The organism is Enterococcus sp. DIV1537a (assembly GCF_051712085.1).
GTDB classification, from domain to species: Bacteria; Bacillota; Bacilli; order Lactobacillales; family Enterococcaceae; genus Enterococcus; species Enterococcus faecalis.
In genome coordinates, this window is sequence record NZ_JBIOOE010000001.1 from 979,384 (window position 1) to 1,210,069 (window position 230,686).

219 protein-coding genes, 3 tRNA genes, 1 other RNA gene, 2 pseudogenes and 1 riboswitch (2 of these 226 running past the window's edge) are annotated in these 230,686 nt (G+C 37.3%); of the genes and pseudogenes, 181 read left to right on the plus strand and 44 right to left on the minus strand.

Features of this window, described 5'->3' with window-relative positions; translation table 11 throughout:
- The 10 genes from ulaG to IGJ41_RS05020 all read left to right on the plus strand — a co-directional run.
- Positions 1 to 750: the 3' portion of an L-ascorbate 6-phosphate lactonase gene (gene ulaG, locus IGJ41_RS04975; RefSeq protein WP_289855388.1), read on the plus strand. The gene continues 318 nt to the left of window position 1, outside the view; the window shows 750 of its 1,068 coding nt (coding positions 319-1,068); its start codon lies beyond the left edge, outside the window; its stop codon occupies positions 748 to 750.
- Between the two features lie 17 nt (positions 751 to 767).
- Positions 768 to 1,226 carry a PTS sugar transporter subunit IIA gene (locus IGJ41_RS04980; protein WP_002365501.1) on the plus strand — a complete coding sequence of 153 codons (459 nt, stop codon included), beginning with the start codon at positions 768 to 770 and terminating at the stop codon, positions 1,224 to 1,226.
- A 12-nt stretch (positions 1,227 to 1,238) separates the two neighbouring features.
- The gene (locus IGJ41_RS04985) at positions 1,239 to 2,726 is read left to right on the plus strand and encodes a PTS ascorbate transporter subunit IIC (protein WP_002381988.1); all 1,488 of its coding nucleotides are present in this window, start codon (positions 1,239 to 1,241) and stop codon (positions 2,724 to 2,726) included.
- 14 nt (positions 2,727 to 2,740) lie between these two features.
- Positions 2,741 to 3,040 (plus strand): PTS sugar transporter subunit IIB, encoded by a 300-nt coding sequence (locus tag IGJ41_RS04990; RefSeq protein WP_002358018.1) that lies wholly within the window; start codon positions 2,741 to 2,743, stop codon positions 3,038 to 3,040.
- A 13-nt stretch (positions 3,041 to 3,053) separates the two neighbouring features.
- A complete protein-coding gene (locus IGJ41_RS04995) occupies positions 3,054 to 3,692 on the plus strand; it encodes a 3-keto-L-gulonate-6-phosphate decarboxylase UlaD (protein ID WP_002388019.1) in 639 nt (212 codons plus the stop codon).
- A gap of 4 nt (positions 3,693 to 3,696) precedes the next feature.
- Positions 3,697 to 4,557, plus strand: a complete 861-nt coding sequence (locus IGJ41_RS05000; RefSeq protein ID WP_096397658.1) for an L-ribulose-5-phosphate 3-epimerase — start codon at positions 3,697 to 3,699, stop codon at positions 4,555 to 4,557.
- Entirely contained in the window at positions 4,547 to 5,257 is a 711-nt protein-coding gene (locus IGJ41_RS05005) for an L-ribulose-5-phosphate 4-epimerase (RefSeq protein ID WP_096397659.1), read from the plus strand. The genes IGJ41_RS05000 and IGJ41_RS05005 overlap by 11 nt, the downstream gene beginning before the upstream one ends.
- A 256-nt stretch (positions 5,258 to 5,513) precedes the next feature.
- A complete protein-coding gene (cbpB, locus tag IGJ41_RS05010; RefSeq protein ID WP_002382126.1) occupies positions 5,514 to 6,002 on the plus strand; it encodes a cyclic-di-AMP-binding protein CbpB in 489 nt (162 codons plus the stop codon).
- An 80-nt stretch (positions 6,003 to 6,082) separates the two neighbouring features.
- The gene (gene dapD, locus IGJ41_RS05015; protein ID WP_002358012.1) at positions 6,083 to 6,784 is read left to right on the plus strand and encodes a 2,3,4,5-tetrahydropyridine-2,6-dicarboxylate N-acetyltransferase; all 702 of its coding nucleotides are present in this window, start codon (positions 6,083 to 6,085) and stop codon (positions 6,782 to 6,784) included.
- A gap of 36 nt (positions 6,785 to 6,820) precedes the next feature.
- Positions 6,821 to 7,990, plus strand: a complete 1,170-nt coding sequence (locus IGJ41_RS05020; RefSeq protein ID WP_153854027.1) for an N-acetyldiaminopimelate deacetylase — start codon at positions 6,821 to 6,823, stop codon at positions 7,988 to 7,990.
- 44 nt (positions 7,991 to 8,034) lie between these two features.
- Here IGJ41_RS05020 and IGJ41_RS05025 read toward each other — a convergent pair whose 3' ends face one another.
- Positions 8,035 to 8,955 carry a mechanosensitive ion channel family protein gene (locus tag IGJ41_RS05025; protein ID WP_002382128.1) on the minus strand — a complete coding sequence of 307 codons (921 nt, stop codon included), beginning with the start codon at positions 8,953 to 8,955 and terminating at the stop codon, positions 8,035 to 8,037.
- Positions 8,956 to 9,124: 169 nt separating this feature from the next.
- Between IGJ41_RS05025 and IGJ41_RS05030 the strand changes: the two genes are divergently transcribed.
- Positions 9,125 to 9,487, plus strand: a complete 363-nt coding sequence (locus IGJ41_RS05030) for a hypothetical protein (protein WP_002358008.1) — start codon at positions 9,125 to 9,127, stop codon at positions 9,485 to 9,487.
- A gap of 28 nt (positions 9,488 to 9,515) precedes the next feature.
- Positions 9,516 to 10,388, plus strand: a complete 873-nt coding sequence (locus tag IGJ41_RS05035; protein WP_271851629.1) for an aldo/keto reductase — start codon at positions 9,516 to 9,518, stop codon at positions 10,386 to 10,388.
- A 50-nt stretch (positions 10,389 to 10,438) separates the two neighbouring features.
- Here IGJ41_RS05035 and IGJ41_RS05040 read toward each other — a convergent pair whose 3' ends face one another.
- Together IGJ41_RS05040 and gloA are read right to left on the minus strand one after the other, a co-directional pair.
- The gene (locus IGJ41_RS05040) at positions 10,439 to 11,161 is read right to left on the minus strand and encodes a gamma-glutamyl-gamma-aminobutyrate hydrolase family protein (RefSeq protein WP_173963583.1); all 723 of its coding nucleotides are present in this window, start codon (positions 11,159 to 11,161) and stop codon (positions 10,439 to 10,441) included.
- Between the two features lie 142 nt (positions 11,162 to 11,303).
- The gene (gloA, locus tag IGJ41_RS05045) at positions 11,304 to 11,678 is read right to left on the minus strand and encodes a lactoylglutathione lyase (protein WP_002358003.1); all 375 of its coding nucleotides are present in this window, start codon (positions 11,676 to 11,678) and stop codon (positions 11,304 to 11,306) included.
- Between the two features lie 148 nt (positions 11,679 to 11,826).
- On the opposite strand from gloA, the gene IGJ41_RS05050 reads away from it, so the two are divergent.
- Positions 11,827 to 12,273 (plus strand): NUDIX hydrolase, encoded by a 447-nt coding sequence (locus IGJ41_RS05050; RefSeq protein WP_002363716.1) that lies wholly within the window; start codon positions 11,827 to 11,829, stop codon positions 12,271 to 12,273.
- A gap of 63 nt (positions 12,274 to 12,336) precedes the next feature.
- Here the strand turns inward: IGJ41_RS05050 and yidA are convergent, their stop codons facing one another.
- From yidA to IGJ41_RS05065, 3 genes are read right to left on the minus strand one after another with little or no spacing between them, the layout of a single operon-like run.
- A complete protein-coding gene (gene yidA / locus IGJ41_RS05055; RefSeq protein ID WP_438714003.1) occupies positions 12,337 to 13,149 on the minus strand; it encodes a sugar-phosphatase in 813 nt (270 codons plus the stop codon).
- An 18-nt stretch (positions 13,150 to 13,167) separates the two neighbouring features.
- Positions 13,168 to 14,538 carry a dNTPase gene (locus IGJ41_RS05060; protein WP_002357999.1) on the minus strand — a complete coding sequence of 457 codons (1,371 nt, stop codon included), beginning with the start codon at positions 14,536 to 14,538 and terminating at the stop codon, positions 13,168 to 13,170.
- Positions 14,535 to 15,350, minus strand: coding sequence for a lipoate--protein ligase family protein (locus IGJ41_RS05065; protein WP_438714621.1), 816 nt, complete (start codon positions 15,348 to 15,350; stop codon positions 14,535 to 14,537). The genes IGJ41_RS05060 and IGJ41_RS05065 overlap by 4 nt, the downstream gene beginning before the upstream one ends.
- A 331-nt stretch (positions 15,351 to 15,681) precedes the next feature.
- Here IGJ41_RS05065 and IGJ41_RS05070 point away from each other — a divergent pair, with 331 nt between their 5' ends.
- The 3 genes from IGJ41_RS05070 to IGJ41_RS05080 all read left to right on the plus strand — a co-directional run bounded on the left by IGJ41_RS05070 (position 15,682) and on the right by IGJ41_RS05080 (position 18,731).
- Positions 15,682 to 16,119: a DUF1934 domain-containing protein gene (locus tag IGJ41_RS05070; RefSeq protein WP_002382132.1), complete on the plus strand. Its 438-nt coding sequence runs from the start codon at positions 15,682 to 15,684 to the stop codon at positions 16,117 to 16,119.
- 76 nt (positions 16,120 to 16,195) lie between these two features.
- A complete protein-coding gene (rpoE, locus tag IGJ41_RS05075) occupies positions 16,196 to 16,813 on the plus strand; it encodes a DNA-directed RNA polymerase subunit delta (protein ID WP_002357996.1) in 618 nt (205 codons plus the stop codon).
- Positions 16,814 to 17,120: 307 nt separating this feature from the next.
- Positions 17,121 to 18,731 carry a CTP synthase gene (locus IGJ41_RS05080; protein ID WP_002357995.1) on the plus strand — a complete coding sequence of 537 codons (1,611 nt, stop codon included), beginning with the start codon at positions 17,121 to 17,123 and terminating at the stop codon, positions 18,729 to 18,731.
- A gap of 83 nt (positions 18,732 to 18,814) precedes the next feature.
- On the opposite strand, the gene IGJ41_RS05085 is transcribed toward IGJ41_RS05080, so the two are convergent.
- Positions 18,815 to 21,151, minus strand: coding sequence for a PBP1A family penicillin-binding protein (locus IGJ41_RS05085; protein WP_002360569.1), 2,337 nt, complete (start codon positions 21,149 to 21,151; stop codon positions 18,815 to 18,817).
- A gap of 41 nt (positions 21,152 to 21,192) precedes the next feature.
- Complete coding sequence (gene recU, locus IGJ41_RS05090) at positions 21,193 to 21,810, minus strand: Holliday junction resolvase RecU (RefSeq protein WP_002388848.1); 618 nt, start codon at positions 21,808 to 21,810, stop codon at positions 21,193 to 21,195.
- A 68-nt stretch (positions 21,811 to 21,878) separates the two neighbouring features.
- Between recU and IGJ41_RS05095 the strand changes: the two genes are divergently transcribed.
- From IGJ41_RS05095 to IGJ41_RS05170, 16 genes and pseudogenes are all read left to right on the plus strand, one after another.
- Positions 21,879 to 22,415, plus strand: coding sequence for a DUF1273 domain-containing protein (locus tag IGJ41_RS05095; protein ID WP_438714005.1), 537 nt, complete (start codon positions 21,879 to 21,881; stop codon positions 22,413 to 22,415).
- A 93-nt stretch (positions 22,416 to 22,508) separates the two neighbouring features.
- Entirely contained in the window at positions 22,509 to 22,919 is a 411-nt protein-coding gene (gene gpsB / locus IGJ41_RS05100; protein WP_173963580.1) for a cell division regulator GpsB, read from the plus strand.
- Between the two features lie 107 nt (positions 22,920 to 23,026).
- Positions 23,027 to 23,395: RNase P RNA component class B (gene rnpB, locus IGJ41_RS05105), an RNA gene on the plus strand.
- 237 nt (positions 23,396 to 23,632) lie between these two features.
- Positions 23,633 to 24,796: a THUMP domain-containing class I SAM-dependent RNA methyltransferase gene (locus tag IGJ41_RS05110; protein WP_438714008.1), complete on the plus strand. Its 1,164-nt coding sequence runs from the start codon at positions 23,633 to 23,635 to the stop codon at positions 24,794 to 24,796.
- A gap of 18 nt (positions 24,797 to 24,814) precedes the next feature.
- A complete protein-coding gene (locus tag IGJ41_RS05115; RefSeq protein WP_438714010.1) occupies positions 24,815 to 26,311 on the plus strand; it encodes a carboxypeptidase M32 in 1,497 nt (498 codons plus the stop codon).
- Between the two features lie 32 nt (positions 26,312 to 26,343).
- The gene (locus IGJ41_RS05120; protein ID WP_002361632.1) at positions 26,344 to 27,060 is read left to right on the plus strand and encodes a DnaD domain protein; all 717 of its coding nucleotides are present in this window, start codon (positions 26,344 to 26,346) and stop codon (positions 27,058 to 27,060) included.
- Positions 27,061 to 27,074: 14 nt separating this feature from the next.
- Positions 27,075 to 27,722, plus strand: coding sequence for an endonuclease III (gene nth / locus IGJ41_RS05125; RefSeq protein ID WP_131750701.1), 648 nt, complete (start codon positions 27,075 to 27,077; stop codon positions 27,720 to 27,722).
- 173 nt (positions 27,723 to 27,895) lie between these two features.
- The gene (locus IGJ41_RS05130; protein ID WP_002357984.1) at positions 27,896 to 28,660 is read left to right on the plus strand and encodes a GntR family transcriptional regulator, LSA1692 subfamily; all 765 of its coding nucleotides are present in this window, start codon (positions 27,896 to 27,898) and stop codon (positions 28,658 to 28,660) included.
- Positions 28,657 to 29,955 (plus strand): Sapep family Mn(2+)-dependent dipeptidase, encoded by a 1,299-nt coding sequence (locus IGJ41_RS05135; RefSeq protein ID WP_016630232.1) that lies wholly within the window; start codon positions 28,657 to 28,659, stop codon positions 29,953 to 29,955. Before IGJ41_RS05130 ends, IGJ41_RS05135 begins: the two co-directional genes overlap by 4 nt.
- A 169-nt stretch (positions 29,956 to 30,124) precedes the next feature.
- Positions 30,125 to 31,078 carry a N(4)-(beta-N-acetylglucosaminyl)-L-asparaginase gene (locus IGJ41_RS05140; RefSeq protein WP_202524532.1) on the plus strand — a complete coding sequence of 318 codons (954 nt, stop codon included), beginning with the start codon at positions 30,125 to 30,127 and terminating at the stop codon, positions 31,076 to 31,078.
- Positions 31,079 to 31,097: 19 nt separating this feature from the next.
- Positions 31,098 to 31,427, plus strand: coding sequence for a PTS sugar transporter subunit IIB (locus IGJ41_RS05145; RefSeq protein ID WP_002357981.1), 330 nt, complete (start codon positions 31,098 to 31,100; stop codon positions 31,425 to 31,427).
- A gap of 18 nt (positions 31,428 to 31,445) precedes the next feature.
- Complete coding sequence (celB, locus tag IGJ41_RS05150) at positions 31,446 to 32,801, plus strand: PTS cellobiose transporter subunit IIC (protein WP_002384702.1); 1,356 nt, start codon at positions 31,446 to 31,448, stop codon at positions 32,799 to 32,801.
- Positions 32,802 to 32,818: 17 nt separating this feature from the next.
- Positions 32,819 to 33,336 (plus strand): annotated as a pseudogene (locus tag IGJ41_RS05155) (GrdB-related putative oxidoreductase).
- 36 nt (positions 33,337 to 33,372) lie between these two features.
- Complete coding sequence (locus tag IGJ41_RS05160) at positions 33,373 to 35,835, plus strand: ATP-dependent DNA helicase (RefSeq protein ID WP_025191250.1); 2,463 nt, start codon at positions 33,373 to 33,375, stop codon at positions 35,833 to 35,835.
- The gene (locus IGJ41_RS05165; RefSeq protein WP_002382144.1) at positions 35,832 to 36,797 is read left to right on the plus strand and encodes an asparaginase; all 966 of its coding nucleotides are present in this window, start codon (positions 35,832 to 35,834) and stop codon (positions 36,795 to 36,797) included. Before IGJ41_RS05160 ends, IGJ41_RS05165 begins: the two co-directional genes overlap by 4 nt.
- 21 nt (positions 36,798 to 36,818) lie before the next feature.
- A complete protein-coding gene (locus tag IGJ41_RS05170; protein WP_002384700.1) occupies positions 36,819 to 37,502 on the plus strand; it encodes an HD domain-containing protein in 684 nt (227 codons plus the stop codon).
- 16 nt (positions 37,503 to 37,518) lie between these two features.
- Here IGJ41_RS05170 and IGJ41_RS05175 read toward each other — a convergent pair whose 3' ends face one another.
- Positions 37,519 to 38,013 (minus strand): YajQ family cyclic di-GMP-binding protein, encoded by a 495-nt coding sequence (locus IGJ41_RS05175; RefSeq protein WP_002357974.1) that lies wholly within the window; start codon positions 38,011 to 38,013, stop codon positions 37,519 to 37,521.
- A gap of 232 nt (positions 38,014 to 38,245) precedes the next feature.
- Here IGJ41_RS05175 and IGJ41_RS05180 point away from each other — a divergent pair, with 232 nt between their 5' ends.
- The 9 genes from IGJ41_RS05180 to IGJ41_RS05220 all read left to right on the plus strand — a co-directional run bounded on the left by IGJ41_RS05180 (position 38,246) and on the right by IGJ41_RS05220 (position 46,349).
- Positions 38,246 to 39,202: a YitT family protein gene (locus IGJ41_RS05180; protein ID WP_002381974.1), complete on the plus strand. Its 957-nt coding sequence runs from the start codon at positions 38,246 to 38,248 to the stop codon at positions 39,200 to 39,202.
- A gap of 202 nt (positions 39,203 to 39,404) precedes the next feature.
- Positions 39,405 to 40,274 carry a class II fructose-bisphosphate aldolase gene (locus IGJ41_RS05185; RefSeq protein ID WP_002357972.1) on the plus strand — a complete coding sequence of 290 codons (870 nt, stop codon included), beginning with the start codon at positions 39,405 to 39,407 and terminating at the stop codon, positions 40,272 to 40,274.
- 173 nt (positions 40,275 to 40,447) lie between these two features.
- Positions 40,448 to 41,740, plus strand: a complete 1,293-nt coding sequence (locus IGJ41_RS05190) for a UDP-N-acetylglucosamine 1-carboxyvinyltransferase (protein ID WP_002388029.1) — start codon at positions 40,448 to 40,450, stop codon at positions 41,738 to 41,740.
- The gene (gene rho, locus IGJ41_RS05195; protein WP_010827306.1) at positions 41,737 to 43,029 is read left to right on the plus strand and encodes a transcription termination factor Rho; all 1,293 of its coding nucleotides are present in this window, start codon (positions 41,737 to 41,739) and stop codon (positions 43,027 to 43,029) included. Before IGJ41_RS05190 ends, rho begins: the two co-directional genes overlap by 4 nt.
- A gap of 99 nt (positions 43,030 to 43,128) precedes the next feature.
- Entirely contained in the window at positions 43,129 to 43,398 is a 270-nt protein-coding gene (locus tag IGJ41_RS05200; protein WP_002357967.1) for a type B 50S ribosomal protein L31, read from the plus strand.
- Positions 43,399 to 43,635: 237 nt separating this feature from the next.
- The gene (locus tag IGJ41_RS05205; protein ID WP_438714015.1) at positions 43,636 to 44,700 is read left to right on the plus strand and encodes a DUF916 and DUF3324 domain-containing protein; all 1,065 of its coding nucleotides are present in this window, start codon (positions 43,636 to 43,638) and stop codon (positions 44,698 to 44,700) included.
- Positions 44,693 to 44,905 carry a hypothetical protein gene (locus IGJ41_RS05210; RefSeq protein WP_153854034.1) on the plus strand — a complete coding sequence of 71 codons (213 nt, stop codon included), beginning with the start codon at positions 44,693 to 44,695 and terminating at the stop codon, positions 44,903 to 44,905. The genes IGJ41_RS05205 and IGJ41_RS05210 overlap by 8 nt, the downstream gene beginning before the upstream one ends.
- Before the next feature lie 226 nt (positions 44,906 to 45,131).
- On the plus strand, positions 45,132 to 46,010 hold the full coding sequence (scrK, locus tag IGJ41_RS05215) for a fructokinase ScrK (RefSeq protein ID WP_002377804.1): 879 nt from the start codon (positions 45,132 to 45,134) through the stop codon (positions 46,008 to 46,010).
- A gap of 90 nt (positions 46,011 to 46,100) precedes the next feature.
- On the plus strand, positions 46,101 to 46,349 hold the full coding sequence (locus tag IGJ41_RS05220) for a YtxH domain-containing protein (RefSeq protein ID WP_002357962.1): 249 nt from the start codon (positions 46,101 to 46,103) through the stop codon (positions 46,347 to 46,349).
- A gap of 57 nt (positions 46,350 to 46,406) precedes the next feature.
- Here the strand turns inward: IGJ41_RS05220 and nfsA are convergent, their stop codons facing one another.
- Together nfsA and IGJ41_RS05230 are read right to left on the minus strand one after the other, a co-directional pair.
- A complete protein-coding gene (gene nfsA / locus IGJ41_RS05225) occupies positions 46,407 to 47,141 on the minus strand; it encodes an oxygen-insensitive NADPH nitroreductase (RefSeq protein ID WP_104855679.1) in 735 nt (244 codons plus the stop codon).
- Between the two features lie 83 nt (positions 47,142 to 47,224).
- Positions 47,225 to 47,683, minus strand: coding sequence for an S-ribosylhomocysteine lyase (locus IGJ41_RS05230; protein ID WP_002357960.1), 459 nt, complete (start codon positions 47,681 to 47,683; stop codon positions 47,225 to 47,227).
- Between the two features lie 206 nt (positions 47,684 to 47,889).
- On the opposite strand from IGJ41_RS05230, the gene IGJ41_RS05235 reads away from it, so the two are divergent.
- From IGJ41_RS05235 to IGJ41_RS05315, 17 genes are all read left to right on the plus strand, one after another.
- On the plus strand, positions 47,890 to 48,957 hold the full coding sequence (locus IGJ41_RS05235; RefSeq protein WP_002381968.1) for an aspartate-semialdehyde dehydrogenase: 1,068 nt from the start codon (positions 47,890 to 47,892) through the stop codon (positions 48,955 to 48,957).
- Between the two features lie 33 nt (positions 48,958 to 48,990).
- Positions 48,991 to 49,863, plus strand: coding sequence for a 4-hydroxy-tetrahydrodipicolinate synthase (gene dapA / locus IGJ41_RS05240; protein ID WP_002361644.1), 873 nt, complete (start codon positions 48,991 to 48,993; stop codon positions 49,861 to 49,863).
- Positions 49,864 to 49,893: 30 nt separating this feature from the next.
- Positions 49,894 to 51,582 (plus strand): ribonuclease J, encoded by a 1,689-nt coding sequence (locus IGJ41_RS05245; protein ID WP_002375145.1) that lies wholly within the window; start codon positions 49,894 to 49,896, stop codon positions 51,580 to 51,582.
- A gap of 124 nt (positions 51,583 to 51,706) precedes the next feature.
- A complete protein-coding gene (locus tag IGJ41_RS05250; protein ID WP_173963576.1) occupies positions 51,707 to 53,089 on the plus strand; it encodes a bifunctional metallophosphatase/5'-nucleotidase in 1,383 nt (460 codons plus the stop codon).
- 34 nt (positions 53,090 to 53,123) lie between these two features.
- Positions 53,124 to 53,750 (plus strand): YutD family protein, encoded by a 627-nt coding sequence (locus IGJ41_RS05255; protein WP_438714019.1) that lies wholly within the window; start codon positions 53,124 to 53,126, stop codon positions 53,748 to 53,750.
- A 5-nt stretch (positions 53,751 to 53,755) separates the two neighbouring features.
- Positions 53,756 to 54,526 (plus strand): TIGR01457 family HAD-type hydrolase, encoded by a 771-nt coding sequence (locus IGJ41_RS05260; RefSeq protein WP_002357953.1) that lies wholly within the window; start codon positions 53,756 to 53,758, stop codon positions 54,524 to 54,526.
- Complete coding sequence (locus IGJ41_RS05265; protein WP_025189836.1) at positions 54,514 to 55,167, plus strand: TIGR01906 family membrane protein; 654 nt, start codon at positions 54,514 to 54,516, stop codon at positions 55,165 to 55,167. Before IGJ41_RS05260 ends, IGJ41_RS05265 begins: the two co-directional genes overlap by 13 nt.
- A gap of 126 nt (positions 55,168 to 55,293) precedes the next feature.
- The gene (locus IGJ41_RS05270) at positions 55,294 to 55,863 is read left to right on the plus strand and encodes a DUF1836 domain-containing protein (protein ID WP_002357951.1); all 570 of its coding nucleotides are present in this window, start codon (positions 55,294 to 55,296) and stop codon (positions 55,861 to 55,863) included.
- Positions 55,856 to 56,716: a DegV family protein gene (locus IGJ41_RS05275; RefSeq protein ID WP_438714021.1), complete on the plus strand. Its 861-nt coding sequence runs from the start codon at positions 55,856 to 55,858 to the stop codon at positions 56,714 to 56,716. Before IGJ41_RS05270 ends, IGJ41_RS05275 begins: the two co-directional genes overlap by 8 nt.
- A gap of 117 nt (positions 56,717 to 56,833) precedes the next feature.
- Entirely contained in the window at positions 56,834 to 57,535 is a 702-nt protein-coding gene (locus IGJ41_RS05280; RefSeq protein ID WP_002408099.1) for an MIP/aquaporin family protein, read from the plus strand.
- A 173-nt stretch (positions 57,536 to 57,708) separates the two neighbouring features.
- Positions 57,709 to 58,413 carry a response regulator YycF gene (gene yycF / locus IGJ41_RS05285; protein ID WP_002357947.1) on the plus strand — a complete coding sequence of 235 codons (705 nt, stop codon included), beginning with the start codon at positions 57,709 to 57,711 and terminating at the stop codon, positions 58,411 to 58,413.
- 6 nt (positions 58,414 to 58,419) lie between these two features.
- Entirely contained in the window at positions 58,420 to 60,249 is a 1,830-nt protein-coding gene (gene walK / locus IGJ41_RS05290) for a cell wall metabolism sensor histidine kinase WalK (RefSeq protein WP_438714023.1), read from the plus strand.
- On the plus strand, positions 60,246 to 61,556 hold the full coding sequence (locus IGJ41_RS05295; protein ID WP_002413394.1) for a YycH family regulatory protein: 1,311 nt from the start codon (positions 60,246 to 60,248) through the stop codon (positions 61,554 to 61,556). The genes walK and IGJ41_RS05295 overlap by 4 nt, the downstream gene beginning before the upstream one ends.
- Entirely contained in the window at positions 61,556 to 62,410 is an 855-nt protein-coding gene (locus IGJ41_RS05300) for a two-component system regulatory protein YycI (RefSeq protein ID WP_002365516.1), read from the plus strand. Before IGJ41_RS05295 ends, IGJ41_RS05300 begins: the two co-directional genes overlap by 1 nt.
- A 56-nt stretch (positions 62,411 to 62,466) precedes the next feature.
- Positions 62,467 to 63,273: an MBL fold metallo-hydrolase gene (locus IGJ41_RS05305; protein WP_002357943.1), complete on the plus strand. Its 807-nt coding sequence runs from the start codon at positions 62,467 to 62,469 to the stop codon at positions 63,271 to 63,273.
- Positions 63,274 to 63,483: 210 nt separating this feature from the next.
- Entirely contained in the window at positions 63,484 to 64,398 is a 915-nt protein-coding gene (locus IGJ41_RS05310; protein WP_002357942.1) for a permease, read from the plus strand.
- Positions 64,399 to 64,416: 18 nt separating this feature from the next.
- Entirely contained in the window at positions 64,417 to 65,283 is an 867-nt protein-coding gene (locus IGJ41_RS05315; RefSeq protein ID WP_002357940.1) for a TIGR03943 family putative permease subunit, read from the plus strand.
- A gap of 51 nt (positions 65,284 to 65,334) precedes the next feature.
- On the opposite strand, the gene IGJ41_RS05320 is transcribed toward IGJ41_RS05315, so the two are convergent.
- Entirely contained in the window at positions 65,335 to 65,835 is a 501-nt protein-coding gene (locus tag IGJ41_RS05320) for a threonine/serine exporter family protein (protein WP_438714026.1), read from the minus strand.
- 5 nt (positions 65,836 to 65,840) lie between these two features.
- Positions 65,841 to 66,593 (minus strand): threonine/serine exporter family protein, encoded by a 753-nt coding sequence (locus IGJ41_RS05325; protein WP_002357938.1) that lies wholly within the window; start codon positions 66,591 to 66,593, stop codon positions 65,841 to 65,843.
- A gap of 435 nt (positions 66,594 to 67,028) precedes the next feature.
- On the opposite strand from IGJ41_RS05325, the gene ireB reads away from it, so the two are divergent.
- The 4 genes from ireB to IGJ41_RS05345 all read left to right on the plus strand — a co-directional run bounded on the left by ireB (position 67,029) and on the right by IGJ41_RS05345 (position 69,409).
- Positions 67,029 to 67,298 (plus strand): regulatory phosphoprotein IreB, encoded by a 270-nt coding sequence (gene ireB / locus IGJ41_RS05330; protein WP_002357937.1) that lies wholly within the window; start codon positions 67,029 to 67,031, stop codon positions 67,296 to 67,298.
- Positions 67,295 to 67,717 (plus strand): Holliday junction resolvase RuvX, encoded by a 423-nt coding sequence (gene ruvX / locus IGJ41_RS05335; protein ID WP_002357936.1) that lies wholly within the window; start codon positions 67,295 to 67,297, stop codon positions 67,715 to 67,717. The genes ireB and ruvX overlap by 4 nt, the downstream gene beginning before the upstream one ends.
- A 37-nt stretch (positions 67,718 to 67,754) precedes the next feature.
- Positions 67,755 to 68,060, plus strand: a complete 306-nt coding sequence (locus tag IGJ41_RS05340) for a DUF1292 domain-containing protein (RefSeq protein WP_438714028.1) — start codon at positions 67,755 to 67,757, stop codon at positions 68,058 to 68,060.
- A 500-nt stretch (positions 68,061 to 68,560) separates the two neighbouring features.
- A complete protein-coding gene (locus IGJ41_RS05345; protein ID WP_002385984.1) occupies positions 68,561 to 69,409 on the plus strand; it encodes a helix-turn-helix domain-containing protein in 849 nt (282 codons plus the stop codon).
- A gap of 72 nt (positions 69,410 to 69,481) precedes the next feature.
- On the opposite strand, the gene IGJ41_RS05350 is transcribed toward IGJ41_RS05345, so the two are convergent.
- Together IGJ41_RS05350 and IGJ41_RS05355 are read right to left on the minus strand one after the other, a co-directional pair.
- Positions 69,482 to 70,651: an NAD(P)-dependent malic enzyme gene (locus IGJ41_RS05350; protein ID WP_104855675.1), complete on the minus strand. Its 1,170-nt coding sequence runs from the start codon at positions 70,649 to 70,651 to the stop codon at positions 69,482 to 69,484.
- 31 nt (positions 70,652 to 70,682) lie between these two features.
- A complete protein-coding gene (locus IGJ41_RS05355) occupies positions 70,683 to 72,008 on the minus strand; it encodes a 2-hydroxycarboxylate transporter family protein (RefSeq protein ID WP_153854129.1) in 1,326 nt (441 codons plus the stop codon).
- Between the two features lie 147 nt (positions 72,009 to 72,155).
- On the opposite strand from IGJ41_RS05355, the gene IGJ41_RS05360 reads away from it, so the two are divergent.
- The 3 genes from IGJ41_RS05360 (at position 72,156) to IGJ41_RS05370 (ending at position 75,907) form a co-directional block, all read left to right on the plus strand.
- Positions 72,156 to 73,706 (plus strand): Spo0B domain-containing protein, encoded by a 1,551-nt coding sequence (locus IGJ41_RS05360; protein ID WP_153854130.1) that lies wholly within the window; start codon positions 72,156 to 72,158, stop codon positions 73,704 to 73,706.
- Positions 73,687 to 74,379 carry a response regulator gene (locus IGJ41_RS05365; RefSeq protein ID WP_002382177.1) on the plus strand — a complete coding sequence of 231 codons (693 nt, stop codon included), beginning with the start codon at positions 73,687 to 73,689 and terminating at the stop codon, positions 74,377 to 74,379. The genes IGJ41_RS05360 and IGJ41_RS05365 overlap by 20 nt, the downstream gene beginning before the upstream one ends.
- A gap of 184 nt (positions 74,380 to 74,563) precedes the next feature.
- Positions 74,564 to 75,907, plus strand: a complete 1,344-nt coding sequence (locus IGJ41_RS05370; protein ID WP_002357926.1) for an NADH peroxidase — start codon at positions 74,564 to 74,566, stop codon at positions 75,905 to 75,907.
- A 52-nt stretch (positions 75,908 to 75,959) separates the two neighbouring features.
- Here IGJ41_RS05370 and IGJ41_RS05375 read toward each other — a convergent pair whose 3' ends face one another.
- Positions 75,960 to 76,871, minus strand: coding sequence for an LCP family glycopolymer transferase (locus IGJ41_RS05375; protein WP_202524539.1), 912 nt, complete (start codon positions 76,869 to 76,871; stop codon positions 75,960 to 75,962).
- Between the two features lie 277 nt (positions 76,872 to 77,148).
- Here IGJ41_RS05375 and alsS point away from each other — a divergent pair, with 277 nt between their 5' ends.
- The 3 genes from alsS (at position 77,149) to IGJ41_RS05390 (ending at position 80,757) form a co-directional block, all read left to right on the plus strand.
- Positions 77,149 to 78,801 carry an acetolactate synthase AlsS gene (gene alsS, locus IGJ41_RS05380; protein WP_174092379.1) on the plus strand — a complete coding sequence of 551 codons (1,653 nt, stop codon included), beginning with the start codon at positions 77,149 to 77,151 and terminating at the stop codon, positions 78,799 to 78,801.
- Between the two features lie 11 nt (positions 78,802 to 78,812).
- Positions 78,813 to 79,517 (plus strand): acetolactate decarboxylase, encoded by a 705-nt coding sequence (budA, locus tag IGJ41_RS05385; RefSeq protein ID WP_002366507.1) that lies wholly within the window; start codon positions 78,813 to 78,815, stop codon positions 79,515 to 79,517.
- Positions 79,518 to 79,674: 157 nt separating this feature from the next.
- Positions 79,675 to 80,757 carry a PA2928 family protein gene (locus IGJ41_RS05390; protein ID WP_016614177.1) on the plus strand — a complete coding sequence of 361 codons (1,083 nt, stop codon included), beginning with the start codon at positions 79,675 to 79,677 and terminating at the stop codon, positions 80,755 to 80,757.
- A 113-nt stretch (positions 80,758 to 80,870) separates the two neighbouring features.
- Here the strand turns inward: IGJ41_RS05390 and IGJ41_RS05395 are convergent, their stop codons facing one another.
- Positions 80,871 to 81,632: a WxL domain-containing protein gene (locus tag IGJ41_RS05395; protein WP_025187497.1), complete on the minus strand. Its 762-nt coding sequence runs from the start codon at positions 81,630 to 81,632 to the stop codon at positions 80,871 to 80,873.
- Positions 81,633 to 81,838: 206 nt separating this feature from the next.
- Here IGJ41_RS05395 and IGJ41_RS05400 point away from each other — a divergent pair, with 206 nt between their 5' ends.
- The 23 genes from IGJ41_RS05400 (at position 81,839) to IGJ41_RS05510 (ending at position 109,565) form a co-directional block, all read left to right on the plus strand.
- On the plus strand, positions 81,839 to 82,243 hold the full coding sequence (locus tag IGJ41_RS05400; protein WP_252671964.1) for a hypothetical protein: 405 nt from the start codon (positions 81,839 to 81,841) through the stop codon (positions 82,241 to 82,243).
- 207 nt (positions 82,244 to 82,450) lie between these two features.
- Entirely contained in the window at positions 82,451 to 83,287 is an 837-nt protein-coding gene (locus tag IGJ41_RS05405) for an ABC transporter permease (RefSeq protein WP_173963573.1), read from the plus strand.
- Positions 83,280 to 84,059 (plus strand): ABC transporter permease, encoded by a 780-nt coding sequence (locus tag IGJ41_RS05410; RefSeq protein ID WP_002357916.1) that lies wholly within the window; start codon positions 83,280 to 83,282, stop codon positions 84,057 to 84,059. The genes IGJ41_RS05405 and IGJ41_RS05410 overlap by 8 nt, the downstream gene beginning before the upstream one ends.
- A 38-nt stretch (positions 84,060 to 84,097) precedes the next feature.
- A complete protein-coding gene (locus tag IGJ41_RS05415) occupies positions 84,098 to 85,138 on the plus strand; it encodes an ABC transporter ATP-binding protein (RefSeq protein ID WP_002384674.1) in 1,041 nt (346 codons plus the stop codon).
- Between the two features lie 26 nt (positions 85,139 to 85,164).
- Positions 85,165 to 86,229, plus strand: a complete 1,065-nt coding sequence (locus IGJ41_RS05420; protein WP_173963572.1) for an ABC transporter substrate-binding protein — start codon at positions 85,165 to 85,167, stop codon at positions 86,227 to 86,229.
- Entirely contained in the window at positions 86,205 to 87,989 is a 1,785-nt protein-coding gene (locus IGJ41_RS05425) for an adenine deaminase (protein WP_016615736.1), read from the plus strand. The genes IGJ41_RS05420 and IGJ41_RS05425 overlap by 25 nt, the downstream gene beginning before the upstream one ends.
- A complete protein-coding gene (locus IGJ41_RS05430) occupies positions 87,973 to 89,301 on the plus strand; it encodes an amidohydrolase (protein ID WP_002407117.1) in 1,329 nt (442 codons plus the stop codon). Before IGJ41_RS05425 ends, IGJ41_RS05430 begins: the two co-directional genes overlap by 17 nt.
- Positions 89,302 to 89,485: 184 nt before the next feature.
- Entirely contained in the window at positions 89,486 to 90,376 is an 891-nt protein-coding gene (locus tag IGJ41_RS05435; RefSeq protein WP_002382193.1) for a helix-turn-helix domain-containing protein, read from the plus strand.
- A gap of 219 nt (positions 90,377 to 90,595) precedes the next feature.
- Complete coding sequence (locus IGJ41_RS05440; protein WP_289855403.1) at positions 90,596 to 91,531, plus strand: FAD:protein FMN transferase; 936 nt, start codon at positions 90,596 to 90,598, stop codon at positions 91,529 to 91,531.
- A 26-nt stretch (positions 91,532 to 91,557) separates the two neighbouring features.
- Positions 91,558 to 92,166, plus strand: a complete 609-nt coding sequence (locus tag IGJ41_RS05445; protein ID WP_173963569.1) for an NADPH-dependent FMN reductase — start codon at positions 91,558 to 91,560, stop codon at positions 92,164 to 92,166.
- Positions 92,167 to 92,184: 18 nt separating this feature from the next.
- Entirely contained in the window at positions 92,185 to 93,441 is a 1,257-nt protein-coding gene (locus IGJ41_RS05450) for an NADPH-dependent oxidoreductase (RefSeq protein WP_173963568.1), read from the plus strand.
- Positions 93,442 to 93,852: 411 nt separating this feature from the next.
- The gene (locus IGJ41_RS05455) at positions 93,853 to 95,343 is read left to right on the plus strand and encodes a helix-turn-helix domain-containing protein (protein WP_010707664.1); all 1,491 of its coding nucleotides are present in this window, start codon (positions 93,853 to 93,855) and stop codon (positions 95,341 to 95,343) included.
- Positions 95,294 to 95,968 carry a hypothetical protein gene (locus IGJ41_RS05460; protein ID WP_173958662.1) on the plus strand — a complete coding sequence of 225 codons (675 nt, stop codon included), beginning with the start codon at positions 95,294 to 95,296 and terminating at the stop codon, positions 95,966 to 95,968. Before IGJ41_RS05455 ends, IGJ41_RS05460 begins: the two co-directional genes overlap by 50 nt.
- Positions 95,969 to 96,225: 257 nt before the next feature.
- Positions 96,226 to 97,116: a metallophosphoesterase gene (locus IGJ41_RS05465; protein WP_002382198.1), complete on the plus strand. Its 891-nt coding sequence runs from the start codon at positions 96,226 to 96,228 to the stop codon at positions 97,114 to 97,116.
- Between the two features lie 291 nt (positions 97,117 to 97,407).
- Positions 97,408 to 98,319, plus strand: coding sequence for an ABC transporter permease (locus tag IGJ41_RS05470; RefSeq protein WP_002382199.1), 912 nt, complete (start codon positions 97,408 to 97,410; stop codon positions 98,317 to 98,319).
- Between the two features lie 14 nt (positions 98,320 to 98,333).
- The gene (locus IGJ41_RS05475) at positions 98,334 to 99,215 is read left to right on the plus strand and encodes a carbohydrate ABC transporter permease (RefSeq protein WP_104855665.1); all 882 of its coding nucleotides are present in this window, start codon (positions 98,334 to 98,336) and stop codon (positions 99,213 to 99,215) included.
- Between the two features lie 17 nt (positions 99,216 to 99,232).
- Positions 99,233 to 100,831, plus strand: coding sequence for an ABC transporter substrate-binding protein (locus tag IGJ41_RS05480; protein ID WP_002357899.1), 1,599 nt, complete (start codon positions 99,233 to 99,235; stop codon positions 100,829 to 100,831).
- Positions 100,832 to 100,887: 56 nt separating this feature from the next.
- Positions 100,888 to 101,481, plus strand: a complete 594-nt coding sequence (locus IGJ41_RS05485) for a DUF624 domain-containing protein (RefSeq protein WP_002357898.1) — start codon at positions 100,888 to 100,890, stop codon at positions 101,479 to 101,481.
- Positions 101,474 to 102,391 (plus strand): acetylxylan esterase, encoded by a 918-nt coding sequence (locus tag IGJ41_RS05490; protein WP_104855664.1) that lies wholly within the window; start codon positions 101,474 to 101,476, stop codon positions 102,389 to 102,391. The genes IGJ41_RS05485 and IGJ41_RS05490 overlap by 8 nt, the downstream gene beginning before the upstream one ends.
- On the plus strand, positions 102,372 to 103,136 hold the full coding sequence (locus tag IGJ41_RS05495; protein ID WP_010822724.1) for an endonuclease/exonuclease/phosphatase family protein: 765 nt from the start codon (positions 102,372 to 102,374) through the stop codon (positions 103,134 to 103,136). Before IGJ41_RS05490 ends, IGJ41_RS05495 begins: the two co-directional genes overlap by 20 nt.
- Before the next feature lie 4 nt (positions 103,137 to 103,140).
- Positions 103,141 to 105,291, plus strand: coding sequence for a glycoside hydrolase family 3 N-terminal domain-containing protein (locus tag IGJ41_RS05500; RefSeq protein WP_104874236.1), 2,151 nt, complete (start codon positions 103,141 to 103,143; stop codon positions 105,289 to 105,291).
- 17 nt (positions 105,292 to 105,308) lie between these two features.
- On the plus strand, positions 105,309 to 108,584 hold the full coding sequence (locus IGJ41_RS05505; RefSeq protein WP_173963567.1) for a GH36-type glycosyl hydrolase domain-containing protein: 3,276 nt from the start codon (positions 105,309 to 105,311) through the stop codon (positions 108,582 to 108,584).
- Positions 108,585 to 108,599: 15 nt separating this feature from the next.
- Complete coding sequence (locus tag IGJ41_RS05510; RefSeq protein WP_438714041.1) at positions 108,600 to 109,565, plus strand: LacI family DNA-binding transcriptional regulator; 966 nt, start codon at positions 108,600 to 108,602, stop codon at positions 109,563 to 109,565.
- A gap of 32 nt (positions 109,566 to 109,597) precedes the next feature.
- Here IGJ41_RS05510 and IGJ41_RS05515 read toward each other — a convergent pair whose 3' ends face one another.
- Together IGJ41_RS05515 and IGJ41_RS05520 are read right to left on the minus strand one after the other, a co-directional pair.
- Positions 109,598 to 110,128: a DUF5067 domain-containing protein gene (locus tag IGJ41_RS05515; protein ID WP_002384665.1), complete on the minus strand. Its 531-nt coding sequence runs from the start codon at positions 110,126 to 110,128 to the stop codon at positions 109,598 to 109,600.
- 270 nt (positions 110,129 to 110,398) lie between these two features.
- On the minus strand, positions 110,399 to 111,112 hold the full coding sequence (locus IGJ41_RS05520) for a GntR family transcriptional regulator (protein ID WP_438714043.1): 714 nt from the start codon (positions 111,110 to 111,112) through the stop codon (positions 110,399 to 110,401).
- 242 nt (positions 111,113 to 111,354) lie between these two features.
- Between IGJ41_RS05520 and IGJ41_RS05525 the strand changes: the two genes are divergently transcribed.
- From IGJ41_RS05525 to IGJ41_RS05535, 3 genes are all read left to right on the plus strand, one after another.
- The gene (locus IGJ41_RS05525) at positions 111,355 to 112,788 is read left to right on the plus strand and encodes a family 1 glycosylhydrolase (protein WP_173961703.1); all 1,434 of its coding nucleotides are present in this window, start codon (positions 111,355 to 111,357) and stop codon (positions 112,786 to 112,788) included.
- 24 nt (positions 112,789 to 112,812) lie between these two features.
- Positions 112,813 to 113,862 (plus strand): oxidoreductase, encoded by a 1,050-nt coding sequence (locus IGJ41_RS05530; protein ID WP_172759115.1) that lies wholly within the window; start codon positions 112,813 to 112,815, stop codon positions 113,860 to 113,862.
- 473 nt (positions 113,863 to 114,335) lie between these two features.
- The gene (locus IGJ41_RS05535; protein ID WP_002357887.1) at positions 114,336 to 114,794 is read left to right on the plus strand and encodes a DUF441 domain-containing protein; all 459 of its coding nucleotides are present in this window, start codon (positions 114,336 to 114,338) and stop codon (positions 114,792 to 114,794) included.
- 38 nt (positions 114,795 to 114,832) lie between these two features.
- On the opposite strand, the gene IGJ41_RS05540 is transcribed toward IGJ41_RS05535, so the two are convergent.
- From IGJ41_RS05540 to efbA, 3 genes are all read right to left on the minus strand, one after another.
- The gene (locus IGJ41_RS05540; protein ID WP_002391631.1) at positions 114,833 to 115,174 is read right to left on the minus strand and encodes an iron-sulfur cluster biosynthesis family protein; all 342 of its coding nucleotides are present in this window, start codon (positions 115,172 to 115,174) and stop codon (positions 114,833 to 114,835) included.
- A gap of 73 nt (positions 115,175 to 115,247) precedes the next feature.
- Positions 115,248 to 115,511, minus strand: coding sequence for a hypothetical protein (locus IGJ41_RS05545; RefSeq protein ID WP_002381957.1), 264 nt, complete (start codon positions 115,509 to 115,511; stop codon positions 115,248 to 115,250).
- 155 nt (positions 115,512 to 115,666) lie between these two features.
- Positions 115,667 to 117,379: a fibronectin-binding protein EfbA gene (gene efbA / locus IGJ41_RS05550; protein WP_173963566.1), complete on the minus strand. Its 1,713-nt coding sequence runs from the start codon at positions 117,377 to 117,379 to the stop codon at positions 115,667 to 115,669.
- Between the two features lie 219 nt (positions 117,380 to 117,598).
- On the opposite strand from efbA, the gene IGJ41_RS05555 reads away from it, so the two are divergent.
- Positions 117,599 to 118,258: a hypothetical protein gene (locus IGJ41_RS05555; protein WP_173963623.1), complete on the plus strand. Its 660-nt coding sequence runs from the start codon at positions 117,599 to 117,601 to the stop codon at positions 118,256 to 118,258.
- A 433-nt stretch (positions 118,259 to 118,691) separates the two neighbouring features.
- Here IGJ41_RS05555 and IGJ41_RS05560 read toward each other — a convergent pair whose 3' ends face one another.
- Entirely contained in the window at positions 118,692 to 119,237 is a 546-nt protein-coding gene (locus IGJ41_RS05560) for a hypothetical protein (protein WP_252671958.1), read from the minus strand.
- A 1-nt stretch (position 119,238) separates the two neighbouring features.
- Between IGJ41_RS05560 and trpX the strand changes: the two genes are divergently transcribed.
- Genes trpX through IGJ41_RS05575 form a run of 3 tightly spaced genes read left to right on the plus strand, consistent with a single transcriptional unit; the run spans position 119,239 to position 121,904 of the window.
- Positions 119,239 to 120,228 carry a tryptophan ABC transporter substrate-binding protein gene (gene trpX, locus IGJ41_RS05565; protein WP_010712341.1) on the plus strand — a complete coding sequence of 330 codons (990 nt, stop codon included), beginning with the start codon at positions 119,239 to 119,241 and terminating at the stop codon, positions 120,226 to 120,228.
- Between the two features lie 24 nt (positions 120,229 to 120,252).
- Complete coding sequence (locus tag IGJ41_RS05570; RefSeq protein WP_002408120.1) at positions 120,253 to 121,140, plus strand: ABC transporter permease; 888 nt, start codon at positions 120,253 to 120,255, stop codon at positions 121,138 to 121,140.
- Positions 121,137 to 121,904 (plus strand): ABC transporter ATP-binding protein, encoded by a 768-nt coding sequence (locus IGJ41_RS05575; protein ID WP_002357878.1) that lies wholly within the window; start codon positions 121,137 to 121,139, stop codon positions 121,902 to 121,904. Before IGJ41_RS05570 ends, IGJ41_RS05575 begins: the two co-directional genes overlap by 4 nt.
- 31 nt (positions 121,905 to 121,935) lie before the next feature.
- Here the strand turns inward: IGJ41_RS05575 and IGJ41_RS05580 are convergent, their stop codons facing one another.
- Both IGJ41_RS05580 and IGJ41_RS05585 read right to left on the minus strand, forming a co-directional pair.
- Positions 121,936 to 122,397: a threonine/serine exporter family protein gene (locus IGJ41_RS05580; RefSeq protein WP_002357877.1), complete on the minus strand. Its 462-nt coding sequence runs from the start codon at positions 122,395 to 122,397 to the stop codon at positions 121,936 to 121,938.
- Between the two features lie 11 nt (positions 122,398 to 122,408).
- Positions 122,409 to 123,185: a threonine/serine exporter family protein gene (locus IGJ41_RS05585; protein ID WP_002382216.1), complete on the minus strand. Its 777-nt coding sequence runs from the start codon at positions 123,183 to 123,185 to the stop codon at positions 122,409 to 122,411.
- 230 nt (positions 123,186 to 123,415) lie between these two features.
- Between IGJ41_RS05585 and IGJ41_RS05590 the strand changes: the two genes are divergently transcribed.
- Positions 123,416 to 123,622, plus strand: coding sequence for a hypothetical protein (locus IGJ41_RS05590; RefSeq protein WP_002357875.1), 207 nt, complete (start codon positions 123,416 to 123,418; stop codon positions 123,620 to 123,622).
- Between the two features lie 17 nt (positions 123,623 to 123,639).
- Here the strand turns inward: IGJ41_RS05590 and IGJ41_RS05595 are convergent, their stop codons facing one another.
- Positions 123,640 to 124,419 carry a Cof-type HAD-IIB family hydrolase gene (locus IGJ41_RS05595; protein ID WP_002363786.1) on the minus strand — a complete coding sequence of 260 codons (780 nt, stop codon included), beginning with the start codon at positions 124,417 to 124,419 and terminating at the stop codon, positions 123,640 to 123,642.
- 214 nt (positions 124,420 to 124,633) lie between these two features.
- On the opposite strand from IGJ41_RS05595, the gene IGJ41_RS05600 reads away from it, so the two are divergent.
- Both IGJ41_RS05600 and IGJ41_RS05605 read left to right on the plus strand, forming a co-directional pair.
- Complete coding sequence (locus IGJ41_RS05600) at positions 124,634 to 125,353, plus strand: response regulator transcription factor (RefSeq protein WP_002381953.1); 720 nt, start codon at positions 124,634 to 124,636, stop codon at positions 125,351 to 125,353.
- Positions 125,353 to 126,822 (plus strand): sensor histidine kinase, encoded by a 1,470-nt coding sequence (locus IGJ41_RS05605; RefSeq protein ID WP_002366540.1) that lies wholly within the window; start codon positions 125,353 to 125,355, stop codon positions 126,820 to 126,822. Before IGJ41_RS05600 ends, IGJ41_RS05605 begins: the two co-directional genes overlap by 1 nt.
- A 38-nt stretch (positions 126,823 to 126,860) precedes the next feature.
- Here IGJ41_RS05605 and IGJ41_RS05610 read toward each other — a convergent pair whose 3' ends face one another.
- The 3 genes from IGJ41_RS05610 to IGJ41_RS05620 form a co-directional block, all read right to left on the minus strand.
- Complete coding sequence (locus IGJ41_RS05610) at positions 126,861 to 127,412, minus strand: hypothetical protein (RefSeq protein WP_010827336.1); 552 nt, start codon at positions 127,410 to 127,412, stop codon at positions 126,861 to 126,863.
- Positions 127,413 to 127,426: 14 nt separating this feature from the next.
- Positions 127,427 to 128,128, minus strand: a complete 702-nt coding sequence (locus tag IGJ41_RS05615) for a hypothetical protein (protein ID WP_010827337.1) — start codon at positions 128,126 to 128,128, stop codon at positions 127,427 to 127,429.
- 105 nt (positions 128,129 to 128,233) lie between these two features.
- Positions 128,234 to 130,342, minus strand: a complete 2,109-nt coding sequence (locus IGJ41_RS05620; RefSeq protein ID WP_002357869.1) for an LTA synthase family protein — start codon at positions 130,340 to 130,342, stop codon at positions 128,234 to 128,236.
- Positions 130,343 to 130,599: 257 nt separating this feature from the next.
- Here IGJ41_RS05620 and IGJ41_RS05625 point away from each other — a divergent pair, with 257 nt between their 5' ends.
- Positions 130,600 to 131,772, plus strand: a complete 1,173-nt coding sequence (locus IGJ41_RS05625) for a class I SAM-dependent rRNA methyltransferase (RefSeq protein WP_153854144.1) — start codon at positions 130,600 to 130,602, stop codon at positions 131,770 to 131,772.
- Between the two features lie 66 nt (positions 131,773 to 131,838).
- Here IGJ41_RS05625 and rnhC read toward each other — a convergent pair whose 3' ends face one another.
- Entirely contained in the window at positions 131,839 to 132,756 is a 918-nt protein-coding gene (rnhC, locus tag IGJ41_RS05630; RefSeq protein ID WP_002390139.1) for a ribonuclease HIII, read from the minus strand.
- A gap of 218 nt (positions 132,757 to 132,974) precedes the next feature.
- On the opposite strand from rnhC, the gene IGJ41_RS05635 reads away from it, so the two are divergent.
- The 8 genes from IGJ41_RS05635 to rbfA all read left to right on the plus strand — a co-directional run bounded on the left by IGJ41_RS05635 (position 132,975) and on the right by rbfA (position 142,859).
- A complete protein-coding gene (locus IGJ41_RS05635) occupies positions 132,975 to 135,395 on the plus strand; it encodes a cation-translocating P-type ATPase (RefSeq protein WP_153854145.1) in 2,421 nt (806 codons plus the stop codon).
- Positions 135,396 to 135,536: 141 nt separating this feature from the next.
- Entirely contained in the window at positions 135,537 to 137,423 is a 1,887-nt protein-coding gene (locus tag IGJ41_RS05640; protein ID WP_104874304.1) for an Ig-like domain-containing protein, read from the plus strand.
- A 205-nt stretch (positions 137,424 to 137,628) separates the two neighbouring features.
- Positions 137,629 to 138,102 (plus strand): ribosome maturation factor RimP, encoded by a 474-nt coding sequence (gene rimP / locus IGJ41_RS05645; RefSeq protein WP_002357863.1) that lies wholly within the window; start codon positions 137,629 to 137,631, stop codon positions 138,100 to 138,102.
- Between the two features lie 143 nt (positions 138,103 to 138,245).
- Positions 138,246 to 139,445, plus strand: a complete 1,200-nt coding sequence (gene nusA / locus IGJ41_RS05650) for a transcription termination factor NusA (protein ID WP_002357862.1) — start codon at positions 138,246 to 138,248, stop codon at positions 139,443 to 139,445.
- 20 nt (positions 139,446 to 139,465) lie between these two features.
- Positions 139,466 to 139,765, plus strand: coding sequence for an RNase P modulator RnpM (gene rnpM, locus IGJ41_RS05655; protein WP_002363794.1), 300 nt, complete (start codon positions 139,466 to 139,468; stop codon positions 139,763 to 139,765).
- Complete coding sequence (locus IGJ41_RS05660) at positions 139,755 to 140,060, plus strand: YlxQ-related RNA-binding protein (protein WP_002357860.1); 306 nt, start codon at positions 139,755 to 139,757, stop codon at positions 140,058 to 140,060. The genes rnpM and IGJ41_RS05660 overlap by 11 nt, the downstream gene beginning before the upstream one ends.
- Positions 140,061 to 140,072: 12 nt before the next feature.
- On the plus strand, positions 140,073 to 142,484 hold the full coding sequence (gene infB, locus IGJ41_RS05665) for a translation initiation factor IF-2 (protein ID WP_153854146.1): 2,412 nt from the start codon (positions 140,073 to 140,075) through the stop codon (positions 142,482 to 142,484).
- 24 nt (positions 142,485 to 142,508) lie between these two features.
- Positions 142,509 to 142,859 carry a 30S ribosome-binding factor RbfA gene (gene rbfA / locus IGJ41_RS05670; RefSeq protein ID WP_002360497.1) on the plus strand — a complete coding sequence of 117 codons (351 nt, stop codon included), beginning with the start codon at positions 142,509 to 142,511 and terminating at the stop codon, positions 142,857 to 142,859.
- A 372-nt stretch (positions 142,860 to 143,231) separates the two neighbouring features.
- Here rbfA and IGJ41_RS05675 read toward each other — a convergent pair whose 3' ends face one another.
- Together IGJ41_RS05675 and IGJ41_RS05680 are read right to left on the minus strand one after the other, a co-directional pair.
- Entirely contained in the window at positions 143,232 to 143,717 is a 486-nt protein-coding gene (locus tag IGJ41_RS05675; RefSeq protein WP_002382232.1) for a toxin, read from the minus strand.
- Between the two features lie 34 nt (positions 143,718 to 143,751).
- Complete coding sequence (locus IGJ41_RS05680; RefSeq protein WP_002361687.1) at positions 143,752 to 144,234, minus strand: helix-turn-helix domain-containing protein; 483 nt, start codon at positions 144,232 to 144,234, stop codon at positions 143,752 to 143,754.
- Positions 144,235 to 144,401: 167 nt separating this feature from the next.
- On the opposite strand from IGJ41_RS05680, the gene IGJ41_RS05685 reads away from it, so the two are divergent.
- The 23 genes from IGJ41_RS05685 (at position 144,402) to IGJ41_RS05795 (ending at position 164,187) form a co-directional block, all read left to right on the plus strand.
- Positions 144,402 to 144,584 (plus strand): hypothetical protein, encoded by a 183-nt coding sequence (locus tag IGJ41_RS05685; RefSeq protein WP_104855707.1) that lies wholly within the window; start codon positions 144,402 to 144,404, stop codon positions 144,582 to 144,584.
- 45 nt (positions 144,585 to 144,629) lie between these two features.
- Positions 144,630 to 145,385, plus strand: coding sequence for a DnaD domain protein (locus tag IGJ41_RS05690; RefSeq protein WP_162783035.1), 756 nt, complete (start codon positions 144,630 to 144,632; stop codon positions 145,383 to 145,385).
- Between the two features lie 18 nt (positions 145,386 to 145,403).
- Positions 145,404 to 146,246, plus strand: coding sequence for an ATP-binding protein (locus IGJ41_RS05695; protein WP_104874305.1), 843 nt, complete (start codon positions 145,404 to 145,406; stop codon positions 146,244 to 146,246).
- Between the two features lie 66 nt (positions 146,247 to 146,312).
- Positions 146,313 to 146,705: a hypothetical protein gene (locus tag IGJ41_RS05700; RefSeq protein ID WP_002360492.1), complete on the plus strand. Its 393-nt coding sequence runs from the start codon at positions 146,313 to 146,315 to the stop codon at positions 146,703 to 146,705.
- Between the two features lie 19 nt (positions 146,706 to 146,724).
- Positions 146,725 to 147,132 carry a RinA family phage transcriptional activator gene (locus IGJ41_RS05705; protein ID WP_002360491.1) on the plus strand — a complete coding sequence of 136 codons (408 nt, stop codon included), beginning with the start codon at positions 146,725 to 146,727 and terminating at the stop codon, positions 147,130 to 147,132.
- Between the two features lie 221 nt (positions 147,133 to 147,353).
- Entirely contained in the window at positions 147,354 to 147,770 is a 417-nt protein-coding gene (locus tag IGJ41_RS05710; protein WP_002382237.1) for a hypothetical protein, read from the plus strand.
- Between the two features lie 12 nt (positions 147,771 to 147,782).
- Positions 147,783 to 148,295: a phage major tail protein, TP901-1 family gene (locus IGJ41_RS05715; RefSeq protein ID WP_002369526.1), complete on the plus strand. Its 513-nt coding sequence runs from the start codon at positions 147,783 to 147,785 to the stop codon at positions 148,293 to 148,295.
- A gap of 32 nt (positions 148,296 to 148,327) precedes the next feature.
- Positions 148,328 to 148,687 carry a tail assembly chaperone gene (locus IGJ41_RS05720; RefSeq protein ID WP_104855710.1) on the plus strand — a complete coding sequence of 120 codons (360 nt, stop codon included), beginning with the start codon at positions 148,328 to 148,330 and terminating at the stop codon, positions 148,685 to 148,687.
- A gap of 17 nt (positions 148,688 to 148,704) precedes the next feature.
- Positions 148,705 to 149,073: a hypothetical protein gene (locus tag IGJ41_RS05725; protein WP_002361692.1), complete on the plus strand. Its 369-nt coding sequence runs from the start codon at positions 148,705 to 148,707 to the stop codon at positions 149,071 to 149,073.
- A complete protein-coding gene (locus IGJ41_RS05730) occupies positions 149,063 to 151,996 on the plus strand; it encodes a phage tail protein (protein WP_252671841.1) in 2,934 nt (977 codons plus the stop codon). Before IGJ41_RS05725 ends, IGJ41_RS05730 begins: the two co-directional genes overlap by 11 nt.
- A 1-nt stretch (position 151,997) precedes the next feature.
- Positions 151,998 to 152,924 (plus strand): distal tail protein Dit, encoded by a 927-nt coding sequence (locus IGJ41_RS05735; protein WP_002365553.1) that lies wholly within the window; start codon positions 151,998 to 152,000, stop codon positions 152,922 to 152,924.
- A 12-nt stretch (positions 152,925 to 152,936) separates the two neighbouring features.
- Positions 152,937 to 154,394: a phage tail protein gene (locus IGJ41_RS05740; RefSeq protein WP_104855712.1), complete on the plus strand. Its 1,458-nt coding sequence runs from the start codon at positions 152,937 to 152,939 to the stop codon at positions 154,392 to 154,394.
- Between the two features lie 32 nt (positions 154,395 to 154,426).
- Positions 154,427 to 156,196, plus strand: a complete 1,770-nt coding sequence (locus IGJ41_RS05745; protein WP_438714054.1) for a hypothetical protein — start codon at positions 154,427 to 154,429, stop codon at positions 156,194 to 156,196.
- A gap of 23 nt (positions 156,197 to 156,219) precedes the next feature.
- Positions 156,220 to 156,615 (plus strand): phage holin family protein, encoded by a 396-nt coding sequence (locus IGJ41_RS05750; protein ID WP_002357842.1) that lies wholly within the window; start codon positions 156,220 to 156,222, stop codon positions 156,613 to 156,615.
- A 118-nt stretch (positions 156,616 to 156,733) separates the two neighbouring features.
- Positions 156,734 to 157,858, plus strand: a complete 1,125-nt coding sequence (locus IGJ41_RS05755; protein ID WP_002398986.1) for an SH3 domain-containing protein — start codon at positions 156,734 to 156,736, stop codon at positions 157,856 to 157,858.
- A gap of 153 nt (positions 157,859 to 158,011) precedes the next feature.
- Positions 158,012 to 158,932 (plus strand): tRNA pseudouridine(55) synthase TruB, encoded by a 921-nt coding sequence (gene truB, locus IGJ41_RS05760; RefSeq protein ID WP_002360476.1) that lies wholly within the window; start codon positions 158,012 to 158,014, stop codon positions 158,930 to 158,932.
- 25 nt (positions 158,933 to 158,957) lie between these two features.
- Positions 158,958 to 159,908 carry a riboflavin biosynthesis protein RibF gene (ribF, locus tag IGJ41_RS05765; protein ID WP_002363808.1) on the plus strand — a complete coding sequence of 317 codons (951 nt, stop codon included), beginning with the start codon at positions 158,958 to 158,960 and terminating at the stop codon, positions 159,906 to 159,908.
- Complete coding sequence (locus IGJ41_RS05770) at positions 159,908 to 160,504, plus strand: GNAT family N-acetyltransferase (protein ID WP_002365557.1); 597 nt, start codon at positions 159,908 to 159,910, stop codon at positions 160,502 to 160,504. The genes ribF and IGJ41_RS05770 overlap by 1 nt, the downstream gene beginning before the upstream one ends.
- Positions 160,505 to 160,784: 280 nt before the next feature.
- Positions 160,785 to 161,108: a PadR family transcriptional regulator gene (locus IGJ41_RS05775; protein WP_002357837.1), complete on the plus strand. Its 324-nt coding sequence runs from the start codon at positions 160,785 to 160,787 to the stop codon at positions 161,106 to 161,108.
- A gap of 3 nt (positions 161,109 to 161,111) precedes the next feature.
- Positions 161,112 to 161,453 carry a DUF1048 domain-containing protein gene (locus tag IGJ41_RS05780; RefSeq protein WP_002357836.1) on the plus strand — a complete coding sequence of 114 codons (342 nt, stop codon included), beginning with the start codon at positions 161,112 to 161,114 and terminating at the stop codon, positions 161,451 to 161,453.
- A 25-nt stretch (positions 161,454 to 161,478) separates the two neighbouring features.
- Entirely contained in the window at positions 161,479 to 161,739 is a 261-nt protein-coding gene (locus IGJ41_RS05785; protein WP_002360471.1) for a DUF2087 domain-containing protein, read from the plus strand.
- Positions 161,740 to 161,897: 158 nt separating this feature from the next.
- Positions 161,898 to 163,073, plus strand: a complete 1,176-nt coding sequence (locus IGJ41_RS05790) for an FtsW/RodA/SpoVE family cell cycle protein (protein ID WP_002365558.1) — start codon at positions 161,898 to 161,900, stop codon at positions 163,071 to 163,073.
- Positions 163,039 to 164,187, plus strand: a complete 1,149-nt coding sequence (locus IGJ41_RS05795; protein WP_002357833.1) for an FtsW/RodA/SpoVE family cell cycle protein — start codon at positions 163,039 to 163,041, stop codon at positions 164,185 to 164,187. Before IGJ41_RS05790 ends, IGJ41_RS05795 begins: the two co-directional genes overlap by 35 nt.
- 61 nt (positions 164,188 to 164,248) lie before the next feature.
- Here IGJ41_RS05795 and IGJ41_RS05800 read toward each other — a convergent pair whose 3' ends face one another.
- A complete protein-coding gene (locus tag IGJ41_RS05800) occupies positions 164,249 to 165,136 on the minus strand; it encodes a LysR family transcriptional regulator (RefSeq protein ID WP_002357832.1) in 888 nt (295 codons plus the stop codon).
- 23 nt (positions 165,137 to 165,159) lie between these two features.
- Positions 165,160 to 166,035, minus strand: a complete 876-nt coding sequence (locus IGJ41_RS05805) for a LysR family transcriptional regulator (protein WP_002382245.1) — start codon at positions 166,033 to 166,035, stop codon at positions 165,160 to 165,162.
- Between the two features lie 252 nt (positions 166,036 to 166,287).
- Positions 166,288 to 166,458: riboswitch (M-box (ykoK) riboswitch) on the plus strand.
- A gap of 113 nt (positions 166,459 to 166,571) precedes the next feature.
- Here IGJ41_RS05805 and mgtA point away from each other — a divergent pair.
- The 12 genes from mgtA (at position 166,572) to IGJ41_RS05865 (ending at position 181,122) form a co-directional block, all read left to right on the plus strand.
- Positions 166,572 to 169,232 carry a magnesium-translocating P-type ATPase gene (gene mgtA, locus IGJ41_RS05810; protein WP_002363817.1) on the plus strand — a complete coding sequence of 887 codons (2,661 nt, stop codon included), beginning with the start codon at positions 166,572 to 166,574 and terminating at the stop codon, positions 169,230 to 169,232.
- A gap of 243 nt (positions 169,233 to 169,475) precedes the next feature.
- Positions 169,476 to 170,624 (plus strand): radical SAM family heme chaperone HemW, encoded by a 1,149-nt coding sequence (gene hemW / locus IGJ41_RS05815; RefSeq protein ID WP_002357829.1) that lies wholly within the window; start codon positions 169,476 to 169,478, stop codon positions 170,622 to 170,624.
- A gap of 225 nt (positions 170,625 to 170,849) precedes the next feature.
- Positions 170,850 to 171,893: a heat-inducible transcriptional repressor HrcA gene (hrcA, locus tag IGJ41_RS05820; RefSeq protein WP_002357828.1), complete on the plus strand. Its 1,044-nt coding sequence runs from the start codon at positions 170,850 to 170,852 to the stop codon at positions 171,891 to 171,893.
- Positions 171,894 to 171,947: 54 nt separating this feature from the next.
- On the plus strand, positions 171,948 to 172,487 hold the full coding sequence (gene grpE / locus IGJ41_RS05825; RefSeq protein WP_002357827.1) for a nucleotide exchange factor GrpE: 540 nt from the start codon (positions 171,948 to 171,950) through the stop codon (positions 172,485 to 172,487).
- Positions 172,488 to 172,549: 62 nt separating this feature from the next.
- Positions 172,550 to 174,379: a molecular chaperone DnaK gene (gene dnaK / locus IGJ41_RS05830; protein ID WP_002357825.1), complete on the plus strand. Its 1,830-nt coding sequence runs from the start codon at positions 172,550 to 172,552 to the stop codon at positions 174,377 to 174,379.
- Positions 174,380 to 174,493: 114 nt separating this feature from the next.
- Positions 174,494 to 174,616 (plus strand): hypothetical protein, encoded by a 123-nt coding sequence (locus IGJ41_RS05835; protein ID WP_002357824.1) that lies wholly within the window; start codon positions 174,494 to 174,496, stop codon positions 174,614 to 174,616.
- Positions 174,617 to 174,670: 54 nt separating this feature from the next.
- Complete coding sequence (dnaJ, locus tag IGJ41_RS05840; RefSeq protein WP_002357822.1) at positions 174,671 to 175,840, plus strand: molecular chaperone DnaJ; 1,170 nt, start codon at positions 174,671 to 174,673, stop codon at positions 175,838 to 175,840.
- 238 nt (positions 175,841 to 176,078) lie between these two features.
- Complete coding sequence (locus tag IGJ41_RS05845) at positions 176,079 to 176,813, plus strand: metallophosphoesterase family protein (protein WP_002377683.1); 735 nt, start codon at positions 176,079 to 176,081, stop codon at positions 176,811 to 176,813.
- 97 nt (positions 176,814 to 176,910) lie between these two features.
- On the plus strand, positions 176,911 to 179,103 hold the full coding sequence (locus tag IGJ41_RS05850) for a Tex family protein (RefSeq protein ID WP_002360465.1): 2,193 nt from the start codon (positions 176,911 to 176,913) through the stop codon (positions 179,101 to 179,103).
- Positions 179,104 to 179,129: 26 nt separating this feature from the next.
- Positions 179,130 to 179,591, plus strand: coding sequence for a SprT family protein (locus IGJ41_RS05855; RefSeq protein WP_153854280.1), 462 nt, complete (start codon positions 179,130 to 179,132; stop codon positions 179,589 to 179,591).
- A gap of 68 nt (positions 179,592 to 179,659) precedes the next feature.
- Positions 179,660 to 179,743 (plus strand) — tRNA-Leu (locus IGJ41_RS05860).
- Between the two features lie 161 nt (positions 179,744 to 179,904).
- The gene (locus tag IGJ41_RS05865) at positions 179,905 to 181,122 is read left to right on the plus strand and encodes a pyridoxal phosphate-dependent aminotransferase (protein ID WP_002357817.1); all 1,218 of its coding nucleotides are present in this window, start codon (positions 179,905 to 179,907) and stop codon (positions 181,120 to 181,122) included.
- Positions 181,123 to 181,187: 65 nt separating this feature from the next.
- Here IGJ41_RS05865 and IGJ41_RS05870 read toward each other — a convergent pair whose 3' ends face one another.
- A complete protein-coding gene (locus IGJ41_RS05870; RefSeq protein WP_002357816.1) occupies positions 181,188 to 181,364 on the minus strand; it encodes a hypothetical protein in 177 nt (58 codons plus the stop codon).
- Between the two features lie 177 nt (positions 181,365 to 181,541).
- On the opposite strand from IGJ41_RS05870, the gene IGJ41_RS05875 reads away from it, so the two are divergent.
- Positions 181,542 to 182,369 carry a helix-turn-helix domain-containing protein gene (locus IGJ41_RS05875; protein ID WP_002381942.1) on the plus strand — a complete coding sequence of 276 codons (828 nt, stop codon included), beginning with the start codon at positions 181,542 to 181,544 and terminating at the stop codon, positions 182,367 to 182,369.
- A 100-nt stretch (positions 182,370 to 182,469) separates the two neighbouring features.
- A complete protein-coding gene (gene nagA, locus IGJ41_RS05880; protein WP_002357814.1) occupies positions 182,470 to 183,618 on the plus strand; it encodes an N-acetylglucosamine-6-phosphate deacetylase in 1,149 nt (382 codons plus the stop codon).
- 42 nt (positions 183,619 to 183,660) lie between these two features.
- Here nagA and IGJ41_RS05885 read toward each other — a convergent pair whose 3' ends face one another.
- Complete coding sequence (locus IGJ41_RS05885) at positions 183,661 to 184,047, minus strand: hypothetical protein (protein WP_002360464.1); 387 nt, start codon at positions 184,045 to 184,047, stop codon at positions 183,661 to 183,663.
- Positions 184,048 to 184,060: 13 nt separating this feature from the next.
- The gene (locus IGJ41_RS05890) at positions 184,061 to 184,720 is read right to left on the minus strand and encodes a DNA/RNA non-specific endonuclease (protein WP_002357812.1); all 660 of its coding nucleotides are present in this window, start codon (positions 184,718 to 184,720) and stop codon (positions 184,061 to 184,063) included.
- Between the two features lie 160 nt (positions 184,721 to 184,880).
- Here IGJ41_RS05890 and IGJ41_RS05895 point away from each other — a divergent pair, with 160 nt between their 5' ends.
- From IGJ41_RS05895 to IGJ41_RS05930, 8 genes are all read left to right on the plus strand, one after another.
- Positions 184,881 to 185,582 (plus strand): ABC transporter ATP-binding protein, encoded by a 702-nt coding sequence (locus IGJ41_RS05895; protein ID WP_002363831.1) that lies wholly within the window; start codon positions 184,881 to 184,883, stop codon positions 185,580 to 185,582.
- Positions 185,583 to 185,591: 9 nt separating this feature from the next.
- Positions 185,592 to 188,228 carry an FtsX-like permease family protein gene (locus IGJ41_RS05900; RefSeq protein ID WP_153854277.1) on the plus strand — a complete coding sequence of 879 codons (2,637 nt, stop codon included), beginning with the start codon at positions 185,592 to 185,594 and terminating at the stop codon, positions 188,226 to 188,228.
- Between the two features lie 183 nt (positions 188,229 to 188,411).
- Positions 188,412 to 188,945 carry a hypothetical protein gene (locus IGJ41_RS05905; protein ID WP_002357809.1) on the plus strand — a complete coding sequence of 178 codons (534 nt, stop codon included), beginning with the start codon at positions 188,412 to 188,414 and terminating at the stop codon, positions 188,943 to 188,945.
- Positions 188,946 to 188,961: 16 nt separating this feature from the next.
- A complete protein-coding gene (locus tag IGJ41_RS05910; protein WP_002357808.1) occupies positions 188,962 to 190,431 on the plus strand; it encodes a flotillin family protein in 1,470 nt (489 codons plus the stop codon).
- Positions 190,432 to 190,577: 146 nt separating this feature from the next.
- Entirely contained in the window at positions 190,578 to 190,811 is a 234-nt protein-coding gene (locus IGJ41_RS05915) for a DUF2969 domain-containing protein (protein ID WP_002357806.1), read from the plus strand.
- Positions 190,812 to 190,907: 96 nt separating this feature from the next.
- A tRNA-Tyr gene (locus IGJ41_RS05920) sits at positions 190,908 to 190,988 on the plus strand.
- A 9-nt stretch (positions 190,989 to 190,997) separates the two neighbouring features.
- Positions 190,998 to 191,069 (plus strand) — tRNA-Gln (locus IGJ41_RS05925).
- A gap of 154 nt (positions 191,070 to 191,223) precedes the next feature.
- Positions 191,224 to 191,403: a hypothetical protein gene (locus tag IGJ41_RS05930; RefSeq protein WP_002357804.1), complete on the plus strand. Its 180-nt coding sequence runs from the start codon at positions 191,224 to 191,226 to the stop codon at positions 191,401 to 191,403.
- 55 nt (positions 191,404 to 191,458) lie between these two features.
- Here the strand turns inward: IGJ41_RS05930 and IGJ41_RS05935 are convergent, their stop codons facing one another.
- On the minus strand, positions 191,459 to 192,070 hold the full coding sequence (locus tag IGJ41_RS05935) for a TetR/AcrR family transcriptional regulator (protein ID WP_002357803.1): 612 nt from the start codon (positions 192,068 to 192,070) through the stop codon (positions 191,459 to 191,461).
- Between the two features lie 175 nt (positions 192,071 to 192,245).
- Between IGJ41_RS05935 and IGJ41_RS05940 the strand changes: the two genes are divergently transcribed.
- From IGJ41_RS05940 to trxB, 22 genes and pseudogenes are all read left to right on the plus strand, one after another.
- Positions 192,246 to 196,493 (plus strand): 2-hydroxyacyl-CoA dehydratase, encoded by a 4,248-nt coding sequence (locus IGJ41_RS05940; RefSeq protein ID WP_010715134.1) that lies wholly within the window; start codon positions 192,246 to 192,248, stop codon positions 196,491 to 196,493.
- Between the two features lie 206 nt (positions 196,494 to 196,699).
- On the plus strand, positions 196,700 to 197,407 hold the full coding sequence (locus IGJ41_RS05945) for a GntR family transcriptional regulator (RefSeq protein ID WP_002357800.1): 708 nt from the start codon (positions 196,700 to 196,702) through the stop codon (positions 197,405 to 197,407).
- 415 nt (positions 197,408 to 197,822) lie between these two features.
- On the plus strand, positions 197,823 to 198,116 hold the full coding sequence (locus tag IGJ41_RS05950; protein ID WP_002357798.1) for a WXG100 family type VII secretion target: 294 nt from the start codon (positions 197,823 to 197,825) through the stop codon (positions 198,114 to 198,116).
- A gap of 27 nt (positions 198,117 to 198,143) precedes the next feature.
- Entirely contained in the window at positions 198,144 to 201,620 is a 3,477-nt protein-coding gene (esaA, locus tag IGJ41_RS05955) for a type VII secretion protein EsaA (RefSeq protein WP_438714060.1), read from the plus strand.
- A gap of 2 nt (positions 201,621 to 201,622) precedes the next feature.
- Positions 201,623 to 202,120: a hypothetical protein gene (locus IGJ41_RS05960; protein WP_104874249.1), complete on the plus strand. Its 498-nt coding sequence runs from the start codon at positions 201,623 to 201,625 to the stop codon at positions 202,118 to 202,120.
- Positions 202,121 to 202,134: 14 nt separating this feature from the next.
- A complete protein-coding gene (locus tag IGJ41_RS05965) occupies positions 202,135 to 202,404 on the plus strand; it encodes an EsaB/YukD family protein (protein ID WP_010712367.1) in 270 nt (89 codons plus the stop codon).
- Positions 202,401 to 203,573 (plus strand): type VII secretion protein EssB, encoded by a 1,173-nt coding sequence (gene essB / locus IGJ41_RS05970; protein ID WP_104855397.1) that lies wholly within the window; start codon positions 202,401 to 202,403, stop codon positions 203,571 to 203,573. Before IGJ41_RS05965 ends, essB begins: the two co-directional genes overlap by 4 nt.
- Positions 203,554 to 208,002: pseudogene (essC, locus tag IGJ41_RS05975) on the plus strand (type VII secretion protein EssC). The gene essB and the pseudogene essC overlap by 20 nt, the downstream one beginning before the upstream one ends.
- Positions 208,003 to 208,016: 14 nt before the next feature.
- Positions 208,017 to 208,889: a DUF6232 family protein gene (locus IGJ41_RS05980; protein WP_010819957.1), complete on the plus strand. Its 873-nt coding sequence runs from the start codon at positions 208,017 to 208,019 to the stop codon at positions 208,887 to 208,889.
- A 12-nt stretch (positions 208,890 to 208,901) separates the two neighbouring features.
- Positions 208,902 to 209,348: a YwqH-like family protein gene (locus tag IGJ41_RS05985; RefSeq protein WP_202524551.1), complete on the plus strand. Its 447-nt coding sequence runs from the start codon at positions 208,902 to 208,904 to the stop codon at positions 209,346 to 209,348.
- A 19-nt stretch (positions 209,349 to 209,367) separates the two neighbouring features.
- A complete protein-coding gene (locus tag IGJ41_RS05990) occupies positions 209,368 to 209,640 on the plus strand; it encodes a hypothetical protein (RefSeq protein ID WP_173963553.1) in 273 nt (90 codons plus the stop codon).
- Between the two features lie 13 nt (positions 209,641 to 209,653).
- The gene (locus IGJ41_RS05995; protein WP_202524552.1) at positions 209,654 to 210,298 is read left to right on the plus strand and encodes a DUF4176 domain-containing protein; all 645 of its coding nucleotides are present in this window, start codon (positions 209,654 to 209,656) and stop codon (positions 210,296 to 210,298) included.
- Between the two features lie 15 nt (positions 210,299 to 210,313).
- A complete protein-coding gene (locus IGJ41_RS06000; protein ID WP_438714064.1) occupies positions 210,314 to 211,843 on the plus strand; it encodes a T7SS effector LXG polymorphic toxin in 1,530 nt (509 codons plus the stop codon).
- Positions 211,831 to 212,562 (plus strand): hypothetical protein, encoded by a 732-nt coding sequence (locus IGJ41_RS06005; RefSeq protein ID WP_131639341.1) that lies wholly within the window; start codon positions 211,831 to 211,833, stop codon positions 212,560 to 212,562. Before IGJ41_RS06000 ends, IGJ41_RS06005 begins: the two co-directional genes overlap by 13 nt.
- 25 nt (positions 212,563 to 212,587) lie before the next feature.
- Positions 212,588 to 213,283: a hypothetical protein gene (locus IGJ41_RS06010; protein WP_202524554.1), complete on the plus strand. Its 696-nt coding sequence runs from the start codon at positions 212,588 to 212,590 to the stop codon at positions 213,281 to 213,283.
- On the plus strand, positions 213,271 to 213,990 hold the full coding sequence (locus IGJ41_RS06015) for a hypothetical protein (RefSeq protein WP_153854270.1): 720 nt from the start codon (positions 213,271 to 213,273) through the stop codon (positions 213,988 to 213,990). Before IGJ41_RS06010 ends, IGJ41_RS06015 begins: the two co-directional genes overlap by 13 nt.
- 176 nt (positions 213,991 to 214,166) lie before the next feature.
- A complete protein-coding gene (locus IGJ41_RS06020; RefSeq protein WP_438714067.1) occupies positions 214,167 to 214,592 on the plus strand; it encodes a hypothetical protein in 426 nt (141 codons plus the stop codon).
- The gene (locus IGJ41_RS06025) at positions 214,580 to 215,296 is read left to right on the plus strand and encodes a hypothetical protein (RefSeq protein ID WP_438714069.1); all 717 of its coding nucleotides are present in this window, start codon (positions 214,580 to 214,582) and stop codon (positions 215,294 to 215,296) included. The genes IGJ41_RS06020 and IGJ41_RS06025 overlap by 13 nt, the downstream gene beginning before the upstream one ends.
- Positions 215,297 to 215,535: 239 nt before the next feature.
- Positions 215,536 to 215,982 (plus strand): hypothetical protein, encoded by a 447-nt coding sequence (locus IGJ41_RS06030; protein ID WP_025189366.1) that lies wholly within the window; start codon positions 215,536 to 215,538, stop codon positions 215,980 to 215,982.
- An 8-nt stretch (positions 215,983 to 215,990) separates the two neighbouring features.
- Positions 215,991 to 216,440, plus strand: a complete 450-nt coding sequence (locus IGJ41_RS06035; protein WP_010712385.1) for a DUF5085 family protein — start codon at positions 215,991 to 215,993, stop codon at positions 216,438 to 216,440.
- Between the two features lie 400 nt (positions 216,441 to 216,840).
- On the plus strand, positions 216,841 to 217,023 hold the full coding sequence (locus IGJ41_RS06040) for a hypothetical protein (protein WP_242690875.1): 183 nt from the start codon (positions 216,841 to 216,843) through the stop codon (positions 217,021 to 217,023).
- A gap of 157 nt (positions 217,024 to 217,180) precedes the next feature.
- Positions 217,181 to 218,095 carry a thioredoxin-disulfide reductase gene (trxB, locus tag IGJ41_RS06045; RefSeq protein WP_002357780.1) on the plus strand — a complete coding sequence of 305 codons (915 nt, stop codon included), beginning with the start codon at positions 217,181 to 217,183 and terminating at the stop codon, positions 218,093 to 218,095.
- A 41-nt stretch (positions 218,096 to 218,136) separates the two neighbouring features.
- On the opposite strand, the gene IGJ41_RS06050 is transcribed toward trxB, so the two are convergent.
- The 3 genes from IGJ41_RS06050 to IGJ41_RS06060 all read right to left on the minus strand — a co-directional run bounded on the left by IGJ41_RS06050 (position 218,137) and on the right by IGJ41_RS06060 (position 221,755).
- On the minus strand, positions 218,137 to 218,598 hold the full coding sequence (locus IGJ41_RS06050; RefSeq protein ID WP_002355960.1) for a hypothetical protein: 462 nt from the start codon (positions 218,596 to 218,598) through the stop codon (positions 218,137 to 218,139).
- Between the two features lie 196 nt (positions 218,599 to 218,794).
- A complete protein-coding gene (camE, locus tag IGJ41_RS06055; RefSeq protein WP_002366593.1) occupies positions 218,795 to 219,295 on the minus strand; it encodes a plasmid sex pheromone cAM373 precursor in 501 nt (166 codons plus the stop codon).
- Positions 219,296 to 219,415: 120 nt separating this feature from the next.
- On the minus strand, positions 219,416 to 221,755 hold the full coding sequence (locus IGJ41_RS06060; protein WP_002360456.1) for an ABC transporter ATP-binding protein/permease: 2,340 nt from the start codon (positions 221,753 to 221,755) through the stop codon (positions 219,416 to 219,418).
- Positions 221,756 to 221,879: 124 nt separating this feature from the next.
- Here IGJ41_RS06060 and IGJ41_RS06065 point away from each other — a divergent pair, with 124 nt between their 5' ends.
- A complete protein-coding gene (locus tag IGJ41_RS06065) occupies positions 221,880 to 222,389 on the plus strand; it encodes a MarR family winged helix-turn-helix transcriptional regulator (RefSeq protein ID WP_002365578.1) in 510 nt (169 codons plus the stop codon).
- A 37-nt stretch (positions 222,390 to 222,426) separates the two neighbouring features.
- Here IGJ41_RS06065 and IGJ41_RS06070 read toward each other — a convergent pair whose 3' ends face one another.
- From IGJ41_RS06070 to IGJ41_RS06080, 3 genes are all read right to left on the minus strand, one after another.
- Complete coding sequence (locus IGJ41_RS06070) at positions 222,427 to 223,290, minus strand: sugar ABC transporter permease (protein ID WP_002360454.1); 864 nt, start codon at positions 223,288 to 223,290, stop codon at positions 222,427 to 222,429.
- Positions 223,291 to 223,293: 3 nt separating this feature from the next.
- Positions 223,294 to 224,637, minus strand: coding sequence for a carbohydrate ABC transporter permease (locus tag IGJ41_RS06075; protein ID WP_002357775.1), 1,344 nt, complete (start codon positions 224,635 to 224,637; stop codon positions 223,294 to 223,296).
- Between the two features lie 85 nt (positions 224,638 to 224,722).
- Positions 224,723 to 225,973, minus strand: a complete 1,251-nt coding sequence (locus tag IGJ41_RS06080) for an extracellular solute-binding protein (RefSeq protein WP_002395113.1) — start codon at positions 225,971 to 225,973, stop codon at positions 224,723 to 224,725.
- Positions 225,974 to 226,232: 259 nt separating this feature from the next.
- Here IGJ41_RS06080 and IGJ41_RS06085 point away from each other — a divergent pair, with 259 nt between their 5' ends.
- The 3 genes in view from IGJ41_RS06085 to IGJ41_RS06095 are tightly spaced (at most 27 nt apart) and all read left to right on the plus strand, a layout consistent with a single transcriptional unit that may run on beyond the window.
- The gene (locus IGJ41_RS06085; RefSeq protein WP_104855513.1) at positions 226,233 to 227,999 is read left to right on the plus strand and encodes a glycoside hydrolase family 13 protein; all 1,767 of its coding nucleotides are present in this window, start codon (positions 226,233 to 226,235) and stop codon (positions 227,997 to 227,999) included.
- Between the two features lie 27 nt (positions 228,000 to 228,026).
- The gene (locus IGJ41_RS06090; protein ID WP_438714073.1) at positions 228,027 to 229,652 is read left to right on the plus strand and encodes a glycoside hydrolase family 13 protein; all 1,626 of its coding nucleotides are present in this window, start codon (positions 228,027 to 228,029) and stop codon (positions 229,650 to 229,652) included.
- Between the two features lies 1 nt (position 229,653).
- Positions 229,654 to 230,686: the 5' portion of a glycoside hydrolase family 13 protein gene (locus IGJ41_RS06095; RefSeq protein WP_438714075.1), read on the plus strand. Its footprint extends 581 nt past the window's final position; only the first 1,033 of its 1,614 coding nucleotides appear in the window; its start codon is at positions 229,654 to 229,656; its stop codon lies off the right edge, out of view.

Here is a 230,686-nt window from a genome sequence, read left to right on the forward strand (position 1 = left end):
GAAATAAAAGAGGTTGATGCTTTAGTTGTCACACATATTCATTCAGACCATTTGGATATTCACACAGCTGCTGCTGTTCATCAAAATTGTCCTAAGGCTCTATTTATTGGTCCAAAAGAAGTAGTGAAAACATGGCAACGTTGGGGTGTTCCGGCAGAAAAAACACGGGTTATAGAGCCTGGTCAAGAAATAAAAGTGAATGATGTGAATGTAGTGGCCTTGGAAGCTTTTGATCGAACCGCGCTAATTACTTCTGATGATCCTGAAAATACATTTAAAGGTAAAATGCCTCAGGACATGAATGAACTAGCTGTCAATTATCTATTTGAAACCTCAGGTGGTACGGTATATCACGCCGGAGACTCTCATTATTCTAACTTGTTTGCGAAACATGGTAATCAATATGCAATTGATGTTTGCTTAGGAGCATATGGCGAAAATCCTCGCGGTATCACAGATAAAATAACTTCTGTTGATATGTTGAGAATGGCCGAATCTTTAAATGCGAAAGTAGTCATTCCCGTTCATTATGATATTTGGTCTAATTTTATGGCGGATCCAAAAGAAATCATGGAAATTTGGAAATTAAAAAAAGATCGTTTACATTATCAATTTAAACCATATATTTGGCAAGTGGGTGGCAAATTTGTTTATCCAGATGACAAAGACAACTTAGAATTTAACTTTGATCGTGGCTTTAATGATGTTTTTGTTAAAGAAAATGATACACCATTTCCTTCATTTTTGTAAGAAAGGCTGGATGTACAATGTTAACTTATTTTTGGGAGCAAGAGCTTATTCATTACTCTGATAAAGAACCGGTTAGTTGGCAAGAGGCGATTCAGGAAAGTTGTTTGATTTTACTCCAAAAACACATTATCGATCAGAGTTACGTCGATGAGATTATCCAGTGTGTCGAAACGTTTGGACCTTATATCATCATTGCTCCTGAAGTAGCCATGCCACATTCATCAGAGGAAAGCGCAGGCGTTTTTGGAACGGCCATTTCTTTTACAAAATTTAAGCAAGCAGTCACTTTTGCTGGCGATCAAGAAGCAAAAACAGCAACATTATTTTTTACATTGGCAGCCCAAAATCCCGCCGAACATCTGGAAAATATCCAGCAATTGATGGATTTATTGATGACGGATGGCGTGATTGCTGACTTGTTAGAAACAAACACGCCAATGGATTTTAAAGAAGTTATGGAGAAATATCAATTATAGGGGGAAAAATCAATGGGGGAGTTCTTGTTAAATAGTTGGACTTATTTTGCTACGAACGTTTTAACACAGCCAGCATATTTGATTGGTTTCATCGTGTTATTAGGTTATCTCTTGTTACGGAGGCCCTTTTATGAATGTTTAGCAGGTTTTCTGAAAGCGACAGTTGGTTATTTTATTTTGAGTGTTGGTTCTGGTGGTTTGGTTAATAATTTTCGCCCTATTCTAGTAGGCTTGAAAGAGCGATTTAATTTACAGGCGATGGTTACCGATCCATATTTCGGGCAAAATGCAGTCGATGCAGGATTGATGAAAACCTTTGGACGAACCTTTGGTGATGTGATGATTTTGTTATTGATTGCATTTATTATGAATATTTTGTTGGTTCGTTTTCAAAAATATACAAAATTGAGAGCCGTTTTTACAACAGGGAATGTTCAGATTCAACAAGCAGCTACCGCTTTCTGGATTTTACTCTTTTGTTTTCCTAACTTAGGTAGAATCGAAGTACTAATTTTTATGGGCTTAATTCTTGGGTGTTATTGGGCAGTTGCTTCAAATTTAACGGTAGGGATTACGCAGGAATTAACAGAAGGTGCTGGTTTTGCGGTAGCCCATCAACAAATGTTTGGCATATTTATTTTTGCAAAATTAGCAGAATGGTTGAAAAAACGTGATCAAAAGAAACATCGTTCAGAGAAGGCCGATAAAAAATTGGAAGATATTGAATTACCAGGATTTCTATCCATTTTTAATGAAAATATGGTTGCTACGTCCATTTTGATGCTCTTTTTCTTTGGCATTATCTTGCTTGTTTTGGGACAAGATTATTTAATTCAAGCTAAATTTATGCAAGAAGGGCAGAGTTTCTTCTTTTATATCATGACCACTTCATTAAATTTTGCTGTCTATTTAGCTATCTTACAATTAGGCGTTAGAACCTTTGTCGACGAGTTGACGCAGTCATTCCAAGGGATTTCAAATACCATTTTACCAGGCGCTGTTCCTGGGATTGATGTAGCAGCGACTTTCGGGTTTGGCTCGCCCAACGCAGTAACAATTGGGTTTCTCTTTGGCGCATTAGGCCAGTTTTTAATGATTGGCTTACTGATTCTATTAAAGTCTCCGACAATCGTTATTGCGGGTTTTATCCCATTGTTTTTTGATAACGCTGTCATAGCTGTTTATGCAAATAATCGTGGCGGAGTAAAAGCTGCTTGTTTATTCCCCTTCCTTTCAGGTTTAATCCAAGTAGGTGGCTCAGCTTTATTTGCTACATGGATTGGATTATCTCAATATGGCGGTTATTTGGGTATGTTCGATTGGGCAACAGCTTGGCCGTTATTTACAATCATTATGAAAGTTCTAGGCTATGTTGGCGTAGCAGTGGTGGTGATTGGGTTACTAATAATTCCGCAACTTCAGTATCGGAGAAATCCAGAAGGTTACTTTATGATTGTCAATGATTATGAACAATATGCTAAAAAATTTCAAGAGAATTAAAGGAGGAATTTAAAATGAGAATACTTGTTTCCTGTGCCAATGGTTCTGGCACGAGTCTAATGATGATGCGGAGTGTTGAAAAAGCAATGAAAGAACTAGGTGTACCGATTACAAAAATTCATCATTGCGCCATTTCAGAAGGAAAAAGCTCTGCTAGCCAATACGACGTTGTTTTTACTCCAGTCAATTTTTTACAAATGTTTCAGCAAGCAGAAAAACGTGGAGTCACAGTGATTGGCATTAAAAATGTAATGTCTGCAAAAGAAATTCAAGAAAAATATATGGCTTCAGATCGTTATCAAAAATCTGAATAAAAGGATGGGAAAGATGAAAAGACCAAACTTACAAATCGCTTTAGATCATAATAGATTAGAAGACGCTTTAGCAGATTGTATGAAAGTCGGAGAAATTGTCGATATTATCGAAGTTGGCACTATTTTGTGTTTACAAGAAGGCCAAAAAGCAATTCGTTGTTTAAAACGCATGTTTCCTAATAAAACGATTGTTGCTGATACAAAATGTGCTGATGCGGGCGGTACAGTTGCTCGTAATGTCGCACAAGCAGGCGCTGATTTCATGACGGTCATTTGTTGCGCCACCTTGCCAACGATGGCTGCAGCTCAAAAAGAAGTCCGAGAATTACAAGTAGAACTATATGGAGATTGGACAATGCAACAAGCTCGACAATGGCGAGAATTAGGGATTAATCAGGTGATTTATCATCAAAGTAGAGATGCTCTTTTAGCTGGCGGCAGCTGGGGAGAGAAAGATTTGAATAAAGTTCAAGAACTAATTGACTTAGGCTTTGAAGTGTCCGTCACAGGTGGTTTAACTGTCGAAACGCTTGAATTGTTTCAAACAATGGCAGTTGCAACATTTATTGCGGGCCGTGGGATTACTGAATCAAAAAATCCTGAACAAGCAGCCAAAGATTTTCAAAAAAAAATCGATCAGATTTGGAAGTGATAAAATGGCACGAATTGGACTATATGAAAAAGCACTCCCGCAAAATTTAACTTGGGCAGAACGATTAACTTGGGCCAAAAAGTTAGGGTTTGATTTTTTAGAAATGTCAATTGATGAATCCGATGAACGTTTAGCACGATTGGCTTGGACACCAAGCCAGTTACAAGAACTTTCTCAATTAATGGTGAAAGAAGATTTTTTTATCCATTCTTTGTGTTTAAGTGGTCATCGGCGGTTCCCTTTAGGCTCTTTAAATAAAGAAACACGTGAAAAAGGACGGGAAATTTTATCTCAAGCGATTCATTTGGCCCATCAATTAAACATACGGGTAATTCAAATAGCTGGCTATGACGTCTTTTACGAAGAAAAAACTGCTGAAACAAGGGAATTTTTTCTTCAAGGTCTGAAAAAGGGCGTTGAGGAAGCTGCACAATACGGTGTCATTCTGGCTGTTGAGATTATGGATGACCCTTTTATGAATAGCATACAAAAATTTCTAGAAATTAAAGAACAAATTCCGTCTCCTTTTTTGCATGTCTATCCTGATTTAGGTAATTTGTCTGCTTGGCCGGAAAATAATCCGGCGGTTGAGCTTGAAAAGGGAATTGCTGAAATCGCTGCTATTCACTTAAAAGATACCTTCGCTGTAACAGACACATTTGAAGGGAAGTTTCGGGAAGTTACTTTTGGAGAAGGCTGTGTTGATTTTACAGGCTTATTGAAAACACTCAAGCGGTTAAACTATAGTGGTCCTTTTTTAATTGAAATGTGGAATGAAACGGATTTGAATTTTCAAGAAAAAATTCAAGCCGCGCAGCAGTATCTCTATCCCAAATTAGCAGAGGTGGGTTATTATGAACAATAAAGCGATTATCCAAGCAATGAAACAACGTGTTTATGAAGCGAATCTGACTTTGCCAAAACTGGGCTTAGTCAAATTAACGTGGGGCAATGTTAGTGAAATCAATCGGGCATTAGGGATTATCGTAATTAAACCAAGCGGCGTCAAATATCAAGAAATGACCAAGGAACAGATGGTAGTGACTGATTTAAAGGGACAACTATTGGAAACCAATGCATTAAAGCCGTCTTCTGATTTACCCACGCATCTTTATCTCTATCAAAAAATGCCAGAAATTGGAGCGATTGCGCACACGCACTCCCTGAATAGTGTTACATGGGCTCAAGCAGGGCGAGCCTTACCTCCTTACGGTACCACCCATGCGGATGCTTTTTATGGCGCTGTACCTTGCACAAGAGCGCTCTCTGAAAGTGAAATTAAAGAAAACTATGAAGAAGAGACTGGCAAAGTCATTGTTGAAACATTTCATGAACAAGAACTAGATCCTTTAGCAGTTCCAGGAGTGTTAGTTTATGGACATGGCCCATTTACTTGGGGAATGACTCCGGAAAAAGCAGTTGAAAACAGTTTGATTTTAGATGAAATCTGTTCAATGGCCCGTTTGACGGAAATAATTAATCCAGATGTTGAACCAATTGATCATTTTTTATTGGATAAACACTATTTTAGAAAACATGGGATTTCCGCTTATTATGGTCAGTGATGGCTGTGATAAAATGTGTGAAAAAGAAGTATAATTGACTGATTAATTGGTCTTTTATAAAAACTTAGTTGTCTGTTATGGGACAACTAAGTTTTTATTTTTTTAAGAAAGCGTTCTCTTATTTTTGGGGAAATAGAACAAAACGTTAATTTTCGTTTGTTAAGTTATGAAGAATTTGCGAATTCCAAGACTTTTTCCGCAGAATTAGGTACAATAAGTTACGTGTTAAAGAATTAGAAATGGAGGCAACCCAATCATGATAGGGACTGCTGTAAAAGAATTATTATTAGAAAAACAAGAAACGTTTTTAGTACCTGCCGAAAATGTCGCCAATGTAATGTGTTTAAATCCTTTAAGTCACGCGGCATTAGTCTTATCGAAAGTTCGCTATTCCAAGATTCCTGTGTTAGATAAGGGAGATCGCTTTGTTGGCTTAATCGGTTTGACAGACGTTGTAGATAAAATGTTTGATTTGACTTCAGTGGATTTTGAAAAATTGAATGAATTTACTGTGGCCGATGTAATGGAAGTCAATGTTCCTGTAATTGGTGAATCGTGGGATTTAGAAGAAGTGTTACATTTATTAGTAGATGCTTCTTTTTTACCAGTGGTTGATGATAATCAACGCTTTAAGGGTATCATTACACGCAAAGAAATTTTAAAAGCGGTCAATCATATGGCGCATGAATTAGAAAAACATCATCTTGTTCTGCCTAAATCAGAAGAAGAAATGAAAGTAATTTAAATAAAACGCAAGAAACTCTTTACTTTTTTCTCATAAATGCGTTATTCTGTATGATAACACGAAGTAAAGGAGTGCTGTGATTGGACGCATATGAGATTATTCAGTATATTGGCGATGCCAAAAAGCAAACGCCTGTTAAAGTAACACTGAAAGGGCAATTAAAAGAAGTCACGTTTCCGGAAACAATTAAGGTCTTTAATAATTGTAAAACTGGGACATTGTTTGGCGATTGGGCTGACGTAAAACCTTTTTTAGAAGCAAACAAAGAAAAAATTGAGGATTATGTTGTAGAAAATGATGCACGTAACTCAGCAATTCCTTTTCTTGATCTGAAAGACATTAATGCTCGGATTGAACCAGGTGCTTTGATTCGCGAAAAAGTTGAAATTGGCGATCAAGCGGTGATTATGATGGGGGCTATTCTAAATATTGGCGCCGTCGTTGGTGCAGGGACTATGATTGATATGGGCGCTGTTTTGGGCGGTCGTGCAACTGTAGGGAAGCATTGTCATATTGGCGCAGGAACGGTTTTAGCTGGTGTCATTGAACCACCAAGTGCCGCACCTGTGGTTATTGAAAACGAGGTTGTCATTGGAGCGAATGCGGTCGTACTAGAAGGGGTTCGTGTTGGTGAAGGTGCCGTTGTGGCTGCTGGGGCAGTAGTTGTGGAAGACGTTCCAGCGCATACCGTTGTCGCAGGCGTGCCAGCAAAAGTAATTAAACAAATTGATGATAAAACCAAGAGTAAAACAGAGATTTTAGAAGAATTACGTAAACTCTAAAAATAAATTAGTCAGTCGCGATGAAGAAACTTCTTCATGGCGGCTTTAGATTACCCCAAAAATGAAGGAGTGGCTTTTGTGGAGCAAGAAGAATTAATTGCGATTAGACGGCAACTACATCAAATACCTGAAATCGGTTTAGAAGAAAAGGAAACACAAGCCTTTTTACTTAATGAAATTGATAAAATGAAGCAACCTTATCTGCAAGTTCGAACATGGCAAACGGGGATTTTAGTCTTCATAGAAGGCAAAAATCCTCAGAAAACCATCGGCTGGCGTGCTGATATTGATGGTTTACCTATTCAAGAGGAAGTGGTTTCTGCTTTTCAATCAAAACGACCAGGGTTTATGCATGCCTGTGGGCACGATTTTCACATGACAATCGGCTTAGGGGTTTTGAAAGAATTAAGTCAACAGCAACCAGACAATAACTTTTTATTTTTATTTCAACCTGCTGAAGAAAATGAAGCAGGGGGGATGCTGATGTATGAAGATCACGCGTTTGGTGAGTGGTTACCTGATGAATTTTATGCGCTTCATGTTAATCCTGATTTGCCAGTCGGAACTATTAGTACCAGAGTAGGGACATTGTTTGCTGCCACTTGTGAAGTGAACATTACCTTAAAAGGAAAAGGTGGACATGCGGCTTTTCCGCATCAAGCAAATGATATGGTCTTGGCGGCCACCAATTTAATTCAGCAAGCACAAACGATCGTTAGTCGAAATGTTGATCCTGTGGTTGGGGCAGTCGTTACCTTTGGAACTTTTCATGCAGGGACTGCCTGCAATGTGATTGCCGAAGAAGCAACTTTATCTGGTACAATTCGCACATTGACAGCAGAAACTAATGAACAAACGCAGCGAAGAATTCGCGAAATTAGTGAAGGTATTGCGCAATCTTTTCAATGTGAAGTAACTGTTCATCTTGATCAGAAAGGGTATTTACCTGTAGTGAATGAGCCCGCATGTACCACGAATTTGATTGAATACATGAGCAAACAAGCAACAGTTCAATTTCAACAAGCACCGGTTGCAATGACAGGTGAAGATTTTGGCTATCTATTGTCTAAAGTCCCAGGCACGATGTTTTGGTTAGGCGTGGCAAGTCCCTATAGCCTTCACTCTGCCAAGTTTGAACCGAACGAAGAGGCGTTATTGTTTGGAGTGGAGGCAGTTAGTGGCTTTTTAAAATCATTGGACAATTAAAAAAACAGCCACCAGATAACTAATAAATATCTGGTGGCTGTTTTTTATTTTGCAATAATAGGCGTATTGGGAATCGTAAAGCCAGCCTCTGTTAATGCTTTGATATATTGAGCTAGAAATTCTTCTTTGACCGCAAATTGTTTGCCGTTTAGTACATACATGGTCGTTCGCACCGCAAAGTTGCCATTGCCTAAATCGACCATACCAAAAATATCTGGCCCAGTTTGAATACTTTCGATATACTTTTCTTTTAACGTTTCATTGACTTCTGTAATCACTTCACAAATTTTTTCATAACCTTCTTCAGGATTGATGCGGACATCAATTAACACTTGCATATTGGCACGAGACAGGTTACTGATTGTGGTGATGTTTCGATTTGGAATAAAATGAACAGTTCCATCAACCGCTTTAATTTGAGTGGTTCGTAATCCGACAGAAGTAACAGTTCCTTCAATATTTAACGCCAATAAGCGAATATAATCGCCTACATCCATTTGTTGTTCTAAAATAATGAAAAATCCGGTAATTAAGTCATTCATGAATCCTTGAGCCCCTAAACCAATGGCAACACCGGCAATTCCCGCTCCGGCTAATAATGAGCCAACAGGCACACCGACAATGGTCAAAAGAGAATAGATGAAGAAAAAGAACAGCGTATATTGAAATGCATTAATGATTAAAGTGTGTAACGTTTTTAAACGGCTTTCACTAAAATGTTGCTTTTTACTATAATTTGCATAGGTGCGATCAATTAAATATTTCCCGATTCGCTGAATAATAAAAAATAGAAAAATTAAAAATAAAATTGATAAACTTTTTTCAATTAAGGTAGCGACAATGGCATCCCAATTAATATTGTTCCAAAAGCGTTGTAGCGCGCTCACTTTTTTTACGGTCGCTTCTGCTAAATCAGGAGCAGAAGAATCGACTGTTTCAGTACTGGCTAACCCAAGTATCAACATAAAAATCCAACTTTCTCTAAAATTTCTTCTTTTAGTATACTAAATCTCTCGGCGAAAGGGGAAGAAAATAGAAAGTTTTTTTAAAGACTTAACATGTTTTTTTAGGAATGTTATAATTTTGTAAATAAATAATATATTTTATAATTTTGTTAAAGGTTGTGAGTGCTGCGTGAAAGTTTCAATTGAATGGGCAAAAAATGATTTACTTTCTAAATTACCTGTAACAATTTTTATTGATGAACGATGTGCTACTCGCTTGACGGCTGACAAGCGACGAACATTCATCTTCCATAATCCAGTCGCTTTACGATTAGGGAGTCGTTTTTTTAGTAGTCAGATAATCGAAATTGCGGAATCATGTACATTGAAAGTTTCCTTTAATTGGTCCTGTGTTTATCTCTTTTGTATCTGGTTACTTGCAGTTAAACTGTGGATTGGAAGCGTTAGCGGTCGAACAATTGTAGTTGTGGCACTAATCGGAGTGCTGACCTATTGGCGTCGTTATTTATTAAAAATAAAGAAAATGACCTGACGAGTCGTGATTGTTTCGTGAAAGAAGAATGCGTAGTATACTAAAAGTAATGAAAATGAAGGGACTGAAGAAACACATGGCTTTGGATAAAACAAAAAAATTAGCAAACGGCAATGAAATGCCACGCCTAGGTTTAGGCGTTTGGCGTGTAGAAGATGGCTCAGAAGCAACAAATTCAGTAAAATGGGCTTTAGAAGCGGGTTATCGCTTGATTGATACGGCAGCCGTTTATAAAAACGAAGCAGGGGTGGGCGAAGGCATTCGTCAATCGGGTATTCCCCGCGAAGAAATTTTTGTGACGACGAAATTATGGAATGAAGATCAAGGCTATGAAAATGCGATTAAAGCGTTTGATAAAAGCTTAGAAAAATTAGGGTTAGACTATGTTGATTTATATTTAATTCACTGGCCTGTTGCTGGTAAATATAAAGAATCATGGAAAGCATTAGAAGAAATTTACGCAAGTGGTCGTGCCAAAGCAATTGGCGTTTCCAATTTTCATCAACATCATTTGGAAGATTTATTAACAGAAGCAAATGTTGTGCCAATGGTGGATCAAATTGAATTACATCCTACGTTAACACAAGAACCGCTACGAAAATATTTAGCCGAAAATAAGATTGCCGTGGAGGCTTGGTCTCCTCTAGGACAAGGTAATTTATTATCTGAACCAGTACTAGTGAAAATTGGTGAAAAATATGGTAAATCAGCGGCCCAAGTGATTATTCGTTGGCACTTACAAAATGATATTATCGTGATTCCTAAATCTGTTCACGAAAAAAGAATTCAGGAAAATTTTGCTGTCTTTGATTTTGAATTAACACCAGAAGAAATAACCGCAATTAATCAGTTAAATAAGGATCATCGTTTTGGTGCAGATCCAGATAATTTTGATTTTTAAGTATGATAGCAAGTAAAAACGGAGGGGCGAAAGACGTCCCTCCGTTTTTACTATAATTTTTGAACAAAGTAGTTAAAGAGTGCTTGGGATTTGGCATCACGTGCGTACATTAGTTCAGGATGCCATTGAACAGCTAATAAAGGCTGCTGTTCATTTGTTGATTCCACTGCTTCTGCAAGGCCATCAGAGGACCAAGCAGTAACGCGTAAATCTTTTCCTAAAGTATGTAGTGCTTGGTGATGGTACGAGTTGACTTGACCAGTTGTACCATATATGTTTGATAATTGACTGTCTGGTTCAACATCAATACGATGCGTCGCAAAGATTGGTTGAGTGGGTTGTTGTCCGTGCTTAACTGACCATTGAGGATACATCGATAAATCTTGATATAATGTGCCACCTAAAGCAACATTGACTAATTGCATTCCACGGCAAACCGCAAAAATAGGTTTTTTTTGTTTTAAGGCTTCTTCAATTAGGGCTAACTCAAACTCGTCACGATCACGATTCGTTTCTTCTAATTTTATATGGGGTTCTTGTCCGTAAAATTCAGGGGCAACATCTTGACCGCCTGCTAAAAGTAGTTTATCAATTTGTTGTATATACGTAGCGGCTAATTCTTTGGGGCCAATTGGCAAAACGAGAGGAACGCCACCTGCGGCTTGAACAGCGCTAACAAAACCTTGTGGGGTGTAAGTCACTTGGTTACCGTGAAACACTTCAGCTGCCTGCAAAAGTTGATTGCCAGCGATTCCAATAATTTTTTTTGTCATAATAACATCACATCCTCAATAAATTCATACGTTCTATTGTAGCACTTTTTTTGAAAAAAGTGTTTGAGAAGAAGTCGAGACAAGTTTTGTCTCGGACAGCTCTCAAACACAAAAAGCTCAGTAAGTGAACAAGTGAAACTTTTTAACGTTCACGAATGACTTCGATTTTATAACCATCTGGGTCGACAACAAAGTAATAAGATGGTGCAGTTCCAGGTAAGCCTTTTAAGTCAGTAACAGTTAAGCCAGCCGCTTGATGTTTTTCGTGTAATCCTTCTAAATCATCTGTACTGATGGCGATATGACCATAACCGTTTCCTAAATCGTATGCTTCATGATCATAATTATAAGTTAGTTCTAGTTCGTAGTCGTCTCCTGGTAAAGTTAGATAAACCAAAGTAAATTTATTTTCTGGAAAATCACGACGGCGACTTTCTTCAAAATTGAAGGCTTTTTGATAGAAATCTAATGATGCCTCTAAATCTTTTACACGCACACATGTATGAGCCATTTTCATAGTTAAAAACTCCCTTTCAAACTTAATTATATTTCCAACGTTAATAGTAGCATAGATAAACGTGAAATGTAGAGAAAAACGCTTGGTTTCTGACTTGTTCTAAAGGAATTTCTCAGGTAAAATAGATGAAAAGAGAAGAGGTGCGCCAATGAAAACGCCAACGTTTGGAAAAAGAGAAGAGACATTGACCTATCAAACAAGATATGCTGCATACATTATTGTTTCAAAGCCAGAAAATAACACAATGGTTCTGGTACAAGCGCCAAATGGAGCTTATTTTTTACCAGGAGGCGAAATTGAAGGCACCGAAACGAAAGAAGAAGCGATCCATCGAGAAGTGCTAGAAGAATTAGGAATTAGTGTAGAAATTGGCCGTTATTTAGGGGAAGCTGATGAATATTTTTATTCGAACCATCGCCAAACTGCCTATTATAATCCTGGATATTTTTATGTAGCGAATACTTGGCGGCAACTTAGCGAACCCTTAGAAAGGACCAATACTTTACACTGGGTTGCACCAGAAGAAGCAGTCCGTTTATTAAAAAGAGGAAGCCACCGCTGGGCCGTTGAAAAATGGCTAGCGGCAGCATCATAAAATAACGAATAACCCTCAATCTATGTTGATTAGATTGAGGGTTATTGTTATTGAAAAGAATGTTTAAATTAAAACCATTTTTTCAATAATTTGAGCGACACCATCTTCGTCATTACTAGTGGTATGCACATCGGCAATTGTTTTAACATTTTCTGTCGCATTGCCCATCGCAACACCAATCCCAGCGTAATCAATCATGGATAAGTCATTTTCATTGTCACCAATGGCCATCACTTCGTCTTTATTTAAGCCTAAATGGTCTGCCAATTTTGCTAGAGCATTGCCTTTGCTAGCATTTTTATTCATGATTTCATAGTAAAAAGGCGTACTTTTAACAGTCGTATATTTTTCGGTAAAATGTAATGGTAATTTTGCAATGGCAGGATCTAAAACTTCCGGCTCATCAATCATCATCATTTTAATAATGTTCATCTCTGGTGTCATTTCATCCACCGTACGATATTTCAAAGGCATGTTCACTAAAGATGCTTCGTGAATCGTATATTTACCAATATTGCGATTGGCAGTGTAAATAGAGGAATCATCAATTGTGTGCAAGTGAGCGCCGACTTTACGAGAATACATTTCAATTTCTAAAAAATTCTCATAACTCAAGGTATAGCGTGAAATAATCGCATTATCTTTGGTTGCTTGGACAAGCGAACCGTTGTAGGTAATCACGAAATCATTTTCACCATATAAGGTTAATTCATCCAATTGTTCTTTCACGCCTGGCAAAGGGCGGCCTGTACATAAAACAATACGAACGCCTTGCTCATTTGCTTTTTGGAGCGCTTCTTTGACCCGTGGGGTAATCTTGTGTTGTGAATTTAGCAATGTTCCGTCGATATCAATAGCAACTAACTTAATTGACATAGAATCCTCCTAGAAAACCTATTTTTTTAAAACTAACGCACCATTATGAATGTAACTTGAAAACTCACGATACGTCTCATCAAATAAATCGTAATGTTTTTTATTTCCTTGGTCAAGCATTTCTTTAGGGAAATAGAAACGTTCATCTCCTTGACTCTGACCAGCAAGTGCTGCAACTAGGGGACTGACCGTTGCCAATTCCACTAATGAGCCATCTTTTTGCATCAATTCAATTTGTGTACGATGACGGTCTTTATTTGGACGATAAAAATCGTAAGGTAAATCATAGCTTGAATTAATGGCAGTATAATATTTAGGGTTGAAACCAACTTTTTCAATCAATTCCCTTAAATAAGCAATCGTTGCTGCGCTCTCTTTTTCGTTCGTAAAGGTGGCTGACTTCAGAGGCTTACGCATAAGGAAACGTTTGGCTAAATCACCCAGAATTGAATCAGGCACATCCATCCATTGTGTAAAGTACGTAGAGAGGACGCCATCATCCAATTTTAAATATTCTTGTAAGGTGAAGTCCCCTTTAAAGAATGGTACAAGCAGAGAGGCTTGTAAATCATAGTCAAATTCAGGGTTTTCAAATAATTCTTTCGCCCGATGCAATAAATGATCAAGAATCACTTCCATCCCACGAGAAACAGGGTGGAAATAGACTTGGACATACATTTGGTAACGACTAACGATATAGTCTTCCACCGCATGCATCCCATTCATAGCAAAGGCAATGCCTCCTTTGTAGGGTCGAATCACACGTAAAATTCTAGTTAAATCGAAAGTTCCGTATTCCGTCCCTGTAAAGTATGCATCACGTAACAGATAGTCCATGCGATCGGCATCAATTTGACTAGAAATCATTTGCACCACTTGAGGATTTGGGTATTGTTTAGTAATAACGCTGGCGACTTTTTCAGGAAAATCTGCCGAAACACGGTTTAAAATTTGATAGACTTCCGTTTCTGGTGAGGTGATGATTTGGACCGTGATTGCTTCATGGTTTGTATCAAAAATATGCTCGAATGTATGTGAATAAGGACCATGACCGACATCATGTAATAAAGCTGCGCAAAGTGTAATCAGGCGCTCGTCGTCATTCCAGCCGTTTTCACCTAATCGTTCCACAGAGTAGTTACGTTGGAAAATCTCACAAATCCGACGTGTAATTTCGTAAACACCCAAAGAATGGGAAAAACGACTATGTTCGGCACCGTGAAACGTAAAAGAAGAAGTACCTAGTTGCTTAATGCGACGTAATCGTTGCACTTCAGCAGAATTAATAAGGTCTAAAATCACTTGATGTTGGACATGAATATAATTATGGACGGGATCACGGAAAACTTTTTCGATTGGTAATCGTTGCTCTTTATACGGAATCGTCATACGATCTCTCCTTTAATTAAGGCGTTTCGTTGCGCCATTTTTTCCAGCTGGACAGTTAAATTTGTTTGGAACCATTCTGAGGTTATAATTGGTTCGGTTAAGTTTGGATCAATAGATTTTTCAAATTGTTGAGGTAATGCTTCGATTAAACGGGTTTTTACGGCGTCTATTGTTAATGGAGTCTCAATCAGGGTTTCTAAATTTGCCATCACTGTTGGATCAACGGGTGGATAGCCATTTTCACCAAATTGTTCTTGTAAGCCAGCAAGGTAAAAGTCTCGAACCACTTCTCCACGAGCAAGTTGATTACCGTTAACGCTGATGTAAATCATGACAGCAATACCGTCTTTGACGCGTCGTTGGGCAATCCCAGCAAACTTTTGACCGCCAATACTTAAATCATAAGTACCGGGACAATAGGATGTAGTAATTTCAAAGGCGTCAATCTCTTTCTCCGGAAAACTCTGACGGAGCCAAGCCCACATTAATTCATAAGCCGCATCGATACTTAATTTGTGTTCAGAATTATTTGGTAAAATAAGTGAAACATTTAAAATACCCGAATCGGCAATCACCCCTAAACCGCCGGCATTGCGAACGACTACAGAATAATCGTTTTCTTGCAGAGAAGTGATGCCTTCTTTTAGATGTGGTACACGGGTATCTTTCATGCCAAGAATCATTGCTTGATCCAATTGCCAGAAATGAATGATTGGTTGGTGCTGCATTCCTGAAAAAGTAGTTAAAGCATCGGTCAAGGCAAAAGGTAAAAAATAGTCACTGTTTGTTAAACAACCTGAATCAAGGAGCATAAATGATTCGGTGTGAAGGGGAAAAGTTGTGCTCATAAAAAACGTCCTGTCTATTTATAATTACGTCATTTAATACGTTTATTTTCTTACTCTCTCTTATATTATATACAAAAAACGCAAAAAAGCATGTTATATAAACGAATTCTGAAGGAATTCTCTAAAATAGTAAACGGTTTTCTTATTAAATAGATGAAACAAATGCTTGCAACCCGTGAAAAGAGCTTATACAATAAGAAAAGGTACATAAACAAGGAAAAATTGACTTTAGTTGACAAATACATTGAAAAAGTCAACAATAAGAAAGTTATATTTTGGAAAAGGAGTGACCATTATGGATTTATCAACAGGCGTTCCTGTATCGATTCAACTAAAAACGATTGTCCAACAAGGCAACGAACAAAAAGATTTTTTCTTTGACTTAGAAGGTCAATTAGTAAAAATGGGTGATACATTATACATTCGTTACAAAGAAGAATTATTAGAGGATACAGAACCAACCCCCGTAACCATTAAAATTGAACCAGACGGGCATGTTCAGCTGATTCGTGCCGGCGAATTACGGATGCGTTTAAGATTTGGCTATCAGGAAAAATTAGATACAAGTTATCGAACCCCTTATGGCTTGCTACAGATTAGTACGTTTACACATAATTTGCGTGTTAGTTTAAAAGATCAACCAATGTCTGGTAAGATTTTAGTTGATTATGATTTATACTCTCAAACAGAGCGAATCGGAGAATATCATTTAGAATTAGAATTTACTGCATAAATATTGCAGAATAGAATTGATTTTTTTTCAATGTTTTTGTATGATAAGGAGTAGACTGTGAAAGGACGTGTACCTCTTGGAAATTAATGTATTTGAAGGGTTAAACAAAAAAGAATTATCCATGATTGAAGTAGCACACGCTATTTTAGAACAACATGCAGATGTAATGGATTTTTCTGATTTAGTTAACCAAATCCAAAATTATCTTGGCAAGTCTGATAGTGAAATTCGTGACCAATTAGCACAATTTTATACAGATTTAAACATCGACGGTAGCTTTATCTCATTGGGAGACAATCGTTGGGGCTTACGTTCATGGTATCCAATCGATTCAATCGATGAAGAAGTTACACATGGCTTGGAAGAAGACGAAGAAGATGCACCACGTCGTAGAAAACGTAAAAAAGTAAATGCCTTCATCACTAATCCAAACGATGAAGATGTAATTGACTATAACGATGACGATCCAGAAGATGCTGAATTAACAAATGATGATGAAGAAGACATCTTGTACGATGATGAAGAAGATGAAGATGAGGAAATCAAAGCATACAACTCTGACTTACAAGAGATTGGTGCAGATTCAGACGATGATGAAGAAGACATTCCGCAAATCGAAGAAGATTTAACAATCATTGATGACGATGATGTTGAAGATGAAGACGATTTTGATGACGAATATTCTGAAGAGTAAGAAACCAAAAAGCTTGATTCCTAAGAAGGAGTCAAGCTTTTTAGTTGAATGCTTAAGAAAAATGAGAAAATAGAAAAAATTATTTTCTTGAATAGAAGTACTTGACCTGATGTCCGTTTGCTTGTATTATACTACTTGGGCACCTTTAAGAAGGTCAGAAGTTTGAACGAACTTACAAGCTCCCTATTCGTAATGGATAGGGAGCTTTTCTATTTTTGTTTCTTTTTTATTTGGAGAAACGTAAGAGTCTCAAAGTTGTTTTACTTCTCTCTACAAAATATTATCAAAGAAAGGGTTTTTAACTATTATGACAAAATACATCTTTGTTACAGGTGGCGTGGTTTCTTCTATCGGAAAAGGGATTGTCGCAGCATCTTTAGGACGATTATTAAAAAATCGTGGATTAAAAGTAACGATTCAAAAATTCGATCCATATATTAATGTGGATCCGGGGACAATGAGTCCTTACCAACATGGAGAGGTTTTTGTCACAGATGATGGTGCCGAAACAGATTTGGACTTAGGTCACTATGAACGTTTTATTGATATTAACTTAAATAAATACTCAAACGTAACCACTGGAAAAATTTATTCAGAAGTCTTACGTAAAGAACGTAAAGGGGAATACTTAGGTGCAACAGTGCAAGTTATTCCACACATTACCAATGAAATCAAAGAAAAAATCATGCGTGCAGCGAAAATGACGGATGCCGATGTGATTATCACAGAAGTAGGTGGTACTGTCGGCGACATCGAATCATTACCTTTCCTAGAAGCATTGCGTCAAATGAAAGCTGATATGGGTAGTGACAACGTAATGTACATCCATACAACCTTGATTCCTTACTTAAAAGCGGCTGGCGAAATGAAAACTAAACCAACACAACATAGTGTCAAAGAATTAAGAAGTTTAGGGATTCAACCAAATATTTTAGTGGTCCGTACGGAATTACCTGTTTCTCAAAACACTAAAAACAAATTAGCACAATTCTGTGATGTTAATCCGGAAGCGGTAATTGAATCTCGTGATGTTGAAACGTTATACTCCATTCCATTAGCACTTCAAGCACAAAATATGGATCAAATTGTTTGTGATCATTTAAAATTGGATGCACCGGCTGCAGACATGACTGAGTGGCGTGCATTAGAAGAAAAAGTTCTTAACTTGAAAAAGAAAACAAAAATTGCGCTGGTTGGTAAATATGTTGAATTACCAGATGCCTATATTTCTGTTGTAGAAGCATTAAAACATGCTGGGTTTGATTTTGATTCAGATATCGAAATTGATTGGGTTGATTCACAAGAATTAACTGCTGAAAATGTCGCTGAAAGAATTGGTTCAGCAGATGGTATTTTGGTTCCTGGTGGTTTTGGTGATCGTGGAATTGAAGGAAAAATTGAAGCGATTCGTTTTGCTCGCGAAAATGACGTACCATTCCTTGGTATTTGTTTAGGTATGCAAATGGCCTGTGTAGAATTTGGTCGTAACGTTGTGGGCTTAGAAGATGCTGGTTCTGCAGAAACTAATCCTGACGTGACAAATAACATTATTGATTTAATGGCAGATCAAGAAAACATCGAGAATTTAGGTGGCACACTACGTTTAGGTTTATATCCATGTAAATTGAAAAAAGGAACGAAAACTGCGGCAGCATACGGAAATGAAGATGTTGTCCAAGAACGTCACCGTCATCGTTATGAATTTAACAACAAATATCGTCAATTATTTGAAGAAAATGGCTTAGTTTTCTCTGGAGTTTCACCAGATAATCGTTTAGTTGAGATTGTTGAAATTCCTGAAAAACAATTCTTTGTGGCTTGTCAATTCCACCCAGAATTAATTTCTCGTCCAAATCGCCCACAACGCTTAATCAAAGGATTTGTTGGTGCAGCTTTGGCAAATAAAGAAAGTAAATAAGCAAAAATGGACGAAATGATTCAGTTCACTTCGTCCATTTTTAATCTAAAAAAGTACGGGGCTCATGATGAGCCCCGTACTTTTTATGCTGCTTTATTTTCATCTGGTTTAGAACTACTTTCAGGTGGTTGCGGCGGTTCTTGTGAACTAGAACTTGATGGTTCAGGTGGTTGTTCCGATGTTGCCGGTTGCTCTGCTGAGGAAGAGCTTGCCGGTTGTTCGGTTGATGGTGGCGCTTCAGAGGAAGAAGGCGCACTTTCTGAACTAGAACTTGATGAACTTTCCGCTTCTTTTGTGGAAGAGGATTCCACCGTACTGCTAGATTCCGGCTGTGGTGCTGAAGAGGTAGTACTTGGTAAAACTTGTACATTTGGTACCTCATAGGCATCTTTCACGTATAATTCATTACCTACCCGCACAACACTGTCTGGCTGCACCCAGTCATCGTTTGAAACATTTTGAGACAAGTAACTCATTATTTCACGATAAACATCCGAGGCAATCCCATAGTATTCTTGATAGATTGGTGTATTTCGATCATTGTATCCAGTCCAAACAGAAACGGCATAGTGTGTTGTATAACCAACAAAGGTACTATCCGGGGCAATTCCTTTTTCTGTTGTGCCCATTCGCGCTAAATCTTCATCAGTATAGTTAGAAGTCCCTGTTTTGGCCGCTTGGATTAAGCCTGGAATGGCGCCGTTAAATCCTGTTCCGCCGTTTAAAACATCTTTTAACATATCCGTCATCATATAGGCGGTAGAGTCTTTCATCGCACGTTTACCATCAGGTTGATAATCAACGCTAGTTCCATCATTGAAAACGACTTTGTTTACGTAATACGGTTTGTTGTAAATCCCGTTATTGGCGAAAGCCGCATAAGCTGCTGCTAATTTCAATGAGGAAATCCCGTATTTATCGCCATCTACATCGCTTGTGTTACTTGAAATGGCATTTGACGCTTCTAAGTTTTTATAGTCAATTCCTAGCCCTTTAATGAAAGGCATGATGTTTTCTTTACCAACTTCATCAAACGTCTGGACCGCGGTTGTGTTACGAGAACCCATAATCGCACGGCGCATAGTAATGACGCCTTGATATGTTAAATCAGAGTTGAAGACATCAATGTCAGTACCAGGATATTTCGTTGGTTTATCCACCATGAGGCGACCCGTCGAATAATTTAAATTCTCAATTGCGGGACCATAATCCATGATTGGTTTCACGGTTGAACCAACATCACGTTGGGTGTTAACAGCTAAATTGTTTCCTAATTGTACATCATCAGGAATGTGACGACCACCAATCTGTGCTCGGACCTGTCCAGAGGCAACATCAATAACGGTTGAAGCCACTTGCATTTTATCATCTGGAAACGCAACGTATTGATCACTGTTGACAATATCGTAAAGTTGTTTTTGGGCATTCATATCTAAGTTTGTGTAGATATCTAGTCCGTCTGTGTAAACATTTTTACCAGTTTTTGCTTTCACTTCATTGATTACTTCTTTGACGTAATTATCTACGACTTTTCGATTGTCATCACTGGCTTTTAATGGCACTAAGCCTTCATCTATTGGGGTAGCTTTGGCTTTTTCGTACTCTGCTTTCGAGATTTTTTTATTGTCGTACATTGTGTAGAGTACAACATCCCGACGTTCTTTAGCAGTATCTGGTTTTGTATAGGGATCGTATGAGTTTGGCGCTTGTGGCATTCCTGCCAGTAGGGCCGTTTGTGGTAAATCAAGTTCAGATAAATGTTTACCATAATAATTTTCAGCCGCTGTTTCCATTCCATAGAAACCATTCGCCATGTAGACTTTGTTAATGTAGTAAGTTAAAATTTCTTCTTTTGATTTTTCACGTTCTAAACGAACAGCCATCCATGCTTCTTGTGCTTTCCGTTTCAAGGTTTGGTCAGATTCTTTTGTAGAGAAGTAGGACAATTTAATTAATTGTTGAGTTAAGGTACTTCCGCCTTGTAATCCACCATTTTTGACATTTGAAAGGGCAGAACCGATAATCCGAATCGGATCCACACCAATGTGTTTATAGAAACGACGGTCTTCGACAGAAACAATGGCATCTTTTAATAATTGAGGCACATCATTTGGTTGAATTAATTCACGCTTTTCTGCGCCTAAATCCTCAAAAATTTCATTATTAATATCGTAAAGCTTCGATGAAACTGTCGCATTCAGTTTGTCATCTTCTAATTTTGGGGCTTGTCGTGCATAGAACCAAAAAAGACCAACGCCTGCTAAAAAAGCGACCATCCCAGCGATAAGTAAGCCAAGAAAGATTTTTAAAACAAGCCGTTTTTTCTTTTTCGGCGGTTGTGTCTTTTTCTTGTAACTCGACTTCGATGAGGTGTTGGATGCATGTCTAGCAGCTCGCGAGCCTGAATTTGCGGTTGGCATAAATAGCAACTCCTTTGTTATACTTTCAAAACTTTATGAATCTAGTGTGTCTGAATATATTGTTCCACTGCGTCGAGATAAGGGATTCGCGGTGCGATTCCAAAAGATAATTCAATTCCTTCTTTCTCGATGAGTGCAAGCGGCATAGATTTTTTTCCAGTAACTGCTTGGTTTTTCCAATGCGTTATTAGATTTTCACCACTAAAAAAGAAGCAGCGTTTTAAGCTTGAAAACCATAATAGCACAAAACAAATCCCTTGTTGTGCTATACATTGTTCCATATGATCAATTTGATGTTGATGAAAATTTTTAAAGGGAAAGGACGTGGTATTTTTCGTTTCTTTCGCTTCAAAATCTATGTAACGGCCTTGATATACACCGTTATAATCAGTCGTTGAAGCTTGTCTAAAGTAGGCCTCCTTAATAACAGCCGCACTTCGTTTGGGATAATCTACTTTAACAATTTGAACAGGAGTGGGTTTCTTATGAACGACTGCTTGCTTATTCAATAGATAATATTGATTGCTTTGATTGATCGCTTCTTCGAAATCCATCCCGCGATTACCAAATTCAACGGGGCGTTTCTTTTTTACTTGTTTTTTTGGTGATTGTGCTTCATGATGATTATAAGGTATTCCGTTAGGATAATGGAACGTCACGTTTATCACACTCCTAGCCTGTATTATACCAAAAAAAAGACCTGAAAGAAAAGGGATGACTTACGGAAATGATAAAAACCCTCTATGTCACCGGTTATCGCAGCTTTGAATTGGGGATATTTCAAGGAAAAGACCCGAAAATCACAGTTATTAAAAATGTCTTAAAAAAAGAGTTAGCCAGTTATATTGAAGCGGGAGTAGAATGGATTTTGATTTCTGGCAATTTAGGTGTTGAACTTTGGACAGCTGAAGTAGTTGGGGAATTAAAAACGGAATATCCAGAAGTTCAGCTAGGTTTGCTTTATCCATTTAAAGACTTTGGCAATAATTGGAATGAACAAAATCGAGAACTGTTAACGAAAGCGGAAAGTTTGGCTGATTATATCAACTCAGTAAGTCACCAGCCCTATCAATCGCCAGCACAATTAAAAATGCATACAAAATTTCTTTTGGAACATTCTGGGGGCAGCTTACTTATTTATGACAAAGAGTACCCTGGCAAAACGGAGTATTTTTTAAAGGACGCACAACATTTTTCGGAACGAGAACCCTATGATATTCGCTTAATTACAATGGATGATTTACAAAACTCGGTGATTGATTAGAGAATCTGTTTGATTTTCTAGCTATTTTTCGTTACAATAGTATTTGTGGAACTATGAAATTTTCTATCGTAAATAAACAAATGAGGTGTAAACATGGCAAATTTAGTATATAGTCCTAAAGACATTTTACAAAAAGAATTTAAAACGAAAATGATGAACGGGTATGACCCAATTGAAGTAGACGAATTTTTAGACAATGTTATTAAAGACTACGAAGCTTATAATAAAGAATTATTAAGCTTGCAAGAAGAAAACAGCCGCTTAATGGCAAAATTAGACCAATTATCAAAAGTCCAACCAACGCCTCGTGTTGCTCAAGAAGTACCAAAAAGTGCAGCAGTGACCAACTTTGATATTTTAAAACGTTTATCAAACTTAGAGCGTGAAGTTTTTGGTAAAAAGTTAGATGAAACACCTTCAACACCTGTAACGCCTTCCGCACCGTCAATGACTGCAGAACCAGCAAACCATGATGTTGATAATGCACAAACACGTCAATTTTAACAAGACAATTTAAGTCAAGTTTTCACGAGGAACAGAAAGCATTTGTTAGAATAGCGGACACTTGTTTTAGTGTATAAATTTTTGCTGTTCGTTTAAACAGATTTGTAATTTTCGGGTGATCGCGGTTTGCTTTTGCAAGCTGAGGAAAGTCCATGCTCGCACAAGCTGAGATGCTTGTAGTGTTCGTGCTTAGCGAAATCATAAGCTAAGGTACTCTTTTAGAGTAACGGCAGGAAAAATGACTAAGGTTTCGACTATGTCAAAGTATCCTTGAAAGTGCCACAGTGACGAAGCGATGTGGGAAACTCCATCGGTGGAACGCGGTAAACCCCTCGAGCGAGCAACCCAAACAATGGTAGGGGCGCTCTTCTAAAGGAAATGAACGAGTAGAAGAGGCAGAGTTTACTCTGCAGATAGATGATGACCGTCACCAATTTTTCCTGAAGAATTGGTGATACAGAACATGGCTTATAGAAAATTACAAGTAATTCAGGAAGACCTTCCAACGTAGTTGTGAAGGCTTTTTTTACGAAAAGAATAAAAAAATGTTAAAATAAAGAAACTGAGATAAAAGTAGTAAGCTGTCTGTTCTAAAGAGGCCGGGACAGGACCGTTTAGTTCAGAGAAAGCGGACAATTATAAAAAACAAGCGGAGCAGTAGTCGGCAGGACTGTTAGCTCCAGACAATAAAAAAGAGTCAAGAAGGAGTTTTTATGACGAAAGAAAAAACATTCAAACTTGTTGCAACGGCTGCTAGTGGCTTAGAAGCATTAGTTGGAAAAGAATTGCGTGATTTAGGGATTCCCTGTGAAGTAGAAAATGGCCGGGCCGTCTTTGAAGGCACTGTTGAAACAATTGCTACTGCTAATTTATGGCTACGGACAGCAGATCGGATTAAAATCGTCGTTGGCGAATTTAACGCCTATAGTTTTAATGAATTATTTGAAAAAGTTAAAGCACTTCCTTGGGAAGATTATTTGCCTTTAGATGCAGAATTTCCAGTTGCAGGTAAATCAATTAAGTCAAAATTGTATAGTGTTCCTGATTGCCAAGCCATCACCAAAAAAGCCATTGTTAACCGTTTAAGAGAAGTTTACCATCGTCCAGCGACGGTGCCTTTAACCGAAACAGGAGCTTTGTTTAAATTAGAAGTGGCTCTGCTAAAAGATAAAGTGACGTTGACGTTGGACACGACTGGACCAAGTTTATTTAAACGAGGCTATCGCATTGAAAAGGGGGGCGCACCTCTTAAGGAAAACATGGCAGCTGCTTTAGTGATGTTGACCAATTGGCGCAAAGATCGTCCTTTTTATGATCCAGTTTGTGGTTCTGGAACAATTTGTATTGAAGCAGCATTAATTGGCCATAACATTGCCCCTGGCTTTAATCGTAGTTTCACTTGTGAAACATGGGATTGGGTTGATCCAGCGATTTTTGAAAAAGTACGTAACGAAGCCGAGGCAAAGGCAGACTACGATGTTGAATTAGATATCTGTGGTTCAGATGTTGATGGGCGAATGATTGAAGTCGCACGAGCGAATGCTGAGGAAGTTGGTTTAGGTGATTCAATTACTTTTAAACAATTGGCATTAAAAGATTTTACAACCGAGAAGGAATATGGTGTAATGGTAGCTAACCCGCCTTATGGTGAGCGTTTAGGAGAAGAGGAAAGTGTTCGTCGTTTGTATAAAGAAATGGGCCATGTTTTCCGTCCGTTAACTACTTGGAGCAAGTATATACTGACGAGTGATCTTGCTTTTGAAGAATATTATGGTGCCAAAGCTACTAAAAAACGGAAGCTTTACAACGGAGCCTTACGAACAGATTTATTCCAATACTGGGGAACACGTCCACCAAGAAAACCACGGGAAGACTAAGAAAGCTGGTGTAAAAAAATGAAGGAAGCTGTATTTTTACAAGAAGTGAAAGAAATTCAATTGCTAAAAAATGCCTTGACATTATTAGACTGGGATTCATCAACTGGGATGCCAGAAAAAAGTAGTCTTTTTCGAGGAGAAGTAGAAGGGTATTTAACCGGATTATATTTTGAACGAAGTATTGGCCCAGTTATTCAAGAAGCATTGGCCTATTTTGAGACACGCCCTGAAGAATTATCTGAATTAGGGAAACTGGTTTTTGAAAAAGTAAAAGAAGAATATGCTTTGAATAAAAATGTTCCAGCTGAACGTATGCAAGAATATGTTAAAGTATTAAACCAAGCACATACAGATTGGCTAAAAGCACGCGCTGCACAAGATTTCGGCTTGTTAGAAGAAACCTTAACGAAGGTCGTTGCGTTCCAAAAAGAGTTCATTCCTTATTGGCAAAAAGAAGAAAAAACTCCGTATGATGTGTTATTAAATCAATTTGAACCAGGGATGACGGTTGAGAAACTAGACCAAGTATTCGACCAAGTAAAACAAGGGATTCAAGAGATTCGGACCGTTTTGGCAGAAAAAGGTACGCCGCCTAGAACTGACTTTTTATCTAGAAAAATGACCAAAGAACAACAACGCCGTTTTGTGATTGGTGTTGTTGAGCAATTAGGCTATGATTTTTCAAAAGGACGATTAGATGATACAGTTCATCCATTTATGACAGCTCTAAATCGAAATGATGCGCGGATTACTACGCGCTGGGAAGAAAATAATTTCTCAATGGCAACATTTGGTGTGATTCATGAAGCGGGTCATGGGATGTATGAACAAAATTTTGATCCTAAATTTGACTTTACGCCACTAAGCGAAGGTGCCTCTATGGGGATTCACGAATCACAATCGCTCTTTAATGAAATTATCATTGGTAGCAACCGGGCTTTTTGGCAAAAACAATACCCGTTTTTCCAAGAATGCGCAGAAGGTACTTTTGATGATATTGCTTTTGAAGATTTCTATGCTTCTTTAAAAGAAACGAAAGCAAGTTTGATTCGGATTGATTCCGATAGTCTTACCTATCCTTTGCATATCATTATTCGTTATGAAATTGAGAAAATGTTGTTTAATGGTTCTTTGGAAGTCGCTGATTTGCCAAAAGTGTGGAACGAAAAATACCAAGAGTACTTAGGCGTATCACCTGAAAATGATTTAGAAGGTGTCCTTCAAGATGTTCATTGGTCTGGAGGTAGCTTTGGTTATTTCCCATCTTATGCCTTGGGTTATATGTACGCCGCACAACTATTTCACGCAATGAAACAAGAATTATCTGTTGATGAAATTTTAGCTTCGGAGGATTATTCTGATATCCGTAAATGGTTAACACAACATATTCATCAGTACGGCGCTTCACGTAAACCAAATCAATTAATTTATGATGCAACGGGAGAAGAATTGAATCCTGGTTATTTAATTGATTATATGAAAGCTATTTATTTTGATGTTTATCAAGTGCAATAAGTGAAACAAGCAAGGGGAAGTGGAGAACAACAATGTTATCAATTCGTGAATATTTAGAAGCTGGTGAAACAACAATCTCAAACTTACTATTTGATCATTACCAAAAAATTGGTTTGAAAGATGATGAATTTCTCTTTTTACTGCAACTTTTTCGTTCGCAAAATGCAGGCGATTTATTTCCAGACTTAATGGCGATTGCAGAGACGATGGGTAAAACGCCAGATACGATTTATAAGTTATTAAATCAATTGGTTTCTCGCGGTTTTATTCGAATTGAAACACAACAAAACCAAAAAGGTCAAATGATGGATACGTATGATTTACTGCCTGTTTTTCAAAAGATTCAATTATTTTTACAAACGAGCAAAGAAAAACAAGTTGTCGCAAACCACGAAGATGAAATTAAACAGCTTTACCAAGGCTTTGAAAAAGAATTCGGACGTCCACTTTCACCAATTGAATTAGAAATGATTGGTCAGTGGTTGAACACGGACCATTATTCCCCTGAATTAATCCGGTTAGCGTTGCGAGAAGCCGTTTTAAATCAGGCTTATAGTTTGAAATATATTGATCGTATTTTACTTGCGTGGGAGCGTAAAAATATTACCACCAAAGAACAAGTGGCTGCTGATCAGAAAAAACGAAAAGATTCTATGATTCAAAATGAGATTGAACAACAAGGTCAGACACAAGAAGCGCTACCAAAGGTTACATTACACAATTGGTTAAATCCAGAAGACAGTGAATAAAAAGGAGGTGGGCCATGCTATCAAAAGAGAAAACGATGGAAGCTATTGAAATTATGTATGAGATGTTTCCAAATGCAGAATGTGAATTAAAACATAAGAATCCTTTTGAATTATTAATTGCTGTGATTTTAAGTGCGCAAGCAACCGATGTATCGGTAAATAAAGCGACTCCTGGTTTATTCGCAGCTTTTCCAACACCAGAAGCTTTAGCAGCTGCGCCGGTGGAGAAGATTATTGCTAAAATAAAAACCATTGGCTTATATCGCAATAAAGCAAAAAATATTAAAGCGTGCGCACAACAACTTTTAGAACGTTTCAATGGAGAAGTTCCGCAAACCAGAGATGAACTGGTCAGTTTACCTGGCGTGGGGAGAAAAACAGCCAATGTAGTAATGGGAGATGCTTTCGGCGAACCGGCTTTTGCAGTAGATACACATGTGGAACGAGTGTCCAAGCGCCTTAGAATTTGTAAGCTAAATGCGAATGTTACTGAAGTTGAGCAGACCTTAATGCGTAAAGTTCCGAAAGAACTCTGGGTGAAAACACACCATACCATGATTTTCTTTGGGCGTTATCACTGCCTAGCAAGAGCGCCTAAATGTGAAGCCTGTCCGCTACTCTATATGTGTCAAGAAGGCAAAGAACGGATGAAAGGGAAATAACACATTTTTTCCTAAAAAAGCGAGCCACAAGTCCAACCGACTTGTGGCTCGCTTTCTTTTTTTGATTTTTAAGAAACGCAACAAATGATTGCGGTTTCTTAAAAATTGATTTAGTATAGACAGTGTGGTATATACTAGAAAATTTATTTTTTTGAAGAAAGATAGGCGATGAAATGACAGAAAATGCACCCAAATTTAAGCAAATTTCTGCAGAAATTGAAAAGAAGATTCGAGACGGTCTGTATGTAAGTGCACAAAAATTACCTTCAGAATATGATTTAGCTAAAGAATATAACTGCAGTCGCTTGACCATCCGTAAAGCGATTGATGATTTGATCCGCAAAAATATTTTGGTAAAACGACATGGTAAAGGTAGTTATGTGATGTCACAAGCGAAAATTCAAAGTGGTCGCGCTGGCTTACAAGGTTTTACTGAGGCAGCCAAAGCTTACGGGAAAAAAAGCCAGACAGAAGTCATTTCCTTTGAAGAAGTAGTACATCCCGCTGAGAAAATTCGGGAGGCGCTCCAAGTGGGCAAAAATGAGGCAATTTATGAACTGATTCGCCGCCGAATGTTAGACGGCGAGCCAATGACAGTTGAAAAAATTTATTTGCCACAGGCATACGTACAAGGCCATACGAAGCAAGACTTCGAGGGCTCTCTTTTCTGCTTAATCGAGAAGAACGTCGAGATTGCTTATTCGCATCAAGAAATTGAAGCAATCTTAGTTGAAGCGGAAATTTCCGAATTATTGAATGTTCCTGTGGGCCAGCCACTTTTACAAGTCCACTCTATCACCTATGCGCTTGATGCAACCCCTATTTTATATGATGTCTCTTTATATCGAGCAGATCGGTACACGTTTAAAAACACACTGACCCGCTATAGCCCGTCTGAAAACAACCAAGTGGAGCTAGGAGGTTCTTGGAACGAATGAAGATCAAAGAAGAAATAGCCGCTCAAAAAGATTTATTTTATGAAGACTTAAACAAAATTATGGCGATTCGAAGTGTGAAAGGGTCGCCTAAAAAAGAGGCACCTTTTGGCGAAGGACCGAAAAGAGCCTTGGAAGAAACGCTGAAACTGGCAGAGCGTTATGGTTTTCAAACTGGGATTGTCAATGACGCAGTTGGCTATGCGCAATGGGGAACAGCGGAAGAATATCTGGGAATTATTGGTCATTTAGACGTAGTACCAGAAGGTTCTGGTTGGTCAGTTCCGCCCTTTCAATTAACGAAAAAAAATCAACGTTTGTATGGTAGAGGAATTCTAGATAATAAAGGTCCTATCTTGGCTTGCCTGTATGGAATGAAATTACTGAAAGAACTTGGTTACCAACCAAAGAAAACCATTCGCTTAATGTTTGGCACGGATGAAGAAAGTGGGAGTGGAGATATCCCCTTATATTTAGAGAAGGAAAACGCACCCGTTTTTGGATTTACTCCAGATTGTAAATATCCAGTAGTTTATGGGGAGCGAGGGATTGTTAATTATGAGATCACAACGACCATCCCAGATGATTCAAGTGAACAAATTGGTCAGATTATAGGTGATCAAGCAAAAGACCACGTACCTGATCAATTAAGTGTGGTGATTGCGGGAAAAACAACAGCAATCACGGGAAAACGCGCCCCTTCCAATGCGCCAGAACTAGGCAAGAACGCGATTACTTTATTGGCACAGAAAATTAGCGAGGAACAGTTAGTCAAAGGAAATTTATTACAGTATTTCGACTGGTTAACCGCTAGTTTTCACGAAAAGCACTATGGCGAAGGAGTAGCTCTGGACTTTAAGGATCAGGATAGTGGGCAATTGATTTTAACGCCCTATGCGTTGGAAAAACGAGGACAGCAATTGGTGTTATCATTGGCCGTGCGTTATCCTGTTTCTATTACAGAAAACGAAGTAACCACGCAGCTAACGAAGGCACTATTTCCAGAAAGTGAAGTGACCGTCATCCGCCGCCTCCCTAGTACGCTGTTTCCAAAAGATGAGCGCAATGTTCAAAAATTAACCAAGGTTTATGAACAAATTACTGGCTTAGATGGGACGCCAGTCACAACTACAGGTGCTACGTATGCTCGCTTTATGCCGAATATCGTTGCTTTTGGTCCATCATTTCCTGGTCAAAAAGGCATTGCGCATAACCAAGATGAATATATGGATGAAAAAGATTTACTGCTTAATCTGGAAATCTATATGCAAGCGATGATTGCATTAACAGAAGCATAAAACCAATAGAAGATACACGTATGAGAAGAAGCCAATGTGTTTCGTAGAGGTCGCATACGTGTATCTTCTATTTTTCTGTATAAAATTTCATTTTCAGTATATACAAAACAGTATATACTAGTTTATAATGGTGGAGAAATGTAAGCGTTAACGAAAGGGCGGATGGAAAATGACTTGGGGTGCAATTGCGACATGGCGGATGGCACATGATGGGTTACTAAAAGCTGCAGAAGAATTACAACAAGGAGGTGCTGCAGGCACGGCCGTGGAACAATTAATTAAAGAAGTAGAAGACTATCCTTTTTATAAGTCAGTGGGCTACGGCGGTTTACCTAATGAGGAAGGGATTTTAGAAATGGATGCTGCCTATATGGATGGAGACACATTTGCAATTGGTGCTGTGGCAGGAATTACAGATGTTAAAAATCCGATTTCAGTGGCTAAAGCATTAAGTAAAGAGAAGTTTAATAGTTTTCGTGTTGGCGCAGGTGCAACGAAATATTCAATGTTGCACGGTTTTGAAAGAAAGAATATGTTGACAGAACGCGCTAATCAATGGTGGCAAAAGCGTTTAAAAGAAATTCAGGAAAATCAGTTGAACCCCTATGATGGGCATGATACTGTCGGCGCTATTACGTTAGACCAAACAGGATCAATGGCAGCTGGCACTTCCAGTTCGGGACTCTTCATGAAAAAAGCAGGACGTGTTGGTGATTCACCACTGTCAGGTTCTGGTTTTTATGTTGATAGCGAAATTGGTGGTGCTGCGGCTACAGGATTAGGTGAAGATTTAATGAAAGGCTGTCTTTCTTATGAAATCGTCCGTTTAATGGGGGAAGAGCGCTCGCCACAACAAGCATGTGATCAAGCGGTCTATGCTTTTCACGAAAAATTGACCCAACGTTATGGGAAAGCAGGAGCTTTTTCACTAGTGGCCATGAACAAACAGGGAGACTGGGGCGTAGCTACGAATGTGGAATTTACTTTTACGGTTGGTACTGATATGCAGCAACCAGAAATCTATATTGCAAATCCAGGTAAGAATCATACCACAGAGATTCAGCCGATTTCACAAGAATGGTTAGCGGCCTATGAAAAAAGAATCAAAGCACCAATTGAATAAATGAGGAGAGTGAAGGAACATGAGTAAAAAACAAATTTATCTTTTTTGTGATGCAGGGATGTCTACAAGTATTATGGTGAATAAAATGATGGAAGTGGTTGAAAAACATCAAATGCCTTTAATGATTACTGCTTTTCCTATTGCAAGAGCACAAGAAGTGGTTGAAGCAGAGAAGCCTGTTGCTATTTTATTAGGACCACAAGTCCGTTTTTTATTAGAAAAAACAAAAGAACAATTTGCTCCTCAAGGGATTCCTGTCGCTGCAATTGCGCCAGAAATTTATGGCATGATGGATGGCGAAAAAGCATTGAAAGAAGCGCTGCGGTTAATTAAGCAAAATAAAAAATAATAGATAGGAGTGACGACCGTGCAAAAATTTTTGGATTGGTTAGAGCGCGTATTGACCCCTTTGGCAAAAGTGATAGGAGAAAATAAGTATTTAGTAGCGATTCGTGATGGCTTCCTTTTATCAACGCCCTTGTTGATTGTTGGTTCGGTCTTCTTATTAATTGCTAATTTTCCTTTGCCACAATGGGATACTTGGATGTCTCATTTGCTTGGTAAAGACTGGGCGACAATGATGTCTGTTCCAGCTAGTGCTAGTTTTGATGTAATGACCATTCTGGCCGTTGTCGGTATTGCCTATAGTTTAGGGAAACAATTCAATGTGGATGCAATGCAAGCAGGAATTATCGCATTGGTTTCATTTTTTATTGTAACGCCTTATCAAACATTATTTACACCGGAAAATAGTTCAAAGGTTTATGAAGTTACTAGTTTACCTTTAAAATGGATGGGTTCCAGTGGCTTGTTTTTAGGAATGATTGTCGCATTAATTGCGACTCGTTTATTTGTGGCCATTGTTCGTAAAGGGTGGACAATAAAAATGCCAGAAGGAGTGCCACCAACAGTGGTTAAGTCTTTTGAGGCCCTGATCCCGAGCTTTTTAGTTGTTACTCTCATGTTTTTAGTCAATTGGCTGGCTGCTTTAACTCCTTATGGTAATTTACAAGATGTTATTTTTGAATTTCTACAAACGCCCTTATTGAGTCTTGGTAATACCTTAGGTGCAATGAGCATTGCTTATTTATTTTTACACTTCTTTTGGTTCTTTGGCATTAACGGAGGTAGCGTGGTTGGCGCAGTCTTTAATCCTGTTTTGCGGGCATTGTCTGTTGAAAATTTACAAGCATTCAAAGACGGCCATGAAATTCCCAACATCATCACTGGACAATTTCAAGATATGTTTGCAACATTTGGTGGCGCCGGTTCCACACTCTCATTAATCATTGTGATGGTCTTATTCTGTAAAAGTCAACGAATTAAAAAGCTTTCGCAACTTTCACTAATTCCTGGTGTTTTTGGGATTAACGAACCAATCATTTTTGGGTTGCCAATTGTTTTAAATCCAATCCTTTTAATTCCATTTGTCTTAGTACCCGCAATTAATATTATTATTGCCTATTTTGCTATGGATTGGGGCTTAGTTCCATTGACGAATGGTATTCAATTGCCGTGGACGACCCCACCAATTATCTCAGGATTTTTAGTCAGCGGTTGGCAAGGATCAATTCTGCAAGCTCTCTTATTGGTACTAGGAATGTTCATTTATTATCCTTTTATTCGAGTTATGGATGACCAATATTTACGTGAAGAATGGAAAGCACAAGAAGAAGAGAGTGAAGAAATAGATTTTGATTCCTTTGACTTCGATGATTTATAAATAAGGAGGAAATAGGCGTGAAAAAAATCCTTTTAGTCTTAAACCACAGTTTAGCAGGATTTGGCAGTGATGAACAAGCTCAGTTGAAACCAAGTGGTAAAAAAGCTCCCTTAGGTCCAGGGGTAACATTGCTACCATTTTTACAGAAGCAAGGAGCGGAAATTGTTGCGACACTTTATTGTGGTGACCAATATTATTTGGAAAACGAGGAAGAGGTAGCAAAGAAATTTATTGGCTTTGCAAAAAAGTTTCATGCCGATGCGGTTCTTTGCGGACCAGCCATGCATTATCCTAATTTTGGAGAAATGGCTGCTCGTCTAGCTTGTAAGTTTAATGCTGCGGGCATTCCTGCAATTGCAGCGATGGCAGAAGAAAATCCAGCAGTCAGTCACTATTATCAGCAAGTGCCAATTGTGAAGATGCCCAAAAAGGGTGGCATTGGTTTAAATAATTCGTTTAAACAATGGCGCAATTGGTCGTGGCAAAAGCAAATGGAAAAGAAACCAAACAGTTAGAAGAAACGAGTTGTTTTTAATTGTTGATAATCTAAAGAGAAATCCAGAATGAATGCATGATTGTGTTCGTTTTGGATTTTTTGCTTTTGTTTAGCGAATGTATGTTCTATAATAGGGAGGCAGATAGGTGGGATTACGTGAAATCAACGAGAAAAATTGCGGTTCGTCAAGTGGTCGAATTTATTTTAAGGCGGGGAAGTATCGATTCTCGCCATGTGAGTGAACATACACCACAAGAAGGTAGTCGCCTTCATCGAATGTTGCAAAAGGAAGCGGGGAGCCTTTATCAAAAGGAAGTATCTTTAAAAATTGAGGTGCCTTTAAATGGCCATAATTATTGTGTAGAAGGTCGTGCAGACGGCATTTTTGTGAAAGAAACTGGGCAAGTGGTCATTGATGAAATTAAAACATCCGAGCCAGCGTTTGAAGAATTGCCGCCAGAAAAGGTCGAATTGTTTTGGTATCAAGTGATGTGTTATGGTCACATGTATTGCCAACAAGAACAACTTTCTGAAATAACGCTGCAACTCACTTATTATCAGACCACCACAAAACAAATCACACGACAAGAACGCCATTTTACAGAAGCTGCATTAGCGGAGTTTTTTACTGATTTGATGAAGCGCTATGAACAGTGGGTAATTTTTAAAGAAGAGTGGCGTATTTTGAGAAATAAATCATTAAAAAATCTTAGTTTTCCTTACGGGGAGTATCGCAAAGGGCAACGAGAATTGGCGGTAGCCGTCTATAAAACAATTCTTAGTAAACAGCGGCTCTTCGTGGAAGCACCAACTGGAACAGGCAAGACAATGTCCACTCTTTTTCCAGCGATGAAAGCAATTGGTGAAGAAGAAGGTGAACGGATTTTTTATTTAACAGCTAAGACCATTACGCGGCAAGTGGCTGAAGATGCCGTCAAAGCGCTGTCCGAAAAACAAGCGCAAACTAAGAGTATTACGTTAACAGCAAAAGATAAAATTTGTTTTTTAACTGAACGAAATTGTACACCAGAACATTGCCCGTTTGCTGACGGCTATTATGATCGTTTAAATGAGGGACTGTGGGATTTATTGCAACATGAAAATCATTTAACGAGAGAGGTTATTGAACGGTATGCACAAAAGCACCAATTGTGTCCATTCGAGTTGTCGTTAGATGCAAGTCTTTGGTGTGATTTAATTATTGGCGATTACAATTATCTATTTGACCCAACGGTTTATTTGCGGCGCTTCTTTGAAGAACCCCAAAGTGCAGAAGAGAATATTTTTTTAGTGGATGAAACCCATAATTTGGTTAATCGTTCACGGGAGATGTATTCGGCCGCTATTTCTAGGAATGCGGTTTTGCAAATTCAAAAAAGATTGCAAAAAGAATCTGTTCAATTAAAAAGAGCTTGTCAAAAAGTCTTAACTACGTTTGATGATATTGAAGCAATCTGCGAAGAAAAAGACACGGATTTTTTTGCCCAACGCGCGCCAATTGATTCATTAGTTAAACAGATACATCGATTAACAGAAGTAATTGCAGAATGGTTGCCAGAAAATCAACACATTGAGGAATTGGCGTCGATTCTCAGTTTTTATTTTGATTGTTTAAGTTATCTTCGAATCAGCGAGTATTACGACAACGGCTTTTATACGTCTATTTCTTTGCGAAACTATGACTGCGTTGTGAAACAATTTTGTGTCGATCCGGCTTATTTATTGTCACAACGATTAGATAAAGGGAAAGCGAGTATCTTATTTTCAGCAAGTTTAACACCTCTGAATTATTATCAAGAAGTGCTTGGTGGAGGTGAAGAAAGCCTACGTTATCGGATTCCGTATCCTTTTCCAGAAGAAAATCAATTGTTGATGATTGGTAGTCATCTTCAAACAACCTATAAAAACCGTGAAAAAAGTTATCCACAGATTAGTGAACTTTTAGGGAAGTTAAGTGAAACAAAAACAGGTAATTATTTAATTTTCTTCCCTTCTTATGCCTATATGGATGATGTCTATCAAGTATTTAGCCAACGCTACCCGCAAGTAAAAACTCAAATTCAGGGAACGGACTTAAACGAAAAAGAGCGAGAAGCATTTTTAGCTGAATTTAAAGAGAATCCTCAAGAAACTTTCATCGGTTTTTGTGTTTTAGGTGGTATATTTTCAGAAGGAATTGACTTGAAAGGTACCCGATTGATTGGTACGATAATTGTTAGTGTCGGGCTACCACAAATGAATCCGGAGCAAGAACTGATTCGCACGTTTTATCAAGAAGAGCGAGGGCAAGGGTTTCAATTTGCGTATCAAATTCCTGGTATGAATAAAGTCTTGCAAGCGGCTGGACGTGTCATTCGAGATGCGCGAGATAAAGGCTTTGTGTTGTTATTAGACGAACGATTTGAATTACCAAGTGTCCAGCGTTTCTTTCCGCCGCATTGGTTGGCGCATCGAAAGGCAAACACCAATGAACAACTTATTCAACAAGTGAAACAATTTTGGTTAAAAAATAAAGAAAACAAAGGAGGAAACAAATGAAGACCATTTTAGTCCTTCATACAGGTGGAACCATTTCCATGTCGAAAGTAGCAGGAGGAAGTGTTGCCCCGAATGAAAAAAATCCGTTGATGGAACAAGAAGCATTATTTTCTGGCAAGGTTCATTTAGTTGTCGAAGATATTTTTAATATTCCCTCACCACACATGACCTTAGAACGGATGTTTCAATTAAAAGAACGGATTCAAAAAGCTTATTCTGAACCAATTGATGGCGTGGTTATTACGCATGGAACAGATACATTAGAAGAAACAGCTTATTTTTTAGATATAACCTTAGAGAAAAAAATCCCCATTGTTTTAACAGGAGCAATGCGGTCAAGTAATGAAATCGGTAGTGATGGCTTGTATAATTTCATCAGTGCTATTTGGACTGCTTGTTCAGACGAATCGTACGATAAAGGTGTTTTAGTCGTGATGAATGATGAAATTCATACGGCGCGTTATGTGACAAAAACACATACAACGAACGTAGCAACATTTCGGACGCCAACTTTCGGACCAATTGGAACCATTGCGAAAGAACGTGCTTTTTTTGCGAAAGAGGTCTTACCGCAAGAAGTCTGCGATGTTTCTTCTGTGAAAGGAAATGTCCACGTAGTGAAGGCCTATGCGGGGATGGGTGAACGGATGTTTGAATTATTAAACACCCCAGAAACGGATGGGTTAGTAATTGAAGCGCTAGGCGCGGGTAATTTACCGCCAGAAACGCTCCCAGCATTACAAAAGATGCTAGACAACGGGATTCCAGTCGTTTTAGTTTCTCGTTGTTCCAATGGCATTGCTGAAGATATCTATGATTATGCTGGTGGTGGCGTTGGCTTGAAAAAAATGGGGGTCGTTTTTGCCCGTGGTTTAAACGGACCGAAAGCGCGGATTCGTTTAATTGTTGGTTTAAACAGCGAAAAAAATCCTACAGAGTTAAAAGAATTTTTGGAACAGTAACTAATTTTAAGGAGAAAATAAATGAAGCTGTTTGAACGCATTCATCAAGATACTGAAATTCGACAAATTTATGATGCAATTGGTCAAATGGAAGATGAAGAAGCTGGGTGGGCATACCATAATTGGCTTCATGTAACCAATGTCGTAGCCATGACTGAAATGATTTTGAAACAACTTGCTGTTTCAGAGGAGTATTTAGAAGCGGCAAAAATTGCGGCACTGCTCCATGATGTGGGTGCGCTACAAGGAAAAGCAGGACATGCACTTCGGGGGAAACAATTTGCAGAAGCATATTTTCGTAAGCAAAAGATTTGTTTGCCTTATCAAGAAGAAATTTTATCTTCTATAGAAAATCATAGTAACGGCTTTGATTCGGAAGAGCTAATGACGCTAGCGCTAATCATTAGTGATAAATTAGACATTACAACCTCTCGTGTTGCAAAGGCTGGTTATTTCGTGCCGGGAATGCGGCAACTTCAATTTTTAAAGAAAATTGAAATTATGCTTTCAGAACAAGAGGTTTGTGTCTCGTTTACGGCAGAAGAAGAACTGGATTTAGAAGAATTAAATGCGTTTTATTTTATGCCAAAGGTCTTCAAAGCAATTGCCGCTTTTTCAGAAAAAATTCAACGCCGACCAATCGTTTTATTGAATAATCAAGAATGGCCGGTACCAAAACCAAAAAATCCTTCAACTGTTCATTAACAGTTGAAGGATTTTTTTAGCGATAATTATTAAACTCAAGAGCCATTGGTAAATCTAATTCTCGTAAAAGAGCCATGACTTTTTGTAAATCATCCCGACTTTTTCCAGTTACCCGAATTTTGTCTTCTTGGATTTGTGACTTAACTTTAATCCCAGAGTTTTTGATAGCTGTGTTGATTTTTTTTGCATTTTCTTTATCAATACCACTGATTAAATCACCATATTGGCGAGCAGTACCGCCTAAGGCTTTTTCACTTTCTGAGAAATGAATATTTTTAATCGGAACATTGCGTTTGACTAATTTTCCAAATAAAATATCCTTCACTTGCTCGACTTTATAATCATCTTCAGCTACGACTACTAGTTTATCGTTTTCCAATTTAATATCAGCAATTGACCCTTTAAAGTCAAAACGATTTTTCAATTCTTTCAAGGCAATTTGAATTGCGTTTTTGACTTCCTCCATATTGACCTCTGAAACTACATCAAAACTTGCTTCTTTTGCAGCCATGTAAAAACCTCCTAAAATATTCTTTGCTTCATCATATCATGAAATAGTAAAAAAGGTTAGGTTAGAATCATTTTGAATAGAGAAATAAGAAGATCAATTTTTAGGGATATCTTCCCGCATTCTTTTATGGAAACGTTGCAAAAAAAATTTTCAATGTTCGCTTTTAGCCCCTTTTCTTTTAGGATAGAACCTGTTATTCTAAGTCAGAAGAATAGCGAAGGAGCGAAGAAAAATGAGTCGATTGGTTAGTACTTACCAAAGAAATGAATCGATAAAAAAAATAGCAGTGATGGCGATAACCGCTTTGACTTCTGCGGTCGGTTTGAATTTCTTTTTGATTCCGGCAAAAGTTTTTTCGGCAGGGATGAACGGAATTGCGCAAATCATTGCTACATTATTATATACAAATTTAGGAATCCATATTAATACAGGGATCTTCATTTTATTTTTAAACATTCCCGTCTTCATTCTAGGGTTTGTAAAATTAGGGAAACAATCAACGATTCTTAGTTTCATCAATGTTATTGGCATTTCCGTTGTCACTATGTTTGTGCCAATCGTAACAGTCACAACGAATCCTTTGATGAACGCAATTATGGGTGGTGTCTTAGTCGGCGTTGGCGCAGGGCTTTCATTGAAAATGGGCTTTAACACTGGCGGCATGGACATTATTTCACTGATTCTTTCAAAAACAACAGGGAAAACAGTTGGTAATTTTATGTTCTTATTAAATGGTATTATTGTGCTGTTGGCTGGTTTTGTATTTAACTGGGAAAGTGCGTTGTATACTATTATTTCTATTTACTGTTTGAGTCAGGTGGTCGACATGATTCATACCAGTCACCAAAAAGTCACAGCAATGATTGTCACCACGAGACCAGAAGCCGTTGCCTTAGAAGTTTCTCAACAAATCGCTCGTGGCATGACCTTGTTGCCTTCAATCGGCGGCTATTCAGGTGCAGAAGGTCGGATGATTATGATGGTCATTACTCGCTACGAACTCTATGATTTAGAACAAGCAGTTTACAGTATCGATGAGAATGCCTTTGTAAATATTTTACCAACACAATCGGTTTTAGGGCGTTTTGCCAATGAAGATGAACAACGGATTTTTCATAGTACAGGAACATTTCCTGAGCTTCAATCTTACAAGGTGAAACGTTATCCACCAAAGAAAAAATTAAAATAGCAAGTCGGCCTTCAGATCCCAAAGTGATAACGGGAAAACTGGAGGTTTTTTTATAAAAATGAAGGTTATGTGAAAGAATAGACAAAAATTTTCTGAAAAAGGGAATTTTACTAGAAAAGTGTCAGGAATTCTGCTAAAATAGAACCGTTGGTTAGGGAACACCTAACAAATAAAGTTTTTAAAAACTTAGGAGGAATTTTTTATGCCAGTAGTATCAGGAGCAGAATTCTTAAAAGCAGCACGTAAAGGCGGCTATGCAGTAGGTGGCTATAACACAAATAACTTAGAATGGACACAAGCGATTTTAGAAGCAGCAGAAGCTAAAAAAGCACCAGTTCTAATCCAAACATCAATGGGCGCTGCTAAATACATGGGCGGCTACAAAGTAGCTAAAGACATGATTACTAATTTAGTAGACTCAATGAATATCACAGTTCCAGTAGCAATTCACTTAGACCACGGTGACTACGAAGCTGCTTTAGAATGTATCGAAGTTGGCTATACTTCAATCATGTTTGATGGTTCTCACTTACCATTCGAAGAAAACTTAAAATTAGCGAAAGATGTAGTTGAAAAAGCTCACGCTAAAGGTATTTCTGTCGAATGTGAAGTTGGTTCAATCGGTGGTGAAGAAGACGGAATCATCGGTACTGGCGAATTAGCTGATATCGAAGAATGTAAACAAATGGTTGCTACAGGTATTGACTACTTAGCATGTGGTATCGGTAACATCCATGGTCAATATCCAGAAAACTGGAAAGGTTTAGCATTTGATCACTTACAAGCAATTGCTGAAGCTGTCGGTTCTGATGTACCTCTAGTATTACACGGAGGTTCTGGTATTCCTCAAGAACAAATTGAAAAAGCAATTTCAATGGGTATCTCAAAAGTTAACGTAAATACAGAATTCCAATTATCATTCGCTAAAGCAACGCGCGAATATATTGAAGCTGGTAAAGATTTAGAAGGTAAAGGATTTGACCCTCGTAAATTATTAGCACCAGGTAAAGCTGCAATCATCAAAGATGCAGAAGAACACATTGATTGGTTCGGTTCAGCTAACAAAGCTTAATCAACTAGTTACGTTAAAGACAGCCACAGCACGTGGCTGTCTTTTTTATTTTTTGTTATTTTTTCATTCTATTAAAATACCTGAGAAGTTTTCTTTTTTCTTAAGCTTGATTATGATAGAATGATTGGGTAGTTTATTTAGAAAACGTATATTACAGATAGGTGAGAATATAAATGAAAAAAATCGTAATCAATGGGAATCGTCCATTAAAGGGCGAAGTAACCATTAGCGGCGCCAAAAATAGTGTGGTCGCTTTAATTCCAGCTGCTATTTTAGCAGATTCGCCCGTGACTTTAGATGGCGTTCCTGACATTCAGGATGTTCACTCATTAATTGAAATTTTAGAAATTATGGGTGCTAAAATTACTTTTGAAAATAATACATTAATTATTGACCCAACAGAAGTTGTTTCTGTGCCAATGCCAAAAGGAAAAATCAATAGCTTACGTGCGTCCTATTATTTTATGGGCTCACTTCTTGGTCGATTTGGGGAAGGCGTTGTCGGCTTACCTGGCGGTTGTTACTTAGGACCTCGTCCAATTGATTTACATATCAAAGGATTTGAAGCATTAGGCGCTCATGTAACCAACGAACATGGGGCGATGTACTTGAGAACAGACGAAGCTGGCTTACAAGGAACACGAATTTTTATGGATATGGTATCTATTGGTGCTACAATCAATGTCATGTTAGCCGCAGTTAAAGCCAAAGGCAAAACGATTATTGAAAATGCTGCGCGTGAGCCAGAAATTATTGATATTGCTACACTATTAAATAACATGGGTGCAAAAGTCCGAGGAGCTGGAACGGACGTTATTCGGATTGAAGGTGTCGAAGAATTACATGGTTGTCGTCACTCGATTATTCCAGATCGAATTGAAGCTGGGACTTATTTAGCTATGGCAGCAGCTATGGGTGAAGGAATCAAAGTTCGAAATGTTATTTATGAGCATTTAGAAAGCTTCATTGCGAAATTGCAAGAAATAGGCGTTAAGATGACAATTGAAGAAGACATGATTGAAGTTCATCCGTCACATGATCTGAAAATGACAACGGTGAAAACCTATCCATATCCTGGTTTTGCCACAGACTTGCAACAACCGTTAACGCCATTACTTTTAAAAGCGCAAGGAACTGGTGAAATTATTGATACGATTTATGCTCAACGAAATAAGCATATCCCTGAGTTAGTGCGGATGGGGGCTGATGCTTCGGTTGAAGGCAATATGATTATTTTAAATGGTCCAAATCAATTGCACGGTGCAGAAGTAGTCGCCTCTGATTTACGGGCAGGCGCTTGCTTAGTCACTGCCGGCTTGATGGCTGAAGGTACGACCACAATTTATAATGTAGAATATATTTTACGTGGGTACGACCACATTATCGAAAAGTTAACTGCTTTGGGTGCTGATATTCAAATGCTAGAAACCGAAGAACAAGAAGGTCCGTTTGAGGTGGATCAATGAGCGACTATTTAACAATGGCTGAATTGGAAAACAGTACGTTAAAAGATATTTATGCGTACGCGAAAGAGTTTAAAATTCCTTATTATAGCCAAATGAACAAAAAAGAATTGTCTTTAGCTGTGATTCGTGCACAAGCTGAGAAGCAAGGGTTTTTCTTCATGGAAGGAATTTTAGATATTGTTTCTCAGGATGGTTATGGCTTTTTGCGGCCAATTAATTATGGACCAAGTGCAGAAGACATTTATATTTCTTCTTCTCAAATTCGTCGTTTCGGATTGAGAAATGGGGACAAAGTAGCTGGCAAGGCGCGTCCGCCAAAGGAATCAGAACGTTACTATGGACTCATGCATGTTGAAAGTGTCAATGGGAAAGATCCTGAAGAAGCGAAAGAGCGGCCACATTTTCCAGCGCTAACACCATTGTATCCTGAAAAACAATTAACGTTAGAAACCACGGCTGGCAGATTATCAACACGAATGATTGATGTATTTGCCCCAATTGGTTTTGGGCAACGTGGTTTAATTGTAGCGCCGCCAAAAGCGGGAAAAACAAGTGTTTTAAAGGAAATTGCTAATGGGATTACAGAAAATCATCCTGATGTGGAATTGATTCTGTTGCTAATTGACGAGCGTCCTGAAGAAGTGACTGATTTAGAGCGAAGCGTTAAAGGCGATGTGGTTTCTTCAACTTTTGATCAACAACCACAAAATCATACGCGAGTTGCTGAATTGGTTCTGGATCGAGCAATGCGCTTAGTTGAAGATAAACGGGACGTAGTTATTTTAATGGACAGCATCACTCGTTTAGCAAGGGCCTATAATTTAGTGGTCCCGCCTAGTGGTCGAACCTTAAGTGGCGGAATAGATCCAGCTGCGTTTTTCAAACCTAAACGATTTTTTGGTGCTGCCAGAAATATCGAAGAAGGGGGCAGTCTGACTATTTTAGCCACGGCATTGGTGGATACAGGTAGCCGAATGGATGATGTCATCTATGAAGAATTCAAAGGCACAGGCAACATGGAGCTCCATTTATCTCGTGAATTAGCAGAGCGCCGTATTTTCCCAGCAATTGATATTAAAAAATCAAGTACGCGAAAAGAAGAATTGCTAATGCCACCAGAACAACTAGAAGAAACGTGGAAATTGAGAAATAATATGTCAGGAGACTCGCTGGAATATACGGATCAATTCATAAAAATGTTAAAACGGACCCAAAATAATCAACAATTATTTGAAGTTTTCCATGATGTTTCGTTTGGTAAACAAATTAAAAGAAATCCAAAAAGATAATTGCATACCAACTGAAAACATGGTAAGATAGCATTGTTGTATACCGACAAAATAACTCTGATACAGCAAATGGATCAGGGCAAAGGAGCGAAAAAACGTATGAAACAAGATATCCATCCAAATTACCAACCAGTAGTATTCATGGATTCAACAACAGGTTTCAAATTCCTTTCAGGTTCAACTAAAGGATCTTCAGAAACTGTTGAATGGGAAGATGGCAACACTTATCCATTATTACGTGTTGAGGTTACTTCAGACTCACACCCATTCTACACTGGTCGTCAAAAATTCACACAAGCCGACGGACGTGTGGACCGTTTCAACAAAAAATACGGTCTCAAAGACGAAAACGCAAATCCAGACGCATAGTCTTTCAAAACATTGTTATGACAAGGTTTATAGAGGTTTTCCACTGTGGTGGGAAACCTCTATTTTTGCGTTAAATATGTAGTTTTAATTCAGAGAAAAGAAATAAAGCAACTTACCAATCTTTTCCTCTTTCTTTTCAAGATTATCCTTCCCAAAGGACAAAGATTGATCAGCATTGTTTCGCTGATTTGTTAGACTAGTAGGTACATTCAGCTTTATAAAGGAGATCTTGAAGAAATGAGTAGAAAAAAAGTCGGTGTTTTCTGTCTATTTCTGTTTTTCACATTTTTGATTATTGTTCCAAAAGTAGAAGCTACAGAAGAAATGAAGACTAAATTTACAGTAACGCCTGTTTTACCAGAAAATCAAGTGTCAGGAACATCAAGTTATTATGATTTAATTCTGGCACCAAAGCAATCTTCCACTATTGTCTTAGACATAAAAAATAAGACAGACGAAAAATTGTTCATCGTATTGACTCTAGCAAATGCATCAACAAATGATAATGGGTTGATTGTGTACAATGATTTTGATAAACCACTTGATTCATCGTTAAAGGTTCCGCTGACAGACTTGGTTACTTTAGAAAATGAGGAAGTGAGTGTGCCGCCTCATCAAACAGTATCAGCAAAGATGAAGGTGAAGGGACTTGATCAGCCTATCAAAGGAGTTGTTTTAGGCGGGGGTTATGCGCATCTCAAAGATGAAAAAACAGAGGAAGAGAACCAAACAACGGGATTAACCAGTCGCTACGGGTTTAATGTTGCGATTGCCATGAGGAGTGCTGAGAACGCTCCTTTAACAGAGGTGAACCAACTGAAATTAGCGAAAGTAACACCTACAATTGCTTTAGGGTCCAAATCGCTAAAGGCGGTCATTCAAAATCCGTATGCTGCTATTTTTCCAGAAGTTCGTTTAGAAGGTCAAGTGATAAAAAAAGGATCCTCTAAAAAAATTGCACAACGGACACTAAAAAATGTTCGCTTTGCCCCAAATAGTTCCATGAATTTTCATCTTGATTTGGGCAAACAACCGCTAGATGCTGGGACTTATATATTTACAGGACGTGCTATTTTACAACAAGATGAACAACAGTCTTGGCCTTTTCAACAAGAATTTACGATTAACACTCGCGAAGCAAAAAAATTAAATCAAGAAGCTACGGTCAAATGGGTCCTACCTACATGGTGGTTACCGACTTTCTACACGTTGTTAGTAATCACAATCGGGGCAATTTGTAGTGTCATTTGGCGCAATAATTACCAAAAAATAAGCGAAAAGGAGAGTGAGAATAATGGCTAGTTGGTTTTTGTTGTCTGGCGGTTTAGCGGTCATTTGTTTTATGTTTTTCCTCTTTTCTTTGCTGACTAGTATGAGTTTTATTCAGCATGCAAAAGAACCCAGAAGTATTCTAAAAGAAACGCTTTTAAGTTGGTTAATGCTTTTACTTAGTGGTGGGTGGATTACAATCGGACTATTGTTATATTTTTCGCTAAAGAATCAATAAACAAAAAACGAGCATTCATTGTTAGATAACCGTGAATGCTCGTTTTTTTGTTTTAGAAAAATGCTCTTTAGCAACTTGCCAGATTTCATTGGGCAACCTGACTGAAATTGTTAAATTGTTCTGTCGAAACGACAAAAAAGTGGTAAACTAAACGTGTATGTTAGTTATTTAATCAAAAGTAATGTATCCGCTTACTTATAAAATGGAAACGAAGGAGCATATTGCAATGACAGAAAAACTTTTAGGAAGTATCGAAGCCGGTGGCACAAAATTTGTATGTGGCGTTGGGACAGATGATTTGACCATTGTGGAACGTGTCAGTTTTCCCACAACAACCCCAGAAGAAACAATGAAAAAGGTAATAGAATTTTTCCAACAATATCCTTTAAAAGCGATTGGGATTGGCTCGTTTGGTCCGATTGATATTCACGTTGATTCTCCTACGTATGGTTATATCACTTCTACACCAAAATTAGCTTGGCGTAACTTTGACTTGTTAGGAACTATGAAACAACATTTTGATGTGCCAATGGCTTGGACAACGGATGTGAATGCTGCGGCATATGGTGAGTATGTTGCTGGAAATGGGCAACATACATCTAGTTGTGTATATTATACAATTGGAACTGGTGTTGGCGCTGGAGCGATTCAAAACGGTGAGTTTATTGAAGGCTTTAGCCACCCAGAAATGGGGCATGCGTTAGTCCGTCGTCATCCTGAAGATACTTATGCAGGAAATTGTCCTTATCATGGAGATTGTTTAGAAGGGATTGCAGCAGGACCAGCAGTTGAAGGTCGTTCTGGTAAAAAAGGACATTTATTGGAAGAGGATCATAAAACTTGGGAACTAGAAGCTTATTATTTAGCGCAAGCAGCGTACAATACGACTTTATTATTAGCGCCAGAAGTGATCATTTTAGGCGGCGGCGTCATGAAACAACGTCATTTGATGCCGAAAGTTCGTGAAAAATTTGCTGAATTAGTCAATGGATACGTGGAAACACCACCTTTAGAAAAATACTTGGTGACGCCTCTTTTAGAAGATAATCCAGGAACAATTGGTTGCTTTGCCTTGGCAAAAAAAGCTTTAATGGCTCAAAATTAACCATTTATTCGCAGTTCATGCATTATATTTGAAGGAAATGGCTAAGAATGATACTCTTATTATGTAATTAATTATTTAGGAGGGATTAGCATGGCAGATTTAAAAGGACGTTTTGACGATGCAAAAGATAAAGTAGAAGGTACTGCAAAAGAAGCGCAAGGCAAAGTTACGGATGATAAAGGCAAAGAACTTGAAGGAAAAGCTCAATCAACCTTTGCTGACGTAAAAGACAAAGCACGTGATGCCGGCGACGACCTTAAAGAAGGCGCTGAAAAATTAACTGATAAAGTTAAAGAAGGCTTTGAAGACTTAAAAGACAAATTTAGTAAAGATAAATAAAAATTAACAAAAGAGGGTGGGCTTACGTTATTTCAACGTAAGCCCACCCTCTTTTGTTTAGACATCAAATCCTTGTTTTTGCAAGAAAATTTTTACTTCTGGGCGACGATTATAAGAAAAATAGGACAAAGACTTCTGTGACCAATCCGCTGTTTGGGCGTTACTTGAGCGGCTGGCATAATAATCTTTTAATAATTCATCATATGTGTGCATATCTGTCAATTTGTCTGATTGGTAGTGATTTTCGCTTAAAATATTTTCAAAAGGCATCCGTGGTTTTACACCATTTAACGTTTCTGGTACACCGATTGTTAATCCGAAAAGTGGTACAGTTAATTCAGGCAAAGATAAGCGTTTGGCTACTGTGTCTAAGTCATTTCGAATACCGCCAATATAACAAATCCCTAAATCCATAGATTCAGCCGCAATGGCCATGTTTTGCGCAGCAATCGTTGTATCAACGGCAGCTACTAATAATGATTCTGGTGTCTTTAAGGGTTCCAATGATTGCCCCTCTTTTGACAAAATCGTTGCATGACGATACAAATCAGCAACAAAAACATAGAACACACCAGTGTTAACGACATAGTCTTCACAATTCGCTAAACGTCCCAATTCTCTGCGTAGCTCAGGATCTTTGATTTCTATAATTGTATAAGCTTGTAAAAAATTGGAGCTTGACCCTGCTTGAGCTGCAGTAATTAACTGTTGTTTCTGCTTGTCCGTTAACGTTTGCTTTTTAAAATGACGAACGGAACGGTGACTTAGTAATTGTTCGATTGTTTGATTCATAAAAAACCTCCGTTTAAATTAAGAAAGAGAACAGAAAAACCCACAGCTTAATAGTGGGTTTCTCTGTCGTTAATTGCTAAAGATTACAGAATACGTTCAAATGGATCTAAACTAATTCCTTGGTCTAAGACGATTTTTGCGTATTCTTTCGCTGCAAATAAAGAATGATCTTTGTAGTTTCCACACTCTTTTGCAGAGACTGCTGGAACAACTTCTGTATTGATTACTTTGTTTAAAACGTTGACTAATGCATCACGGATTTCTTGTGGTGAATGTTGATCCCACATAATCATATAAAAACCAGTGCGGCAACCCATTGGCGAAATGTCAATGATTCCTTTTAATTCATCACGCATGTTAACTGCTAATAAATGTTCCAACGTGTGTAATGCGCCTGTTGGTAGGGCATCTTTGTTTGGTTGTAAGAAACGTAAGTCATATTTTTCGACTAACGCATCACCATTTTGTTCTGTGCCAGCAAGGCGAACATATGGTGCTTTTACTGTGTTGTGATCTAATTCAAAACTTTCTACGCGTGCCATGAAATTTCGCTCCCTTTATAATTAAATTCGTTTTAACTATAACAAATTTAAGTCAAAAGTCAATGGATAGTCCTTTGATGGGTAATAGTTTTAAAATATCATGGGAAAATAAAAAAATCATTTTTTTGACTATGTAGGTTTTTTCAATACTATGGTAAAATAGGACAAGTAGCTTTTACAAGAAGGTAAGAGGGGAGTATGAAAATATGGGAAAAGAATATCATGTTGCCGTGGTAGGAGCAACAGGTGCTGTCGGGACAAGAATGATTGAATTGTTAGCAGAAACAAGTTTGCCAATTGCCAGTGTGAGGTTATTGGCGTCTAAGCGTTCTGCTGGACAAGAGATTCAGTTTAAAGGGCAACCTCTTATCGTGGAAGAATTAGTCCCGGAATCATTTGAAGGAATCGATTTAGCATTATTTAGTGCTGGTGGGAGTATTTCCGAAAAGTTTGCACCAGAAGCAGTTAAGCGCGGAGCTGTTGTTGTTGACAACACTAGCCATTTTAGAATGGCAAAAGATGTTCCTTTAGTTGTTCCAGAAGTGAACCCGGAAGCCTTGAAAAATCATCAGGGAATCATCGCAAATCCCAATTGTTCTACGATTCAAATGATGGTGGCCTTAGAACCAATTCGGCAAGCGTTTGGCTTAGAACGAATCATCGTTTCAACGTATCAAGCTGTGAGTGGCGCAGGTATCCGTGCAATTAATGAGCTAAAAGAACAAGCCGAAGATTTTTTAGAGGGAAAACCTGTCAGTGAATGGTCAGCTGAAATTTTACCAGCTGGCAGTGACGAAAAACATTATCCAATTGCTTTTAATGCGTTGCCTCAAATTGATGTTTTTTCAGAAGCAGGGTATACCTACGAAGAATGGAAAATGATGAATGAAACAAAAAAAATCATGGGAGATAACAAGCTAAAAGTCGTTGCCACCTGTGTCCGTATTCCGGTAATTTCAGGACATTCTGAATCTGTTTATATAGAAGTGAAACAAGCAGATGCATCGGTCTCAGCCATCCAAGAATTAATGGCGCAAGCTCCAGGTGTAATTTTGCAAGATGAGCCAAGTGAACAACTATATCCACAAGCGCTAAATAGCGTCAACCAGAAAGAAACATTTGTCGGCCGTATTCGTCAAGACGTTGACGTGAAGAACGGTTTCCATTTATGGATTGTGTCAGACAACCTATTAAAAGGAGCTGCTTGGAACTCGGTCCAAATTGCTGAAACGCTACACGAAATGAATTTGCTTCGTGTACCTGAAAACGACTAGAAGGTTTGTATTGTATACTCGGGAGGGAATAGGATGGATTTAACGAATGCAACAATTATTACGGCAATGGTTACGCCGTTTCAAGAATCGGGAGAAATAGATTTTGATAAACTACCGCAATTGGTAGACTATTTATTGGCCAATCATACAGAAGGCGTTATTTTAGCAGGAACAACTGGTGAATCACCCACGTTAACTCATGAAGAAGAATTACAATTATTCCAGCGAATTATTGAACTGATCGATGGACGTATTCCGATTATTTGTGGTGTGGGTACGAATGATACACGTGACTCAGTCGCTTTTGTGAAAGAGTTAGCGACAATCGCTGGTATCGATGCTGTTTTGGCGGTTGTTCCTTATTATAATAAACCAAATCAAGAAGGTATGTATCAACATTTTAAAACCATCGCAGAAGCAAGTGAACTGCCAATTATTTTGTACAATGTTCCTGGTAGAACGGCTGCATGCCTAGAAGTGGAAACTACTTTGCGCTTAGCACAATTGGAAAAAATTGTGGCAATTAAAGAATGTGCAGGGTTAGATGCAATTACTGAGTTGATTGAAAGAGCGCCAAAAGACTTTCTAGTGTATACTGGAGAAGACGGGTTGGCTTTTGCCACCAAGGCACTTGGCGGACAAGGGGTTATTTCGGTAGCCAGTCATGTCTTCGGTTCGTCAATGTATGAGATGTATCAAGCGCTGGAGCAGGGGAACTTGCCGGAAGCGGCTAAAATTCAACGACAGTTATTACCAAAAATGAACGCATTGTTTTCAGTGCCTTCACCGGCACCCGTGAAAGCGGCCTTAAATCATTTAGGTATTCCTGTTGGAAATTTACGTTTACCTCTAGTTGCTTGTACACCAGAAGAAGAGCAAAGAATTATTCGCACGTTAGAGATTTAAAGAACGTGTAATCATAGAGAGGTGAAAAGAGTGAGTACAATAAAAATCGTTCCATTAGGCGGCGTTCGTGAAAATGGAAAAAATATGTACGTTGCTGAAGTGGAAGATGAAATTTTTGTACTGGATTGTGGATTACAATATCCAGAGAACGAACTTTTAGGAATTGACGTTGTCATTCCGGATTTTACGTATTTAGAAGAAAATAGTGAACGAATTGCAGGGGTCTTTTTAACACATGGCCATGCAGATGCAATTGGGGCCTTACCGTATTTGCTTTCAAAAATTCAAGTGCCTGTTTTTGGGACAGAATTAACGATTGAACTAGCAAAACTAAGTGTCAACAGTCATGCGGAAACGAAGAAATTTAAAGATTTCCATGTGATTGACCCGCATACAGAAATTGATTTTGGTCAAGCAACGGTGAGCTTCTTTAAAACAACGCACACCATTCCAGATTCGATTGGCGTTAGCATCAAAACAAAAGAAGGTAACATTGTTTATACTGGTGATTTTAAATTTGATCAAAGTGCGATTGAGATGTATCAGACCGATTATGGCCGCTTGGCTGAAATTGGGAAAGAAGGCGTCTTGGCGTTACTTAGTGATTCATCAAATGCTGAAAACCCAGTCCAAGTTGCTTCCGAAGCCCAAATCGCTGATGAAGTGTTCGATACGATTCGCTATTGGGAAGGACGAATCATCGTGGCATGTGTGGCAAGTAATTTGCAACGGGTTCAACAAGTATTGAATGCAGCGGATCGTTCTGGTCGTAAAGTCGTTTTGACAGGCCAAGATTTTGAACGGATTATTCGGACGGCGATGAAATTGGAAAAATTACAATTGCCAAGCGAAGATCTATTAGTGAAACCAAAAGAAATGAAAAAATATGCACCTGAACAGTTATTAATTTTAGAAACAGGCCGGATGGGAGAACCGATTAAGTCACTTCAAAAAATGGCTAATAATACACATGGTGTCGTTCGAATTGAAGAAGGCGATTTAGTTTATATTACGACAACGCCGACAACGGCCATGGAAACAACGGTTGCCAAAACAGAGGATATTGTCTATCGGGCCGGTGCTACGGTGAAGCAAATTTCCGACAATTTACGTGTGTCTGGTCACGCTAATCCGAATGACTTGCAATTGATGCTGAACTTAATGAAACCAAAATATTTCATTCCTGTCCAAGGTGAATACCGCCAGTTAGCTGCGCATGCGGACTTAGCACACGAAATTGGCATGCCTTATAAAGATATCTTTATTACAGGTCGTGGGGACATTCTAGAGTATACAAAAGGTAGAATGTCGGTAGCTGGCAGCACAACGGCCGAAAATATTATGATTGACGGGATTGGTGTCGGCGATATTGGTAATATCGTTTTACGGGATCGTCGTATTCTTTCCGAAGATGGTATTTTTGTGGCTGTTGTGACAATTAATCGTCGAGAAAAACGAATTGTTTCACCAGCTAAAATTACTTCTAGAGGTTTTGTTTACGTTAAAACAAGTAAAGACCTAATGAAAGAAAGTAGCAATATTGTTACAGAAATTGTTGAAAAGCATTTAGAAAGTGACGATTTCGAATGGAGCAAACTGAAACAAGAAATCCGCGAAAACTTAAGCCGTTATTTATTTGAACAAACCAAACGTCGTCCTGTGATCTTACCAGTTATCATGGAAGCGACGCAACGCAAGCGTCCCAAAAATAACGCATAGTTCGTCCTGATAAAAGCAGGTGATTTTAGGAGAAATTCTTCTAAAGTCATCTGTTCTTTTTTGTAACTTTCTTCTATAAATATGGTACTATTAATCAGAGCGCTGAATAAAGGAGGCGATTTTAGTGGAAGAGATTGTGTTGTTCCATACCAATGATCTTCATTCTCACTTTGAAAATTGGCCCAAAATACGGCGTCTGGTTAAAGCCAAACGTTCGCTGTACCAAAAAGAGGGCAAAACAGTCGTAACCATTGATTTAGGTGACTTTTCAGATCGGTGTCATCCTTTGACCGAAGCAACAGATGGTCGAGCAAATGTAGCTATAATGAATACATTAGCGTATGATCTGGTTACAATTGGAAATAATGAAGGAATCGGCAATTCAAAGAAACAATTAGAGCATTTATATGATCAGGCAACATTTGAAGTGGTCTTAGCTAATTTAGAAGAACCAAAAACCCAAACGTTACCAGATTTTTGTCAAGCATATAAAATTATGACAACTAAAGAAGGTACAAAGTTAGGGTTTATTGGCTTAACCGCACCATTTCCTTTAACGTATAATCCCAATGGCTGGACAATCAAACAAGTGGAAGCAGTCCTTCCTCAACTGATTACAGAAGTTGCGCCTCAATGTGATGTTCTCATTTTGCTTAGTCACTTGGGGATAGATACTGATTTTATGATTGCGGCGAATTATCCTGAAATTCAAGTGATCTTAGGTTCCCATACACATCATTTATTTAAAGATGGGGAAAAAATTAATCATGTACAACTAGCAGCTGCTGGCAAATATGGACAGTATATTGGTGAAGTGCATCTGTTTGTGGATGCCGACACGAAGCAAGTCACAAGTTATGCGAAAACCATTGAAACAGCAAGTTTAGAAGAGCAAGCAACTGATGCCAAGGAAATTGCGGGTTACTTAACGGAAGGTCATCGACTATTGCAAGCGCAGCAAATTGCACAAATCCCTGAAGCCTTGTCAACGGACTTACGGCAACCGTATGCCTTTATAACTGTTGCCTTGAAGGCGTTAAAAGAAGCGGGACAGACCGAAGCGGCTGTGTTAAACAACGGGTTATTTTTAGCAGATTTACCAGAAGGAATAATCAATGCAGACCAATTACATGAGGCTTTGCCTCATCCAATGCACTTAATCAAGGTTACCTTGAAAGGGTCAGACATGAGCCGTTTGATTCGTGAAATGGAAAAAAGTCGTCAATTTCTGCGGAAATTTCCGATTCGCGGGATGGGCTTCCGCGGGAAAATTTTTGGCGAATTATGTTATGATGGGATTCGTTTTGAGCGAAATAGCCAGACCGTTTTTTGGCAAGGGAAACCTATTCAGCCAGAGCAGAAATATACGCTGACAACAGTGGATCACTTTCAATTTGTTCCGTTTTTCCCAACGATTGAGTTAGTTGGAGAAGTCGAATTTTTATTTCCAGACGTTTTAAGAACTGTCGTGGCGAACTATCTGCATGCCCACTATCCAATCAAATAAAAACAAGGTATAATAAAAACTAGGTGGTGAAAAAATGACAGACAAAAAGACAACCGAAAAAAAAGAAACAGAAACTGCTGCAACCTTTACAGAAGAACTAACAGCAGTTCTTGAAGAAATAAAAGAAGAACCTGTAAAAGAAAAGAAAAAAGGGGAAATTGTCACCATTGTGAATGAAACAGATATTCAAATTGGTGAAAGAGAGTACCGAATTGTTAAAAATCATCGTGATGCCTTTGATCCTGAACGCTTAGGTGAACGGTTTAGTGAAGTATTAGCGCGTTATGATTATATCGTAGGAGACTGGGGCTATGAACAGTTACGCTTGCGTGGCTTTTTTGATACTTCTAATCGTCGGGCAGCGCCGGATCAACGCATTGATACACTAGAAGACTATTTGTATGAATATTGTAATTTTGGCTGTGCCTATTTTGTAATTGAACGAACAGGGGAACGTAAAGAAAAAACAACGCATCGTCGTCGCCATAAAAAGAATAATCGTTCTAACGCGTTTGTCGAGGAAAAGAGTGCGTCCGCTAATAAAAATAGCAAGCCAGTGATTCGTACGCGAAAAGAAGAAAATAAAAAAACGACTACACCCAAACAGCCTAGTTCCAAAAAATCTGGCAAAGGCTTTACGATTCGTCAACGTGAGGAGTAAACAGAGTGAAAAAAGACTATCAAGGATATTTAATTGATTTAGATGGAACGATTTATTTAGGAAAAGAACCAATTCCAGCCGGAAAACGTTTTGTCGAGCAGTTACAGGAAAAAGATTTGCCTTTTTTATTTGTAACGAATAATACCACTAAATCTCCTGAAACAGTGGCACAACGTTTAGCAAATGAATTTGATATTCATGTCCCAGCATCCCTTGTTTATACAGCGACTTTAGCGACGATTGATTACATGAAAGAAACCAATCGAGGCAAGAAAGTCTTTGTCATCGGCGAGGCTGGTTTAATTGACTTAATTTTAGAAGCAGGTTTTGAATGGGATGAAACAAATCCTGATTATGTTGTCGTGGGACTTGATACAGAATTATCTTACGAAAAAGTGGTTTTAGCTACCTTAGCCATTCAAAAAGGGGCGTTGTTTATTGGGACCAATCCAGATAAGAACATTCCGACAGAAAGAGGCTTATTACCTGGTGCAGGTTCAGTTGTGACGTTTGTGGAGACAGCTACTCAAACAAAACCAGTTTATATTGGCAAACCAAAAGCGATTATCATGGAACGAGCGATTGCGCATTTAGGCGTGGAAAAAGAGCAAGTAATTATGGTTGGAGATAATTATGAAACCGATATTCAATCAGGGATTCAAAATGGTATTGATAGCTTGTTAGTTACATCAGGTTTTACCCCTAAGTCAGCTGTTCCAACTTTGCCAACGCCACCAACCTATGTTGTTGATTCCTTAGATGAATGGACTTTTTGAGTATGATGAGGTCGAAATTGCGTTTAAGGGAAACACTTGGACTCATTTGTTTGTTTTTAACGATTATGGCTTTAAGTATCACGATCACGATTAATTTTCGTCCATTGTATCTTTTTGATATCCAACACTTAAATATTTTAAAAGACGTAGAGGTTGATCGTGTGACCTTGATTAAAAATTACGATCATTTAATGATGTACTTAAACAATCCTTTTGAAAAAACATTAGTATTTCCTGATTTTCCAATGTCTGATAGCGCGGCTTTTCATTTTTATGAAGTGAAAAAATTGTTTTTATTGTGCTATGGTGTATTACTAGTTACGTTGTTGCCTAGTGTCCTTTATTTAAAATATTTGGTAAAAAATCAGCGTTTATGGACATTGATACGGCCATTTCAGTGGGGAATGTTTTTGCCTGTGCTTTTTGGCTTTTTCATGCTAATTGGCTTTGATCAATTTTTTATTGCGTTTCATGGATTATTTTTTAACAACGATGCTTGGTTATTTAATCCGCTGACTGATCCGATTATCAATGCCTTACCTGAAGCCTACTTTATGCATTGTTTTATCTTGTTTTTTGTTTTATTAGAAGGCCTGTTTTTGATAGGTATTTTAATCGGAAAACGTTCTTTAAAAAAATAAAGAGAGAAAAGTGAACAATTCCAAAATTGCTCGCTTTTCTTTTTTATTCAATCTAGTTTTAAAAACTAGATTGAATAATTGTCAAAAGTATGATATTCTTTTTTAGAAATGGTTAGGAGGGTTTTTATGGACGAGATAGAAAAATCACTACAAAATTGGGGCCAACAATTGGAAAACGTTCATTTGCCAAGATGGCATGAGTTACCAGATATTGAATTATATATGGATCAAGTGATTACTCTGATAGAAAAATACTTATCCCCATTGATTACACTGGAAAAACATACTTTGTTAACGTCCTCAATGGTTAATAATTATGTCAAACACGGGTTAATCCCGGCCCCAGTGAAAAAGCGCTACAATCAAAAGCATTTAGCGTTTTTAATTGCGATTACGTTGTTGAAACAAGTGTTAACATTGCCAGAAATTAAGCAAGGCATTTTATTCCAAGGAGCTACGGTTGGTATTCGTGAAGCGTACAATTTATTTTGTCAAGAACAGGAACGAGCGATTTATGTGATTGCTGCTCAAGCGCAAGAAAAAGAAGTTCAGGCCAAATCACAAGAACCTATGGGGATTGAATATTTGGCTGTAAAAGCAGCGACAATGTCTTTTGCTACTAAAATGTTTAGTGAAAAAGTGATTGAATTGGAACAAGAATACTTAAAAGAAATGGATGAGATGACACATGAATAAAGAAAAAATCGCACTACTGGTTGATTCTGGGACAGATGTTCCAGAGGCATTAGTCAAACAATACGGCATGTATGTCTTGCCCTTACAGATTATTTATCCTGAAAAAACCTATACAGATAAGGTAGATATTACACCAGAAGAAGTGTATCAACGTTTAGAGAAAGAAATCCCTAGTACTTCATTACCAGATGGCGCAACAATCCAAGCTATTTTTGACAAAATTAAAGAAGCGGGTTACGAAAAAGTCTTAGCGGTGACCATTTCTAGTGGTTTAAGTGGAACCTATAATGTGGTTCGCTTGCTTGGAGAACAAACCGAAGGACTAGATGTATTTGTTTTAGATACAAAGAACATTGGTATCGGGGCTGGCATTCAGGCGATACGAGCAGCAGAATTGATTGAAACAGGATTAGGATGGCAAGAATTACAACAAAAATTAATAGAAGAAGTAGCCAACGCAAAAGTATTTTTTAATGTAGCCACTTTAGAATATCTACAAAAAGGTGGACGAATTGGTTTAGTCACTTCTATTTTAGGGAATGCGCTAAAATTAAACCCCATTATTTCTTGTAATGAAGAAGGCATTTACTATACGGTGGCTAAGTCTCGCGGCCGTAAAAAAAGTCTAGATAAAACGTTTGAGTTGGTAACGAACTTTATAGGTGAGGCACCCCGTTTCCGTTTGGCAGTCGCTCACGGTGCGGCAGAGGAAGAAGCAAAAGCAATGATGGAACGCTTGAAAGCGGCTTTTCCACAAGCAGAAGAAATTTACTTTGGAACGATTAGTCCGGCATTAGTTGTTCATACAGGACCAGGACTTTTAGGTGTTGGTATACAGTTATTAAATGATTAATTAAATGAAAAATCTCCTCAAATTTTTTTGAGGGGATTTTTCATTTAAGATTTCTCTTTTTCATAGAAATATCATTTTGCTGGAAAAACAACGAAAATTATATTGAAAATTTCACGAATGTGTTACAATTTGTCTACAAAGGGGGAATTTTTTGTGAAAAAAGCAATAGCAGAATGTTTAGGAACATTTATTCTTGTCTTTTTTGGGACAGGAACAGCTGTTCTAGGAAATGGTATGGAAGGGATTGGAACAACGGGGATTGCCTTAGCATTTGGCTTAACAATCGTTGCTGCTGCCTATAGTATTGGCACAATTTCAGGTGCACATCTAAACCCAGCTGTTTCTATAGGAATGTGGCTTAATAAACGAATGACAACAATGGAACTAATCTACTATGTAGTGGGACAAATTGTTGGCGGCTTGATTGCCTCATTTGCATTATTAAGCATTCTAAAAGGTGCTGGTAAAAGTATTGAGAACCTAGGTCAAAATGGCGTAGGGGAATTAAGTGTTGCTGGTGCATTGACAGTCGAAATTATTTTAACATTTATTTTTGTTTTAGTTGTCATGACAGTTACAAGTGCTAAGAAAGGCAATGCTTCATTAGCAGGAATCGTAATTGGGTTAACACTAACAATGATTCACTTAGTCGGTATTCCTTTGACAGGAACTTCTGTCAACCCAGCTCGTAGCATCGCGCCAGCTGTTTTTGCGGGTGGTTCAGCGTTATCTGAGTTGTGGATTTTTATCGTTGCGCCATTAATTGGTGGATTATTAGCCGCTCTTGTAGCAAAATTCGTCTTAGATACGGAAGAATAGATTAGCGAAAGAAGAATCTTTGATAACAAGCGTCAATTGTTGTCAGAGATTCTTTTTTTGTTATACTAGGAGAACCTAAAGGCGCATTTTTAACCAAAGATGAAAACATCATCAAAATAAGGTATAATAGGAAAGTATCAAATAAGATTAGAAGGAAAAAGAGGTGTCTCTTTGTGAAGAAAATTTTAGTAGTTGATGACGAGAAGCCAATTTCAGAGATCGTTAAATATAATTTGGTTAAAGAAGGATATGAAGTATTTACTGCTTATGATGGAGAAGAAGCACTTGAAAAAGTGGAAGAAGTGGAACCAGACTTAATTATTTTAGACTTAATGCTCCCTAAAATGGATGGCTTAGAAGTCGCGCGAGAAGTGCGCAAAACACATGATATGCCAATCATTATGGTGACTGCCAAAGATTCTGAAATTGATAAGGTTTTAGGATTAGAATTAGGAGCCGATGACTATGTAACGAAACCATTTTCAAATCGTGAATTAGTTGCTCGTGTAAAAGCCAATTTACGGCGAGGTGCAACCAATGCGAAAGAAGCCGAGGTGACAACACAATCTGAATTAACGATTGGTGATTTAACCATTCATCCTGATGCATACATGGTCTCAAAACGGGGTGAAAAAATTGAATTAACCCACCGTGAATTTGAGTTACTTTATTACTTAGCAAAACATATCGGACAAGTGATGACTCGTGAACATTTGTTACAAACCGTTTGGGGTTATGATTATTTTGGTGATGTGCGGACAGTGGACGTAACTGTACGTCGTTTAAGAGAAAAAATTGAAGATAGTCCAAGTCATCCAACGTATTTAGTTACTCGTCGTGGGGTTGGTTATTATCTAAGAAATCCTGAACAGGAGTAATCAGGTATGAAGAAAAAAGTTCACTTTTTTCAATCTGTTAATTTTAAGATTGCTTTATCATTTATTCTGCTGTTACTAATCGCGATTCAAATCATTGGTGGCTATTTCATTCGTGAATTGGAAGCCACTACAATTTCCGATTTTAAAAAAAATATGGATTCCCAAGTTGTCCAATTGTCAAATACGTTAAGTACGCAGATGAGCAACAAAGATCTCGAACGTAGTGACGTTGATGCAAATTTAAAAAAAGCGTTATCTGATTTTTCAAATGCAGATATTTCTGAAGCGAGAATTGTCGATGATAAAGGGATTATTCGGGCAACCAATGATTTAAATCAACAAAATATTATTGGGAAAAAGAATGATTATCGTGATTTAAATGACTTTACGAGTAAAAAATATCAAGCTTTAGATAATGATAAACGCGTGTATGTGAATGTCCAGCCGATTCAATCGCCTACTGGAGAAACAGTGATTGGTGTCCTTTATGTGAAAAGTAATTTAGAAAATAAATACCAAGAAATTACCAACACAGCAAGTATCTTTTTCACTGCTTCTATTATTGCCGCAGCAATCTCGATTATTGTGACCTTACTGATTGCACGATCAATCACGAAGCCGATTGGTGAAATGCGCGAGCAAGCCATTCGAATCGCTCGTGGTGATTACGCTGGAAAAGTAGAAGTCCATGGAAAAGATGAATTAGGCCAATTAGCAGAAACATTTAATCAATTATCAGAACGGATTGAAGAAGCACAAGAAACAATGGAAGCAGAAAGAAATCGTTTAGATAGTGTCTTAACGCATATGACAGATGGTGTCATTGCGACGGATCGCCGCGGAAAGGTGATTACAATTAATGAGATGGCCCTTTCATTATTAAATGTAAAAAATGAAAATGTGATTGGGACCTCGTTATTAGAGTTGTTAGATATTGAAGAAGATTACACATTGCGGAAGCTGTTAGAAGAGCCAGATGAACTGCTGATTGATCGCTCAACGTCTGATCGTGAAGAAGACCAAATGATTATCCGGGTAGACTTTACGATGATTCGTCGGGAATCAGGATTTATTACTGGCTTAGTTTGCGTACTTCATGACGTCACAGAACAGGAAAAAAACGAACGGGAAAGACGGGAATTTGTTTCCAATGTTTCTCATGAGTTGCGAACGCCTTTGACAAGTATGCGTAGTTATATAGAGGCTTTGAGTGAAGGAGCTTGGGAAAACCCTGAGATTGCGCCGAATTTCTTAAAAGTCACGTTAGAAGAAACCGACCGGATGATTCGTATGATTAATGATTTGTTAAATTTATCTCGGATGGACTCTGGGAATACACATCTTCAATTAGAGTATGTGAATTTTAACGAATTGATTAATTTTGTCTTGGATCGCTTTGATATGATGATTGAAAATGGGCAAAAAAATTACAAAATTCGCCGTGAATTTACTAAACGCGATTTATGGGTAGAGTTAGATACAGACAAAGTAATTCAGGTTTTAGACAACATTTTGAACAATGCGATTAAGTATTCGCCAGATGGCGGCGTCATTACCTGCCGACTAGTTGAAACACATAATAATGTCGTCTTTAGTATCTCGGACCAAGGTTTGGGCATCCCTAAAAAAGATCTTGGGAAAGTCTTCGAGCGTTTTTATCGTGTGGATAAAGCACGTGCGCGAGCACAAGGTGGGACTGGTTTAGGTTTAGCAATTTCTAAAGAAGTAATTCGGGCCCATAACGGGAGTATTTGGGTGGAAAGTACAGAAGGTGAAGGATCGACTTTCTATATTTCACTACCATATGAACCTTATGAAGAGGATTGGTGGGAATGATGAAATTATCAGAATGGATTACAAGAATTGGCTTGATTTTAATGGTCATTTTAAGTATATATTTTTCAGTCAATATCTGGCTGAATTCTGCCAAAAAAATACCAGAAATGAAGTCGGGAAGCCAAGTCACAACAGCTGTCAATGAAAAAGCCATTGGCGATGTCTATTTACCTTTGCAATTGATTCGAATAACTGATGGAAAAGCGATGCAAAGTAATCGTGAAACATTAATTAGTAATGTTCAAAATGATATTAAAATGGCTACGTTTGGTAAATTGACACAAGTTGTGACAAAAAATGCAGAGCAACTTAAGCGCTACAATCAAATGGACCAAGGTATTGAACTTCTTTATCAAGGTCCCTTTTTAATCTCGGACTATGCTTCGATTTATAATCTATCCATTAATTTTACTAACTTTAATGAGTTGACGGACCAGTATTTTACGAAAATTCAATTGGATTTTAACGAAAATAAGATACGTTTTTTAGATTATGACCAAGCCAACGTCTATGAAGCACCCATGACTGTCAATAAGGCGCGCTTAATGGGAATTATCAATAAAGAGGGTTTGCAATATCAAGACGTTTCCGAAAATACGCTAACCAAACAAGGGCAATGTTATTTAACCAATGATATGAAGTTGAAAAAGTACAGTTATATCTTAGCTTCGCAGCCAGTTACTCGTTTTAGAAATGCTTTTTTCAATGAAACAGAAGATATTCAAACCAATGAAGACAGTCAAGACTTAACCTACACGAGCAAAGAAGAACGATTGTTTGCAGAAGAAAAACTTGGAAAAATCGATTTTAAAGGGACCTTGCCAGAAGAGAATAAACGGGACTCAATCTATAATCAAAGCTTTTCTTATGTAAAACGTTTAGGAACCAATATGGGAAATTTACGTTACTTTGATCGAACGAAAGATAGTGTCAATTATCGGACTTTTGTGGAAGGTTTCCCAGTGTTCAGTAATGATTTAAAAGGCCAAGTGGATATTCGCATCACGAACAACGATAGTGCTGCGCCAAGCGTAACCATTAACACAAGTGTGAATACGATCCAAGTGCCGATTCCTTCAGAAGAAGAAGTGACGCTGGAAAGCACGGAAAAATTGATTAAGCGTTTAGAAACGGCTGGTGCTAAAAAGGAAAAAATACAATCGGCTGTTATCGGTTATACGTGGCAGACAATTGAAGAAGTCAAACAAGTCGTTGATTTAAGTCCAGAATGGTATGTCCTTTATAACAACAATTGGTACACTGCAACGGACTTGGTAAAACAATTACCAAGCTTGGAGGTGGGCTAATGGATTTTAAACGAATTGAGTGGATTTTCTTCTTAGCGTTTTTAGGATTAAATATCTTTTTATTTGGAATTTATCGGGAAGGTCAACAAGAGGAGAGCAACGTCTCTTCTTCCAGCCAAACAGAATCGATTGAAAGTCGGTTGGAAAAAGATAACATTTCGTATAAAGGGACACTTTCTTCAGAACGATTGGAAGGCTATTATTTAAGTGGCGAACAAACCAATTTTTCTGCTGCTTTAAAAATCCAACGTGAAAAGAATAAAAACTTTTTGAGAAATGGGCTGCAAATTGCGGATAATACTTTAACGAGTGTGCCTAGTAAAAACTATTTTATTGATCCTAAGAAAATTGATAAAGATTTAAGTACTTTTTTAAATGAAAAAAATGCTTTATTATTCGGAGACGAATATCAATACTTACCAGAATTTTCTCATTTAAAAGAGCCGACGGCAGAAATTGTGGCTGCACAATCGTATAAAGGAATTCCCTTTAGAGATGACACGGCAAAATTAAGTATTTTAGCAGATACGTCAGGTGAATTATGGAAAATTAGTAAATATTCGCAAACGCACATTGAAAATATTGAAGAATTACGAGACAAAACGGATTTATATTCCAATCGTGATGCGATAGACACGCTCTATATGAATAACCGCATTCCTAGTAATTCCAAAATAACATTCATTAAATTGGCCTATTCAAGAATTTATAAAATTCGTGAGAAAAATGTATACGTTCCAGTCTGGTTTGTAGGAATTTCTACTGGTGAAGATTCAGTTGAAATTGAACAGGTGAATGCCGTAAGTAATACCATCATCACAAATAATACTGTGCCAAAGGTGGAAAAACATTAAGGTCCGTTGTATAATGAAACACGTTAATGTTGTAATGTAGAAGGGAAGAGTTTTAAATGGATTCAGAGTTTGCTTTTAATATCAGTGTTCTTGCCAGTGGCAGTACAGGCAATTCCCTTTTTATTGAAACCAACCAAAAGAAAGTATTAGTAGATGCGGGTTTAAGTGGCAAAAAAATCACTTCACTGTTAGCAGAAGTCAATCGCAAACCAGAAGATTTAGATGCGATTTTAGTTACACATGAACATCGGGATCACATTCATGGCGTTGGCGTGTTAGCGCGAAAATATAAGTTAGATGTCTATGCCAATGAAAAAACGTGGCAAGCGATGGATCCCATGATTGGCAAAGTCGATGTCGCTCAAAAACATATTTTTGAAATGGGCAAAGTTTTGACCTTGGGAGATATGGACATTGAAAGTTTTGGTGTCTCACATGATGCGATTGCGCCTCAATTTTATCGTTTTCACCGTAATAATCGTTCCTTTGTTGTTCTAACGGATACAGGTTATTGTAGCGATCATATTCGTGGTACGATTGAAAATGCAGATGCTTATTTAGTCGAAAGCAATCATGAAATTGAAATTTTGCGAGCAGGACCTTATCCATGGAGTCTTAAACAACGGATTTTAGGAGATAAAGGCCATTTATCCAATGATGATGGTGCTCTTGTGATGGCGGATGTATTAGGTGATAAAACAAAACGCATTTATTTAGGTCATCTTAGCAAAGAAAATAATACGAAACTTCATGCGCGAATGGCAATGGAGTCTACTTTGAAGCAAAAGGATTTAGGCGTCGGTGAAGCATTTAAGGTATATGATACAGACCCCGATTCAGCCTCAGAGTTATTTCAAATTTAGAATAATGGTGGTTTATCAGTTTTTGAGCGTGGAGCAAAAATCCAAAGTGATTTTTGTCCCATGCTCATTTTTTGTTCTTTTATCTAGTTGGTTTGACAGAGACATCGGTGATAATACTTTTAAACTCTTAGTTAATTTTTTGACAAATACTTGTGTTTGTCTGGTGTTAGGAGTATAGTTAACTAGATTTTTACTAGTGGGAGGTCTATAATGTTTCAATTTTTACCAAACTCTGTTTTACAGATGAGCACTATTTTTCTTTCGATTATTATCGAAGCATTGCCTTTTGTCATGTTAGGTTGCTTGATTTCAGGCGCTTTACATGTTTTTTTAACACCAGAACGAGTAAAAAAAGTGTTACCTAAAAATAAATTTTTATCAATTTGTGTAGGGAGCTTCCTAGGGTTTTTCTTCCCTTCTTGTGAATGCGGGATCGTCCCAATTGTGCATCAATTTGTTAAAAAAGATGTACCAACACATACCGCTTTTGCTTTTATGTTAACGGCACCAATCATTAATCCAATTGTGCTATTTTCAACATACGTAGCCTTTAGTGGCGCAACAAAATTTGTGATTTGGCGAGTTTTAGGTAGTATGATTGTCGCGTGGGTTATCGGCATTTGGTTAGCTTATTTTCGAAAAGAATCAATTTTAACAGAAAAAGAGTTGGCGCAGATTAAAGAAGAGCAGGTTGCTCATACGCATGAACACGTTGATGAAGCTCGTTCATTTTGGAAAAACGGCTGGTCAGCGTTAACCCATAGTATTGATGAATTTTTTGATACGGGTCGTTATTTAATTTTTGGTTCTTTGTTAGCAGCAATCATGCAAACCTATATCCCAACTGGTGCGCTTATGCAATTGGGCCATTCAAAGATTTTAGCGATTCTAGTCATGCTAGTCATCGCTGCCACTCTATCACTTTGTTCAGAAGCAGATGCATTTATTGGTTCTTCTCTTTTGAGTTTATTTGGCACAGGACCAATTGTCGCCTTCTTAGTTTTTGGTCCAATGGTAGATATTAAAAATTTATTGATGATGAAACGTTATTTTAAAATGTCATTCATTGTACAATTTGTTTTGATAGTGGCGCTTGTCGTAACTATTTATGCGGCAGTAGTTTAGAAAGGAGGCCTACAATCGATGATACGATTTATTATTTTAATTGGATATATGGGGTTGATGATGTATCTTCAAATTTCAGGTGAACTGAACCAATATATCAATATTCATTATAATTACTTAGCTGTTTTATCAATGGTTTTAGCTTTTATTATGGCGATTGTCCAATTGATTTTGTGGAACCAAGCAGATCCATCAATGCAAAAAAAACATGAAGACATGCACCAACATGGGGGACATGAACATCATGGCCATCAGCATAATTTGGAAAAACCCAGCCAAAGAGGGCTTGCCTATTTACTACTTTCTTTACCGTTGATTGTTGGCTTATTATTTCCGACAGTTAGTTTAGACACAACAATTGTTGAAGCAAAAGGATTTAACTTTCCAGTAAGTAAAGAATCAGTAGGGGATCCCGATATGCAAACGCAATATTTGAAACCTGATACAAGTATGTATTTCAATAAGACGGATTATGACAAACAGATGGCAAAAGCCATGAAACAATATGATGGCCAATCTGTGATTTCAATTACTGATGAAAACTATTTGGAAATTATGGAACTAATCTATAATTATCCAAGTCAATTTGCAGGGAAAAGGATTTCTTATAAAGGCTTTGTCTATAATTCAAAAAGAGAAGAAAGTGTTGACCAGTTTGTCTTCCGTTTTGGGATTATTCATTGTGTCGCTGATTCTGGCGTTTTTGGCTTGTTGGTTCATTTTCCTGAACATACGCAATTTCAAAACAATGATTGGGTAACGATTACCGGAACCGTTGAGTTGTCCTATTATCCACCATTTAAACGACAAATACCAACTGTGCAAGTGGAGAAAGTCAAAGCAGATCAAGCACCAAAAAATCAATATGTCTATCGTTCCTTTTAAAAAAAGTTGGTTGCTTCCTTATCAAATGGAAGCAACCAACTTTTTTGCTATCTATTTTTTTATTTTGTTGCGCTTACGACGAATAAAACCCAAAGATTCTCTTTTTTCTCGAAAGCTGCGGATATTCTGATTGAAAACCTCAGAAGCGACTAAGCCTAACGCAATTGCCCCAGCAATCATTACAGCTTGCACGGTAAAATAGGCACCTTTTTCATAATTGCCAATTACGATATTCCGAACAGCTTGATAAGCTAAGCCACCAGGTACCAATGGAACAATACCAGGAATATTAAAAATCGTGACAGGCATTTTCAATATTTTTGAGAATAGGTAGCTTACTGCCGCAACACCGACAGCACCGATGAGGGAACCTAATGCCGCATTTCCACTAAAAACTTCAACGATTACCCAATAAAGCATCCAGCTTACACTACCAGTGAGACCACAAGCCACCAGTGATCGTCGAGGAACATTAATAATAATCGCAAACGCCGCAGAAGCTAAAAAACTAAAGATAAATTGTACCAAAACGATTCCTAGCAAGCGAGTCACTCCTTTTAATAGAAAAGTTGAAAGACAAAAGCAATGCCAAAACCAATCATTCCTGAAGTCATTAATGCTTCAGTCCCACGAGAAACACCCGATAAGTAGTGTCCAGCTAGCAAATCGCGAAGAGCATTGGTAATTTGCACACCAGGCACTAAAGGCATGACACAACCAATGATGATTAAATCTTGTGACTGTCCGAGTCCCAATTTGACTGAAAGAATAGCGGCTGCACCAATGAACAGCGAAGCTAAAAATTCAGATAAAAATTTAATCTTGAGAAACTTTAAACTAAAATAATAAAGACTATAGCCGCAACCACCAATCAGAAAAGTCAAGAACAAATCGGACCAGACACCACCAAAAAGAATCATAATTGTAGCGCTGACAACAGCCGCACTAACAATGCGTGCGCTAATTGGAAAATGTCGGTGTTCACTATCAATCACTTTTAGTTTATTCAGTAACTCCTCTAAAGAAAAATCACCAGCCACATAAGCACGAGACAGCTGATTCACACGAGAGATTTTTTCTAAATCAATGCCACGTTTCATTACTTGAACCATACGAATCGTGGAGGTTCCATCTATGCCAACAAATAACCCGGTTTGTGTCACATAGCTAACCATTCGATAGTTGCCAGAAGCAAGCGCAATTCGGCTCATTGTATCTTCAACACGGTACATTTCTGCATCGCTTTCTATCATAATTTTACCAGCTAACAAACAGGTTTCTAAAAGTAAATCCAAATGAGCAGGAGTCATTGAGCAAGCCTCACTTTATGTATTTTCTTCTAGTGTACTACAAACGAACCAAAAAGAGGAAATAAATAACAGCTGCAATCGAAAATTTACATCGTAAACAGATTGTTAGTGAATTGTAACATTAAAAGGCTGATATTATTTAATCATAGATATTTAAAAGTTTTTAAAAGAAAAACGTCGATTTTTTCGCAAAATGAATTGGAGGGAAAGGTGATATTCTGGCGATTTAGCAGAGTTTTATTCTTGTTTTATAAAGTTGTGTATTTGTTTTTATAATTTTAAAATTATCGATGGCTGTCATTTTTTTACGAAGCCTTTATTAATAAAAGACTAAGAAATAACAAAAAAGAGAGAAGGAGAAGAAATTTTGTTTGTAGTTTCGCTTCTTTTCTAGTAAAATGAAATTGTATAAAAGTAGAAGTGAGGTGTAGTAAAATGGGTTTTACAGACGAAACAGTACGCTTTGATTTTGATGATAATCGAAAAAAAGCAATCAGTGAAACGTTAGAAACCGTATATCGGGCATTAGAAGAAAAGGGATACAATCCTATTAACCAAATAGTAGGGTATTTACTTTCTGGGGACCCGGCTTACATTCCTCGTTATCAAGATGCTCGAAACTTAATTCGTCGTCATGAACGTGATGAAATCATGGAAGAATTAACCAAATATTACTTAGCGAACCACGGAATCGATATCAAATGAGGATCATGGGGCTAGATGTAGGTTCACGAACAGTCGGCGTGGCTGTTAGTGATTTATTAGGTTGGACAGCACAAGGCATCGAAATTATTCGCATCAACGAAGAGGAAGAAAACTTTGGCTTTGAGCGATTAGGTGAATTGGTGAAAGAATACGAAGTCACGAAATTTGTCGTTGGTTTACCGAAAAACATGAATAATTCCATCGGTCCTAGAGCTGAAGCATCCATGGCTTATGGTGATAAGATTCAAGAATTATTTCAATTACCTGTTGACTATCAAGATGAACGATTAACAACTGTCCAAGCAGAGCGTTTCTTGGTGGAGCAAGCAGATGCTTCAAGAGCCAAAAGAAAAAAAGTCATTGATAAACTAGCGGCAGTAATGATTCTACAAAATTATTTAGATGCACATAGCCGATAACTATCGAGCTTTGAATACATCAAGGGAGAGAAGAAGAATGACAGAACACAACCACGATCATGATCACGAAGGACATGAACACATTACTTTAGTAGACGAACAAGGAAATGAAACATTATACGAGATCTTACTAACTGTTGACGGTCAAGAAGAATTCGGTAAAAATTATGTTTTATTATATCCAGCAGGAATTCCTGAGGATGAAGATGTTGAATTGCAAGCTTACTCATATGTGGAAAACGCAGAAGGTACAGAAGGCGAATTACAGCAAATCGAAACAGACGCTGAATGGGATATGATTGAAGAAGTTTTCAATACATTCATGGCTGAAGAAGAAGAGTAAAACTGTAACGAGAGAAGCGCTACTTCTCCTATTGAGAAGTAGCTTTCTTAATAATAATTGTTATAATGTACATGTTGTTTCTATCATAAGATACTATCACTATCATTGAGTGTGGTGGATAAAGAAGGACAGCATTGTCTAGTTTTACAAGATGTTGTAAAAACGTAACATCCTTGTAATGACGTTAATTTGGTAACTATCTAGCATAATTTATAATTTGTGTTATAATAAGTGTGTGGTTTCAGAAATACTGTTAATTTTATAATATTAAATAAAAAAATGGCTCCACCTACTGGCATAGGTAGAGCCGTCAGAAATTCAGTTAAACAAACACGTAATTATTGGTGTGGTGCATTGCCACGAACTGAAATTCCAGTTAATAAAGCAAGTAAATCAAACATATATTTCACCTCCTTTATTATGATAGCTTCATTATAACATTATCTGTAAAATGATGGTATGTTTAATACAAAAAAAATAGAAAGATTGGAGTTTTGACTGTGAGAGTAGCGGGAGAAAAAATCAAAACAGCGCGTAAAAAGAAAAAATTATCGCAAGCTGAATTGGCAAAAGGAATTTGTACACAAGCAACAATTAGTAACATTGAAAACAAAAATGTGTGTGACAGTTTAGACATTTTCTCATCTGTATGTCTACGTTTAGACTTACAAGTGGAAGAATGTATCGAAGGTTCTAGTGAGAAAAAACTCGAAAGCTTATTAAATAAAGTAGAAGAATTATGCTTTTACTTTAAGCACGATGAAGCCTATGATCTGTTGAAAGACTATCCAGATGATATCGAAAGTTCAAACAGAATTTTAGAAACAAAATTTTTCTATTATAAAGGAATTACGAGTTTATTAGGTAAGAAAAATAATAGCGAAGCATTGTTCTATTTACATCGTGGTTCTGAAATTAGTCGTGATATTAATATTTATAATATTTTGAGTATGAATGCGATCGGTATTTTATATGAATTAGAAGATGATATTGAAAAAGCAAAAGTTTATTACGATAAATCTTTACAATTGCTAAGCGAATTCAAATTAGATTATCCATTAGAGCAATGCCGTATTTATTATAATACCGCAAAATTCTATTCATTAATTAAAGACTATGCAAAGAGTATTGAATTAAGTGATAAAGGAATCGAAATTAATCGGACGCACAGTTCTATTTACTCTTTAGATTGCTTATTATACGAAAAAGCGTTTAATAAACAAATGCTAGGACTAGATGCTGTTGAAGATTATCGTATTGCGTACTACTTTACACGTTTCTTTGAAAATAAAAAATTACTTACTTATATTGAAAAAGATATGCAAGAGTTTAATATCAGTTTTAAATAATAAATTATTGTTTCAGATTTTAAAAAGAACAACCTAACTCAAGAGGAGTTAGGTTGTTCCTTTTTTCTCTTTTTAATTTGTTTCTTTGACAGCGTTACGGACGCTTTCGGAGACGACTTTTGCGACTCCTTCTTGGAATGGATCGGGAATAATATTAGTCGGCGTGAGTTCATTATCGGGAATCAATTTTGCAATACCTTTGGCAGCGGCAATTTGCATTTCAATCGTAATCTTTTTCGCCCGAGCATCTAAGGCACCACGGAAGATACCAGGGAAGGCTAACACATTATTAATTTGATTCGGAAAGTCACTACGACCAGTTCCGACAATATAAGCGCCTGCCGCTAAAGCTTCATCAGGAAAAATTTCAGGAACTGGGTTAGCCATTGCAAAAATAACTGGCTGCTCATTCATCTGTTGAATCCACTCAGGTTTTAAAACACCTGGTGCCGAAACACCAACAAAGACATCAGCGCCTTCAAGAGCAGTAGCTAAATCACCGGTACGGTGTTCCCGATTGGTTAGCTTCGCAATTTCTGCGTGGTGTGGTGGCAGAGCTGTATCTGTTTCGCTCAGAATCCCTGCACGGTCAACAATGATAATATGTTTTACACCAGCAGCTAAAAATTTTCTTGTGATCGAAAGACCAGCGGAGCCACCGCCGTTGATTACCACATGAATGTCCTCTATTTTCTTGTTGATTAATTTTAAGCTGTTGTACAAAGCCGCTAGAACAACAATCGCTGTCCCGTGTTGATCATCATGGAAAACGGGAATATCTAGTTCATCGATTAAACGCTGTTCAATTTCAAAACAACGAGGAGCGCTGATATCTTCCAAGTTAATCCCCCCAAAGGTTGGAGCCAAAAATTTCACTGTTTGGATGATTTCTTCAGTATCTTGTGTATCTAAAACAAGGGGAATCGAATCCACACCAGCAAAGCGTTTAAACAATGCAGCTTTTCCTTCCATGACAGGCATCGCTGCTTCAGGACCAATGTTACCTAAACCTAAAACTGCTGAACCATCACTGATAACGGCGACGGTGTTTTTCTTTGTTGTTAATTCGTAAGCGCGTTCTTTTTTTTCATATATGGCAGAAGAAACAGCCGCAACACCTGGTGTGTAGGCAATTCCTAAATCTGCTTTTGTTTCAATCGGAACTTTAGGACAGACTTCTAATTTTCCCCCAAATTTTTTTGCTTGCTCAATCGCTAATTCTTTTACATCTTTTGTTGACATATCATTTTCCTCCTAAATAATTCACTTATAGTTAAAAAAGCATTCTAAAAATAGCAGTCATTGTTATTACTGTAATGGCACCGCCTAAACGTGTCGCAACTTGTGCAAACGGCATTAAGTTCATTCGATTGGCTGTACTTAAAATAGCCACATCGCCAGTCCCACCCATACCACTCTGGCAAGCGGAGACAATGGCAGCCTCAACAGGATTCATATTCATGAAGCGTGAAACGAAAAATCCTGTAGCAATAACAGTGAAAACGACACTAATTACCACAACAAAATATTGCCAGCTAAGCATTCCTACGACATCTTTTAAAGGAATATATAACATACCTAAGCCGACCATTAACGGGAACGTAAAATTGCCAGAGATAAATTTATAAAGCTGTTTTGATCCGCGTTGGGTTTCTTTCGGTACTACGTTTAAGTATTTTAAAAAGGCTGCGACAACAATCATCAAAACAGGACCAGGAAAGCCTGTTAAGTGTTGCAATAAACCGCCTGTAATAAATAAGGTACACGCAATTAAAACACCAGCGCCCATTAATTTTACATCAATTGGTGCTTTGTCTTCTTCTAAAGCATCACTTAAATCATCTGAATTAGTAATTTTAATCAACTGACCTTGTCCAGAAAGTTCAGGGCGTTTTTCTCCTAAACGACTAAGTAAACCAGAACACATGATAGCAAAAAAATTACCAATAATGGTTGCGGGAATTAATTGCCCCACTAATTGTTCACTTGGCAATCCGGTAATGGCGCTATAACCAAGGGATAAAGGAAGAATACCTTCACCGATTCCACCAGCTAAAACAGGAGTGACGATATAGAAAAGGCTATGTTTCCAACCGAGGCCTAACAGCGTTCCAACAAAGGTTCCAACGCCCATTGCTAAAATCATTCCTAATGCCATCGGGACAATCATGCGCATTAAACCTTGGACTAAAATTTTGCGGTTCATTCCAAGGATACTTCCACAAACTAAACAAGCAATATAGAAATAGAGAAAGTTTGCTTGTTTCATTAAAATATCTGTTGAGTCTAAGACATTCTGGTTGAGTAAATTGAAAAAGACCATAATTGATGGTACTAATAAAGATAAAATTGCAGGACCGCCAAAATGTTTCAAAATAGGAATATTTCCACCAATTGTTCCAAGTAACCAACCCATTGTTAAAATTACGGCAAAACCACCTAACATATTGACTGGTAGTTGTTCTAATAGAGCCGTAACAAGAATAATGCTAGCTGTTACAAGATAAACAGGTAACGTAACCGAACCAATCCTCGTTTTGGTTAATTTGTTGCGCCAATCTGTTTCGTTAGCAGCTGTTGCGTGCAATTTCTTTTCCATGCTATTTCCTCCTATAACTTTAATCTATATTCATCATAATGTAAACGTTTTCTGTAGAGTAGATTATTTAATTAATTTAACTAAAGAAAAGTTTTTTAACCAAATCTTCCTATGCTATACTTTATTTGAAGAGAAAAGAGGGATGGAATGAAGCGTGGCGGGAAATTATGGTGCTTCTTATCAGTGATTTTTATTGCAACATTAATTATTATGATTACTTTCTTTTACGGAGTAACGACGGTCCAAACAATTAAAGAAGTTCGTAAAAACCAAGAGCAAGCACTTTTAGCCGTCGGGGAACAGTTGGCTATTGAACCGAATGTTATTGAAGCCTTAAAGAATGATCACTATTCAGATGAATTGGAAGCGTATACGGTTCGTTTAGGTGAAATCCATCAGTTGGATTTTATCGTGATTATGAATATGCAGGGGATTCGTTTAACACATCCTGATCGCCAAAAAATAGGTAAGCATTTTGAAGGTGGCGATGAAGTGCGAGCATTAAAAGGGGAGGAACATTTGTCTGTTAGTCAAGGGAGTTTAGGAGAATCATTACGAGGTTTTGTCCCAGTCTATGATCAAGGAAAACAAATTGGGGTTGTGGCAATGGGCATTAAAATGACCTCGCTTTCACAATTGATTGAACGAACAAAAAATGATTACACAGTGAGTGTCCTTTTAAGTGTTGGTTTTGGCTTTATATTAGCCATCGTGGTTTCTTATTATTTAAAAAAACAACTTCACGATTTAGAACCAAGAGAAATTGCTCGTCTATTAGAAGAGCGAAACGCCATGCTTGAGGAAACGAAAGACGCAATCCTTGTGATTGATACCGATCAAAATATTTTATTAGCAAATATTGAGGCGACTAAAATGTATCATAATATAACAAATAGTGAAGAAAATTTACTAGGAAAGAAACTTTCAGCATTGGTTTTATCTCCTGAAAAATTAGTCGTACATTCAAAAACAGAGCAATTCTATCGTCAAAATGGCCAGGATTATTTCGTCTCAATCGCCCCGATTAATGTCCGTAAAAAAACAATTGGGCATGTTATCTTTCTGAAAAATGCGACGGAAACGTTTGTTGTCGCAGAACAGCTTGTCAGCACAACAACATATGCTTCGGCATTACAAAGTCAATCACACGAATTTATGAATAAGATGCATGTCATTTATGGCTTAGTCGATTTAGAAGATTATGAGGCGCTAAAACATTATCTAGCCGATTTATTGAAACCAGAAAAGGAATTTGCACAGCGCTTAGCTATTTTGGTCAGAAATCCTATTCTAGCAGGTTTTTTAAGTGGGGAAAGAATCAAGTTTGCAGAAATTAAAACACAATTAGCTATTGAAATTTATCCAGAAATTCCACCAAATAAACGAGATGAAGATACGCAAAATTTGATTGCTATCTACCGTTATATTCATCGTTTCCTGATGGAACAACCGTTACCAGAAGAGATCATTGAAACCATTGATTATCAGCCAGGAAGTTTGACGACGACTTATTCGTTTGCTTATCCAAAAGAACAACTGGAACGCTTTGAACAAGAGTTTTTCACTTCTTATTTGGCAAGATTATTAGAGAATGCGGAAGCGACATTGACTTGGGAAAACCAACAAAACAATTGGCTTGTCCTTCGCATAAATGTTCATTACGAAGGAGCAGAGGAAAATGAACCTATTGATTATTGAAGACGATCCTATGGTTGCATATATACATCAAAAATATCTTGAAAAATTAATTCACCAACCGACTATTTTTACGGTTGCAACAATTGCTGAAGGTCTACAACTAACGAAAGAAAAACAACCAGCACTTGTTTTATTAGATGTTCATTTAAAAGATGGCAATGGCTTGACCTATCTGGCAACAATTAGAGATGAAAAAATTGACACAGAAGTTATCCTGATTACGGCTGCCAACGAGTTGGAAAATGTTAAACGAAGCTTACATTTAGGCGTTTTAGACTATTTAGTTAAACCCTTCTCTTTTGAGCGATTTCAACAAAGTATCGAAAACTATCAGAAAAAAGCTGCTCAATTCACGCTGGAAACGGAGGAGCTTTCGCAAACAAAAGTGGACCAATTGTTTCATTCTTCACAGACAAACGCACGTAAAAATGAACAAGATATTCAAAACCTATCCTTAGAAAAAGGACTAACACAAGCAACATTACAATTATTGTTAAAAAAAATAGACGAATTTACCGACTATTTTACGATTCAAGAATTATCAGAAGCGAGTCAGCTTTCACATGTTTCTGTTCGCAAATATGTGTTGTTTCTAGAAAAAAATAACCTTTTAGAAAGTAAAAATAGCTATTTAAAAGTGGGGCGTCCCTATCAATCGTATCGGAGAATTTAGTATTTTTTATTTTTTAGTAAATAAAAAAGTAATTGAAAAGAGGCGAAATACAGCGGATACTCCTTTTTATTCTCATTTAAAGAACTTAATTGAGAATGGAAAAGAGGATATTACTTGTTATTTTTTGAGAATATATGATATTCTTTATTATGTAAGAAATAATATTATATGGGAGGAACGAGCGATGAAAGTTATTGTTTTAGGATCATCACATGGAGGTTATGAAGCGGTAGAGGAATTACTAAATCTTCATCCTGATGCAGAAATTCAATGGTATGAGAAAGGTGATTTTATCTCATTCTTGTCTTGTGGCATGCAGTTGTACCTAGAAGGAAAAGTGAAAGATGTTAATTCTGTTCGCTATATGACTGGCGAAAAAATGGAGAGTCGTGGTGTGAATGTCTTTTCTAATACTGAAATTACAGCGATTCAACCAAAAGAACACCAAGTGACAGTGAAAGATTTAGTGTCAGGTGAAGAACGTGTTGAAAATTATGATAAATTAATCATCAGTCCCGGAGCTGTCCCATTTGAATTAGATATTCCAGGTAAAGATTTGGATAATATTTACTTGATGCGTGGTCGTCAATGGGCCATTAAATTAAAACAAAAAACAGTAGATCCAGAAGTCAATAATGTGGTTGTGATTGGTAGTGGTTATATTGGGATTGAAGCTGCCGAAGCATTTGCAAAAGCCGGTAAAAAGGTTACTGTTATTGACATTTTAGATCGTCCATTAGGGGTATATCTAGATAAAGAATTTACAGATGTTTTAACAGAAGAGATGGAAGCTAATAATATTACCATTGCAACTGGTGAAACAGTTGAACGTTACGAAGGCGACGGTCGTGTGCAAAAAGTCGTTACAGATAAAAATGCGTACGATGCTGATTTGGTCGTTGTAGCGGTTGGCGTCCGTCCAAACACTGCTTGGTTAAAAGGTACCTTAGAATTACATCCGAATGGCCTAATCAAGACGGATGAATACATGCGGACAAGTGAGCCAGATGTATTTGCAGTAGGGGATGCTACGTTAATTAAATACAATCCTGCAGACACAGAAGTAAATATTGCCTTAGCAACGAATGCTCGTAAACAAGGTCGCTTTGCTGTGAAAAACCTAGAGGAACCAGTTAAACCTTTCCCTGGTGTTCAAGGATCTTCTGGCTTGGCCGTCTTTGATTATAAATTTGCTTCAACAGGGATTAACGAAGTCATGGCTCAAAAATTAGGAAAAGAAACAAAAGCGGTGACAGTAGTAGAAGACTACTTGATGGACTTTAATCCAGACAAACAAAAAGCTTGGTTTAAATTAGTGTATGATCCTGAAACAACACAAATTTTAGGCGCTCAATTAATGTCGAAAGCAGATTTAACTGCAAACATTAATGCTATTTCATTAGCGATTCAAGCCAAAATGACGATTGAAGACTTAGCCTATGCGGACTTCTTCTTCCAACCAGCGTTTGACAAACCTTGGAACATTATTAATACAGCGGCTTTAGAAGCGGTAAAACAAGAACGTTAATAGAAGAGAAAATAAAACCCATGAGTATTTATAGTACTCGTGGGTTTTATTTTTATTTTGTATTCAATTGATTTTTCAACTCTTGTTGGACACGATTTAATTCTTGTTCATCCACACGTTGATAGGAAACACCATCTTGCATAAAACCAGTACCTTGAAGTTGGTCTTGTTTCACTTTACCAAAGGCACTGCGATAATCTAAGGCAATTTTTTTCATGTCATCAAAACTTAAATCTGTCTTCATATTATCAGAAACAGCTGTTAAAATTTGTTGATAGTTGCCCACGCTATTAAGACTTAAGACTTTTTGGACGATGCCTTCAATCACTTTTCTTTGACGTTCTTGGCGGCCGTAGTCACCATTAGGATCTTCGTAACGCATTCTTGAATAGGAGAGTGCTTGTTCACCATCCAATGAAATTTTACCAATCGTAAAATCATATCCGTCTTGAGAAAAAGTCAGATTATTGTTCACTTCGATTCCGCCAACCGCGTTGACTAATTCTTTTAAACCAGCCATATTGATTGAAACATAATGATTAATAGGTATGTTTAAATAGTTTTCAACTGTGTCCATTGCTAAAGATGCCCCACCAAAAGCATAGGCGTGATTCAATTTATCTTGTTTTCCTTGACCTGGAATATCTACATAGGTATCGCGAGCAAGACTGACTAAGGTTGTTTGCTTATCACGAGGATTAACTGTTGCAACAATTGTTGTATCCGAACGACCTTGCTCGACACGCCCATCATCGCCTGTATCGATCCCTAATAATAAAACAGAAAAAGGCTCCTTATTGTTTAAATTGACCTGACTTTTTTTAGATCGTTCTACTGTTTCATAGGTTTTATCCATTGATTTAGAAACATCCCAATAAAGTTTTGCTCCCATTCCAACAACTGCAAGAAATAGAACCAAGATAATTCCAAAGATAATGGCAAAAATTTTCTTCCCTTTTGACATATTTTTCCTCCAATAATTTATCACAGGTTGTGATTTTTTTCTTATAGGTTAATCTTACTAATTTTTAGTGAAGAAGTATATAATAATTGTTGAAAGACTATAAAACTTTAAGGTATTTTGCATTATTTTTGCTTAATCTTTTGAAATATCTCAATTCTATTAAAATATGCGAATTAGTATATTACACGTTTTCAAGGTGTTTCATTGTTGATTAATTAGAATTTTAGTGGTATTTTTGTATTTGTAATTAGTACAGATTTTAATCGGAGGTATAACAGTGAGTAAAAAAGGATCAGATATCATAGTAGAAAGTTTAATCAATCACGAAGTGCCCTATATTTTTGGGATTCCCGGTGCAAAAATTGATGGAGTTTTTGATGCATTAGTTGACAAAGGTCCAGAATTAATTTTAGCTCGACATGAACAAAACGCTGCCTTTATGGCACAAGGGATTGGTCGTTTGACGGGAGAGCCTGGCTTAGTTATTGCAACTAGTGGACCTGGTGCCAGCAATTTAGCAACTGGGTTAGTAACTGCGACTGCAGAAGGGGACCCTGTTTTAGCATTGGCTGGACAGGTGAAACGGTCCGATTTGTCAAAATTAACTCACCAAAGCATGAATAATGCTGCATTATTTAGTCCAATAACAAAATTCAGTACAGAAATTCAAGATCCAGAAACATTATCTGAAAATATTGCCAATGCTTACCGTATCGCCAAAACAGCGAAAAAAGGCGCAACATTCTTATCGATCCCACAAGATGTCACAGATAGTCCGGTGACAGGTGAAGCAATTAAGCCTTTGTCGGCTCCGAAACTGGGCCATGCATCAGCAGAAACAATCGCAGCTTTAGCTGAACGAATCAAGCAAGCGAAATTACCTGTTTTACTTTTAGGAATGCGGGCCTCTGCACGAAAAGTTACCGCAGCCATTCGTGAATTGGTTGCTATAACTGGTTTGCCAGTCGTGGAAACGTTCCAAGGAGCAGGAATTATTTCAAAAGAATTAGAAGAACATTTCTTTGGGCGTGTTGGTTTATTTCGAAACCAACCTGGGGATCGTTTGTTAAAAAGAAGTGATTTAGTGATTGCGATTGGTTATGACCCCATTGAATATGAAGCACGTAATTGGAACGCAGAAAAAGATGCGCGCGTTATTGTTATTGATGAAGTTCAAATGGAAATTGATCAATATATGCAACCGGAAGAAGAGCTAATTGGTGATATGTCTAAAAATATTTTGAAATTATCAGAAGCATTTAGTGAACCAATATTAACAGAAGATGCGCAAGATTATTTAGAAACGCTTCAAGAAAAATTAACGATTAAAGAAGTAAAAACAAGTACAATTGAAAATCGATTACATCCATTAGAAATTGTTCAAACGCTTCAAGAAAAAACCACGAATGAAATGACAGTTACTGTTGACGTAGGGAGTCACTACATTTGGATGGCTCGCCACTTTAGAAGTTATGAACCGCGTCATTTATTATTTAGTAACGGTATGCAAACATTAGGTGTCGCTTTGCCTTGGGCAATCTCGGCTGCGCTGGTTCGTCCGAATACACAAATTATCTCTGTTTCTGGGGACGGCGGTTTCCTATTTTCGGCGCAAGAATTAGAAACAGCGGTTCGTTTAAAGCAAAATATCGTGCATATTATTTGGAATGATGGTAGTTATGATATGGTTAAATTCCAAGAAGAAATGAAATATAATCGATCCTCTGGCGTAGATTTTGGTCCAGTTGATTTTGTGAAGTATGCTGAAGCTTTTGGAGCCAAAGGGGTTCGAGTTCATTCACAAGCAGAATTTGCCGTAGCTTTAGAAGAAGGAATGCAAACAGAAGGCCCAGTGATTATTGATGTTCCTGTGGATTATTCAGATAATCAAGAATTAGGTAAAACATTGTTACCAGATCAACTTTATTAGGAGATGGAAAAATGAGCGAACAATATGTTTATCAACATGGTACGCTAGGCGGTTTAATGGAAAGTTTGATGGCAGGAACGGCAGAAATTGGTACGTTACTCACGCAAGGTGATTTTGGAATTGGGACATTAGAAGGCTCAAATGGCGAAATTATTTTATTGGACGGTATATTGTATCATGCGAATCAAACTGGCGAAATTACTATTTTAGAAGGCGAAGAATTAACGCCATATGCCGCAGTTACTCGTTTTCAAGAAGATGGCGCATTCCCTGTATCAACGGAAACCGATGAAAATATTAAAGCACAAATTTTAGAAAAAATTAGTCCTAATTTTTTTGCGGCAATTAAAATTAGCGGTCTTTTTGCGAAGATGCATGTCCGTGTGGCACCTAAACAAGAAAAACCATATCCACCATTTGTAGAAGCAGCACGCAATCAACCTGAATTTACAGCGGAGAATATTCAGGGAACAGTTGTAGGGTTCTTTACACCTAAATTATTTCATGGTGCTTCTGCTGCAGGATTTCATTTGCACTTTATCAGTGAGGATCACCAATTTGGTGGGCACATTCTTGATTTTGGCATTAAACAAGGGACTGTTTCTTGGATGGAAGCAGCAGAATTGCGGCAGCATTTTCCAGTTCATGATGCTGATTATCGGAATAAAGAAATTGATATTGCAAAAGCTTTGTCTGCAATTGAAGAAGCGGAATAACTGAATAACAAGGCACATTTCTCCACGCCCATTCAAGTTGACCTAGTTAGTCAACTTGAATGGGCTTATTGCTGTTCGTCGCTTTTTGTTGTTATTTTTCAAAAAAAAATAGTATCCTTTTTATAATAAGCAAATAACAATTGGAAAGGATGGCGTAATGGACACACTTTATAGAAGTTGGCAATTATCTGGTTGGCTCTATCATGATATTTTTGTCATCATTGTAGCAATTATTTTTATAGTAATTAGTGGTATTTTGGTTATTTCCTTAATAAGAAGGCGGAGTACAAGGAGACTGGTTCCCTATGCGTTAATTTTGTTGGTTTATCTTGCAGTGGTACATTTTGCTGGTTTAATCTTTTTCGGAATGTTTCGTTCAGTAACGATTGAAGAGAAAAGTGCGACGTTTTATTCTGAAAAAACGAAAGGCTTAACTTCAATCGAGCGAATGATTATCCCAAATGGACGAACGAATGGCATTAGCACCAGTAACTCATTGTTCCAAGTGATTTCTGTTAATAGTCAGACGGGCGAACGAATGTGGAGTAAACGTTTAGGCTGGCGTGATTATTTAATTGGTCAAACGGATCAATATGTGGTTTTGAATAATGCTGATAACGAGGCCATTTACTTACTCGATACAAAAACAGGGAAAAAACAGTTTTCCGAAGCGGATTTAGTGAAGAAATTCCCTGAATTAAAAGACTATTTAAGCTCTGATTTCGTTGATTATCGTTTTATGGATAATCGCTATCTCTATATTTATGGATTAAACAATCGATATTATCAATTAGATTTGAAAAATTGGCAGTTAAAACAAGACCCAACTTTCAAAGAAGTCTTTCAAACACAAGAAGCGCCTAAATGGACGGTAGATTCAAATGAGAGTCAAATTGGTCAAGAGCTGTCATCGGAAGAGCGAACAACAGTGCAAGGAAAACTAGAAGAGCAACTAATAGCACCAGTTTTACTAGGCAAGAAAGATGAAGCAAATTATTATGTTCTGTCATACAAGAAAAGACAAAGTATTCAAGCGATAGTTGGCTTATACAATTGGCAGAAAAAAACATACGAGTGGCAAACACCGTTGCTTTTAACTAAAGAAAATGTACCTATTGAAGCTTTTCAAGTAGAGGATGCGTTGTTCATTAAAGTCCCGCGTTATTTATACAAAATTAATTTGAATAATGGCAACCAAGAGTATCAGTTTGATTACCGCTGGGGCCAAGTGATTCGTTAAACGAAAAGCGGTAAAGTATGTTTAGACGAATAGAAGGAGCAAATAGTCCTTATGATATAAAGAAACGCTTAGAAGAGTAGTGATTTCGCTAGTTTTCTAAGCGTTTCTTTATTTTATGCAGGTCCAGAGATTAAATTCCAGATAATCGAACCTGTATATGCGCCAGGAAATAATTGTGAAACAGGGGTTTGAATTGCAAGAGAAATATCGGTCATGCGGCCACTCCACATGCCTTGTCCTTTTCTGTCACCAGCGTTACTCATTAAAGTCGCACCGTTACCGATAATAATTGGGTTGGTCGGGAAGTCGGGTGCAGCAGGATCTTCTGAAAAATCCAGTCCATACATTGTATTTGTCATAAAGAAACGCCTTAACGTTTTGTCATAGCGGGCATAGCCGCCTGTTAATTGAAACGTAATGATGCCTAGTAAAGAATGAGCTTCGTTTCGCATGTGTGGGATTTCAGCAGTGACATGCCAACCAGTTAAGGCTCCGCGAACATCCCCCATCCCGAAGTGTCTCATTGTATGAGTATTACCTTCAGAAGGTCGTATAGGAACTGCTGTTAAATCACCAGAAATCGCTTGGGTTTCAAAAGTAAATTCTTTCGGAATGAAGAGCAAGTCAAAACTAGTGTTAGGATTTTCTAAATCAGGATCAACGGTATCGTCAACCGATTCATCGCCAGGCAGCCCTCCAAGTTCTAGCTCAACTGAAACAGGCGTTTTTCCAGAACGAGTGGCAAAAGAAACCGATGGGTCAAAAGTAAAGAGACTGAATACTAGAAACAAGACTGTCATTGATTGATAAGTGAGTAGATTTTTTTTATTCAAGAAAGTTCCTCCTTTAGGGGCTGATAATATAAGTATACGCAAAAAGAGCTGTTTTTATTTATCAGTAATTTACAGGGAATTCGAAAATATTGAGACAAATAGTTTTTAATATTAGTTGAGAAAAGTGAGTCGACAATTTTTACTTGTTGATTCTGTCTTTTTTGAGCACCATTCGTTATATCAAGCATGCTAAAATATAAAAGAAATCATCAGGTATCACTAATGAAAAGGGAGAGGAGGAGAAAACTTTGAGTAAGTGTTTGGGGTTGTTGGTGATTTTATTTGTATTAACTGGCTGTTCAGGAAGTAGGAATTCGCAACAGGAAGTCGTTATAGAAAAGTCTGCTAATAATGACAAAGCAAGACAATTTGTTGATCAAAAAAATCCGCATTTAGGAACGCAATTAGAAGCAGAATCTTATACTAAACAGGAAGCGATTGAATTTTTACAAAATGGTTTAGGGATACCAACGAATGACTCGGCGTTTCATTATACGTTTAAGCAGTCAAATAAAGGAAGTTATGTTGTTCAAATTAGATCTGAAAAGAATAGTGTCTCGAAAGAGAATGGATTGTTCGGATATTATCAGGTGTATCAAGATGGTATTATAGTGAAAATGATGGAAAAGGATCAAACGTTCCAAGAAAATTAAGTGATAAATAAAAAAGTTGACAAAAAACACAAACAGTTTTGTTTGTGTTTTTTTGTTTAATGTTCGTGTTTTATTTTTTAATAACCTTTTCCGAAAAAATATACGAACGTTCGGGTTTAAAAACGAACAAAAAGATGAAAATGTGTTGAAATATACGTTTTCCTTGCGTATACTGATGAAGTGAAAAAACGAACGAGGAGTGTACGAATGAACAAGAAAGTTCCTTATTTAATTGTGGCACCGGGGCTAGTACTATTATTATTTTTCTTAATGATTCCATTAATTACTAGCATTTTGCCAACCATTTTTACTGATCATGGCTTGACACTAAATCAGTATGTTACTTTTTTTAAAGATGACTATAATGTTTCAATTTTCTGGCGAACGATAAGAGTTTCGTTAATTGTGACGGGGATTTCAATCGTGTTGGGCATTCCAACGGCATACTTTATTGCTAGAGTTTCCAAAAAATGGCGTGGCTTTTTAATGGCTATGACCTTGTTTCCACTATTAACCAACTCAGTTATTCGAAGTTTTGCTTGGATTAACATTTTAGGAAAAAACGGTGTAGTGAATACGTTGTTATTAAAAACAGGCTTAATTGAGCAACCGCTGAATTTATTGTATACAGAATTTGCAATTATTATCGGTTCAGTGTATTTATTTTTACCGACAATGATTATGACCTTAGTTGGGGTTATGGAAAACATTGAAGGAGAAATGCTTGAAGCGGCTGAGACGCTAGGCGCCAATCCAATGACGGCTTTTCGGAAAATTGTTTTACCTTTATCAATTCCAGGCACCATCGTAGGAAGTATATTAGTGTTTACAGGAACTTTAACGGCTTATACGACGCCACAGCTGTTAGGTGGTAACCAAAAAATGATGATGTCGACCTTCTTATATCAAAAGGCTAATACTTTAGGTGATTGGCAATCGGCGAGTGTTCTTGCATTTATTATGATTTTAACAACATTAATTGTGATGAAAGGCCTAGACATGGTCGCTAAGAAAGTAGATCGGAGAGAAGCAAATCATGCGTAAGCAAAAAGGACTATCTGTTATTGCAATTCTAGTTTTTCTGTTTTTATTTTTACCATTATGTTTGATTGTGGTGACTTCTTTTGGAACAGCCGCAGCGATTCAATTTCCGATTAAAGGATTTACTTTAGATTGGTACGCCAAAGCATTACAATCGGAAACGTTTATGGACAGTTTTAAGTTAAGCTTGTTGATTGGGGTATTAGCGACTGTTTTAGCATTAATAGTAGGGATTCCGGCTTCCTATGCGCTGGCACGTTATTCCGTTCGCGGGCGCAACTTTATTAAAAGCTTTTTCTTATCCCCAACTGTGATTCCAGGAATTGTGGTCGGGTATACGTTATTTCAATATATTGTTATTAAATTAGGTTTGCCTGTCTTTCAAGGATTATTAATGGGGCATTTTTTAATTAGTTTGCCTTATATTATTCGAGTGGTTGGGTCAAGTATGGAACAACTAGATTATTCAATGGAAGAAGTAGCTTGGACATTAGGTTGTACAAGATTGCGAGCTTTCATTCAAATTGTTTTACCCAATGTGTCTTCGGGAATTTTTGCAGCCTTTATGTTAGCATTTGTCAATTCGTTTAACAATGTTCCTGTATCGATGTTTTTATCAGGTCCCGGTGTGACGATGCTGCCTACTTCTTTATTAAGTTATATGGAATACAATTATGATCCAACTGTTTCAGCAATTTCTGTATTGTTGATGCTACTAACAATGGGCTTAATGTTTTTAATTGAAAAAACGTTGGGACTGGCTTCCATTGCCTAAAACATGGAAGAAGCACGAGATAGAAAGAGGAGAAAATTTTGACTTTTGTAGATTTAAAAGATATTCGCGTCAGCTATGACGGAAAACAAGATATTTTAAAAGATTTAAATATTTCAATGGAAAAAGGAGAGTTAGTTTCTTTATTAGGACCGAGTGGTTGTGGTAAAACGACTACGCTAAGAGTGATTGCTGGATTAATTAAGCCAAACGACGGACAGTTTTTCGTTGACCAAGAAGAACTAACAAAGGTTCCTGTCCATAAAAGAAACTTCGGGATGGTTTTTCAAAGCTATGCGTTATTTCCCCATTTAACGATTGCAGAAAATGTCGCTTTTGGGCTGAAATTACGCAAAGAAAGCAAACAAACCATGGACCAAAAAGTCACGGAAATGCTAAAAGTATGTGGTTTAGAAAGCTTGGGCGACCGTTATCCAAAACAATTATCTGGTGGTCAAAGACAGCGGGTTGCGCTAGCACGTGCTCTGATTATTGAACCTAAACTATTACTACTAGATGAACCGTTGAGTAATTTAGATGCAAAATTGCGAGTAGCAATGAGGATTGAAATCAAACGGATTCAACAACAATTAGGCATTACGACAGTTTTTGTCACACATGACCAAGAAGAATGTTTTTCTATTTCAGATAAAGTGGCCATTATGAATAATGGCGTGATTGAACAATATGATTCACCAGAAACGATTTATCGTTTGCCTCGTACTAAGTTTGTCGCTGAATTTATCGGTTTTGAAAACTTTTTCTCTGTCGAAAAAATGGAAGCCGGTCATTATCGGACACAAACAAATCAAATAGTGAAAACGACTAATCCTGAACCAAATGTTACAACGACGGTGGCAACGATTCGTCCAGAGGACATTGAGATTGTTTCAGAAGCTGCTACTAATACTGTCGCAGGTACTGTCGCTGTCCGAACATTTTTAGGGAAAAGCTATCAATATGAAGTGGAAACAGCGTTAGGTACATTGCTGGTTAATGGAACAAGTGAACAGTTATATGAAACAAACGAAACCATTCACTTGGCCTTTCCAGCTGAGAAATTAGTTATTTTAGAAAAATAAAAACCATTTTGGAGGAAGATTTAAAAATGAAAAAACGCGTAATTTTAGGGACATTAGTCGCTGTAACGTTATTAATGACTGCTTGTGGAAACAGCGAAGCAACTACGAAAAGCGAGAGTAAAGGTGGAAGTAATGCTTTAGTCGTTTCAACTTTCGGATTAAGTGAAGATATTGTCAAAAAAGACATTATCGCTCCATTTGAAAAAGAGAATGAAGCGAAAGTTACCTTAGAAGTAGGCAATAGCGCAGACCGCTTTACGAAATTAAAAAATAATCCCAATGCGGGAATTGATGTCATTGAATTAGCACAAGCAAATGCAGCACAAGGTGGAAAAGAAGGGTTATTTGAAAAAATTACAGAAAAAGAAGTACCTAATTTAAGTCAGTTAACGCCGGGAGCAAAAGAGGTTTTTGAAAGTGGTGCTGGCGTACCAATCGCTGTAAACAGTATCGGGATTGTTTACAACAAAGAAAAATTAGGCAAAGAAATTAAAAACTGGGATGACTTATGGTCAGCTGATTTGAAAGGTAAAATTTCTGTTCCAGACGTTGCCACGACGGCAGGTCCTTTAATGTTGTACGTTGCTAGTGAACATGCTGGTCAAGATATTACAAAAGATAACGGGAAGGCCGCTTTTGAAGCGATGAAAGAATTAAAACCAAACGTTGTTAAAACGTATTCAAAATCGTCAGACTTAGCTAATATGTTCCAATCTGGTGAAATTGAAGCAGCTGTGGTTGCTGATTTTGCGGTTGATATTATTCAAGGCGCAGCAGAAAACGTGACGTATGTCGTCCCAGAAAGCGGCACGTATGCCAACTATAATACAGTCAATATTCCTAAAAAAGCACAAAACAAAGAAACCGCCTTTAAATTTGTTAACGCACGGATTAGTGAAGAATCACAAAAGGTCAAAGCGATTTCATTAAATGAAGGACCTACAAATCAACAAGTAACGCTAAGCGAAAAAGAAGCGAAAAATAAAACATATGGTGCCATTGCCGAACGTGCCAAAACAGTCGATTTTAATTTTATTAATAGTCAACTAGCGGATTGGATTGATCAATGGAATCGGACGATGAATCAATAGTTTTAGAAAAGAGGGACAAAATGAACGTCGATGTATTACTAAAAAATGTGTGGCTGTATCAAACAGTCACTCAAACATTCGTTCAACGAAATGTTGCGATTAAAAATGATAAATTTTATTACATTTATGAAGAAGAGAACGTCAATTTGCAGCCCAAAAAAACAATTAATGCCGAGAATCAATGGATGATTCCCGGCTTAATTGATGCACACATGCATATTGAAAGTTCCATGACGACACCTACTATTTTTTCCAAAGCAGTAGTGCGTTACGGTGTGACAACGGTGATTGCCGATGCCCATGAAATGGCTAATGTATTTGGCTTAGAAGGCTTAAAAGCTTTTATGGCCGCTGAAACAGAACTAGATATCTTTCACGCAATTCCTTCCTCGGTTCCTTCGACCACTCCCGAATTAGAAACAACTGGTGGGATTATCGGCTTAGCAGAAGTAGCAGAATTACTCAAAGAACCAAAAGTGATTTGTTTAGGGGAAGCCATGAATTTTAAAGGGATTTCCTATGAGCCAGATTCTTTAATTCGTCAAATTATCGATTTGTGTCAAAAACAACGACCAACCATGCCTTTAGAAGGCCACTGTCCTAAAATCGAAGATCAAGAGTTAGCAGATTTTCTATATAGTGGTATCACTTCAGATCATACCCATCAATTTCCTAAAACGTTAAAAGAAAAGATTGAAGCGGGCGTCTTTATTCAATTTCAAAATAAATCAATCACTCCTGAAAATATTCAGGTGATAGTAGACAATGACTTCTACAATTATGCAAGTATTATCACGGATGACGTGATGGCTGATGATTTGCTAAAAGGTCATCTAAATGAAAATGTCAAAAAAGCCGTTCATGCAGGATTGCCTATCGAAAAAGCCATTTATATGGCAACTTATACGCCGGCCAAACGAATGGGTCTCCATGATCGTGGCGAAATTGCACCTGGTAAAAAAGCTGACTTTTTGTTATTAAATGACTTAGAAAGTTTTGATATTAATACGGTTTATAAATCTGGAAAGGTCGTTTTTGAAAAAGGCGAGCCCTTCCATTATCCAGAAAAAATCGAAGAGTTTCCAGCCGCTTACCAACAAACCATCCAATGTAAAAAGTTAACAGAAGAAGATTTACTTTTAAAGGTGGCTACAACAAAAGAAACAGTTCGTTGTAATGTGATTCAAAAACAAGAAATTGGCACATTTACAGAGCGAATTACAAAAGAAATTCCTGTTGAAAATGGATTGTTGCAATGGCAAAAAGCCAACTGTGCCTTATTAATTGTGATGGAACGTTACGGAAAAAATGGCAATATTTCTTTTTCTTTAATGGATCAACCCCTTTCCGAGAAAGGAGCCATTGCGACAACCTGGGCCCATGATCATCATAATTTAATGGTGATGGGTAATACGATTGAGGATATTCTGTTAGCGCAGAATGAATTATTAGCGATGCAAGGCGGCTATTTGGTTGCTTCGGATCAGCAAGTTATGGCAACTTGTCCTTTACCAATTGGTGGGATTTTATCGCAAGCACCGATTGAACAATTAGGCGCTTCTTTACAAAAAGTCCGACAAGCTATGCAAGCGTTAGGCTATCAAAATATGAATGAAATCATGTCTTTTTCTACACTATCATTGCCTGTCTCGCCAGCCATTAAAGTGACAGATTTTGGGATGATGGATACGAAATCACAACGTTTCTATCCATTAGTTTTTCCAGAGGATGGAGTTCTTTTGCATGAAAACACTCATTAAAAATGTGCATATACTAACAATGGATGAGCAATTTTCAGAAATCAAAGCCGGCTATTTAGTGATTGAAGAAGACACAATTGTGGAATTAGCACCAATGACCACACTTGATGAAAAGCGAATGGCTGCAAATCAAGTAATCGATGGTCAAAATGGAATTTTAATGCCTGGGATGATTAACACCCATACCCATGTAGGCATGATTCCGTTTCGTTCGTTAGGAGACGATGTGCCAGATCGACTCCGGCGTTTTCTTTTTCCATTAGAACAATTCATGACAAAAGAATTAGTAGGATGCAGTAGTGATTATGCAATTGCTGAAATGTTACTGAGTGGTATTACGAGCTTTTGTGATATGTATTATTTTGAAGATGAAATTGCTAAAAGTTGCGAAAAAATGAGTGTTCGCGCTTTGCTCGGAGAGACGATTATTGATATGCCCACTTGTGATAGTCCGGAACCTTCAGGCGGTCTTTTTTATGCGGAAACCTTTATTCGCAAGTGGCAAGGTCATCCGTTGATTACGCCTATGCTTGCGCCGCATGCACCGAATACCAACTCACCAGAAGTGTTAGCAAAAATTATTGAACTTAGTCGGCGATACCAAGTTCCTATGACCATGCACGTTGCTGAAATGACTTATGAAATGGCTGAGTTTGAAAAAGCCTATCAAAAAACACCAATTGCTTTCTTAGAAGAACTGGGTTATTTGAGTGAGCCGTTTATTTTAGCGCATTGTATTTTGGCAACAGATGAAGATCTTGCGAGTTTAGCTGCTACTAATGGAAAAGCGCGTGTCGCTCATTGTATCGGTGCGAATACTAAATCAGCCAAAGGCGTAGCGCCGATTAAGCAAATGCTTGATCAAGGGATTATTGTCGGTTTAGGCACGGATGGACCTAGTAGTGGGAATACATTAGATTTATTCACCCAAATGCGTATGGTTGCGAATTTTCATAAGACAGCACACCAAGATCGCTCCTTGTTTCCTGCTAAAGAAATTGTTTATCTGGCAACGATGGGGGGCGCTAAAACGTTAGGCTTGGCGGAGCAAGTCGGCTCATTGGAAGTGGGCAAAAAAGCGGATATAACATTAATTGAAACGCAATCAGTTAATATGTTTCCGATTTTTGATGCCTATTCAGCGTTGGTCTATTCAGCAAATGCTAGCAATGTTGAAGCCGTTTGGGTGAACGGTCAACAGTTAGTTGCCAATAAAGAATTACAACAAGCTAATCTCAAAGAAATCAAGGAAAAATTATATCAGGCCATGAATACGTTTGTGAAAGAAGCTAAAAAAAGAGCTGCTCTCTAAACAAAGCAAGTATGACGTATCGGATTGATTAAATAACGCTGAATTGACGTTTAGTGATTCAGGTTCTAATAGAGCGCAGACAAACTTTTAATGAAAGAGTTGTCTGTGTTCTTTTTTGTTATAAACATTTTTCTTTTTCTATATATATTTTTAAGGTAAGTTGTATTATAGTAAGTTTGAGAAGATGAGAATGAGAGGAAAAGCAATGAATATACAACGGTTTATAGAAAAACGCAAAGCACGTGGTTTGTCGCAAAGTGAATTGGCTAAAGGGATTTGTACGCAAGTTACGGTTAGTCGCTTTGAAAAGAATGGTCAAGTCCCGACTTTAAAAATATTGATCCAACTATGTAATCGTTTAGAGCTACCTTTGGGTGAACTCTTCCCGCGCGTAGGGATTAAACAACCTGAAATTCTTGAAAAAATGGAAGAAGCAGAATTCTTCTTGATTACCAGCGAACATGACCAATTGCAAACAATTTTAAAAAATATTCCTTTTGATGAAATCAAAGATTCCCAACTGTTATTAGAATATTATTATTTACAAGGCTTTGTCATGATTTTTCAAAATGCTTCGTTGATGGATTGCTTATTTACCTTTGAAAAACTTCTGTTTGAAGAGCAAAAATACACGAGCGATATTTACCGTTTGTTAGCTTTTACTGGAATTGGCATGGCCTATGCCAAAGAAGGCGAAATTGAGAAAGCCGAATTTTATTTCAATAAGGTCTTCAAGGAAATATATCTTTATACTATTCAATCAATGGAAGATACTTGGCGAGTATTAAATGTTGTCTTTCACTGTGGTGTTTTTTATGCAGAAAAAGGCGATTTAGAAACAAGTGATGCTTTGTTAGAGTATGCGATTTCCATCTGTTCTGATAATCACGTCACGTATTACTTGGCAAGAGCAGCTTTCCAACTTGCGAAAAATGCCTTAGCTGAAGAAAAGCCGCAAGAACAAATTTTAGAACTACTACAAGATGCCCGCGCGTATGCAAAAATCAATAAAAACCGCATCTTGTTGGAAGCAATTCAAACATTGAAAGAAACAATTTTATCTAAGAATAATTAGTTTATATAGAAAATTATATATTTATTTTCAAAATATAATAAAAAAAGCGTTTTTTAAAAGAGTTCAAGACATGTTACGACCTTAAATGAAAATTTTAAGGTCGTTATTTTATATAAAAAAATATATAAACGACTTGACTGGCATCAAATAAAGGCGTATGATTCATTTGTGAATAAATGTGAAATAAAACACAATATTTCGTGGAGAGGAAGTCTTGAGGTGCAACAAAGTCAAACTATTTATTTGATGGGCACAGTAATAGATGTATTTGTAGACCATGAAGAACCTGAAAAAATTCTAGAAGAAGTGCATCAACGATTGATCACTTATGAACAACGTTTTAGTGCAAATGATTCAACTTCGGAACTGATGGCTGTCAATCAACAAGCTGGGCAAAAACCAGTCAGCGTTCATCCAGAGTTGTATCAATTAATTGCATTAGGGAAAAAACATAGTTGTGATCCAGCTAGTCATTTGAATGTTACCATTGGCCCGTTAGTTCAAACATGGCGAATCGGTTTTAAAGATGCCCGTGTCCCGTCAGAAGAGGAAATTAAAGCCTGTTTGAAAAAAATTAATCCAGAAAAGATTCACTTAAATCCCTTAAAACAAACGGTTTTTTTGGAAGAAGAAGGAATGAAATTAGATCTGGGGGCTTTAGCAAAAGGCTATATCGCTGATTTACTAATTTCCTATTTGAAAGAAGTCCATGTGACGTCTGCTTTGATTAATCTGGGCGGCAATATTGTGACGTTGGGGCCCTCTACGCATCAAAACAAAAAATGGCGAATTGGTATTCGCAATCCGCAAGAATCCAGAGAAACAATCAGCTTACTTGTCGAAGTGGCTAATCAATCGGTTGTGACGTCGGGCATTTATGAAAGAAGTTTAACCGAAGCTGGGCGAGTCTATCACCATTTGTTGGATCCGACAACCGGATATCCATTGGAAACTGAAATGGCCAGCATCACAATTATCTCGGATGCTTCAGTGGATGGTGAGATTTGGACAACGCGTTTATTTGGTTATCCAATTCCAGAAGCGCTTGAAATCCTCAATCAACTAGATGGGATTGAAGGAGTCATCATTACACAAGACCAGCAAATTTTATATAGCAGTGGGTTAGCAGATACTCTTCACATTATCCATTCATAGAACCGAAAAAGAAAGGACAGCTCATTATGAAAAAAATTATCGGCTTAGTAGGAACGAACTCAGAGCAATCAACCAATCGTCAACTTTTGCAATTTATGCAACACTATTTTGCGCAGGAGGCTGACATTGAACTAGTTGAAATTGTTGACTTTCCTATGTTTAACAAGCCAGAAGACAAAGTTTTGCCAGAAATAGTTAAAACGGTTGCTGAAAAAATTGAAGCAGCAGATGGCGTCATTATCAGTACGCCTGAATATGACCATGCGGTGCCGGCTTCTTTGATGAATGCCCTAAGTTGGCTATCTTACGGGATTTTTCCGTTTGTTGATAAACCAGTTATGATTACTGGTGCATCTTATGGCACGTTAGGTTCCTCTAGAGCACAAGCGCATCTGCGTCAAATTTTAGATGCTCCTGAATTGAAAGCACGAATTATGCCAAGCTCTGAATTTCTATTAGCGCATTCCTTACAAGCTTTTGATGAAAACAATGCGTTAAAAGATTCAGAACAAATAGATAAACTAGCTGGTTTGTTTGCAGATTTTTGTGTATTTATTGAAATTACAGAACAGCTGAAACATGCGCATGCGCAAAACAAACAAGAAGCAGAAAATTTCTCATGGGAAACGATTTAACGAAATGGAGTGAATAAAATGAAATTAATTGGGATCGTCGGATCAAATGCTGATTCTTCTTATAATCGGTTACTACTGCAATATATTGGCAAAGAGTTTTATAAAATGTTCGACTTGGAAATTTTAGAAATTAAAGATATTCCAATGTTTAATCAAAGTAAGGATCAAACGAACAGTGTCTTGATTCAGAATATGAATCGCAAAATTTTACAAGCAGACGGCGTAATTATTGCGACGCCCGAACATAACCATACCATTCCTGCCGGTTTGAAAAGTGTGTTAGAATGGTTATCTTTCAAAATTCATCCGCTGGAAAATAAACCAGTAATGATTGTTGGTTGCTCTTATTATGATCAAGGAACCTCACGTGCGCAATTACATCTCCGTCAAATTCTTGATGCACCTGGTGTCAATGCGATCGTGATGCCTGGAAACGAGTTTTTATTAGGGAAAGCTAAAGAAGCATTTGATGAAAACGGCAACTTAATTGCGGAGGGAACACGTCAATTTTTAGAAAGCACATTACAAAAATTCGTGGAATTCATTGATGTGATTTCAAAATTAGAAGGGGCTAAGCCAAAAGACTTACCTGAAGATTTACATGCAAAAGGAACCATTGAAACAACGATCGAAGGGGTTGATATGGCAGCAGATGATTGGGTAGAACAAGCAGCAGAAGCGGTTCAGGCTGTTGAAGGCGACACATACGTAAAATTAGATCGAGGCATTTTAACCGTTGATCAGCTAAATTATTTCTTAAAATCAATGCCAATGGAATTGACTTACGCAGACAGTAACAATCAATTTTTATATTACAATAAAAAAATGGCTGCTGAAGAAATGTTTGCTAAACGGCAACCAGGACAAGTTGGTAATCCATTAGCGAATTGCCATCCACCAAAAGCATTGAAAAATGTAGAATGGGTGATTCAGCAATTACGGTCAGGAAAAACAGATGTTATTCGCGTTCATGTTCCAATGCACGGACCAGATACCTATGTAGTGCATAACTATCAAGCGATGTATGATGATAATGGAAATTACGCGGGAATTAATGAGTATATTTTAGACTTTAAACCAATTGTTGATTGGTATTTAAAACAAACTGGGCAAGAATTAGTCGGTGGAAAAAACGTCGATGCAGTCAGTGGTGCCTCCAAAAAAGAAGCGCCAGAAACGGCAGATAGTGTCTCAAGTGCATCAGTCCATGAAGAAGAGTCAGCGATCGAAAAGCCAACAGTTGACAGCGTTTCTAGCGCTTCAATTAAAGAGTAAAATAACAGCAAAAAATAGCGGCAACAAGTAGTCATACTGTATTCAGATTAGCAATGCCAAATGAGGACTTTTATTGACAGAAGCTGATACTTAAAAGAGTAAGAACTTTATAGGAAGATAGTATAGAAGACGAACCAAAAGTTTCAATCATTTTTGACGAATAGGCTAGAAAAGAAACAGAAAATTAGTCAAACAAATCAGCTTTTCTTTAAATTTAAAGTAAAAAAATAACAAAAAAAGCCTCCTTGGTGACGCAAGGGGGCTTTTTTTGGTTAAAATAATACTTTTCTATGAAGATTCCTAAATATTGAAAGAATCATTTTTAAATTTGTGGAAAAAATAAGCAAGATTGACACTCACGTCTTGTTAAAAAAATAGATACTTAAGGCGTGATAGTTTGGAGTTGAAAATGTGACTACTTTGTTAGATGAATTATTAGACCAAGAATTCCGAGATAAATTACTTATTTATCAAACTTTTATGAATAGTGAAGGTCCATTATTAAAAGAAGAATTTTATGGATATTTTGATTTATCCACTCAAAAGTTAGAATCGTTGTGCCGTCAAATAAATTATGAATGTACACAGATTTCTTCAAGGAGTCAAATTCTTTTTCCAGCTAAAGGACTGATTAGTGCGCAAAAATTATCGCAAATTGATTATCAAGCCTTAAGAAAATATTATTTTGATCAATCACTAATGGCCAAGTTGCTTCTTGATGTGGGCCTCTATCAAAAGCACACGATTCAAGAATTTTCTCAAATTCATTTTATGAGCAAAAGCAAAATTTATGCCTTCTCGTATAAGCTAAATCTGATTTTAGCTAATTGGCGTATTAAATTAAAGTCAACAGGCTTGGTTGGAGAAGAGAAAAATATCCGAAGTTTTTGTTTTCAATGCTTGTATTATTTTTATGGAAGTAATCAAGAAAGGCTGCCTAACATTTTGCTGGAAAATAGTCCTGGCATTAAACGATTTATAAACGATTTACAACTGATGTATCAAAGAACGTTTAGTCTTAATCAAAGCGCACAACTATTTATTCTTTTAACGATCCAACGTTTTCGTGTATTTTCTGATCATGTAGTGGACTCTTTTACGGAAGTTCATGTGCCTAGCTGTTTACAGCATGCGTTTGAAAAAATCTATACAAGTGAAACACCTCTTTTTAAAGAGGATTTTGGCAAAGAGACTTCATATATTTTTCTTTTTTTAAGTTTAAATGAATACATTGATAGTCCGATTGTTTTTCCAGATAAGTTAACCATGTTAGACGAATTTATTGATCATATGAATAGTGTTATTCCTTTCTTTGAAAAGCGAATTACGGTGGAAACAAAAGAAAAATTAAAGTTGATTTGTTATCGCTGGGACCGCCTATACTTTTCGGTGGCTGCATTTATTCCCGCCAAGCAGAGCAGTTTCTTTGAAGAGCGGTTTCCTCAAATTCATCGCGCCTTAGATGGTTTTATACAAAAGACAGAGTCGCTGTATCAAAAACGATTTTTAATGTATGAACGCGTGCATCTATACTATGATTTTATGTTTTGTTTGTTAAATGATCGGTCTTTTTGCGCAATTGAAAAAACGATTCATGTATTTGTTGATTTTTCTGGTGGGGAGGATTATAACCGCTTTATTGCAAAAATTATTGCTTCTTTCAATTATATGGATGTCATGATTGATCACAAATTAACCTTAGAAACCGATTTGTATTTGTCCGATTTTTATAGTTCGAAAGTACGGTGTCGTCAATTGACATGGCGTCATTTGCCGGAAACAAAAGATTGGCAAGTATTTGCTGAGGTAGTCAGAGAACTAAGAAAGGGAGAGACTCAGAAAAATGAGCACTATGGGAGAGACCCAATCGAGATGTGGCGAGAACAAGAATACGAAGGATAGTCAATTGAGACAAGCAGGTAACTATAAAGATTTAACTGGTCAAAAGTTTGGTGAGTTGACAGTAGTAGCACCAACGACAAAAAGAAAAGAAGGGCTAATTGTTTGGGCCTGTCGCTGTTCTTGTGGGAGCTATGCAGAAGCTTCAAGAAGACAACTAATTCGTGGGTATCGAACCAAATGTGCGCACCATCGCTATCAAACAATGTTAAAAAAAAACTATCATGAATTAGTCGTGGTACGGATCGAAAGTATTCAACAGACAATGAAAGCGTATTGTCTGTGTTCGTGCGGACAAGCTTGCTGGGTTCGCTGTGAAAATTTGTTGAATGGCCATACCAAAAGCTGCGGTCATCGTAAAAAGAAGGATTACCGACAAAGAGTTGCTGGTGTAATTCCAGGGAAGTTGCAAAGTAAACGCCCCAAAAATAATAGCAGCGGACACAAAGGAGTGAGCCAGACCGCTTCTGGGAAATGGCTGGCTTATATCTCTTTGAAAGGCAAGCGTCATAACTTAGGTATCTTTACGAAAAAAAGTGAAGCAATTTTAGCAAGAAAATTAGCAGAACGTCGTCTATTTCAACCAATTTTACAACAAGAAATAGTGACTACAAATAAGGAAGTTTAGCAACAGAGAGGATGCGAAAGATGTTAGCAGGCTTATTTTCAGTAACTGGAATGATTTTATTGGGGATTTTATTTTGCTTAATTGGTTATCAAACGTTTCGAAAACATCATCATTAAGAGAAGAATGTTCTAGCTAGATAATTTCATCGACAGATGAAATTATCTAGCTTTTTTTATAAAAAAGCTAAGAAAAGGATAAGAGATTGTGGAAATTCTTTAGGTTGTTTAACAAAGCCTTAATTTCCTCTGTTTTAGATTGTGGTTAAGAAGATTTTTCTCTATACTAAGTCTTCGGAAATCAAAGAAAAGAAAGGAGCGAGTGATGTGGTTAAAAAAATTGGTTTAAGTATAATGCTCTTATTTTTTTTCTTAATTATCGCACTCCCAATCTATGCGTGGAAGATTGAGCCGAATTTAGTTCACGTTAATCAGGTGACTTTGGGAAAGAAAAATCAACGAGAACCATTGAATGTTGTGCAACTTTCGGATATACAAGTTTCAGAATTTTATGAGACGAAGCGGTTAGATAAAGTCATAAAAAAAGTCAATCGTGAAAAACCAGATATTATCGTTTTTACAGGTGATTTATTTGACAATTATGCCAAAAATCCGCAACAAAAAGAACCGATGATTGAAAAATTAAAACAGTTGCAAGCGACAATTGGAAAATATGCAGTTTGGGGAAATCATGATTATGGTGGCGGTGCTTCTGGGGTGTATGATGAAGTCATGGAGGCCAGTGGCTTTACCGTTATGAAAAACCAAGGAGAAACAGTAACCCTAGCAGATGGACGCCGTCTTTTTATTGGTGGTTTAGATGACTCGTTATTAGGAAATCCTTCCGTTTCAGAAACATTATCCTATCGAGAAACGTATGACTATGCGTTATTAATGACCCATGAACCAGATGTCGCGGATGCATTTATTGGTACGGGTACACAGTTAGTTTTAGCAGGACATAGCCATGGCGGACAAATTTGGATTCCTTTTTATCCAATCACAAATGTTTTAGCAGAAAAGTATACCAGAGGATTGTATCAGTTGGACCAAGAAACGCAACTATATGTTAATACAGGCTTAGGAACGACCGCCATTCATGCCCGTTTTGGAGTGATCCCTGAAATTACACATTTTACTATCTATATTTAAAAAGTCTGGTCGGATTGACCAGACTTTTTTCTGTTATTTAACAGAATTATTTTTAAGAAAAAGATGTTCATATTTTGGTGAAACGTTTCTATAAAATGCTTTAAAATATCTAGAAAAGAGTATTTTTATGGAAAAAGAAGCAGGGAAAATAATTTCTTTATAAATGGTCTATAGCGCTTTTTAATGCTGTTATTTTTAAATAAAACCATAATGTAAGGGTTTACAACTGTTTGAAGTGAATGTATAATCTGTTTGTAGAAACGTTTCACTAAAAAGAAAGGAACCCTGCTTATGAAAAAACTAAAAAAGTTTTATGATCAGCGGCAATTGCATTGGATGGTACTTCCGGGTGTAGCATTCATGATTGTCTTTAACTACATTCCAATTTATGGAATTATCATTGCTTTTAAAAATTATACGATTGTTGATACGGTTTCTTCTGCACCATGGGTTGGACTTGAAAATTTTCGAATCATTATGGAAGATAGTTTTTTTTGGGAAGCAGTTCGTAATACCTTAGCGATTAGTTTAATGAAACTTTTTTTAGGATTCGCTATTCCGATTATCTTAGCAGTAATGATTTTTGAAATGAGAGATGGACATTTAAAAAAAGTGATTCAGACGATTTCTTATATTCCGCACTTTTTTTCTTGGATCGTTTTAGGCGGGATGTTGATTTCGTGGCTTTCAACAAATGGCTTTATCAACCAAGTCATGATGTCGTTAGGCTTAATGAATCAGGGCGTCAATCATTTGTTAGATCCTGATAAGTATTGGTGGATTGCTGTTCTTTCTGATTTGTGGAAAGAAGTAGGTTGGGGCACGATTCTCTATCTTGCTGGCATGTCTCGCATTGATCCAACGTTTTATGAAGCGGCGAGAATTGATGGTGCTTCAAAATTAACACAAATCCGAACGATTACTTTGCCCTTATTAGCGCCGATTATTTCGTTGAACTTAATTCTAAATGTTAGCGGTTTATTGGGATCGAACTTAGATCAAACGTTGGTTTTAATGAATGCTCAAAACCAAAACAAATCAGAAGTAATTAATTCATTTGTTTATCGTATGGGGCTAACGCAAGGGGACTTTTCTTATGCGACGGCAGTTGGTTTAGGTATTTCCGTTATTTCAATTGTTTTATTAGTCATTACAGATCGCATTACTAGAAAAATGAACAATGGTCGGTCGGTTATTTTATAAAGGAGGCAACAGCTGTGATTAAAAGAAAATCAAAAGAAAACAAATGGTTTTACTTTTTCAATACGTTAATTCTTGTGTTGTTTTCTTTATTAATTATCGTACCAATTTGGAATATTTTAGTTTCCTCAGTTTCGTCAAGTTCGGGTTTAGCTGGTAAAGGCTTGGTTTTATGGCCGAAAGGATTTACGCTAGAAAATTATCGGAAAGTTTTTTCGGATAGTAGCATTCCGCGAGCGTTTTTGATTTCTGTTTTAAAAACAGTTATTGGTGCGTCGACGCATACACTGTTCTGTGCAATTGTCGCCTATGGACTTAGTAAAACTAGACTAGTCGGGCGTAACATTTATACAACGATGGGTGTTATTACAATGTACTTTGGTGGGGGCATGATTCCCACGTATCTTTTGATTAAGTCATTAGGACTCTTAGATACCTTCTGGGTATATATCATTCCAGCTTTATTTAGCTATTATGATGTAGTTATCTTAATGAACTTTTTCCGAGAAATTCCACCATCTTTAGAAGAATCCGCCAAAATAGACGGCGCCAGTGAATTTCAAATTTTTTATAAAATCTTTTTACCTTTAACAAAACCGGCATTAGCCACCATTATTTTATTTAATGGGGTTGGTCAATGGAATGACTTTATGACCACGAAATTATACATTACCAAAGAATATCTGTATCCATTGCAGATGAAAATTTATGAAATTATTGTTCAATCAAACTTGAGTACCATGACAGAGAGCGGCAGTACAGATATGGTGGTGCAGGCAACGACACGTGGTGTTCAGCTGGCAACAATTGTCATTACAACGATACCAATTTTAATCATTTATCCATTACTACAAAAACACTTTATCGGCGGTATGATGGCCGGTGCAGTAAAAGAATAAAGAAAGTAGGGAACAATATGAAAAAAGTTTTAGGCGGTTTATTGGTGGCAACGGCGGTCGTTAGTTTAGCGGCATGTAGCGGTGGGGAAAAGAAAGCTAGCTCAGATGTCTCAATTAAGGATCGGTATGAATTAGATGAAAAGACGCCTGCTTGGAAGTTAGATAAGAAGAAAGAACCGACCAAGATTAAATGGTATATTAACTCAGATTGGACGGCATTGCCTTTTGGAAAAGATGTGACCACTGCGCAGATTAAAAAAGATTTAAATGTGGATATTGAATTTATTTCCGGCGATGATTCAAAATTAAATGCCATGATTTCAAGTGGAGATATGCCTGATATCGTGACATTAACTGAAAAAACTGGACAAGCAGCATTGAAAGCAGATTCTTGGGCCTATTCTTTAAACGATTTAGCTAAAAAATATGACCCCTATTTAATGAAAGTTGTTAACCAAGATACGTTTAAATGGTATGCCTTAGAGGATGGAAAAACATATGGTTACCCTAATTACTCTAATACAAAAGCGGATTATGAAAGTGGAAATATCCCAGTAAATGATAATTTTGTTATTCGTGAAGATGTCTATAATGCATTAGGCAAGCCAGACGTTTCAACACCAGAAAATTTTGAAAAAGTCATGCAACAGATTAAAGAAAAATATCCTGAGATGACCCCAATGGGCTTCACCACAGTGGGCGATGGTGCAGGACCATTTTTAGACAAATTACAAGACTTCTTAGGTGTTCCTTTAGAGGATAAAAATGGTAAATACTATGATCGAAATTTAGATAAAGAATATTTAGAATGGTTAAAAACATTTAATGATGTTTACCGAGCAGGCAATATTAGTGATGATAGCTTCACAGATGATGGGGCGACGTTTGATGAAAAAGTGAAACAAGGAAATTATGCAACCATGCTCGTTGCTGGAACCAGTGGTCAAGGTGGGAACTTTACAGAATTTATGAAAAAATCTGGCACACGTTATATAGCCATTGATGGACCAAGTAGCACTTCTGGCCGAAAACCAACATTAAATCAAACCGGCATTTCAGGTTGGTTAAGTAATTACATTACGAAAGATGCGAAAGATCCAGCGAAAGTCACTCAACTATTCACATATTTAATTGATGAACCGGGACAAATTTTAACAAAATATGGCGTTGAAGGAGTAACTTATGCGTACAATGATCAAGGGAAAATTGATTATTTACCAGAAGTGAAAAAATTAGAACAAACAGACAATGATGCCTACAACAAAAAATATGGCATTAGTCGTTTCCTATACTTTAACAATGACCGTGTTAATAAACTAAAAGTGCCAATGGAAAGTGCCTTAACGCAAATGCAAGAATGGGGCAAAGGAAAATTAGTCCCACATTTTGTAATTGAAAATATTAATCCAGATGCAGGAACACCGGAAGCTCGGGCGAATGAAGCGATTGAAACCAAACTAAATACAACCGTTATTTCAATGATTCGTGCGAAAGATGATAAAGCCTTTGACAAATCTTTAGAAGACTACAAAGCATTCTTAAAATCAAATAAATGGGATGCAATTGAAAAAATAAAATCTGAGAAAATGGCAGAAAACAGAGACAAACTTAAGTAAGAGAGGAGGAGAGAAAAGCGGATAAAGCAACGAGAAATCCGCTTTTCTCTTTTAATATGAATAAGCTATTTGCATATGAAGGTTGGTATTATCGGATTTTTTCTTTTATTGCCAACTTGATCATTATTAATTTTCTCTTTTTAATTACCTGTATAACAGGCATCTTTAGCGGTGTCGGCTTAATTGCGTTGTATCGAACGATCTATCGTTTGTATCGTGAAAAAGATATTCCTGTTTTGCGAACGTTTTGGACAGCGTTAAAAAATAATATCATGCGAGGTTTTATTTTAACAGGTGTCTTGTTCGTTGCTTTTTTACTGGGCGGTATTGTCGTAACAAGTTTATTTAAAATAGCCACTAGTTTAGGTTTCTTAGCTATTTTTCTATTAAGTTTTGTTGCATTATTTTTGACGAGTTTTCTTTTTCTCTTTTCCGTTTTTAATTGGTCCGTTAAAAAGACACTAGGTGAGACGGTTTATGTGGTCTTAAGTAATAGTGCCAATGCGATTATTTTGTTTATTTTACCTCTTTTAACGTTTGTTTTTTTCTATAAGCTTAATTTGTTTTTATATATTGCGTTAGGATTCGGGACAACGGCTTTTCTTCAAGTTGCGTTTTTTCAGAAAGTGTTAGGTGTGGAACATGAATGAGTATTTTGAGTTTTGGGAAAAGACTAAGGAAGAACTTCAAAAAATACCGCTAGATATACATCGGCGGGTCATTGACTATCCATTGGAGAATGTTCAAGTGGAACAGGTCGACTTTTTAAGTTTCCTAGGTGAGCGCATCTTTGGCTATTTGTTACTTCCTAAAACGGCGGGAAAACAGCCAATAGTGATTGACTGTTTAGGCTATATGAATCATATTCAAGAACCTTGGCAATTTGCTCATTGGACACAAATTGGTTGTGCTTGTTTTGTCATTGATAATCGAGGTCAAGGGGGATTAACCAGAGATCGCGTGCCATATCAAACAATTTGGCATGAAGCACCAATGGGACGAGGATTTCTAGACAAAGAAGATTGGTACCAACGCCGCTTGTTTGCCGACCATTTACGTAGCGTAGAAGTGGTGCGGACCTTTACTGAAATTAATCAGGACCAAATCATTCTTCGTGGTGGTTCCCAAGGGGGTGGCGTAGTGTTAATGGTGAACAGTTTAGTCGACTTCCCGATTTTAGCTACTTTTGCAGATGTTCCAAGTCATTCTTGTTTAGAAAATCGAGTAGCAGAAGGAACGGGTTCGTATCAAATTATTCATCAGTACTTACAAGAGCATCCTCAAGCGCATGAAAAAATTGCCGCGGTTCTTCCTTATTTTGATAGTCGTCACTTTGTTTCGCAAATTAAAAATCCAGTCTTTGCTTCTGTTGGGAGTCACGATCCGATATGTCCAATGAAAGATTTTTTCCCTTCTTATCATCAGATAAAGGCAAGAAAAGCAGTCAGAGTGTATTGGAAAAAAGGCCATGGTGGCGGTGAAACAACCCAGATCCGTCGTGAGATGCGTCAAATTCAACAACTATTGCAGGAGGTTAAAAATGAAAATAGCTACGTATAATGTCCGGGTAGATACAGAGTATGACCAAGATTGGCAATGGTCTTTTCGTAAAGAGGCTGTTTGTCAGTTAATCAATTTTCATGATTGGAGCCTTTGTTGTATTCAAGAAGTACGACCGAATCAAGTCAGGGATTTAAAGGCGTATACAACATTCACCTGTCTTTCTGCGGAAAGAGAAGGGGATGGTCAAGGAGAAGGACTAGCGATTCTCTATAACGAACAAAAAGTTCAGGCTATTGATACAGGGTATTTTTGGTTATCTGAAACACCTCAGCAGCCAAGTATCCATCCTGAAGCTGGCTGTCCAAGAATTGCTTTGTGGGGACTATTTAAGGAAACGACTCAAAATACGCCTTTTTTAGTCATCAATGTTCATTTGGATCATATTTCAGCTCATGCTCGTTTAGCAGGAATGACCGTTATCTTAGAGGAGTTACATGACAAAATTGCACAGTATCCAACTTTATTAATGGGCGATTTTAATGCAGAGTCGGAGGAAGCAGTTCATCAACTTGTTCAAAAAAAATTTCAAGATAGCAAAAATTTAGCTACTCATTATGGCCCAAGAGGAACATTTCAAAATTTTACTTACACAAAACCTTGGGCGGAATTAGAAGAAATTGATTATATTTATGTAAAAGGTTGGCAAGTACAGCAAACCGCAAGTTTAACAGATAGTATCGATGGACGTTTTCCCTCCGACCATTTTCCTTTAGAAGCAGAAGTATGTATTGAAGAAAGGTGAGAGTATGAAAGAAAATCAACTGATTCAATTAGTCGAAGAAATGACAATTGATGAGAAAATTAATCAATTATTACAATTAGCAGCAGCGTTTTATTCAGATAAAGCAGAAGAAAAGACCGGCCCTATGTCAGAGCTAGGACTAAGTCAAGAAACGATTGATACGGCGGGGACAACACTGGGTGTTTCCGGTGCAAATGAAGCGAAACGTGTTCAAAAAGAATATATGCAAAATCATCGCTTAAATATTCCAACACTTTTAATGGCGGATATTATTCATGGTTTCAGAACCATCTTTCCGATTCCTTTGGCTTTAGGAAGCACTTGGGATGAAGCAGCAGTTGAAAAAATGGCGGAGATTTCAGCAAAAGAAGCTGCTGTTTCAGGATTACATGTAACCTTTTCGCCAATGGTTGATTTAGTGCGCGATCCACGTTGGGGACGTGTCATGGAGTCAACAGGTGAAGATCCATTACTCAACAGCCGCTTAGCTGCTGCAATGGTTAGAGGTTACCAAGGAGAAAATTTAAAAGAAGACAATTGGCGAGTAGCCGCGTGCGTGAAGCACTTTGCGGCATATGGTGGTGCCTTAGCTGGTCGGGATTATAATACGGTAGATATGTCTGAACGGCAGCTAAGAGAAATGTATTTACCTGGCTATAAAGCTGGATTAAATGCGGGTGCAAAACTTGTTATGACGTCCTTCAATACAGTGGATGGGATTCCTGCTACAGGCAACCAATGGCTGTTTAGAGACGTATTACGAAATGAATTTGGCTTTGAAGGAGTTGTGATTTCAGACTGGGGAGCGATTAAAGAATTAATTCCTCATGGCGTTGCCAAAGATGAAAAAGAGGCAGCAGAATTGGCTATCAAAGCTGGTGTAGATATTGAAATGATGACCACGTGTTATCCAGATTATTTAAAAGAATTACTTGAAGAAGGCCGGATTGCTGAAACACTTATTGATGAAGCAGTTATGCGAATTTTAAAACTAAAAAATGAGCTAGGCTTATTTGAAAATCCCTATCGTGGTGCGGATGAACAAGCGGAAGCAGAAGTGATTTTAAGCAAAGAGCATCGAGAAATAGCTAAAAAGATTGCTCAAAAATCAATGGTTCTTTTAAAAAATGAAAATATTTTGCCTTTTACACCGCAAGAAAAAATCGCGCTTGTCGGTCCAGGGGCCCAATCACAAGATATTTTAGGGGCTTGGTCATGGCAAGGAAAGAAAGAAGAAGCCATTTCCCTCGTGGCTGGTGCCCAAAAATTAACCACAAATCTTCTAGTTGCCCAAGAACACTTTGATTACTTTGAACCGACCGCGGCGGCCATTGAAGAGGCTTTAACGTTAGCTAGTCAAGCAGATAAAGTAGTAGTGGCACTAGGCGAAACAGATTGGATGAGTGGGGAAGCTGCCAGTCGCAGTGATATTCGTCTACCCGAAAAACAATTAGCAGTAGTGGCACAAATTATTGAGAAAAATCCCAATGTTGTTGTCACGGTCTACAGTGGCCGGCCCTTAGATTTACAAGGGATAGATGTTGCAAAAGGAATTGTGCAAGCTTGGCAACCTGGAACAGAAGGGGGCAATGCGCTAGCAGAAATTTTGTGGGGACAGTACAATCCAAGTGGTCGTTTAAGTATGTCGTTTCCAGAAACGGTTGGTCAAGTGCCAATTTTTTACAATGTCGACAATACTGGGCGTCCTTATGAGTCAGCACCAGAAGAAAAATATGTTTCTAAATATTTAGATGTCTCTAATTACGCTAAATATCCCTTTGGATTTGGCTTAAGTTATAGTCATTTCTCTTATCAACCAATTCAACTAAGTGCATTAACATTTACCAAAGAACAACCAGTCACGGTCTCTGTTTTAGTAAGAAATGACAGTCCAATCGCTGGAGAGGAAACCGTGCAATTTTATGTACGTGATTTGGTGGGACAAGTGGTTCGCCCAATTAAAGAGTTAAAAGATTTCCAAAAAGTTTGGCTGGAACCAAAGGAAGAAAAAGAAGTTCAGTTTCTTCTTTCAGAGGATATGGTGCGCTATGTTCATTCAGACAATCAGGTAACCAGTGATGCAGGTGAATTTATCGTAATGATTGGTGGAAATAGTCGCGATGTACAAACCGCAACAGTCACGTTAAATGAATAAGATGGGAAGGATAAGTTATGCAGATAAAGAAGCTTAAGCAAGCAGACACAGTCGCTACATTTCTAGAGACAGGTGATTTAAAAGAATTGAATAGCTGTGGCATGATGATTAATCAATTAGAAGGTAATCCTTTAGACGGCAGTATGAACCAACTCTATTTGCGGATAATTACAGGGGACACAATTAATTATCGACCAATGATTGGTTCCAACAGTCAAAGTGATTTTTATCTTTCAGATAATCAATTGACATGGCGGGGTGAATTTGAAGCGGTTCGTTACCAAGTTGACTTTCGTTTGGGGCCAAGCAATCAATGGTTCTGGCGGGTTAATGTCACTGGAACTGGCTTAGTAGATATTGTTTATGGTCAAGATATTGGCTTAGCGACAAAAGGAGCCGTTCAGTCAAATGAAGCGTATGTGTCGCAGTATCTTGATCATCACATTTGGCAAGAGGGCGAAGAGCTTGTTGTTTTATCAAGACAAAATCAACCGCAAAATGAGAAGTTTCCAGCCCTTATTCAAGGGAGTTTTCAAAAATTAGCAGGCTACTCAACGGACGGCTATCAATTTTTTGGACGTTCATTTAAACAAACGAACACACCAGAAGCATTGAGGAAAAGATATTTAGCAAATGAAGTCTATCAATATGAATTTGCTTACACCGCTTTACAAACGGAAGCCGTCCAATTAACGAATGAAAGTAAGGAATTTGTTTTTTATGGTGCGGTAACAGAAACACATCCGCAAGCATTAGCTGAACCTTTTTTATCGAAAGAAGACTTACAAGCTATTTATGAAACTGTGACATTCGATTCATTAGAAGAAACACAGGACTCTCCTCCGAAACTTTTAGGAGAACCTATCACAGGAAATCCATTAACAGAAGAAGAGTTGGCCGCACTTTATCCCCTTCAGACACAAATTGAAAAAGTAGCAGGTCAGACGTATTCCTTTTTCACGGAAAATTACCATCACGTTGTTCTTCAAGAAAAAGAAATTGCCATGGAAAGAGCGCATGGCCACATTTTATTAAGTGGTAAAGGCTTAACGGTTGATGAACCTTTGCTTAGTACGACAGTGTATATGTATGGCATTTTCAATTCACAAGTAGTTTTAGGAAATACGACCATGAACAAATTAATGAGTAATAGCCGAAACGCTTTAAATGTTATGAAACGCTCTGGTCAACGAATCTACATTTTAGAGAATGGCTTATGGCGCTTACTAACAATGCCTTCTGCTTTTGAAATGGGGTTGAACTCTGCTACTTGGTATTATAAGTTGCCAAAGGATACAATTTGTGTACGCACTTTCACTTCGCCTGATTCAAGAGTGATTCAATTGGAAGTGACCAGTCAAAAGGATGCATATATGTGGGCTGTTTCTAACCATTTGTTATTAGGACCGGAAGAAGTCCCAACCTATCAATTAGAACAAGCTGGCAAAACACTTCGAGTGACGGGAAATCATTCTGCTACAGAAAATTATTACCCAGAACTAACCTATGCATTGACAGTTGATAAATCATTTCAAGTAACCGATAGCACATTATTTGGTGGAGCTGAAGCAGACTTATTAGTCTTGGCAATCGAAAAGACCCAAAAATTTTCACTACTTATTACGGGCAGTATAGAGGACCAAGCATTAGTCAATACACCATTAGATTTTGAAAAAGCAGAAAGTCAATATTTAGCATTCATTAATGGCTTGTTACATCATTTTGAGTTAACACACACAGACTCAAGTGTGCAGCAAATGAATCAATTAACTCGTTGGTATACTCATAATATGCTCGTTCATTATTTGTCGCCACATGGCTTAGAACAGTATGGTGGAGCAGCTTGGGGCACACGAGATGTGTCGCAAGGACCGACAGAATTTTTCTTTGCGACGCAACAGCCTAAGATCGTGGCCTCCATTATTCAGCATCTATTTGAAAATCAATTTGAGGACGATGGCAACTGGCCGCAATGGTTTATGTTTGACCGATACGAAGAACAAAAAGCCAGTGAAAGCCATGGCGATATTATCGTCTGGCCATTGAAAGTAGTGACTGATTATTTGGAACAAACCGCAGATTATTCAATTTTAGCTACGGAAATCCCTTATACAAGTCGCAAAGATAATCACAAAACAAAAGAAACAGCATCTTTATTTGAACATTTGAAAAAAGAAATAAATTATATTGAACAACATTTTTTACCAGAAACTTTTCTATCCTGTTATGGTGACGGCGATTGGGATGACACGTTACAACCTTATGATAATCGTCTTAAAGAGCAAATGGCTAGTAGTTGGACCGTTGCCTTAACGTATCAAGTGTTGAAAAAATTTGCGGCTTTAATTACGAAAATCGATGCTACTTATAGTCAGCACTTAGCAATTTTAGTCGCAGGAATAAAGAACGATTTTCAAAAATATATGTTGGCGGATGAAACGATTCCAGGGTTTATTTATATGGAAACGCCAGAAACTTTTGAACAAATGATTCACCCAAATGATCAAAAAACAGGGATTCAATATCGATTATTGCCAATGACTCGTAGTATGTTAGCTGAATTATTAACACCGGAACAAGTAAGTCATCATTTAGAAATTATTGAAAAAGAATTAACGTTTCCTGATGGCGTGCGTTTAATGAACAAACCAGCGAACTATCGAGGCGGTGTGAGCACTAATTTTAAACGAGCAGAACAGGCGGCTAATTTTGGTCGCGAAATTGGTTTACAGTATGTTCATGCGCACATTCGCTATACAGAAGCGATGGCGAAAATTGGTCAGCGAGACAAAACCTGGCAAGCATTAATGCAAATCAATCCAGTTCAATTAAAAGAAGTGGTTCACAATGCAGAGTTACGTCAAGCCAATGCCTATTTTAGTAGTTCCGATGGCGATTTTAAAACAAGGTATGAATCACAAGAAAATTTTGGTAAACTAAAAGATGGAAGTATTGGGGTAAAAGGTGGCTGGCGAATTTATTCAAGCGGGCCGGGAATTTATTTAAATCAATTAATTACAGCTGTTTTAGGGATTCGGCAAAAGGCACAAAGCGTGGTTTTTGATCCCATGTTACCAGAAAAATTGTCTGGTTTAACACTAACTTACCAATTGTTTGATAAACCTGTCACATATAAATTTTACCCGAATCAGTCAGCGAAAATAGTTATCGATGGTCAAGAGGTTCCGTTTAAATTTGAAGAAAACCCTTATCGAGAAGGGGGAATGGAAGTTCAAAAAGACGAGGTGCTTTCATTATTAAATGAAGCAAGTGTTATTGAAATTTACCATTAGAAAGGAGAGTAGTCCATGGTAGGAATTAAAGATATTGCAAAAAAAGCAGGTGTATCAATCTCGACCGTTTCTTACGCATTGAATGGTAGTTCAAAGGTAACTGAAGAAACACGAACGCGCATCCAAGCAATTGCTGAAGAGCTAAACTATGTTCCTAACATGGCCGCTCGCACATTAAAACGTCGTCAAACCAATATTATTGGTGTCTATTTGGCCGATTATGGCGGTAGTTTTTATGGTGAATTGTTGGAGGGAATTAAGAAAGGCTTAGCACTGTTTGATTATGAGATGATTGTCTGCAGCGGTAAAAAGTCACATCTTTTCATTCCTGAAAAAATGGTGGATGGGGCAATTATTTTAGATTGGACATTTCCAACAAAAGAAATTGAAAAGTTTGCTGAACGAGGCCATTCGATCGTTGTCCTTGATCGAACCACTGAGCATAGGAATATTCGGCAAGTTCTCTTGGATAATCGTGGCGGTGCCACGCAGGCAATTGAGCAATTTGTCAATGTGGGTTCAAAAAAAGTTCTTCTGCTTTCTGGACCAGAAAAAGGTTATGATAGCCAAGAAAGATTGGCTGTTAGTACACGAGAATTAACTCGTTTTGGGATACTTTATGAAATTATCCAAGGCGATTTTACCGAACCTTCTGGCTATGCGGCTGCTAAAAAAATTTTGAGTCAACCACAGACAGAACCAGTCGATGTTTTTGCTTTTAATGATGAAATGGCGATCGGTGTCTATAAATATGTTGCAGAAACAAATTACCAAATGGGGAAAGACATTCGGATGATTGGTTTTGATAATTCTGAACTAGGTGCGTTTGTGCAACCGCGATTAGCAACAATTGCCTATTCTAAACATCGATGGGGCATGGTGGCTGCAGAGAAAATTATTCATTTAATGCGGGGAGAACTTGCTGAGAGCGAACACATTTACACACGTTTTATAGAAGGAGAATCTTTTCCGTCTGAATAATAAATAAAAAGTTTGGTCCAATGCTAGCTAAGCTAGCGGACCAAACTTTTTTCTGTAATGGTAATTTCTTCTGATGCAATGGGTTCATCCAGACTGAGAAGGCGATCTCTAAATTTAAAATGGACCGGCTTATTCTCATTAATAAATTCATACGGGTAAGCACCTTGGATTGTTTCACCAGGATTGATTTCATCTGCTAAACGATCTAATTTGTCTTGGAAAGGTGAATCTGTTAAGACTGCATATTGTAAATTTTGGGCTTTTCCGTGGACAGTTTGACTAACTTCCATAAAACTTTGAATCATTAGCTGAATATTTTGTGTTTTTTCGGTTGTATTGGTTAATTCAAACAGGACATAAAACATTGGTTTACCTTGATAATCTTTTCCTTTATGCAAGGCAGTTAAGGCTAAACGACCATCTGGAACCAACAATGTTCGATTTTCATACGTCCCAATACTTGTCGCCAAGACTTCATCAGGTGCGGGCGCACTTTGACTTGCTGGGCTGCCACTTACAGTTGAACAAGCACTTAATAAGGTACTTAGAACGAGTAAGCTCATTAAAATGTAGGGTTTCCTCATATAAAGTCCTCACTTTGGTTGATTGACTATGTAAAAAACAAATTGCTTGTATCTATATTAAAAAGAGTGCTACAAGCAATATTTTAATCGTAGTTCTAGTAAATAGCAATACTTTTATCAAAATTCATGTTTGGAAATATAATTTGAAAAATATTTTTAACTAGCAGAAAAACATTTCTAACAAAAAGTATTGGCTCAAAGTAAAGAGATCGTTTTGTTAGAAATGAGAAATGGCAACATAAAAGTTTTCTATTTTTCTGCAATTAAGACAGTTTCAAAAGTGAATTCACTAGGAATATGATTCGCAATTGAGTATTCAAAAATATGTCCATTGCCTAGGTAAGCAATTTGTTCTGCACGCATCAGGAAATCATTATCGGTTAAGTTTAAATATTTTTTTTCCAACGCAGAAGGACGGATCCCAGAAATGCTGACCCGCGCACTTTGAATTTTTTGATGCAATTGTTCCGAAATATATTGATAAATGGAGACTTTCAATTCTTTCATTGTCAAGTTCGGAATTAAAGCAACGGGCATCCAAGTGTATTCAATAATTGAGGGCACATCTTCGATAATCCGTAAACGAATAATTTTGTAGACTAACTCTTCTTCTGTAATACTTAATTTTTCAGTCACCCAAGGCTCAGGTACTTCTGTTGCAAAGCCTAAAACCACGAATTCAACTTTTCCATCGTAGGTTGAGTAAGTGCCGGTTAACGGAGAAAATTTAGTAATGGTTCGATTTTGAAAGTCTTGAACAAAGCTGCCCGAGCCACGTCGTCTGACAACATAACCTTCTTGCACAAGCAAATGTAAGGCTTTTGTAATGGTTAGTTCGCTGACCTGATATTTTTCTGCAAGAAGACGACCTTGGGGTAACTTTTGATTAATGGGATAAACACCTGCTTCAATATCCTGTTTTATAGCTGCATAAATTTCTTTATAACGTGTATTTGTCCGCATCAGAGTCCTCCTTTATCACCAGTATTTCTCTCATTATACCATGAATTTAACGTGTTAAAACTATATATTTATTTTTAACGTAACCACTTAATAATCAAGTACTTAAATAAAAGTAGTTGACTTATTCTTTTTAAAACTATATAGTTTTAAAAGTAAACAGAAGAACTTATTGATCTGATTGGTACTTTTTGTGAAAACCTTTTACAATAAAAGGGCAGCACAGAAAAGAGGGAGGTATGACAATGGTACATCACCAACTAAAAGCATTTCCGCAAGATTTTTTATGGGGCTCTGCTTCGGCAGCTTATCAAGTAGAAGGTGCTTGGAATGAAGACGGCAAAGGCGCATCTATTTGGGATGAATTTGTTCGGCTACCAGGAAAAACGTTCAAAGAGACAACTGGCGATTTAGCCGTCGATCATTATCATCGTTTCAAAGAAGATGTGGCTTTAATGAAACAACAAGGTTTAAAAGCATATCGTTTCTCGATTGCATGGACACGAATTTTACCTGAAGGGCGTGGTCAAGTAAATCAAGCGGGACTGAAATTTTATTCAGATTTAATTGATGAGTTATTAGCGGCAGGAATTGAACCAATGGTAACTTTGTATCATTGGGATTTGCCAGCTGTTTTGCAAAAAGAATATGGTGGCTGGGAATCAAGAAAAATTATTGCTGATTTTGTGGCCTATGCGAAGATTTTATTTGACGCTTTCCGTGGCAAAGTTCGCTATTGGATTAGTTTAAATGAACAAAATGTGTTTACTTCGTTAGGTTATCAATTAGCCGTGCATCCTCCCGGCGTAACAGATAATAAACGGATGTATGAGGCCAATCATATTGCTAATTTAGCCAATGCAGCAGTGATTAATGCGTTTCATGAATTAGAAATGCCTGGCAAAATTGGCCCTAGCTTTGCTTATACGCCTGTTTATGCCGTTGATGCGCATCCTGCCAATGTTTTGGCGGCAGAAAATGCAGAAGATTTGTTGTCGCATTTTTGGTTAGATGTCTATCTTTGGGGAGAATACCCAATTGCCGCATTAAATTACTTACAGGAGCAAGGTGTGGCCCCAACGATAAAAGAGGGCGATTTAGCGTTACTACGTTCAGCCAAACCTGATTTTCTAGGTATTAATTATTATCGGACGGATACGGTTGCTGCTAATCCATTAGATGGTGTTGGAATAGGGAAGATGAATACAACGGGTGAAAAGGGTTCTGAAACGGAATCTGGGGTACCGGGTTTATTTAAAAAAGTAAATAATCCATATGTTGAACGAACGAACTGGGATTGGGCCATTGACCCGCAAGGTTTGAGAATTGCCTTACGACGATTAGCTAGTCGCTATCAAGTGCCTATTTTAATTACTGAAAATGGGTTAGGCGAATATGATACCTTAACAGAAGATAAACAAATTCATGATACGTATCGCATTGATTATTTACGAAGCCATATCCAAGCGATTCAAGAGGCGATTACGGATGGCGTTTCAGTTATTGGTTATTGTACATGGAGTTACACCGATTTACTGTCGTGGCTTAACGGCTATCAAAAGCGTTATGGTTTTGTCTATGTGGATCAAGATGAAACACAAAAAGGTTCCTTAGAAAGAATCCCGAAAGACAGTTATTATTGGTATCAAAAAGTCATTGAAACAAATGGACTTATCTAATTATAAGAAAAGAGTGTGGAAAATATGACAGTAAAAATGGGGTTTATTGGATTTGGTAAAAGTGCCAATCGTTACCATTTACCTTACGTAATGATTCGAGAAACACTAGAAGTGAAAACAATTTTCGATTTACATGTTAATGAAAAAGCAGCAGCGCCCTTTAAAGAAAAAGGTGTAAATTTTACCACTGACCTTAATGAATTATTGACGGATCCAGAAATTGAATTGATCACAATCTGCACGCCGGCGCATACACATTATGATTTAGCCAAACAAGCCATTTTAGCTGGTAAATCAGTGATTGTGGAAAAACCATTTTGTGATACTTTAGAACACGCAGAGGAATTATTTGCTTTAGGGCAAGAAAAAGGGGTAGTAGTGATGCCTTATCAAAATCGACGTTTCGACGGCGATTACCTAGCGATGAAGCAAGTAGTAGAGCAAGGCTTTTTAGGAGAAATCAATGAAGTGGAAACACATATTGATTATTATCGACCAGGAAGTATCACGGAACAAGGACCTAAAGAAAATGGTTCGTTTTACGGACTAGGCATTCATTTAATGGATCGCATGATTGCTCTTTTCGGGCGTCCAGATCAAGTCACTTATGATATTCGTAATAATGAAGTGAGTGAGGCAGTCGATAATTATTTTGACGTTGATTTACATTATGGTTCAAAATTAAAAGTAAAAGTTAAAACGAATCATTCTGTCGCTAGTCCGTATCCACGTTTTATTGTTCATGGCAGCAATGGCTCGTTCATCAAATATGGCGAAGATCAACAAGAAAATGATTTAAAAGCCGGAATCATGCCAGATGCACCAGGCTTTGGAGAAGATTCACCAATGTATTATGGAGAAGTGACTTACCGTAATGGCAATGGCGACTGGATTAAAAAACAAATTAAAACGCCTGTAGGTGATTACGGTCGTTATTATGATGCCATCTATGAAACGTTGAAAAATGGTGCACCGCAACTAGTAACTAAAGAGCAAGCATTAACTAACATCGAAATTTTAGAAGCAGGTTTCCTTAACCCAAGTCCAAGTGTTTATCGATTGAAAGAAAACTAAAGCGTATTTAAATGACTGGAAAAGCGCCTGCCCCACAGTCCAGACAACTGTGGGGCAGGCGCTTTTATTTATAAAGAATTGTGAATTTTAATATAAGAAACGTATATTGTTAGTAAAAATAAAAAAAGGAAAGACATCTTAGTAGCACTACTTCCCCAAGAATTGCTACTAAAATGTCTTTTGTGATGCTCGCTCAATTGAAGAGCCTTAAATAGGATATCGAATATCCAGTATAAATGCAAGTAAACTACTTTATAGTTAATATTAGTATACTTCATAAAATAATTTTTCAAAGAGAAAAAGGCTTGTTATGAGAAAAAATTAATTTTTAACTCGTTTTTTCTAAGCAAGATTTAGGTGAAAAAGACAATAATTACTGAAGCTGAATGGTAATTAAAGAGGTTCTTTGCTAAAATAGGAAAGACAAGAAAGTTTGGTTAACGAAAGAAACAAATCAGAAAGGAGGACAACCAGTGGAAAGTTGGCTTTTTTTACTACTGATTGCCTTGATTGCGTTTGTTGCAAAAAATCAAAGTTTATTAATTGCGTCAGTTGTTGTGCTTGCTTTAAAAGCTTTACCAAATAGTGCGAAAATCATGTCGTGGTTGTCAGATAAAGGCATTAATTTAGGCGTCACAATTATTTCAATTACCATTTTAGTCCCGATTGCTACAGGACAAATTGGCTTAAAGGATTTAATTCAATCATTCAAAACACCGATGGGGTGGCTGGGGATACTTTGTGGAATTCTGGTGGCTGTTTTATCCTCAAAAGGAGTAGGTTTAATTAATCAATCGCCAGAGATTACGGTGGCCTTAGTTTTTGGAACGATTCTTGGCGTCGTTTTTTTAAAAGGAATTGCAGCTGGTCCGATTATTGCATCGGGGATGATGTACGTAATCATTACTACCTTTCAAGCCTTTCAACACTAAAAAAGCAAACAAAACGCGTAAACGTTTTGTTTGCTTTTTTAGTGTTGATAAATGTCCACATTACTATCTAATATGCCACTTTCATTTTTTAAAGTAATGGTTCCCGCATTCGGATGAATCACTAGCTGTAAATGCCCTGTTAAAAACATTTGGTCATACGTCGAAGTATAGACGTGAAAAGAATCATTAGCAATTGTTTCGGTATAAGGCGCTTCTGCTTGATCAACAGGAACGATAATGAAACGATCGCCAATCATACAACAACCTTCTGCGGAAGAATAAGGATTAGAGCCGTCATTTGCTACCAACAAGAAGGTGTTCGTTTCAGTTAAGAAAGGGGCTAAACGTTGTTTTACTTCTTCAGAAATAGTCAGAGACATTTGCCTCACTCCTTTAAATAGTATGTAAAAGGAAGAGGGTAGCTTGTCGCTATGCCGCTCTTCAAAGGTTTTGTTATTTGCTTGTTTCTTTACTGCTTTTTTTGAAAAGAGCAATAGAAAAGGCGACAACTAAGACAACTGTTGCAGCTAAAACAAATGGATTTTTTGTTGCTGATGTGAACCCTAGGACTGTTGAACCAATCGCACCTACGTAAGATAAAATAATCGCTGCTTTCTTTGGTGTTGAAAGTTCTGTAAAGCTATCGCGGAAGGCGACACCTAAACCTAAAGCGCCAATAAAGGCAAACATCCCAAAAATAATGTGTAAAAAGACCATGAATTTCACCTCCAACAGTCAGTATAGAGAGAAATAGCTAGTTTGTAAACTAATTGAGCTTACTTGTGTTATTTATCACTTGATAAATATCTTTGCCAATGCAAAAAAACAACGTACGATCAATCGGCAGTACGTTGTTTTTTAGTTTAATATAATTAGGAAGCAGAAGCCTTATTTTGCTGGATTTTTTTGATTGATTCTTCTGTTGGCGTCACATATAACGTTCGTTGGTTTTCATAAATCACATAACCTGGTTTTGCTCCATTGGGTTTATGCACATGTTTTACTTGGACATAGTCAACAGGCACTTGTGAAGAAAGTCGATATTTTGAAAAATAAGCTGCTAGAAGTGCGGCTTCAGTAAGGGTTTCTTCGCTAGGATGTGCGTCACGAATAATTACATGAGATCCAGGAATATCTTTGGCATGGAGCCAATAATCAGTTTTTTTAGCGGTTCGTAAAGTCAATTGATCATTTTGCAAATTGTTTTTTCCAACGAGAATAGGTGTGCTATCTGTGGCATAAAAAAGATCGGGTTGGCTTTTTTTCGGCTGTTTTTGTTTTTTATTTTTTTTACGTTTTAAATAGCCTTGCTCAATCAGTTCTTCACGAATCACTTCAATGTCCATTGGTGTCGCAATTTCAAGTTGTGCCACAACTGACTCTAAATAAGAAATTTCTTGTTGTGTTTGCTGAATTTGTGTCTTAACAACTCGGACAGCATTTTTCAATTTTTGGTATTTTTGAAAATATTTTTGTGCATTTTGATTAGGTGAAAGTGCAGGATTTAGCGAGATACGCAATGGTGCATTTTCTTCATAATAATTTGGTAATTCCACCTCGGTGGCTCCTTTTGGGACTTGTGCCATGAAGGTTGTTAATAGTTCTCCGTCGCGACGGTAATTTTCAGCGTTTTCTGTATCGGCTAAGGTTTGTTGTAATTTTTTAAGTTTCTTTTGATTTCTTTTTAGTTCATTTTCAATTTTGCGAATTAGTTCGCCGCCTTGTTGTTTGACACGGTCTTTCTCTGCTTTACCAGAATAAAAGGCATCTAGTAATTCACTGAGTGTCGCATACGTTGTTTGTTCACCAACTAATGATTGATAAGGAATGGGCGTAAAATATTCTTTTTTTTCAGTGACTGTTAATGTCGGTACAACAGCTTCAGTGACTGAGGACCAAAATTCCGTCCAGATGGCCATTTTTTCATTTGGTTGTGCAAGTAAACGGGCACTTAATTCGTCTGCTGTATCTTTGCCTAGACCTTGGAAATGTTGTTGTAAATAGCGTCCGTTTAATTCAGGAGCTGTAGAAAGAAGCGCAAAGACTTCTTCTTTTGAGGCCGTGAGAGGATTAAGTCCCATTGGTTTTGGCGGTTCAATATAAGTTGCTCCAGGAAGCAACGAACGATAACTATTTTGGCTCATTCCAATGTGTTTTATCGCATCTAAGATTTTTCCAGAAGATTGGTTAACTAAAACGATTGTACTGTGACGTCCCATTAATTCAACAATCAAAACAATATTTTGTAAGTCACCTAGTTCATCTCTTTTTGAAAAGGTGAAGTGAATCACGCGATCATTTTCTATTTGTTGAATCGTTTCTAAAATGGCACCGTCCAGAAATTTTCGTAACATCATCACAAAATTAGGAGGTGTTTCCGGATTGCTATAGGTAATTGTAGATAGTTGTATGCGCGCATAACTAGGATGTGCTGATAATAATAATTTATGGTTTTTACCTTTCGCACGAATGACTAAAACGACTTCGTTTTCATAAGGCTGATGGATTTTTGAAATCCGGCCACTTACGAGTGTTTCTGTCAACTCATGAACCATGCTATGAGTAAATACGCCATCAAATGACATAATAAATCCCTCGTTTCTTTCCGACTAATAGCTTTATTATAGCGGATTTTTTGAATTTAAGAAAGAAGCTTGTTAAAAAGGAGTTGGGTTTTCCTTAGAAAGCTGGGGAAGTTTGCTGGTTTTTTTAGTAATTAAAGCGCAAGGGTAGGCAAGAAAGAAAATGATTAGTATAATAGATAAGAACTAAAAGCGAGGAGCGATTAGAAGTTGAATAATTTTATGGAAGAACTAAAAGAGGCACTTTATGAATTAAGACAAAGAAAACTGTTAATGATTACCGCTATTGTAGCATTAGTATTAATAATTGGCTCAATCATTTTTATTCCAACGATGCAAAAAAATATTCGAGCTGCTCAAGTTGAATCGTTAGTCGCAGGACCCATCAAATCAGAGAAAGTCAGTGTCTTAGATTACAAAACAGCAGACAAGAAAATCCAAGAAACAGGAGCCATGTCAGTCATGTTTGCTAAACCATCTGGCAAGCAATACGATCAAATGGTGCAGCTGTTTAATTCAGATAAAATGAATGAATTTCATCGTTCGCTGTATATCTATCCGTTAATTTATAATGCTGGCAAAGCACAAGAGCAATACAATGTTAGCGGCGATGAGATTACGCTTATTTTCTTTGAAAACGGCAAAGAAAAGACACGGACGGTTGTCGAAAAATCTATGGATTTAAAAACGCAATTAATACCAGAATTAAATCGATTACCGATGGCTGGCGTTTTGAAAGACCAACAAAAGGCAGCCCAAGAAGCTGAAAAAGAAGCAGCAAAGATCGCTGAAACACAGACGACGACCAGCACGACTGGCGTTGCTCAATCTACTGAAACGACGACAGAAAGCACTGCTACAGTACCAGAAACTGGTGAATAATAGCTAGCTATGTTAAACTTAGATTGTAGAAAGTTTTAAGGAATTAGAAAGAGGGGATTTTCGATGGCATTAGTAATTTCAATGACGATTTTAGTAAGTTTATGGCTGATTCAATCGCAAAAACAAGCAGTTAAAGTTCCCGTTAGAATTGAAAGAAACCGAAACAATTAAGTGGTAAATATGCTGAAATAAAGAAAAACGAGCCTCTCATAAGAGTGGCTCGTTTTTTAGAAGTAAAAGAAATGCAAGAAAATAAAAACTTTTTCTTGACGAACAAAATCAATATAGTGTAGACTACCTTTAACAACATAACTAGGAGGGAAAATACATGACACAATTATCTAACGTAAAAGAAATGCACCAATCATGGCAAAACTGGCGTAGATAGTTGTATGTATGATTCTTTCATAGATACAACTTTAGAAGACTTATTCTAAAAAGTGTATCTATGCTGGTTATATTCAAGAAGAAAAAACGACCACATAGAGGACCCATCTATGTGGTTTTTGTTTTGCATAAAAACAACGACCACTCCTAAACACTTAGGATAAGTCGTTGTTTTTTTGCTACGAATCACTACGATTGGCACGAAGTGACAGAGTAGATGATGAGTAGCACAAGGTGAACGAAGAGAACGTTGTCCCATTCGTACAATCACTACGATTGGCACAAAGTGACAGAGTAGATGCAGGCTGCGTATACTCGCCGCAGTTTGGCCTTCAAGAGTGATGAGTAGTACAAGGTGAGCGAAGAGAACGTTGTCACAATCGTAGAAAAGTGCTCCTGCGATTCTCACCAAAATTGCGATCCTCGTCGCAGCTAAATCCTGACATTTGTAAAAAAGTGTTCCTAGGATTTTGACTAAGCAGAGGATTATGAATCTCAGTTTCACTTTCAACGGAAGAAACGCCCTATAGATAATGGTTTTATTATTAAAAAGAAAAAGTTGCCAAACAAAAGGGCAGTTAGGAGAATGCAAAATGAAAAATAAACGTTTAACGTTTGTCGTGTCTTTATTAGCTATTTATTTAATTGGTGCTTTTTTTGTGAATCAAAAAGTGACGAATTCAAAGAAAGACATAGTTACTGTAGGGGTTTTGCAGTTTGTCAGTCACCCCGCATTGGATGAAATTTATAAAGGTGTTGAGGAAGGGTTAAAGGAAAATGGCTATGACAAAGGCAAAAACTTAGAAATTATTTTTCAAAATGGTCAAGCCGACCAGAGTAAGTTAGCAATCATGAGTCAACAATTAGTACAAAAAAAGGCAGACGTTTTAATTGGCATCGCCACGCCAGCTGCGCAAGCGTTAGCCAACACTACCCAAGAAATCCCGATCATTTTAGGCGCCATTACGGACCCTGTTAGTGCAGGATTGGTGAAAGACAATCAAAAGCCAGGCGGTAATATTACGGGTGTTAGTGATCAATCTCCTTTGTCAGCCCAGATGGATTTACTAAAAGAATTGATACCAGCTGCCAAAAAAATAGGTATTCTCTATGCTTCCTCAGAAGAAAACTCTCGATACCAAGTAGCTGAAGCGCAGAAAGCAGCTGAAGCCAAAGGATTGACAGTGAAAACATATGCTGTGCCATCAAGTAATGAAATTGCACAAACGGTTCAAGTGATGACTAAGGAAACAGATGTGATTTATATACCAACTGATAATACGATTGCTAACGCCATGCAAACGGTAGTCGGAGAAGCAAACCGAACCAAGACGCCGATTATTCCTTCGGTGGATACGATGGTAGAACAAGGCGGTTTAGCAACTGTAGGGATTAATCAACATGCGTTGGGGGTACAAGCCGGAAAAATGGCAGCAGAGGTTCTGTCTGGAAAAAGTCAACCAGCAACTACACCCATTTATACCTTTAATACAGGCGACACAATTATCAATGAAAAACAAGCGCAAAAGTTAGGAATTACGATTCCCGCAGAGTTAGCAAAAAAATCGAAATTGATTAACTAATTATCAAAGAAAGTAGGAGAAGCGATGATTGTTTCAGCAATTGGACAAGGAATGTTATGGGCCTTGTTAGGACTAGGTATCTTTATGACTTATCGTATTTTAAATTTTCCAGATATGACCACAGAAGGTTCATTTCCGTTAGGAGGGGCGGTTTGTGTAACTGCCATTACAACAGGGGTTTCACCATTTGTAGCGACTCTTTTAGGGGTCGGAGCAGGAATGCTTGCCGGTTTAGTGACTGGTTTACTGTTTACAAAAGGAAAAATTCCAATTATTTTAGCAGGAATTTTAGTGATGTCTGGTTTAAATTCCGTGATTTTATTTGTGATGAAATCGCCAAATAAGTCTTTACTAAACCAACCGAAGATTCAAGATGTTTTTCAAAAAATGGCCTTACCAGATTATTATGATACTATTTTTTTAGGGATTAGTGTTTTGGCTGTGGTAATGATTTTACTGTTATTTTTCTTTAACACTAGTTTAGGACAAGCCTATATTGCGACAGGTGACAATGAAGAAATGGCTCGCTCGATTGGCATTCAAACGGATCGCATGAAAATTTTAGGATTGGTTTTATCGAATGGCTTGATTGGCTTATCTGGCGCTTTGATTGCTCAAAATGATGGATATGCGGATGTAAGTAAAGGAACCGGCGTCATTGTGATTGGCTTGGCTTCACTCATTATTGGTGAAGTACTGTTTGGAGAATTAACGTTTGGTGAACGGTTGATGGCGATTGTTGTAGGCAGTATTATTTATCAACTATTGATTTTATTAGTGATTAAATTAGGCTTTGATACAACGTATTTGAAAATCTTCTCAGCAGTGATTTTAGCAATCTGTTTAATGATCCCACAATTGAAAAAAGCATTACGACTACACGGCTTTTCTGATAAGGAGGGAACGAAATGAAACCAGTTGTTGAATTAAAAAATGCGACAAAAATCATTGATAATGGGATGAATGAAAAAAAAGTGATTTTGGATCATGTGAACTTAGCCATTTATCCTGGGGACTTCATTACTGTTTTAGGTGGAAATGGCGCAGGCAAGAGTACGCTATTCAATAGTTTAGCAGGAACTTTGACACTAACAGAAGGACAATTTTTAATTGAAGGAGTCAATCGCACCAATCTTTCTGAAGTCAAACGGGCCAAATCTCTAGCGCGTGTTTTTCAAGATCCTAAAATGGGGACAGCACCAAGAATGACTGTGGCAGAAAATTTATTGCTTGCCATGAAACGCGGACAAAAACGTCCCTTAACATTACGGAAGATAAATGAGCAACGCGCCTTGTTTACAAAAATCTGTCAAGAAGTTGGCAATGGCTTGGAAAATCATTTGGATACACCGACAGGTAACCTTTCTGGCGGTCAACGCCAAGCCTTAAGTTTATTAATGGCCACTATCACAAAACCAGAATTATTACTTTTAGATGAACATACTGCTGCCTTAGATCCCAAAACATCCAAGCAGTTGATGCACTTAACGGAACAACGGATTGAAGAAGGGAACTTAACTTGTTTGATGATTACCCATCGAATGGAAGATGCTTTACGATATGGCAATCGTTTAATTGTTTTACAAAAAGGTAAAATTGTTCAAGATTTAAACGCTGCTGAAAAAGCACAATTAACGCTACAAGATTTGTTGCTGTTCTTTGAAGAAGTAGAGTAAAAAAACAAGCTCAGAAAATGAGCTTGTTTTTTTATTTTTTGACCAATCGGAAGAGACGCTTGGGGAAAAAACGTTTGACAATTCGTTCCAGTAATGATGTCACCATAAAGCCCGCTGCGATGGCTGCAGCAGTAAAGACAACTTTTAAAATCAACTGCAACCCGTCATCAATGTTTCCTAACAAAATGCTCCGAACCGCTTGATAGGCAGGGCCTCCTGGCACTAAAGGAACCAAACTAGGAATATAAAAAATAATCATCGGCATTTTTTTGTAACGAGAAAAAAAGATACTAGCGATCCCTAACCCGACCGTTCCTAAAAAGTTTGCAAAGGTTTGACTAGCATCAAAAGTTTGCGTTAAGACATAATAAATCATCCAGCCTGTCATGCCAGTAATACCACAAGCCACCAGTGCTTTACGAGGAATGTTCGTAATAATACCAAACGTCACAGTCGCTAAAAAACTAAAGAGAAGATGAAAAATTAGTTCCATTTGAACACTCCTTACATAAATAATTTAAAAATCAAGGCAATTCCCAGGCCAACAGACCCAGCAATAAAAATAGCTTCTGTCCCTCGCGCCGTCCCGCTGATGAGGTGGCCGGCTAAAATGTCGCGAAAAGAGTTCGTAATCGCCACACCTGGAACTAATGGCATCACCGCACCAATAATAATATTATCGATGTTGACCGCTAAGTGAAAATGCACAGCCAAATAGGCCAACAAACCAATGACAAAAGCGGCTGCGAATGAATCGAGGTAAGGAACTTGGAATAACTTTTGGGTAAAAAGATAACTGGTATACCCAATCACGCCAACAAAAAAAGTTGCAATAAAATCTTGCCAAGTGCCACCAAAAATGTACATCAACGTACAACTAACAATCCCGGCTGCTAACAAGCGTAACGAAATTGAAAAAGTGGGGGTATCTGTTTCTAATAGAGTTAAGCGCTGATAAAGCTCTGGCAAAGTAATCTCTTTTTGCGCAAATTCTCTTGATAATTGATTGACAAGGCTAACTTTTTCCAAATTAATCGAGCGCTGGGGAATGTTTTCTAATTGCGTATAATTACTGGAACGAAAGCCCACGAAAATCCCTGTAGCCGTCGTGTAACAAACGCTCTCTGGCTCGCCAGCATTTGCTGCAATCCGAGTAATTGTATCTTCGGTTCTATATACTTCAGATCCGCTTTCCAGCATAATTTTTCCAGCTAAAATGCATGTATCAATAATTAATTGTTTTCTTTTTTCGCTATTAACCAAAGGAATGGCTCCTTTCATTTCGAGTTCACTTTTAGTGTATCATTTTTTTTAAGAACTGTACGCAATTTAAAACAGAGATAGAAAAAAAGTGTGATTTTTTACAAAAATGAAACGAATCTTAAGAATAAATGAAAAAAATAAGGAATTAGTAAAAATTATGGGTTAGTTGTAAGAATCTAGGATCTTTCCTTGCATTTTAGTAGGAAACATCCTATTCTAAACATAGAAAAACAAAGGGGTCAATAAAAATGGACAACCAATGGTTACTCTACGGAATTAGCAGTGTCGTATTAATTATTTTAATCAGAAGAACAATCCTATCAGGAAACATCGTATTAAGTTGTTTGTTGGGAGCGATTTTGCTGATTCAAGTAGTAGGAGTAGCTCTCTGTGCACAGCAGAAAAAGAAAAATGAACATACAAAAGAACTACCTTCTTCTAAAGTACATCAATAGAAGAAGGTAGTTTTCTCTTATAGTAAATCAAATTTTTTCAAGCCATTAACAATGCCGTTCTCAGTATTTTTAGTTGAAATAAAGGTGGCTTTTTCTTTTAGTTCTTCTCGCGCATTACCCATGGCAATTCCATAATCACAGGCCTCAAACAGCGCCAAATCATTGATGCCATCACCAAAGGCATAAGTGGGAATGCCGTTTAATCCCAAGGTGTTAAAAAGATTTTTGACACCAGAGCCTTTAGAGACCCCTTTACGAACAATATCTATTGAAAAAGGACCATTGCGATAAAAGGTCAATTCAGGAAACCGCTCATAGTAATATTCATCATCATCGCCATGTTGACTTAAGACCAACATCATGTTGACGGCATCATTCTCATAACCTGTGGGATCAATTTCTGGAACAGCTGAGTGAATATAATCATAGGCTTGTTTCACTGTGCCAGTATGCCCTGTACAAAAAATACGGCGCTCATTGTAAAAAGCCAATTCATGACCACGCTGTTTGACATGTTCATGCAGTGAAACACATTCCTCTGTTGTAAATTCATCTGAATAAATCGTTTTTCCTTCATAATGAATAAATTGCCCGTTCATTACAATCGCAGAATCAATGCCACTGGCTTTCATAATTGGCTGAATCTCACACAAGGTCCGTCCTGTCGCAATTAAAGGTAAAATTTGATTGTCTTTCAAGGCCGCCACTGCTGCGGTAATCTCAGGAGTAATTTGCGATGTTCCATCTAACAAAGTTCCATCTAAATCAAAAAAAGTAATAGCTTTCATTTTATCCATACCCTAACATCCTCTCTACGCTTGTTATTTTAACAAACTTTTCTGAAAAGACAATGGGTTTCCTTCGTTTTCTTTAAAAGAGCAGGAAAAAAAGTGATTTTTGATGGTTCTGTAAAGGATTTTTGAAGAAATATAGAATCGGTTGGTACAAATTCAATTTTAGAGTATACTACAATAGAGCAGTTTTATGAAAAGTGAATAAGGAGTGAATGAAATGAATATATTAATGATTGAAGACAATGAATCCGTCTCAGAAATGATGCAAATGTTTTTCTTAAATGAAGGGTGGGAAGCTACCTTTAAAGATGATGGCAAAGAAGGATTGGCGACTTTTCTTGCTTCGCCAGAAAAATGGGACATGATTACGTTAGACTTAAACTTACCTAGTATGGATGGGATGGCTGTTTGTCGTGAAATTCGCAAAGTTTCAGCCAATGTTCCCATTATTATGTTGACCGCTCGTGATTCTGAAAGTGACCAAGTAATTGGCCTTGAAATGGGTGCGGATGATTATGTGACAAAACCATTTAGTCCATTAACTTTGATTGCACGGATGAAAGCTCTACATCGTCGTGCCGAGGTGGCAGAGGCTGCGCATGATACGTCTGAGAATACAGATGAAACATTTGACGTGATTACGGATCATTTTAAAATGAATACGAAAACACGAGAAACATATTTAGATAATCAATTAATTGAAGGCTTAACACCTAAAGAATTTGATTTGCTATACACTTTAGCAAAAAAACCACGCCAAGTCTTTTCACGCGAACAACTACTAGAATTGGTTTGGGACTATCAATACTTTGGCGATGAACGGACAGTTGATGCCCATATCAAAAAATTACGACAAAAAATTGAAAAAGTGGGTCCTCAAGTCATCCAAACGGTTTGGGGCGTAGGGTATAAATTCGACGATTCAGGTGTTGCTTAATGAAGTATTTGTATCAACAATTACTTGCTTTTATAGGTGTGATTGCTCTGATAATTCTCATTGTCGGAACGTCTTTCACACAATTGACCAAGCGCACAATGCAAGAAAATAACTATGAACAGCTGTATGGTTATGCAGAATCGGCTTTAGAAACACGTGACTTTTTTATTAATGTTGCAGGTGTTTCAGATCGAGATGTTTTATCCTATTCATTTCAGTTGACTGAGCGCGTACTCCAGAAGCAAGATGTGCAATTTGTGTTTATTAACAAGGACCGCGAAGTGCAGTACCCACCAGTTGATAGCACGAAAAAATTAGACTTTTCCTTAATCGATAAAAATTGGGATCAAATCATGAAAGGCAATCGTGTTTATGCAACAGAAAACATTGATATTTACGGGGCCCGAAATACTTCGTCCTATGTAATGTTACCGGTGTATGCATCAAATCAGTCTTCTGATAAAAAAGTGATTATTGGTTCACTCGTTATTACACAACCTGCCAAAAACGTTGACCGAAGTGTTCAGTCCGTGACACAAAACTTGATTAAAGGCTTTATTTTTTCTGGTGTGATTGCCTTGTTACTAAGTTATCTATTTGCGACTTTCCAAGTGAAACGAATTAATCGAATGCGTAAAGCTACCAAAGAAATTACTAGTGGAAATTTTGATATTCAATTACCGGTTCATGACAAAGATGAATTTGATGACCTAGCAGAAGATTTTAATAAAATGGCCGCGTCTTTAAAAGAATCACAAGAAGAAATCAATCGGCAAGAAGAGCGCCGTCGTCAATTTATGGCGGATGCCTCTCATGAAATGCGGACGCCTTTAACAACTATTAATGGCTTGTTAGAGGGATTGCAGTATAATGCTATTCCTGAAAATCAAAAAGAGAATGCGATTAAACTGATGCAAAATGAGACCGCTCGCTTGATTCGCTTAGTCAATGAAAATCTTGATTATGAAAAAATTCGGACCAACCAGATTCAAATTGTCGTGAAGAAGTTCAACGGAACAGAAGCTTTAGAAAATATTGTGACTCAACTAACGGCCAAAGCTGAAGCCGCCGGTAATCAATTGTATTTAGACACCACCGAACCAATTGATGTGTATGCCGATTATGATCGTTTCGTTCAAGTAGTTGTCAATATTGTTCAAAATGCTATCCAATTTACTGAAAATGGCGAAATTCATATTGCTTTAGAAAAAGGCTATTTAGAAACTATTGTCCGTATTTCTGATACAGGAATCGGCATGACGGAAGAGCAAATTCTGAATATCTGGGATCGTTATTACAAAGTAGATCCATCCCGTAAAAATACGAAATATGGAGAATCAGGATTAGGCTTACCAATCGTTCAACAATTGGTCCGCTTGCATAAAGGAAAAATCAATGTTGAGAGTGAACCTGGTAAAGGCACCACATTTATTATTTCATTTCCTGATGTTGAAATCACTGAAAACTAAAGAAAACGTCTGGTCACAATCAGTGCCAGACGTTTTTTTTAGTTTAATAACGCATGTAGAGACAGGGGGCGCACATAGGGACTATCAATAATTTGTGGCTCTTTTGTCAGAAATAGCAAGCGCTTGTTTCTTTTTTGAACTGCTATTTTTAATTGAGGTAAAATTTCTTGACGTTGTCCAATCGTTAATGAAGAAAAGATGTCATCAATCACTAACGTACTTGTTTTTGAAAGCAAAAGTTGTATTATGCGCATTTTAATTTTTTCAAAAGTCGTAAAAGAAGTAAAGGAACGACCAAGTAAGGCAGGTTCTAATTGGAACACCTGGAAAGCTTCGGCTAGAACTACTTTTCGATCCCGTTCTTTGATTGTACTAGCGATAAATAAATTTTCTTCTAATGGCAAGTAGGGCAGAAAGGTTTCACTAGAAGAAAGCCTAGTAATGGTTAGTTGATTTGTTTGGAAAAAATCGGCCAATGCGAGTTCTTGTTCTGGAGCAGAATAAATGATTCCATAAACTTCTCGCAAAGCTAACGCGTCGAATGAGGATTTTTTTTCGGTTGTTTTTTTGAATGATGGTGTGACATTCATAGAAAATCCCTCCCTTATTTCTTATGTGTGCGTAAATAAATCAACGTGAAAGGAGTCCCGCAAACAAGAGGAATGCCAAGCAAGATTAAGCAGTTAACAAAGCAATTACGGATTGTATAAAGTGACTGCATACTTTTAAAATCAAAAGAAAACGCTTGGATCGTTTGAATCCCTAAATGCTGGATATTTGTAATCGTGACATCCTGGTCGGTACTTTTAGCTAAAAATGCTGGAGTTTCCAAATGAGACCACTGTAAAATAGCATCACGAGCAGCCCAAAGAACAGTATTATACGTTTCTTGAAACATTAAAGTGAAAAGTAAAAAACTGAAAATTCCTAATAGAGCCGGTAAACACAATTCTAGTAAGAGCTGTTTGGTGACATACATATTTGAAAAGTGCATGTGATACCATGTATGTATTTCTTCCTTTTTTATGCGTAATGTCACATACATCAACAGAAGAAAAGTAACACCAAAGAAAATGACACTACCTAGATAGAGGTGCCAATAGTATTGAATCAGTTGGTAATGGTAACTAGTTTGTTTTTCAATATCGACAAAGTCTGGCATCGTTCGTAAAAACTCTTTTTCAAAATCAATTAAGTTAAACAGCCCAGTCAATAAGAAAGAGAACAGGAAGAAGAAGAGTGCAGTGACTAACGTGATTTTTTTATGATAAAAACTACTAGCTGTAGCGTAACGGACACTTCTCATCAACTTTCACCTCTCTAAACTATCTTTAGTATAGTGAAATAATATGAATTAATTATGAAAAAGTAGCAAAAAAGCTTGAGCAAATTGCTCAAGCTTTTTGAAGATTTATTTACCAGTTTTTTGATAGCCTTGATAACTGTCAGTGTGATATTCATCAACGGTTGATTTATTATTGTTTTTACTGTAAACACTCGTTGATTTTTCACCTTTTTCTTTTTCAATTGCTTCCAGTTGTTGCAATTGGTTCTTGTAATCATAGTCTTCTGGGTTAACTGGTTTTAAGCCGCTATTGGTATAGAAACGAAGCAAGTCACCGTTAGTAATTTGGTCAGACGTTTCTAATTGTTTCGTCGCTTTGGCTTTTAAATCAGCGACTTCTTTCTTAACTTCTTCGGTTGGCTCTGTAATTAAAGTGCCTGTTTTAGTATCGTAAATGCTAGAACCTAAAATAGTATATTTAGGTGTTACAACATTGCCGTTGCGGAAAGCAACGATTTGATTGTGTTGTTTAGAGAATAAATCTTGGCCTAACTGAATGTAGTTTTTCGTATCGACACCAAGCAAGTGTAGAAGGGTTGGTAAGGCATCAACTTGGCCGCCATACGTATGGTTCACACCGCCATTTTCTTGACCAGGAACGTGAATCATATAAGGAACACGTTGCATATTGGCGTTGTCAAAATCGTTCCAATCTGCTTTGGTTTTACCTACTAATTCTGCTAAGTTTTGGTTTCTTGAATTAGAAACCCCATAGTGATCGCCATAAAGAACAATGACTGAGTTTTCATAGAGACCTGAAGATTTCAAGTAGTTAAAGAATTCTTCTACCGCTTTATCTAAATAATTCGCTGTTGCAAAGTAACCATTAATTGTTTCGTCAGAGGTTTTTGCAATTGGGAATCCTGCTTCATCGTTTGTAAATTGAGAATAAGGATAATGATTGGATACAGCAATAAATTTAGAATAGAACGGTTGTTGTAAATGTTCTAAATATTGAACGGATTGATTAAAGAATGGTTTATCGTGTAACCCATATTGGAATGAGTTATCTGAATTAACATCATAATAACTAGCATCAAAGAAATAGTCATAGCCTAAACGTTTATAGGTTTCATTTCGATTCCAGAAGTTACCGGCATTTCCGTGGAAAGCAGCGCTAGTGTAACCTTGCGTTTGTTTTAAAATATCGGGTGCTGCTTCAAACGTATTTTTCCCACCAACTTGTGTAAAGAGTGAACCTTGGTCTAAACCAAATAGTGAATTTTCAAGTAACGTTTCGGCATCACTTGTTTTTCCTTGACCAACTTGGTGGAAGAAGTTATCAAAGCTAAAGGTACTTTTACTATTGTAAAGACTATTGATAAATGGTGTGACTTCGTGTTCTACGCCATTTTCATCTTTTAATTTGTAATTAACTAAAAATTGTTGGAAACTTTCTAAATGGATATAAATTACATTTTTGCCTTTTGCAATACCAAACTTACTATCATCGGGTGCCGCATATTGTTGTTTCACGTAATCTTCAACTTGTTTCATATCGTTAGCACTAGCTTCTGCACGGACTTGGTTTGTTTGGTAAGTTGTAATGCCATCGTACACGGTAAAGGCATTTAAGCCTAAGAATTTCACGATATAGTCACGAGAGAATTGACGTCCTAATAATTGGGGACGTTCTGTTTCAGCCATAAATAGATTGAATAAGAAAAAGACAACAGAAAGGAGTGTGACAGAGACTGCTACACGTGCGCGGACTGGACGCGCATCTGTTTTAATTTTTTTCGTTAATAATAATACGCCAATAATAATGAAGTCTAAGAAATAAATGACGTCATAAGGTCTAAAGAGACGTAAGGCACTTTCGCCAAGACCGCTAGCTACTTTGCCAGCACCAAGCATCGTATTAACTGTGATGAAGTCAGTAAATTCTCGATAATACACGACATTTGAGAAGAGCAGTAAACTCATCAAGAAGTAAATAATCATCATTGTAATATAAGAAGCTTTTTTACGGCGAACATACAAAGCGATGGCTAATAAAAAGACCGTTGTAGCAATTGGATTAATTAAGAGTATGAAATACTCGTTAATATTTTCCAAACGTAAATGGAAATCAACGGCGTACGCAAAGAGGTTTTTTAGCCACAGTAAGATGGCGATTAGCGAGAATAACCCCAGTCGCGTGTTCAAAATATTTGTTTTAAATAATTTTTTCAAAATAAACGTCCTTTCTAAACGATGATTCTATAAAAGTAAAATTAGGTAAATTTCGTATTTTACAATATCGCTTTAATTTTACTCTTTCACAAATTTTATGTCAATTCTTACCGAAGTGAGGAATGGTGATGTTAAAGAAAACTTACTATTTCCTTAAACTTTTTAGTTCGTTAAATGACGTGAAGCTTGAATCCTTTAAAGACAGATGGGCCTTTTTTTGCTATACTAGATAGGACTTTGAAAAGTAGGTGTACAGAATGAAACTTCAAGTAACTAAAAAAGCAGAACATAAATTTAAAAAAGGATATCCTTTAATTCAGAAAGAAGATTTGCAACAAGTGCCGGCGCCGTTGCCAACAGATTGGCTTACTTTGATTGATAGTAAAGGCCAGCGTTTAGCCGAAGGATATTTAGGCGAACAAAATAAAGGAATTGGTTGGTTGCTGTCATGGCATGGACCAATTAATCAATCTTTTTTTCAACAACTCTTTGAAATAAGTCGTGAGAAGCGGACGCCTTTTGAAAAGGATTCGCTGACAACCGCTTATCGATTATTTAATGGAGAAGGAGATGGCATTGGGGGTCTAATCATCGATCGCTATGCAGATTACGCCGTTTTTTCATGGTATAATGAAACCCTTTATCAGAAAAAAGCCGAACTTTTGACGGCGTTTCGCACAGTTTATCCTGATATTATTGGTGCCTACGAAAAGATTCGCTTTTCCACAAAAGATTTACCCGAATCACAGTTTTTGTATGGCGAACAAGCACCCGAGCCATTACTTGTCACTGAAAATGGCGTTCAATTTGCTACCTATTTAAACGAAGGATTAATGACAGGCATCTTTTTAGATCAAAAAGAAGTTCGTGGTCGATTAGTAGATGGTTTTGCAGTAGGGAAAACAGTCTTAAATATGTTTAGTTATACAGGTGCTTTTTCAGTAGCTGCCGCTATGGGAGGTGCCGTGGCCACCACTAGTGTGGATTTAGCTAAACGAAGCTTACCGAAAACGACTGAGCAATTTGAAGTCAATCATTTAAATCTTGCCCCGCAAAAGATTATTGTTATGGATGTTTTTGACTACTTTAAATATGCTTCACGTAAAGGCTTGAGTTATGACATGATCATTTTGGATCCGCCAAGTTTTGCTCGCAACAAAAAGAAAGTTTTTTCCGTTGCTAAAAATTATGGGGAGCTAGTGAAAGATTCTATTGATATTTTAACGGATAAGGGAACGCTTATTGCCTCAACCAATGCGGCAAATTTATCCTTAGCCAAATATCAAAAAATGGTGATTACTGCCTTGCAAGAGAAAAATGTCCGTTACAAGATTACGGACACGTATCAATTACCGGCAGACTTTCAAGTGAATCCTAATTTTCCAGAAGGTAATTACTTAAAAGTCCTATTTATCGAAATTGAAAAATAATTTTTTACACCAAGCAAAAGTCCCAGCGCCGCTAATCGGCATTGGGACTTTTGCTTGGTGTTTATTTTATAGTAACTTTTGGGCTTTTTGGGTGTTTGCGAAATGCAGCTTCGCGTAATTGGCTAATAAGTCTAGGCCGCCTTTTTTCAAAATACGTGCGGCTACTTGGTCTGATTTGCTGCCAGCACCAGAGGGCACAGAGAAACCCAATTCTGCAGATTCTTTGTCTAACTCTTCTAAAAAAGCAGCGCGGCTAATAATAGAGGCGGCAGCAACAGCAACATGATACTGCTCTCCTTTAGTGACGAAGAACAATTTTTCAGTGACTTGATTTTTTTCATTACGAACATATTTCCGATAGTTATTTTCAGGGGTGAACTGGTCAATCAAAATCCCTTCTGGCTTTGTGGGAGCCAATTCTTGCAGCAACAGATAAATCGCTTGGTTATGCAAAGCGACTTTCATGTGTACAGCATTGTAGTTTGGTTGGATCTCATTGTATTTTTTGGGTTCAACGATTAATAACTTGTAAGGAATCAGTTCTTTAATGACATGTGACAATTGAATAATTTGTGGGTCGGTTAATTCTTTGGAATCACGAACACCTAATGCTTTTAGTTTGCTAATCATGCTTTTGTCAACATAGGCAGCACAGACAGTTACTGGACCAAAATAGCTACCATTACCGACTTCATCGGAACCTATCACAGACCAGTTGCCAAAATCAGCAGGCAGCGTTGTAGTCTGGGGGGACACTTTTTTCTGTGGTGTGGTACTCGTTCCTTCCCAACGAGCGGCCTCTTTTTCAGCTTGAGGTCCCTGAAACATGACTTTACCTGATTGATAAGCAGTGATGGTAGTGGTGCCAACCTTGGCCACAAAGACAGTATAAGGGACCGTTTTATTTAAACGATTGGGTTGATAAACAGTGGTCATCTCTGCTAATGTTTTTTTACTAACTTTAATTACGTGATTCTGTGCCATCAATTGTTCCTCATTTCTTGATATTTCTTCTTTACTATAGTAAAGGAAAAACAAGTAAATGAAAAGGTTTTGCGTTAGCTTGTTCCTGAAAATGACAATGTTTAGGAAATGTATAATTTTTTTCTATAGTTGGGCGCTAGTTGTTATCTAAATTTTTATTCAGTGCTATACTGTGGGAGAGAAGGAGACGATGAAAGAGTCGACTAGAACAAGGGGTGATGTGTTTGAGAAGAAAAAAAGAAATGCAAGAAAATGAACCAATAGCAGTGACTGCTAACGCGGAACGCTATTATCCAGAAGATAAACAAGGCTTGACGGCCGCACAAGTTGAAGAAAGAAAGCGAAAAGGCTTAGTCAATGCCGCCGTCGATACAGAGTTTATCACAACGAAACAGATTGTTATTAATAACATATTTACGTATTTCAACTTAATTTTTGTGGTACTAGGCGTGTTATTAATGCTGGTACAATCTTATAAAAATATGACCTTTTTGCCAGTAGTAATCATTAATACGGTCATTGGAATTTACCAAGAAATTAAGTCGAAGAAAGTATTAGATAGCTTAAATATTCTAAACGCTACAAAAGTAACCGTTGTGAGAGATGGCCAAGAACAAGAAATTTCGCCAGATGAGCTGGTTTTGGATGATGTGGTGCTCTTTAAATCGGGTGAACAGATTTCTGGGGATGCAATTGTCTTATCTGGTGAAGTCCGTGTGAATGAATCCTTGTTAACTGGGGAATCTGATGAGATTACCAAAGTAGCAGATAGCCAACTTTTGTCAGGTAGCTTTATTGTGTCAGGTTCTTGTTATGCAAGAATTGATAAAATTGGCGCTGAGGCCTATGTTCATCAATTGACGCTTGAAGCGAAATCAATTAAAAAAGGGGAACAATCAGAGATGGTCGGTTCCATTAACCGTTTGGTGAAATGGGTAGGGATTATTATTATTCCAATCGGCTGTGTTCTATTTTTCCAAAGTTATTTCATCAACCATCAAGGGCTTCATGACAGCATTGTCTCCATGGAAGCTGCCTTGATTGGGATGATTCCAGAAGGGTTGTACCTTTTAACAACCGTTGCATTAGCTGCCAGCACAATGCGCTTAGCGAAGCGCGGCGTTTTATTGCACAACATGAAAAGTATCGAATCCTTAGCACGTGTCGATGTGTTATGTGTAGATAAAACAGGAACAATTACTGAAAACACGATGGAAGTCCAAGAGTTGGTTCCTGTGGTGAGTATCGAAAATGATGGTACAGACTTAACCAATGTCGAAAAATTAATTGGCGATTTTTGTCGAACAATGTCAGCTGACAACGATACGATGAAAGCGATGAAAGAATTTTTTGTTACTAATAATCAGAGGGAAGCCGTTAGCTATACCTCGTTTTCGTCTGTCGAAAAATTTAGTAGCGTGACTTTCCCGGAAGCGACGTATATTCTTGGGGCGCCAGAGATGATTTTGAGAGACAATTATGAAATGTATCAATCTGAAGTGGAACATTATACAAGTCAAGGCTATCGCTTATTGGTGTTCGGAAAGTATTTAGGAGAATTTCAGGAAACGTTGACAGCAGAGGTTCAACCTCTTGGCTACATTCTTCTTTGGAATCCGATTCGTAAAGAAGCTAAAGCAACTTTTGAATATTTCGCTGAACAAAATGTGGCTATTAAGGTCATTTCTGGCGATAATCCTTTAACAGTATCCAATGTAGCACAAGCGGCAGGCATTATTGGTGCTGAAAATTATGTGGACGCGCGAACATTAACTACAATGGAAGCCCAGACAGAAGCTTTAGAAAAATACACCGTTTTTGGTCGTGTCACGCCAGAACAAAAGAAACAATTTGTATTATTGTTGAAAAAATTAGATCATACAGTGGCGATGACAGGGGATGGAGTCAATGATATTTTAGCCATGAAAGAAGCAGATTGTAGTATTGCTATGGCTTCAGGAAATCAAGCTACAGCACAAGCCTCGCAAGTTGTGTTGTTGGATTCTGATTTTTCAACGATGCCGGAGGTTGTCTTTGAAGGCCGCCAAGTAGTTAATAACATTGAACGCTCTTCAAGTTTATTCCTTGTAAAAAATATTTTCTCCTTGCTGATGTCTGTCTTTGCTATGATTTTTGCCGTGACATATCCTTTACAACCGACACAAGTCACATTGATTAGTTTATTTACAATTGGGATTCCTTCGACATTTCTAGCTTTGGAACCAAATCATCGTCGCATTGAAGGGAAATTTCTTTTCAATGTGTTATCAAAAGCAATTCCTGGTGGGTTAACGGATATGTTAGTAGTCGGTGCTTTACTAATTTGTGGTGATATTCTTGCACTTCAAAAAACGGACATTTCAACGACTGCAACATTGTTGCTAGTTTCAGTCGGCTTTATGGTTCTTTATAAAATTAGTTCACCAATGAATCGTTACCGCAAGCGCGTAATGATTGGCTGTTTAATCGGAATGGTTATTACAAGTATTTCCATGAAAAACTTGTTCTCGTTAACTTCGGTATCGCCAACAGCCTTGTTACTTTTAGCCATTCTTTTCTTTGCAGCAGACTCAACTTTCCAACATTTATCAACCATTTCTGAAAAAGTTCAATTATGGTTTTATAAGAAAAGACATTAGGAGCAAAACACCGAGCCAAAATTATTTTGGTTTGGTGTTTTTTGTTTTTTATCGTTGGGAAAAATAAAAACACTTGTACCTAGTTAATCCTTGATAGTATAAACCTAACCAATTATTTTAGGTAGGAAGGATTGAATAAAAATGAAAAAAAGAAGTTTTGTCTATTGGGGAATGTTTTTCATTCTTTTGTCGATGCTGATAACGCCTTTTCTGAAACTTGAAACAGGATATGCACAAACGGAACCAACTAGTACCAGTGAAACCAATCAAATTTCTGCTACGCCAAACGTAGTACCGCGTAAACAAGTGGGCAACATTGTGACAGCGATTCAACTAACGGACAAAGAGGGAAACCCACTTGGGACTATTAATCAATATACAGACATCTACCTCCGAATTGAGTTCAACTTACCGGATAATACCGTTAATAGTGGGGATACGAGTGTGATTACTTTGCCCGAAGAGCTACGTCTCGAGAAAAATATGACCTTTAATGTAGTAGATGATACAGGTGCTGTGGTTGCAATCGCACAGACCGATGTAGCAAATAAAACGGTCACGTTAACGTATACAGATTACGTAGAAAACCATGCCAATATTAGTGGGTCTTTATATTTTACAAGTTTGATTGATTTCGAAAATGTCGAAAATGAATCCAAGATTCCTATTTACGTCACGGTTGAAGGGGAAAAAATATTTGCTGGCGATCTTGATTACCAAGGTGAAGGCGATGATGTTAACGAAAAATTTAGCAAGTATTCGTGGTTTATCGAAGACGATCCAACCGAAATTTACAATGTACTACGGATTAATCCAACAGGGCAAACGTATACTGATTTAGAAGTGGAAGATGTGCTAAAAACAGCAAGTTTAAGTTATATCAAAGACACTATGAAAATTGAACGAGGACAATGGACACTGGATGGAAATGCTATTTGGCAGTTCACGCCAGAGGAAGATATAACTGGTCAGTTGGCTGTCCAGTATGGTCCTGGTGACCGCAATTTTTCGGTGCATTTTGGCAATATTGGGACTAACGAATATCGTATCACCTATAAAACCAAAATCGATCATCTTCCCGAAAAAGGTGAAACCTTCACAAATTATGCAAAATTAACAGAAAATCAAACGGTGGTGGAAGAAGTCGAAGTGAGTCGTGTCTCACAAACGGGTGGTGGAGAAGCCAATGGTGAACAATATGTTGTTGAAATTCATAAAGAAGATGAAGCAGGCCAGCGTTTAGCAGGTGCAGAGTTTGAACTCATTCGTAACTCAACCAATCAAACAGTGGCCAAAATCACAACAGATCAAAACGGAACAGCGATTGTTAAAGGCTTGTTAAAAGATAACTATACTTTAGTAGAAACCAAAGCACCTACCGGTTACCAGCTTTCGCAAAACAAGATTTCAATAACACCTGAAGACTTTGATAAAAACTTAGTTGCACTGAAAACTGTTGTGAATCATAAGATTTCATATCAACCAGTCGCTGCTTCATTTTTAGCTGGAAAAGTTCTTTTAGGAAAACCACTGAAGGATGCTGAATTTCAATTTGAATTGTTAGATGAGAAAGGTACAGTACTAGAAACGGTTAGTAACGATACTTTAGGGAAAATTCAATTTTCACCATTAACCTTTGAAACTCCTGGAAACTATCAATACACCATTCGGGAAGTAAACACGCGACAGGCAGGTGTTTCCTACGATACGCATAATCTTCAAGTTCAAGTAACCGTCGAGGCACTTTTAGGAAATCTTGTGGCGACTACTCAGTATGATGGAGGTCAAGTATTTACTAATCACTATACGCCAGAAGAACCTATAGAAAGTACCACACCACCAACGAGTGGGACAACAGATACTACCACGAATTCAACCACAGAAACTACTTCAATAACCATTGAAAAACAGGCGGTTCATAATAAGGAATTGCCAAAAACAGGAGAAACAAAAGAAAACGCGTTTCTTTTCTTAGGTAGCCTTCTTTTGATTCAAGGAGTATTTATCTATTTTAAAACGAAAAAATAATCGCTTAGATAGTTTCAGTAATCGAGACAAAATGTGCAAATTTCGAGAGATTTAGCTTGTTCATTTGAGTTTGGAGTGGTTCTGTGCTATACTATCTTTAGCGTAATGATACTAGTTGGGAGTGAGCGGATTTCTGCTCACTCTTTTTGATGGAAAAGTCATCAGGACACGGTTCGTTACATCAATCTCGAAGGAGGCGAAAATTTTGAGTAGTGCTGTGGAAACTGTAACAAAGTTAGTCACACCAATCTTAGAAGAACAAAATTTTGAACTTGTGGAAGTAGAGTTTGTTAAGGAAGGAAAAAATTGGTTTTTACGAGTATTTATCGATAAAGAAGGTGGCATTGATATTGAGGAATGTGCCTTTGTCAGCGAAAAATTAAGTGAAAAACTAGATGCAATGGATCCAGATCCAATTCCGCAAGCGTACTTTCTGGAAGTTTCTTCTCCGGGAGCAGAACGTCCGTTAAAGAAAGAAAGCGATTATGAACAAGCGGTAGGTAAGTACATTCATATTTCTCTTTATCAAGCAGTTGATGGAGAAAAACAGATTGAGGGTACCTTAGTCCATCTTGATTCAGAACAATTAACATTAAGTGTAAAAATTAAAACCAGAGTGAAGGAAATGACTTTTGAACGTAAAAATATCGCAAAAGCTCGTTTAGCCATTCAATTTTAATCAACAGACTCGAAGGTAAAAAAGGGTCCACTAAAAGTTTTACTTTTAGCTAGGCCTGTGACAAGTTTTAACGAGAAGTTTTTCCCTTGGAAGAAGAACCACTCGTTCAGCTTTAACGAATCCATAGGAGGAAAAGAAAAACAATGAGCAAAGAAATGTTAAATGCATTAGACGTATTAGAAGCTGAAAAAGGGATTCCTAAAGATACGGTGATTGAAGCGTTACAAGCAGCTTTAGTTTCTGCATATAAAAGACATTATGGACAAGCAAGCAACGTCGAAGTTGAATTTGAACCAAAAAAAGGCAATATTCACGTGTATGCTGTCAAAGAAGTAACAGAAGAAGTATTTGATTCACAATTGGAAGTTTCATTAAAAGATGCCGTTGCATTAAATGGTGCATATGAAATCGGCGACAAAATTCGTTTTGAAGTTACACCAAAAGACTTTGGCCGAATTGCTGCCCAAACAGCAAAGCAAGTAATTTTACAACGTGTCCGTGAAGCAGAAAGAACAATTATTTATAATGAATTTAGCGAATACGAAAATGACATCATGCAAGGAATTGTTGAACGTCAAGATCGTCGTTATATTTATGTAAACTTGGGTAAAATCGAAGCAGTCTTATCAAAACAAGATCAAATGCCAAATGAATTTTACCAACCGCATGATCGGATTAAAGTTTACGTATCACGTGTTGAAAACACATCAAAAGGCCCACAAGTTTTTGTAAGCCGTAGTCACCCAGATTTATTAAAACGTCTTTTTGAACAAGAAATTCCAGAAGTTTATGATGGAATTGTTGAAATCGTAAGTGTCGCTCGTGAAGCTGGCGATCGTTCAAAAGTAGCCGTTCGTTCAACAGATCCTAATATTGACCCAGTGGGTACCTGTGTTGGTCCAAAAGGCCAACGTGTCCAAGCGATTGTGAATGAATTAAAAGGCGAAAATATGGATATTGTGGAATGGAACGAAGATCCAGCTATTTATATTAGTAATGCCTTGAATCCAGCTCAAGTATTAGATGTTATTTTTGATCCAGAAAATAGCAAAGCATGTACAGTTGTTGTACCTGATTATCAATTGTCATTAGCAATTGGTAAACGTGGTCAAAATGCGCGCTTAGCTGCTAAATTAACGGGCCATAAAATTGATATCAAATCAGAATCTGATATGGCTGAATTTTATGAACAACAAGCCAATCAAGAAGTTGCCGAAGTGGCAGAAGAAATGGATGAAGCAATTATCCATTCAGATATGACGGCAGATGATTACGAAAACTTGGCTGCTGAAGAAGCAGTTGTTGAAGCAGAAATTACAGAAGAATTACCTGAACAAGAATAACGTTTTTGGAGGGTGAAAAAATGAAAAAGAGAAAAATTCCAATGCGTAAATCGGTTGTTTCAGGCGAAATGAAACCGAAAAAAGAATTAGTCAGAATTACTCGCTCCAAAGAAGGTGAAGTGGCCTTAGATCCAACTGGTAAATTACCTGGACGTGGCGCTTACGTTGATTTGGATCCTGCGGAAGTCCAAAAAGCTTGGGATAAAAAAATTCTTGATCGTGTCTTAGAAACAAAATTAAGTGATGAATTTTATCAAGAACTATTGGATTATGTAACACATCAAAAAGCCCGCAAAGAGTTGTTTGGCGATGGAAAATAAAACCAAAATTTTGAACCTTTTAGGTTTAGCAATGCGCGCCGGTAAATTAGTCACAGGCGAGGAATTAACCCTTAAAGATATTCGTGCAAACAAAGCGAAATTTGTGTTTGTTGCGCAAGATGCCAGTGAGAATACTAGAAAGAAAATCAAGGACAAAAGTTCTTATTATAATGTTCCTGTTAGCGAACTGTTCAGTCAATTCGAGCTCAGCCAAGCGATTGGGCGACCACGAATGGTTATCGGAGTAACTGATGCAGGATTTGCCACCAAAATCAAGGAATTACTAAAAGGTTAGGAAGGTGATTGCATGGGAAAAAAAAGAATTTATGAACTAGCAAAAGAAATGAATAAAGCAAGCAAAGACGTTGTCGATAAAGCGCATCAATTAGGTATGGATGTTAAAAACCATATGGGCGCAATTAGTTCCGAGCAAGAAACAAAGCTTCGTCAAGCATTCGGAGGAGGAAGTACCGTAAATACTCAATCAAAAGCAACAAACAACCAAAAGCAACAAACAACACAAAATAAACCAGTCAATAAGAAACCAGTCAATAAGAAACCAATGAACAATAAACCTGGTGAACAAAGAAATAACCAAAATCGTCCAAACAACCAATCAACGAATGGACAACAAAGAAACAACAACAACCAAAATCGTCACGGCCAAAGCAACACACAAAACCGTAGCAATCAAACAAATACAAACAATCAAAACCGCAATACCCAAAACAATAACGGTTCTACAACGAATCAAAATCGGACCAGCCAAAATAACAATGGCGGGAACAACCAAAACCGTGGCGGCCAAAACCGCAACAACAATTTTGGTGGCGGTCAAAATCGTAATAACCGGAATAACTTTAATAACCAAAACCGCAATCGTTTCAATAAAAAAGGAAAAAAAGGCAAACATCAACAAGAATCAGCGAAGCCAGCAGTACCAGCACGTAAATTCCGTGAATTACCAGATGTTTTAGAATATACAGAAGGTATGAACGTGGCGGATATTGCGAAAAAAATCCACCGCGAACCAGCGGAAATCATCAAAAAATTATTTATGATGGGTGTCATGGTTAACCAAAACCAAGCCCTAGATAAAGATACAATTGAATTATTAGCTGTGGACTATGGCATGGAACCGCAAGAAAAAGTTCAAGTTGATATTGCGGACATTGATAAATTCTTCGAACCAGAAGCAGTTGTTGAAGAAAACTTAACTACACGTCCCCCTGTTGTCACAATCATGGGACACGTAGACCACGGGAAAACAACATTATTAGATACATTGCGCCATTCTCGTGTGACTTCAGGTGAAGCGGGCGGTATCACGCAGCATATTGGTGCCTATCAGTTAGATATTGATGGCAAACCAATTACGTTCTTAGATACACCAGGACATGCGGCCTTTACAAGTATGCGCGCGCGTGGTGCCAGCATCACTGATATTACCATCTTAGTTGTTGCAGCGGACGATGGAGTAATGCCACAAACAATCGAGGCGATTAACCATGCGAAAGCGGCAAAAGTGCCAATTATTGTAGCAGTTAACAAAATTGATAAGCCTGGTGCAAATCCTGATCATGTGAAACAAGAATTAAGTGAACATGAATTAATTCCTGAAGAATGGGGCGGAGATACGATTTTTGTCAATATTTCAGCGAAATTCAATCAAAACATTGATGAGTTGTTGGAAAATATTTTACTGATTGCTGAAGTAGAAGACTTAAAAGCTGATCCAACGCAAAAAGCAATTGGAACAGTGATTGAAGCGCGCTTAGATAAAGGTAAAGGTCCGGTTGCGACATTACTCGTTCAACAAGGAACTTTACATGTTGGTGATCCAATCGTTGTTGGTAATACTTACGGACGTGTTCGTGTGATGACCAATGACATGGGCCGCCGTGATAAAGAAGCAGGACCAGCAACTCCTGTGGAAATTACCGGATTAAATGATGTTCCTCAAGCGGGTGATCGTTTTGTAGTCTTTGAAGATGAAAAAACAGCACGTCAAGCAGGGGAAGAACGAGCTAAACGTGCGTTACTTGAACAACGTTCAGCAAGTAGCCGTGTGACATTGGATAACTTATTTGAAAGTCTAAAAGAAGGCGAATTAAAAGAAGTTAATATCATTGTCAAAGCAGACGTACAAGGATCTGCCGAAGCCGTTTCAGCAAGTTTACAAAAAATTGATGTAGAAGGCGTTCGTGTGAAAATTGTTCACGCGGCAGTTGGGGCCATCAATGAAAGCGACGTAACTTTAGCCGCAGCAAGTAATGCGATTATTATCGGCTTTAACGTTCGCCCAACACCACAAGCAAAACAACAAGCAGAACAAGAAGAAGTTGATATTCGTTTACACCGTATTATCTATAAAGCTCTAGAAGAAATCGAAACAGCGATGAAAGGGTTATTAGATCCAGAATTTGAAGAAAAAATTACGGGTCAAATGACGGTTCGTGAATTGTACAAAGTATCTAAAGTTGGCACAATCGCTGGCTGTTATGTTACAGAAGGCTTTATTCGCCGCGATAGTGGCGTGCGTGTCATTCGTGATGGTATTGTTATTTATGAAGGTAAATTAGCAAGCTTGAAACGCTTTAAAGATGACGTGAAAGAAGTTAAACTTGGTTTTGAATGTGGTGCTATGATTGAAAACTTCAATGATTTACGTGTAGATGATGCGATTGAAGGCTTCATTATGGAAGAAATCAAACAATAATTTTAGTAATTGGAGGAAGACACTATGGCAAATTATCGTGACCGTCGTGTAGGTCAAGAAATCATGCGTGAAGTGAATGATATCTTGAACAAACGCATCAGAGATCCACGCGTCCAAGGCATCACTATTACAGATGTTCGTGTGACCGGTGATTTACAACAAGCAACGATTTATTACAGCTTGTTATCTGATTTAGCTTCCGAACAACAAAAAGCTCAACAAGGCTTAGACAAAGCCAAAGGACTGATTCGTAAAGAATTAGGACAACGGTTAACCTTGTATAAAACACCAGAGTTGATTTTTGAAAGAGACGAATCTGTCCAATACGGAAATCACATTGATGAGTTGATTCGTAAGTTGAATCAAGGTGAATAATTAAAAAGAAAAAGCACACCAGACGAATGGTGTGCTTTTTCTTTTCATGATTTCTTGATAAAATAGTCATGGAGGTGCAAAGATGAAAAGAATTGTTGTTTTCTATAAAAATGGAGATCGTTATTTAAAAGAAATGGGTTCAGGCAAGAGTTCCCTGTACTTTTTTCTTTTCTTCTTTGTACTACATAGTATGCGGGAACATATTATTCAGTTCATCGGATTTTGGCCGTCATTTATATTCGTCCTCATACTTGTCCCAAATCTTATGCTTGGCGTCGGACATATTAACCATTGGTACAAAAACCGCTCTTGAATTTTCCAGAATACTTTTAAGCATGGAACAAAATCCTTATTGATTTTGTTCCATGCTTTTTAAGTTAACCCAGTATTTAATACCATCACAGAATAATCCCTAAATTCAAAAATCCGTCCTTTATAAAGATAAGTGGCGCCATACTTTTGTCGATAGTACGTAATCACATTTTTTAATGTTTCAACATCGATTTCCAAAAATTCAGCACAAGAATAATGGTTGCTTAAGCCAGCTTCAGAGCAACGAATTAAATCGTCTAATGTAACTAATTGCTCTAAGGCCACATTGCGGGCTTTCAACTCTTGCTTCCGATTTTCTGTACAATTTTGATTTAAAATAGTGCCAACGGATGTTTGATAATGCCCGTATTCCTCGGCTAAAATATTCTTCTTTTGACGGGTACTCAATGTTTTTTCAATATAAATTTTGCCATTTCGATACAACCCATAACAACCTGTTTGATTGTATAAATCAATTTCTAAAACCGTCACATCCTTTTGAATGGAACTGACGAGTTTTTCATAATCATTCACTTTACCATTCACCTGCCATTACTTAATAAAAAGAGTAGATGGGAAGTTAATCCTCTTTTTTGTCAGAAGAAATCGATTGTTGATATTTGGCATCAATTTCATCCAAGTAATCGTGAATTTTCTCGATCTCTTCTTTTGAAAATATCTTTTCTGGATCCCCAGCGTGGGCAGCCAGTGTCATTTCGTCACGGCGAGGGAATGAGAGAATTTCTGCTTGCGTTTGTTGTTCGTGTAATTGTTGTTCGGCAAATTGATAAACGATGGCTTGTCGTTGGGGTTCTAATTTTTTATAAATGCGGTCGATAGTTGAGGCATTTTTTTCCATGGGAACTTCTTGTCCCATCAACCAGGCCTCATTAATGTCTAATGCATCTGCAATGCGATAAACTTTGTCTTGTTTTGCTTCGTAACGACCAGCTAGCCAATCGCTGATCGAAGATTTACCGATGCCAGTTTTTTTCGCTAATTCACTAGGTTTGATGTTCTTGGCTGTTAAAGCCTCTTTTAAACGGACAGCAAAAATGTTCATATTTCCGAACCTCCTATTGCCTCAAAGTATACTATATCTGTTTGGAGAAGGCAAGTAACAATCGCAATTAAAATTAGCGGTTCATAAAACCGAACTTATGAGTTGACAGTGAAAATATTTGGTGCTAAGATAGAGCCATTCAAATGTTCGGTTAACTGAACTATTTTTTGAACACTTTGTTCGGAAAACCGTATTTTTCTAGAAAGGGTGAAGAAATGAGTCAGAACTATAAAAAAACGTTGTCGGATATGTTACTTTTAGCAATTATTTTATTAATAAGCAGTGTCTCAATAAAAATTGGGGCCATCGTGATTGGTATGATTGGCCTCATGGAATTACTAACAGAGTAACAATAATTTAGTCAAAAGGAGAGAAGCGGATTGGCAGAACGACGCATGTTTGCAAAAACGATTATTGATAGTGATGCGTTTTTAGATATGCCCTTATCAAGTCAGGCTCTGTATTTTCATTTAGCGATGCGTGCCGATGATGATGGATTTATCAATAATCCCAAAAAATTGCAGCGAATGGTTGGTTGTGGGGAAGACGATCTAAAATTGCTAATGGTTAAAAAATTTATTCTAGTATTTGAAAGTGGTGTGATCGTTATCAAACATTGGAAAATTCATAATTATATTCGCAGTGATCGTTACAAACCAACCTTGTATCAAGAAGAGAAAAATCAGATTGTTGAAAAAAATAGCAAAGCTTATACGTTTAAAGCAGAATCGTCTGTCAGTGGTCAACCAGCTGACTACCAACGGTTACCGCAGGAAAGCATAGTCCAGTCTAAGTTAGGTCAGAGTCAAGGTAGTAGTTCAGAAAACGATTGTTTGAAGATGATTTATCATTTTTATGAGGAAAACGGCTTTGGTACACTGGCCTCAAAAACAAGCCAAGATTTTAAGTATTGGTTGCAAGATTTTATACAAAAAGGGTCTAGCCAAGAGGAAGCATGCCAATTAATCTTGCATGCTTTAGGAATTGCCGTCGATCGAAATAAACGGAATTACGGCTATGTAAATGCTATTTTGAAAAGTTGGGAGCAACAAAATTATTTATCCGTACATGAAGTTCTGGTAAATGATAAAAAACAAGTGTCGGAGCATGCGCCGCAAATGACAGAAGAATATCAAGAGTTAGGTTTTTAAAGAAAGGAGGAAATCAGTATGCATGCGACAGATCAAACTTTTCAAATACTATTGAGTCAATTGTTAGAAAAAGTTGAAGACCGTTGTCCTGAATGTGGCAGTGAACAATATGTTTGGCAACAAAAAAATAAAGATGGCACAGAACGTTGTGCCCCAACTTGTTGGTCGTGTGGGTATAAAATGCTAAAAAAACATGAACAAGAAGCCACTCAACAACGTTCTCAAGAGAGTTTTATAGCGCGTACACAAAAATTTTTTCATCAAGGGTCCTTAATTGCTGATGATGCGCTACGGCAATGTCGCTTAACCAATTACCAAACCACTGAATTAGAAACAAGACAAGCAAAAGAACGGGCCTTAGCAGCAGTTTCAGCGATTGTTGAAGGAAAGCCAATTCACGTTATTTTTTCAGGGAAACCTGGTGTCGGTAAAAGTCATTTGGCTATCAGTATTTTAGTTGAAGTCTTAGAACGCTCTGCATATCAAAAGTATTGTTTATTTGTCAGCTACTCTGAGTTATTAGAAAAACTAAAAATGTCCATGAATGAATCGGCCAAAAGCCAAGCAAAGGCTCAAGCTTATATTACTAGAATGAAAAAAGCAGACGTTTTGGTCTTAGATGATTTAGGTGCTGAATTAGGAATTAAAAATAAAGTTAGTACGGATTTTAATAATGACATCTTAAATCGAATTTTAGAAGCTAGACAGAATAAAGCAACTATTTTTACTACTAATTTTTCTGGGAAACAACTGGTGGAGGCCTATGGAACACGCATTATTTCTCGTCTAATGAAGCACGCCAGTGGCTATGTTTTCCAATATAAAGACACAACAGACAAACGAATGAGGAGTGTGAAATAAATATGTTAACAATTATTATTGGGTTTATCTTTTGGACAATGACACTGATGTTAGGTTATCTAATTGGTGAAAGAGAAGGCCGTAAACATGAGTAATTTAACAAAACGTAAAAAAGATTTATTTGAAATGAAAAGCGTTGTATTTAAAGATATTTCAAAGCAACAAAGCGAAAAAGCACAAAAAAGAAAACGACTCTTACAATTAATGAATCAATATCCCGATTGGGCAAGTCAAAAAAATAAACTTATTATGCAGGAAATTCAAGAATTAGGACAAGCAATCGGTAATTGGTCGATGGATCAATCAAGACCCATCCAATCCATCAAGGCCGCATCGTTTACAAAAAGCGAGTATCTCTATTTAATTTGGCTCGGTTATTCAGATGAAGCGATTCGTCACGGCTTAGACATGTCGAAAGAGTGTTATTTTATTTATCGATTAACACTTTTAAATGAATAAAAGTAAAGGAGATTAACCAATGCGTACGTCAACATTTAATTATATCAAAGATATTTTAGCAGACTTTTATAAAACAGATGAGTATATCCGTCAACGGGAAGAAGAATTACGGCACCCTTATCAAGAAGCAGATTTAAATGCTGGTATTAGAGGACAAGGACTTCACTCTGTAGTGACCGAACGAATGGCGATTACGATAGCTATGGATCGTCGTCTGTGGAACTTAGAGAGAAATCGAGACATTATCAAAAATTGTTTAGCTGAAGCGGATGAACAAACGCGCGTGATTATTGAAGAACTATATATGAAAAAACGGCCCTCTTTAACATTAATTGGACTTGCCCAGCAATTATTTATTAGTAAAAGCCAAGCCTATAAATTAAGAAATCATTTCTTTGAAGCGGTGGCGGATGAACTAGGGATGTAGACATGGAAAAAGCGTGGAATTTTTTCAGGTGTCAACATGGTAAATTAATAGTGTCGAAAGAGATAGATAAACGTGAGGCAACCAAAAAAATGAAGACACGGAATTCTATAATTTTGACTGCTTTCTTGTGTCAGCTATGAAGGAGCAGAAAATGCCGGCTACTTTCAAGATCCTTCATTTTGACTAGAAGAGAGCCAATTTGTTAACCAATCCTGAATTTTTTGAATGGAAAGGTGGCGCTAAAAATGAATGAAGCGGAACAAGAGTTATATGAAGCCCTTGTTGCAATCTGCCAGACGTCAGGATTTTTATTGCTAGAGGAACTGCCGACAGATTTACCAGATCAGCCATTTGTTTACTTAGGTGATAGTAAAGAATTACCTAAGCCAACTAAATCAGCTATTTTGGGAGAAATTGAATTAATAATGCATGTTTATGGTGCGTTATCTGAACGACAACAAATTTCTACAATTAAAGGAACGATTTTACGGCAGGCAACCAGTAATTTAAAACGAACGGCTCATTTTAATTGGGGTATCAAACATCAAGAAGTCAAAGCACAAATGGTAAAAGATACCAAACAAATGAAAAAAACAATTTGGCATGCTGTACTACCATTACACATGCAATTTTACTAGGAGGAATTATCAATGGGAGAAGTTATGCAAGGAAAAGACCGTATTTTATTAGTTCGTCGCTTGGATGAAGCAGCGACAAAGAAAGCAATGAAACCCTTATTTCAAATTGAACATGAATGGGAATTCTCACGTGAATCGAGTGGTACGCAAACAAAAGATGGCGTTGCGAATGCTGTTTCTGGTTTAGAAGTTACGTTATCGTTAAGCGGTTTAGCCTCTCGAGATGATGAAAATTTATACATGAAAGACGCAGTTGAAGATGGCATCTTAATGGAATTTTGGGACGTTGATTTAAAAGGTGAAAAAAATGCGGAAGGTAAATATCCAGCAATTTATGCCCAAGGTTATGTAAATTCATGGAGTTTACCAGCCAATGTAGAAGAATTAGTAGAAATCGAAACAGAAGCCTCTATTAATGGCAAGCCACAAGATGGCTTTGCAACAGTAGAAGCAGATATTATTGCGGAAGCACAATATGCGTTCCAAGATACCGTTCCAGAGAAAGCACCACAACCTGGCGAATAATCAAAAAGTGTTGAATTTTAGGAGGATAAAAAATGAATTTAGAGATTAACGGAAAAACAATTGAAGTGAAATTTACGATTGGCGCGATTCGCGAATTAGATAAACGTTACCAAATTGAAAATGGCGCTGCCAAATTCGGCATGGGCATCAGTTCAGCAATGATTTATTTACGCCAATACAATCCAGTAATCTTAGTTGACATCATGGAAGCTTTACAAAGTGGGCAATTAAAAATAGGTAAGTCGGAAATTGAAGCATGGTTAATGACCCAAGATGTCAAAAAACTTTCAGATGATTTGCTTAAAGAAATGGGAAAGCAACCTCTTACAAAACCAATGATCGATCAGTTCAGCAAAGAAGCGAAGAAAGCAGAAACGCAAGCGACCAACTAATTAAAACGAGCGATGACGTGTATCACGACATCGCTCTTTCTGCTTTTCGCTACTTAGGCTGTCGTTCATTTGAAGAAGTGGACCGGATGACCATGTCTGAATTTGAATTACGAATGATTGCTTTTAATTTAGCAGAAGTAGATGAAGAGCGGAAAAGGCACGAGCTTGCCTACTTAAATGTTAAAGCGCAAGCGACAAATAAAAAAGGAAAACCCGTTTTTGAAAGCTTTAAAAGTTTTTATGATTATGAAAAACGAGTTGCTGAAGTTCTGGCAGCTAACCAGCCACAACGAACAAAATTAAATGAGCGGAAAAAAACGCAACTTGCCACTGTGGCAGAGCGTCTACGCCGCTATCGAGAAGGGAGGAGAGTAGATGGAGAATGACAAAGAAAAAACGCCGTTATCGGAGGCAAAGAAAAGCCTTGCAGGCGTCCAACAAGCATTAAAAAGTATGAGCGGTGAGTATGCCTTATTAAGTGGATATTTAGGGAAAATTAGTGCGGGTGTCAATCAGTCAGCCACGGTCATGAACACATTTAAAACCGTCATGCAACAATCTGGAGAAACAGTGAAAAAAACAGGAGACGAAACAGCAAAGGCAGCAGATCAAATGAACACAGCGTTAACAGATTCTGCTGAACAAGCCGGTGAAGCAGCTAAAAAAGCGGGGAAAGAAACCTCTGATGGCTTTACTAATGCACAAAATAATATGCTGAGCTTTGGGACGGCCATGACTAGTGCCGTTTCCTTACCTATGCTGAATGTTTTAAAAACAGCTATGGGCGTCGGTGCTGGGGTCAGTGGCGAATTTCAAGGAATGCAAGGACTGATTATGGCTAGTGCAGGAGGGATTTCTGATTCATTGCAAGGCGAGTTGCAAGGGGCATTGACTCAGATGAATCAATCATTTGAAGCGGCGGCACAAGTGATTCAAAGCGTGATGGCTCCAGGAATGGAAATTTTGGTTCAAGTGGTTATCACAGTCGTTAAAGGCATTACAGCTTTGGTGAATTTGTTTATCAAATTACCAAAACCCGTCCAAGTTTTTATTGTTGCCATTATGGGCATTTTAGCCGCCATTGGGCCCATGTTGATTATGGTAACGATGGCTCAGCAAAAATTTCAACAGTTTAGTGCTGGTTTGGCTCTTGTACAAGGAAACATTGGGAAGTTAGGTGGTGGCTTATCAAAACTAAGTGCTAGTTTTAGTGCCTTAAGTGGAGGACCATTAATTTTAATTGTAGCAGCCGTTTTAGCAGCTGTAGCAGCGTTTATTTATTTCTATAAAACCAATGAAACATTTAGAAATAGTATCAATAGCTTAGCTAGTGCCATTCAAGGAGCTGTTTCAGCGGCGTTTGGCAAATTGGTAGGATTGCTACAACAGATCCAGCCGGCCTTTCAGCAAGTAATGGCAGTTTTTAAACAATTTTTTGCAGTAGGCTTAGAGAAAATGGCGACTATTTTTTCAACAATTGGTCGTGTGCTAACAGGCGTTTTTGCCAGCGGTTTGCAATTAGGTAGTAACTTATTAGGGCAATTTGGTGGCACCTTTGACAAAGCTGGTTTAGCGGTTGGTCTTTTGGTAAAAGTTCTGACAAAAGTTGCACTGGCTGCATTAGGAATTTCTGGGCCGTTTGGTCTAATTATTTCCTTGATTGTTTCATTCGTGACGGCCTGGATGAAAACCGGTGATTTGAGTGCGGGTGGTATTACCCAAGTCTTTGATAATTTAGGTAACACGATTACATCGGTTACAACAATGCTGGCAGCTAATCTACCGAAAGTTATACAACTTTTTACAACCGTCTTAACCAGTATTCTCGGGAAAATAACAGAAGCTATTCCAAGCATCGTAACCGCGTTATCTAGTTTAATTACGGTAATTGTTGGTGCGATTGTTGCCAATTTGCCAGTCTTAATTGAAGCGGCAACACAAATTATTACTACGTTGATTCAGGGGGTTACAACAGTCTTACCAATGTTGATAGAAGTTGGTTTGAGCTTATTAATGACTTTAGTTAATGCGATTGTCACCGCCTTGCCAACAATTACAACTGCAGCGATTAATATCATCACTACATTAGTGACAGCTTTTGTCACAGCGTTACCAATGCTAGTTACAGCAGGTGTTTCAATTATCACGGCCTTATTCAATGCATTTGTTACTATGTTACCGTTGATTTTGACTGCTGGTTTACAAATTTTGATGGCATTAATCACTGGGATTATGACGATTTTACCTCAGTTAATTCAATCAGCGCTGACGATTATTCTAGCGTTAGTGACAGCGTTGATAGGTGCCTTACCACAGATTATCAGCGCAGGTGTCAAATTGTTAATGGCGTTAATTCAAGGAATTATTTCGATTTTACCAACCTTAGTTGCGGCAGCTATTACCTTAATTTTGACATTGGTAAATGCCTTAATTGGTGCCTTGCCACAAATCATCAGCGCAGGCGTCAAATTGCTAATGGCTTTGATCCAAGGGATTATTTCAATTTTACCGCAACTGGTTACTGCAGCAATTACGCTCATTACCGCTTTAATGGGTGCGTTAATCAATGCGTTGCCACAGTTGTTAAGTGCTGGGATTCAACTGATTCAAGCCTTAATTAATGGTGTACTCAGTCTATTGGGTGCCTTGCTGTCCGCAGCAGGAACATTAATCTCACAAATGATCACGAAGATTGGTTCTTATTTTGGTCAACTGTTAGCTTCGGGCGGACAGTTAGTTGAAAATATCAAAAATGGGGTTACCAATGCAGCCGATCAGGTAAAAAATGCCATTGGTTCTGTAATTGAAGGTGCTTGGCAAGCAATCCAAGGTTGGTTTTCAAAATTCACCGATGCCGGTGCGAATATTGTCGGCATGATTGCTGATGGAATTACAGGTGCAATTGGAAAAGCCAAAGAAGCAATCGATGGGGTCGTCAGTAAAATTCGTAACTTTTTACCATTTTCACCAGCAAAAGAAGGTCCCTTATCTGATTTGCATAAATTGAATTTCGGCGGCACGATTGCCACGGGGATTTATGCAGGCGAAACAGCCGTTAGTAGAGCAATGGCTTCTATTTTAGACTTACCGCTGTTAAATGATTTTGCCTTGAACTTAGCTGGTCGAGGAAACTTCACAGCAACGATTGACCATCGTTTAGAAAATGATGCATACAATCGACCATTATTTGTGACAGTAGAGTCAACGTTAGATGGAAAAGTTGTCGCAGCAACTACTGCGCCTTATTTAGCAACGGAGTTACAACGACAACAAGTGAAACAAAATAACCGCTTAGGAAGGAGAGGATAACATGTATAAATTTGTTGATACCAATCAAGCAACTCATTCAACGCCTCTTCCTTCAGAAGCGTTGAATTTTAACGGCCAATTTTTAGAAAAAGTCATCCCTGGCTATCAAACATTATCAGTTTCAGGACGAGAATTAGTTCCAAGCGAAATTGAAAGCTATCAATTAGGGATTCGTGATGGTAAACGTCACGTTTATGCGCGAATCCCAGAACGAGAATTAACAGTCAAATATCGCCTTTCAGCTGTGAATAATGAAGCGTTTCGAGATGCATTTAATCATTTAAACGTTGCTTTGTTTACGGAAAAAGACGTTTCTATTTGGTTTAACGATGAACCGGAAATGCTGTGGTTTGGCAGTAAGTCTTCAGTGAGTGATGTACCCGAAGGTGTTAACCAAGTAACAGGCACCTTTACTTTATTGCTTTCTGATCCGTATAAATACACACGGAGTGATGCGACTAGTGTGATGTGGGGTTCGCCAACCATTACATTTCAAGCGAATTACTTAATGGGGAATACAGGCTCAGGTGCAGTTGATTTTCCAATTTTAATTGAAGGCGGGGCTTATTGGGGATCAACCATGATTACCTTTCAAAATCGGGCTTACACGATGGGGGATTTAGGCAAAGAAGTTCGGCCAATTGAAATTTATCCTACGGTCGAAGGATTAAAAGTCAAACCGACCATTATTTTAACAGGAACCGGACGTGGTGTTTGGATTAAAACACGGAACGATACAATTAACTTAGGAGACTTTGATCGTTCGGAAATTATCATTGATACTGAAAATTTTTATCTGACAAAAAATGGTGCACCGATGATTCGACCAATGAACGATTTTTATCTATATCCCAATGAACCGCTGTATATTCAAGCCAAAGATAGCGACTTCCGCTTGACGATTCGCTATCCTAACCGATTTGTGTAGGAGGGTGATTAAATGTTAATGGCGCTGGATTTGAAAAGAACATATACGGCAATTTTGGACAATGCCTATCAAGTCAGTTATGAAAAAATAGAGAACAAAATTGGCAGTTTAGATTTTACCATGCCACTAGATGATCCTAAAAATGAATTTATTGCAGAAATGCAATGGGTGGAACTAACCGACAATGAGAATGAATATATTGGTTTATATCGCGTGATGCCAACCACAATTAAGAAAGATGCGAACAATAATCAAATTCACTACTCTGCCACAGAAGCATTATGTACCTTAGGCGATACTGTCCTATTTGGTTGTCACGAAATTAAAAACAAAACAACGAAAGAGGCCATTCAATTTCTATTGAATAAACAAAAAACAAAGCATTGGGTCCTAAAAAAATGTGATTTTTCAAGGAGATTAACCTATAAATGGGAGAATGAAAATGGGCTAGTCGAGCCTTTATTTAGCATCCCAGCCGATTTCGAAGAGGAATATCTTTGGCAATGGAATACAGAGGTCTATCCTTTTGAACTTTCATTAGTCAAACCACCAACAGAACCAGTTGCGCGAATTCAAGAAGGTTACAATATGCAAGGATTTGAAATAGAACGTAATCCCAAGATGCTAATCAATCGGATTTATCCATTAGGTTCAGGCGAAGGTGTTAACAAAGTCAATATTCGCTCGGTCAATCAAGGGGTTCCGTATTTAGAGAACAAGGCCGCAATTGACCGCTATGGTTTATTGGAGTCAATTTGGGTGGAACAGCGTTTTTCTGATCCCAAGGCATTAAAGGAAAATGCTTTGCGAATGTTAGAAGAATGGACCAAACCACAAGTTTCTTGGGTAGTGACTGCAGCTGATTTAATTAAATTAACAGATCAACCTTTAGCAATCGATCGTTTGCGGTTGGGTACGGTTATCATGATTAATACGAATGAGTTTGGGAGTGTCAACCTTCGTATCAAAAAAGAAAGTAAAAAAGATGTCTTTGGTGCCCCCCAAGACATTCAGCTAGAGTTGGGAAATCTGCAAGAAACAATTCATAGTACCATGACAGCTTTCAGTCGGAAACAAGAGATTAGCGAAACTTACGCACAAGGGGCGACGACACTTTTAAATCGTTCAATACAAGGAGAACTTAGCAAGACACAGCCAGTGGAGCTGAATTTATACTTTGACGAGGACATTCTTTATATAAACACCGCAGAATTAACGTTCAAGGCAACTGCTAAAGGACCTTCGCATTCTGTAACGAACATTGATTTGGTAGTGGATGGCAAAAAATTACCCCAACTATCATTGCAACAACAACGGCTAAACATTTTGAGTTATTTACGAAAAACAACAGATGGAAAAATCGAACGCGGCAATCACACGCTTCAATTTTTCTCTCATCAGCCACTATGGTTGGATGCTTCGGTCATCTGTCGTGTGTATATTCAATCCCAATTGGGTGGCCAGTTTTAATAAAATAATGAAAACTAGAGGAGTGTGACGAAATGTCAGTAGAACATATTGAAGAATTAGATACCCTGAATCAAGGTCGCCTTAAAATCAATGCAATCTTGGATCAGTCGAACGCATCAGCTGAGAAAGTTGATGCTTACCAAGTCCAGTTAACGAATGGAATTTCTGAAGCGAAAAACATCGCAGATGAAGCTGGCAAAGAAGCCGTACAAATTGCCACCGATGCAGGCAATCAAGCAAATGAAACAGCTAACCAAGCGATGAATAATGCCAAAACAGCCATCACGATTGCAGGAAACGCAGTTTCAACGGCAAATAATAATAAACAAGAATTTGATACTTTACGAAATGATTTCGATCAATTAGTAGCAGAAGCGGGTGATAGTAATCCAGAAATTGTTCAAGCACGCACAGATACACAAGGCATCAAACAAGCTACTCTGGCGAATCGTCTTCAAATTGATTTGAATGACCGCATGACAAAAGCAGATGGCATTTCTTTATTGGCTAAGCCAACTACTGTCAAAATGAAGTTAGACTTTAATGGTAAAACGGCCGGCAATACAGCCACCAATGCAAACAGTTATTCCACTGATTTTACGGCTAAAATTCTTAAGAAGCCAACAGACGTTTGGGAGGAAGTTTCCCAAGCGGACTACAATAAAATGGCCAGCCGTGATGATGAGGGTGTGAAAACAGGTTCCACCCAAAGTGGTGTGATTCCACAACAATTAGCGGCCTTCAATCTCGTTGAAGCCGCAAAAAAATTAATTCCACAAATGTTTGAAACATTCACAACTGACGAGGCGGTGGCATTTGTTCGCCAGAACGTTCAATTTTTTACGATTAATCAACGTGTGAAAGCCGCTGCGCCCAATAATCAAACGATTAAAATCGCTACGTATTTACCAACTACGGATAATTGGGTAACTCAAATCCAAGAATCAGCAAAAGAGTTCGGCGATTTTTCAATTCAAATCAATGATCAGAATTTTATCACAGATGAAGGTTTCATTTATTTAATGAGCTATACAGATTCATCAAATGGGGTAACGCCAGCTAGCTTAGAAGTTGATTACGTGGGGCTTCATATTGGTCTGTCTGTTGATGCCCAAGCGGTTTTAGCGAAGAGTGGTTTTGTTCAAGCAGAGCAACTCAATTCCCATGTGGAAAATCAGGATAATCCGCACCAAGTAACCGCTGAACAAGTGGGGCTAGGCAATGTAGAAAATTATGGCTTCGCATCAGACAGCGAAGCAGTCGCGGGAACTTTAACGAGTAAATATATGCACCCGAAAAACGTTGCGGAAGCGATTAAAGGTCAAGCTGTGACACAAACAGGTGATCAAGAGATTGCTGGGGTGAAGAATTTTGTAACTATGCCAACCGTCAATGGTGTGCCTTTGGAATCTTCTAGAATGGCCATTTATGAAGCTAGTGGAGTCGGTGAAGTCGAGGCAAAATATCAGGCGGCCTTTAATAAGGATAATATGAAATTTGTATTAATTAGGGTGGGAAATCGTGTCGATGCATTTGTAAGATGTAATTTGAGTGATCCAACGAAATTGAATAACCACATGCCTAAAGTATTTAACATACCAACTGGGTACAAAATGTCCTCAAAAATAAGTGCTAGTGTCTGGAATATTCCGCTCTCAGTTGCACCTTACGTTTTTCCGTATCCTAATTGTAATGCACTATATGAAATTGGAAATCAAGGGATAATTTTTGCCTCAAGCAGAGCCGGAAATGTTTACCTCCAAGGAAGTTGGTACACGGACGATCCGTTTCCGACAAAATAACAAGCTAGTTTAGGAGACTTTTTATGGAACGTTATCTCAACACAATAACAATGCTTTTAAGCATTTTCGGTGGGATTGTCGTACGTTTATTAGGCGGATTAGATCAATTGTTGGATGTCTTCCTCTTTTTAATTATTGTCGATTTCATCACAGGTTGGATTAAGGCAATCGCCACAAAAGAATTGTCCAGTCGGATTGGTATGCTCGGAATTGCGAAAAAAGTGACGATGTTATTTGTGGTTGCTGTAGCGGTTCGTGTTGAAAAAGTTGTGGGGAACAATTTGCCAATTCGGGAAATGGTTCTGATTTTTTACATTGCGAACGAAGGACTTTCTTTTTTTGAAAACATTGCGACCTTTATTCCTATGCCGAAAAAGTTAAAAGAGTTATTTATTCAGTTAAAAAATAAAGATGATTAAGTAGAAGTGGTCGGGACAAACGTAGAACTTTCGGCTGATTGCCGAAGAAATTACTTCTGTCCCGCCATTTATCTGCAGGTTTAAGCCATGAAAGGGAAGTTATTTTGACTTTCCTTTCATGGCTTTTTTTAGAAAGGAGTATGCTATGTTTAAAAAATTAATGATTCAACTTGCTTTAGTGATTGGCTTAAGTTTAACGATTCCGATGACGGCTTGCGCTTACACCATCGAAGCGGATCCAATCAACTTTACTTATTTTACAGGCTCTTCAAGCAATGAATTAATTGTTTTACATGAATCAGGAAACGAGCGGAACCTAGGACCACACAGTTTAGACAATGAAGTGGCCTATATGAAACGAAATTGGTCAAATGCTTATGTCTCATATTTTGTCGGATCTGGTGGACGAGTGAAACAATTAGCTCCTGCTGGCCAAATTCAATATGGCGCAGGTTCTTTAGCTAATCAAAAAGCCTATGCGCAAATCGAATTGGCTCGCACAAATAATGCGGCGACGTTTAAAAAAGATTATGCTGCCTATGTTAATTTGGCCCGTGATTTGGCTCAGAACATTGGTGCTGATTTTTCGCTGGACGATGGAACAGGTTATGGAATAGTCACTCATGATTGGATTACAAAAAATTGGTGGGGAGATCATACAGATCCTTATGGTTATTTAGCGCGTTGGGGGATTAGTAAAGCGCAGTTGGCACAAGATTTACAAACGGGCGTTTCTGAAACAGGTGAGACTGTCATTATTCAGCCTGGTAAACCTAATGCGCCAAAATATCAAGTAGGACAAGCAATTCGTTTCACTTCAATCTATCCAACACCAGATGCTTTAATCAATGAACATCTATCAGCAGAGGCACTTTGGACACAAGTAGGAACAATTACAGCGAAATTACCCGACCGACAAAACCTTTACCGTATTGAAAATAGCGGACATTTGTTAGGTTATGTGAACGACGGCGACATTGCTGAACTTTGGCGCCCGCAAAAGAAGAAATCATTTCTAATTAGTGTGAACGAAGGCATTGTTTTAAGAGCAGGACAACCTAGCCTGTCAGCCCCAATTTATGGTATTTGGCCTAAAAATACTCGCTTTTATTACGATGCGTTTTATATTGCAGATGGGTATGTTTTTATTGGTGGAACAGATACAACAGGCGCGAGAATTTATTTGCCAATCGGACCAAACGATGGCAACGCACAGAATACATGGGGATCATTTACTAGCTAAAAAAAGCCACAAACTCTGATAAAAGCAGAGTTTGTGGCTTTTTTTGCATTTAGCAGAGATTTTGCCAAAGGGAATAAGCAACGGAGACTGCGAAGGTAGGTACTTTTATGCTATAATGACAAAGTTAGTATTATCGGAACTGGAGGAACTATAATGGACGGCATTTTACCGTTATGGAAAGAACGTGGCATGACAAGTCATGACTGCGTATTTAAATTGAGAAAAATTTTACATACCAAAAAAATTGGTCATGGTGGTACGTTAGATCCAGATGTCGAAGGAGTCTTACCCATCTGCGTTGGCAAAGGAACGAAAGTGATCGAATACATGGTAGATTCTGGTAAAACCTATGAAGGTGAAATTACACTTGGATTTGCTACGACAACCGAAGATGTTAGTGGCGAAATTGTTGAAAAAAAACCAGTTACAACACCTCTGTCAACTGAACAAATTGATCAAGCAATGGCCGAAATGACAGGTGAAATCACACAAATCCCACCGATGTTTTCTGCGGTGAAAGTCAATGGTAAACGTTTATATGAATATGCGCGGAATGGGGAAGAAGTTGAACGGCCCCAACGAAAAGCTACGATTTATTCATTTGAACGTACTAGTGAACCAATTTTTAATGAATCCGCTCAAACACAAAGTTGGCGGTTTAAAGTGGTCTGTGGCAAAGGAACCTATGTGCGGACACTATCCGTGGATACTGGCAAAAAATTAGGCTATCCTGCCCATATGTCGGATTTAACGAGAACGGCAAGTGGCGGTTTGCAAGCTGCGCAATGCTTAACGTTAGAAGAAGTAGCCAAACAAATGGCTGCTGAAACAATCGATCAATGCCTGTTGCCCATTGAAACAGCAGTAGAACAATTCCCACGAATTGATTTATCAGATGAATTGTATCAAAAAGTAAAAAATGGCATGCGTTTGCACAAAAAAGAATTAGGAATAAAGGCAATGCCAGAATCCTTAGTTGCCTTATTTTACCAAAATCAAGTGGTTAGTTTATACATGCCACACCCAACGCATGATAAATTATTGAAACCAAGTAAAGTTCTACGGAACAATTAAATAAAAAAGAAGGAAGTTTTTGCACATGCAAGTTATTCAACTACATCATCCCTATGAACCCAATCAAATTCCTAATGAAGAAGTCGTGATGGTCCTAGGCTTTTTTGACGGTGTTCACAAAGGCCACCAAAAAGTAATTGAAACAGGCAAAAAGATTGCGGAGGAAAAAGGCTTGAAGTTAGCTGTGATGACCTTCAACCAACACCCATCAATCGTTTTTCAAAAAGTTTTACCAGAAAATATGAAATATTTAACTAGCTTGGAACAAAAAGAACGCCTAATGGCCAACTTGGGCGTTGATATTTTATATATTGTCGAATTTACTTCAGCGTTTGCTCAATTAAAACCGCAAGATTTTGTCGACCAGTATATCGTTAATTTAAATAGTGCAGTGGCAGTCTCTGGGTTTGATTATACGTATGGTCCTAAAGAAATCGCTGGAGTCAAACAGTTACCAACTTATGCGCAAGGCCGTTTTGAAGTGGTGACAGTACCAAAAGAAGAAATGACTGGTGCCAAAATTAGCTCAACAAGAATTCGCGAAAAAATGGAAGCCGGCGAAATGGAGGAGGTCACGGAGTTGTTAGGATATATTTATGAAACAGAAGGAACAGTTGTCCATGGCGATGCTCGGGGCCGTTTATTGGGTTTCCCGACCGCTAATGTCAAAGTGAAAAGCACCGTGCGCTTACCAAGAATTGGCGTCTATGCTGTGCAAATCGAAGTCGGTGGCAAATGGTATGTTGGCATGGGCTCAATTGGTCATAATGACACCTTTGGAGAAGGCCGCGATTTAACCGTGGAAGTCTATATTTTGGACTTCCATCAAGACATCTATGGTGAGCAAGTGGTGGTTCGTTGGAATCATTATTTACGTGACCAAGTGAAATTCAATGGGGCTGAAGCCTTGATCGACCAATTAAAACAAGATGAACGAGATACGGCTGACTATTTCCAACAATCTGAGGACAAATAATGAAGATTCGTCAAGAAAAACCTGCAGAGTACCAAGCTGTAGAGCGTTTAACATATCAAGCGTTTAAGGAATTAAACTTGACCGAAAACTGGCGTCCCACAGAACATTTTATCGTGCATTTATTAAGAGAAAGTGCCGACTTTATTCCGGAGTTGTCCTTAGTTTCAGAAACTGATCAAGGAAAATTAACGGGTCATATTATGTCTTCAAAAGCCAAACTACAATTACCTGATCATACAGAAAAGGCTGTTTTGACCATTGGGCCGCTAAGTGTCCATCCAGAAGCACAGAACACGGGCGTAGGCTCAGCGTTAATTAAGCATTCTGTGCAGAAGGCCAAAGAATTAGGCATCGGCGGATTGATTATCTTGGGCCATCCAACTTACTATACGAAGTTCGGTTTTGTTTCAGCGACTACTTTTCAGATTACGTTACCGGAAAAAGAAACATCAGAAGCATTATTGGCTTTGGAATTACTGCCAGGTTATTTTGGCACAAGTGGTGGGGAGTGGCATTTTTCAACATGCTTTGCTTATCCAGAAACACACCTTGCAGAATTAGAAGCCTTTGAAGCAGACCTCGGAATAAATGAATAAAGAATAATAAGGAGGTCGGGACAGAAGTGTTTAACTCCGAGAAATAAGAAGGAATTTCCGAAAATTGTTCTATAATTTTTGGAGAATTTCGGCTTATTTCCGAAGGAGTTGCTTCTGTTCCCGCCGTTTATTAGTTTTTGAGCGTGGAGCAAAAATCCAAAGTGATTTTTGTCCCACGCTCCTTTACTACTTTTTATTGCAAAGTAGTTGACAGAATCGGTACTCAGTATTATTATGTAGTGGTACATAGTAATAAAGAGTAGTTCAGGGAGGAAAAGCAGTGAAGCAGACAGAGTTGCTAAAAGGCATTTTAGAAGGTTTAGTTTTAGCCATCATCCAAAGGAAAGAAACATATGGTTATGAAATTACAAAAATTTTAAATGACCAAGGGTTTACTGAAATTGTTGAAGGAACCGTTTATACGATTTTACTGCGTTTAGAAAAAAATCAATGGGTTATAGCTGAAAAAAAGCCTTCAGAAAAAGGACCAATGCGGAAGTTCTATCGCTTAACCTCATCAGGAGAAGCAGAACTCGCTGATTTTTGGCAGCGGTGGACGTTGCTTTCAAAACAAGTAAACAAGATGAAAAAAATGGAGGGATAGAGCATGTCAAATTTTAAAGCGTTGATCAAAAAAGTTGTTGGGGATAAAAAAGAGTACAAAGAATATAAACGACGGATTGCAGCATTACCAGCAGAGTATCGACAAGTATTTCAAGAAATTGAAAAATATGCATGGCATTTTTCAGATCATAGCGGAGCCAATATGTTCAATGCGTTGACTGATTTACTTGATTTGTTTGAAGAAGGAGCTGCAAACGGAACACCTATCAAAAATATTACGGGAGAAAAAGTAGGCGATTTTGCTGAAACAATTGTCAATGAAGTCGCTGGCAAATGGACTGATAAACAGAAAGAAAAACTGAATCATCAATTTTCTAAACAATAGTCAAAACAAAAAAAGGAGAATAAATATGGTTGAAAATTTTTTTAAAGAAGGAAAGTTGCTGGTTATTCCCAAGAAAAATGCGAAAAAAGTCCAAGTGTTTCAACGTGTGGCCAACCAATTTGAATTTGGGAAAGAATATACGGAAAAAGAAGTCAATCAGCGACTTAGAGAAATCTATGAAGATTATGCACTTTTGAGACGGTATTTAGTAGATTATCAGTATTTAGAAAGAGATAAGTTTGGAAAAATTTATCAGAAATGTGAGCAACACACAAAAATTATATAAATGTCTTTTTTTAAAAGTAGCGAAACTAGGTGAAATGAACCAAGTCTAGCTACTTTTTGTTATGTAAGCTTAGTAATAGTTCTATAAAAAACTCTCTATTTGTTTTCTAACTCATACTGGTAAGATTGATTTAATTAGAAAAAGATAGAGGTGAGAGAATGAATCTACGTACTTTAGGTCTAACAAAAATTCTTTTGACCTTTATTATATTAAGTATTATTGGCGCGTTAATGATTTATAGCGCCAGTAGCTATGACTTGCTGATGCAAGGCGTGAAGCCCACTGCTGTTTTTATTAAACAAGGCATTATTATGTGTCTGAGCTGGGTGCTAATGTTCGTGATCTACAAAGTTCGATTAGAAGTGTTATTTAATAAAAAAATTGCGATTGGTCTGCTTTTAGTTTCGGTACTATTACTGTTAATGGTTCGACTACCCTTTTTTGGTGTAGCAGCGAATGGCGCACAACGTTGGATTTCTCTCTTTGGAATCCAATTTCAGCCATCAGAACTTTGTAATTTTGCGATTATTTATTACTTGAGCTGTTATTTAGGTGAAAAAGAAAATGGCTTGACAACGAAGCAGTTAAGGAAACAATGGCTGTTTGTTTTGGTCGTTGCATTTTTAGTTTTGATTCAACCCAAAGTTGGTGGGGCTATTCTTATTTTAGTTATTGGCAGTGTCTTGATTTTCTCAGCAAGTATTCATGCAAAATTTAGTGTAATTGCTGCGGGGATTGTCGTTGCTAGCGCGGCGTTTCTTTCTAAAATAATTATTTTTCTAGGCGATCACCGCTACTTACCACATTTTTTTGCGCATGTGTATGACCGCTTAGTTGTTTTGAAAAATCCGTTTTTATCCTTTCATGATCGCGGATTTCAGCCTTCAATGGCCTATTTAGCAATGTATAACGGTGGGTTTTGGGGCACTGGATTAGCCAATGGCATGGTAAAAAAAGGTGGCTTGCCAGAAGGTCAAACCGATTTTATTTTTGCGGTGATTGTGGAAGAACTTGGTTTGATTGGCGGCTTACTATTACTATTTCTTTTGTTATTTTTAGCGGCCTCGATTTTGCGGAGTAGTTGTGTAATAAAAAATCATTGTTACGGCTTGTTTTTGTTAGGAGTTGGGACCTTGATTTTAGCTCAAACGGCGATTAACATTGGTGGCGTTTTGGGTTTGATTCCAATGACGGGAATTCCTTTACCGTTTGTTAGTTACGGTGGGACAAGTTATTTAATCTTTTCAGTGGCATTAGGAATCGTCATTAAAATTATTGCAAACGAAAGGCGGCAGTTAAATGGTCAATACAAAAAAATTCAACTTACATCTTAATTATGATTTATTATTGCCCATTTTTTTACTCACACTTTTATCTTCTGGTGTGCAATATTGGATTGCCGTTAATGAAGGAAAAGACGGAACTGTGCCAGCATTAAAACAACTTTTCTTTATTTTTGTTGGCTATGCAGGCATGTTTTTAGCTAGTCGGCTGTCACAGAAATTTATTTGGAAAGTAGCTCCTTTTTTCTATGGGTTTTCATTAATCTTAATGAGTGCTTTGTATTTTTCCTATGACAAAGGAATGTATTTATTGACGGGCACAAAGCGCTGGTTAGATTTAGGGTTTATTAAATTTCAGCCATCAGAAATTGCGAAAATTGCGTTTATTTTAATGTTGGCAAAAATTATTGTCCAACACGAGCAACAAGACTGGTCCGATAAATGGCGTTCAGACAAGCAACTTCTAAAAAAAATCGTTGCGGTTAGTGTCCCTGTTTTTTTCTTGATGGCGGTACAAAAAGATTTTGGAACATCCCTTGTTTTCGTAACGATTATTCTATCTCTTTTAGTTATTTCAGGAATTGATCGCAAAATTTTAATCATTATTTTCAGTGCTTTAGCAACGTTAGGCGTGGTCTTGATTCTGTTAGTCTTTACAGAGTGGGGGCACAAAGTACTCTTCTTTTTACATTTTAAACAATATCAATTGGATCGAATTTTAGCATGGATTCATCCCTATGATTATGTCGATAAAATCTCCTATCAACAAGTGCAAGGCTTATTGGCAATCGGTTCGGGTGGTTTATTTGGTAAGGGTGTACATGGGATTGAAGTGTATGTCCCTGTTCGTGAGTCTGATATGGTTTTTACTTTTATCGGGGAAGCCTGGGGCTTTGTGGGCAGTGCCACCGTTGTTTTTCTCTATTTTTACTTGTTTTATCAAGTTTTAGTAGCTGGCTTGCGGAGCAATTCGCGTTTTTGTATGTACATCTGTGTCGCCCTCATTTTTTCGCTGGTCTTTCAAACGGTGGAGAATATCGGTGCGGTGATTGGACTGTTGCCGTTAAAAGGTATTCCTCTTCCGTTTTTAAGTCAAGGAGGCACTTCGTTAGTGATGGCTATCACTTCTTTAGGATTTGTTAAAGGAAGAGAAGCCGCTACCTGAAAACACAAATAAAAACCAAGACTGGAACTCGCTTGCCGACAAGCTCTAGTCTTGGTTTTTACTATTGGAATTGTTTTTGGCATTCAGCCAAAAGTTGTTGAAGTTGTCGACTCATGTAACGTTCTTTTAAATAATAAACTGCCATGTTTCGTTTAGGTAGTTCTTGGTAAGTCAGTGTATGAATCGAATTGTCTAAAAGTTGAATATTTGTGTATTCGGGGACAATAGCGAAACTATCGGAATGAGACACCAAGTGAGTAATAAGTGAAAGAGTATCCACTTGAATGACTTTCTCTGGAGAAAAATTAGAAAACGTAGTATCTAGCCAATTGGTTAATTTGTTTTGCTCGGAAAATTCGGTATTTAAACGGACGAAGGGGTACATTGTTAGTTCTTTTAAAATTTCTTCCGTCGTGGCTTTGGCCAAAGCTGGATGATCATTTCTTAAAATGAATTGATAATTTGCTGTAAATAAATCAATTTTACCAATATGTTCAGGTAATGGTAAGTCAGCAAAGGAAATACCAAAATCTGCATCCATTGTTTCCAAGGATTGAAGAATATTTTCTGTAATAATAGTGTGGACTTGTAAGTTGGATGAACGATCCGTTAATGTTGTCATTAGTAAGTCATTCAATTTATATTCTAAATCACAGAGATAAGTGGCTACATAAATATGGTTGGAAGAATGATTAATTTCTTTTAGCTCTTCTTCAATTGAGACCAACTCATTGGTGATGCGCCAACAATATTTTTCTAAAATTAATCCAGCCGGTGTTAAGGTGGTAGTTTGACCTTGGCGATTAAAAAGTTCAGCGCCTAACGTTGCTTCAAGAATTTTTATTTGCTTACTTAGGGCAGCTTGAGAAATTGCTAAATTTTCGGCTGCTTTAGTAAATTGTTTCACTTTGCATAACTCTAAAAAATAATGCAAACGAAATAGTTCCATGGAAATTCCTCCTTTTTCTATTCCTAGAATAAATAACGTAATTGTTCGAATAAATAACGGTGTGCTTCACAATGTCCGTGATGATTATTCTGAACTAAATAGATGGCTCGTTCTGGACTATCTTCCAGAGGAATACCAACTAAGTTACGTCTGTTTAGTTCATCAGTGAGTGAATAGGGAAGGATGCTACAGGCTTTTTCTCGTTGGACCATGTCTAAGACTAAATGAAGAGAAGGGAGTTCGATGACGATTTGCCGATTTTCCCAATTGATTTTACGTTCCCAACGTTTAAACACTTTTTTTTCATATACTTGATCGGAATATGCAGCAAAAGGTAAAGAACGAATTTCGTCAATCGTTACGCTATCGGCATGGGCTAAAGGATGATTTTTATTGACACAAAGGAGATAGCTTTCTGTATAAATTAATTCTTTCTCTAATGGAATCGAGGTATCCAAAAATATCCCAATCCCAATGTCAATTAAATCTGTTTCCAAGGCTGTTTCAAGATCGTAATAATACTTAAAATCAATACTTACATACGGATAGGATTGATTAAATAACAACAAGACTTCTCCAAATGCTTTATCTATATCAATTAAGTTTGTTCCAATCCGAATGGTCGTTGTCGATCCTTGGGTCACTAATTCATTAATCTCTTCTTGTGCTTCCTTAATGAGTGCAAAAATCATCTCTGTTCGCTTGGCGACGACTTCGCCTGCTGGAGAAAGCCGACAATGTTTCTTGTCTCTTAAAATTAATGAAGCACCTAATTCACGTTCCAACTCCTTGAGCTGGGTACTTAAATAAGGTTGACTCGTATGGAGCTTTTGAGAAGCTAAAGTAAAACTCGCATACTTTGAAACTGCCATAAAATATTCTAGTTGTTGTAATTTCATTTTCCTCACCGCCGTTTCTTTAACTATACAAAAAATAGCAGAAGAAAAGCTTCTCGACAAGGCTATCTGACGGTCTTTAGATTAATTTAACCAGTTATGATTCTATGAATAAATACGAATCATACCAGAAAACCATAGTAAATAAGCGGATTATTTTTCTTTTTGTTACTGAATGGACAAAAAGTTATCTGCTAAAAACTTTTTCTATATCGTTATTTTTTCAAGGAAGAATTATACTTGCTGTTGTAATTAAATAAGATTTGTTAGGTGAGGCTCCTATACAAACATAGGCTACTGCCCAAAAATGTCGAGAGACGCCAATGGGTAGAACAGGAACTGTCGAATGAAGGCTTTTCTTAAGGTAGCTAAAAGCAATCGCTTTTTACGTTGTATAGTGCTAAAGCTCAACGATAAGAACGATTATTCTTTGACACGTTGAGTTTTCAGCGTGTCTTTTTTTGTGGAAAGGGTGAGGAAAATGGAAGATGAACCGATCGTCAATTCAAGTCAACAACAGATAAATGAGGTGAAAGAAAATGGAAAAGAAAATGCGTCACTTGGGCCATGACTATAGTTACAAAAAGTTTGCCCATTCAGAAGTAGAAAAAGTTTTACAACGTTTCGGCTCAACTTGGGATGGCATTAAACACCAAGATATTGAAGAATTACAAGAACGTTATGGCCGCAATAAAATTATGAATGAAAAAAAAGCTTCACGGCTGCGACTTTTTATAAAATCGTATATCACGCCGTTTACTTTGGTGTTATTAGCACTAGCCACGATTTCATTTTTTACAGAATATGTCTATGCTGCGCCAGAGGAAAAAGATGTTACTGGCGTGTTAATCATGTTAGCGATGGTCATCTTAAGTGGCACGATGAGTTTTGTCCAATCAGTCAAATCAAGCAATGCAGTTGAAAAATTACAAAATATGATTAAAGTTACAGCGACAGTCATTCGCGACAAGAAGCAAATGGAAATTCCTATTGAGGAAGTTGTGTGTGGCGACTTAGTCCAACTATCCGCTGGCGATATGATTCCAGCCGATTTACGTTTAATCCAATCTAAGGACTTATTTGTTTCCCAATCATCCTTGACTGGAGAGAGTTTTCCCATTGAAAAACACGCGACTCATCAAAAAGATAGTGATCAAATTGATACAGAATACGACAATCTTTTGTTTTTAGGAACAAATGTAATTAGTGGCACTGGTTTGGGCATTGTCATTAAAGTTGGCAATCAAACTTTATTCGGACGGATGGCTTCTGATAACGGAGAAGAGCAGCAGCAGACGAGTTTTGAAACAGGAATTAATAAAACAACGTGGGTGCTGATTCGCTTTATGTTGGTCATTACGCCAACTGTTTTTCTAATTAATGGGTTAACAAAAGGCGATTGGGTGGAAGCATTAATGTTCGCGATTGCCACAGCTGTCGGCTTGACACCAGAAATGTTACCCATGATTGTAACAACCAATTTAGTCAAAGGTTCTCGAGAAATGGCTAAAGAAGGCACGATTATGAAAAATGTCAATGCCATTCAAAATTTTGGCGGGATGGATGTACTTTGTACGGATAAAACAGGTACCTTAACACAAGATAAAGTAATTTTAGAATACCACTATAATATTGGGTGCCAAGAAGATCAAAAAGTCTTGGATTTAGCATTTCTAAACAGTTATTTTCAAACAGGTTTGCGTAATTTAATGGATAACGCCGTTATTCAAGCGGCGACGCAAGAAAGTGATATACAATCAGATGATTTTTATAAAGTAGATGAAATTCCTTTCGATTTCAATCGACGTCGAATGAGCGTGATTATCAAAGAGTTTAAAACGCGAGAAACACGCTTAATTACCAAAGGTGCGGTTGAAGAAATGCTCTTGGTCTGCACACAGGTACTTTTAAATGGCGAAATTGTGCCCTTAACAGAGACGCTACGTCAAAAAATTACCAAAGACGTTGAAGCTTTAAATCGAGATGGTTTGCGCGTTCTAGCAATTGCCGATAAAAAAGTCGAAGCGGCTGAATGGGAGTATACAACTAAAGATGAATCAGAGTTGATTTTGCAAGGTTATCTTGCCTTCTTGGATCCGCCAAAAGAAACAGCAGCGGCAGCTATTCACGCCTTGCATCAACATAATGTAGCTGTGAAAGTATTAACGGGGGACAATCAATATGTGACGCATTCTGTTTGTAAAGAAGTTGGTCTGGCTGGCGAAAAAATTATTACAGGAAATGAACTTCAACAATTAAACCAAGAAGAATTAAGAAAAACCGTTCAAGCGTATAATATTTTCGCCAAAATTACGCCCGACCAAAAAGTTCGCATTGTAAATGCATTAACTGAAAATGGTCAAACTGTTGGCTTTTTAGGTGATGGAATAAATGATGCTGGAGCAATGCGCGCTGCTGATGTGGGAATCTCTGTTGATACAGCTGTCGATGTAGCGAAAGAATCGGCGGATGTAATTTTATTGAGAAAAGATTTAATGGTTTTGGAAAAAGGAATTTTATCTGGACGGCGCGTGTTTACGAACACGATGAAGTACGTCAAATTAACAGCAAGTTCTAATTTTGGCAATGTTTTTTCCGTGATCCCAGCAAGTATCTTTTTACCATTTTTACCGATTGCTCCGATTCAATCGCTATTATTAAATCTAATTTACGATACTTCGTGCATGTCAGTTCCTTGGGACAAAGTAGATGAAGAATACGTAGAAAAACCAAAAAAATGGGAACCAAAATCAATTGGCAATTTTATGCGTTGGTTTGGCCCAACGAGTTCTATTTTTGATATTGTTACCTATTTATTTATGTATTTCATTGTGTGTCCGGCTATCCTAGGTGGCTCATTCTTTGAATTAAATGGAGCAGATCAATTGCTCTTTATTGGTATTTTCCATGCAGGGTGGTTCATTGAGTCCTTATGGTCCCAAATGCTCGTCTTGCATTTCCTACGAACAGAAAAGATGCCTTTCCTTCAAAGTAGTGCTTCTGGAATTATGACGTTAGTCACTACAGCAGGGATTGTTCTAGGAACTGTTTTACCCTTTACCGCTTTCGGTGCAGAACTAGGATTTGTCGGTTTATCACCAAGCTATTTCTTGTATTTAATCCCGACAATTGTTGCTTATTTGGCACTGGTTGCGTTCATTAAAGTTTTATACGTCAAACGTTACGGTCAATTACTGTAACTGATTTGTACTATTATATATAGAAAAATTTTTTTACTTTTCTTTCAAGGTTGAGGAGGTGTCGGTTTTTATGACAGCTCCTCGTGGTTGTTTTAAGTGACTGTGCGAATTTTTTTATGGATTTATTTGTCATTTACAGTTAGTATGGCTAGTAGAGACTTTCCAAAAAGAACGAGCTTTTTGGTAATAAGGAGATAAAACGAGCTAATGACCAAAACAAACCAACTTTCAACTTCAACGCCGATGTTCGATCGGTCGGCCTATATTCATATTCCATTTTGTGAGCATATTTGTTATTATTGCGATTTTAATAAGGTCTTTTTAGAAGGACAACCAGTTGATGAATATATTCAGAGTTTATTAAAAGAAATTCAACTTACGCAAGCATTGTATCCAGAACAAGAAATGAAAACCATCTATATTGGCGGAGGCACGCCAACTTCATTATCAGCGAAACAGTTAGATGTGCTACTAAAAGGGGTTCGCGAACAGCTAACGTTTGATGACCGAAATGAATTTACGGTGGAAGCAAACCCTGGTGATTTAACCCAAGAAAAATTACAAGTCATGAAAAACTATGGCGTCAATCGTCTTTCGATGGGCGTTCAGACATTTGATGATCGCTTGCTCAAAAAAATCGGCCGCAAGCACACCGCCGCAGATGTTTATGAAACAATGAAATTTTTAGAGAAAGAAAATTTTACCAATGTCAGTATTGACTTAATCTATGCTTTACCTGGACAAACATTGGAAAGTTTTCGCGATACTTTGACAAGAGCCTTAGCATTGGACTTGCCGCACTATTCGCTTTATTCATTAATTCTTGAAAATAAAACAATGTTCATGAACTGGGTTCGCCAAGGACGGTTACAGCTGCCTGAAGAAGAAATCGAAGCACAGATGTTTGACGAAACGATTGAAGCAATGGAGAAAAAAGGACGGCATCAATATGAAGTCAGTAATTTTGCTTTAACAGGAAAAGAAAGCCAGCATAATCTAGCTTATTGGAATAATGACCACTACTATGGATTTGGCGCAGGTGCCAGCGGCTATCTTGGGCAAACTCGTTACAAAAATCACGGTCCAATCCAACATTATTTGAAACCCTTGCGAGAAAATCAATTGCCAATTGTGGAGACTGAAGAATTAACTCGTCTAAATCAAATAGAAGAGGAGCTATTTTTAGGCTTACGTAAAAAAGTAGGTATTTCTAAACAAAAATTCCAACAAAAATTTCATGAACCAATTGAAGCAATTTATGGAGAGGTCATTCAACGCTTAATCAAAGAAGAATTATTAATTGAAGAAGCAGATATCTTACGTTTAACGAAAAAAGGACTATTTGTGGGGAATAATGTTTTTGAAGCATTTTTGTTAAGTGAAAAAGAGTAAAAAAATAAAAAAATCATCGAAGTGTGACAAAGCATTTCGATGATTTTTTTATTACAAAAGTTGGTATTGATGGTTTTTGAAGGTGGTTTGCAGCGATTAGCACTCTTGTGTGAAGAGTGCTAAAAAGTTGCGTATTTCCCTTGACAAAAAGGTAAGGACTTGTTATATTAGTATATGTAGTTAGCACTTAGATGTTAAGAGTGCTAATGAAGGGTGGTAATAACGATGATTACAGAAAGACAACAAAATATCTTGAGACTTATCATCCAAAATTACACGAACACGGGCTTACCTGTCGGTTCTAAGAAATTGATGGAGGATGGCATTGCCTCTAGTTCTGCCACAATTCGTAATGATATGAAAGCATTAGAGGAATACGGCTTATTAGCTAAGACCCATTCTTCTTCAGGGCGAATCCCCTCAATGGCTGGATATCGTTACTACGTGGATCATCTTTTACAACCAACACAAGTAGAAGAGAACGAACTTAGAAGGATTCGTCAATCTTTTGGAAAAGAATTTCATGAGATTAATGATATTATTCGACAATCAGCTGAAATTCTATCAGAATTGACAAGTTATACTGCTTTTTCATTAGGACCTGAAGTGAAAGAACGGAAATTAACCGGCTTTCGAATGGTTCCTTTGAATGATCGGCAAGTCCTTGCTATTATAGTGACAGATAAAGGCAATGTTGAAAACCAAGTATTTGCCATTCCTGCCGCTGTTTCTAGCCAAGATCTTGAAAAAATGACACAAATCATCAATGATAAGTTGGTTGGACAACCTTTGTTGACCGTTTATCATCGTTTGCGGACGGAGATTCCGATGATTTTACATCGCTATTTCCAAACGCCAGAAGGAATGATGAACTTATTCGATGAGATGTTAGGACATGCCTTTGAAGAAAAAGTCTTTGTCGGTGGTCGCATGAATTTGTTAGATTTTGGCATCAAACAAGATATTGAACAATTGAAATCTGTCTATTCCTTTATGCAAAATTCTGATGAGCTGACGCATTTATTAAATGGTTCTGCAACAACAGAAAATCCAATTGTTTTTCGTATCGGCTCAGAAATTGGCAACAATCTCTTAGAAGATATGAGCATGATCACTGCTACGTATGAAGTATCAGGACATGGCAAAGGAACAATTGCCCTGCTAGGACCAACCAGTATGCCGTATTCAAAAATATTCGGTTTGGTAGACACGTTTCGACATGAGCTAGCTTCACAACTAGGTGACTATTACCGTTTTTTAGGTAATTAAGCAAACCTTGTTAGGATAAGAAGTAGATGCATAAAGAGAAAGGAAGTTGCTGAAGTGAGTAAAAAAGAAGAGAAGCAAGAAGAATTACAAGAAGAAATGGAAGCTGTTGATGCTGCTGGCGTTTCTGAAGTAGAAGTTGAAGCAACAGAGATTGAAAATCTTAAAGCAGAGCTTTCCGAAATGGAAGACAAGTTCTTGCGGGCAAGAGCCGAAATTGCTAATATGAGCAATCGAAATAAAAACGAACGAGAATTATTAGTTCGTTACCGCTCACAAGATTTAGGTAAAAAGATTTTACCATCCATTGATAATTTAGAACGAGCAATGGCTATTGAAGTATCAGATGAACAAGGCGAAAGCTTGAAAAAAGGTATTTCGATGGTGCTAGAAAGTATTACTGTGGCTTTAAAAGAAGAAGGAATTGAAGAAATCCCAGCAATGGGTGAAACCTTTGATCCAAATTTACATCAAGCCGTTCAAACAGTCCCTGCTTCTGAAGAAACCCCAGCAGATACCATTGTTGAAGTTCTACAAAAAGGGTACAAATTACAAGATCGTGTGTTACGACCATCAATGGTCATTGTTGCACAATAACAAACGTTAATTAAAAATATATTATTATTATAGAAAACTAATACAGATTGGAGATATTCACTATGAGTAAAATTATTGGTATTGACTTAGGAACAACAAACTCAGCTGTCGCAGTACTAGAAGGCGGCGAAGCGAAAATTATTGCAAACCCAGAAGGTAACCGCACAACTCCTTCGGTCGTTTCATTCAAAAACGGTGAAATTCAAGTGGGCGAAGTAGCAAAACGTCAAGCTGTTACAAATCCTAACACGATTTCATCTATTAAACGTCACATGGGCGAAGCTGGCTACAAAGTTGATGTTGAAGGAAAATCATATACACCACAAGAAGTTTCTGCAATGATCTTACAATATTTAAAAGGTTTTGCTGAAGACTATTTAGGTGAAAAAGTTGAAAAAGCAGTTATTACAGTTCCTGCATATTTCAACGATGCGCAACGTCAAGCAACAAAAGATGCTGGTAAAATTGCTGGTTTAGAAGTAGAACGGATCGTTAACGAACCAACAGCAGCAGCTTTAGCTTATGGCTTAGATAAAACAGACAAAGATGAAAAAATTCTTGTCTTTGACCTTGGTGGTGGTACATTCGACGTGTCAATCCTTGAATTAGGCGATGGCGTTTTCGATGTATTATCAACAGCCGGTGATAACAACCTAGGTGGGGATGACTTTGATAATAAGATCATTGACTACATGGTTGCAGAATTTAAAAAAGAAAATGGCATTGACTTAGCTAACGATAAAATGGCATTACAACGTTTGAAAGATGCTGCTGAAAAAGCGAAAAAAGACTTATCAGGTGTAACAAGCACACAAATCAGCTTGCCATTTATTACTGCTGGCGAAGCAGGACCATTGCACTTAGAAATGAACTTAACTCGTGCAAAATTTGATGAATTAACAAGTGATTTAGTTGAACGTACAAAAGTACCAGTACGTCAAGCCTTAAAAGATGCTGGATTAAATCCTTCTGAAATCGACGAAGTTATCCTAGTTGGTGGTTCAACACGTATTCCAGCTGTAGTTGAAGCTGTTCGCAAAGAAACAAACAAAGAACCAAACAAATCAGTTAACCCTGACGAAGTAGTAGCAATGGGTGCTGCTATCCAAGGTGGCGTAATCACTGGTGATGTTAAAGACGTTGTCTTATTAGACGTAACACCGTTGTCATTAGGTATTGAAACAATGGGTGGCGTATTTACAAAATTAATTGATCGTAACACTACGATTCCAACAAGTAAATCACAAGTTTTCTCAACTGCTGCTGACAATCAACCAGCTGTTGATATTCACGTTTTACAAGGTGAACGTCCAATGGCTGCTGATAATAAAACATTAGGGCGTTTCCAATTAACAGATATTCCTGCGGCTCCTCGTGGTGTGCCACAAATTGAAGTAAGCTTTGACATTGATAAAAATGGGATTGTAAATGTTCGTGCGAAAGACTTAGGCACTCAAAAAGAACAAACAATCACGATTAAATCTTCTTCAGGTTTATCTGATGATGAAATCGAACGTATGGTGAAAGATGCTGAAGCAAACGCTGAAGCAGATAAACAACGTAAAGAAGAAGTTGACTTACGTAACGATGCAGATGCTTTATTATTCACTGTTGATAAAACATTGAAAGAATTAGAAGGCAAAGTAGATGCTGAAGAAGTGAAAAAAGCAGAAGATGCGCGTGATGAATTAAAAGCAGCCATCGAAGCAAACGATATCGAACAAATGAAAGCAAAACGTGATTCATTAAATGAAATCGTCCAAAACTTAACAGTAAAACTTTACGAACAAGCTGCGCAACAACAAGCACAAGAAAATCCTGAAGCTGCCCAAGGTGGCGCTGATGATGTTGTTGATGCTGATTTTGAAGAAGTAAATGGTGATGACAAATAATCAATAACAATTGATTTTAGGGACTGGATCATTAGTACAATGACTAATGTCCCAGTCCCTTGTCTTTTGTGAGAAAATCAACCACAATCAAGTTAGCAAGAAACTATTTAGGTTTTGAAAGAACTGTGGTATGATTACAACGATGTTAAACAAGCTGAAAATACCTATTCACAGCTAGTAACACTGATTCAAGGTGTGACAGATAATCCAACCAGAGAGACCGAAAGCAATCGATGAATTTGGCTGGTTCTAAACACATTGTAAAGTTTGAAGAAAGTTGGAGGGAAGTCAATGGCGACGAAACGAGATTATTATGAAGTGCTAGGATTAGCAAAAGGTGCTTCAGATGATGAAATTAAAAAAGCATACCGCAAACTTTCCAAAAAGTACCATCCAGATATTAACAAAGAAGCCGATGCGGAAGAAAAATTTAAAGAAGTTTCTGAAGCGTATGAAGTATTAAGTGATCCACAGAAAAAAGCGGCCTATGACCAATATGGCCATGCAGGAACTGATCCTAATTACGGTGGCGGCGCTGGTGGCTTTGGCGGTTTCGGTGGCGGCGGATTTAGCAGTAGTGGTTTTGGTGGATTCGAAGATATTTTCGATTCATTCTTTGGCGGCGGCGGTGGCCGTTCTGTTGATCCAAATGCACCAAGACAAGGCGCCGATTTACAATATACAATTCAATTGAAATTTGAAGAAGCTATTTTCGGTGTCGAAAAAGAGATTAAGTACAATCGAGAAGATACTTGTGCAACCTGTGGCGGTAATGGCGCCAAACCAGGCACACACCCAGAAACTTGTCATAAATGTCATGGCTCTGGAACAATCAATGTTGAACGTCAAACGCCATTAGGTCGTATGATGAGTCGTCAAACTTGTGATGTGTGTCATGGCACAGGGAAAGAAATTAAAGAACCATGTCCAACTTGTCATGGCACAGGTCATGAGAAAAAAGCACATACTGTCAAAGTAAATGTGCCTGCTGGAGTAGAAGACGGTCAACAAATGCGCTTAGCTAACCAAGGAGAAGCGGGTACCAATGGTGGACCTTATGGTGATTTATATGTAGTCTTTCGTGTTGAAGATAGTGATATTTTCGATCGAGATGGCGCAGAAATCTACTACGATTTACCAGTAAGTTTCGTCCAAGCGGCTCTAGGGGACGAAGTAACTGTCCCAACTGTTCATGGTGACGTGAAATTAAAAATTCCGGCTGGAACACAAACTGGCACAAACTTCCGCTTAAGAGGCAAAGGTGCGCCACGTTTACGTGGTGGGGGCAATGGTGATCAACACGTGAAAGTGAAATTAATAACACCAAAAAATCTTAATGAAGAACAAAAGGATGCCCTACGAGCTTTTGCAAAAGCTGGCGGACAAAATGTAACTGAACAACAAGAAGAAGGCTTCTTTGATAAAATGAAAGATGCGTTTGGCGGTAAGAAGAAAAAATAAACCAAACGAGTCAGAGACAAAAGCAGTTAGCTCCAAGTGTTCATCACTCTCGAAGGCTAAATTGCAACGAGTAATTGCAGGTACTGCTTTTGTTCAACTGATTATTTTAAGATTTAGAGAGTGGGACATAAGTCGTTTTGACTTATGTCCTATTTTCGTTTCTTATTTCCAAACATTTTACGAGAATATTTTAAAATTTAGCGTATACTTAATATAAGCAAGTTAGGAGGGCTTATTTATGAAACCATATGTTTATGTAATCAGTGATATTCATGGACAAGCAGATTTGTTTGATGCCTTACTCACAGACTATGACCCAGTCGAGCATCAGCTAGTTTTAATTGGTGATTTAAACGACCGTGGTCCGCATTCTAAAGCCTGTTTTCTCAAAGGAAAAGAACTTGTCGAGCAACACGGCGCTGTTTATTTACGAGGCAATCATGAAGAATATTTTTTGCAGTTTCTTCAAAATCCAGAGGACTGGTTTGCAGGATATGTTCGCAATGGTGGCAAGGAAACAATTGAAAGTCTCTTGCATCCAGGAGCTACTGCAGAATACTCACCAACAGAAATGGCCTTAATGATCCGTAGTCGCTATCCAGAGTTAATTGATTTTTTAACAAAACGACCACTTTATTTTGAATGGCAGCATTACTTATTTGTGCATGCTGGGGTTGATTTAACGATGGAAGATTGGCGGCAAACGGCACCTAAGGATTTTTTGTGGATTCGCGAACCCTTTCATCAAGGGAAAAATAATACAGGCAAGACCATTGTTTTTGGGCATACCATTACTCCGATGTTACATGGTGATATGCAGACCACGGACCTTTGGCAAAGTGATGGAAAAATTGGGATAGATGGTGGTGCTATTTTTGGCGGCTCTGTGCATGGTGTGATTTTTAATGAAAAAGGCATTGTCCAAGATATCGAATATCAAAAACGCACCCCTGCGTGGCAACCAGAATTTTGATTCCTTAATCGCACGAATCAGTTACCTCACTTCTATATTTAGAAGCAAAAATATGCTAAAATAGATAAGTATGCATAAGAAAAGAGGTATCTAGTTAATGGCAGAAGCTTATAACGAAGAAGTAGTAGCGCTACTTCAAAAAGAATTGACAACGTATCGTTCAAAACAAATAACAACGGTTTTAACTTTATTAAATGAAGGAAATACAGTTCCTTTTATTGCCCGTTACCGGAAAGAAATGACTGGAAGTTTAGATGAAGTCCAAATCCGTGAAATAGAAGAACGTTATCATTATTTACAAAACTTGAAAAAGCGGAAAGAAGAAGTTCTCCGATTAATTGAAGAGCAAGGAAAACTAACAAAAGAACTCAAAACAGATATTCAAAAAGCAGTAAAAATGCAACAAGTGGAAGATTTGTATCGACCATATAAACAAAAACGTCGGACCAAAGCGACTATCGCGAAAGAAAAAGGGTTGGAACCATTAGCAGATTGGTTGCTCTCTTTACCTGAAAACGCGGATATCTTAGCCAAAGCGGCTACTTTTATTAATGAAGAAAAAGAAGTTGCAACCGCCGAGATAGCCTTGCAAGGTGCTCATGAAATTTTAGCAGAACGTATTAGCGATGAACCAAAATACCGAACATGGTTACGTGATTATATGGTTAAACATGCGCAATACGTTAGCGTAGTTAAGGATGAAGAAAAAGACGAAAAGCGGACCTATGAAATGTATTACGATTTTGCAGAACCAGTTAGCAAAATGGTGCCGCACCGTGTCTTAGCAACGAATCGTGGTGAAAAAGAAGACATTTTAAAGGTTTCCCTTGTCGCTGATGAAACAAAAATTAATGATTATTTCCAACGTCAACTAATCGGCAAACAAGCAACAAGTTTTGCTGCTCCATACATTGAGGCTGCTTATTTAGATAGCTATAAACGATTTATTGGACCAGCGATTGAACGGGAGATCCGCAATGAATTAACAGAAAAAGCTGATGAACAAGCGATTGCAATTTTCGGTGAAAATTTACGTAATTTATTATTACAGTCACCACTTAAAGGAAAAGTTGTTCTAGGATTTGACCCGGCTTATCGGACAGGCTGTAAATTAGCAGTTGTCGATGAAACTGGTAAAGTTTTAGCAATTCAAGTGATTTATCCACATAAACCAGCGACTGCTGCGAAACGTGAAGCCGCTGGTCCAGCCTTTAAAAAGATCATTGAAGACTATCAAGTGGACATGGTAGCTATTGGAAACGGAACGGCAAGTCGTGAATCTGAATTGTTTGTGGCAGAGCAATTAAAAGCGGTGAAACGGGACGTCTTTTACGTGATTGTTAATGAAGCAGGGGCTTCCGTTTACTCTGCGAGTGAAGTGGCTCGTAAAGAGTTTCCTGATTTACAAGTCGAAGAACGAAGTGCGGTCAGCATTGCACGTCGTTTGCAAGATCCGTTGGCAGAATTAGTAAAAATTGATCCCAAAGCAGTCGGGGTTGGTCAATATCAGCATGACGTATCGCAAAAACGTCTTGCCGAGCAATTGGATTTTGTTGTGGAAACTGCAGTAAACCAAGTTGGTGTCGATGTGAATACAGCGAGTGCTCAACTTTTACAACATATTTCTGGCTTAAATAAAACAACGGCGCAAAACTTAGTTACTTATCGTGATGAAAATGGTGTCTTTACAGCACGAAATCAAGTCAAAAAAGTACCTCGTTTAGGACCAAAAGCATTTGAACAAGCAATTGGCTTTTTACGAATTCCTAATGGCAAAAATGTGTTAGATAACACTGGCATTCACCCAGAAAGTTATCCAGTAGCACAAGCAATTTTAGAAAAAGCAGAGATTGCTTCTAAAGAATTAGGGACAGCAGAAGCTATCGAAAAATTGAAACAGTTACCAGTGAATCAATTAGCTACTGAGTTAGAAGTTGGTTCAGAAACACTCACAGATATTATTGCTAGTTTAATCCAACCAGGTCGTGATATGCGCGATGAGATGTCCGCGCCACTTTTACGTAAAGACGTGTTGACAATGGAAGATTTGAAACCAGGAATGGAAATGCAAGGGACTGTTCGAAACGTAATTGACTTTGGCGCGTTTGTCGATATTGGTGTGAAGCAAGATGGCTTAGTCCACATTTCTAAGTTAAGTACTAAATTTGTTAAGCACCCAACGGATGTTGTTGCGGTGGGGGATGTAGTCACAGTTTGGGTAGAAGATGTTGACTTGAAAAAGGGGCGTATTAGTTTAACTATGTTGCCTCGGGCTGATAGAAAAGAGTAACAATGAAAGAGTCTCAACCAGTCTTGATGACAGATCAAGCGCTTCAAACGCTAGTGGAAAAAATTTCAATCGTATTTTTTCAGAAACCTTTTCTGCATCAAGCTACATTTAATCGGCGGTTAAAAACTACGGGCGGTCGCTATCATTTAGCTTCGCATCACCTGGATTTTAATCCAACTGTCTTTTTAAAGTATGGACAAGAGGAACTGGAAAAAGTCATTAAGCATGAGTTATGTCACTATCATTTACATTTAGCTGGCAAAGGCTATCAGCATAAAGATAAGGACTTTAAAGAGTTATTGGCTAAGACTGGCGCTGCCCGTTATGCACCGCCTCTAGTAGAACGGAAAAAAGCAGTTTTCCATCAGTACCAATGTCAGTCTTGTGGAGAAGTCATCCTCAGAAAACGACGAATTGATACGACACGATATGTCTGCGGAAAATGTCATGGGCGTTTGTCCTGGCAAGCGAAAAAAGAACAAATCTAACAATTCTGGTCTTTGTTATCTTGACAAAGACCAGTAATTATTTTAGGATAAATAAGTGCTCTTAAAATGCAGATGTGTTGGAATTGGCAGACAAGCATGATTGAGGGTCATGTGGACAGATGTCCGTGTGGGTTCGAGTCCCATCATCTGCATCAACTAGTATAACAAGCAAGGCAACTGTCTGCAGACAGTTGCCTTGCTTGTTATTACGGAAAAACCATCAATTTTTTATTAAATTCTGATATTTATTATTGCTTTTTCATTATAGTTGGCGTAACTTTAGAGTATAAATTTGTGAAGCGAGGGAGTCCGTGTGAGAAATTTTAAAAAATCCGATAAATTAAATAACGTAAGTTACGATGTCCGTGGTCCTGTTTTAGAAGAAGCAGAACGCATGCAAGAAGAGGGCATACGTATTTTGAAATTAAATACAGGGAATCCAGCGCCATTTGGTTTTGATGCTCCAAATGAAATTGTGCGCGACATGATTGTGAATGTTCGCGATTCAGAAGGTTATTCCGATTCAAAAGGTATTTTTTCTGCAAGAAAAGCGATTGAACAATATTGCCAATTAAAAAAATTTCCTAATGTAACGATTAATGATATTTACACTGGTAATGGCGTGAGTGAATTAATTACCATGTGTATGCAAGGCTTGTTAAATAACGGCGATGAAGTACTTGTGCCAATGCCAGACTATCCTTTATGGACTGCGTCTGTTTCTTTGGCAGGCGGTACACCCGTTCATTATATTTGTGATGAGCAAGCAGAATGGTATCCAGACATTGATGATATAAAATCAAAAATAACTTCGAATACAAAAGCAATCGTTATTATAAATCCAAATAATCCGACTGGTGCTTTATATCCGAAAGAGTTATTACTAGAAATTGTCGAAGTGGCACGTCAAAATGATTTAATTATTTACTCCGATGAAATTTATGATCGCTTGGTCATGGACGGTTTGGTTCATGTACCGATTGCTACATTAGCACCTGATTTATTTGTCGTAACATTGAATGGTTTGTCAAAATCACATCGAGTGGCAGGCTTTCGATGCGGTTGGATGGTGTTAAGTGGAGATAAATCACGAGTAAAAGGGTATATCGAAGGGCTAAACATGCTTGCTTCCATGCGGTTATGCTCGAATGTGTTGTCACAACAAATCATTCAAACCGCATTAGGCGGCTATCAAAGTGTCGATGATTTACTTTTACCAGGTGGCAGAATTTACGAACAACGAGAATTTATTTACAATGCGATAAATGACATTCCTGGTTTATCAGCCGTGAAGCCTAAAGCAGCTTTCTATATTTTCCCGAAAATTGATACGGCCAAATTTGACATTTATGATGATGAAAAATTTGTTTTAGATTTCTTACACAAACATCATATTTTATTAGTCCATGGTGGTGGGTTCAACTGGCAACAACCAGATCACTTCCGTATTGTTTATTTACCGAAGATGGAAGACTTAAAAACTACAGCAGATAAAATGCGTGAATTTTTAAGTACCTACAAACAAAAATAAAAGAACTACCAAAAAATAGCCTCTAACGAAGCTATTTTTTGGTAGTTCTTGTTTTATCAACAATACTATTCTGCGGTTTCACATGCTTTTTTACTAATAATCATTCGGTTGGTATATTTTTCTTCCATATCAGGACTAGGATTTGCTACTACGATGAGATAAGAATTTTCATACTCCTTCTCCACAAAGCCTGAATAATTTGTTTTTTCCCAAATGAAGTGAACCTTTTTCTCTTCGGCCATACAATAACACTCCTTTTTAATAAAAATGAACCTATTTATTTTCTAAGAAAACCTTAGATAATGTTCTTGCAGTATATTATGCAATAAAGTACAATAAAAGCATAATGCGAATTCGCATATTTTGACAAAATCCCCATTTTGCAAGGAAAATGGCCGATATAAATAGGAGCTATTGTGATGAATTCTTTAGGTGCAGTTATTAAAGAAATTAGAAAAAATAGAAAATTGACACAGAAAATGTTATCAGAAGACATCTGTTCGCAAAGTGTTTTAAGTCGCATTGAAAACAATGAAGAGTTGCCAAACGTTCTCGTAATGCAACAACTTTGTGATCGTTTAGGTGTGACTGTTGACCAGATTATGCGTTATAAATCTGGTGATGTGCACGTTGTTACGTATTCATTTGAAAAAATGGCTGAATATTTTCGCCATAAAAAATATCAATTATTATTAAATTATTTAAAGGAAAATCGTATTGAAGAACAATTGTATTTAGATACGGACTGGCAAAAATATTATTATTATTTAGGTAGTTGTGAATTGTTTGTTCTAAATGATTATGAAAAAGCTATTGCTAGCTTGCGTAAAGGGTTATCTTTCACCTATAAAGCCGATAAGTTAAATGTTTCTGATTTAGAGATTCAATTAATTAGTTGTCTAGGTGCTACTTATGGTTACATGGGCAATCGAGTAGAAGCAGAACGATTTTTAAGTTTGAGTATTCATTATTTTAATCAATTGCCAAATGAACGCAGTAATGCAGAATTAACGAAAATATTTTTTAATTATGCTGATTTCTTATTCAAAAATTATACAGAAAAAGATGCCGAAATTTATGTGGATCAAGGAATTACTTGGGCCCGCAAAAAAAATAGTTATTATTATTTAAGTGAATTATTAAATCTAAAATATTTAGTTTTAATGAGAAAGAATAAACATGAAGAAGCAGAACGTTATCTGAACTTAGCACAACAAATGAAAAATGTGGAAAGTGGCAATCTTTAAAAAATCCTCAGAATTACTTAAAAGGTCTACACCATTTCTTGACTTTTGTACTGATTAAGAGTACTTTTGAAGTAAGTAAAATAAAGAAAGAAGGATGAAGATGAAAACATTTATCTTTGCAGACAAGTTCTTTTTAAAAAGCGATGTTAAAGGACCTGGTTATTTAGAAATCACGGATGGTATCTTTGGTAATTATACAAAAGATGAACCGCAAGGGGACGTAAAAATTATTCGTGAGGAAGGCAAATGGATTGCCCCAGGTTTAGTCGATACTCATATTCATGGTTACATGAATCATGACGTAATGGATAACGATGCAGAAGGCATTAAAGTGATGTCTGAAGGCTTATTATCTTGTGGTGTAACTTCATTTTTACCAACAACGTTAACGTCAAGCAAAGAACGTTTAACAGACGTTGCACGTACGATTGGTCAAGTCTACCAAGAAGTACCTGGTGCAAAAATTCAAGGGATTTACTTTGAAGGACCTTTCTTTACTGAAGAACATAAAGGCGCACAAAATCCAAGTTATTTTGGAGATCCAGACCTTGATACATTCCACGAATGGCAAGAAGCTTCAGGCGGAATTATTAAGAAAATTGCGTTGGCACCAGAACGTAATGGTGTGAAAGAATTTGTTGAAACCGTTACAGATGAAGGTGTCGTTGTTGCTTTAGGCCATAGTAATGCGACCTTAGAAGAAGCTGATGTGGCAGTTGAAGCAGGCGCTAGCGTTTTTGTTCATGCATATAATGGGATGCGTGGCTTAAATCACCGTGAACCAGGGATGGTTGGTGCATTGTTAACGTTACAACACGTTTTCTCTGAATTAATTTGTGATGGACACCATGTACATCCGCAAGCGGCTGAAGTATTGATGGAAAAAGCGGGCCATGATCACGTTGCGTTAATTACAGACTGCATGATGGCTGGCGGTATGCCAGATGGCAACTACAATTTAGGTGAATTTCCTGTTGTGGTAGCAGAAGGAACGGCTCGTTTGGATACTGGGAACTTAGCAGGAAGTATTTTAAAACTTAAAGAAGCAATTAAAAATGTAGTTGATTGGGGTATTGCAACACCTGCACAAGCAATTATGATGGCTTCATTAGTTCCTGCGATCAGCTGTAAAATTGATGATCAATGTGGCATGATTGCAAATGGTCGCGATGCTGACTTTATCGTATTAGAACCAACCATGGAATTAGCAGCCACTTATTTAGATGGCGTAGAACGTTATCGAGCATAAGACACAAGAAAAAGCTTGCGGAAATTTATCCGCAAGCTTTTTTTATAATTCTTTTGGTAAAATCGCAGAAGTGATTTCTTTGTTCTCGTAGGCAATAAAAAAATCGATTAATTGCTTGTCAAATTGCTCAATATCCTCTTTGTAAAGGGAGCTGGGAATCACAAAGGTTTGCTCTAGAGTACCTGCTAGATAATCTCCATCTAAACTTTGGGCGACAACTAAAAATTCTTGTTTGCGCCAATGTTCCACATCTGTTTCAGAAATGGTTTCCGGAGAGGCTAAAAATTTACAATTTTCGACAAACTGTTCATCAATTTCTTCACTGAAAGTTAATTCAGCATCCTCTTCTTGAGGTTGAGAGAGGATTGCTTGCAAAAATGTTTGTGGTTTTGCATCGGGTAATGTTTCTTTTAGCTGTTCAAAATCCAATGAAAGTTCCTCCTTATTGTTTGTTTAAAATAGTTACTGAAAAATCAATGGGTGAATTTGTTTTAAGGCTTTTGGCTTCTAAGATGATTTTTTCAGCCAACAAATCGTTTCCGTTATATACAGGTGTCACGCGATAGCGAACGGTTTCGCCGCGATCAAGAGCTGCCCGAATCTGATTTTCATATTTCGTCATATAAGGAGTGTTGACAGGATTCTGATACAAGGTGGTTAAGTTACGTGGATCATCACCACTGCCTCCCATTTGACGGCCGATTAGGTGGCCACGCGAATGATTAGCTTTTCCTGAAATGAAACCAGCTGGTCGAATATCTTTATTAGCGGAAGTTCCTGTATTGACCATTGCGGGTTTTAATAGCGCATCAGCGCCTGTCGCTCGTTTTAGACGATCTAGAGAATGATAAGTAATCCAGCCGTTTGAGTTATCCTTTAATTCCTCTGCTGAAAATGTGGCTTTACCATTTTCAATTGGTCCGGGATTATCTCCTTTTGGTGCTGGTGTGCTTGAGGGGGTGGTTGTTTGTGGTTGAACATTAAATAAATCTTGTAAAGCATCAGGAACTTTAACGCCAACCGCGCCTAAAATTAAAATGATTAATGCGCCAATCAGCATGATGGTTGAATTAAATGGTGGTTTCTTCTTTCTGTTTGCCATAACGTGCTCCTCTAATTTTATACTTGCAATAGTCCAAATTTAAGTGGACCATCTTTTCTATTATACGTAAATTTGCTAAAAAATCAAAAAAGGCTTTTCTTTGAAAGACTTGTTTTCTCAGATATGTTACTATTTTAATGTAGAAGGGAAGGGATAGTGGATGGCCTATATTGAAGTCAAAAATGAATACAAGCGTTACCAAATGGGAGAGACAACTATTACTGCGAATGACGGCATTTCTTTTGAAGTGGAAAAAGGAGAAGTAGCGGTTATTTTAGGCCCCAGCGGTGCTGGAAAATCAACTGTTTTAAATATTCTTGGTGGAATGGACAGCTGTGATGAAGGGGAAATTATTATTGATGGCACAGATATCGCTCAGTTTTCAGAGAAACAATTAACCACTTATCGACGAAATGATGTCGGGTTTGTTTTCCAATTTTACAATTTAGTCCCAAATTTAACGGCAAAAGAAAATGTCGAATTGGCTTCGCAAATCGTTGCGGATGCGTTGGATTCGACCAATGTTTTACAATCGGTGGGTTTAGGGGAACGTTTAGATAATTTTCCAGCGCAACTTTCTGGTGGTGAACAACAACGAGTAACCATCGCCCGTGCGATTGCTAAAAAGCCCAAGTTACTTTTATGTGATGAACCGACAGGAGCACTGGATTATGAAACAGGGAAACAAATTTTAACTATTTTGCAAAATACTGCTCGTGAAACTGGAACGACCGTCTTAATTATTACCCACAATTCAGCCATTGCAGAAATGGCCGATCGGGTAATTCGAATTAATGATGCGAAAGTTCGCGAAATGACTGTGAATGATCAGCCTAAATTGGTTGCTGAAATTGAATGGTAGGTGCCTAAAATGAAGAAAACAGCGCTAATTAAAACAAGCTTACGTGAAATTAGACAATCTACTACACGATTTTTATCGATTATGGGGATTATTTTCCTTGGTGTAATGGTTTTTGTTGGTTTGAAAGCTACTGGACCAGATATGATTAAAACCGCGAATAATTATTACCAGAAAGAGCAGCTTCCAGATGCGCGAATAATTTCTACAATGGGACTGGAAAAGAAAGATTTAACAACTCTACAGTCTTTAAAAGATGTCGAAACAGTTGTGCCGCGGTATACAATAGATGCCACGATTGGGCCGCAAAATAATGCAGTAAAATTGTTTGGCTATCGAAAAAATCAAGCAGGATCGGTTAACTATCAAGTAGTTGACGGTCGGTTACCTAAACAAACAAATGAAATTGCATTAGATACATTAGCGAAAACTAGATATGACTATAAAATGGGTGATAAAATCACTTTAAACGATGCAGCGATTAAAGAAAAAGGGCTGAAACAAACTCATTTTACTGTTGTTGGATTTATCAATTCACCAGAATATATTGATAATACATCCAGGGGAACCACAACGGTCGGGTCTGGAACGTTAAACTTTTTTGGCGTGGTTTCGGAAAAAGCCTTTGACAGTCAACGGTATCCAGAATTGCTAATCTCATTTCGTTCATTAAAACATCAAAATACGTATTCCTCTGATTATGAAAAGAAAAGAGAGCAGGCCTTAAATCAGGTAAAAGAGGCACTGAAAAATCGGCCAGAAGAACAGGTTGCCGCCCTACGTGATTCGTCTCAGCCGGACATTAACCAAGGTCGGCAAGCGCTGGAAACGGGAAAACAAGCGCTTGCGCAGTTGGAGCAACAACCAGGAATTCCAGCTGAGATACTTGAAAAGCAAAAAGACGAATTGGCTAAACAGGAACAACTGTTGGCTGAAAAAGAAACAGAGCTAGCCAATTTGAAAGCCCCGACGTATTATTATTTTACCAGGGAAGACAATCCAGGATTTTCTGAATATCAAGATAATGCTGATCGGATTTCTTCTTTAGCCACGCTGTTCCCGTTGTTCTTTTTCCTAATTGCGGCATTAGTCAGCTTAACTACCATGACACGTATGGTGGAAGAAAAAAGAATGGAAATTGGTAGTTTGAAAGCTTTAGGTTATCGTAATCGTGAAATTGCTTCGATTTTTATTACCTATGCAACGGTTGCTAGCCTAACAGGTGCATTATTAGGATTGGCAGTTGGCTATTATCTATTCCCTAAAATAATTTTTGATGCCTACGGTCAAATGTACAATATTCCTGATTTAGTTACACCGTGGTACTTAAATTACAGTTTATGGGGCATCATTGTAGCCTTAGCTTGTACTGTGGGAGCGGCCTTAGTGACATTAAGAATCGATTTATTAAGTACCCCAGCTACCTTGCTAAGACCCAAAGCGCCGAAAGCAGGCCAACGGATTTTACTAGAACGAATCCGCCCTTTATGGCAACGCATGAGCTTTATTCAAAAAGTGACCGCTAGAAATCTGTTCCGCTATAAACGACGGATGCTGATGACCGTTATCGGAATAGCTGGTTGTATGGGGCTGTTAATTGTTGGTTTTGGTTTACGCGATTCAATTGTGGATGTCGCTACAATTCAATTTAATAAAATCTGGCATTACCAAGCAGTCGTGACTTTTAAAGAGCAAACAACAGCTGAAGAGACAAAAGAGTATCAAGAAACGTTGCGCAAACTGGATGGTTTGAATAAAACAATTCCGTTATATTCAGAAATCTTTAAAACGAAGGGCAAAGGCGCACCAACTCAAAATATTACTCTTTATGTGCCACAAGATCCTTCGAAAATGGCTGATTTTCAGTTATTTAATGATCGAGTCACTGGAGAAAAATATTCCCTCAACGATGACGGTGTAATCATTAATGAAAAATTAGCTAAATTATTTGGCTATAAAGTAGGAGATCAATTAAATTTAGAAAATAGTGATAATCAAACCTATCACGTGAAAATTGCCGCGATTGCAGAAAACTACACGGGTCATTTTGTCTATATGACGCCGAAACTCTACCAGACGATGATGAAACAGAAGCCGGAGTATAATACAGAATTCCTACTTTTTGACAAAAAGTTATCCTCAAAACAAGAAACCTCAATCGGAGAGGCGTTGACAAAACAGCCGAAAGTGTTGAACATTACGTTTTTAACTGCGATGAAAGGTTCGTTTGATGATATGCTGAAAAGCCTTGATATTGTCATTTGGGTACTAATTGCTGTTTCTGGTTCTTTAGCGTTAATTGTGTTATATAATTTAACCAACATTAATGTTTCTGAACGGATTCGAGAACTTTCCACGATTAAGGTTTTAGGGTTTTACGATCGTGAAGTCACCACCTATGTTTACCGTGAAAACATTATTTTAACGTTCATTGGTATTATTGTTGGCTGCTTCTTTGGGAAAATTTTGCATCAGTATATTTTAGCAACCGTTGAAGTTGATTTAATTATGTTTTCGCCAATTATTCATTGGCCAAGTTATCTATATTCCGCAGTCATCACCATGTGTTTCACGTTGTTTGTGATGGTCATTATGCATCGGAAATTGAAGAAAATCAATATGATTGAAGCGTTAAAATCAAATGAATAGCACATTTTAAAAAACGAGGAGTCCGTAGAAGTTCGATAATTCTAGGGCTGCTCGTTTATTGTTGCTTCTTTTATTAAGAAAAAATAGGTCTTAAGATGTATCTTTTGAGATTTATTTGGAAATTACTACTCTTTTTATTTAAAAATTGGTACACTATTACTAGGTTATAGCACAGAAAGGAGTGTGGGAAAAGTGTTAGAAGGTCTACCATTGGAAACGGTTTATTTTTATGCATTAGTGGGGAGCGCGGTCCTCGCTTTTTTACTAATTATTTTTGGGGATGTTTTTAATTTTGATGGACCGGTTGACCCAATGCTGATTATTCCATGGATTGCTTTTACCTCGCTGTTTGGGTACCTTGGGGAAGAATTAACAGCGGTGAATAGTTGGCTTATTTTAATTGTCAGTGGTATTCTTTCAACCATTATTGTTTTCTTCCTAAATTTTTATGTGTTGGTCCCTTTGAAAAATTCAGAGGCCACAATTTCTATTTCGGAAAAAGACATGGAGGGTCGTGTTGCTACTGTGATTACCCCAATTCCTGTCCGGGGAATGGGCGAGATTCAATTGAAGAGTGTCACAGGTTCGTTAAGTCGACCAGCAGCATTTTATGTGCCACAAGAAGTGGCTGCGCCAAGAGGTAGTGAGGTATTGATTATTGAATTGAAAGAACGGGTTTGTTATGTCATTCCTTACGAAGGCAGTCTAAAAATATAGAGTAGGAGAGAAGAAAATGGGAATTTTGTTACCGATTATTATTGCAGTTTTAGTATTATTAATGTTATTAATTGTGTTTGTTTCTAAATATCAGACCGCCAAACCTGATGAAGCGTTAATTATCAGCGGGAGCTATCTAGGCTCTAAAAATGTTCATGTAGACGAAGGTGGCAACAAAATTAAAATCGTTCGTGGCGGTGGTGCGTTTGTCTTACCAGTGTTCCAACGTTCAAATCGAATTAGTTTGCTTTCAAGTAAATTAGATGTTTCTACACCAGAAGTGTATACAGAACAAGGGGTTCCTGTAATGTGTGATGGAACATCAATCATTAAAATTGGTTCGTCGGTTGAAGAAATTGCGACAGCAGCGGAACAATTTTTAGGAAAAACAACGGAAGAATTAGAAAATGAAGCACGTGAAGTATTAGAAGGACATTTACGTTCGATTTTAGGTTCAATGACAGTGGAAGAAATTTACCAAAATCGTGATAAATTTAGCCAAAGTGTACAAGAAGTTGCCAGTGTTGACTTAGCTAAAATGGGCTTAGTTATTGTGTCGTTCACAATTAAAGAAGTTCGTGATAAAAATGGATACTTGGATTCATTAGGGAAACCAAGAATCGCTCAAGTTAAACGTGATGCAGATATTGCTGAAGCAGAAGCTTTGAAAGAAACTCGCATCAAAAAAGCGGAAGCAGAAAAAGAATCACAACAAGCGGAATTGCAACGTCAAACAGAAATTGCAGAAGCTTCAAAAGAAAAAGAATTGAAATTAGCGTTATACAAACAAGAACAAGACATTGCCAAAGCCAAAGCAGACCAAGCCTATAACTTGGAAAGCGCGCGTGCACAACAACACGTGGTGGAACAAGAAATGGAAGTCAAAGTCGTTGAACGTCAAAAACAAATTGAGTTAGAAGAAAAAGAAATTACGCGTCGTGAAAAACAATACGATTCAGAAGTGAAGAAAAAAGCCGATGCAGATCGTTATGCACGCGAACAAGAAGCTCTTGCTCAAAAAGCACGCGAAGTGGCAGAAGCCGAAGCAGAACGTTTCAAAGTTGAAGCATTAGCCGAAGCGGAAGCCAACAAAACGCGTTTAACAGGTCAAGCGCAAGCCGAAGCTATTTTAGCTCGTGGTGCAGCGGAAGCCGAAGCCAAACAAAAGATTGCTGATGCCTTTAAAGAATATGGTGAAGCAGCTGTGTTAAGTATGGTGATGGAAATGTTACCACAATTAATGAAAGAAGCAGCACAACCATTGGGCAACATTGACAAGATTTCAGTGGTAGATACAGGCGCAGGTGGCGAAAATTCTGGCGCCAACCGTATTACCAATTATGCAACAAACTTGTTGGCTGGTACACAAGAAACACTAAAAGAAACAACGGGCCTCGACGTGAAAGAGCTAATTGAAAACTTTTCTAAAAAAGGTACCTCAAATAGCGTGAACTATCATGCAACAGAAGGTTCAGAAAAAGAATAGAAATCAGCCTTTAAGGAGTAGCGAATCGCATTTCGTTACTCCTTAATGCTGCATTGAAACGATAAACAAACAATCTGACAGAGAAATAGCGGGTGCTTGTTTTGTTTCAAAGATTCTGATAACATAGAGTTCTTGGAGGGATAGAGATGTCAAAAAAGAATAAAGATATTGAAGTACGTGTTGAAGAAGAAAAAGCCCAATACAATGGAGCAAATGTTTTAATGAACAAATTATTTATTGGTAAAAAAGAAATCGGTCGTGTCATTCCGCAAAATGATAAAAAATTCATCATTGAAATTGATGGCAAGCAAGAAGGTACAGCAAAAAATCTGGACGAAGCCTTTGAAACAATTATTCGTCAATGGAATTTAAGTGAATAAAAAATAAATAACAATTTTTTTTAAAAAAGGGTTGCTTTTTTCTGGAAAAGATTGTATTATAACTAAGTCAGGTCGTTACAGCGACAATGACTTTTTGGAGGAATAGCGAAGTGGCTAAACGCGACGGACTGTAAATCCGTTCCTTAGGGTTCAGTGGTTCGAATCCACTTTCCTCCATTTTCTTTTTGGGGTATAGCCAAGCGGTAAGGCAACGGACTTTGACTCCGTCATGCGTTGGTTCGAATCCAGCTACCCCAGTTTTCAGAACATTTCTGGTAGAGAGATGTTCTTTTTTTGTATAATTATATAACAAAAATGAGGTAAGATTTTCCTCATGTACAGGCTAGAAAAGTTTTCATTTATATAAGAATATGCTAAAGTATAAAGAAAGAATAGTCTGGAGTTGATAAGAATGAACTTTAAAGAAAAAATTACAGAAATGGTTGAAAATGTTTACGATTTAGCACGCGATGGTAAGTATGATGTCAAAGTTGACTTAATTCCTCGTAAAAAAGGCAACATCAAAAGTGGTGTTAAAGTCACTTCTTCAAGAAATACAGCCCACAATATCAAATGGCGTTCAAAAAACTAATTCGTCTTTAACAGAAACACCGGAGCAGACAAAATTATTGTCTACTCCGGTGTTTTTATTTTTCTAATTCGATGCCTAAGACAGTTAAATGCCCATTACCGACTAATTTGATAACTAATTGGGCTAAGTGGTTGGGTGTCATATCCGTCTCGCTAGTAATCCACCAATGAAGGGTACCGATGAAGATGGAGGTCATGTATTCAATAACAAAATCTATCGGTACGTCAATATCATTTTCGGTAATACGCAACTGCGAAAAAATCGTCGCATATTTTTCTTCGATAATTTCAGCTAAGCGTTTTCGAAAGTGTTCGTTGAAATTATTGTCCATGATAGTTAAGAAGAAAGATTTGTTCTCTTGAATGTTAATGTAGAGCTGCGTCAGAAGTTCTTCAATGTGCTTCACGCGGACACGGTTGCCATTAACCAGTTGTTGCGAATCAAGAATAGCGGTGAAAGCACTAAGCGTAAAGGTGAAGATTGCATCATATAAATGCTGTTTGTCTTTAAAATGAGCATAAAAAGTCGCACGATTAATCATAGCTTCATCAGCAATATCTTGAATCGTCACCGCTTCGTAGCCTTTCGTTTCTACAAGTTTAAAAAAAGCTTCAATAATCATTTTTCTGGTTCGTTGTACTCTAAGGTCTGTTTTCTTTGCCATCATAAATTCCTTTCGAGATAGTCAACATTCGCGGAAACTTTGTTGTTTATCTCACAAAATAGGGTAAATTGCTTGTTGCAAATCATTTAGAACCTTTCTAAAATAGGTATATCTATTATAACAAACAGTTTGTATAATAATCAACAAACTGTTGAAAAATGAAGGGGTATTTTAATTGATGGTTATGAGAGCAGGGATTGATGTTGGGTCAACGACAGTAAAATTAGTATTTTTAAATAAGCAAAATCAGCCTATTTTTACAAAATATGAACGCCATTTTTCAGATGTCAAAGCAGCAACGGAACGCATTTTAAAAGAAGGGCTAGCAAGGATCGGTGCAGACCAACCTGTGACAATGAGCATAACTGGCTCTGGTGGTATGGGGCTGGCTGAGGTATTAGGGATTCCCTTTGTTCAAGAGGTTATCGCGTGTACACGAACTGTTGAAACAATAATCCCAGAAACGGATGTTGCTATTGAACTTGGCGGAGAAGATGCAAAAATCACTTTTTTTGATGGTGCTTTAGAGCAACGAATGAATGGTAGTTGTGCAGGTGGGACAGGCGCCTTCATCGATCAAATGGCTGTTTTACTTAAAACGGATGCCAATGGAGTGAATGAATTGGCGAAGAATTATCAAACTATTTATCCGATTGCTTCCCGCTGTGGGGTTTTTGCCAAAACAGATGTTCAACCTTTAATCAATGAAGGAGCAGCGAAAGAAGATATCGCGGCGAGTATTTTTCAAGCGGTAGTTAATCAAACAATCGCTGGGTTAGCTGCTGGTCGCAAAATTAAAGGTAAAGTAGCGTTTTTAGGGGGACCTTTATTTTTCATGTCAGAATTGAGAAAACGGTTTGTTGAAACCTTAGCAATTCAGCCAGAAGATGTTATTTTTCCAGAACAACCGCAACTGTTTGTAGCAATGGGAGCAGCACTTTATTCAGAAGATGCAGGCGAATGTACATTGGAAGAATTAATTCAGCGCTTAGTGAACAGCCAGGCTACTGATTTACAGCCGAGCGACACGTTACCACCGTTATTTAACAGCGCAGAAGATTTAGCAGATTTTCGAGAAAGACACGCGCAAGCCCAAGCAACGGAGAAACCTTTATCTCAACATACTGGCGTGACCTTTTTAGGGATTGATGCAGGCTCCACAACGACAAAAGTCACATTGATTGATGAAGATGGTCATTTGTTGTTTTCTTTTTATGGTAATAACCAAGGGCAACCTTTAGAAACCACCATGACAGTACTGAAATCACTTTATCAACAACTGCCTGAAGAAGTTTTTATCGGAAAAGCGGCTGTTACAGGATATGGAGAACAGCTAATAAAAAATGCGTTAAAAGTCGATATTGGTGAAGTTGAAACGATGGCCCATTACAAAGCAGCCAACCATTTTCAGCCAGGTGTGGATTTTATTTTGGATATCGGAGGACAAGATATGAAAGCGATGACCATTAAAAATGGCGTGCTTTCCTCCATTCAATTAAATGAGGCTTGTTCTTCTGGGTGCGGTTCTTTTATTGAAACCTTTGCGCAATCCTTAAACTATAACGTGAAGGATTTTGCTTTGGCGGCTTTAGAATCGCAAGCGCCGGTTGATTTAGGTTCTCGGTGTACTGTTTTTATGAACTCAAAAGTGAAACAGGTTCAAAAAGAAGGGGCCTCTGTCGGCGATATTTCTGCTGGACTATCTTATTCAGTCATCAAAAATGCCATTTATAAAGTTATTAAGGTTCGCCGACCTGAAGAGTTGGGAGAAAAGATTGTCTGCCAGGGAGGAACATTTTACAATGAAGCGGTCTTGAGAGCTTTTGAAAAAATTAGCGGTCGTGAAGTGGTTCGTCCTTCTATTGCTGGTTTGATGGGGGCCTATGGGGCAGCGCTGATTGCTTTGGACGCTTATGAAATTGGGGAAGAAACCACGCTTCTTTCTTTAGAAGAGTTAGCGGCATTTACCTCTGAAAAGGAATTTACTCATTGCGGCTTGTGTGAAAACAATTGTCAATTAACGGTCACAGTGTTTTCAGATGGGCGCCAATTTATTACGGGAAATCGCTGTGAACGTGGTGCGCGAATTAAAATTAAACGAGAAGAACGCAAAGTGAATTTGGTTGATTATAAGTACCGCAAGTTATTTAAGTACCGACCTTTGCGGGAAAATAAAGCGGTTCGTGGGCGTTTGGGTATCCCTAGAGTCCTAAACATGTATGAAAATTATCCTTTGTGGCATACATTTTTTACTGACTTGGGCTTTCGGGTCGAATTATCGCCACGTTCTAATAAGCAAATCTATGAACAAGGCCTTGAAACGATTCCCAGTGATACGGTTTGTTACCCAGCGAAAATGGCGCATGGACATATTCAAGCATTAATTGATGCGCAAGTGCCAATTATCTTTTATCCTGGTGTTGTTTTTGAACAGCAAGAAACAGTGGAAGCGGATAATCATTTTAATTGTCCAATTGTGCAAAGCTACCCAGATGTTATTCGAAATAATGTGGATGCCATCAGAGAGGGCCAAGTGGATTATCGAAATCCCTATCTTAATTTAGCGAATGAAGCTGCAGTTGCCAAAGTTTTAGCTGAAAATTTTGCTGATTTAGGGATTTCCCTAGAAGAAATTCAAACAGCGCTGCATCATGGTTATCAAGAATTAGCAGCTTTTAAAAAAGAAATTCAAGAAAAAGGCGAAGAAACGTTAGCCATGTTAACCGAAAAAGGCCAGAGAGGAATTGTCTTATCGGGACGACCGTATCACTTGGATCCAGAAATTAATCACGGCATTGCCGAAGTCATTACACAGGAAGGATTCCATGTCTTGACAGAAGACAGTATCTCGCATCTTGGAGACGTGCAGAATTTACGTGTGGTGAATCAATGGGTCTATCATTCTCGCTTATATGCGGCGGCTAAAGTAGTGGCTAAGACGAAAAATTTAGAACTTGTCCAACTGAATTCCTTTGGTTGCGGCTTAGATGCTGTGACAACCGATCAAGTAGAAGAAATCATGGATCGGTCTGGCAAAATTTATACAGTCCTCAAAATCGATGAAGGCGCGAATTTGGGCGCAATTCGTATTCGGTTGCGCTCCTTGAAAGCGGCTGTCAATGAGCGGGAGAAGCAACAGTTTGTTCCGCATATGCAAATGGAAGAGCCAGAGAAAATAGTGTTTACAAAACAAATGAAAAAAACACATACTTTACTGTTACCAATGCTTAGCCCGATTCATCAATCTGGATTAGTCGATGTAGCATTACAAGCTTCTGGCTATCATGTCGTCTGTTTGCCTGCGCAGGATAAAGAAGCCGTGAATGTCGGGTTAAAATATGTCAATAATGATGCGTGTTACCCAGCAATTATTTCTATCGGACAACTAGTTGAAGCTTTGGAAAGTGGTCAATATGATTTGGATAATGTCAGTGTCTTAATGACGCAAACAGGGGGCGGTTGTCGCGCAACGAATTACATTCCCTTATTACGAAAAGCCTTAAATGATGCCGGTTTTTCTCAAGTTCCTGTAGTTTCAGTTTCGATGGGCAATAAAGGAGTCGAATCCAATCCAGGATTTAAATTTACGTTGCCAATGATCAAACGCTTAGTAGTTGCCTTTTTATATGGTGACTTATTCGAACGAGTAGTTTATCGAACAAGACCTTATGAAACAGAAAAAGGAATGGTGGATCAACTACACCAAGATTGGCTAAAAAGAGTGGAAGCCAATGTCCGGAATGGTTCGCTGACACAATTTAATCACTTCATGAAAAAAATTATTCGGACGTTTGATGAAATTCCTTTACAGGAGATAAAAAAACCAAAAGTCGGTGTGGTCGGGGAAATTTTAGTGAAATATTCGCCGACAGCGAATAATGATATTGTGCGTTTGCTAGAAGAAGAAGGTGCTGAAGCAGTTGTGCCAGATATTGTTGGCTTTATGAACTATTCTTTGTACAATCAAATTTGGAAATACGAAAATATGGGCATGTCAAAACAAAGCAAACGTTTAGCAGAATTTGCGATAAAAATCATTGAATTGGTAGAAAAACCAATGGATAAGGCATTGAGAAAGTCGGTCCGTTTTGATGGCATTCATTCCATTTATGATATGGCAGCAGACGCAAGTAAAATTTTATCAATTGGCAATCATACGGGTGAAGGTTGGTTTTTAACAGCTGAAATGATTGAGCTCTTAAAACATGAGGTGAATAACATCGTTTGTATGCAGCCGTTTGGATGTTTACCGAACCATATTGTTGGAAAAGGGGTCGTGAAAGAGCTACGACGTCAATATCCGCAAGCAAACATTGCGGCGGTGGATTATGATCCAGGGGTATCTTTGGTCAATCAGTTGAACCGAATCCGTTTGATGATGGCCACAGCGAACAAGTTGTTGAAAGAAGAAAATGTAAAAAGATAATAACTAATAGAAATTCGTTTAAAAACATTTGACTTGGTCACTTTTTACTGACTAAGCCAAATGTTTTTGTTATAAAAAGAAAGCATGCAACTAGACCAACTTTGATAAAAATTCCAATTCCTCTTTTATTTATCATTTTTTGGTTGTTTATACGGTCTATACCAGTTATAATAGAAGAGGAGATGAACGAAGAGGAGGAAGCGTAAATGGTTCAAAATATACCAATTTATATTCAAATTCACGATAAAATCAAAGAAGATATTGAAAAAGGTGTCTGGAGTATCGGGGATCGTTTGCCCTCTGAGCGAGAATTAGCCTTGAAATTTGATGTTAGTCGAATGACCTTACGCCAAGCCATTCAGACGTTAGCAGACGAAGGGATTTTAGAACGAAAAATTGGTTCAGGAACGTATGTAGCACGTAAGAAAGTTCAAGAAACAATGACAGGTACCACTAGTTTTACAGAAATTACCTTGTCTCAAAATCGCGTTCCTTCTAGTCGGACGGTGTCTTATTTTGTAGCGAAACCTAGTTCTAGTGAGATGGAAAAATTACAACTAGGTCCAGAAGATTCAATTTTACGAATGGAAAGAATTCGTTTTGCGGATGACATTCCGATTTGTTTTGAGGTGGCGAGCATTCCTTATTCATTGGTCTCGCAATATGGCAAATCTGAAATCACGAACTCTTTTTATAAAACACTTGAAGCCAAATCTGGCCACAAAATTGGCCATTCTAACCAAACAATCTCTGCTGTTCAAGCATCGGAACAGATCGCAGAATATTTAGAGATTAAACGAGGCGATGCGATTCTGCGTGTGCGCCAAGTATCCTATTTTGAAAACGGACTACCTTTTGAATATGTTCGTACGCAGTATGCAGGAAGTCGATTTGAGTTTTATTTAGAGAAGTAGAGAAAAAGAATGAATAAAAGATAGGAAGACTTATCAATGTGATAAGTTTTCCTATCTTTTAATTTTTTTTGCTAAAGAAATAAATTGTTTTTTTAATAAAATGCATATTTACTTATTAATTTATCTGACGTTAAAAAATAACGATTCAATGGAATTTGTTTATTTTTTAAAATTTTATTTAAATATTTTTTGAATAATTTTTATTTATCAGTTATTTTTGTTTTTATTTTAATAAATATTGACTTTGGTGGTTTTGTAATGTTGTTTTTAAGAGTTTTTATTTGTTTATTTTATTGTTATAATTATTTTTATGCGAATACGTATATTTTTAAATAGTTGTTGACTATATTTTTTATATATAGTTATAATATTTGTAACAGGTAATAAAACTATAAAAAATGTGGAGGGATTACTTATGGCAGGATCAATTGCTGTAACACCAGAACAACTGAAATCACAAGCGAAAGTATATTCGCAAGCATCGTCTCAAATTCAAGATGCAATTCGTAAAGTGAATTCAATGAACCAACAAATTTCACAACAATGGAAAGGGCAAGCATTTCAAGCGTATCTGGAACAGTATAATCAATTGGAAGGTAATGTCAAACAGATGGAAGAATTATTGATTAGTATTAATCAACAATTAAACAAATATGCAGATACTGTCGCAGAACGTGACCGTCAAGATGCAGGATCATTTGGCTTTTAATTGATCAAAGATTGAAGCGCTAGCGCAATGAATTGCACTAGCGCTTTTTCTAAAGGAGAGAAGATAATGGAAGGGAAAATAAAAAAAGGTATCCCTTTTGCCTTAGCAATTGGAGCAACTTTCTTGTTATTACTTTTTTTCATTCATTTAGGGTTTAAAGATGAGAACGTGACTCGAAGTAGCAAAGATCAGACAACAAAGATGCAGTACGCATTAGTTAATGAAGATAAAGGCGCAAGTTTTGAAGGAAAACGTTATGCATTAGGTTCTGATTTTGTCACATTAATTAACAAAGATACAGCTAATCGATGGGAAACAACGACTCGGAATATCGCAACATCTGGGGTTGAAAATGGACAATTCGATGCCCAAATTATTATTCCGCAAGATTTTTCGGAGAAATTATTGTCACTACAAGCTGTTAGTCCAGAGCAGGCTTCTGTTGAATACCAAGTGCGAGACGGACAAAATGAATTGACCAATCAAGCAATTCAAGACAAAGTAAATACTATTTTGAAAGATTTTAACCAACGCGTAATTCAGATGTATTTTTCCAGTATTGTTGGAAATTTAGTTATCGCACAACAAAACGTTAATCAAATTACTGATATGCAGTTGCTGTATCAAAATCAATTAGAAGAAACAATTCAGCAACCATTTAAAGAAATTCCCATGAATTATACGACAGTATTAAGTACGGCTAGTATTTTAGATGAGGACAATAAATTATTTACAACCGAGCAAGAAGCGTTTTTAAAATCAGTACAAACCTTATTAGAAAGCAATAATCAGAGCTTAGAATCAACCAGTAAGACAACGGAAGATACGAAAAAATCAGTGGGCGAGTATTCGAAAGAAGCAAATGAAAAAATAAAAAAATCAATTGCACAATTTAATGAACAGTTTGAGAGACAAAAACAAGAATTGACTAATCAATGGGAAAGTGACACGACAGTATACAAACAACAATTCGATCAACTAAATGGAATGGTAATCAATCAGTTTAGCTCCTTCTATACACCAAGTGAACAAGGAAGCTCAGGGATTTATGCTGACTTTTTATCAGAATCTAAATTATTTCAAGAAACACAGAGCAATCGCATTGGCGAACTACAAAAAGAAATCGCAGAACTACATATGCAAGTAGAACAATTAACTGCGTTAAAAAAGCAAATTGCGGCTACATATTATAATGATCTTGAAGCAACACCTGAGATAGCAACAGACACTCAAATTAAGCAAGCGATTATTCAGTTAATTACGAACGAAAAAGAAAATATACCTAACTTAGATAAAAATTATCAGGAAAGATTGGAAGAATCACTAAGTGAAATTTCTTTTGTAAGTTTAGAAAGTCTCGTTAGTGAATTAGAAATGAATAATAGGATTTTAGTAGAACAAGGCAATCTTTTCCGTGATGAGTTACAAATTATTCAGCGATATGCAGAACAACATGAACTTGATTTCACCAATTCAAGCCGCTTTATGTATTTGGAACCTAAACAATTTCATGAAGATACTATAGCGATTCCACAAGAAAAAGTAACTTTTTCACTAGCGACAAATCAAGAGTCGGTTATTTCATTACGACAAACCAATACACAAAATGGCGAATTGTCATTTCTTTTAGATGATTTAAAAGTTCAAACAATTAAAACATCTTTGAATCAGCAGTTAGCAGGTGCAGGTTACAGCATTGATATTTCAGCAATTACCCCGACACAGCTAACAATTACCAAACCAGTGAAAATACAAGCTGAGATTCCTGAGAATGATGAAGTGAACGAAGAAAATATGCAAGAAGAGTTGGCAGAAGAATCCGAAGAAGAATCTGAAAAAGTAACTGAGCCAGCAAATGATTTGCCCCCACTTCCAGAAAAACTTTCTTTAACAATTGACTTACCAATGGCTTGGCAACTGACACCAGAACAACAAAAAACAGCATTTAATCAGATCAATTATTCTTGGTGGGTAAATAATGAGCTTCAAAATGCACGTTCGTTTGCTGTGTATATTGCAATGGACCAACCATTAGTAACCGATATTCCTGAAATTATGAAGCAATTTCAACTTTTAGATACTGTATCACAACAAATTGTGACTTTATATGGTACGCCTAATCAAAGTCTATCTATTCAAGAGTATGCAGCAATGTTAACCGCTCCTGAAAATCAGGATAAAACAATTGAAGAGTTAGCGGGTGAGACATCCATTTATTGGATGTACGACAATATCACTGAAAACGAGCAAACCATGATGATTACAGATAAATTATTAGACGAATATAAAAAAACAGGAAATCAATTATATCGAGAAACAGATGAACAAATTAATCAATTAAAACAATTAATTGGTACTGAGACAGATCAAAATACAGACGGACGACCTACAACACTTTACGGAACATTAAATTTAATGACAGTCCCTGAAAAATTGTTACGAGAAGCGGAGAAATTAAATACATGGTTTGATGAAGCAACAAAACAAGTCAATGCGACATATGCTACTTGGCAAGAAGCTGGAAAAGTGGGAGCTACTTCTGTAATTGATGAAAGAAATCCACATCCAGAAGAAAATCAAACCACCACTTTAGATGTAGAAACAGAAAATTTAGTTAAAATGATGCAAACGTTAATGCAAACAACGAAAGAAACTAGTCTAACAACAGCTGATTCAGCAGCCAAAGTCAAAGATGTTGCCCCGACTATCAAAGAGTTGAAAGCCTCAACAACCAAAGTTCAAGATCATGCGCAAAATATCTTAGCAAACTTAAATGATTCAATTGATGAGTCAAAGAAAACAACCAAAGAAAATGAAGAGTATGCCAAAACATTTGAAAAAGTATTGGCTAATACAAGAGACGGCGGTGCTGATAATCCACGGGTATTTAGTTTCCTTGCGAGCCCAATTCAAGGAGAAGGAATCTTTGGCGAAACACGACAAGTCTCTTTAATTCCCTATTACGCTACCTTGATTGTTAGTATTTTAACATTCGTTATTGCGCTAACTTTCCAAGGCTTTATGAAGAAAAGAACAGTTACTGTAGCGGATGCGTTGGTTGAACCAACCAGAGTTTGGCAAAATATACCAAATCTATTATTACTCTTGATTACGGTTATTTTGTTTGGGAGTGTCTTTTCACTTCTACTGGTGTTCAATGTATCTCAAATAAATCGATTCGCTTGGTTTAGCTATAGTTTCTTAGTATTTGCTAGCGGTGCACTTTTGGTTTGTGCTTGTTTGCGCCAATTTAAAAAACTTACTTTATATGTTTATGGAGCTATGCTGGGGTTATTTTTCATGTTGACACCTTTATTAGGCATTGCAACAAAGGTAGGTTCATTAAGCAATTGGCTCTATCGTTTATCGCCGCTTCAAAATATCCAAAATGGCTTTACTGCTTTAGTAAATGGCGTACAAATTAATTGGGTTAGTTACCTTATTTTAATCGTTTTACTTGTTTTAGGTGTTGTCCTTAACTTGTTTGTACGACCGGAGGAATAGCCATGAGAAAATTAATAAAAATAGTGATTGTTTTAAGTGTTAATATGCTCTATTTGTCATTGTCATCAACAAAAACAAAAGCAGAAGAAGTAGGCGCTTTAAAAATAAATAATCAAGTGATCTACCAAGACAATCAGCAGAAAAAAAACGTAGAAGTGAATTTCATTATTCCAGATTTGTTTTTGCCGATAAAAGAAGAGAAAGAAAAAGAAGTCAATCAAAGTAAAGCGAGGGTTGTCAACGAAGCAAAAAATGATGTATTTAGGACAGAACAGAATGCAAAAACATTAGCAGTTGATAAAAAGGTAAGGCCTTTTCTGTTCAAAGAGACGGCAACGGTCACTTCTCCTGAAAGCGTTGAATCTCTTGAGGTTCACCGAGAAATATCCATAAATTTTTGGTTGTACAATGGTATTTTTTTAGGAAGTATAGTTATTTTATTCGTTGGTGTTTTTCTAGGAAACCGTTTTTCATATCATCGTGCACAAAGCGGAAATTAAGGAGTGAAAGAAACATGAACAAAAGAACATCGATTGGTATCGGCTTACATGTGTCGAATCAAATTATTGATTTGCAAATCCCTAATCAGGTATCAGTTGCACGTTTAAAAGAATTGTTACTCGAATCGTTTGAGCTGTTGCCAAACCGTTTGCCAGCATCATTTGAATTGGTTGTTTTGAATAAACCAATTCATTTAGCTGATAATCAATTAATTGCAGATTATCCATTAGGGAATGGCGACCAACTAGTAGTAAAAGAAATTATAAAGGAGACACATGGATGAGCGAGTTAAAGGATATTTCAGAGACAATCACGTTAGAAGCAGCAAAAGAATATGTTCAAGTGACATTACAAGCAAATCAATATCAGTTAGAAAGACTAGAACAGTTTCAACAATTTTTAAAATCAAGTCGTGGATTTTTATCGGGAAAAATAATACAAGCAACGGAAGAAGCGTTAGTGATTCAATACCATAAGGATCAATATATGCAATCCATTTTACAAGCGATAAAAAAAATGGATCAATATGAGCGATTATTGTTAGCGCAAAGAGTTCATTATTTGGTTGATTTCTTAGGTACGCCGGTCCAACCCTTTATTCATCCAGAAAACATCTATATCTTGGGAGAAGAATTATTAATTGCTCATCGTGGTTTTATGCAGGTCATTGTGCCTTATTCAGCAGATGAAAGAGAATTTTTTAAACAATATCGAGCACTGATTTTAGCAATCTTACATCCAAAGTATGAGTATGAACAATTGATTCAAGGGAATGGCACCCTGAAAGATACGCTATCTAAACAATTACAAGAGGCGAAAACAATCAATGAAATTGAGCAAATTATTGGTGAACAAGTCATTCGTCAAAAAGCCAAGCGTGAAGCAGAAACCAAATTAGTGAGTAAAAAAAGTTATTTAACCTTTAAATGGGCCAGCTTAGTGTTATTGGCTTTAACGCTACTTTTTGCAACTACAACAGGGATTTATGTCTTAAAAAAATTACCAGCCCAAGAGCGAGTGAGTTTGGCAGAAGCGCAGTATATTTCTAATGACTATGCAAGTGTTACGAAAACATTAAAAGAAGATACACCAGAAGAATTGCCGATAGGAGCTAAGTATGTTGCTGCTGTTAGTTCTGTCCAACTAGATAATTTATCAAATGAACAAAAAACAGCAATTTTAAATAATTTATCTCAAAAATCTAGTGAAAATACCTTACTTTATTGGATTTATATTGGCAAAGGAGACTTTGAAAAATCATTAGATATTGCCCAAAATTTAGGCGATAACCAATATATATTACATGCCTATACAAAATTATATGATGCAACCAAAGCCAATAACAAAATGAACGGCGAGAAAAAACAAGCATTGTTAACAAAATATGAAGAAGCGATTGATAAATACATGAAAATCTTGGGAGGAAAAACGGATGACAACGAAAATCAGTAAAAAATTGGTCTCTGTGAATGATCAAATTCATACATCTAGCATGATTTATTTTGACATTTTTTATTTTGGTCGCCAACTTCTTCACCGTCAAATTACGGCTAAAAACCCAAGTGTTTCAATCAATCAACAATTATTTTTTTACGAAAATGAAGAATTATTCTGTAATGGTGAAACCTTTGATTCTGCTGAAAATTTTTCTGTTTTTCCCCACGAAGAATTAATTACTGTCACCACCAATAAACCGCAGAAAGATTTTTTAATTGCCTCTGCCAAAAATGCTGCGATTTCATTAGAAACAGATGCCATCATCAATATTACACTAGCACCAGAAACTGGGGAATATACAGCAACGATTTATCCCGGAGAAGATACGATTTACTACAATCATTATTTAGTTGAAAAAGGAAGCTATGCTTTTACAGTCGGTGATCAATTAGTTGTCAATGGCTTAATCATTGAAGTTCGGGAAAAACAATTAAAGTTAACAAGTCTAGGAGCTACATATTCCCTGAATCCTTGGCAAATTGTAGAAGAGGAGGTTATTCCAGAATATCCTGTCGATTTCCCGTCATTTCGACGAAGTCCACGGATTCACTTGAAGGAGCCAAAAAAACAAATAGAAATTGCTGCCCCAAAAGCCAAGCAAACAGAAGGGAAAAATGAACTGTTACGGACGATTGTCCCACCTTTAGGAATGGTCGTTTTGAGTGGCACAACAAGCTTTTTAAGTGGGGGCAATCCAATTATGATGCTTAGTATGGGCGGAGCGAGTTTATTGACGGCTGGCTTTTCAGTCTCTAGTTATTTCACCAATAAAAAAGAAACAAAGCAAAAGAATATCGAACGGAAAAATAGCTACGAACAATATTTAATACAAGAGAAAGCTCGTTTAAGTATACTGCAACAAGAACAAAAAGAGGCCTTGGAATATATGAATCCTGCCATGAACGAATTAGCCTTAATGACAAAAGAGTATCATGCGCGGATATATGAACGCATGATGACTAATGAAGATTTTTTGACAGTTCGCTTAGGGGTTGGTGAAATTTCTTCAAGTTTTACGACAAATTATCAGTCAACGGAAGATGATTCACTAAGTCAAGAAGCTGAAGAACAATTAGTATGGCCATATAAACAATTAGAAAAGGCGCCGATTGTTGTACCACTAATGGGACAAACCTTAGGATTGGCGGGAACACCTGCTGTTTTAAGGACAGCCATTCAAACGTTGTTATTTCAAGTTTCTGTTTTACATTCCTATCGTGACGTAGAGTTTGTTACTTTAGTACCAGAGGAAGATTATCAGAAAGATTGGCATTCTTGGCGTTGGTTGCCACACGTCAAAATCCGCAGCCTGAATTTGCGTGGGATTGTTCACGATCCTCAAACAAGGGATATGGTTTTAAATTCTTTCTATCAAATGATTACGAAACGTCGACAACAAGTGCGCGAAGCCGGCAATGAAAAAGTTCACTTTCAACCACAGTATATTCTGTCGATTTTAGAGGAAAGCTGGTTGTCAGGGCATGGCTTAAATGAATTTTTAGCTGAAGATATGAGTCAATATGGTGTGACAGTTATTTGGGGAAAAGATGCTTTAAATATGTTACCAGAAACGACAACTACACTGATTGAGTATCAAAGTAGTGAAGCGGCGACTTTAATTAATCAAAATAATAAATATGTGAACCAAAACTTCGTTCCTAATCATTTACCGACTGCTTATCCGCTTGCTTATGCGATTCAGCGCTTGGCGAACTTGCAGCATGTGGAAGTGGAGAAGAATGCTATTCCTGAAGCAATTGACTTTTTAGAATTATATGATGTAAAGGAAATAAAGGATTTAAATGTAACAGACCGTTGGAAAAGAGCCGATACTTCTAAGTCTTTAGCAGTTCCTCTTGGCGTTCGTGGCAAAGATGACATTGTTTACTTGAACTTACATGAACGTGCCCATGGTCCGCATGGACTTGTCGCAGGAACGACTGGCTCTGGTAAGTCTGAAATCGTTCAAAGTTATATGTTGTCATTAGCTGTTAATTTTGCTCCAGAAGATGTAGGTTTTTTACCTATTGATTTTAAAGGAGGCGGAATGGCTAACTTATTTGCAAAATTACCTCATTTGTTGGGTTCAATTACTAACTTAGATGGAGCTAGTTCAGCTAGAGCATTACAAAGTATTCGTGCAGAACTACAAAAACGGCAACGAAAATTTGGAGAATACGGGGTTAACCACATCAATGGTTATACGAAATTATATAAACAAGGAAAAGAAATTACTGACCCAGAAGAAAAGAAAAACTATCCAAGTGAGCCCTTACCCCATTTATTTTTAATCAGCGATGAATTTGCTGAATTAAAAGCCAATGAACCAGATTTCATGGCAGAACTTGTCTCTACTGCGCGGATTGGTCGTTCGTTAGGTGTACATTTAATTTTAGCGACACAAAAACCAAGCGGCGTAGTGGATGACCAAATCTGGTCAAACTCACGGTTTAAGCTGGCATTAAAAGTTGCTGACGCCAATGATTCCAATGAGATTATTAAAACCCCAGATGCTGCTAGTATTACTCAACCGGGTCGTGCTTATTTGCAAGTAGGGAATAATGAAATTTACGAATTATTCCAATCTGCTTGGAGTGGTGCTAACTATGATCCATTCGCTACCAAGGAAGAAAAAGTGGATGAAAGGATTTGGTCAATTAATCAATTAGGATAATACGAATTATTAACTGCCGACCTTTCCGAAGAAGAAGAGGTTTCTATTAAAACGGAGGAAGAGTTAACACAATTAGATGCAATTGTTGAAGAAATTGCCAAGCATGCGGAAGAAAGTCAAGCAACTTTACCAGAGAAACCTTGGTTACCTCCATTAGCAACAGAAATTGTTTCACCACTTTTTAAAACGCAATGGCAAGAACAACGAGAACTTTCTGTTCCTTTTGGTTTTATGGATATTCCAGCAAAACAAGAACAAGTCAATTTCAATTTCGATTTGCACGAATTAAATCATACTGCCTTATATGGTTCACCGGGGTTCGGTAAATCAACAGCTTTGCAAACCCTAGTAATGAACTTTGCTCGTAAAAATACACCAGAACAAGTTCAATTTAATTTGTTTGATTTTGGTACAAATGGGTTGTTACCATTGAAAAAATTACCACACGTTGCTGATTTAGTCCGTTTAGAAGAAGAGGAAAAATTGGTTAAATTCTTAAAACGAATTCGTAAAGAAATTCAAGAGCGTAAAGATGCCTTTACTGAATACGGTGTTGCTAGTTTAAATCAATACGAAGAAAAATCAGGACAGAAATTACCAGTGATTGTTACGATTGTAGATGGGTTTGATGCAGTCAAAGAAAGCCCATTAGAAGATCCAATTGAATCTGTTTTAAATCAATTGCTACGAGAAGGAGCAAGTGTTGGCTTGTATACCATTATTACGGTTCTAAGAACAAATAGCTTTAAAATGAGTATGACAAGTAATATCCCAACACATATCGGTTTGTATTTAGTAGAAGAAGATGCGATTCGTGATGTTGTTGGACGAGAAGCTTTGATTCCACAAGAAATTATGGGACGTGCACAAGTGAAATTGGAACAGCCGCAAGAAATTCAAATCTATCTACCAACAGAAGGGGAAAATGATATCGCTCGTTTAAACCGTTTAGAACAAGAAATTGAAAAGATGAGCCAAAAATGGGGCGGTGAACGACCACTACCAATCCCAATGTTACCGAAAACAATCGCTATGGCGAATCTATACAATCATCCACACGCTCAACAAATGCTGGAAAATATGGAGTTCCCTATTGCCTTTGATAAAGAAACGACTAACATAGTGGGCTTCAAACCAACGGAACACGGTTATTTTGTGATTGGGGATGATACACCACAACAAAATGAATCTGTTGAAAAAGTGATTATCGAAGACATGAAGCATTTTATAGGGCGTGCCGAACGGATTATCTTTAACCATAGTGACCGTTTTGGCGGTTATGCAGATAGCTTTGATACAGTGATCGCAGGAACTGAATATGGAAGCTTTGTCAATGAATTACTACAGGAAATTGAACAACGACAAATGATTAGTGAGTATGAACCGATGTTGATTTATATTCCCGAAGCGCAACAATTTGTCGAAAAATCCTTTATTAGTGCTGAAAACCTAAATATCCTACTGAAAAAAGGTAGCCAAGTCGCGATGTATTTTATTTTCCAAACCAATCAAAAATTATTGGAAAACAGTTTTAATGATGCCGATAAATTATTACGTGCTAATATCCCAGCGGGTATGGTTGGTACCAGACTCGCAGACCAAAGCTTTGTTAAAACGAAAAGTGATTATAATGAATCTGCCGTGGAATTGGATGAATCTCATTTCTTTGAAGGTCGAACAGCAATGCGGGTGAAGGTAGTAAGTGAATAAAAAGGAGTGGAATTATGAATAATGAATTCTCAAAATTAATTGATATGAAAAAGAGCGAAGAAGAAATTGAAACAAATCATTTTATTATCAAAGATAACATTTTAAGGTTTGATCATCTAACTTTACAATTAAGTAACATTTCCAGAATATATGCTGGAACTAAGCGGATGAGAATTCCTGTGATGGCGATAAGCATTTTTGTTTTAGCTTTTGGAACTATTCGGTTTGAAGGATTACGTTGGATTAGTTTAATTATTATGGGATTGACAGGATTGTATATCTATATGGTTTATCAAAGACATCAAAGTAATAAAGAATATTTAATCTTTCAACTAAATTCTGGAGATAATTACTCCCTTTATTTTCAAGATGCTGAATTTTTAAACAAAGTCCGTAATGCAGTTGAAGCAGCATTCAATCACAAAAATGTGTATTCAGAAATCAATATTGCGGAACAAAAAATTATTCAAGGAAATCACCATGTAATTCATGGCAACCAGGCCAACCTAAACACAGGGATTCAACAAGGCAATACAATGCATTCGAATAATCATGAAGAACATTCGTCAACTACTGTTGGGGATATCACAGATAGTACTATTCATCATTCGACATTTGGCAACCAGAATCATCAAAAAAATGAACAACCTGTTTATGATTGGCCGGTACTTGAAGCTAATTTTAAAGCAGTAATAACTTCATTGAAAAATGAAGACGAAACAAAACAAGTCAACAGGCAAGCGCTAAAAGCTGTTGAAAAAAAAGACGCAAAACAATTTGAGACAATCATTAAAATGAATCGGAAAATTTTTACGTCTAATCTATTTTTAAATACCGCTAGTGGTGTATTGGCTCAAGTGATTTCAACGATTTTAGGGATTCGGTAAAGGAGGAACCTCATGAATGATGAAGCAATAAAAGCGCAAAAAAGAGCACTGGCAGCCGGAAAGCGTGCTGAAGCCAGTCATTTAAGTAGTCAGGTCAACACGGCACAAGCCAACAAAAATCAAATTGATCAGAAAATTCGAGAATTAGAAAAAGCAATTCGTGAATTAAGTCGAGAGATTCTTAGTATTCATCAATTGAAATCAACCGTTTCTAGTCAGTTAAAGAGTATTTCTGGAAGTAATTTTAAAGGCACACGACGGAATAAGTATAATGAAAAAGTTAGAAAAGTAGATAGTGATTTATCAAAATATGCCACAAAAAATCAAGAAAATTTACAAACGTTTCAACGGAAATTGTCTAACTTACAAGAAGAAGCGCAACGTGAAGCCATGACAATCAGTTCATTAAATTCACAAATTTCGGCACTATTATCAATAGCAATGAGTTTGGATTCTTAATAAAGGAGTGAAAAAAATAATGAAAAGCGGTGTAAATTTATCGGAATGGATGCAATCTGTCAATAAAGCAAACAGCACAATTTCAAGAATGGGCAAAATGAAAACTGTATCTTTTTCTCAAACAAATGCTCGACCTTTTACAGAATTCAAAACAATGATAGAGCAAATCAATTCTTCTCTAGAAAGTTACAAAGAATTTGCAAAAGGAAGCACCAATAAAATGATTGCTGCCGGAAAAAATAAAGCCAATGATGATAAAGCGGGAGCTGTTACTATGAAAATTAGTCAATAAGGAGTGAAGAAAAATGAATCAACAACAAAAGGAGTTGTGGGTTGCTACTTTAGAAAGTAGCAATCTGACTGGAGAAATAACAAAGGACACCATAAACGAACTCGGTTTAATTTTGGGCGGTCAACCCCAATTAGCTCAAAATATTTATCAAAGTTTCCTCAATCAAACCACAAGTTATGAACATAAACCAAGAATTGGCGCGATTATTCATATTAGTTTTGATTACGAAAAGGAAAGAGTCACTTTTGCTTGGTTAAAAAAACAAGTTGTATTGACCGTGCCACAATTTAAACGATTTATGGGTTTCGTTGATACAATTTTTACAGAAATCTATCCAATTGGAACCATTGTCGAATTAGATGAAGAATTATTAACCGAAGATGTTAAAGCGCTTTTTACTACAGATGAATTAGGTTTATTTGTTTCTGTTCAAGGGAGAAAATTAACCATTCCAGAAACGCAAATGATGATTGATTACGTAGGAACTTTATGGCCATTTGGATTACAAGCAGAGGTGGAGCCAATTTATTTTAACTCGGTCATGGTAAAACGAGTTATTTCAGAAGGGCCTACTAATGCGTACGAGGAAAAGTTTACTTTTGAAGTTTTGAGAAAACAATTGGCGCAAGATGAAAAATATTCGTGTACGTATGTCTAATGAGGAGGTGGGCAAATGAAAATTAATATGCGTGAAGTAATGGAAGCTAAAAACAAAATTACTTCTTCCAGAAATAAACTACAAGCAGAAATCAATCGTGCCAAAAGAGATTGGAAAACAGTCCAAGGAAGTGATGCTTTATCTGGAAAAGTCAAAACAGCTATTAATGGTGAAATTGGTAATTACCAACTACCGATGCTAACCAATTATTATGATCTTTTACATACAATAGCACAAGAAATGGAAAAAACAATTAGTGATTTTAAAGCTAGTGTGAAGGAAAATAGTGAATCAGCCATCATTGATACAGATGCCTTAAATGAAGCGAAAGGAAAATTTTCAACACCATTATCAAATTTTGCGAAATTAGATAAGAAAATTAGCAACATCTACAGTTCTGTGGCACATATCGTCCCTATTTCCGCACCATCCAATCAATTTAATAAAAAAATGGAAGAGGCTAAGAAAGTCTTGACGGAAACGCTGAAAGGCATGGACACTTTTAATGGACGCAAAGCAGGCAGTACTGTCAAAGACAAACTAGCCCAACAATCTAGTCAAATCACGAACGTCGGAGGATTAAGCTATACCAATCCTAAATCATTGGCAATATTTACGGATAAGACATTTAAAAATGAAATAAAAGAAGCGCATAAAACTGTAAAAAAAGAAGAAAAACTTGATTTTAAAAAAGAACATCCACTCATAGCAGCCATGAACGAGAATCTAACCGAAGCAGATTTGCAGGAATTGGATAAATTGATAAATAGTTCGTTGGCAGGTTCTATAAAAGAAGGGAAGCGGTGGACAAAGCATGTTAAAAACTTATACATTTCTTCCAGAATTAAACGAATGTCAGACGGCACTTTAGTCATCAAAAAAGCCGGGAAATGGTTGAGTAAGTTTGATAAACTAACTGGAATTGATAAATATATGAGAAAAGGCAAAGAGTTTACTCGACTAAGCACCTCAGGAGGCTTAAAACAATTTACTGATTTAGTTGATTCATTACTAGATAAATTGAAGTTAGTGGATAAAAATGTTGTATTAAAAGGATCAAAACAAGCATTCAAAGAATCAGTTAAAGGAATTGGCAAAGGAACTTTAAAGAGTGCTGGTGGTGCGTTGAAAAAAAGCGTAAGTTTTGGGATTAATGGTGTTGTGAAAGATGCCAAAGCATTAGTCAATGCAAAAGGTGCAGGAAAAATTGTGCCAGGGTTGAACATAGCTTTAGGAGCTGTAGATGTCGTTCAAGGAATAAGCAAGAGTGAAAAACAAGCCAGAAAAGACGGATTGAAAGGGAATGAAATTACCGCAAGTAAAGTTGGCGGTGCATTGGTGGATGTCGGGAAAGTGGCGGTGACAACGGCGGCGATAGGAGCGGCTGGGGCAGCTTTGGCTACAGCACCAGTATGGGGTGTTGTAGTAGCAGGCATAGTTGCGGGTTCACTAGTTAATTATGTAGATTCTAAATGGAAAGTAACTAAAAAACTTAAATCAGGAGTTAATTCAATGATAAAAGGAGTGTCTGGATGGTTCAAATAAAAGAAATCTTTAAAAACTTGCTTCCAAACTTTTATAAAAAAACTAGCAAAAAAATATATACAAAAAAATCTTTTTTGATTGTTGTAGGATCTTATTTTTCCTTTCTTATTTTTTGGTTAGTGGGTAAGTGGGCAGGAAATTCAGAAGGAGTTATATCTAAGGCATCTAATAGTTTTATCAATACTTTTTCGTACTTAATGATATTAATTATTTTATTTAATATCATTGGCTTTCTTTTATTTGATAAAAAAATTGAATTTCAGAAATATTTTGCTTTAGGTTTGTATTTTTCGGGAATGTTCTTTTGTGTATGTATAGTCGCTTTATTAACTTCTTTAGTGAATGGGTCTTATGAAACTTTTATCTTTAAATTGTTTTTTGTAATCATTCTTGTAACTATAGAGGTTCTATATAATTTTATACTGGTGAGTATTTCGCTGTCTAAATCAAATTTGTCTATTCGAGATAAAGGAGCCAATTACTATATAAATTTGATAACAATAATAGGTGGTATTTTGATTGTTTTAGCAACTCAAATAAATAATGAAAATCTTCTTCATACTGGAATGTTAATGGCAATAAGTAGTTTTTTATGTGTTGGAATTTTCCATTTCCCTCGCGTAATACGATATTGGAAGAAACCACCAGAGATTGACCTAAACAAATCTGTATATGGAAATTCCATTGAAATGATGAAGAACAAGAGAACCAAAAAATAGCTATATTTCTTCCAGGATTAAACGAATGTCAGACGGCACTTTAGTCATCAAAAAAGCCGGGAAATGGTTGAGTAAGTTTGATAAACTAACCGGAATTGATAAATATATGAGAAAAGGCAAAGATTTTACTCGACTAAGCACCTCAGGAGGCTTAAAACAATTTACTGATTTAGGTGATTCATTACTGGATAAATTGAAGTTAGTGGATAAAAATGTTGTATTAAAAGGATCAAAACAAGCATTCAAAGAATCAGTTAAAGGAATTGGCAAAGGAACTTTAAAGAGTGCTGGTGGTGCGTTGAAAAAAAGCGTAAGTTTTGGGATTAATGGTGTTGTGAAAGATGCCAAAGCATTAGTCAATGCAAAAGGTGCAGGAAAAATTGTGCCAGGGTTGAACATAGCTTTAGGAGCTGTAGATGTCGTTCAAGGAATAAGCAAAAGTGAGAAACAAGCCAGAAAAGACGGATTGAAAGGGAATGAAATTACCGCAAGTAAAGTTGGCGGTGCATTGGTGGATGTCGGGAAAGTGGCGGTGACAACAGCGGCGATAGGAGCTGTATCGGCGGGTGTAGCTACATTTGCACCAGTTTGGGCTGTTGTGGGGGCAGGGATAATAGTTAGCCAAGGTTTAAACTGGATTGATAAACAAATGAATATAACAAAAAATATAAAATCAGGAGTTAATTCTATGATAAAAGGAGTATCTGGATGGTTCAAATAATATCTAATTTTATACCAAAATTTTATGAAAAAAATAGCAAAAAGAAATATACTATAAAGTCTTTTTCGTCAATGTTGGTTTGTTATATAGTGTTTATCACAATTTTTTTGTTAACTTATTGGTCAGGAAGTAAAGAAAAAATATATAATCGTCATACAATAATTTTTGCTAATGTTCAATTAGGGATACTTATATTTTTTGTTGTATTAATAGTAACGGGTACAGTCGTATTTAAAAGTAATCAAAAACAAAAGTATATAGTAATAATTCCGTATATCTCATTGGTAATGTTGCTACTTCTCACAGTATCATATTTCTCGATCTTACTAAGAAATCCTGTTGAAAAATTTATTGTTGGCGAATTAATGGTTTTATTACTTTGGATATTAGGGACAATCATCAATAGTATATTAGTGTATCTCTCCCTAAAAAATAATAATTTTGATATCAGAGATAAGTATGCAAACTATTATATCAATTGTTTATCCATTTTAGCTATAATAGGTGCCATGGCTTCTACTGCATTGGATAATATTAATCTTTTTTATTTAGCATTGGTAGTAATGGTATCAGCCTTGCAATTTGCTTTAACTTTTCAAATACCAAGAATATTACAATATTGGAAAAAAGAATCAGAAAAAAATGAAAACACATCTGTATATGGGAATTCCATTGAAATGGTGAAGAACAAGAGAACCAAAAAATAACTATATTTCTTCCAGAATTAAACGAATGTCAGACGGCACTTTAGTCATCAAAAAAGCCGGGAAATGGTTGAGTAAGTTTGATAAATTAAAATGTTGTATTAAAAGGATCAAAACAAGCATTCAAAGAATCAGTTAAAGGTATTGGTAAAGGAACTTTAAAGAGTGCTGGTGGTGCGTTGAAAAAAAGCGTAAGTTTTGGGATGAATGGTGTTGTGAAAGATGCCAAAGCATTAGTTAATGCAAAAGGTGCAGGAAAAATTGTGCCAGGGTTGAACATAGCTTTAGGAGCTGTAGATGTCGTTCAAGGAATAAGCAAAAGTGAGAAACAAGCCAGAAAAGACGGATTGAAAGGGCAAGAAATTACCGCAAGTAAAGTGGGTGGTGCATTGGTGGATGTCGGGAAAGTGGCGGTGACAACGGCGGTTATTGGAACAATAGGAAGTACAATTGCGGTGGCAGGTGGCCCAGTACGGGCTGTAGTTCTAGGTGGAATTGCTATTTCTGCTGGATTAGAAGAGATAAATAAAAGAACAGGTGCTACAAATATGGCTAAGAAAGCTATTAATTCAATGGTAAAAGGAGTATCTGTATGGTTCAAATAAAAGAAATTTTGAAAAATTTTATCCCGAGTACTTACAAAAAGGTATCAAGAAAATCCTTTACCAGTAAGTCCTTCCTTAGCATTATAGGTGCATTTGTCTTTATATTAGGAATTTTATTTCTTTTCTCTATTTCACTTGATATGAAAGAAACGCTAAATACTAGCTTGAATGATAAACTCATATATTTATCATATGGAACTATATGTGCCAATCTTGTAGGTTTGGTTTTGTTTAGAAAGGAGAAACTACAAAAATTTGTAATTATAATTCCGTATATTACTTGTATCTTAATGTTCTATATAATTATGGCAATAGGTGCATCAATGACAGATAATCCAGTTTCTGATTTAAAATTAGGGATGGTTGGAAGTAACTTACTATGGATTATTGGCGTTCTTATAAATACAGTCTTAGTATGGAAATCAGTGAAAACTTCACATTTTAAAATACGAGATAAATATGCAAACTACTTTATGAATAGCCTATCAATAGCAGGGATTATATTTTTCTTTGTGAGTAAAGTGATTAATAATTTTACTTATGCATATACTGGCATGGTGTTTCTAATTGCAACGCTACAAATACTTGCGACCTTTCACTTTCCAAGAGTTCTTAGATACTGGAAAAAAGAACCAAAGAATGAAAATGCCTCTATATATGGAAATTCCATTGAAATGATAAAGAACAAGAGAACCAAAAAATAGCTATACTTCTTCCATGATTAAACGAATGTCAGACGGTACTTTAGTGATCAAAAAAGCCGGGAAATGGTTGAATAAATGAGATAAATTAACTGGCATTGATAACGTTATGAGAAAAGGTAAAGACTTTACTTGACTCCAAGCACGCAAGGAGACTTAAAACCAGCCTTCAAAGATTCAATCAAAGGAATTGGTAGGTATTGAAAAATTTAAAAATAGATCGATTTTAGGAAATTAATTTAATGAAAAGAGGGAAGAAGATGATTGAAAAAGTATCATTGGAAATGAACAATTTAGTGTATATTGAAAAACGAGCAACAACAGATCAATTAGTGGATTTAATTTTACAATCAGAAGAATTAACTTATGAAGAAGGTTTTTATAAAAATGGACCAACAATGATTGAACTAAAACCAACTGAATTAAGTGAAGAACAACAAACGTATAAATTTTATATTCCTGTGAATGAGCCAGTTGAAAGTGGCGAGATTTTTACTGTAGAAAATATTCATTATGATCATCTAGTTCGTAAAAGAATTCCTTTTGATGATGAACTTGGCGCTAATATTGAGGAAATGACGGATTACTTGCTGGAACAAAAGATTGAATTTGATGATAAATTATTGTTGGTAATGACCTTAGTTTATGATGAATATTGGGTAGATGTTTTAATCCCAACAAAAGAGTAGGTGAAAAAATGAGAAAAACAATTGGCTATAAACAATCATTACATTATCAAAATGTCATCAGTCGTTATTATGTAACGACTTCAGAGGAGATGGGTCGTTGTTTAGAAGATGCTTTGGAAACAATTTTTGAAGCAGATTATTCTTTATCAGACAGCTTTTTCTATTCAATGAATTCTGACATTCGTGAAGAAGAATTGCTGATTCAAGTTTTTTTACCTGTCAATGAAGAATGGCAAGAGAATCTTCCAGCAGAATATCGTTTCCAATCTTATTTTCAGGTGAACAATATGTTAGCAACTAGAGCAAAAGGCGATAAGCTATCTGAATTCTCTAAAGCATTAGAAGAGTTAATCACTATAGTTGTTCAGGAAGATTTGACAATTGTTTCACCAATTTTCTATTGTCCGCAAGTAATAGATAATAAGGTATACACTGATTTGATGATTGGTGTTAAATAGTTTTGAACTGATTAGAGTTTTGTTGTAAGGAAAGAGGAGAGAAAAGTTTGAGTTTGCTTATAAATGAGGAAGAGATATTTGAAGTGAGACTGACTAAGGCAGATGGATACAAAAAAATTGGTATAGGACTAGGTGTTATTTTTGTCACACTTAGTTGCTTGGTATGGTTTTACTTTCCACTCTATAAAAATCCAGTGACAAGTAATATAATTTTTTTGTTTTTTTAACAGTAGTGGCTATACTAATCAGTGCTTTATCCTTACTTAAATTAATATGTATGTTTGCTTTTTTGATAATCGAAACCGGGATTAATGAGACTAAGTATATCAGAAAATATGGTGGCATTTTATATAGAATGGACAGTCGTGGTTTGTCATATCATGAAAAGGGATTTCTAATAGTGCGTAGTTGGTCGGAGGTCATTGATGTAGGACTTTTCAGACAAATGGAAAGTGAAGTTATTTATAATTATCAAATAAAATTTAGTGATGATGATAGACACACTTTTGATTTAAGAGGGAATTATCCAACGATAGCATTCAAAGAAAAAATTGAAGAATTCTGGTTTAAATACAATAGCTAAATTAATCTTCATTCCCCCTCCTAGAAAACACAAAACCGTGGTACAATAACTTACGTAATAGACACACCTACTCCGAATGTCAAAAAAGGGCAGAAAAGTAGACAAGAAATTGTTTAAGGAGTAAAGTAAACTTACTTAAAATTTTGGGGGAAATAAAATGTATGATGTAATTATCATTGGTGCCGGTCCTGCTGGGATGACGGCAGCACTTTATGCATCACGGTCTAATCTTTCTGTATTGATGATTGAACGCGGTGCGCCTGGTGGGCAAATGAACAACACTGCTGAGGTAGAGAATTACCCAGGCTTTGATTCTATTATGGGTCCAGAATTGGCCTATAAAATGTATGAAAATGTAGAAAAATTTGGTACGGAAAATGCGTATGGCATTGTGATGGGCATCGAAGACCACGGATCCTATAAAGAAGTGATTTGTGATGACAAATCTTATGAAGCTAAAGCGGTAATTATTGCAACAGGCTGTGAACACCGAAAATTGGGTGTAAAAGGCGAAGAAGAATTTGCTGGCCGTGGTGTTTCTTATTGTGCCGTTTGTGACGGTGCCTTCTTTAAAAATAAACGCTTAGTAGTTGTTGGTGGCGGCGATTCTGCAGTTGAAGAAGCAATCTATTTAACGCAATTTGCTTCTGAAGTAGTGATTGTTCACCGTCGTGATGAATTGCGTGCGCAAAAAATCATTCAAGATCGTGCCTTTGCAAATGAAAAGATTTCCTTTGTTTGGGATACAGTTGTCGAAGAAATTGTTGGCAATGAAATGGTTGTGACAGGTGTGAAAGCCCGGAATGTCAAAACAGATGAAGTTTCTGAAATTGAAGCAAACGGCGTGTTCATTTACGTGGGGCTAGATCCATTAACAGAACCATTTAAGAAAGCTGGTATTACGAATGAGGCTGGTTGGATTGAAACAGACCAAGAAATGAGAACAAAAATTCCTGGTGTTTATGCCATTGGTGATGTCCGTGAAAAAACATTGCGTCAAATCACGACAGCGGTCGGTGAAGGCGGTATTGCTGGACAACAAGTATTTAACTATATTGAAGAATTAAAATAAAAAAATGCTTTTGCCTTTAAGAATAAGGGCAAAAGCATTTTTTAATAGGTTCCTTTAATGACAAAATAAGAGCCGCGAATGGTTCCAGCTAATTTTGATTTTTGACGAGCAAATTTGAATTTTCCTTCAAATTCTGCAGGGATTGCCATACCATCTGAAAGTTTAAACCCAACGGCGCGTTTGCCTTCCTCAGCTAATGTGTACATCACGTTAACTGCTAAGCCGTTTTCATAAAATACATAGGCCATTTTTATGCCATCTAAAGTGAAAGAAGAAATTTCAAGTGGCTTGTAAGGGAAATGTAATTCTCGTTCTAATAAAATTTTTTCAATCCAGGCCAATGTTTCTGGAGCTTCAGAGGCAGGGACGGTTGTAAAGCGATGTTTGTATTTATTCCAAAAATAGCGAGCTTCATTCGCTCTTAGTCCAGCAAGGGCAGGTGCCACTGGTGAACTTTCTAAACCAATAGTGGCTACTTCTTTAAAATCAACTGTATAAACCATGAATTGTTACTCCCATCTTTTCTTTTAAACTAAGTATAACGGTAGCAGGGGTAACGAACAATTATTATTACTTAAAAGAATGAAATTGGGACAGAACGATCGGCTTCAGAAAATGTTAAGGTTTCCGAATGCGTAGGTTCTGTCCCAAAGAGTATTTTAAGATTTGGTTATTTAGTGATAAGTTATACGCTTGTGCTTATTTATTGGCATCTAAGGTAACTTTTTCATCTGCCGTAGTCGTTTTAACATCTACTGTATAAACAAGTTTATTGTTATTTTTGGTTAACTTCCAAGTCAAAATACGTGGCGAAAGTCCTCCAACTTCTTTTTTTGCTTTGGCTAAAACGTCGTTAACAGCGCCTAATTCTTTGACTTCAGCAGCTGAAAAGGCTGTCTCGTTTTCGCCAAGTTGATTTGCTTCAGTATTTTTGGTGACTTTTCCTGTTTCAGGATTCACGTAAAGTGTTTCTGTATCGTTGGTAAAGATATAGCTGTAGTCACTTTCTGGTTTTGTATCAAATTGGACATTTACTAGTGGTTTGCTGTTGCCGGCTTCTTTTTCGTAGATTTCAGCAGCTTGCTGCAAACTAACTTTGTACTTTGTATCCGTGACGGCATCTTTTCCTACGCCGCAACTAGCTAAAATAAAAATAGCTCCTAAAAGTGAAAAAAATAGTAAAAATGGTTTTTTTAACATGAAATTACCTCGTTTCCTTTTATTAAGTATTCACAATCACTTAGTATACGGAGGTTTTATAAGAAATACAAATAAAAAACAATCCTTTAAGAGAAATTAAAGGATTGTTTTTTTTGTTATTTATTCTGCACGTAAAGCAACTGCCGCATCTTTTTTCGCTGCCATTCGGGCAGGAATATGGCCACCAATCATGGTTAAGATTGTGCTAATTACAATCAAAATAATCCCGTGAATTGGATTTAAGGTGGCAACATTTTCTAAATCAGTCAGGTTATAGAGTACTGCGTTAATCGGAAATGTTGCGAGAAAAGCAATCACAACACCAAGAATGCCAGAGGCAACACCTAAAATAGCAGTTTCGGCATCAAACACCCGGGTAATATCTTTTTTACGAGCTCCTAGTGCTTTCAGGATACCGATTTCTTTGGTCCGCTCAATGACAGAAGTATAGGTGATAATCCCAATCATAATCATACTTGTAACAAGGGAAATCCCAGCAAATGCAATCAGCACATAAGTGATGGCATCCATTAAACCACCTGTTAAGCGGGTCATTGTTCCAGCTAAATCAGAATAGATGATTTGGTCTTTTTTATCTTTTCCTTTGTTATAAGCATCTAAATAATCAAGAATTTTATCTTTTGATTTGAAGTCGTTTGGATAAATCATAATACTTGAAGGGATTTCATTCGCTCCTAAATAAGACAACAGGTTTTCTTTCGCGGAAGCATCTAATGTTTCGTTAGTCATAACGTTAGTGTTGCTGGCTTCTTGCGCTTTAACAATATCAGAGGTTTTGTTTTTGGCAATCATATTAGTTGAAAGTGCATCGCTATAAGCAATTCCAGGTGCTAATAGATTCATTGTTGAAGAATCTTTAATTCGCAAAATCCCTGAAATTGTTAATTCAGTATTTTCTGGGTTATCGTAAACAGCTTGCAAATCTTGGTTAGGAATGAAGTTGCCTGTCGGTAATTTGGTGTAAAATGCATTATTATTGGCTAACTTCATTTTTGTGCCGACAATGTCTGAAAAGGCAATCTTTTGATTATCTTTCACGTCAAAGCCAAGATTTTTTAAAGCATTAATATTGGTGGTATTGTTACTATCGACGATTAAAACGACATCGGTTTCTTTTTCTGGATAATTTCCTTCAAGCAACGAGTAATTGTCTTTTAAGAAATTGTTTTTTCCATTTTCTAGTTGTTTAGGAAAAGCAGAAACGCCGACGCCAGTTTGGGCAGCCATCATAGAAGCCATCGCGTTTGATTGGCCGTCGGGTGCATCGTTTGAAAATTTGACAGCTTGTGCTTTCCCGTTGATTTCTCTTAATAAGTTCATATTGACTAGACGAGTATAGCCGATATTATTACTTAATTCAGGATCAATGTGATTGACATAGTCAATAAACTTTTGATCAATTAAATTCGTGTGTTGCGCACGGTCCGCATCGCTAATTTTAGCAGTCACTTCTTTTTCTTTCGGGAAGGTGCCTTTTTTGTCCTGATTATTGAAACTTTCTGGATCTTGATCTGTCGCTATTTTAGAAATGGTAATCGGAAATTGCGCTAACGTTTCCGACTGAGTTTTATCAATTTGTTTCTGGAATCCTGTTGAAAGAGAAAGGACAATCGCGATACTGATAATTCCGATACTTGAAGCAAAGGCGGTTAAAAAAGTTCGCCCTTTTTTAGTGCGGATATTATTAAAAGACAAACGCAACGCAGTCGTGAATTTCATTTTGGTGCGTTTCAATTCGAAAGGTTCTTTTTTTTCATGTTCAATATGAGGACGCGAGTCATGACGAATTTGGCCATCTGAAAATTCAATAATTCGATCAGCGTATTCGTGAGCTAATTCAGGATTGTGGGTCACCATAATAACTAATTTTTCTTTCGAAAGTTCTTGGATAAGTGCCATAATTTGCAGACTGGTTTCTGAATCCAATGCACCAGTTGGTTCATCACAAAGTAAAATATCGGGATCATTAGCTAAAGCGCGAGCAATGGCAACCCGTTGCATTTGACCGCCAGATAATTGGGAAGGTTTTTTATGGATATGGTCCTTCAAACCGACACGGATGAGTGCATCTTCGGCTTTTTGGCGTCTTTCTGCTTTTGAAATACCACTCAGTGTCATACCAAGCTCGACATTATCCAAAATCCCTTGATGACTAATTAAGTTGTAACTTTGAAAAATAAAACCAATTGAGTTATTCCGATAAGCATCCCAGTCGGCTTCTTTAAAATTTTTTGTTGATTTGCCGTTAATGATTAAGTCACCAGAATCGTAATTGTCCAATCCGCCAATTACATTCAACATCGTCGTTTTACCAGAGCCGCTGGGACCCAGAATGGCTACAAATTCTTGTTTTCGAAAAGCGACAGAGACGCCATCTAAAGCTTTAGTGGTCGTTCCGCCGACAGTATAATATTTTTTTATCTCTTTGAGTTCTAGCATATTTTTCGCATCCTTCTTCCAATTTATCAACAACATAACCTTAAGTTAGTGTATAACGTAACATAATAGTTAACAAAAATCAATCATTACCATTTGATAATCAAGTGGATTTAGTATACACTAGGTGGGAAACGAGGGAGAACATATGGATAAAGAGAAGCATTCATCAAATTTAGATATTAGTGTCTTTACTGAAATTTTTTCATATATGAGCCAATTGCTTTTTAAAGACCTAGACTTGGAGGATCTAAAATTAACCAAGTTAGACATGTTAATTTTATTAATTGTGGCAACGAATGAAGGAATCAGTATGACAGAGTTAGCCAACCAAGTAGGAACGTCGAAAGTTCAAGTGAGTCGCTCTATTGCGGGGTTAGAAGAACGAGCGATTGTTCAACGTCGCCATAATCAAGAAAATCGCCGCGTGGTTAATGTTTATACGACAAAAGAAGGCGAGAAGCTCTTTAAGCAAAAAGAAAATCAAGTAAAACAGCAACTATCTGAAACGCTTAGTGTTCTTTCGTTAGAGGATTATCAAGAAGTCAATCAACACTTTTTGGCGGTCATGAAAATTTTGTCCAATTATCAAGCGCTACGAAGAAAAACGTGTAAGGAAAACAACGCCAAAAAATAAAAAACATCGTTTGGCTATAAACCAAACGATGTTTTTTCTAGCCTTTGACAGAGCCAGAAGTCACGCCTTCTACATAGAAACGTTGCATTAATATAAATAAAATAGTAATTGGAATGGCAATTAGCACACATCCAGCTGTAAAAGCCATGAATAGTGAATTGGCTGTTGATTTGGTCATCATCGAAAAGAGACCAATCGCAACGGTGTAATTTTCAACTTTATCACCCATAATAACTTTTGCGAAAATAAAATCCATCCAAGGGCCCATGAAGGCGGTTAAAGAAGTATAGACAATAATTGGTTTCGACAATGGCAACGTAATTTTTGTGAAAATTTGCCACTTGTTGGCACCGTCAATCATAGCCGATTCGTCTAAAGCCATCGGAATGGTATCGAAGAACCCTTTGGCGATGTAAAAACCTAGCGCCGAGCCTGCAGAGTAAACCAGAATTAAAGCGAATAAACTTTCAGTTAAATTTAAGGCTTTTAAAATATAGTAAACGGCAATCATACTCATAAAACCAGGGAACATATTTAAAACGAGCGCCACTTTTAAAAATGGTTTTCTTAAGCGGAAACGCAACCGTGACAGCGCATAAGCCATTGCGATTGTAATAAAAGTTGATAACAGACAGCTTGCGATGGAAACGAACAAGGTGTTCAAAAACCAACGGACAAAGGGGAAGTTGCCAGTCTGATTTGTTAATAATACTTTATAGTTTTCTAAAGTGAATGTCTTGGGAATGATATAGGGAACAAATGCACCGCCTTCGCCACGAAAACTTGTTAAGATAATCCACACAATGGGGAACATCCAAAAAACTGCTAAAATGGTTAGAATGATGTAAACGCTGGTAAGTGCAGTGCGTTGTTTTTTCTGGTAACTTTTTGCTTTAGCCATAAGTTACGCCTCCTTAAATGAATTCGTCCGTGTATAGGCAATTAAACTGAAGACTGCGGAGAGAATGAAGATTAAAATACCAATCACAGAGGCTAAATTGTAATCCATTGTATCGACAGTCAATTTGTATAGCCAGGTAACTAAAAGGTCAGTTGAGCCTGCACCGTAGAAGTTAGAATTGGCTGGACCACCGCCTGTTAATAGATAAATGACATTGAAGTTATTGATGTTGCCAATAAACTGTTGAATCAGCGCCGGGGTCATCACAAATAGAATTTGTGGAAATGTAATACTTTTAAAAATTTGCCATTTATTGGCACCGTCAATTCTAGCAGCTTCGATTTGATCTTCAGGGAGATTTTGGATAATCCCTGTAGAGATTAACATCGTAGCAGGAATACCAATCCACATATTGACAACAATAATGGTTAATTTTGCCCAATTCGGATCTGTTAAGAAGGGGATAGAAGAATCGATTAAGCCCCAGTTTAACAACAGAGCGTTGATAGGTCCGGAACCATTTAAGAGGTTTCGCATAATTAAAAGTGAAACAAACGGAGGTACGGCCATCGTGATGACAAAAATAGTCCGCCAAAACGCTTTATATTTTAAGCCTTTTGTATTGATAAGCAAGGCTAAAATGATTCCAAAAAAGAAACAAGTTGCGGTTGCAAAAACAGCCCAAATCAAGGTCCAGCCAAGTACTGGAAAGAACGTTGAAGCCATATCGCCTGTGATTACATTACCTAAATTTGCCAATCCAACCCAAGTAAAAAGGTTTTTCGGTGGCAAATGGTTATGGTCGTAGTTGGTAAAGGCAATGGAAATCATATATAACAACGGCAAGATGGTAAAGAAAAGAACGCCTAGTAAGGGAATCGTCATTAAAGTTGCATGGAAACGTTCGTTTAACAAGCTACGTAAATCATCCATAGTTGTTGGAATTTTTTTGCCGGCTGTCTTTAATTCATATAGGTGACGGGCGCTTTTTAAATTGATTACATATAAAATGATTAGCGATAAACAGACTAAAATTGCTGCAATTCCGAATAATAATAAGAGCATTGAATTATCGCCTTCTTTTAGAACTTCAATCCCTAAAGAATCATCATATACTAATCCTTGCTGTTGGGTCCCTAGTGTTCCTAGCATCATTAATGCGTGGAAACCATTACGGATTAACCAATAGATAAAGCCAATTTCAGCTGTTAAAAAGATGATTCCCTTTAACCACTGCTTGTTGGCGAAGTTTGCAGCACCCATAACTAAAAAAGATAGTTTTGTAGCGAAGTCGCCTTTTTTAAAGACCTCTCGAAATGACGTCTGGGCTTTCTTTTTCTTGAACATCTTCGTTCACTCACTTTCTACTTAAATAAAAAAGATAGAGGAAATGGGACAGCAGATTGAAGCTCGTCCCATTTCTTTACTCTTTTTATTCTTTTGCTTCTTTTGATGTGTCTTGGACTAATTTATCTAATTTTGCTTGATAATCCGCAGGTTTGATATTGCCTTTGTACGTATCATTGATCACTGCATCCATCGCAGGCCAGAATGAAACGATTTCTGGGATTTTTGGCATTACCACAGAGTGAGTTGGTTGCGCCATTTCTAAGATAGCTTTTGCAACAGTATCTTGTGTGATTTCTTCGTTTGTTTGTAATTTTTTGTTTGAAGGGACAAAACCGATTTCTTTGAAGTAAGTCATTTGTGATTTTTCACTTGTTAAATAGTTTGCTAATGTCATTGCGGCCAATGGTGCTTGTGTTTGTTGGTTGACAGCAAAACTACGAACGCCCAAGAAAGCTTTCATTTGTTTTTCTCCATTGCCAAAATCAATGGTTGGATAGGCAGCAGCCCCCATTTTGTCGCCAAGAGCTTTTTCTACATCGTTTTTAGACCAAGGACCAGAAAGGAAGGCATCCGTTTTGCCAGAACCTAGATTAGACAATGCTTCTGTATTTGATTGGATCACACCAGGATTATTTTTTTGATCGGCAATCCATTGTAATACTTCTATACCTTGTTGGTTATTAAAGTTGGTACCTTTTGGATCTTCGCCATTTTCACCATATAAGTAATCGCCGTTACTCATAAATAGAGGACCGAAGATATAATTTGCGCCATCTTCGCCAAAATTGGTACCGATTTTGCCTTTTTCAGTTAAAGACTTCCAAGTTTTGATTTCCTCTGGAGAATACGTATCTTTGTTATAATAAAGAACTTGTGACTCTACGGCATAAGGGTAGGCATAGACTTTGTCTTTCCAAGTGACCCCTGCAACTGCTGAGTCGATATTGTTTTCTTTGACTTCTTTTTCATATTTTGTGTTAGGGTAAATCAGACCAGCTTCTGCCATTTGACCAATTTGATCATGTGGCATCATGAAAACATCTGCGGCAGCTTTAGGATCTTTTGCAATGTCTTTTTTAGCATCTGCCGAATTTCCAGCAGTTAAGTTAACTTTAATATCGGGGTTTTCTTTTTCAAAATCGGCGACAACTTTTTTAAAGACGCCCATATATTCAGTATCAACCCATAATTTTACGTCACCAGCTGCTTTATTTGCTGAACCGCTTTCATTTTCAGCTTTCGTTTTTTCTGCACCACCACAGGCAGTAAGTAAAACCGCGGAAGCACTTAAAAGGATACCGCCCATTAAAATCTTTTTCCAATTCGCTTTCATTTTTGAACCCTCCAAAAATTATTTTTTACAAGTCTTATTATGCAACCGATTGCGGAAATAATCAAGTGTTTTTCATCGAGAAAGTTAAAAAAGTTTTTTTGTTATAAATAACATGCTGTTTATTTAAAGTGGTGTATACCACTAATTAAGCATTTTAAATAAAAAAATAAAAAAGGGTATACAAATGCAATCGTTTGCGCTAAAATGTGTTCGAGTATTAGAAAATACACGAAAAGCGACAATTAAAGGAGAGAATTAAATGAACACTGCTGCAATCTACCATCGTCCAGAAAGTGAATTTGCTTATCTTTATACAGAAGAAACCATGCATATTCGTTTGCGTACGGCAAAAGGCGACATTGCCTCTGTCCAATTAATGCAAGGAGATCCTTATCTTTTAGGAAAAGAAAAGTGGTACCAACAGTCGTTAACCATGGAGAAGTTAGTATCTACGGAGTTATATGATTACTGGTTTATTGCATTAAGTGCAAAATTTAAACGCCTTTCATATGCTTTTACTTTAGTAGGGGCGGATGGCTTGACGGCGTTTTATGGCGAACACGGCATTTATCCTTTAGAAGAAAAGTATTTAGCGATGGCGAATAATTATTTTCGGATGCCGTATTTTCATGAAATCGATCGTTTTAAAGCACCTGAATGGGTAAAAGAAACGGTTTGGTATCAAATATTTCCAGAGCGTTTTGCAAATGGTGATCCCGCCAATGATCCTGAAGGGACGTTGCCGTGGGGATCTAAAAGACCAGATCGACAAGATTTTTTTGGTGGGGATTTGCAAGGGGTGCTAGATCATCTTGATTACATTGAAGATTTAGGTGTTAACGGCTTATATTTTTGCCCAATTTTTGAAGCGTTTTCTAATCACAAATATGATACGATTGATTATTTAAAAATTGACCCAGCTTTTGGTGATGGCGCTATCTTTAAGCGTTTAGTCGAAGAGTGTCATCGACGGGGCATTAAGATTATGTTGGACGCCGTTTTTAATCATATGGGGGACACTTCCCCTCAATGGCAAGATGTGTTAAAAAATGGCCAGGACTCAATTTATGCCGATTGGTTCCACGTAAATGAGTTTCCAGCTAGCTATGAAGAAAGTGCTGATTTTGAAGAAGCAAGCAACATTACCTATGATACTTTTGCATTCACTCCGCATATGCCTAAATTAAATACAGCAAATCCAGAGGTGCAAGCTTATCTTTTAGAAATTGCTCGTTATTGGATCGAGGAATATGATATTGACGCCTGGCGTTTAGATGTGGCAAACGAAGTGGATCATGCGTTCTGGAAAAAATTCCGGCAAACATGTGATGACGCAAAAGAAGATTTTTATATTTTAGGAGAAATTTGGCACTCGTCGCAAAGCTGGCTCCAAGGAGACGAATTTCATGCAGTGATGAATTATGCATACACAGATGCGATTATGGGCTACTTTGTCAAGCAAGAACTGTCCTTGGAAAAGATGCTTTCTGAAATGAACAACCAGTTAATGCTCTATCGACAACAAACGAATCAAATGCAGTTTAATGTTTTAGATTCCCACGATACACCACGCTTATTGCATGAAACGAAAGAGGATAAAGAGCTGATGCGCCAAGTATTAGCGTTTACGTATATTCAACCAGGCGTCCCTTGTCTTTACTATGGTGATGAAATTGGTATGACAGGTGATATGGATCCTGATTGTCGTCGTTGTATGGTTTGGGAGGAAAATCAGCAAGATTTGGATTTGAAGGAATTTGTAAAATCATTGATTGCCCTTCGCAAAAAGTATGCGGCTGTTTTTTCTGGTGGAACAATCGATTGGGCAGGAACTTCTTTTGAAACGGGGTTGATTAGACTCGCTTGTCGTTTGGAGGAACAAACGATCTATGGGATTTTTAATACTGGCCAAGAGACACAATTTGTTGATAGAACTGATCGAGAAGTTTTGCTAAGTTCTTCTATCGAAATTGCTTCAGAACAGATAATGGTTTTACCAAAAGGTTTTCTTTTATATCAAGCATAATAATTAAGCAAAGGAATGTGAAGAAGAATGGAAAAACATTGGTGGCAAGAAGTCGTGGTTTATCAGATTTATCCTCGCAGTTTTAAGGATAGCAATGGAGATGGCATTGGAGATTTACCAGGAATTATTGAAAAACTGGATTATTTGGAAACGTTAGGCATTGGGGCTATTTGGTTATCACCAGTTTATCAATCACCCAATGATGACAATGGTTATGACATTTCTGATTATGAAGCGATTATGACAGAGTTTGGGACGATGGCGGATATGGATCGTCTAATTGAGGAAGCGAAAAAGCGAAAGATTGAAATTATTATGGATTTAGTTGTTAACCATACGTCAGATGAACATCGTTGGTTTATTGAAGCGAAAAAAAGCAAGGAGAACCCCTACCGAGACTATTATGTATGGGCTGATCCTGCTTCAGATGGCGGTGTGCCTAACCGATTGAAATCTGCCTTTTCGGGTTCGGCGTGGACGTTTGATGAAGCGAGTGGGCAATACTATTTGCATTTGTTTAGTAAAAAACAACCAGATTTAAATTGGAAAAACCAACAAATGCGTCAGTCGGTTTACGAGATGATGAATTTTTGGATTGATAAAGGAATTGGCGGTTTCCGTTTAGATGTGATTGACTTAGTGGGTAAAATTCCAGGAGAAGAGATCACTGCGAATGGGCCTCATTTACATCGTTATTTACAAGAAATGAACGCCGCGACATTTGGTGACAAAGAGCTGTTAACTGTAGGTGAAACATGGGGGGCCACACCTGAAATTGCAAAAATGTACTCTAGTCCAGAGCGTCATGAATTATCCATGATTTTTCAGTTTGAACATATGAGCTTGGATCAACAACCAGGTAAAGAAAAATGGGACCTCCAACCAATGGAAGTTGCCAAGTTGAAACAGGTTTTTGCAAAATGGCAAACAGAATTAGGAAATGATGGCTGGAATTCTTTATTTTGGAATAACCATGATTTACCGAGAATGATTTCACGTTGGGGAAATGATCAGGAATATTGGTTGGAAAGTAGTAAGTTATTCGCTATTTTACTGCACATGATGAAAGGCACACCTTATATTTATCAAGGGGAAGAAATTGGTATGACCAATACGCCGATTACAGATATTCGTGAAGCTCGGGACATCGAAACGATTAACATGTACCATGAGTATTTGGAAAAAGGATATTCTAAAGAAGAAATTTTGCTGAAAATTAATACTAAAGGTCGTGATAATGCACGCCGGCCTATGCAGTGGACCGCTGAAAAAAATGCGGGCTTTACGACTGGTACACCTTGGATTGATGTTAATTCCAATTATCAAACGATTAACGTCGCTGCTGCTTTGGCAGATAAAAATTCACTATTCTATACGTACCAAGAAATGATTCGTTTGAGAAAAGAACATCCTTTAATTGTTTGGGGCAACTTTGAATTGCTGGAAACAGTGGACGAAGTGATCAGTTTTTATCGTACCTATGGTGAGGAACGCTGGCTTGTTGTAACGAACTTTTCTGACAAAGTTCAGCCATTTTCTGCAGACGTTTCTGTAGAACAAGTAATGATTGAAAATATGTCGACAAATGTCACTGCTTTAGCAGACTATTCGTTAGCGCCTTGGCAAGCATTTGTTGTGAAAGTGAGTCAATAAGATGGACCAATGGTGGAAAAATGCTGTCAGTTATCAAATTTATCCTCGGAGTTTTAAAGATAGCAATGGGGATGGCATTGGTGATTTGCGGGGAATTATTGAGAAATTACCGTATTTAAAAGAACTAGGGGTCGATTTTTTATGGTTAAATCCGATTTACACTTCGCCAAACGTTGACAATGGTTATGATATTGCGGATTATCAAGGGATTCAGCCAGAATTTGGTACGATGGAAGATTTTCAAGAACTTTTGGATCAAGCGCATCAATTAGGTTTGAAGATTATTCTTGATCTGGTAGTCAATCATACCAGTGATCAACATCCGTGGTTTGTTGAAGCAAAAAAAGGTTTAGATAATCCGTATCGTGAGTATTATTTATGGGCCGATGCGACACCAGATCGTATGCCGAATGAATGGCAAAGCTTTTTTGGTGGCTCGACTTGGACGTATGACGCGGGTACAAAGCAAGCATATTTTCATGTGTTTGCAAAAGAGCAACCTGATTTGAACTGGAAAAATCCTAAAGTTCGTGAAGAGATTTATGCGATGATTCGCTGGTGGTTAGATTTGGGAATTGATGGTTTCCGATTGGATGCGATTAGTCATATCCAAAAAGAACCTTGGAATTTTAAGATTACCACGAATCCATGGGCTCCCTTTATGAATGTAAAAGGCATTGAAGACTATATGCTGGATTTGAAAGCTATTTTTGCTGAGTATGACATCATGACAGTGGGGGAAGCTAGTGGCGTTTCAAGTAAAAAAGCGGTGGAATGGACCAATGATGCGGGCTATCTGAATATGATTTTTGAATTAGAGCACAATGTTCGAGAAGGAAAGCCAGGAGAAGAACGGTTAAATATTTTAGGCTATAAAAAAGTAATGGCTCGCTGGCAAAAGCATTTAGGGACAGAAGGCTGGAATGCATTATATGTAGAAAATCATGATAATCCCAGAATCAATTCAATTTTAGGCAATGAAACCTCTCATTCTGCTAAGGCGATTGGAACAATCGCCTTGCTCTTGCGAGGGA

Excerpts from the sequence above, each read along its gene's own strand:
- IGJ41_RS05000 (WP_096397658.1), top strand. The coding sequence starts at position 3,697 with ATGGCACGAATTGGACTATATGAAAAAGCACTCCCGCAAAATTTAACT.
- IGJ41_RS05890 (WP_002357812.1), bottom strand. The coding sequence starts at position 184,720 with ATGGCAAACAGAAAGAAGAAACCACCATTTAATTCAACCATCATGCTG.
- IGJ41_RS05635 (WP_153854145.1), top strand. The coding sequence starts at position 132,975 with ATGTGTTTGAGAAGAAAAAAAGAAATGCAAGAAAATGAACCAATAGCA.
- IGJ41_RS05770 (WP_002365557.1), top strand. The coding sequence starts at position 159,908 with ATGAAGATTCGTCAAGAAAAACCTGCAGAGTACCAAGCTGTAGAGCGT.
- IGJ41_RS05900 (WP_153854277.1), top strand. The coding sequence starts at position 185,592 with ATGAAGAAAACAGCGCTAATTAAAACAAGCTTACGTGAAATTAGACAA.
- IGJ41_RS05530 (WP_172759115.1), top strand. The coding sequence starts at position 112,813 with ATGACAGTAAAAATGGGGTTTATTGGATTTGGTAAAAGTGCCAATCGT.
- IGJ41_RS05605 (WP_002366540.1), top strand. The coding sequence starts at position 125,353 with ATGAAGTATTTGTATCAACAATTACTTGCTTTTATAGGTGTGATTGCT.
- dapA (WP_002361644.1), top strand. The coding sequence starts at position 48,991 with ATGGATTTAACGAATGCAACAATTATTACGGCAATGGTTACGCCGTTT.
- IGJ41_RS05180 (WP_002381974.1), top strand. The coding sequence starts at position 38,246 with ATGAGTCGATTGGTTAGTACTTACCAAAGAAATGAATCGATAAAAAAA.
- IGJ41_RS06000 (WP_438714064.1), top strand. The coding sequence starts at position 210,314 with ATGAAAATTAATATGCGTGAAGTAATGGAAGCTAAAAACAAAATTACT.
- IGJ41_RS05130 (WP_002357984.1), top strand. The coding sequence starts at position 27,896 with ATGACAGAAAATGCACCCAAATTTAAGCAAATTTCTGCAGAAATTGAA.
- IGJ41_RS05505 (WP_173963567.1), top strand. The coding sequence starts at position 105,309 with ATGCAGATAAAGAAGCTTAAGCAAGCAGACACAGTCGCTACATTTCTA.
- nfsA (WP_104855679.1), bottom strand. The coding sequence starts at position 47,141 with ATGAATCAAACAATCGAACAATTACTAAGTCACCGTTCCGTTCGTCAT.
- IGJ41_RS05730 (WP_252671841.1), top strand. The coding sequence starts at position 149,063 with ATGGAGAATGACAAAGAAAAAACGCCGTTATCGGAGGCAAAGAAAAGC.
- IGJ41_RS05390 (WP_016614177.1), top strand. The coding sequence starts at position 79,675 with ATGGACACACTTTATAGAAGTTGGCAATTATCTGGTTGGCTCTATCAT.
- IGJ41_RS05435 (WP_002382193.1), top strand. The coding sequence starts at position 89,486 with ATGAGAATGAGAGGAAAAGCAATGAATATACAACGGTTTATAGAAAAA.
- IGJ41_RS05780 (WP_002357836.1), top strand. The coding sequence starts at position 161,112 with ATGTCAAATTTTAAAGCGTTGATCAAAAAAGTTGTTGGGGATAAAAAA.
- IGJ41_RS06010 (WP_202524554.1), top strand. The coding sequence starts at position 212,588 with ATGTCAGACGGCACTTTAGTCATCAAAAAAGCCGGGAAATGGTTGAGT.
- IGJ41_RS05235 (WP_002381968.1), top strand. The coding sequence starts at position 47,890 with ATGGGAAAAGAATATCATGTTGCCGTGGTAGGAGCAACAGGTGCTGTC.
- IGJ41_RS05965 (WP_010712367.1), top strand. The coding sequence starts at position 202,135 with ATGAACAAAAGAACATCGATTGGTATCGGCTTACATGTGTCGAATCAA.
- IGJ41_RS05640 (WP_104874304.1), top strand. The coding sequence starts at position 135,537 with ATGAAAAAAAGAAGTTTTGTCTATTGGGGAATGTTTTTCATTCTTTTG.
- IGJ41_RS06050 (WP_002355960.1), bottom strand. The coding sequence starts at position 218,598 with ATGGTTTATACAGTTGATTTTAAAGAAGTAGCCACTATTGGTTTAGAA.
- IGJ41_RS05420 (WP_173963572.1), top strand. The coding sequence starts at position 85,165 with ATGAAAAAACGCGTAATTTTAGGGACATTAGTCGCTGTAACGTTATTA.
- IGJ41_RS05500 (WP_104874236.1), top strand. The coding sequence starts at position 103,141 with ATGAAAGAAAATCAACTGATTCAATTAGTCGAAGAAATGACAATTGAT.
- IGJ41_RS05485 (WP_002357898.1), top strand. The coding sequence starts at position 100,888 with ATGAATAAGCTATTTGCATATGAAGGTTGGTATTATCGGATTTTTTCT.
- IGJ41_RS05365 (WP_002382177.1), top strand. The coding sequence starts at position 73,687 with ATGAACCTATTGATTATTGAAGACGATCCTATGGTTGCATATATACAT.
- IGJ41_RS06090 (WP_438714073.1), top strand. The coding sequence starts at position 228,027 with ATGGAAAAACATTGGTGGCAAGAAGTCGTGGTTTATCAGATTTATCCT.
- IGJ41_RS05735 (WP_002365553.1), top strand. The coding sequence starts at position 151,998 with ATGTATAAATTTGTTGATACCAATCAAGCAACTCATTCAACGCCTCTT.
- scrK (WP_002377804.1), top strand. The coding sequence starts at position 45,132 with ATGACAGAAAAACTTTTAGGAAGTATCGAAGCCGGTGGCACAAAATTT.
- IGJ41_RS05060 (WP_002357999.1), bottom strand. The coding sequence starts at position 14,538 with ATGACGATTCCGTATAAAGAGCAACGATTACCAATCGAAAAAGTTTTC.
- IGJ41_RS05160 (WP_025191250.1), top strand. The coding sequence starts at position 33,373 with ATGATTGTGTTCGTTTTGGATTTTTTGCTTTTGTTTAGCGAATGTATG.
- IGJ41_RS05575 (WP_002357878.1), top strand. The coding sequence starts at position 121,137 with ATGAAACCAGTTGTTGAATTAAAAAATGCGACAAAAATCATTGATAAT.
- IGJ41_RS05255 (WP_438714019.1), top strand. The coding sequence starts at position 53,124 with ATGACAGACAAAAAGACAACCGAAAAAAAAGAAACAGAAACTGCTGCA.
- IGJ41_RS05230 (WP_002357960.1), bottom strand. The coding sequence starts at position 47,683 with ATGGCACGCGTAGAAAGTTTTGAATTAGATCACAACACAGTAAAAGCA.
- IGJ41_RS05280 (WP_002408099.1), top strand. The coding sequence starts at position 56,834 with ATGTGTTACAATTTGTCTACAAAGGGGGAATTTTTTGTGAAAAAAGCA.
- IGJ41_RS05600 (WP_002381953.1), top strand. The coding sequence starts at position 124,634 with ATGAATATATTAATGATTGAAGACAATGAATCCGTCTCAGAAATGATG.
- IGJ41_RS05165 (WP_002382144.1), top strand. The coding sequence starts at position 35,832 with ATGAAGACCATTTTAGTCCTTCATACAGGTGGAACCATTTCCATGTCG.
- rnhC (WP_002390139.1), bottom strand. The coding sequence starts at position 132,756 with ATGGCACAGAATCACGTAATTAAAGTTAGTAAAAAAACATTAGCAGAG.
- IGJ41_RS05690 (WP_162783035.1), top strand. The coding sequence starts at position 144,630 with ATGTTTGCAAAAACGATTATTGATAGTGATGCGTTTTTAGATATGCCC.
- IGJ41_RS05040 (WP_173963583.1), bottom strand. The coding sequence starts at position 11,161 with ATGACAAAAAAAATTATTGGAATCGCTGGCAATCAACTTTTGCAGGCA.
- IGJ41_RS05515 (WP_002384665.1), bottom strand. The coding sequence starts at position 110,128 with ATGAGCTTACTCGTTCTAAGTACCTTATTAAGTGCTTGTTCAACTGTA.
- nagA (WP_002357814.1), top strand. The coding sequence starts at position 182,470 with ATGAAAACATTTATCTTTGCAGACAAGTTCTTTTTAAAAAGCGATGTT.
- IGJ41_RS05950 (WP_002357798.1), top strand. The coding sequence starts at position 197,823 with ATGGCAGGATCAATTGCTGTAACACCAGAACAACTGAAATCACAAGCG.
- IGJ41_RS05520 (WP_438714043.1), bottom strand. The coding sequence starts at position 111,112 with ATGCGGACAAATACACGTTATAAAGAAATTTATGCAGCTATAAAACAG.
- IGJ41_RS05120 (WP_002361632.1), top strand. The coding sequence starts at position 26,344 with ATGTTATCAATTCGTGAATATTTAGAAGCTGGTGAAACAACAATCTCA.
- IGJ41_RS05930 (WP_002357804.1), top strand. The coding sequence starts at position 191,224 with ATGAACTTTAAAGAAAAAATTACAGAAATGGTTGAAAATGTTTACGAT.
- IGJ41_RS05545 (WP_002381957.1), bottom strand. The coding sequence starts at position 115,511 with ATGGTCTTTTTACACATTATTTTTGGGATGTTTGCCTTTATTGGCGCT.
- IGJ41_RS05140 (WP_202524532.1), top strand. The coding sequence starts at position 30,125 with ATGACTTGGGGTGCAATTGCGACATGGCGGATGGCACATGATGGGTTA.
- IGJ41_RS05740 (WP_104855712.1), top strand. The coding sequence starts at position 152,937 with ATGTTAATGGCGCTGGATTTGAAAAGAACATATACGGCAATTTTGGAC.
- IGJ41_RS06085 (WP_104855513.1), top strand. The coding sequence starts at position 226,233 with ATGAACACTGCTGCAATCTACCATCGTCCAGAAAGTGAATTTGCTTAT.
- essB (WP_104855397.1), top strand. The coding sequence starts at position 202,401 with ATGAGCGAGTTAAAGGATATTTCAGAGACAATCACGTTAGAAGCAGCA.
- IGJ41_RS05745 (WP_438714054.1), top strand. The coding sequence starts at position 154,427 with ATGTCAGTAGAACATATTGAAGAATTAGATACCCTGAATCAAGGTCGC.
- IGJ41_RS05095 (WP_438714005.1), top strand. The coding sequence starts at position 21,879 with ATGATAAAAACCCTCTATGTCACCGGTTATCGCAGCTTTGAATTGGGG.
- IGJ41_RS05995 (WP_202524552.1), top strand. The coding sequence starts at position 209,654 with ATGAATCAACAACAAAAGGAGTTGTGGGTTGCTACTTTAGAAAGTAGC.
- nth (WP_131750701.1), top strand. The coding sequence starts at position 27,075 with ATGCTATCAAAAGAGAAAACGATGGAAGCTATTGAAATTATGTATGAG.
- IGJ41_RS05680 (WP_002361687.1), bottom strand. The coding sequence starts at position 144,234 with ATGAACATTTTTGCTGTCCGTTTAAAAGAGGCTTTAACAGCCAAGAAC.
- IGJ41_RS05945 (WP_002357800.1), top strand. The coding sequence starts at position 196,700 with ATGGTTCAAAATATACCAATTTATATTCAAATTCACGATAAAATCAAA.
- IGJ41_RS05855 (WP_153854280.1), top strand. The coding sequence starts at position 179,130 with ATGACAGATCAAGCGCTTCAAACGCTAGTGGAAAAAATTTCAATCGTA.
- IGJ41_RS05540 (WP_002391631.1), bottom strand. The coding sequence starts at position 115,174 with ATGTCTCTGACTATTTCTGAAGAAGTAAAACAACGTTTAGCCCCTTTC.
- IGJ41_RS05845 (WP_002377683.1), top strand. The coding sequence starts at position 176,079 with ATGAAACCATATGTTTATGTAATCAGTGATATTCATGGACAAGCAGAT.
- rho (WP_010827306.1), top strand. The coding sequence starts at position 41,737 with ATGAGCGACTATTTAACAATGGCTGAATTGGAAAACAGTACGTTAAAA.
- ireB (WP_002357937.1), top strand. The coding sequence starts at position 67,029 with ATGGGTTTTACAGACGAAACAGTACGCTTTGATTTTGATGATAATCGA.
- trpX (WP_010712341.1), top strand. The coding sequence starts at position 119,239 with ATGAAAAATAAACGTTTAACGTTTGTCGTGTCTTTATTAGCTATTTAT.
- IGJ41_RS05875 (WP_002381942.1), top strand. The coding sequence starts at position 181,542 with ATGAATTCTTTAGGTGCAGTTATTAAAGAAATTAGAAAAAATAGAAAA.
- mgtA (WP_002363817.1), top strand. The coding sequence starts at position 166,572 with ATGGAAAAGAAAATGCGTCACTTGGGCCATGACTATAGTTACAAAAAG.
- IGJ41_RS05410 (WP_002357916.1), top strand. The coding sequence starts at position 83,280 with ATGCGTAAGCAAAAAGGACTATCTGTTATTGCAATTCTAGTTTTTCTG.
- IGJ41_RS05580 (WP_002357877.1), bottom strand. The coding sequence starts at position 122,397 with ATGGAACTAATTTTTCATCTTCTCTTTAGTTTTTTAGCGACTGTGACG.
- IGJ41_RS04995 (WP_002388019.1), top strand. The coding sequence starts at position 3,054 with ATGAAAAGACCAAACTTACAAATCGCTTTAGATCATAATAGATTAGAA.
- IGJ41_RS05960 (WP_104874249.1), top strand. The coding sequence starts at position 201,623 with ATGAGAAAATTAATAAAAATAGTGATTGTTTTAAGTGTTAATATGCTC.
- IGJ41_RS05615 (WP_010827337.1), bottom strand. The coding sequence starts at position 128,128 with ATGAGAAGTGTCCGTTACGCTACAGCTAGTAGTTTTTATCATAAAAAA.
- gloA (WP_002358003.1), bottom strand. The coding sequence starts at position 11,678 with ATGAAAATGGCTCATACATGTGTGCGTGTAAAAGATTTAGAGGCATCA.
- IGJ41_RS05585 (WP_002382216.1), bottom strand. The coding sequence starts at position 123,185 with ATGAAAGGAGCCATTCCTTTGGTTAATAGCGAAAAAAGAAAACAATTA.
- IGJ41_RS05985 (WP_202524551.1), top strand. The coding sequence starts at position 208,902 with ATGAATGATGAAGCAATAAAAGCGCAAAAAAGAGCACTGGCAGCCGGA.
- IGJ41_RS05980 (WP_010819957.1), top strand. The coding sequence starts at position 208,017 with ATGAATAATGAATTCTCAAAATTAATTGATATGAAAAAGAGCGAAGAA.
- IGJ41_RS05185 (WP_002357972.1), top strand. The coding sequence starts at position 39,405 with ATGCCAGTAGTATCAGGAGCAGAATTCTTAAAAGCAGCACGTAAAGGC.
- IGJ41_RS06030 (WP_025189366.1), top strand. The coding sequence starts at position 215,536 with ATGAAAAGAGGGAAGAAGATGATTGAAAAAGTATCATTGGAAATGAAC.
- IGJ41_RS06035 (WP_010712385.1), top strand. The coding sequence starts at position 215,991 with ATGAGAAAAACAATTGGCTATAAACAATCATTACATTATCAAAATGTC.
- IGJ41_RS05785 (WP_002360471.1), top strand. The coding sequence starts at position 161,479 with ATGGTTGAAAATTTTTTTAAAGAAGGAAAGTTGCTGGTTATTCCCAAG.
- IGJ41_RS05200 (WP_002357967.1), top strand. The coding sequence starts at position 43,129 with ATGAAACAAGATATCCATCCAAATTACCAACCAGTAGTATTCATGGAT.
- IGJ41_RS04980 (WP_002365501.1), top strand. The coding sequence starts at position 768 with ATGTTAACTTATTTTTGGGAGCAAGAGCTTATTCATTACTCTGATAAA.
- trxB (WP_002357780.1), top strand. The coding sequence starts at position 217,181 with ATGTATGATGTAATTATCATTGGTGCCGGTCCTGCTGGGATGACGGCA.
- IGJ41_RS05445 (WP_173963569.1), top strand. The coding sequence starts at position 91,558 with ATGAAAAAAATTATCGGCTTAGTAGGAACGAACTCAGAGCAATCAACC.
- hrcA (WP_002357828.1), top strand. The coding sequence starts at position 170,850 with ATGATTACAGAAAGACAACAAAATATCTTGAGACTTATCATCCAAAAT.
- rnpM (WP_002363794.1), top strand. The coding sequence starts at position 139,466 with ATGAAAAAGAGAAAAATTCCAATGCGTAAATCGGTTGTTTCAGGCGAA.
- IGJ41_RS05020 (WP_153854027.1), top strand. The coding sequence starts at position 6,821 with ATGGCGGCTTTAGATTACCCCAAAAATGAAGGAGTGGCTTTTGTGGAG.
- IGJ41_RS05275 (WP_438714021.1), top strand. The coding sequence starts at position 55,856 with ATGAATAAAGAAAAAATCGCACTACTGGTTGATTCTGGGACAGATGTT.
- IGJ41_RS05625 (WP_153854144.1), top strand. The coding sequence starts at position 130,600 with ATGAAACTTCAAGTAACTAAAAAAGCAGAACATAAATTTAAAAAAGGA.
- IGJ41_RS04990 (WP_002358018.1), top strand. The coding sequence starts at position 2,741 with ATGAGAATACTTGTTTCCTGTGCCAATGGTTCTGGCACGAGTCTAATG.
- IGJ41_RS05405 (WP_173963573.1), top strand. The coding sequence starts at position 82,451 with ATGAACAAGAAAGTTCCTTATTTAATTGTGGCACCGGGGCTAGTACTA.
- IGJ41_RS05170 (WP_002384700.1), top strand. The coding sequence starts at position 36,819 with ATGAAGCTGTTTGAACGCATTCATCAAGATACTGAAATTCGACAAATT.
- IGJ41_RS05555 (WP_173963623.1), top strand. The coding sequence starts at position 117,599 with ATGGAAGAACTAAAAGAGGCACTTTATGAATTAAGACAAAGAAAACTG.
- IGJ41_RS05375 (WP_202524539.1), bottom strand. The coding sequence starts at position 76,871 with ATGTCAAAAGGGAAGAAAATTTTTGCCATTATCTTTGGAATTATCTTG.
- IGJ41_RS05325 (WP_002357938.1), bottom strand. The coding sequence starts at position 66,593 with ATGACTCCTGCTCATTTGGATTTACTTTTAGAAACCTGTTTGTTAGCT.
- IGJ41_RS05005 (WP_096397659.1), top strand. The coding sequence starts at position 4,547 with ATGAACAATAAAGCGATTATCCAAGCAATGAAACAACGTGTTTATGAA.
- IGJ41_RS05135 (WP_016630232.1), top strand. The coding sequence starts at position 28,657 with ATGAAGATCAAAGAAGAAATAGCCGCTCAAAAAGATTTATTTTATGAA.
- IGJ41_RS05490 (WP_104855664.1), top strand. The coding sequence starts at position 101,474 with ATGAATGAGTATTTTGAGTTTTGGGAAAAGACTAAGGAAGAACTTCAA.
- IGJ41_RS05350 (WP_104855675.1), bottom strand. The coding sequence starts at position 70,651 with ATGTCAACAAAAGATGTAAAAGAATTAGCGATTGAGCAAGCAAAAAAA.
- IGJ41_RS05990 (WP_173963553.1), top strand. The coding sequence starts at position 209,368 with ATGAAAAGCGGTGTAAATTTATCGGAATGGATGCAATCTGTCAATAAA.
- IGJ41_RS05935 (WP_002357803.1), bottom strand. The coding sequence starts at position 192,070 with ATGATGGCAAAGAAAACAGACCTTAGAGTACAACGAACCAGAAAAATG.
- IGJ41_RS05940 (WP_010715134.1), top strand. The coding sequence starts at position 192,246 with ATGGTTATGAGAGCAGGGATTGATGTTGGGTCAACGACAGTAAAATTA.
- IGJ41_RS05705 (WP_002360491.1), top strand. The coding sequence starts at position 146,725 with ATGCGTACGTCAACATTTAATTATATCAAAGATATTTTAGCAGACTTT.
- IGJ41_RS06005 (WP_131639341.1), top strand. The coding sequence starts at position 211,831 with ATGGTTCAAATAAAAGAAATCTTTAAAAACTTGCTTCCAAACTTTTAT.
- IGJ41_RS05470 (WP_002382199.1), top strand. The coding sequence starts at position 97,408 with ATGAAAAAACTAAAAAAGTTTTATGATCAGCGGCAATTGCATTGGATG.
- IGJ41_RS05850 (WP_002360465.1), top strand. The coding sequence starts at position 176,911 with ATGGCAGAAGCTTATAACGAAGAAGTAGTAGCGCTACTTCAAAAAGAA.
- IGJ41_RS05660 (WP_002357860.1), top strand. The coding sequence starts at position 139,755 with ATGGAAAATAAAACCAAAATTTTGAACCTTTTAGGTTTAGCAATGCGC.
- IGJ41_RS06075 (WP_002357775.1), bottom strand. The coding sequence starts at position 224,637 with ATGTTCAAGAAAAAGAAAGCCCAGACGTCATTTCGAGAGGTCTTTAAA.
- IGJ41_RS05795 (WP_002357833.1), top strand. The coding sequence starts at position 163,039 with ATGGTCAATACAAAAAAATTCAACTTACATCTTAATTATGATTTATTA.
- IGJ41_RS05080 (WP_002357995.1), top strand. The coding sequence starts at position 17,121 with ATGACAAAATACATCTTTGTTACAGGTGGCGTGGTTTCTTCTATCGGA.
- IGJ41_RS05355 (WP_153854129.1), bottom strand. The coding sequence starts at position 72,008 with ATGGAAAAGAAATTGCACGCAACAGCTGCTAACGAAACAGATTGGCGC.
- IGJ41_RS05085 (WP_002360569.1), bottom strand. The coding sequence starts at position 21,151 with ATGCCAACCGCAAATTCAGGCTCGCGAGCTGCTAGACATGCATCCAAC.
- walK (WP_438714023.1), top strand. The coding sequence starts at position 58,420 with ATGAAGAAAAAAGTTCACTTTTTTCAATCTGTTAATTTTAAGATTGCT.
- IGJ41_RS05570 (WP_002408120.1), top strand. The coding sequence starts at position 120,253 with ATGATTGTTTCAGCAATTGGACAAGGAATGTTATGGGCCTTGTTAGGA.
- IGJ41_RS05460 (WP_173958662.1), top strand. The coding sequence starts at position 95,294 with ATGGGAGAGACCCAATCGAGATGTGGCGAGAACAAGAATACGAAGGAT.
- hemW (WP_002357829.1), top strand. The coding sequence starts at position 169,476 with ATGTTCGATCGGTCGGCCTATATTCATATTCCATTTTGTGAGCATATT.
- nusA (WP_002357862.1), top strand. The coding sequence starts at position 138,246 with ATGAGCAAAGAAATGTTAAATGCATTAGACGTATTAGAAGCTGAAAAA.
- IGJ41_RS05425 (WP_016615736.1), top strand. The coding sequence starts at position 86,205 with ATGGAATCGGACGATGAATCAATAGTTTTAGAAAAGAGGGACAAAATG.
- IGJ41_RS05695 (WP_104874305.1), top strand. The coding sequence starts at position 145,404 with ATGCATGCGACAGATCAAACTTTTCAAATACTATTGAGTCAATTGTTA.
- IGJ41_RS05310 (WP_002357942.1), top strand. The coding sequence starts at position 63,484 with ATGTTTCAATTTTTACCAAACTCTGTTTTACAGATGAGCACTATTTTT.
- IGJ41_RS05595 (WP_002363786.1), bottom strand. The coding sequence starts at position 124,419 with ATGGATAAAATGAAAGCTATTACTTTTTTTGATTTAGATGGAACTTTG.
- IGJ41_RS05025 (WP_002382128.1), bottom strand. The coding sequence starts at position 8,955 with ATGTTGATACTTGGGTTAGCCAGTACTGAAACAGTCGATTCTTCTGCT.
- yidA (WP_438714003.1), bottom strand. The coding sequence starts at position 13,149 with ATGTCAATTAAGTTAGTTGCTATTGATATCGACGGAACATTGCTAAAT.
- rbfA (WP_002360497.1), top strand. The coding sequence starts at position 142,509 with ATGGCAAATTATCGTGACCGTCGTGTAGGTCAAGAAATCATGCGTGAA.
- budA (WP_002366507.1), top strand. The coding sequence starts at position 78,813 with ATGAGCGAACAATATGTTTATCAACATGGTACGCTAGGCGGTTTAATG.
- IGJ41_RS05510 (WP_438714041.1), top strand. The coding sequence starts at position 108,600 with ATGGTAGGAATTAAAGATATTGCAAAAAAAGCAGGTGTATCAATCTCG.
- IGJ41_RS05145 (WP_002357981.1), top strand. The coding sequence starts at position 31,098 with ATGAGTAAAAAACAAATTTATCTTTTTTGTGATGCAGGGATGTCTACA.
- IGJ41_RS05210 (WP_153854034.1), top strand. The coding sequence starts at position 44,693 with ATGGCTAGTTGGTTTTTGTTGTCTGGCGGTTTAGCGGTCATTTGTTTT.
- IGJ41_RS05910 (WP_002357808.1), top strand. The coding sequence starts at position 188,962 with ATGGGAATTTTGTTACCGATTATTATTGCAGTTTTAGTATTATTAATG.
- IGJ41_RS05590 (WP_002357875.1), top strand. The coding sequence starts at position 123,416 with ATGGACAACCAATGGTTACTCTACGGAATTAGCAGTGTCGTATTAATT.
- IGJ41_RS05800 (WP_002357832.1), bottom strand. The coding sequence starts at position 165,136 with ATGGAACTATTTCGTTTGCATTATTTTTTAGAGTTATGCAAAGTGAAA.
- IGJ41_RS05190 (WP_002388029.1), top strand. The coding sequence starts at position 40,448 with ATGAAAAAAATCGTAATCAATGGGAATCGTCCATTAAAGGGCGAAGTA.
- esaA (WP_438714060.1), top strand. The coding sequence starts at position 198,144 with ATGAATTGCACTAGCGCTTTTTCTAAAGGAGAGAAGATAATGGAAGGG.
- IGJ41_RS05790 (WP_002365558.1), top strand. The coding sequence starts at position 161,898 with ATGAATCTACGTACTTTAGGTCTAACAAAAATTCTTTTGACCTTTATT.
- IGJ41_RS05205 (WP_438714015.1), top strand. The coding sequence starts at position 43,636 with ATGAGTAGAAAAAAAGTCGGTGTTTTCTGTCTATTTCTGTTTTTCACA.
- IGJ41_RS05750 (WP_002357842.1), top strand. The coding sequence starts at position 156,220 with ATGGAACGTTATCTCAACACAATAACAATGCTTTTAAGCATTTTCGGT.
- IGJ41_RS05430 (WP_002407117.1), top strand. The coding sequence starts at position 87,973 with ATGAAAACACTCATTAAAAATGTGCATATACTAACAATGGATGAGCAA.
- IGJ41_RS05265 (WP_025189836.1), top strand. The coding sequence starts at position 54,514 with ATGGACTTTTTGAGTATGATGAGGTCGAAATTGCGTTTAAGGGAAACA.
- IGJ41_RS04985 (WP_002381988.1), top strand. The coding sequence starts at position 1,239 with ATGGGGGAGTTCTTGTTAAATAGTTGGACTTATTTTGCTACGAACGTT.
- IGJ41_RS05270 (WP_002357951.1), top strand. The coding sequence starts at position 55,294 with ATGGACGAGATAGAAAAATCACTACAAAATTGGGGCCAACAATTGGAA.
- IGJ41_RS05755 (WP_002398986.1), top strand. The coding sequence starts at position 156,734 with ATGGCTTTTTTTAGAAAGGAGTATGCTATGTTTAAAAAATTAATGATT.
- IGJ41_RS05610 (WP_010827336.1), bottom strand. The coding sequence starts at position 127,412 with ATGAATGTCACACCATCATTCAAAAAAACAACCGAAAAAAAATCCTCA.
- IGJ41_RS05110 (WP_438714008.1), top strand. The coding sequence starts at position 23,633 with ATGACGAAAGAAAAAACATTCAAACTTGTTGCAACGGCTGCTAGTGGC.
- IGJ41_RS05115 (WP_438714010.1), top strand. The coding sequence starts at position 24,815 with ATGAAGGAAGCTGTATTTTTACAAGAAGTGAAAGAAATTCAATTGCTA.
- IGJ41_RS06070 (WP_002360454.1), bottom strand. The coding sequence starts at position 223,290 with ATGGCTAAAGCAAAAAGTTACCAGAAAAAACAACGCACTGCACTTACC.
- IGJ41_RS05360 (WP_153854130.1), top strand. The coding sequence starts at position 72,156 with ATGAAGCGTGGCGGGAAATTATGGTGCTTCTTATCAGTGATTTTTATT.
- cbpB (WP_002382126.1), top strand. The coding sequence starts at position 5,514 with ATGATAGGGACTGCTGTAAAAGAATTATTATTAGAAAAACAAGAAACG.
- IGJ41_RS05315 (WP_002357940.1), top strand. The coding sequence starts at position 64,417 with ATGATACGATTTATTATTTTAATTGGATATATGGGGTTGATGATGTAT.
- IGJ41_RS05480 (WP_002357899.1), top strand. The coding sequence starts at position 99,233 with ATGAAAAAAGTTTTAGGCGGTTTATTGGTGGCAACGGCGGTCGTTAGT.
- IGJ41_RS05065 (WP_438714621.1), bottom strand. The coding sequence starts at position 15,350 with ATGCTCCTTGATTCAGGTTGTTTAACAAACAGTGACTATTTTTTACCT.
- IGJ41_RS05300 (WP_002365516.1), top strand. The coding sequence starts at position 61,556 with ATGGATTTTAAACGAATTGAGTGGATTTTCTTCTTAGCGTTTTTAGGA.
- IGJ41_RS06060 (WP_002360456.1), bottom strand. The coding sequence starts at position 221,755 with ATGCTAGAACTCAAAGAGATAAAAAAATATTATACTGTCGGCGGAACG.
- IGJ41_RS05895 (WP_002363831.1), top strand. The coding sequence starts at position 184,881 with ATGGCCTATATTGAAGTCAAAAATGAATACAAGCGTTACCAAATGGGA.
- gpsB (WP_173963580.1), top strand. The coding sequence starts at position 22,509 with ATGGCAAATTTAGTATATAGTCCTAAAGACATTTTACAAAAAGAATTT.
- IGJ41_RS05870 (WP_002357816.1), bottom strand. The coding sequence starts at position 181,364 with ATGGCCGAAGAGAAAAAGGTTCACTTCATTTGGGAAAAAACAAATTAT.
- IGJ41_RS05720 (WP_104855710.1), top strand. The coding sequence starts at position 148,328 with ATGAATTTAGAGATTAACGGAAAAACAATTGAAGTGAAATTTACGATT.
- IGJ41_RS05450 (WP_173963568.1), top strand. The coding sequence starts at position 92,185 with ATGAAATTAATTGGGATCGTCGGATCAAATGCTGATTCTTCTTATAAT.
- infB (WP_153854146.1), top strand. The coding sequence starts at position 140,073 with ATGGGAAAAAAAAGAATTTATGAACTAGCAAAAGAAATGAATAAAGCA.
- ribF (WP_002363808.1), top strand. The coding sequence starts at position 158,958 with ATGCAAGTTATTCAACTACATCATCCCTATGAACCCAATCAAATTCCT.
- dnaK (WP_002357825.1), top strand. The coding sequence starts at position 172,550 with ATGAGTAAAATTATTGGTATTGACTTAGGAACAACAAACTCAGCTGTC.
- IGJ41_RS05175 (WP_002357974.1), bottom strand. The coding sequence starts at position 38,013 with ATGGCTGCAAAAGAAGCAAGTTTTGATGTAGTTTCAGAGGTCAATATG.
- camE (WP_002366593.1), bottom strand. The coding sequence starts at position 219,295 with ATGTTAAAAAAACCATTTTTACTATTTTTTTCACTTTTAGGAGCTATT.
- IGJ41_RS05805 (WP_002382245.1), bottom strand. The coding sequence starts at position 166,035 with ATGAAATTACAACAACTAGAATATTTTATGGCAGTTTCAAAGTATGCG.
- dnaJ (WP_002357822.1), top strand. The coding sequence starts at position 174,671 with ATGGCGACGAAACGAGATTATTATGAAGTGCTAGGATTAGCAAAAGGT.
- IGJ41_RS05915 (WP_002357806.1), top strand. The coding sequence starts at position 190,578 with ATGTCAAAAAAGAATAAAGATATTGAAGTACGTGTTGAAGAAGAAAAA.
- efbA (WP_173963566.1), bottom strand. The coding sequence starts at position 117,379 with ATGTCATTTGATGGCGTATTTACTCATAGCATGGTTCATGAGTTGACA.
- IGJ41_RS05070 (WP_002382132.1), top strand. The coding sequence starts at position 15,682 with ATGGATTTATCAACAGGCGTTCCTGTATCGATTCAACTAAAAACGATT.
- IGJ41_RS05035 (WP_271851629.1), top strand. The coding sequence starts at position 9,516 with ATGCGTAGTATACTAAAAGTAATGAAAATGAAGGGACTGAAGAAACAC.
- IGJ41_RS05050 (WP_002363716.1), top strand. The coding sequence starts at position 11,827 with ATGAAAACGCCAACGTTTGGAAAAAGAGAAGAGACATTGACCTATCAA.
- IGJ41_RS05220 (WP_002357962.1), top strand. The coding sequence starts at position 46,101 with ATGGCAGATTTAAAAGGACGTTTTGACGATGCAAAAGATAAAGTAGAA.
- IGJ41_RS06015 (WP_153854270.1), top strand. The coding sequence starts at position 213,271 with ATGGTTCAAATAATATCTAATTTTATACCAAAATTTTATGAAAAAAAT.
- IGJ41_RS05295 (WP_002413394.1), top strand. The coding sequence starts at position 60,246 with ATGATGAAATTATCAGAATGGATTACAAGAATTGGCTTGATTTTAATG.
- IGJ41_RS06080 (WP_002395113.1), bottom strand. The coding sequence starts at position 225,973 with ATGAAAGCGAATTGGAAAAAGATTTTAATGGGCGGTATCCTTTTAAGT.
- IGJ41_RS05370 (WP_002357926.1), top strand. The coding sequence starts at position 74,564 with ATGAAAGTTATTGTTTTAGGATCATCACATGGAGGTTATGAAGCGGTA.
- truB (WP_002360476.1), top strand. The coding sequence starts at position 158,012 with ATGGACGGCATTTTACCGTTATGGAAAGAACGTGGCATGACAAGTCAT.
- ruvX (WP_002357936.1), top strand. The coding sequence starts at position 67,295 with ATGAGGATCATGGGGCTAGATGTAGGTTCACGAACAGTCGGCGTGGCT.
- IGJ41_RS05305 (WP_002357943.1), top strand. The coding sequence starts at position 62,467 with ATGGATTCAGAGTTTGCTTTTAATATCAGTGTTCTTGCCAGTGGCAGT.
- IGJ41_RS05495 (WP_010822724.1), top strand. The coding sequence starts at position 102,372 with ATGAAAATAGCTACGTATAATGTCCGGGTAGATACAGAGTATGACCAA.
- IGJ41_RS06025 (WP_438714069.1), top strand. The coding sequence starts at position 214,580 with ATGGTTCAAATAAAAGAAATTTTGAAAAATTTTATCCCGAGTACTTAC.
- IGJ41_RS05340 (WP_438714028.1), top strand. The coding sequence starts at position 67,755 with ATGACAGAACACAACCACGATCATGATCACGAAGGACATGAACACATT.
- IGJ41_RS05715 (WP_002369526.1), top strand. The coding sequence starts at position 147,783 with ATGGGAGAAGTTATGCAAGGAAAAGACCGTATTTTATTAGTTCGTCGC.
- IGJ41_RS05525 (WP_173961703.1), top strand. The coding sequence starts at position 111,355 with ATGGTACATCACCAACTAAAAGCATTTCCGCAAGATTTTTTATGGGGC.